Below are 230,686 nucleotides of genomic sequence, written 5' to 3' on the forward strand. Positions count from 1 at the left end.
ACAGGTTCAAGTCCTGCAGCTGGCACTACTTTAGAAGTCGTCATATCAAAGTTCTTTCTTTGATGTTGACGGCTTTTTGCTATTATGGAAAATAAATTCGAAAAAAATTCCCATTATTTTGAGGTATTCTATGGTAACGTAAATTTGTACCATCTTTTCAGCACGAATTATCTTTACAAAATTGAGGAGAACTATGAAAAAAATTTTTTCGTTTCATGCAGCTGTCTGGCTTTATATTTTATTTATGCATTTTGGTCAAACAACCTTTTCTTTTATGGGGTTAAATGTTTTTTTAGCATGGCTGCCGATTGTTTTTGCTCAGCTATTCATACATTTTAAAGGCTTGCGACGATGGTTTTTTGCGCCATTATGGCTTTTATTTTTTCCAAACATTCCTTATCTGATGACTGATTTGTTTCATTTAGCTAGTTTAAAGATTTATCAGCCGGGTGGACACTTTTTGATGGATAGCAATGGCTGGTGGTCCTATCTTTTCCTGCTGCTGCCGATCATCCTAATGGTTTTCATTGGCATGGCTCAAGTATTCAAATTGTTTTCAACGGTTCGTCTGCGAATAGTCCAAAAAGTAGGTTGCTTTGTTGGATTGTCTATTCTATCTAGCATCGCTGTTTACATTGGACGGTTTGATCGCATTCACTCTATCGAATTGGTGTTCCATCCTTTGAATGTCTTGGAATTATTAGCAGGAAACTGGAGTACAGAGAAGCTACAATTTGTTTTAATGTTTAGTCTATTGCAACTGGGAATTTGGGGTTTGATTTATTATTTGCGGCAAGAGGCAAACGAAGAATAAAGATTTTGCAAAGTCAGCGATGCTTGCTTTTCTTTAGTCAAAGAAGCGTCTATAATAGAGCGAGTATACTGGTGGAAAAGAGATGAACAATGGATAGACTGAAAAATAACAATGATGATAGCCGGATTGATTACGGCGTCATTTTACCTGTTTTTATATTATGTTTGATTGGCATGCTTTCGCTTTATGTGGCATTAACGCATGATACCATAAGAGATCCCAACGTTTTTCGCGGCCTTGCTATGCAGGCGATTTGGTATGTAGTTGGGGCTTTAGCTGTTGTAATTATTATTCATTTTGATGCGAAGCTTTTATGGCGGTTAACACCGTTTCTATATGTAATTGGTTTGGCGGTCATGCTGGCGCTATTGAAGTATTATGATCCTGCACTAGCTGAGTCAACGGGTTCAAAAAACTGGTTCAAGATCAGCACCTTTACTTTTCAGCCATCAGAATTGATGAAAATCGCTTATATTTTGATGATGGCGTTGATTATTACTAAGCACAATGTAGCGAATAAGCTCCACACATTGAGGACAGATGCATTTTTGATTATAAAAATGATGCTCGTAACTCTTCCAGTTCTTGGCTTGATTTTAGCTCAAAAAGATTTCGGGACAATGCTAGTTTTCTTAGCTATTTTTTCAGGTATGTTTCTGATGTCAGGGATATCTTGGCTGATTTTAGTTCCCGCAATTGCATTAGCAGTTGTTATCGGCGGAACAATGATTTTTTTAGTAACGACGGATTCGGGAAGAGATTTGCTGACTCATATCGGATTTAAAAATTATCAGTTTGCTCGGATTGATTCATGGTTAGATCCCTTCCATGATCCTCAAGGGAAAAGCTATCAATTGGCTCGTTCATTGATGGCAATTGGTTCTGGCGGGATGCTTGGAACAGGCTATAATGTCAGCAATGTTTATGTTCCGGTACGAGAATCAGACATGATCTTTACAGTGATCGGCGAGAACTTTGGTTTCGTTGGCGGTGCGTTTGTAATTTTGCTCTATTTTATTTTGATTTATCGCATGATTCGATTATGCTTTGACATGAATAATGAATTTTACGCTTATATCGCATCAGGCATCGTCATGATGATGCTGTTCCATGTTTTTGAAAATATTGGCGCGAATATCGGTCTATTGCCATTAACTGGGATTCCGCTGCCGTTTATCAGTCAAGGGGGTTCATCCATTTTAGGAAATATGATTGGAATCGGCTTGATTTTATCGATGCGCTATCAGAGCGCGAATAAGAAACCTATCAGGAGGACACGCAGTGCTTAAATTTTATTGGTATCCAAAATGTTCGACTTGTCGCAAAGCCAAAGCATGGTTAGACCAAGCAGGTGTTGAATATGAAACGATTGATCTGGTTCAAGAAACTCCTTCGGCTGAGGCTTTCGAAAAATGGCTGTCAGCGAGTGAATTACCTGTACGAAGATTTTTCAATACGAGCGGCATGAAGTATCGCGAGCTGGGCTTAAAGGACAAAATGGCTGATTTATCAGTAGCGGAAGCGAGTGAATTATTGGCGAGTGACGGGATGCTGGTGAAGCGTCCATTGCTGATCAAAAATGATCAATTTTTATTAAATGGATTTAAAGAAACAACTTATGAAGGAGCGTTATAAAGAAATGAGTTACTTGAAGAAAAATGAAGGTCTATGGATCTTGCATAACGATAAAGACTATTGTATGGGACTAACCGCTGAAATGGCAGAGACACTTGGTGAGGTTACATTTATCTCTTTGCCAAAAATTGGTCAAGCGGTTAAAGCCGGTGAACCGTTGTTAGAGATCGAGGCTGAAAAAGCTGTACAGGAATTCAAAAGTCCCTTAACAGGGGTCGTTTCTTCTGTCAGCGAAAAGGTTATTGCTGATCCCGCAGCGCTGAACACTAAAGAAGAATTGGATGCTTGGATACTATCACTGCGTGAAGTTGACGTAGAAGAGTTTGAAAACTTATAAAGAAATTTTCATTTGATGTTTGACAGGATAAAATCTCCTTGATATAATCCTTTCATACACATGAGAAAGCGATGAAAAGAAAAGTACATCTGATTAAAGTACAAAGAGAGCTCCGGTACGCTGAAAAGGAGTTGCGGCAATGAGATGGAAAATGGTCTTTGAGCAGGATGGACGAAGCATATGCCAAGTCTGTCACGGGAGTGCCCGTTATAGCACCTCAGTATGCGCATGATGCAAGTACTGGCAGAGGTTGTGATCGTAAGGTCAGAACGAATTTTAGGTGGTAACACGGAAGTTAAAGCTTTCGTCCTAAGTGTACAAACGTACATTTTTTAGGACGGAAGCTTTTTTGTTTGTTTTGCTTTTCGCAGTTTGTTCGATGAAGCAGTTTAGTAGAAGAATATGCGTGACAGGTATAAAACGCATTTTTCCGATTTTGGGAAAATTGAGTTCCTTCTAGTGAGGCAGCTGTCATGAACAGGAATCCTATCTTTTGTCTGTTAGAGGAACAACAATAAGCGATTTAAAAGTTATCTGGTTAATAGAAAGGGAGTAAGAAGCATGGCATTGATTGAGCTAAATCAAGTGGGAAAAAGCTTTGCCGGCAAAGCTGGACCAATCCACGCAGTCAATGGAATCAATTTAGCGATTGAAGAAAAGGATGTCTACGGCATCGTTGGTTATTCAGGAGCAGGAAAGAGTACATTGGTTCGTTTATTGAATGGACTAGAATCACCAACAGCAGGTCAAGTGTTAGTGAATGGTGAGGATGTCGCAAAATTACAAGGAGCACCGTTAAGAACATTTCGTAAAAAAGTTGGAATGATTTTCCAACATTTTAATCTATTGTGGTCACGAACGGTAATTGAAAACATTCAATTACCGTTGGAGCTGGCAGGAGTAGCAAAGGATCAGCGAAAGAAAAAAGCAGAAGAATTATTGAGTCTGGTCGGACTTGATGGCAGAGGCGATGCGTATCCTTCTCAATTATCCGGCGGACAAAAGCAAAGAGTTGGGATTGCAAGAGCGCTAGCTAATGACCCAGATATCTTGCTTTGCGACGAGGCGACCAGCGCATTAGACCCTCAGACAACCGAGGAAGTGTTAGAATTATTGGCCAACATCAATAAAAAGCTGGGATTGACTATCGTGTTGATTACTCATGAGATGAATGTAATCCGAAAAATCTGCAATAAGGTCGCTGTGATGGAGTTAGGAAAAATCGTGGAAGAGGGTTCTGTCCGTGAAGTCTTTCGCCATCCAAAACAGGAAGTGACTAAGATTTTTGTTCAACAGGATCTTGAACCAAAAGCAGATCCATCTGATTTGCTGAAGGACTTTATCAAAGAAAATCCCAATGGTACTTTGGCTACACTGCACTTTCTAGAGGACAATGCCAATGAACCGGTGGTGTCTCAAGCGATTCGCAAGTTTCCAATCAACATTAGTATCGTTTATGGAAACATTGAGCGGGCAACGGGAAATTCTTTCGGAACTCTAACCGTTCAATTCACGGGAGAGGTCGACAAGGTTGAAGAGGCGATCGACTTTATCGAGAGTCAACAAGTTGAAGTGGAGGTGCTGCACCGTGGATAAGAGTTTTTCAGAGACCTATTTAAACTTCCAGCAGGTATCTTGGGATACTTTGAAGGAGGCGATCAATGATACATTGTTCATGACGATCGTATCAATGCTGATCGTGTTTGTTTTAGGATTATTGTTAGGCTTGCTGCTCTATTCATTGGGGCGTAAGCATTCTGCTGCTCGCAGCATTTTATATGGTGTAGTTTCTATTCTTAGTAATATTTTCCGATCAACGCCATTTATGATTCTGATGGTTTTGATTATACCTTTTACCAAGGCACTAGTTGGAACGATGCTGGGAGCTAAAGCAGCGATTCCGGCATTGGTTTTATCAGCAGCACCCTTTTATGCACGCTTAGTTGAGATCGCCTTTCGTGAAGTCGACTCTGGTGTGTTGGAGGCGGCGGACGCCATGGGGGCCAGCTATTTTCAAACAATCTACAAAGTTTTGATACCGGAAAGTTTACCGGCGTTGATCTCAGGCTTGACGGTTACATCAGTTTCTATGATTGGTTTTACCGCGATGGCAGGAGCGATCGGTGCGGGCGGACTGGGGGCTTTGGCTTGGCAGGAAGGCTATCAGCGAGGCAATTACACTGTCACATTAGTAGCAACTGTGATTATTCTTATCATCGTATTCATTGTTCAAGGCGTCGGTGATTTTCTGACGAAGCGAACAGACAAGCGTTAGCAACAGAATATCTATTATTCTTTAAAAATAAACTTAGTAAAAACTATTAGGGGGAACTATCAATGAAAAAGAAATTTTTAGGTTTTGCAGCAGTAGCATTATTAACTGTAGGATTAGCGGCTTGCGGAAATAGCAAAGCAGATTCTTCTGATGACAGCAGTAAAGAAAAAAGCGATACATTAGTTGTTGGGGCTTCACCAACACCTCACGCAGAAATTTTGGAACACATAAAACCATTGCTTGAAAAAGAAGGCGTGAATTTAGAAATAAAAAAATTCGATGACTACGTGTTGCCAAACAAAGCGTTGGCAGACAAAGATATTGATGCGAATTATTTCCAACACAAGCCTTTCTTTGAAAAAGCAGTGAAGGAAAATGATTATAAATTTACTGATGCGGGCGCAATCCATATCGAACCAATGGGCTTGTACTCTAAGAAAATCAAGGATATCAAAGATCTGAAGGATGGAGCGACGATCATTACTTCAAGCTCTGAATCAGACTGGGGACGAATTATTACAATTTTACAAGATGCTGATTTAGTTAAAGTGAAAGAAGGCGTCGATTTAGAAACAGCGACTTTTGACGATATCGCTGAAAATCCTAAGAAATTGAAATTTGATCACTCGATCGACCCAGCGTTATTAGCAACAACTTATAGTAATGACGAAGGCGACCTAGTGGCGATCAATGCCAACTTTGCTTACGGCGCTGGCTTGAATCCGGTTAAGGATGCTGTATTGCTTGAAAAAGATACATCGCCTTATGCCAATATTCTGGCTGTTCGTACCGCAGACAAAGACGATGCTCGTATCAAGAAACTAGTTAAGGTTCTCCATGAAAAAGACGTTCAGGACTGGATTTTAGAAAAATGGGATGGCTCTGTAAAACCCGTTGACAAGTAAGAATAATTTCCTAAACTCAATACATTTGTATTGAGTTTTTTCTTTAACATAAAAAGAACAGCTGAGATGTTCAGTAATTGTGACCGATTTCGATCATGATTACTGAACTTTTTTATCGTTAAAAGACTTTTAAACCGAAAAACAGTCAAAATATTGAACGCTTTGGATAGCGATGCTATAGTTATCACCATAAACAGGAAAGCGCTATCCTAGTTGTGAAAGTAGGTTTTAATGGTGAAGTTGGTTGATTTAATGATGAACGATTTGGTTATTTTTGATGAATCAATTCGTTCAAAAGATGAGTTGTTTAGCAAGCTAGGTCATTTGCTTGAGGAAAATCAACGAGTGACAAAAGCGAAAAAGGTAATCAAGGATTTATATCGAAGAGAGGCGGAGACATCTACAGGAATAGAGGATGGATTTGGAATTCCTCACGCGCAGAGCAAAGCTGTTTTACAACCTACTATTTGCTTTGTCCGTACCGGGAAAATGTCAGATTATACTGGTCTCGATGGAAGAGAAATTGAATGGGTGTTTGCAATTTTAGTCCCTAAGAAGACCTCCAATATACATTTGGAAATATTGAGTAATTTGTCGCGAAGGTTAATGAATGAGACATTTAGAAATCAGTTGAAGCATGCGGCTAATGCCATTGAAGTAATTGAGATTATCAGTAAGGAGGAATCATCATGAAAATTATAGGAATCACAGCTTGTCCTACGGGGATCGCTCATACGTATATGTCTGCTGAAAAGCTGGAAGTGACAGCAACAAGCTTAGGGCATGAGGCAAAGTTTGAAACACAAGGGGCAAAAATAGAGAATGTATTGACACCGGAAGAAATCCAAGCAGCTGATGTGATCATTTTGGCGGTAGATAAGGATGTCGATACAAGACGATTTGCTGGTCGGAAAATCAAACGAGTATCAACTAGTCGGGCGATTAAGGAGCCTGAAAAAGTAATCGAGGAAGCTTTAGAAAATATTGGAACCATCGAAATCTCCGCCGAAAAGAACGAAGGATCACAAGAGCAGAAAAGCGGGATTTATAATCATTTTATGAACGGTGTTAACTATATGCTGCCTTTTGTCATTGCTGGCGGGATCATTATCGCATTGAGCTTTGCTTTCGGAATCACTGCTTCTGATCCGAAATCTGATGACTATAATGCTCTTGCAGGAGCTTTGTCAACGATTGGCGGGGGAACAGCATTTGCAATGATGGTACCGGCACTAGGAGCGGGGATTGCTAGTTCGATTGCTGGCAAAGCCGGCTTTGCACCAGGGATCGTCGCAGGTTTACTGGCGGCAAATGGCGGGTCAGGGTTCTTAGGCGGAATGATCGGCGGTCTGTTAGCAGGGTATTTAACAGATCTTTTAGCAAATAAAATAAGTATAAAAAAACAATTGGCAGCTATTTATCAACTGATTGTTGTTCCGCTAGTTTCCATTTTAGTCATCGGTCTGGCGATGGTCTTCTTGATAGATAAGCCGATTGCTTGGGTATTGGATGCGTTGACTGGTTGGCTAAATGGGTTAGGTAATACTTCCGGTCTTATGTTCGGATTATTGATTGGTGTGATGATGGCTGCTGATATGGGTGGTCCAATCAATAAGTCAATTTCAACATTTTCCATCGGTTTGATGTCGGCGGGTGTCAATGCTCCAATTGCTGCATGTATGGCTGCGGGAATGACGCCGCCTTTAGGATTAGCCTTAGCAACGATCCTGTTCAAGAATAAGTTCACTAAGGAAGAACGAACTTCAGGACAATCCTGCTGGATCTTGGGCGCGTCTTACATTACTGAGGGGGCTATTCCGTTTGCGGTGGCCGATCCGATTCGGGTGATACCTAGCTTGATGCTGGGTTCAGCAACTGCTGCCGGAATATCCATGGCTGCGGGCGTTACTTCAATGGCTCCTCATGGAGGGATCTGGGTGATGCTGATCCCAAATGTAATGAATAATCTGCCGATGTATCTGCTGGCGATCGTGGCGGGAACAGTAGTGACTGCGCTAGCGGTTGGTATGTTGAAGAAGCCGGTAACAGTTGAGGATAGCAAAATTATAAATGAGGTGGAAATGTAATGTTGTATACAATGAAGGATTTATTGAGTGTCGCTAAAGAGAATCATTTTGCCGTACCTGCCTTTAATATTTGCAGTTACGATATGATGAAAGCCATCATGGAGGAAGTCGAGGCGCAAAATGCTCCTGTGATTCTAGAGATACATCCTGATGAGATCGCTTATTTAAATGATGAGTTTGTGGCGGCAGCTAAAGACTATGCACACAATAGCAAGGTTCCTGTTGTGATTCATATGGACCATGGCGGTTCAGTGAAGGATGTTATGCGAGCAATTCGTAATGGTTATACGTCGGTAATGATCGATGCATCAACTCAGCCCTATGAAGAGAATATGAAATTGACAAAAGAAGTTGTGAAGCTGGCACATGGCGTGAACGTATCGGTTGAAGCGGAGTTGGGAACGATCGGGAACAACGGTTCAGCAGAGGGCGGAACAGCAAACATCATTTATACGGATCCTGACCAAGCGGAGGAATTTGTGAAGGAGACAGGGATCGACACGCTTGCTGTAGCAATTGGAACGGCTCATGGCCTTTATCCTAAAGATATGACACCAAAATTGAATATCGATTTATTAAAAGAATTAAATGAACGGATCGATATTCCCTTTGTTTTACATGGAGGATCAGGAAACCCGGACTCTGAAGTAAGCGAGGCAGTAAAATACGGTGTAGCAAAAGTCAATCTGAGTTCCGATCTAAAAAGTGTCTTCTTTGCAGCACTAAGAGAGATATTAAGCAACCATCCAGAAATGTATGAACCAGGCGACGTTTATCCAGAAGCGAATAACAAGGTTAAGGAAGTCGTTAAGCATAAGCTGAGCGTTTTAAATACGATCGGAAAAGCTGATTTATACTAAGAAAAAAGGCAGAACTTTCAATTTTATTGAGAGGGCTGTCTTCTTTTCCTTTTGAGAAGTTATAATTAAAGGAAACAACAAGCAGAGGGGGAGAAAGATGTTAAGTGTGATTGAAGATCGGCAGCAGCAAATAGTTAATTATTTAAAGGTGAATCAGTTTGCGACTGTCGCAGATTTGATTGATTTGGTCAATTATAGCGAGGCTACTGTGAAAAGAGATTTAGTCCTGCTGGAAGAAAGCGGGCTGATCAGACGGACTCGCGGCGGAGCGATGATTATTGATAATAAGAAGATCGATGTTCCTTATTTAATGAAAGTAACTCGGTTAAATGAAGAGGACAATAAACAATATATCGCGGATGTGGCAGAGACGTTAGTGAAGGATGATATGGTCATTTTTATGGATTCCAGCACGACTAGTTTGCATTTGATCAAAAATTTAAGCAAGTTTGACGGCTTGCAGGTCATAACGAACGGCGTTCTTACAGCGGCGATGCTGAGTGAATTTACCACTGCACATGTGTCCGTATTGGGCGGCTCAATTGTCCCTAAGCGAGCAACGATCAACGGGTCAAAGGCCTACAATGACATATTGACCTATAATGCCGATATTGCCTTCATCGGTTGTCGTGGATTAGACGTTGATCATGGAGTGACGGAAACCCACGAAGGAGAAGCACTCATCAAAAAGGCTTTTCGCAGACAGGCAAATGATGTAGTCGTATTAGCTACAGAAGATAAATTGGATCATAAGTACATGTATCAGGCGATTGCTTGTCATGAAATCGACTACCTGATTACTGAAAAACCGTTGTCAGCAGAGAAAATGGACAAATTAAATCACCATCATATCAAATGTTTATACTAATCAATTGGTAAAACTGCTGGAGGAAATTTTTCTTTCAGCTTTTTTTGCAGGGCTGAGTAAGCTCATTTGTTTCAAAAAAGAACTTTTATAAAGTTCCTTATTATTGATACACTGGAAGCAACAGCTTGTAGCAAAAAATGAGGAGGTAAAAGCATGGAATTAGCAGGTCAATGTCTTTGCGGAAAGGTGAGCATCACGATTCCTAAAATTTCAGAAGAAATCACTGTCTGTCACTGCCATATGTGTCAGAAATTTTTCGGCGGCCCTTTTATGGCACTGAAAGGCGTTCTGCCGGAGAATTTTAATTTAAACGGAGAAGAACAGATTCAGCGCTTTATGTCTTCGGAATGGGCGGAGAGAGGATCGTGCAAGGCTTGCGGCAGCAGTTTATTTTATCATGGTTTAGCTGATAATGAGTATTATTTTCCCGTGGGATTATTTGCTGAGATCGATCATGCTAAACTGACGGAGGAGATATTTTATGATCAGAAGCCGGCTTTCTTCCATTATAAAGAGCCAACTGAAAAATTAACGGAGGCGGCTTTTTTACAGAAGCTTTTCGCGGATTCAGAATAACTGGGGTTACAGAGGATGAATTTATAATTATTCTAAATAAAGTGCTGTTTTTTATAAGAAAATTGGTGAATCAGTTTGTATTCCATTCTCATTTAGTCTAAAATATGTGAGAACGAGAAAAAAATTTTGGAGGTACTTTCATGTCAGTTTTAGAAATCAAAGACTTGCACGTTGCCATCGACGATAAAGAAATTTTAAAGGGTGTAGACCTTGTGATGAAGACGGGTGAGATCCATGCCATCATGGGGCCCAATGGAACTGGTAAATCTACTTTATCAGCAGCGATCATGGGGAACCCAAACTATGAAGTGACAAAAGGCGAGATTCTTTTCGATGGAAAAAATATTTTAGATTTAGAAGTTGATGAACGCGCACGTTTAGGTCTGTTCCTAGCGATGCAATATCCAAGTGAGATTCCAGGGATCAGCAATGCAGAGTTCATGCGCGCAGCGATCAACGCTCGTCGTGAGGAAGAAGATAAAATCTCTGTGATGCAATTCTTGAAAAAATTAGATAAGAAAATGGACTTGCTGAATATGCCGGAAGAAATGGCGGAACGCTATTTAAATGAAGGCTTCTCTGGTGGAGAAAAGAAACGAAATGAGATTCTTCAATTATTAATGATCGAACCAACTTTTGCGATCCTGGATGAAATCGACTCAGGACTAGACATTGATGCGTTGAAGGTCGTTGCTAAAGGAATCAATGAAATGCGCGGCGAAGATTTCGGAGCATTGATCATCACTCATTATCAACGTCTACTGAATTACATCGTTCCTGATGTGGTGCATATCATGATGGATGGTCGAGTAGTCTTGACTGGCGATGCAGAATTAGCGAAACGTTTGGAAGCTGAAGGCTACGCAGGCATCTCTGCTGAATTAGGTATCGATTACAAAGAAGAAGTTTAGGAGGGACAAGATAGATGAAAAAATGGACAGAATATCTTGAGGCCGTCAAAGCTTTCTCAGCAGAATGGGCCGAACCTCAATGGATGACCGATTTGCGCGTCAACGCGTTGAACAAAATCGATGAGCTGCCTTTACCTGTGATTGAAAAAGTAAAGTTCGCTCGTTGGAATCTGTATAATGTAAAACCTGAGCATCAAGAAGCAGCGGGAACGATTCCCAGCTTCGATCAAATGAAGGACAATCCGATTATCGTGCAATCAGGTGAAACGACTGTTTTCGAGCAGCTTTCATCGAAGCTTGCTGATCAAGGAGTAATCTTCACTGATTTGGTGACAGCGGTACAGGAGCACCCCGAACTCGTTAAGGAATATTACATGACTAAAGCAGTTCCTGTTGAAGAAAATTCAATGACTGCTTTACACGCGGCCTTTATGAATAACGGTGTTTTCCTATATGTTCCGAAAAACGTGGTGATTGAAGAACCGATTGAAAGTTTATTTTTGCATAATGGTGATGACGATGCCCATTTCTTTAAACATGTGCTGATCGTAGCAGAAGACAACAGCGAATTTTCTTACTTGGAACGGTTTGAATCACAAGGAGATACTGCGAAGAAATTATCAGGAAACGTTGTAGTTGAGGTAATTACAAAACCTGGTGCACGAGTGAAATTCTCCGCCGTTGATTCATTAGGCGGAAACATTGCTACCTACATGAATCGTCGTGGTTATCTAATGCGAGACTCAATGATCGACTGGGCGATCGGGATTATGAACGATGGAAATGTCATCGCAGATTTTGATTCTGACTTAGTCGGTGAAGGCTCTCATTCAGAAGTGAAGATTGTCGCAATTAGTGATGGCAAACAAATCCAAGGAATTGACACTCGAGTAACAAATAAAGCCCCTCATACGATTGGCCATATTTTACAGCATGGGGTCATTTTAGATAAATCGACCTTGACCTTTAACGGCATCGGGCATATCTTAAAAGGTGCTAAGGGAGCGGACGCGCAACAGGAAAGTCGTGTGCTGATGCTGTCTGAAAAATCTCGAGGCGATGCCAATCCGATCCTTTTAATCGATGAAAATGAAGTGACTGCTGGACACGCGGCCAGTGTTGGTCGGGTCGATCCTGACGAACTCTTCTACTTAATGAGTCGCGGGTTAGAAAAAGCAGCGGCTGAACGTTTGGTTATCCGTGGATTCTTAGGACCTGTTATCACAGCTATTCCAGTAAAAGCCACTCAAGAGCAATTGATCGCAACGATCGAAGGGAAGTTGAGTAAATAATGAGGGATTTTTCTACTATTAGAAAAGATTTTCCAATTCTTTTCCAAGAAGTAAATGATGAACCACTTGTTTATTTAGACAATGCGGCGACAACCCAAAAGCCGACGCAAGTCTTAGATGTGCTGCGCCATTACTATGAAAATGATAATGCCAATGTTCACCGTGGGGTACATACTTTAGCGGAACGGGCGACAGAAGATTATGAAAATAGTCGGGAAAAAGTCCGAGCATTTATTCATGCGAAGGAAACTGCTGAAGTCTTGTTCACTCGTGGAACCACTACTGGGTTGAACTGGCTGGCTTGCAGTTACGGCGATGCCTTTATTAAAGAGGGCGATGAAATCGTTATTTCTTACATGGAACATCACTCTAATATCATTCCGTGGCAGCAGCTAGTTGAACGTAAAGGTGCAAAACTACGCTATTTACCGTTGACAGATGAAGGCTTTATCGATATGGCTGCCGCGAAAGAAATCATCAATGAAAAAACAGCGATCGTTTCATTAGCCTATGTTTCCAACGTGCTTGGTGTTATTAATCCAATCAAAGAATTGGCTGAGATGGCCCATGCAAATGACGCGGTAATGATCGTGGATGGCGCGCAAGCAGCACCCCATATGACAGTTGATGTCCAAGAATTGGATGCAGACTTCTTTGCCTTTAGCGGACATAAGATGTGCGGACCAACCGGAATCGGTGTATTATATGGAAAACGTCAATGGCTGGAGCAAATGGAGCCAGTTGAATTTGGTGGCGAAATGATCGACTTTGTAAATCTTTACGATAGTACTTGGAAAGAATTACCATGGAAATTCGAAGCCGGCACACCGAACATTGCAGGTGCGATTGCTCTTGGAGCCGCGATTGATTATTTGAACGAAATTGGTATGGAGAATATCCATCACTACGAACAAGAATTAGTCGCTTATGTTTTACCGAAATTACGTGAAATTGGCGGAGTCACTATTTATGGCCCGCAAGATCCAGAGCAGCATACTGGTGTGATCGCCTTTAATCTAGAGAATATCCATCCTCATGATGTAGCGACCGCTTTAGATATGGAAGGTGTCGCTGTGCGAGCAGGACATCATTGTGCACAACCATTAATGAATTATTTGAATCTGCCAGCGACGGCGCGGGCCAGCTTCTACTTCTATAACACGAAAGAAGATGCGGACCGTTTGATCGAAGCAATTCAGGCGACGAAGGAGTTTTTCAAAGATGGCGCTATCTAAATTAGACAATTTATATCGGCAGGTGATCTTAGATCATTCCTCTCATCCCCATCATCGCGGAAAGCTGAACGAATCCACGCAGACGATCGAGATGAATAATCCGACCTGCGGCGATGTAATCGAGCTTGAGCTGATTGTAAAAGACGATGTCATTACCGATATCGCGTTTTCCGGCAGCGGCTGTTCGATTTCTACAGCGAGCGCATCCATGATGACGGATGCGGTGATCGGAAAACCTGTTTCAGAAGCAGAGCATTTAGCGGTAATTTTTGCCCAAATGGTGCAAGGCAATGAGATTCCTGAAGACGACGAGGAAGCATTGGGAGATGCAGCGATGCTTAGCGGTGTAGCGAAATTCCCAGCTCGTATCAAATGCTCAACACTAGCCTGGAAAGCATTAGGCAAAGCGTTGACCAGCGAACAAGGAAAAGCTCGTGAAGGACAATATCACAAAGAGTAGTAAGAACAGAAATACATTAAGATGAGGAGCGGGATTACATGAGTGTACCTGAAATGCAAGAGGAATATCAATTTGGCTTCCACGATGATATCGAACCTGTCTTTACGACTGGTGAAGGATTATCTGAAGAAGTCATTCGCGAAATCTCCCGCGCAAAAGGAGAACCAGAATGGATGTTGGATTTCCGTTTGAAATCTCTGCAAACATTCAGAAAATTAGATATGCCCGATTACGGACCAGATCTATCCGAATTGGATTACGATAAAATTAACTACTTCATTCGTTCCAGCGATAAACCAGCTCGCGATTGGGAAGATGTACCAGAAGAGATCAAAACGACTTTTGAACGTCTGGGAATTCCTGAAGCAGAGCGCGCTTACTTAGCCGGAGCTTCTGCCCAATACGAATCAGAAGTAGTGTATCACAACATGAAAGACGAGTTCACCAAACTAGGGATCGTCTTCACTGATACAGACTCAGCTTTGAAAGAGTACCCCGAATTATTCAAAGAATACTTTGGAACCTTAGTCCCACCATCAGACAACAAATTAGCTGCCTTGAACTCAGCAGCCTGGTCTGGCGGAACCTTTATCTATGTACCAAAAGGTGTAAAAACGGATATTCCGATCCAGTCATACTTCCGGATCAATTCGGCAAATACCGGACAATTCGAACGTACGCTGATTATCGTAGACGAAGGTGCGAGTGTCAACTATGTGGAAGGCTGTACTGCACCAACCTATTCTTCAGATAGTTTGCATGCCGCAGTTGTGGAAGTTTTCGTTAAAAAAGATGGCTACTGCCGTTATACTACAATCCAAAACTGGTCAAACAACGTGTACAGTTTGGAAACCAAACGTGGACAAGCACAAGAAAACGCGACAATGGAATGGGTCGACGGCAACTTAGGATCAAAAGTAACCATGAAATACCCAAGTGTCTATATGGAAGGCAAAGGCGCACGCGGCACCATGCTGTCAATTGCTGTAGCCGGAAAAAATATTGTACTAGATAACGGTGCCCGTATGATTCATAACGCACCAAACACATCTAGTACGATCGTTTCAAAATCTATTGCCAAAGATGGCGGCGCAGTAGATTACCGGGGAACCGTCCGTTTCGGACGGGATAGCGCTGGTTCATTCAGCCACATTGAGTGTGACACGATCATCATGGATGATCAATCCAGTTCAGATACGATCCCTTATAATCAAATTTTGAATGGGAATGTCTCTTTGGAGCATGAAGCGAAAGTTTCAAAAATTTCCGAAGAACAGCTTTATTATCTAATGAGTCGCGGTCTTTCTGAACAAGAAGCGACTGAAATGATCGTTATGGGATTTGTGGAACCATTTACGAAGGAATTACCGATGGAATACGCTGTGGAACTGAACCGTCTGATTCAGTATGAGATGGAAGGGTCAGTTGGATAAAATAATTTATTTAGGTAGAATGCTTTTGAATCAAGCATTCTACCTTTATTTTTGATCAGTAATTTGGGTTTGATCAAAATATCCTGTCTTTTTCCTGTCTAATTTTAGGTTGCTTTCATAAAATTCATAAATGTATCAACCGCACGCTCGCTTTGCTCCTCACTAATATGAGCATATATTTCCATAGTAATTTTGCTGTCCTTATGCCCGACACGCTCAGATACCTCTTTGATAGGGACCCCTGCTTCCAACAATAAGGAAACATGGGTGTGCCTTAAATTATGTGGTGTAATTCTAGGTAACTCGTATTTGTCAATTAGATAATTTAACCAGTCATTTACTCGTTGAGGTTTATATAATCTGTTTTGAGTATCTGTAAAAATGAATTGATCTTCATTCGTTGTGCTAATACCTAATTGAAAGTAACTTTCTTTTTGAACTAACCTCCATATTGTTAGTTGTTTTATCGTTTCTTCATCTACAGATATTGTGCGTATTGAGTTAATCGTTTTAGGTGTGTTAGAAACATATTGTTGATCATTTTCATCCATACTGATAGTTTTAGTGATACTGATTTTTTTGTTAGTAAAATCAATATCTTTCCATTGCAATGCTAGAGCTTCGCTTTTTCGCATACCAGTATATGCTAATACTCTGAAATAGGTTAGTTGTTTCTGATTACCAAAGTCTTCTAATTTTTCAAAAAAAGTATTTAATTCCTGTTTAGTCCAAAATAGTAATTTCTTTTCTGCTTGCTTGGGTCTAGGAATTAGTGTTTTAGACATAGGATTTGTATCTATTATTTCAAGTGATACACCATACTTAAATACCTGTGAAGCCACTTTACGGATATAAGCGTACTGCTTATATTTGTCATGCCATTGGTAAACCAATTTTTGGAGGAATACTGGTTTTATATCATTTAACTTCATTTCTCCAATATAGGGTAATACATGTAATTCGATGTATCTACGATTAATAGCAACAGTAGACGGTTTAGTGTTCTTCCTCTGATGTTCTAGAAATAATTCGTAAAGCTCCCTAAATGTTTGAATTTTTGTCTGTTTTCCTGAAATACCGTTTTTGGAAGTATTTTTTAACGTTTCTCCTATCCAGAGTTGAGCGTCCTTCTTTGTTTTAAATCCGCATTTATCTCGATAGCACTTTTTTCCAGTTATCTCATTTCTTCCTAAGTATAGATTTCTCACTTTATAATATGTCTTTTTCTTTTTTTTATAACTTTCAATTTGTGACATTTACTATTTCCCTCTTTCTAGCGGACAGGCTATGCAAAAAGGATTCTACTTTCATCAAACATCAAATCTATAAATGATATCCTCAACATTTTTTTTGTAGAATTTTTCCAAGTTCTTGATTGAATTTTGAATTTTTGATTCTCTCTCTGTAAGAAGAAGATGAATCTTTTCGTCTTTAGATTTATTTAATCTACCGCCAATTAACTCATCTAGTTCTTGCTCAGACATGTTTTTTTCTTCAATGTTTCTCTTAAGTTTGGCTAACTCATAAATTTCCTCTAGCAGTTCTTCCTCCAGCACTAGTCTCTCAAAGTGTGGGTTGGTATCCATTTCTTCAATTCTTTCAGCTATCCGGATACGTTTTTGATTTTCATCGTCATCTCCAATCAGAGCTTCAAGAGAAGTACCTAACGCTAAAGCAATGGATTCCATCACACTTGAAGTGGGAATAGTCTTTTGATTCTCATAGTTTAGAATGGTCTGTTTTGTTACGCCAACGAACTTAGCCAATTCCTTTTGTGTCATCTTTTTCTTAATCCGCTCAGATTTCATATTTAGGCTGAAGTTGTTGAGAATTGATGTATAGTCATATATTTGCTTTGGCATTCTATCACTTCCTTAAAGTAAAATAAATTGTACCTAATTATTGATAAATACAAACATCTGTAGTACAATATAATGTATCTGGTACAATGATTGTACTGCTAAAAGTGATCTTTGACAAGCAAATAAGGGGATGAATGGATGACAGCATTAAAAGTTATTTTTCCGCCAGAGGAAGAAAAAGAATTGAGAAAGTACATATTTGAAATTATTTCTGAGGAATTTTTGAGAGCTAAAAATGAGATTGGGGTGGGAAATGAGTTTTGGAATTCAAGAAAAGAGGTAAAAAAGTATCTAGAAATAGGGGACGAAACATTAGATCAGTTAATTTTGAAAGGGCTACCAGTAATTCGTCTAGGAGAACGAGGTTTTCATTTTCATAAGGAGAGTGTAATCAGTTGGTTGCTAACGACAGATCTAATGAAGTATGAGTAAATTAGATGGGAATTATTAACCACTGAAATTTATGAACCACATGAGCGAGTGTACTCAAATGATTTTTTCCTGAAACGTAATATGTATGGGTAAGGCTTTGAGCAGGAATTTGCAAGAATAATTTTCCAATATGTTGCTGGGTTGAAATGATTTCCACAGCTGTTTGCTCAAGTGCTGAACGAACAAGGTCTCCTTGTGAGAGCTGGGCGCTAAAGCGCCCAGCGGTGAAGGCAATGACTCGACCGAGGTCTCCTCGGTCGAGGAGTGACCATGAGCATTACAGATGTGAGAAAGACCGCGGTTTTTGGTCAATTTCATGCAATAAATATTGGGAGTGAAGGCTTGTCGAGCATTGCTCGGCAAGCCTTAGCCCCCGTACTCTAACAGGGGGGTAGAGGAGTCAAATAACAAGAGATTTAAAGGTGCAAAATAGTGATATATCAGCTTTATTTCTTGGCGCACACTCAAAAAAGAAAACGTTAATCTTACTAAATGAATAGATCAGGTATTGATTATTTTAAACCGTCTGAATGCTCTATTTAAAAGTGTTTAGATGTTTTTTTATTTGAAGGAAATTCCTCCTTTTTAGTTGACATCCCTCTGTTTTTATAGGTGTTATTTATTTTTCGAAAGGTTGATATAATAAGGTTTTTGTAAAAAGTACAAATAAAATGAAAATATTACGTCAGCACCTTAGATTTGAGCATCGGCTTAATGACTTTCCAACGATCTTCTCCATGCTGGGGATACTGGAATATCCATACGGAAAATAGCGATAGTGGTAAAAAGACGAATAATAAGACAAAAGCTTCGTTGAAACAAACGCCGTTAGAAATCGATCAAAAAAGTGTGATTACCAAAGACAATATCATGGTGGAGATTGACGAAGCCATCAAGTATCATGTCACAGTCGTGAAGGAATTCGTTTATGATAACGAGAATTCTGTGGTGTCGATAAATCAGGACTGTCAATCTAACTTACGAAGAATTACCGGTAAAATGAATCTTAACGAAGTGTGGTTATCTTCATTAAAAAAATTCGAGAGAAAGTCGGTGTCATGTTTGGAAATCCGGAAGTTACTCATGGGGGACGTGCGCTGAAATTCTACTCCACAGTTCGTTTAGAAGTCAGAAGAGCTGAACAAATTAAAGCCGTTGGTAAAGGTAGAGATGAAAATAAAACCATTGGAAATCGTACAAAAATCAAAGTGGAAAAAAATGAAATAGCACCGCCATTCAAAGTTATTGAATTCGATTTATTGTACGGACAATGAATTTCAAGAGTCGGAGAAATAATCGATCTTGGTGTTGAGGCAGATATTGTTAAGAGATCAGGAACTTGGCATGACTACAATGGACAATTAAAGGCACAAGGAAGAGAACCGATGAAGAAAGTGCTACTTGAAAATCCAGAAGTAATGAATGAAATTGAGGATAAGATCAGAAGGACACGTGCAGGAGAAGACATTTCAGATGATGAAATTCTTGAGGAAGATTTCGGGACAGCAAGGTTGATTAGTGAAGATGATTCAGAATGATTTATGATAGGCTATGTGGAACAGCTGAAAATTACTTTTTGGGGGTGATAGTATGAATGAAGTGCAGCAAACTGCAATGAACCTAATGGAAAGCCAGATCCAAAATGTGGGATTTACACCGATACATGCATTAACAATGGGTCTCTCTTACTATAAGGGCGGATATTACGAAGAGCTTAATGATCAAAAATTTGAAGTAGTTATAAAAGCATTTGTAGATAAATACATGTAGCTGAAGGGAGATTACATTGACTAAAAAAGAATATTTGACTCATGTTAAGGATCTTTTAGAAAAGGAGAAGATCAAACCGTCTTTACAGCTTCAGATCATGGAAACTGTAACGGAATTGTTGGATTACTATAGCGTTGATTTTGTCCGAGAGTTGTTGCCGTCTTTGTTTAAAATATAAAAGTAGACAAGAGAGAATGTTTTCCGCCATTCTCCCTTGTCTACTATAATGTGTTAGGTCTATATGACAAAGTGTATTCTTGATGTTTTGTAAACGCCTTAAAATGCTATGAGAATTGAAAAAGAATTTGCTAAAAGAGGGCCGATATCTTGAAGAAATTGAATGCTGAAGAAGCAAAGCTGCTAGCAAATCCTATCGGATCGCGCATGCTAAAAGAAAATGCCGCTTATATTATGTATAGGAAAAACAACTGGGAGGATGTAAAAAAGTTTTGTAGCCCAGTCTCTATTGAAAAGTCAAAAATAAATACTGATGAAGGTCGTGCAGTGATCGATCTTCCAACAGGGAATGAAACATTTGAATATGGTATGCTTCTTGTTCGACTGGGCGGTAAACGTATTTTTGTCTTTACGCCTAGCGATTTCATTGATATTTTTTTATTGAAGATTAGTTAAATCTGTTCCTTAAATTCTTTCTTGTAGCATTTTGGCATGACGAGACACCTTCCTTTGAGATTAGTTTACCCTCTCTCAAAATCTGTCTCAACTTCTATCCTACATCCATTTTAGAGGCCGATTTCTTTTTTTGAGGGGATACCACGTGAAAAAGTCTCAAAACTGAGACTTAAATGAACAATAATTTACGAAGTTTTTCGTTTTGCAGTAATCCGTCACGAAATGTAGTTAAAAAGCATTGTAAACGGGCCTGTCGCACCTACAAAAAAGTACCAATTGGAAATAGATAAAGAAAGACAAAAAAAGAACAACAAGATAGTTGCCGTAATAACAATGTCCAAATTAGCTTGTTTTAGATTCGAGAATTTCCTTCATAAAAGAGGAAAAGCAGTACAACAGCGTAACAATAACGATCTAATACTGCTTTATAGAAGTCAAAGTGATAGAATTAATATTATTGAATTTTCACGGGGAGTAATAATTTATCTTATTTCAGCATTTTTCTCTTAAATGCGCTTCTAGAGAGAACATAGAAAAGCATTATTAATGAGAGAAACCATATAAGTGATAATAAAAGATCATTCATTTCAAGTTTCTTTTCTAAAAGTAAGGCTCGAACGGTTTCGATAAGCGGAGTCATCGGTTGATTTTCTGCAAAAAACTGCAGCCACCTGGGCATCGTATCAACTGGGACAAAACCTGAGCTTAGGTAGGGAAGCACGATAGCAACAATCGAAAAACCACTAGCTCCTTCTGGACTACTGGCTAAAATGCCAAAGAGCACAGCGCTCCAAGAAAGAGCGGCAACGAATAATAAAATTATACCGATTGCTAGAAGCCATTCATGAATCTGTGCTTCTGGGCGAAAACCAATAACCAAACCAACAATGATTAAAGTGATGATCGTCAACAAATTTCGAATCATAGCTTCTAATACATGACCTGTCAGAATCGAGGATTTTTTGATAGGCATCGTAAGGAAGCGATCAATAATTCCTTGTTTGATGTCATTACTTACTCTAATTGCAGTCGTAGCGGCACATTGTCCGACGCATTGAAGGATGACACCTGGAAAAATGTAGTTGATATAGGAGATCCCGCCGACTTCAATCACGCCACCGAATAAGGAAACAAAAAGCAATAGCAGCAAAAGTGGCGAAACCAGACTCGTCAAAACAGTGTCAATATTTCGCATGGATAAGGTGAGGCATCTTTTTGACATGATAATGGTATCGCTAAATAATGGAAGACTTTTATTCATTTGTGACGCGCTCCTTTTCTCCGATTAGTGTTAGAAAGACATCCTCCAAAGAAGGATCCTTTTGCTGAAAATGCTCGATTTGAACATCATTCGACCTCAGCAATTCCAGAATTTTTATAAAGGTTTCGACTGTACTGTCAGTATAAACGATCAATAAACATTGTTCGTCATCAAGGGTAAATTTGTAGGAAGAAAGCAAGAGCTGAGCCTTTTGATAATTTTCTTTATCTGCAAATGAAAATTCAATTAATCCTTGTGGAACGGCCTGTTTCAGATCAGCAAGAGTGCCATCCACAATGATCCCCCCTTTGTCCAGGATCGCGATATGATCGGCTAATTTCTCAGCTTCATCCAAATATTGAGTGGTTAAAAAGATCGTTGTTCCCGCTTTTTTGAGTTTCTTGATAATTTGCCACATGCTTCTCCTACTTTGGGGATCCAGCCCCGTTGTTGGCTCATCCAAGAATAGAACGTCCGGGTCATTGACTAGACTCATAGCTATGTCGATCTTTCTGCGCATGCCACCAGAATAGGTAGAGACCAGTCGATCCCCAGCCTTTGCCAAGTCAAAATACTCTAGCAATTTTCTAGCTTTTTCCTTAGGATTTTTTACCCTGTTCAATTGGCCGATCATAACTAGGTTTTCAAATCCACTCAAGGATCCATCCACCGATGCAAATTGTCCAGTTAAACTAATAACTTGGTGAACTTTGCTTGGTTCAGATACAGGGTCATAGCCATAGATCGAGATTTTTCCGCTGTCCGGCTGACTAAGGGTAGTCAGAATTTTGATGGTGGTTGTTTTGCCAGCGCCGTTTGATCCCAGCAAAGAAAAAATTGAGCCTTTTTTAATTGCAAAACTGACATTGTTCAAGACACACACACCCTGATAGCTTTTTTTGAGTTCTTGAACAGATAGTGCAACAGTAGAAGTGTTCATTCTATTTCCTCCTTTTATCATACATTTTGTATGTATGTATTTAAATAAAAAATAAAATTGCTAGGCAATTCTATTTTTTAGATACGATTGATCAATTTTTTAGTCCCTTCAAGCATTTCGTCATCAATGATAGGGACACCCAATTTTTCGAAAGTATCTTTTGCAAAATATAGCTTTTCAAGCAGCTCTTCATGGGACTCAGAGGTGAGCGAAGGGACTAACCAAATATCAGTAATCAAGACGAAAAAGCTGGCAAAGGCTTTCGGATACTTTACACCTTTGATCGATCCGTCATCAATACCTTCACGGATCAAATCTTCAAACAACGGTGCAACTACTTTTTGATTGCTTTCAAAAAACTCAGTGAAAATTTTCGGATTCTCTACTAATGATAAAGACATCAAGTTAATCTCTTGCAGATCTTGACTTTGATGTTGAAACCTGACAACCTGCCTAATCTTTTCTAAACCATTCAAGCCTTTTTCTTTTTTTACTTTTTCGAAGGGATTGTTATCATAAAAAATTCGATCGCCAAGTGCATCCAACACTTCTTCTTTCGATTTGAAGTGGTGATAGAAAGCTCCACGCGTCAATCCGCCTAAATCATTCACGATATCCAGCACCGTCGTTTCCTCAAAACCTTTTTCCATGAAAAGCTTCAACGAGACATCTAATATTTTTTGAACCGTCTCTTCAGGATACTTATTTCTTGCCATGATCACTCAACCTTCTCAAATACATACATCATGTATCTATAATGTAAACTTGTTTGTATCATTTGTCAATGTCTTTTAGGTATTTCATTCAATTCTAGGATTGTCCTATAAAATTCCGTATTCGATCCAATGGTTTTTCTTCTTGAAATCCAAATGATTTTCTTGAAAAAGTTTCACATATAAAAGTTAAAAGAATGTATTCGAAATATTTTCATAAACAATTAGTGAGAGAAGAATACTGCCTTTGGTAAAATAATATCCAACTCTTCATGGGTGAATACAATTTATTGGGTAGCAAGAAAAATCAAGTTCGAATGACTATTGCCGATAATTAAGATAGACGACACATTCTTAGAAAATATTTGTAAAGTCACTTGATAAAAGAGAGTCAGGATAGGATAACGCAATGAACGTTACGCAACGTTCGTTACAGAAAGAGAGAAGTAAATAACCCCAAGAAACAAAAGTCTACAAAAGAGGAAATAACCATGACTGGATCAAGTATTGTTAAATCAGAAGGAATTGATGGTGTCATAGCTAAAGGACTGGTCGGTTGCACTAGGCACTTTTCCTCACGTCTGATTTTCACAGATTTTAAAGACATGAGTGAAGTTAGATCAGAAATACTGAATGTTGAAAAAAATATAACGAATATGCGAAAAAAGTTTTTGAATCAGAGTTACCTTTTAGAGAGTTAGGAATGGAGTGCTTTCGTTTTGCTAAAAATGAAACAAAATTGTTGGACTATTGTTTATGAGAGACTGGAATAAAGAAATGGGACTGCCGACTTTTTACATGAAATCATTGTAGATTATGAGCGGACATTACAATCAATTTAGGAATGCTATAACGTTCCATATGAATTTGTTTGTCATATTCTGAAAGTATGTGGTTGTTTACACATGGATTTTCTTGTTTACAAGCTGCTTCTACAATTCAGTTCACGGAAGAAAAGGTACGTGCACTGATTTATGAAACTTTTACTAATTTATATTTAGTACACAAAGAACAGGAAACTACGTGAAGATAACGGTCTTTGCAGGGCATATCCACTATTTTAAGACAAATCATCTCTTATTAGTGTTTTAATCTGAACTATAATTTAGGAATGGGCTCAACCATTCAAGTTGAATCTCTAAAAATTATATTTACATCAAAAATCAATCACCCAAATGACAATTGAATTTTACGAGAAGAGAAGAAGACACAGAGGATGTTAAAAATTCAAATGCTATTATGTATGATTGTGTGGTGGGCGTTACTAATTACACTTGCTCTGTAATAAAATTTTTGGTTAATTTACAATAGATGCAAGAATAATATATAACAAAAACACCCAACGGAGAATTACTGGATATTGCATTTTATTCTGTTATTCGAGAGTGAAAACAGAATGCCAATAAAATATGATTGTTTTAATGAAATTAGAAAGAGAGATCCAAAAGTGGTCGGATAAACTTGCTCATATGCTGATAGAAAATCGAAAGGTTTGGGATTTGTTTGCGACCTCGGTGTATCATTTAGAATTTATGGCTTATCATCAGCTGTTCTCACAAATCAATTCACGATTACTTGAAAAAGAAGTTGCACAAGCTGAACAATATCTTCTGTTGTTTGAACAAACGTATCAAATTTATTACTTGTGCCAAGCGATCGTAGAGAAAAAAGTAAGAACAGAAGAGAACATATGTTAGCTTTTACTTTTGATTACTGAAAAAATAGGAGATGCGGCTCAACTCCAAGCAGAAATTGAAGAAGAACAAACAAGTGAAAAAGGGGCAACTGCTAGATTGATTTCTGACACTGTAGATATTTAAAAAATGAAAAGGGTAATATAAAAAGCTTCCTTTTGTTTAGAAAGGAAGCTTATTTTTTAAAGAATATTCACAATATTTTTTTTATAACTAATATTATGAAGATTTTTTTGGGTAAATTTCTTATATACTACAAAACGTCAACTGAATAAGTACTGACACGGAATTATCCAGTTTCTTAGAATTACTGAGTCTAAGAAACTGGATAATTTTTTGCCTTTATTTACTTGAAATAACGTTTAATTCTCACTATAGATTAACAATAATCATTTTAAACTACAATGTCAAGCTAATAAAGATCTTTTTTTTAGAAAATAGTAGGTAAATAACTCTATTTTTTGACCGAAAACATTATTTATCCCTTTGTTTTTATTCACCGTCAATTTCGCCGTCAAAATTATTGGAGAGGAATGAACAATTATGAGTCGACGAGGAGAAAATATTTATAAACGAAAAGATGGTCGCTGGGAGGGACGATACATTCGAGGGTATCGTTCCGACGGAACTATTCATTACGGATACATCTATGCGTATACCTATAAGGAGGTCCGTCAAGCGTTGCTTCCCTTAAAGCAGACCGAACCTTCACGTAAGAAACAACGATCAGTGATGGATCCTACGATTGCTTCATGGACCACAGACTGGTTAGCATTTCGTAAAGAAGAGCTGAAGCCTTCAACGTATGCCACTTATCAGTACAAAATCCAGCGCTATGTGTTGCCACACATAGGAGGAAAAAGACTGTCTGAATGTACGAATGACACCATTCGCGAATTAATCGTTCGCTGGAAAGAAGACGATCAGTTATCTGCTTCTACGATAAAAAGTATCTTTCAAGTGGTAAATAGAGCTCTAGGGAGCGCCCACAAGAAGGGGTATTTACTAGAAGATATTTGCGATCGAATCGTCTTACCCAAAGTTAAACGAACAAAAATCAATGCCTTGTCTTCGAGTGAACAAAAGCGATTAGAAAAAGCCGCAAACAAAGCCCCAGAGGGCTTGCCTACCCTGCTTGCGTTGCATACTGGTCTTCGGATTGGAGAAATCGCTGCATTAACTTGGGAAAATATCGACTTTTCTAAGCGAAAACTCTACGTAGAAAGTACCTACCAACGTGTCCAATTGCCATCAGCCAATGGAAGAAAGACATCGTTGGTTTTAGGAGAGACAAAAACCTCTGCTTCGCAGCGTTGTGTTCCCCTGTCTAGTAAACTCATTCGTTTATTGAAAAAATGGAAAGCGCAGCATTTAGGAGAGTCACATCTCTTTACGAAGAACGGACGTCCAGCAGAGCCACGCTTATTGGGTTATCATTTTCAACAAATTGCAAAAAAAGCAGCGATTGGACGTGTTCATTTCCATCAATTGCGTCATACCTTTGCGACACGCTGCATGGAAGTACAAGGTGATATTGCTTCGATCAGTTCCTTATTGGGCCACTCTTCAGCCAAGACGACCTTAGATATCTATGTGGACTCGTTGTTCGAGCAACGAGAACAGTTGATAGCCAAAATGGAACAACAATTTGCTTAACAATCATTAAAAAAACGAACGTTATCACTTCCTAGCCTCCCCCTTTTTTTGCCTTCCCAAAGAAAGCGCTTCATTTACACTTCTTCTTTTTTTGATACGTTTCGACCATTTTCCTTCAAAAATTCTTCCATTCGAGTAGATATGAGAGAAATCTCAGATTTAGAAACGGAGGAAAAAAAGTTATTTTCCGTCAATTCACCGTCAAGTATGTTTCTAAAACATTGAGTTACTCCCGATTATCGAACTTTTCTTAGACTCAGTAATTCCAAGAAACCCGTAGGGCTTCTTTTTCTCGTCAGATTTAGTCATTTTATCATGTTTTATCGATAAAAATCAGCTGACCTGTTTTTTCTATTAAAAAAAATTAATCAATACTCACGCGAGAGAAAAAGATAGTGGAAACAATGGATGAAGGACCTTTGAAAGGAGGTATGTTTATCGACTGGTAGATATACAAAATAGTCAATCGTCTCCAATACCAAATGAGAGACCAAGAAAATCCAGTTGAGTATTGGGAAATAAGTGAAGAGATGCGGCAATCATAGTTTCACTTATTTTTGATTTCAACGAAATGAAACAAACTATAGCAGAGAATAAAGGAGTAAATTATGAATAGAAAATGGATAAGTAAAACAGCAATGGCTTTGGGTGTACTAACAATGGCAGGATCAGCAGGCGTAGGAACGGTGATTCATGTAGCCTATGCAGCAGAACAAAATATTAGTTCAAATGCGGTTTCTGATAATACGTCGACACGTTCGATCACTGTATGGAAATATGAAATTAAGAGCTCGTCTGAACTAGGGGGACGAGGAGATGGAACCAATCCAGATCCAAGTAAAGCTCCTGATCTAGGTGGTAAGAAATTAATGAAAGACGTGAACTTTGAAGTTATTAAAGTCAAAGCAATTGGCAATGCCTCATTAACAGATCCAGTGAAACAAAAAGAAGGAACAGAATGGGAACAAGACACTTCTTTCACTTCTATTAAAGGGAAAACCGATGCTAATGGTAAATTGACTTTTGATGTCGGAACAGGGAAAGCTGCCGATGGGATTTACTTAGTACGAGAAATTAAAGATTCCGTTTCCGGTGATTATACGTATACAAATGAAAATGGTGAAACGAAGAAAATCAATAAACCAATGGATCCATTCTTTGTTCATTTACCACAAACGAAACGGGATGATACAGGGAAATTGATCTACGACGTGCATGTCTATCCAAAAAATATCGTCACAGATACAGAATTGGATAAAACGATCGAAGGCGGAAAAGGCTACTCGATCAAAGCTGGAAATGACTTCCAATGGGAAGCAACCACAAAATTACCTGCCGGATTATATTTCAAAGCAGATAAAGACATGATTATTACAGATGTTGTTGATCCAGCAAATCCAGCGAACAAACTGCCAAATATCAATGTAGCAGCTGGTGATGAAGTGTATGGGAATTACTTCAAAGTAAGCGATAGCTTAGACGAACGTTTGTTACTACAAGATGTGGAAGTGTATGCCATCGATAAAACAGGAACCCCTGTAAAATTAACAAACGGAACTGAATATGAAGTGACGTTAGGTGGGACAAAAGTTACAGCACCAAATAAAGTAGAAGACTTAACCGAAGGTTCCAAAAAAGATGTTGTGGTGAGCTTAACGCAAGCAGGGATGAAAAAAGTTACTTTAGATGAAGATACTCACTTGCAAGTTGTGTATAAAGTAACCACTAACAAAGATTTTAATGGCACGATCGCTAATAAGTATGGTGTGGATTACTTAATTCCTGGTCAAGAGCCTGTGACAGAAGAAAGTGAAAAGAATCCAGAATACTTTGATGGTGGGTTTGATATTGAGAAAACAGATGAAAAAAAAGCTGTTTTAGCAGATGCAGAATTTCATATTGCAGCGAGTGAAGACGATGCGAAAGCGAAAAAATTCTTGGCATCTGATGGAAAATCTTACACATTAAATGATGATGGAACGACTACACCGGCGTTACCGACAGGTATTAGCTTATTGACGACGAAATCGGATGCATCAGGGAAAGCCGAATTTAATGGTTTAGCCTTAGAATGGTTTACCGATAGTAATGGTGATGGCAAACAAGATCCAAATATTCCATCAGAAGCTACTTGGGCTCATGAGGCCATTAAAAAAGACTACTGGGTAGTCGAAACAAAAGCGCCAGAGGGCTATGAATTAGTGAAAGATCCAATAAAAGTGACGGTTACATTAGACACTGCGGATGATGCAAAAGTTGAATTAGATATCGTCAATAAAAAGGAAACAGACCTTCCATTTACCGGGGGTGCAGGGACTACATTGATGATCGTCATTGCATTAGGAGCAATTACTATTGGTACAGCAACAATGGCGATTGAAAAGAAACGTCGTCAAGTGTAAGTACTAAATTACACATATGACAAAGCTTTTATCACAAACTGCTTACGAAGGATCGCCTAATACTGGCATCCTTCGTATCCATCTGTTGGACAAAATAAAGTGTTCAACAACAGAAAGATTGTCTCTTAAAAGGACAACGGAAAGGAACGGAAGACGATGAGAAAACCGATTCAATTAAAACGCATGGTTCCCCTCCTTCTTCCTGTCGTGTTGATAATAGGAGTTCTTTTCTTCTATTACCAAGGAAAAGCCCTGAAAGCATCAGCACCTGACCCGTTGGTCAGTGTTACAGTAGATAAAAAAGCCGTAGAAAAGGATTCTTTGGAGACGGACAAAGAAACTGTCGAACTCACCTTGAAGGCGAAAGATACCGATGTTTTTGAGATACCGTATGATGATACCGTTTCGGTTGTCCCTTTGAATGAAGAGGGACAAGAAATTGCGTACCCTCAGTTGGATTCTTCCGATTTCAAAAAGAGTGACGCACTGAAACTATTTGAAGACAGAGTAAAAACGGTACAATCCAGCAGCAACTCTTCCGAAAAGGACGAGCAGGAAGCCTCGCAGGAAAGTAGCATAAAAGAAGAAAATAAACGACTTCCATATTACCAGGTTCGTAAAGAAGAAGGGAAAGGTTCTTTCTATTTTGAACTAGAGAAAGATCAAGAGCAGCGTGTTTGTCTTACTCGTTTGACAAAGAAAGAAAAATCCGTCGATCTGAAGTCGTTGAAAGATACAAATAGGACACAACCGATTGTAGTATTTCAATCAACAGAACAATTAACAAAAGCACCAGAAGAGATGCCTGCAATTTCAGAAGTTGAGTCGGAAGATGGACAACCAGAAACCAAGCAAGAACCTATATCTGAAGAGACAACAAAAAAAGAGGAACAATCAAAAGTTACGAATGAAAAGACAGAGACTGATCCACAAACGATTAGTTTGACTGATCCTTTTAAAGTAGGAGTTGATGTTGGTAAATTTACTGGGACAGCACCATTCGATACAAAAACGGCCCCTGGATACGATAAAAGTATAAACGATGATTATGTTCGAACGTTTGATCAAATCACCTATGAAGTAACAATGGGAATTTCTAATTTTGACAATAAATATCTATCTCTTCGAGTTCGATTAGATATGGAATTACCAGATGCTTGGCGCAAAGACTCCTCTGGACAGGTTCGACAAACTGCTGAATTTGCATATGGTACGTTGGTTGATACAGGAAGTGGGACAAAGAAATCAGTCCGTACCACTTATGCAACGGCAGAAAAGGCAACAGCAGAAGCATTTTTTACTGAAACTGTCGAAGTTTATGGTGGAGTGAACGGTGAGGAAATAAAACCTAATTTTAAATTGACGATTGAAAAAGCTACTTTAAGTAACGGGGATACAGTAGATATTAATCAGGAGATTGATGGAACTGTCGCACCTGTATTGAAAGAGAAAACCAAAGCACTCGTTAGTGCAAAACCGCACGTTGACGTGAAGCTTGCTTGGTCTAGAGATAAAATTTCAACATTTGAAAAGGTAACTCAAACAAAAGATAAGCCTAATACGCTAGTAACAAATGTTGCTGCTTACGCACAATTAAAACCTTTACCTGGACGTTCTGACCTAACATTGATAAAAGGGTCGACTTATCCAGTAGGTGGTATTGAATATGAGATTGACCAAAAGCAACTGTATAATGCAAATAAAACTACTAGTGAATTGGGAATAGGGACAGATACAGATCCAGTGCAAGTAATTGCCTATGATGGATTGCCAGGTACTGATATGGGTGCAGCAAAAGTCCTGACTCCTGAGTATTCAAAATATAGTGCAAACTTCAATTTTGTTAGTAGACAAGGCATACAAGCACCAGTAGGTTACACAAGGAAAATTTATCCCCCAAATCAGGCTCATAATGCCCTTATCGGTATTTATGATACTGGAAATCCTAAAGTAGAAAATGTAACCACAAAAAACTCAATAAAAATAAGTAATAACGACTATAAGCCAGTTAGTGTTGGAAAAAATAAAAGTTTCTTAAGTGGAACACCAATGGGAAGTAATGCAGAACCGTTTTCTGTTACCGCTATGCATGTTAGCTTGCCAACAGATTATTTAGAATCAAAAGCTGGAACAGGTGCTGCTTCAGTTAGTATGGATTATGTTCTATCTGTAAAAGAGATAAAATATGAAGGTCAATCACAAGAGATTTCTTCAGATTTAAAATTGAGTTGGAATAAAGAGTGGCCTGGTTCAATAAAAGCATTTTCTGCATTTCAGGATAAGAATGGAGCAGGTTTGAGTTCGGCTCCTGTAGAAAATCAAGTACGACACTATTCCAGTAATGGAGATGGTACGACCGCGAAAGGGAATAAACTTTTCGCGTCTATCTACGCTTCAGTTACTGATGGAAGCGCAGATACAGGCGTGTTATATGGGAGATGGAATAGTAATAGTTTTGAGTATGATTTTTCTAGAAGTGTTAATAATTGGGTAGGCGGAATAAAAATCAAAAAAAACTATTATGGTGTTGGTTCTGCATCTCCTGACAAAGATATTAGAACTGATGCTGAGATAGAAAGTGAGTATGCTTGGTACGAAACTCCAGAAGAAGCAAAAAATAATGGCAAAATTTCTGCGATAAAAACAGAATTTAATATTATTGATGCAGCGGGCTACATACTTCCACGTATTTTTGTTCCATTAAAAGCTGTGGGAATAGTAGGGGCTACGGATGTATCAGGGGCCCCAAACTCGTTATTAACTAATATTTTTGTCTATTCAGGTGGAAAGCTTAGTAAATATGCTCCCAATTATCATGCCGATCTTTCCTATAAACCTACTAAATATTCAAGCGATGGTGAATTAATTAGCTCTCAGACTCCAAAGCGAAATTGGGCTGACACTTTATATATTGCACCATTGACTATCCGACCAACAATCTTTACAGATAAGAAAACTTATGCACCGGATGAACCTGTGAAATGGACAGTGGATGGAAAAGTGGAAAGTGGGTCTGAGAAGAATCATAAAGTACAGTTCGAGGTAACTATCCCTAAAGCAACTCAGTATACACAAGGAACTGCTAAGGATTATAAAGGAGAACCATTACCTGATCCTTCCTCTATGGTTGAAAATAAAGATGGGACATGGACTCTGAAGTGGATATTAGATTATATGGCTGAAGGAAGTACTTACAATCCATCGATTACTTTTAGTACTAGTATTATTTCCTCAAAGCTTGATTTTATGAGCAATGTAGCTCAATTGAACGGAAAAGTAGTTTCTGACGTTTGGCTAGAAGATGATGAGAGTGTTCGAGATAATTCCAGTGAAACTTTCCGAACGAGTACTACCGGGGTCACTGTGACGAATTCTGGAGTGATTGTTGTCGATAAGGTTGTAGATAAACCGCAAATTGAAAGTGGAAATGAAATCGACCCTGCAAAGCCTACGGATTCTCATCCGACTGATTTCACTTATACAGTCTCGTTCAAAAATCATTCGGCTCTCCCAATGGATAATGTTAAGGTATTAGATGTTTTGCCTTATAACGGTGATGCAAGAGGCACTGATTTTAATGGGAGCTATTCTTTGACTGAAGTGAAACAATTACCAGGAGGGGTTCAAGGGACTATTTGGTACACGAATAATCCTGTCTTACCGAATACTGATCCAAATTCAATTATGTTGACTTCTGGATGGTACAAATTAGGTTCTGATATGTCGGAATTGAAAAACGCTAAAGCGATAATGGCAGTATACGATGAACTAGATCAAGGAAAAGACATGTCCATTTCCCTAACCTTGAGGCCCACTGGTCAAAAAGCCGGTGATAAATACGTCAATGCCCCATCCATGAATTCTCATTTGAATAAATTTGTTCAAGGTGTTCCAAGTGGCGTGCGAGTTTATGGGCGTGATCTATCAGGAGTAGCTTGGTATGACGATAATTTAGATGGATTGATCGGAAACAAACCTGCTGGTGGTGCAGAGGAATGGGCGAAAGATATCCCTGTGAAGTTATACCGTACCAGTATTGAAGTACCTACCTATAAGAAAGAATTAGTGAAGGAAAGTTTAACTGGTGAGAAATTCATTGATGCCTCCGGAAATTCACTGAAGAAAACAGACGCAAATGGGAAGTACCTGTTTGAAAACCTTCCAGAAGGAGAGTATGTTGCTGAATTCACGATTGGAGACAAAGTGATCCAACGAGAAGTGCGCGTCACTAAACAGTTGGAAGGATCGGATCCAACAAAGAATTCGAAAGCAGATAAGGAGTCTTATCAAACGCCAGAGTATAAGCAACCAATTCTAAGTGAAGTTGCTGGTTTGGGTGCGACAGATTCGAAGAATCATGTCACAGATGTCAACCTTGGTTTAATTCGGCCATCCACAATTCGTCTATTCAAGTATGCAACAGGTACTGCCATTGACGCAAATCAAGATGGCAAACTAAGCGAGGCAGAAAAAGCAACAGGAACACCATTAAAAGATGCTGAGTTTGAAGTCTATGAAGGGGATGCGAAGACTCCTTTTGCGACAGAAACAACAGATAGTAGTGGTTACTTGAATTTTGTGAAGCTGTTTCCTGGAGAGCATACTCTAATAGAAACCAAAGCGCCTAGCGGCTATGAATTGATCAAATCACCGATTAAAGTCACGATAACAGAAGGAAATCAAACCATTAAGGTCTACCAAGAGGACGATAAGAAAGCAGATCTGCCATTTACTGGTGGAAATGGACCAATGTTTGCTATTTTATTAGCTGCAAGCGGTGCGCTTATCCTAGGCTTTGGTTACATGCTTTGGTATTATCGCATGCCTAAGAGGAAAGGAGGAAGGTAAATGAACAAGTTCTTCAAACTAGGATTTATCTTTCTCCTGATTTTTGGAACATTCGGTTTATTCGGGAAATCAGTTCAAGCCGATGAAACTGCTGAGGGATACTCAATCTCAATTGTCAAGTATCGATTAGAAGATCCGCAAATCGTGGAAAACCAGTTACCGCTAGACGGAACTAAAGCAGGAGAAGTCAAAGATACGAACGGAAAGATTCTTGAACCCCTAAAAGGGGTTTCCTATGAGATCACACGTGTCTCACCTGTTCAAGGGACAACTGATTTTGAACCCGTTATTGGGGATTCGGCATTCTCCACAACAGTAACAACGGATGACGCTGGTTTAGCTCGTGTGACAAATCTGGCTCAAGGAACATATCGAGTTGTAGAAAAGGACCATGAGTTGCTAAAAAAACCAATGGAACCAGTTATCTTAGAGCTTCCTTTACCCCAAAGAACAGGAGAAGCCTTGAATGAGGTCTATCTGTACCCGAAATCTAGTGTTATCACAAAAAGTGATTCACCGGGTGGAACGATAGACAAAACGAAAGGTGTTGGGACTAGAAATGCTACTGGGAAAAACGAACGATTACCACAAACCAGTGGAAATATCGGTTCTTATCACTCATTATTACTTGTTTTGAGCTTCATTCTGATCATGACGTTGATTGGCTTTCGGGTCATGAAAACAAAGAAGTTTGATTTTTGATGGAAGAAGAGCAACTCGAGCATCAGGGGTTGCTCTTTCTTTCATAAATTTGCGAAATAGAAGGATGGCTGAGCATGAAGAAACAACCGAATAATAAGCGAAATACCTTTATTATGAGCTTTGCCATTTTTATGATTGTTGCTGGCGTCATTGTATTGATGTATCCGATTGTTGGAAATTATCTAGCCAATCGTGAACGCAGTGCAGCAAGCACCTCATACGATAATGCCCTTAAAAAAATGTCGGCGAAAGAGAAAAAGGAACAATATAACTTAGCTAAGGTTTACAACAACTATATTTTTGAAAAGCAACAAGGAAAACATACAGAACCCATGGTTTACAAAAATATTATCAAAAATGATTCTGGTGTTATGGGAACGATCGATATTCCCGGGATCGATATCAAACAAATGCCATTTTATCATGGTACTTCCTTTAAAACGTTGGATAAAGGGTTGGGTCATTTAGAACAATCATCGATACCGATAGGTGGCAAAGACACACGAGCTGTAATTACAGGCCATAGCGGTGTTCAAAACCAGATCCTGTTTACAGATATAAAAAACTTAGAGGAAGGCGATATCTTCTACATCAATATTTTAGGGAAACGATTGGCATATCAAATTGAATCCTTTGAGGAAATATTACCTAGTGAAGCAGAAAAAGTAAAAATCGTACCTGGAAAGGATATGGTGACGCTCTTAACGTGTACCCCGCCGGGGATTAATACCTATCGGTTATTAGTAAATGGCCATCGTATTCCTTATAAAGATGCTCAAAAACAAAAAATTAACAAACGAAATTTATGGAGCTATCAGAACGTTGTGTTAGCAACCATTATTATAAATGTACTCTTATTCCTCGTGTTAATCACAATCTATCGTTTCCATGTCAAACGATTCAGATCCGATAATCCGCTTGTGGTAAACAAAGCACGGAAGAATTTGCGCCGCTTATTCAGAGTAACGAAAATCTATTTCGTGTTGATTTTTGTTGCCATGATGACGGTACTGGCAGTAGCGGCTTACGGTTATGTTCAGATGCAAGAAGATACTTCTTTAGGAGCCGTGGATGTTGGGCAAAGTGAAACCTTGAGTACTTTCAACTTAGATAAAATCAACCGGGCAAATTATGCCGAGAAACAGATCGCGAGTGTCAACGTCGCAAATTACGCGGAGGCTCGCGGGAATAGTTTTGAGACCACCAATAATTGGGGGATAGGAAAACTCAATATCCCAAAGGTTGACGTTGATCTGCCTATTTTAGCTGGGATCGCCAATCAAAACCTGTTGACAGGTGCGGCGACTTATCGGTCGGATCAACAACTCGGAAAAGGCAATTATGTTTTATTGGCACACAATATTTTTGAAACAGACGTATTGCTTCATCGAATTAAGCAGTTGACTCTTGGTGATAAGATTTATGCCACAGATTTTAAAGATATCTATACCTATGATGTTTCATTGAATAAGGTGATTGAAGAAACGGAAGTTTCTTATATTGATGCGAAAACTAAGGACGGCAAACAGACCATAACTTTGCTTCGATGTGAAGGGGATATTGGTACAATCTATCGTCGCGTAGTTCAAGGAAAATTGACAGATGTCCAACCCATCAATGGAGCAAATGAACAGCTGTTGAAACAACTAGAAATCAAAGAGAACGACCAAAAAGAATCTTCTGGAAAGATTTTAAAAGAGCGAAGAGTCTTGCCCTTTACGCAGTTCGCAATGTTGATCGCTGCAAAATTTGTTTCAGAACCGCTTCAAACAATGGTTCCGATGTTTCTCTTCTTTCTATTACCCATTTTATTCTTCAGTCTTATTCGCTAAAAGAGCGTAGAGACTGCAATGCTTGAGCGTTTAAGTTAAATTCAGGAAGGAAATTCAATTCATGAAAAAGATAATGATAGGTGTTTTTGGCATTTTGGTATTGATAGGTGGCATAGCAAGTTTACGAAGCGGCGCATTAAAAGCCGGAGAATTAAATAGAAGCGCTCCTTCAATCATAGAAACTGAAACAACAGAAAGTACGTATTCTGTTCCCGAAAATAATGTTTCTTCAGTTAATGAAGAAATTGTGGAAAGTGAAGGACCTGTCATAGAAGCTGAGCGCGAAACACCGATGGCTGAGCCAAGTGTTTCGATAGAACAATCAGGAAATCCAGAAAGCACTGTGTCTTCAGAAGCGCCCCCTTCTGAAGGAAGTACGAGTAACACGTCAACTAATCCAAGTACAGCGGTGCCGTCGTCAAGTTCTAGTTCTTCGAGTAGTTCGTCGAATTCAAGTGGCTCTTCCAGTACAGGGACAACCTCATCAAGTTCGTCAACACCGAAACCGACACAGCCAAGTACGACAACACCAAGCAGTACAAAACCAAGTGGAACAACACCGAGTAGTGTGGCACCAACGCAACCGTCAACCAGTCAGCCAACAGGTAAACCAACACAACCAGTGGCTCCTGCACCGGTACCGACGGTACCAGATTCACCGGCTGCGGCAACAAATGTGACGCCCAATGTATCAAGTGTTCAAGCAAATCCAACCTTTACACCAACTGTTCCAGAAGCATTTTCAGAAACAAGTACCTTGAATTTGCCAAGCGAGTTAAAAGCCACTGGAGTAGCTCAGTCTGACCTAAAAGGGTTTGAGTTGCCATTATTGAGCCGACTGAAAGAAAAAGCTCATGGAGCATTGATCTATGAAGGGATTAAGCAAGTGGGGATTGAACAAGAAGAAACCTACGATGTGAAGCAACTGGTAACAACTCTTTATAAAGAGCTGTATGCAATTGAACCTTCTGGAACACCAAAAAAGATGCCAGAGGAACTTCAAATTGGTAGTTTGTTGTACCGAAAAGAGAAGGACCAAACGGTTTTACTCGGTATCTATATTGGAGAAGACTACTACTTATCTGTGAACGATGTTGAAGTGACAGAGGAAACCACGGATACGGAGAACAAAACCACCAGTGAATCTGTTACGCCAGAAAAAGTGATGAAAGTGGGCACTGGCGCTACAAAAGTGAAAAAGAGAGAAAAAACAAAGAGAGTAAACAAGCGATCAACGGAAGAAACGACATTAGCGAACTCAGAAGAAAGAGAAACACAACGCCAAGTTGTAGTTGAATCCATTGATTTAGATGAGGATTTATTGGTTCAAGAAACTCCAGAAGTGACATTGACGGAATATGGTGAAGAAGTATTAAAAGACTACCCGGCAGCTATGAATTTTACGGAAAATGAACGTGCGAAAAACTTCATTGAAAAAGTTGGCGAAGATGCGCAGAAATTGGGGCAGGAATACGACGTATTCGCTTCAGTAATGATTGCCCAAGCACTATTAGAAAGTGGTTCTGGTACGAGTGGTTTATCCTTACCACCAAATCATAATCTATTCGGTGTAAAAGGTTCATACCAAGGCCAATCAATTTCAATGGCCACACAAGAAGACAGAGGCAACGGTGAACTGTATTCCATCAATTCAGCATTTCGTAAGTATCCAAATTTTGCGGCGTCATTAGGGGATTATGTGGAACTTCTGCGTGGAGGTATCTCGGGAAATGCTAGCTATTACGAAAAGACTTGGCGTTCAAAAGCTAAGAACTATCTTCGTACAACGGATGCATTGACAGGTACTTACGCGACAGATACGACATATGGAAAAAAATTAAACTCTATAATTGCCTTGTATCATTTGACACAATATGACCAAGTAAAAACCACTGAGAGTAACTCAGGAGTTTTTATTAAGGGCAAAGATGAGATTCCAGAAGAGTACCGTAGCCGTATGAAATACCCAGACTACAATGGGGTGGATTATAATGCTTCAGGATCTTATCCTGTTGGTCAATGTACATGGTATGCCTTTAACCGTGTCAATCAACTAGGAAAAACTGTGGACGACTACATGGGCAATGGCGGACAATGGGCAACTAAGGGAAAAGCCTTAGGTTATGAAGTCAGTCAAAAACCAAAAGCGGGTTGGCTGATCTCTTTCAAACCAGGAGTCGCAGGTTCTGATGCTCGGTATGGTCATGTGGCTTTTGTGGAAGTTGTTCGACCAGAAGGAATCTTAATTTCCGAAGGAAATGTCTATGGTGGAACAATCATTTCTTATCGAGTGATCGATAGCAGTCTAGCAACTTCTGATCAAGTTTCCTACATCAAAGCAAAATAATCGAATGAAGAAGTGAATAATAAGTCAGATAGTTTCTGACAATTTAGTGTATAAGGAGCACTGTAACTTATGGCAACTGTTCGATCACGTCAAGAAAAGGTAGAAAAACTGCCCCAGCGTTCGATCGCAAAAAGTCTGATACTCACTATATTAACGCTATTGGTTCTGATTGCGCTGATTGGAACGGGAATGCTTGCACGCAAAGAGTATAGTTTCCACCCAATCTCAGGTACGTCGATGCAGCCAGCATTATCAGAAAAAGACATGGTATTAGTAAAAAGAAAAGGCTCTATCTTGCGGTATGATGTGATCGCTTTTTCTGTTAAAGGAGAAAGTGGCAAGTTCGTTAAACGAGTCATCGGATTACCTGGAGATCGCATGTTTATCCGTAATGATCGAATGGTCTTAAGCATTGGTTCCCAGGGAGATTTTGAAACAACTTATACCTTTCAATTAGCGCCAGCTGTAGCAGAAGAATTTCAGGACCTAACAAAAATTCCCGAAGGGTTCTACTTTACAACAGGAGATCACATTGATGTCTCGAAAGATAGTCGAACCTTTGGGTTTGTTCAAAAAAGAAATATCGAGGGAACCGTTCAATTTCACCTCCCGTCTTTATTGAAAAAGCAGGCGGAAACGGAATGAGAAAGAAAAACCTGCTGGAGGAAAGAACATGATAGTAGAAATTTTGGAAATAGTGAGTGGCACCATAGCTATCGGAGTGATCATTTTGATGCTCTTGCGCATTAATCTGGATAGACGCTTTTCAGCTATTCAAAGAGAAGAAGGACAATCTTCTTTGTTTCAACGAAAGATGACTTATGTGAAGAAAATCGAACAAGAAAAGCATATTCATACGTTAATTCGTGGGTGCTTATTGCTGGGAGTCACGATAGTAATAATTGTCAGTGCCCTAGTGATTCTGGTGGATACAAATCAAAAGATGAAAAAGCAGACGAATAAACTAACAGATAGGATCGAAGTGTTGGAGCAACGACAACAACAATTAGCCGCCAGTATTCCATTGAAAAAGTATCCAGAAAAAGGGATTGGTCTAAAAGACTATGATTGGAAAAAGCTAATAGGAGAAAGCAAGGATTCATCCATTCAGAAGCAGATTGAAGACGATCTTTCAAAGCAAACAATTTCCTTTTTTGGTGCTGTGGAACCGACGGTTTCCTTAGCTGTACCTAAAACAATCTCGCTTCAACTGAAGAGTCAAACAGAGGATGATACAGGCAAAGAAGCGATTAAAAAAAATATTGAAGCTTTTGCAAAAGAAGCAGAATCAATACCAGAATTGACAGACATACATGTGCGAATGGTCACCTCTGTCGGTAAATCAAAAAAAGTGATCTACAATGTCAATTATTCACGTGAAAAACCGGGAGAGTCATTCAAGAAAATGAATGTTTCCGAACAGAATCTTAAGAACGATGGTGGGAAAGGCTAAATGGCAGAGAAAAAGAGACGATGGCTTTCAACCGATGCGTTGAAGGAATTTATCAATGAAATTTCAGAAGAAGAGTTACAAGCGGAAGAGCGCTTCAATGAGAAGTTAGACAGTCTAGAGGACCCTTTGGATATACAAGAAAGATTAAATCGGACACTTTTCCAACGAGATCAATTGATAAAAGAACGGGATGAATGGATCAGAATCAATCATAAGAATCAAGAACGAATCAATGTCTTAGAAGAACAGATTCAAAAAATTCAGACAGAAGATGAACAAAAGAAAAAGGAGCGATCTTCAGAACAGGAAATTGTTTTGATGGGAACAATTAGACGTCTTGAAGAAGAATTGGCTACGTTAAAAAGAGAACGATTGATTCATATCCAAGAACTGGAAAACGAAAAAGAAGAATTAAAAGAACGATTAGATGTTGAACAAACTCGCTTTGAAGAGGAATTGAATGATCGAAACGAGCATTGGAAACATAAATTGGAAGAAGCAGAAACAGAGAAAGTGACGATCGAGAAAACATTGGAAACCCTTCAACAACAGTTAGTAGAAAAGGAACAAGAACGTGAAGAATTAACGAACAAGTTGAAAGAGTTGGAAGCAGAAAAAGGTGTCCCGATCGATGAACTAATGAGTGAGCTCGAAGAGCTGAAACAAGACTATCAGTCAGCTCAAAAAAAAAATAGTGACTATGAAAAAGAAGTGGAGCAGCTCAAAAGAGAAGCTCTGGAAAACCAAGAAAAGTTGGAAAAATTTACAAAAAATCTTGAAAGAATAAACGAGCAAGAAAAAGAAATACAGCGATTAGTATCTGAAAAAAAGATATTGGAAGATACGCATCAACAGTTACATAAAGCACATCAAATAGAAAGTCAAAAAAAGGCAGAGCTTAGAGTAGAAAATGACGTGTTACTTGAGCTGATCGAAAAGAAAGACCGAGAGCTACAAGCCTATCAAAACAATGAAACAAAATTAAATCAACTTTTAGAGGAACGATTGATTGAGAACAATCAATTAGAAGTGGAGGATTCACAAATGGAAGCTGGCGAACAAGGACAAACACAAGAAGAGGTAAAAGAAGCACCAGAGCAAGAGTCCACAGAGATGACCGAAGATGTGGAAAAATTAGTGGCCGAAAAAGAGGCACTTAATAGCGCCTTGTTTGATGCCCATGAAGAGATTTCGAAATTTGAAGAGAAAATGGCCCATCTGGAAGAGCTTGAAGCAGAGAAAGAAACATTAGAACATCGTCTGGAAAATGCACAAGCGGAATTATCAGATTTACAAGAACAAAAATCAGAAGAAGAAAGTTTGGAATTGCTTCAAACAAAGGAACAAGTGAAAGAATTACTTGATAAAAATGAGCAATTAAAAAAAGAAGTGGTGCAATCGCAACAAGAAATTGGAGAAGTTCTAATCTCTGCCAAGAAACAAGCGAATCGAACAATTGAAGAGGCACAGGCAGAAGCGAAACATATGATCAATTCGGCAGAACTAGAGCTGGAAACAATTGGTAATCGAGCAAAAAAAATTCTGATCGAGGTCTCTGAATCTAGAAAAAGTGTTCTTTCCATTTATGATGAGTTGGAATTTAAGGTGGAATCCCTCTCAAATGGAACGTTATTAAAAGAAATCAAAAAGAAAAAACAAGAAGAAGGTAATCGACTGTTTTGATTCCAGTAGTAACATGTGTAGAGAAAAAATTTTGCAAGAGACACCTTAGGTGCTTCTAAATAGTAGTTAGAAAGACGAATGAATCACTAGATAACGAAACCAAAGAGAGAGGATAGAGAACGTTTGATCATTAATTGGATTAGCGTGGGACTGGTCATTGTCATACTGATTGTTTGGTTTCGACGAATGATTATTAAGGTGCAATTACAACGACTTCAATTGCCACCAAATACCCCAGTCTCCTTCCAACGTAAGTTGGATTATGTGAAGCAAGCAGAACAAGAAAAACATGTATCGGCTTTACTGATAGTGGCAATAGTTCTAGCCATGGGATTATTATTAACGACTTACAGTCTCTTTCAATTGGAAGAGCAACTGCAGGTGGTCACGGATCGAAGTAATCAATTAAAAGATGAACTATACACGTTAAAAAAAGAACAAAAACAAATTATCACAAAAATGCCCATCAAAGCCTATCCTGCAAAAGGGATCGGCTTGAAGGAGTATCCATGGGATGAATTATTTTCGAAAGAAAATCGTGAACGGCAATACGAAATAGAAAGTGACATATCTTCGAAAGTAAGTCCGTACTTTGGATTATCAACCACATTGATCGTATTAGATATTCCAAGCCAGACATTAAATATTGCATTAGCAGGTGATTCTGGAAGTGAGGATAACCGCAAACAGATCAAAGACAATATCAAAGCTTTTGCAAAAGAAGCAAAGGCTGTTTCAAAATTGACACAAATCACATTCCAAATGAATCTGATGAATGATAAGAACAAGAAAAAAACATATAGCTGTACATTCTCACGAGACAAACCAGATGAAGAGTTTACATTAATTCAAGAAGATGACTAAGGAAAGAAAAAGAAGATAGGAGTGGCTAACATGCATACACAACAAAAAAAGAATGGTTGGTTTTTTAATAAGAATATCATTGATGAAATCAATTCTGTTCCTGAGGAACAGGTGATGTATGACGAACAAGAACCGGTTAAATCGGTTCCACAAGGAAAGAAATTTTCCGACGATTTTGAGAAAGTAAAGAATGAATTGACAGAAAAAGAAGAGGAAATCGAGCGGTTAAAGAAAGAAAATGAATTAGAGAAACAACGTCTAGTTCGTGAGAATGAACAATATAAGCGATCTATTCTACGAGCGGGAGAGGAAAAAGCTGAAGCGCGCCGTCAAGTTCAAGATTTAGAAACAGAAGTGCGCCGAAGTCGTCAAGAAATACAGCGTTTAACAGAGGAATCCGCCTCAGGAGAGCATAAGATTCAATTAGAGAAAGCAACTAATGAAGTTAAAACTTTGAAAGATCTATTGGAGAATTATAAGGGAGTGGAAGCTGAATTAAAAGAAGCCAAGCAGCAATATCATGAATTGACATTGACACAAAAAGAAGAAGAGCTGCATCGTTTTGAAAAAGTTCAAAATCTTGAAACACAGGTGAATCAACTAACTGCAGATTTGTCGAATAAGGAAGAACAGATTACCCAATTGAATCAATCTATTTTCAATAAGGAGCAACAAGTACGCGAAAAAGAAGAACAAATGAGACGTTTGATCGACGATCAAAACCATCAAAATGCGGTGATCGAAGGAGAACTGGTGACAGAGCTTCAGCATGAAATTATGATGCTTCAAAAAGAAAACGATCAATTGAAGGAAGAATCTATTCATTCGCAGCATGAAATCGGTGAAGTTTTAATCTCTGCGCGTAAACAGGCCAATCGAATGGTCGAAAAAGCGAAGATTGATGCCCAACGAATTATTCAAGAATCGCAAAGTGAGCTACAAACGATTCAAGAACGAGCAAAAGAAGTATCGTATGAAGTTGATGAATCCCGCCAAGCGATTCTAAGCATTTACGAAGAACTAAAAAGTCGTGTGGATCATTTGGCGCACGATGATGTTCATGATTTTGAAGAGATGAAGAGTCGCTATGAGTATCCTAAAGTTTCTGTGATGCCAAGGAAAGAGTACTAATAAATTTTTGGGAGAGCGGTGCAAGCAAAGTCATGACGTCCTGCTTCTCGGCTCTCTTTCTTGTGTCCGCTATTTTTCTATATATGAATTATTCGGTCATTAGGAGTGAATATCTATCTAAAGGAGAGAAAAAAATGAATCAAGTATTGATTTTGACTAGAAATATTTTATCAGATCAGGAAACTCAGAGAAAACTGCAGTCGTTGAATTATGAAGTGTTTAGTTCAACTAAACTATTTGATTACTGTAGTAAAAATAGAGAAGGTTTAGATGTTTTGCATTTCTTTCAATATATTATTTTAAGTGAAACTATTTGTGAATCAGAAGTTGATGACTTAGGTCCTGTTTTGAAAGGATATTCCGATCATATTATTCGAAAAGTAGAAAATGAAGAAGCTGCCAAACAAGCGGACTATTACAAGAGAGGTATCGTATCTGGTCTGATCACAACCAATGATTCAATTGATGAGTTGCGGGAACGACTAGCTCAATTGAAATCGACATCGAAGACGGGCATAGCTAATCAAAAAATGATCGTTGAAGCAAAGGAATATGGAAAAGGAAAGCTATCTATGAATAGACTGGAGGTTCGGTCTATTTTAAATCGACTTTCAAAAAACGAATTGAAGGTGTTGTCTGCTCTTTTACAGAATGAAGACCGTGTTGTAACAAGAGAAGAGATCTGTGAAAGAGTTTGGGGAGAATCCATTAGCAATTCGCAATTAGCATCACTTTCATCCATTACTTCGAGACTTAAAACGAAATTTTCAAAGATGAATCTAGATCAATCAGCAATTCAAACTTTTTGGGGACGAGGATATCAACTTGACTTTCAGTTGATCGAGTTGTTAAAGGAGGAAGATTGGTTAAATCATATTGATTACTAACAATGGAAAGCCTCAGATGAAAAACAGATGTGAAACGATCAATAAAACAGTGGATCGTTTCCCGAGAGGGAATTTAAATGGAAGATAGCCTTAATTTAAATGAATTGATTCAGGTTTTGAAAAAGAAGATACGATTGATTTTAGGGACAACGATTATTGGGATCGTGATCGCGACAATTGTAACTTTCTTCTTATTAACACCGAAATACGAGTCTGCAGCACAATTGATTGTTCAAAATGAGCAGACAGAAAATGGGAATACGAATCTACAAAATGATATCAACGGCAATGTTCTGATGGTTAATACCTATAAGGACATGATAAAAGGCGATATCGTTATTGATGCTGTACAAAAGAATCTACGTGAAGAGTATCAGTACACTTACAGTAACAAAGAACTAAAAGAGATGATTGAAATCGAGCAAACACAAAATTCTCAAATGTTTCAGATTATCGTGACATCTTCGGAACCAAAAAAGGCAGCCCGGATTGTAAATGTAACTGCGACAACCTTTCAAGAAATAGCCGAGGATGTGTTGGAAGTGAGCAAAGTAACTATTACTTCTAAAGGAATGATTCCGACGGAATCCGTTTTCCCAAACACTAAACTGAGCTTATTGATTGGTGCGCTATTGGGATTAACAGTGGGAATCGTCAGTGCATTTGTATCAGAATTTTTTGATGATACAGTGAAGGATCGACGATACGTAACAGAAAATTTAGTTTTTCCGATTCTCGGTGATGTCTCTGAAATCAATCCAGAAGAGCTAAGTGATCATCGTGGAACAAGGACACCGGAGCAAGGAACTATAAAACGTACTCTTGCGGCTAGAACGGTTCTTAATCGACATCGAGAACGTTTATAAGGAGCATATAGTTAGATGGAAAATAAGGAACAATTGATTGCCCCAGTGGATTTAGTAGCAGCACTTAATCCATATTCTGCAATTTCTGAGCAATATCGAAAAATTCGAACGAATATTGAATTTTCAACTGCCGATAAAAAAATTAAGTCACTAGTGGTGACTTCGTCTGGCCCATCCGAAGGAAAGACAACAACGGCTGCGAATTTAGCGATTGTTTTTGCCAATGCGGGAAATCGAGTGGCTTTAGTTGATGCCGATTTAAGAAGACCAAATGTTGCTTTGAGTTTTGGTATACCAAATGTTAACGGACTGAGCAATTATTTGACCGAAAAAAATTCAACGAGTGCGAATTTCTTATCTGAGACCGAGGTGAAGAATGTCTATATGACCCAAAGTCATGCACAAGTAGGTAGTCGTTTAGTTGCAACAAGTGTTGAAAACCTGTATTTGATTCCCAGTGGTCCAACGCCTCCAAATCCTTCGGAATTGCTAAATTCCAATCGAATGAAGGAATTGATTGAAATTTTGACAGAATCGTTTGATTTAGTGATTTTTGATATGCCGCCAGTGGTGATGGTGGCAGACGCACAAATTTTATCTTCATACGTCGATGGCACGATTTTAGTCGTGCGAGAACGAGTAGCGAAAAAACAAAATTTACTGGAAGCAAAGAAACTGTTGGAAATGGTCAATGCAAAGGTGATCGGTGTGGTTTATAACGGGGTCAACAAAAAAAATGAGGCTTATTATTATGGAACGGAAAGAACGAAAAAGGGGAAATAAACACTCTATATTTCTCACTTATTCGTTAAGCTACTTACGAAGAAAATGCCATCATATCTGGAAGTCATATTCTATTAGTCAATCAAAAAATGTTCAAATGTTTTGCATTCGTAAATTTTGAATGCTCATTATTGTTGGAGGAGTTAGGGATGAAGAATGAAAATAATTTTGGGTATATAGGAAGCGTAAAAAGCCGTAGATATGACGATCAAAGGCACTTCCAGTTGAATCAATTCGATCAATTGAATCTGGAAAAGAGAAGATTTTATACATTTTTCAAGCGGTCAATTGATCTATTTTTTAGCTTAATTGGCTTAATTTTTCTTTCACCGATTATGTTGTGGGTGGCTTATAAAGTACATAAAGAAGATCCAGAGGCTCCTATAATTTTTACACAAGAACGGATCGGTCAAGATGGTAACTCCTTCACAATGTATAAATTTCGCTCAATGCATGGGGATGCGGAGAAGCAATTAGAAGAACTTCTTGATCAAAATGAAGTCAAAGGACCGATGTTCAAAATGAAAGAGGATCCTCGAGTCACTGAATTTGGAAAACTTATCCGACGAACAAGCTTGGACGAATTTCCACAACTGGTGAATGTCATTAAAGGTGAAATGAGTTTAATCGGACCACGGCCCGCTTTAAAAAGAGAAGTGATCAATTACACACCCCATGATCGAAAACGTTTGTTAGTAAAGCCCGGTTGTTCTGGTTTGTGGCAAGTCAGTGGGCGAAGTGAGGTTCATTTTGAGGAAATGGTCGCATTTGATATCGAATATATTCAGAAACGAAGTTTCTGGTACGACATTCGACTCATCCTAAAGACAATAAAAGTAATGATAAAACCAGAGGGTGCGTATTAAGGAGTCACAAAATGGAAGAAAAGCAACACGTTTATATCATAGGATCAAAGGGAATTCCTGCCCATTATGGAGGATTTGAAACATTTGTGGAGCAGCTGACAAGTCATCAAGTAGACAAAAGGATACAATATCATGTTGCGTGCATGACTGAAAATTCAGAAAAATCAGATATTAATCAAAAGCACTTTGAGTATAATCACGCGAAGTGCTTTAACATTGATGTGCCCAAAATTGGTCCTGCCAGGGCAATCTATTACGATGTCTTAGCGCTGAATTTTGCTATACAGTTAGCAAAAGTGAACCGAGACAAGCACCCCATATTCTATGTTTTAGCTTGTCGAATCGGTCCTTTTATAGGTCGTATGAAAAAGCGTATTGAAGCTCTGGGCGGTCGCTTGTTTGTCAATCCAGATGGACATGAATGGTTACGAGCAAAGTGGGCATATCCTGTTCGAAGGTACTGGAAGTATTCTGAACGACTAATGGTGAAACATGCCGATTTACTGATCTGTGACAGTCAAACAATCGAGAACTATATTCAAGAGACGTATCGTTCTTACGAACCAGAGACGACTTATCTAGCTTATGGAACCGATTTAGAGAAATCTGAATTGGACGAAAGTGACTCAGAAGTTCGTGAATGGTATCAAGAAAATGACGTATCCCTACGGGAATATTATTTAGTTGTTGGTCGATTTGTCCCAGAAAATAATTACGAAACCGTGATTCGTGAATTCATGAAGTCTGAAACAACAAAGGATCTGGTCTTGATTACGAATAATGAGCAGCACGGTTATTACACCAAGCTACGAAAGGAGACAGCGTTTGATTCCGATCCGCGAATCAAATTTGTGGGCACAGTCTATAATCAAGAGCTACTAAAATACATTCGAGAGCATGCTTTTGCTTATATCCATGGTCATGAAGTAGGAGGAACTAATCCGTCCCTCTTAGAAGCGATGGCGTTAACAAAATTGAATCTGTTGTTAGATGTTGGCTTCAATCGAGAAGTTGGGAGAAATTCCGCTGTGTATTGGAAAAAGAATGGCACCTTACATCAAATGATTACAGGATTAGACTCACCATTAGAAGAGCTGATGACCCTTAAAGGATTGAAGAAACCTGAACATATTGACACAGAGTTCTCATGGGAAACAATCGTTGCTTCTTATGAAGATCTATTAATGAAATTTTGATCTATGAAACTGATTTTGAACATGTAAAGGATAGTAGAATCAAAAATTATTAACAAGAAGGTACTAGCAGACGAGGGGTTTCCAAAGGAAACAATGAACGATAAAGCAGTATACATTGTCTAATAGTAAGTCAAGAGGAGCGAGTGAATGGAAGAGGAGAGTCAGCTACGAAGACTCCAAATGTTGGAATTGGAAGCATTAATAGAGTTACGAGCATTTTGCCAAATGCATGGTATGGATTTTTTTTTACGTGGCGGCAGTGTTATGGGGGCAGTAAAATACAGTGGTTTTGTCCCGTGGGATGACGACGCAGATATTGCCATTTTTAGGAAAGATTATGATCGATTCATTGAGTTGACGGCTGCGAATGAATGGTCAGAAAAATTTGAGGTGGTTAGCTATAAATACAATCCAGAGATTCATTGCTATTTCCCAAGGGTATTGTTAAAAGAGGCCATCCGAAAGAAGGAAGGCCTACCGAAAAACAATCATTTGGGATTAAGTATGATCGATATTCTTCCCATTGATGGTAGTCCGAATTCATCTATATTAAAAACTTTCTATTATACACGGATCTATGTGTATCGCGCGCTTGCAGGGGTATGGACAATGGGTATCGAAGATACGGTTAGCATGCATGATTCAACAAAGAAGAAGGTCTTGTCCTTTTTAAAACAAATTCGGATCCATCGCTTGTATTCACAGGTGTCTATCTATGAACGATTGGATCGTTTATACACTAAATATCCACTTGAACAGTCAAAGGATATAGGCACAATTACTGGTTCATTGTACAAAAAAGAGATTCTTCCTCGAGAGTGGTGGGGGAATGGGGAAGAACTCGCTTTTGAAAATCATCGATTTCTTGTTCCAGTGAATTACAACGACTATTTGAAGCAATTATATGGGGAGAACTATCTAACATATACTCCGAGTGTCACGCAACAAGAAGAGAAAAAGCATATTAAGTAGACTGTCAAGAGAGTAAATGGCATGTGTCAATGAATGAGAAGGGGCGAAATATTTTTAGCTGTAGAATCTTCTTTTGAATACACATAGTATTGTATACTTAGATTTCTATTGACTGTCTAGTCAATGGAAGAAGAACGAATCTACATGAATAATTTTTTGGAGGGATCCCATGTTTTGTTTTGTCGTGTTGCATTATCTGGTTAAAGAAGAAACGATTTTATGCGTGAATAGTATTCTGCAATTGATAGGAGAAAAGCGAATCATTATCGTAGATAATGCGTCACCAAATGGTTCTGGAAAAGAGTTAGAACAGATCTATTCTGAAGTGCCCAACATTGATGTGATCGTCTTGCCAGAAAACGTTGGATTTGCGAAGGGAAATAATGCTGGTTACCTATATGCAAAAAAAATTTATCAACCAGAAAGTATTGTGATCATGAATAATGATATCCAAATTGCTCAGCAGGATTTTATTATTACAGCCAAAGAACTCTATAAAGCGGAGAAGTATGCGGTTTTGGGTCCGGATGTCTATGCGACATCTTTGAATATCCATCAAAGTCCGAAGCGATTGACGCATTACACACAGGAGGAAGTCCATCGGCTTTTGAAGCAGTATGAAAAGAAATGTTCACAAAAAAGGCTAACGAGAATTAAGTGCCGAATCAAGCGAGTAAAAGCATTAAAACGTTTTGTGTACCATCGGCGAATCAAGAGAAATCTTATTGATCATCGAAATACTTATTACGATGTCCCGTTGCATGGGTCTTGTTTGATCTTCTCAGAACCCTTTATTCAACAACGGGATTACGCTTTTTTCAACGAGACATTTATGTATTATGAGACAGAAATTCTTGACTATGAGTGTCAAAAAAAGAAGTTTAAAACGATGTATACACCTCGACTACAGGTTTTGCATCATCACAACGTTGCTACAAATCAAACTTTTCAATCGGATATTCAGAGAACAGTGTTTATGAATACAACGATCCGAGAATCGTTGTCAGCATTCCATACATTGATGGAAAAAGATGGGGCAGAGGAAATCTTTTCTGAATGATCATTGGAAAATTGGAGGAAGAATGTGTTGATTTTTGTTCTATTTATTATTGAGATTCTTTTGATTTTCTTGGCATTTTATCTTATGGGGTATGATCTGTTTAGACCTTCGGTCGTTTTTCTGTCTGTCTTTGCCCTAAGCACTTTTTTTGCCTTATTAAATGTCTTCAATTGGCGAATTGATTATCTACCAAAGACGCTTGCGATTATGGTAACTGGTTTCTTACTTGCAATCGTGGTGGATTATTTGGTCTACCTTTTTCATTCGCGATCTATTGGGCGTTCACAGGAATTACAAGTATTAGTGATTGAAAAATGGAAGGTTTTTGTCATTTTGCTTGTTCAACTAGCGGCTCTTTTTTTGTATTACAAGGAGATCAAACGTCTGGCAGTTATTAGCGGGTATGTTGAAGGCGCAAATCTTTTGTGGCATTTTAGGAATGCGACTTCTTATACAGCCGAGGCATCCATCAGTGGGTTCGTGAGTTTGTTTGTAAAAACTTCTGATGCCATAGGTTATGTGTTTACCTTTGTGTTTATTCAAAATACCTTGTCCAAAAAAATCAAGTTGAGATCGTATTATTTTTATCTTTTCCCCATTGTTTTGTTTGCGATTCGAGTCTTGATGGGCTCTGGAAGACAAGAGTTATTACGATGGGTGGCCTTTTCTGTCGTGATTAGTTATATTCTTTTGCACTATCGTTCTGGCTGGTCCACAAAGAAACTTTCTTTTCGATATATGAAAAAGATTGTGGTGATTCTACCAATTACACTGGGTCTTTTTTATGTTGCGGCGAATGTCATTGGCCGGGAAACGACACGTACCTTTTTTCAATATATTTCAACTTATGCCGGAGGTTCGATTCAGCACTTTAATCAGTACTTAACTGAACGTCCTTTAGTTGTGGAAAAACATTTTGGCGCAGAGACCTTTCCTGCAGTCTACTCATTTCTTCATCGTTTAGGTGTGACTCATTACACACGAAGTGTGCATCTTGAAATGCGCCAGTTGGGGATCACACAAGGAAATATTTACACTTTTTTTCGTCGGCCGTATCATGACTTCGGTTTACTTGGAATGTGTCTGATGGTATTTTTCGTGCTCCTTCTATTCTCCTTATGGTACTCCTCTTTCAAGAAAAAAACACTTGGTCCAAGGACCAATTACTCGATGATCTGTTATAGTTATCTTTTTTACTGGATTGTTCTTGCTTCTATTGAAAATTACGCAATCGGTTTGATTTCACTAGGAACAGTGATGACGTTACTTCTTATCAAGCTGGTCTATTTTTTCTTATTTGGTTTTTCTTTGAAAAGATGGAGACCTCACATAGGCCATTTTGACCCTCTTGAGAAGGAATCGTCTATTCTAAAATGATGGAAAAGTGAGGGTACCTTTGAATACGAAAGCGAAGAATCTATTAAAGAATATTCATTATACTGTCACAGCGAACGTTCTTGTTTTAACAATCTCAGTTTTATTAAACCTATTTGTCCCCAAATTTATTGGGGTAGAGGATTATAGTTATTGGCAACTCTATGTTTTCTATTCTTCCTATGTGGGCTTTTTTCATCTCGGTTGGTTAGACGGCATCTACTTGAAGATTGGTGGGAAAAAGTACGAGGAATTGGATAAATCAACATTAGGGAGCCAGTTTTGGTACTTCTTCATATTTGAATGTGGTTTATCACTGGTGTTCAGTCTGTTTGTTTGTTTATTGCCAATTTCAGAACCTAAGGTTCCTATTCTATTATTTACAGCACTTGTTTCAATCATTAGAAACTGTACGACGTTCATTCTTTACATCCTGCAATCCACGAATCGAATCAAAGAATATGCCCAGGTATCAAGAAATGACCGGTATGTTTACTTAGTTTTTTTAAGTGTCTATCTCTTTTATGGTGGGAGAAATTATCTCTTACTGATTCAACTTGATGTTCTGGCGCGTCTTCTTGTGACGATTTGGGGATTCCTCAAACTGAAAGATCTCTTTTTCTCTAAACCTTTAAGCGTTTCATCCCTTCGACAAGAAATTTTCCACAATGTCAAAGTTGGTAGCAATCTCATGATTAGTAATATCATGGGCATGTTGATTATTGGGGTTTCTAGAGTTCTGATTGAACTACATTGGACTGTTGAGACCTTTGGAAAACTGTCTCTGACTTTAGGAATTTCAAACCTATTTATGACCTTTATCAACGCAGTAGGAGTGGTGTTGTTTCCGTTGTTGAGACGAACGAATCCTCAAAAATTAAGCGCGCTTTATCAGACCCTTCGGGCAGTGTTTGTGCCAATTTCTTATAGTCTTCTACTTGTATATTATCCGTTGAAGTTGATTCTAGAAAGTTGGTTGCCAGCATACAAACAAAGTTTTCTGTTTATGGGCATTTTATTTCCGATGATTCTTTTTGAAGGCAGAATGTCTCTTCTTGTAACAACGTATTTAAAAACGATCAGAAAAGAGAAACTGATTCTCTCCGCCAATGTGGTAGCATTATTATTTTCAGTTGTTGGATCATTCACCGCGATTTTTTATTTGGAGAGTCTATTAGGAGCAGTCGGGATAATTGTTCTTAGTTCAGCGATTCGTTGTGTGATTGGTGAGATTCTTTTAGCCAGAGCGATAAAGTTGAAGATAATAAAACCATTAGTGATCGAACTGACCTTGACCATTATTTTCATTTTTGGAAATAGTTGGCTGCGAGAACTGACAAGTTTTATTTGTTATAGCAGTTGTTTTTTGGTGTATGTATTCTATGATCGTTCTTCATTTTTAAGTAACTTGAAACGATTAGTGAGACTTTCAAAAGTGGACCAGAGTCAATAGCTGAGACATTTTTTACGAGAGATTTTTTAAGTTGAGCAGCCTTTATCTCTTTTTTAAATTCAACAGAGACAAATAAGTTAACGCACTGTGAATTCTACAGTTGTTATAAAATCCTTGAACATAACTGAAAATTTGTTGCCTTGCTTCCTCAAGTTTTTTCTACAATAGCTGTTTTCAGGGTACGATAGAAGTAATAATCGATAATTTTTCTTGAATGAAGATCCATTATGGTTGAAAGGTAGCATCATCCATCTTCTAGCGTATGAATGTATGTGATATTAGCCACCCATTTTTGATTTAAGCTAGTAGTAGAAAGATCTTTCTTCAATAAATTTTGATAGTTTCTCAAGAGTTTCTTGGTAGGCTTACCAGCTTTGATTTTCTTAATGACAACAGATTTAATCTTTTGGCGCTTCATTGATCTTTAAATACGTTTTATACTGATTTTCCGATAGTACCCGCCTCTAGATATGCCAAGCAACCGACACATCTTTGATTCACTGTGATGACCTGCTTAGCTTTCTTGACGAATGAATTTAAGAAGTTCAATTTCTTTGCCAGCAGGCCGAGTGCTTTTTAAAGATGAAGATTTCTTTATCTTTTTCTTTAAATTCATTCGTGTGGTGTTTTAGCATAACGAGATACCTTTCTTTGAAGTTAGTTTACCCTCTCTCAAAATCTGACTCAACTTCTATCCCAAAATCCATGATACTCTGGGCACTCTCACCATAAAATCGTATTAAATAAATTTTCAACAGCATGAGATAAGAATCTAATAGAAGTATAGAGAAATGTTTGTAAACAATATTTGTTTCACATTAGATGTTAGATTTGTTGAATGCAATAATAATTCAGGAAATTCAGTGAAATTATTTTTCAATTTTTTTGATTCCAAAATACTGATTTTAGTTGTTGAAAATTCTTAAGGAAATTCAGATGGAAAAACCTTTTTGCATAACCTGTCCGTTGTGATATTTTTACCTGTCTAATCCCTGTCTGTTGTAAATTTTAAGAAGAATCAAGAGAGTCAAATTTTACTTTACGCTCCATTCTATCAGTTTGTAGAGTGTACCAGTGCTATCAGAAAATTCGAAACTATGAATGGAAGGGTCTGTGGGGTAATACGTGTTTATTTGCTAGAATCCTTGATATGTGAGGCTTCTAGCTTTTTTAATAGAATTCTTTTATGATGGAATAATACTCGGACATATAAAACAAGTCTCGTCATGAAATACGGTGACGAGACTTGTTCAATATATTAGTAAAAAACTAAATCAGGATTATCTATCGTTTTCATAATTAGCAACAGCTATCCATCCACAACAATTGGTTGAACTACCACTTCCTCAATCCTGCGATTCCTCATCTTTGAAATAGTCATCTTCAACCCATCTAACTGAATGGATTCACCCTCCATGGGGATTCGTTCGATTGACGCTAAAATATAGCCTGCGACTGAGATAGAGTTCGTGGTATTAGAAATATCGAACAGCTCCTCCAGACAATCGAAGTCCGATCGTCCATTTACCAAGAAGCTACCATCTGCCAGTTTGTAATAATCCAGTTCCTTATTATCATATTCATCCCAGATCTCTCCAACCAATTCTTCAATGATATCTTCTAACGTAACAAGTCCTGCAGTCCCACCATATTCATCAATAATAATTGCTATATGGATTTGATCGGCTTGAAATTTCTTCATCAGCTCCGAAATCTTCATACTTTTTGGGATAAAGCTGATTGGTTTGACGATATCTTTTAAGCTTTTTCCCTCTTTTAGTACATGGTAGTAAAAATCTTTTTGATTCACCACGCCGGTCACATCATCTATGCTGTCCTGACAATAGGGTAGGCGAGATAAACCGGAAGATTCAAATATATCTGCTATTTCATCTATACTCTTTTTACTGTTAATAGAAATGATATCCGTACGGGGAACAAAAATCTTTTGGACTTCCAGATCGTTAAATGCGACTACACTTTTGATTAGAAGCTCATCATCCTCATCGATCGAACCTTCTTGCGCCGCTTCTTCTACAAGAATCAACAATTCATCTTCGGTGATGGAAGGAGTCGCTTCTTTATTTGGTAACAGTTTTATCAGTCCGATTTTTAAGACAGCGAAAAAGAGTGTCAGTGGATAAAAAATGGTCACTAAAACTTTTAGTGGGCGGGCAACCGCAAGCGCAAAAGTCTCAGGAGATTCTTTTGCCAATGTTTTAGGAAATATCTCCCCAAAAATTAACACTAGAATCGTCATCACAACCGTCGACAGCGTCACGCCGATGTTACCGAAATAGCGTACAAAAAGTACAGTTGCAATCGAAGAACTTGCGATATTAACGATGTTGTTCCCAACCAGGATTGCTGACAAGAGACGATCAAAATTATGAAACAATTCCAAAACGCTCCTTGCTTTATCATTTCCTTCCTCTGCCAATTTAGTAATTCTGATTCGATTCAGTGAAGAATAAGCTGTTTCACTTGAAGAAAAGAACGCTGATAAAGCCAGTAATATTGCCAATACAACAAGCATGATACTCAAATTATCCAAAAAGTTTCCTCCTTATATTTTTCAACCAATGCAAAAAAGCACCCTGTATGCAAACAGCGCACGTTGAAATCACCATCATAAAACACACGATTATCTTTTTCTATACACAACGAGTCCTCGTCGTCCAAAATATCATTTCTCCTATCATAGTTAAAAACTCTTTAATTAACCGTATCGTAGTCTAAATTGAATGTCAAGATAGGATTCAATCCCAAATTCATAAGTTAGAGACGATTGTTCATTTATTGAAAGGGTTAGTTAGTTGATGCAAAGGAAAGACTTCTTGAAATCATTTTCTAGTAAGACAAATCAAAAAAATAGGTAAGACTAGAAGTCTCGTTGAAAAGCAAATGGCGAGACTTCTCAAGTAGTCATTTCATTAAAATTCCAGGTCTAACTCAAAATCTTCTTCATCCCAATAATCCTCTGAAACGCGATAAGATTTGATCGCCTTCACTTCTTTAGGTAGATGCTCCCGAATCAATAGTTCCCAAAAATCAGGTAGATAGTTTTGATCTAAGAAATCATTTGTTTCACTTTCTATGGTGAATAATTGTTCTAATGCTAGAAGTAGAGGAAATGCATTCGCTGCCGGAAAGAACATTTGTGGAAAGGTATCAATAATTTTGATCGTAAACGCCTCGAATTGATCATAATGTTTAAAACGGATGATTTTTTCATCCTGTCTCAGTAACCTTCGAGCAAAATCTGTTGTTGATTCATCTCTCCTTCGTGCTAAGGAATAAAAACTTTGTTCGAGGAATTCATCATAATTTTCAGACATTTCTGGAGCGGTGCTAAAAAACCAGTCTATAAGGGCTAGTTCACTTTCTTTTTTGCTATTGGTTGCGTTTAGAACGCTTTTTAAATCTTCGGTTGGTTGACAAGAAAGTGCCATGGTACTCAAATAATCGGTATCTGTCGGAACAATGAATGTTAAGAGTGGTGTATCATATTTCGCTAGTTCACTAGGCATATTTGGATCGGTAAAGGAGATCGAGTAAATTTTTTTGTCTTTTATGTCTTGAAAGGTAACTGAATCTTTCTCAACAAAAGTTTTGAATACACTGAAAACCATTTTTTTAGGCCAACTGAGAATTACTTGTTTTTGAGCGGAGGTTAGGCTAGGTAGCCAGTTAACGATTTTTTGAAATTGTTGCGTATCTTCTGAGATTAAATAGTACATCGCTAACACTTGGAGATAAGAATCAAGTGCTTCAGATTCTTGGCTATCCAAAAGAAAGTCATCCAGGTCATAACGATTCCAAATCCGCTCCGCCAAGAATTTAGCGAAACCCTTGTTAGATTTTGTATTTAATGTGAATGTATAGCGCATGTTGAGACCTAATAAAGCAACTGTATAAGGATCGTTACTTACGGCCATTGCTTTTCTTAATACTTCTTTGATTTCTGTTAGAGATTGAGCTTTTTCAAAATGGGTCATTCATTTCACTCCTTTTTTAGTAATACTTTTTGAGGTGAAACTGTTTTAACAACTTAGTCTTCAGGATTGTAATAATCGTGTGGATTTCTTCTATTTCATAGTTATCCTAAGTTTAGCATAATGAGTCGGGCTTGGAAGCCAAACCTCTAAGTGATTATTTAAGGTTAATTTTGAAGGCGTTTTCCAATCGCGCTGATTAATGCTATCATTAAACTAGCAACGTAGATAATTTCCTCTTACCTATTCGAATCACCAAGACACCTGTCTGTAAGTAAAAGTCCAAAAAACTGCAACTCAATTGAACAAATTCAACTGTCCTATTTTTGAAAATAATTTAGGAGGTAGAACGATGTTCCAAGATTACAAAGTTGTTATCACTGGTGCAACCTCTGGTATTGGTCTGGCTACGGCTCGGCTGTTTATCAAGGAGGAAGCCACGGTCATTGGGATCGGAAGAGATTTTAGCAAAACGAAGGATTTAGGTGATCGGTTCATTCCTTGTGCGTGCGATGTGCGGGATGCCGATGAGATCGTGAAGACGTGTGAATTCATCCAAGAAACCTTTGACAATGAGTTAGATGTGTTTGTAAACAATGCGGGTTTTGGCGAGAATACTACGATTCGTGATGTGACGGTCGCCCAATTTGATCGCTGCTTTAGTCTTTTGTTACGGGCGCCGATGCTTTTTGCCAAGGAATTGTATCCTCTTTTATTAAATGCTCCGCAAAACAATGCCAGTATCATCAACACTGCTTCTGCCGCCAGCCGGACTGTCAGCTCTGAAAACCCACTGTATAATTTAGCGAAAAACGCCGTGGTGCTGTACACCAAACAGCAAACTATGGGGTTTATTGGTGTGCGCTGCAATAGCGTGTCGCCAGGCTTTATTCAGACCCCGATCTTCCAGCGTGAGGGTGTCAATATGGAAGAAAACGATGTCCTGGCGATGTACGATCAGATGGCGAAGGTTACTTGCGGACGAACAGGTAAACCAGAGGAAGTAGCGGATTTGATTGGTTTCTTAGCCTCGACGGATGCACAGTACATTAACGGCGCTGATGTGTTGATTGATGGCGGCTTAATGACGGTCAGTAATTGATGCCAGTTCCACTTTTCGCAGTTTCTTTAAATTGAGGTAGAAGGAGGATTCAACATGTTAAAAGAGTATATCGTATTGATTACTGGCGCGACCTCTGGCATTGGTCTAGCGACGACGAAGGAGTTCTTGGACCAAGGAGCGACAGTGATCGGGATTGGACGGAATTTTAGTCGGACGAAGGATTTAGGAGAGAAGTTTCTACCCTTTAAATGTGATGTGACAGATGAGGAGCAGATCAAAGCGGCGGCGGCTTTTGTGAAGGAAAAATTTGGTAGATTGGATAGTTTGATTTGTAATGCGGGTTCGGCAATTGTAGGAACGGTGGAGGATGTTGATTCTGGTGAATTTGAACGGGCGTTTCAGCTTTATGTGTTGCATGCGGCGATGTTTACGAAGTATTGTGTGCCGCTTTTGCGCAAGTCAGAGAATCCAAGTATCATTCATACGGCGTCAGTTGCATCATTCATGATCGGGGATTCGGTTCCCTATAATGTTTTGAAAGCTGCCTTGCTGAATTATACAAGACAAAGTGCGGCGGCACTGTTAAATAATAATCCAGCTGATATGTTTGGCCGACCAAAAGCGGTGACGGAGATCGATGAAGGTGACAATACCTTTATCCGTGTGAACGCTGTTTGTCCGGGATTGATTCGTACGAACTTGATGCCGGATCAGGCATGGGAAATGCTTGGGACGGAAGCGGCTTTGAAGGCGATCCCTAGTCGGCGAATTGGGGAGGACTGGGAGCCAGCGAAATTATTTGCGTTTCTAGCTTATGCAAAAGCCAGCTTCATTACTGGTGCGACAATTACAATCGATGGCGGCTGGTACTGTACACACGCAAGAGTATAGCAGAAAGAGGAGGAATCGAAATGAAGGAAAAATATGCAGCATTATTTGAACCAATCGAATTGAAGCACGGCGGCCAGTTGAAGAATCGTTTCGCGATGTGTCCAATGGTGGTTTTTGCGGCTGATCCAGCGACGGGGTGTCCAACAGAAGAAGATATCCACTACTTTGAACGCCGCAGCAAGTTTGCGGATTTGCTTATAACAGGAGCAATCTCGGTTCAGGAACATATCCAAGGGCATCCGAAACAATTAGCTTTATATACTGATGATGCGATCGAAGCCTATAGTAAATTGGCAGAAGCAATGAAGAGTAATGGCAGCAAAGCCATCGGACAAATCCAGCATCCAGGACGTGAAGGAGCCTATGGCTGCTATGTGACTGGTAAAGCTTATGCACCAAGTGCAATTGACTTTCCGTTCTTACAATATAAAGTGACTGAGCTGACGGAGGATGAGGTTTGGCAAGTCGTGAAGGATTTCGGGTTGGCAGCGAGACGTTTGTTGAAGGCAGGCTTTGATGGCGTGGAGATTCATGGCGCCAATCATTATTTGATTCAGCAGTTTTTCTCCAGTTATTCTAATCAGCGGGAGGATTATTGGGGCGGCAGCTTTGAAAAGCGGATGAATTTTGCGATCGAAGTGACGAAGGAAGTGTTGAAGGTCGCACGAGCAGAAAATCCAGATGCGATCGTCGGCTACCGTATCTCGCCAGAGGAAATTCACGGGGAAATGGTCGGCTATACGTTAGATGATTCGTTGAAACTAATTGATAAACTATTGGAGCAAGACCTTGATTTTCTTGATCTGTCTTCAGCAGCCGGCGGCAATTTTGGTAAGGATGCCTATAAAGCAATGCCGCAAAAGGGTGATCATACAGAACCTGTCAGCTTAGTCATCAAGAATTTCGTTGGCGGCAGGGTTCCTGTAGTTATCTCAGGAACAATTCGTTCTGCTGCTGATGCACTGGATGCACTAAACTATGGTGATGTGGCTTCGATGGGGGTAGCGGCATTATCTGATCCAGACTTCAAAGAAAAGATTTTGGCGGACAAGGAAGAGACAATCCATATGAATGTCAAAGGACATACAGATGATCTGGAGTTGCCGGCTGGGTTGATCGAAGTTTATACTGCTGGCATCGGATTACCGCAGGTGGAAGGATTGATTGAGAAATAACGGTTATCATGTTGAAAGACTGATTAGACTATTATAGAAAAATAGACGAAATTGAAACACCATTACTTGCAAAGCGCAGCAATGGTGTTTTTGTTAAATAATTCATTTTGTACAAAAATTATAAATAAAAAATTTTATTCAAAATGTTTCGGAAGTCTTTATTATAGAATCAATAAATGATATAATAAAAAACGTTATTAAACGATAAAATATGTGTAAAGTTATAAATAACTCATTTTGTTAACTGAATATGTAGAAACTAATTTCTGAGGTATTTAGTACATAGAAGAAGGGGGCGTTTTGACTTATTTTTAGGGGTTTGGGAGAAAAAATATAAGGAGAAGCATTCAATTTGAATGTGTGGTGAAAAATGATTTCAGAAAAACAAAAACTAGCGATTGCTGCTTTAGCCGTATTATTGGTCGGTGAAGTCATTGCGGTGATTAGTATTGGTCTGATTTATTTCAATAAAGATTTTTTCGGCGAGCACATCGATATTATTCAGACATTTGTCAATGCGTCAACGGCTTTCTTTGGCTGCTTCTTTTCATTTTTAGCCGCATTGCTGATGTTTCAATATTTGAAATATCGTGAAACACAAAAGGAGATCAAGAAGACCACTCGTTTATTTAAGAAGTTGAAAAAGGAGTATGAAACAAATTATTCGGTTTTGGTGGAGCTAGGCGGAGAGATTACGAATGGATCAGCTGATTTAGCGAAACTGCTGCGTGAAAATCAAAAAGTACGTGATTTATTCGTATTGTCGGTTTATCGGTTGGATTTTGTCATGTATGACACCTATTATCATGATACTGATTGGCAGATGATTCGCGACGTTGATCGTGCCAGTGAGAGCTATCTTGAATTATTCGAGAAAAGTCATCAGGTTGAGTACCTTTGTCAGGCTATCGTTGAGAATAAGGTCAATTCAGAAGAAAGTTTGAGGCAGCTTCTAGTGCTGATCACGCAAAAAATCGGCGTACTACAGCAGCGCCAGCAAGCACTCTACTTAAAGGAACGGCCAATGGAGACAGATAGCGACTGTGAATATGCCGTTGAACCTGCTGGTGTTGAAATGGTTCAGGAATAAAAATGGACAAGAAACCTTTTGCCGAGGTTTCTTTTTTTTGTTTTTACCGGATCGGCCGCCTAGTTTACCGGAAGGGAAAATAGACTGTTTTCTTTGTAACAGATATTTTATTATAAGGATACAAAGGAGGGTGGCACATGTTTAAAGGGGTGAAGATCCAAATGGAGATCGAGGAAAGATGGACAGAGCCAGAGGTTCGAATTCGGGCAGCAGAAGAAGCCTTAGGCAATCAAATTGCCAGCCGATTAGAGGCTTATCAAGAGGAGCAGCTGGTAATCAAAGTAAAGGATGAATATATCCTATTGAATAAAGCGGAAATCATTTATCTGGAGGTGTTCAATAAGATCGTGACTTTATATACAGCGAATCAGGAGTATTCTTTTCGTAAGTCATTGGCTGCATTAAAGGAAGAGCTGCCCAGTGAACTATTCCTGCAGGTCTCAAAATCGGCTTTAGTCAATACGCGGGAAATCCAAAAGCTGGAGGTCGCTTTTTCCGGCAGTTTGTATGCTTATTTAAAGAATGGACAGAAAATCACTGTATCTCGTCGTTTCGTCGATCAGTTGAAACGTCATCTAGGTGTTTAGAGGAGGAATCAAAATGAAAAAAGTCGTTAAAATTTTAGCCCAATCAATTGGGATCGGCAGTGCCATCTGCATGCTGTTCGCATTTATTTTTTCCGATAGTGAGGTAAGAAAAATTGTTTTGAGCTTTGTCTTGTTATCAGTGGTGATCGGCTTGCTGAGCTTGATTTATAGTGTGAAGAAGCTGTCGATCTTGGCGCAAACATTGCTCCATGTAGGAGGAAGCTTTGCTGCCTTTATGATTGCAGCAAGGGTGAATGAGTGGTTCCCCTTTAACTGGCAGGTCATCCTATCGGCATCGCTGTCCTTTTTTGCTATTTTCTTTGCCATCTGGATTATTTACTATTTGAAATACAAGCGAGAAATCGAACGAATCAATCAGAAATTGCGATAATTTGAATTGCTTAGATAACGGGGATCAGAGTCAGCACAAAACCCAACAATTTGGCAAATTATCAAAAATAAGAAACGTGAAACATTGAACAATCATTTATAATAAATATAAGGGGAGATTGGTTTATATATAGAATTGTAGCTGTCACTAAGACCATTTTCTTGCAGCCACGCTGGACACTTGCTGGATTTTGAAGGTTCAACTGAGGGAAAAATTGACAAGAATTCTACTAGAAGCAACATAGCCAACTATTGCAGGCAGCGTCTGTTGTTCAACACTGTTTAGTGTGTTCTTTCTAGCGAGCCGCCTCTGTATAATTTATTTGAAGCAATGTTTTTTATAGAAGCCCTTTAAGGAAAACTATAGTAGAGCAGCAGCTAGAACTCTTGATCGAAAGATTCTTTCTAGCTGCTTTTTGAATTTTCGGTTTATTCACGATAATTATCATTTGAATTTAGATTTTGACGTGGTCGAATCAAATGTATATTATGATTGAAAGGGTGTTAATAAAAAGTGTAGATCTATGTGGGGACATAGGGAACGGGGGAAAAGTGATGGAAACAAAGAAAAGGTCTAAGAAAGAAAAGAAGTACGAGGTATTCGATGCTCTTTGTCAGGAAATGCAGGAAAAAAAGTATCATAAAAAGGATATCACCTTTTCAGCAAAGGAAGCGAGCACGCAGGGAATGTTGCTGCCGGTGCCATTTATCGTTTTAGTGGTAGTTGGTTATTTTTGGCGCTGGGGAGCAGATGCCACACCGCTTTGGGAAATCAATTTGTTCCTGTTTATTTCCCTATTTTTCTTATCTATTCCAATTCATGAATTGATCCATGGGCTGGCATGGTCGTATTATACGAAGAATAAGATGAAAAGCATTACCTTTGGCTTTAATGTCAAAGAACTGATGCCATATTGTCACTGTAAAGAAGCGTTAGAGGCAAAAGCCTATAAAATCGGTGTATTAGCGCCAGTTACTGTGTTGGGAGGCGGGTATTTTCTTCTATCCTTGTTGTATCCGAATACCGAGTTGATTTTACTTTCAGCTTTCAATATCTTCATGGCTGCTGGTGATTTTCTAATTTTTTGGGGTGCGCGTTCCATTCATGAGGGGCTAGTCATTGATCATCCAGAATTGCCGGGCTTTGTAGTATTTACTAAGGAAACGAACAAACAGGAGTCCTGAAATAGGAATCCTGTTTTTTTATCTTTTCAAATACATGCCTAGACTTTCTGGCGCGGTTTCGACAAAGCCAAACTGCTTATAAAGTGCATCTGCTGGGCAATCTGCAATCAAATTCACGTAAGCCTGTGGATCAATTTCATTGTCAATATGTGTCATCAGCAGCTGCATGATATTTTTTGCCAAACCTTTACCTTGTTCAGCAGGATGAATAGCGATATCAACAATTTGATACGCAGTACCACCATCGCCAATCAATCTTCCCATTCCGACAAGTTCTTGATTAGTGCTTTTTCTGATGACCACAGAATAGATGCTGTTGCTTAACCCAATCTTGCTAGCTTCCTTTCCTCGCTCAGATAATCCGCAAATCTTGCGTAGTGCAAGGTATTCATCCACTTCAGGGATATCAATTCTGATGATATAATTTTCTGAATTTTCCATGCCAAGCCTCCTTGAATGACAGTATAGAGTTATTCTACGCTATTTTTAATAGAAATAAAAAAATAAGATACGCAAAATGAATGGAAATTCTTCTTTCTTTTTTTTAATACAAAATGAGCAAAAAAAATATACTTTGAGACTCTCCAGTGTTCATAAGGATTCTGCTTTATGGAAGCATCTTAAAAAAATTTTGCTGTTTGACAGGAGTAAATCGATAGGATTATAGTCAAGGCGTGATCACAAACAAAGTAGAAGGAGGGAGAAGATGTCTGAAGTATTATATACACCTAGACAATTATTTTCACTGAAGAGAAAGACCTTAGAGAAGCGAACGAGAGCGTATTATGAAGAAACTCACGATGAAAAGACGACGATCCAGATTTTAGTCGCACTGCAGGTTCGCGATGAATTAGGAGAAGCCGACTTCTCATTTTTCATGAAAGATTTAGTCCATCATTTATTGTTTAAAACAAAATCAACGCGCGCTTTGCGCCGTTATCATATATATTTCCAAAATTATTTTGATAAAAAGGAATGGAAGCAGCTGACATCTCGTTTGTTCGCGATAACCACTTATGTAGCTGAAACGGTCAAAAAATTATTTACACAATTTATCAAAGGCCCTTTAGAAGGATTGGTAGAATCTTGACGTTAACCACGTATAAAAAAATGAAAGGAGTTAGTGATGTTAAGTATAGTCGCAACATTTGAAAATGGTGCAGGAAAAAATCGGCGACTGCGTATAAATGACGTCGATCCTAATAAGACGGCTGAAGAAATAAAAACATCGTTAGAAAAATTGACAACAGTCAGTCTATTTGAAAAAAACGGTATTAATCTATACCAAGAAGTAGTCGGAGCAAAATTTATTGATAAGATCGAGACGCTGATTTTTGATAAAAAGACCGACACAACATCAGAGCCGATTTCAGATAAGCGGATCGATGAACAGCCAGCTGAGGGATTAATGATCGATCCGCAAGAATTGATCGTTGAGGAGAAAATGCTTCAACCAGGTGTTCTGATGCAGCGCTTTGAGTTACCAGAAGGGCTTGAGCCTGACGAAATGAGTGAGCAGCAGGCCTTGTCACTAATAATGGCAATCATGCCTGAGGGTGGTAAGCTGGAAGATATCAGCTTTGAAGAAGGAAGCAGTCCAGCGAGATTTCAATTGATCGTGAATCTCAAAAACCAGAAATAGCGGCTAAATCGATTGAAAAGCTAAAAAAAGCAAATCATTAGGAAAAAACTGATTTGCTTAAATGAAGGCCCTTTATTTATAATCGCTTAATTTGCCGTCATCATCCCAAGCACCAAAAAGCTTATTTGCTTTAGTGTTGACCAGTAATTTTTCTAAGCGTTGTTCAAAGAGTTTGTTATCTGAGCCGTAACGCTGGATATTATCGATCTTAATTCTTTGATAAAGCTTGGGAAACGCTGAAAAATTTTGCTGGATTTCTGGATCAGCGGCGAGTCTTTCCAGAATGGTTGAATCTATCACAAAATTTTCTGGTGACAGATCAGGTAAGGCTGCGCGACCTAAATCAGTCATTAAATTCAAGGCTATGAGACGACGGGCTCGTTCTTTATTTAATTCAGTCCATTGACTTTTTTTAGTTCTAGGGGATAACCGTTGAGCGGTTGCTGTATCGGAAAGCTTCTTTTTTGTGCTGTCGATCCAGCCGAAACAAAGGGCTTCCTCCACGATATCTAAATAGGTCAAATTGGATTGCTCGCGATCAATCACGATCCAAGCAACATTCAATATTTCTGCATTTTTAGTTAACCAATCCCTCAGTTCCTGCCGATTCTGAGGTATAAATAGATGTGTCATTTCCAAAGTTTTCACCTGCTTTCAGTTTATGGAGCGGACGCGCTCTCCTGCAGCAGGAAGCTGACTTTTGACAAGCTCCCACGAGTAACCATTGTATGTTTCATAGGCATCAAACACGAAGGGCAATCCGTTTGCTGTTTCGATTATAGCAGAATCCATCAGCTGAAAATGCAGATGAGGTTCAGTGGAATTTCCTGAATGTCCGACATTACCAAGGTAGGTCCCTTGTTGAATCGAGCTGCCTTCAGTAACAGCGATTGAATCTTTTTGTAAATGGCAAAAAGCTGCATAGATTCCTGTGGCTTGTTTGATGACGACGTAATTTCCTGCAATTGCCTCGAATCCGTCTTTTTCTGGATTGAAAAAAAGTGAGTGGCGAATCGCTGTCGTTTGATCGTGAATCCAAGAGGCCTTATCCCCATCAAAGGTGTTGTTTTTCAGCGTGACGATTTCACCGTCAAAAGGGGCGTAGACAGGTTGGCCAAAGCAGTAATATTTGTCCAGTGAAATTCCGGTAAAAAGATAATCCGCTGATTTTGCCGTATGAGAGCTGCCTGTTGGATCCTTTTGAATAAAATCAAAGGCATACCGCAGTCCAAAGCGATCTGTTCCATGGCTTGGAACGCGATCAACCGGGCTTGTTTCCGTGTACCATTCACCGCGTAAAGGAAACGCAATGGTGTGCGTTGCTTTTTCCATTGAAAAACCTTCTTTCTGTAGAGGGGGACTTTTTGCTGTTTCTTGTGAGAAAACCAGCAATAAAATCAAAGAACATCCAATTAAAATCAGGATTCGTTTCATGCAACCTCCTACAATTATTCCTCGTAGAAAACCCTTCTTAGGTCTTCAAGATACTCTGCCAACTTAACGCTGATCGCCTGGTAGTCGATATTTTTGTACTCAGTATTTTTCAGTTCTGCAAGAATTTCAGTTGTAAAACCACTATTCCCCCAAAGAATCAATTGTTTACAGCGATCAATATTGAGATCTTTACGGAATTTTGACTCATCAATATTTTTAAATAATTCCTCTGCACAAGGTAATTGTTTTTGTGTCGCTATCTCAGCTAGTTTTTGATTAATTGTTGTGGATTTTGTTTCGATTCTCAAATCAGTAAAGTCAAATATCCAAGGATTTTTTTTCATTAGTTCAATCTGCAAGGAATAGGATTGCAACAACCGTTTGAAAATATCTTTTTCCTCTAAATCTATCTTATTTAAATAGTCATCTTCAATAGTTCTTCCGCAATAATCCAACAGAAGCAAAAGCAGTTCCTTTTTGCTTTTTACATAGTGGAACATCAAGGCCTTCGACATACCAGCTGCTTTTGCGATCCGATTAGTAGACGCTTCGTCATATCCTCTTTGAGAGAATTCCCTTAAAGCCGCATTAATTATTCCTTGAATCTTTGGCTCTTCTAAATTAATTTTAGTCAACGGGTTCACTCCTTTACCTGTTAGGTCAATTAGAGTGTAACAATGTTTACCTGATAGGTCAATGAGGTGGTTATAAAAGAACCAACAACAGAATTTGTTATTGGTCCTGACTTAATAATACGAAACAATTTTTGTTGCTGAAATAATCCAAGTAACTCCATACATATCCTCCACACAGCCGCTGACACTATTATCGTCGGGCGGGGGATTGGTTCCTAATGGACCAATAACTACTCCCGCTTCAGCTAGTTTTGAAAAGATTTTTTGTGCAGTCTCTTCATTTGGTAAATGAGCTTGAATTGACACATTCCCACCTTTTTCAACCGTTGATATAGAATCAGCACCACTGATTCCACCTAGTTTAGGCAGGAGTAATTGTCCATGCATGACTTTTGATTTCAGCTCCTCACTTATAGGCATCTCAGTATTTTCAGGAATATCGCCATACATTGATAGGTGTTGTATTTCTCCATTAAAAATTTCCGCATACCGCAAAAATGCATCTTTACAGGTGCCATTGAATCGTACATAAGGCATTAACATAGGATCGCTCCCCTTTTTCTGATTTCATTTCTATACTTGAGAGTATACCTTCACAATTTATAGGGGTCATTGTAAAAAATCGACATTTTTTCTAGATATTCTTTTGGAGTGATGTCATAGATGTCAGTAAAGTCACGAATAAAATGAGCATAATCATGATGACCGGTTTGTTCAAATAGAAGGGAGGCAGGGGTAGAAGCACTCAATAAATCAGTCGCCTTTTTCAGACGAATGATACGTGAGCAGGTCTTTATCTTCGCACCACTGTATTTCAGGAATAAGCGGTTCAGATGTTTTTCACTATAATAAGTCTCGTTTGCCAGATCCTTCACACGAATAGCGCCATTACATCCAAGGAGCCTATTAAAGGCGATCAAGAAATTAGGATTGATCTTAACCGTATGGATTCGTGCCAAAAAGATCGCATCAAGCTTATCGGTCAATGCAAGGATGTCGTTTGCGGTGTAGTAAGCTTCAGCGATTTGCTGGTAGAGGAGCGGATCCAAATCTTCAAAAAGAAAGCCCTCATTTGTTAAAAGCTTCTGGTCAATTTGGATGAACGGATAGAGTCCAGCAGCATGAAATTCAATGAGAAACATGAAATCAAATTGACGCGCGTAATCAGCTATTTCGACTGGTCGAGTGTTGACTCCTCGTAGTCCGGCGGTAAATTGGCCGTTCTGAAATGTACAAATGAGTGACGTGCTGATAGTAGGCAGTATGGTTTGCTGAACAGACATGTTACTGGGATTTGTGAATGTGTAGTTGGCAATATAGGGACGTAATAAGTGGTGGGGAGCGATGACGATGTTGTTTTGATTGATCTTTGGCAAAGGACATTGATAGATGCTGTTTTGGTTAAGCATGGAATCCTCCTTTTCAATATGCTTTTAAAAGACTGTTTTTACACTTTCGATCCATTTCTCAATGGCTTCGATTAGAAGAAGCTGCTGATGCATGATTGCTTTTCCAGTTTCAGGTAGAGCAGTTGCTTTTGACTCATCTGCCATGCTGTCCTTCAGCTTTTTTTTCATTTTTGCAGTATTGGCTTCGATAATACTGACACAGGCTTTTTGATCAGCGGGTGCTAAACTGTCTAGATTCAATATGACAGCATTAAAATCTAAAAAGATATTGATCGGACGGGCAGCGATTCCCAGCATTAATTTCTCGAATTCCATTTGTCCTTTTTTGGTTAACGAGTAGACGGCTTTTTCCGGCATCTTGCCATTTTTTTTCAAGGTGCTTTTGACATAACCTTGCTTTTCTAATTGCAGCATCTTTTTATAGATTGTCGGAGTGCTTACCTTTACCCATTGAGTGATGTTTCGATAGTCGATCAATTTTTGAATATCATAGGCGCTCAGTGCCTCTTTTTTTAAGATTCCCAGAACAATTAAATCAATCGTCCGCATTGTAAAAACCTTCTTTCTAGCGTATTTTTATATACTATATTAATCAGTGGTCGTTTTTATACTACTCTAATATATAGTAGTTTGTTTTTGTCTACCGGTCAAGTTTGAAAAGAAGCATTTCCAGCGCATCCATTCTTTGAAATGAACTCAAAAAAGCCAGCGCTTCGTTCAAGAAGCACTGGCTTAGTTTCTTATTTTCCATCTAGCTTTTTCTTCAAGTTCCTGTTTCTGTTATACATGAAGATCACGGCAGCTAGTAGAAGGAGGATCACTGCAAGTCCGATCCAGATCCAAGGATTTATGGCTTTCTTTTTGATCGTGACATCCTTTTTGTTGTAATCCTCAGCTTTTTCTTGATCAATAGTGAAAGTTGGATTGCCGGTCCATTTCTGATCGCCAGAACGAATGGTCATGTTGACTGAATATCGTCCTGGCGAAAATTCTGTGTTGTTCATTTGAATCAAGTAGTTCATTCGTGAGCTTGGTGCCAAGGTTAATTGTTCTTTTTTATCTTTTACAATGCTTTTACCGTTTTTTTTCACTTCATAAGTGAGTGTAACGTCTTTAACATAGACAGCTTTTTCATTATCAACAGTCACGGCTATCGCATTGCGGCTGTTGGCTTGAGTAGATTTAGCTTTGGTAATTTTCAAAACGGGTTTTACTTCGTCCGTCTTATTTTGCAGCAAGACGGCGATCTCTCGTGAAAACACATTTCTGATATTACCATCGACTTTTCCGGTGGATAGCTGTTCTAAATATAGACCGCCGGCTAAAACTCCCTCAAATTCTTTGTCCGGCATTTTGACGTCTAGATAGATATCCTTTGATTCATTAGCTGCCAAGGCTATTTCCTGACTGCTTAGTTTGACGAAATCGGTAATACTAGGTCCGAAATTACTCTCATCTTTATTCATTCCCGAGTATTCCACGACACCCAAGCTGTTGGTGACAGCGCGATTGAATGAGGCCTTCAGCTTGATTGGCTGATCTGTTCGATTGGTCAGAGTGACCGTCAAACGTTCGGCTTCATTTGGCTGGTATTGCAAATCATAATAAAGCTGTTTTTTATCAATTTGGTGCTCCGATGGGTGGATCACTGCATCGAAGGTATCCAACGACTCTCCATGAGCAACAATTGGTAAAAATGAAAAAGCTAAAATGAGGAGCGTCCCTCGTATAAATGATTTCAATTGTTTCTTCCGCATTTTCTAGCTCCTTTACTTCAATTGTATTTTCCGCGTAATGGAAGAGTCTCTCTCAATTTTCTTGTTCCCCTTTTATATAAGTCAAAGGACGGAATCATAGTCGAACAGCCTATAGCCGCTTTCACAGTAAGCGAGGCTGGTGACGGGGTTCCATCCTAGTTTTTTAGCTAGGTGTTGCTGAGAAGGTCCAGACTAAAGTTGTTTGATATTGTGCTTGCTGCTTAGCAGTGTTTTTCGGCACATTCAATTCGAATTTAGTGATCGGCAAAGCTGTTTCACCAGCTCCTTCATTGGTTTGCGCCGTTAGAACGGAGACTGTTTGATTAACAAGTAAAGCTGTCTTAGCGCCATTTGCGATACGTGTACCAGTTGGAGCAGCGTTTACATTGTTCGTCAAAGTGCCTACTGTGAAGCTCAATTCAGCCCCTGTTAATGGCGTCGAATTAGCAGTGAACTGGGTAGGTTCGTTTACTTTGACTGACCAGCCTGTGCCGGTACCGCCGCGGTTATCACTAACTGCGATTTGACCGGTGGTAACAGGAGAAGTTTGTACGCCATCAGAAGTTGCTGTCCAGGTTTCATCTGCGGTTGTTTGAATCGCATGTGAACCGAAATTTAAATTTTTAGGCAGTGAAGCACTTGCATTTCCAGGGACTTGAGGGTCAAAGGTAATACCGCCATCGGTATAATCGACAGTACCAGTAGTATCTACAGCGTGAGCACCAGTTGAAAAGGCAAATAGGCTGCCGGCAAAAAGTCCGGCTATGAGTAAAGCAGCTTGTTTTTTCATTCGTTTTTCCTCCTATTTTTGCTGATCCGCCATCCTAAAAAAGCAATTGCGAGAATCAAAAGTCCAATGACAACTAAAAAAGTGTTTCGTTGATCATTTGTTTGCAGAAATCGTGTGATGCCTGAGCGTGAGCTGTCGTCTCGATTGTTCATCGAAGCGGGGGTGTTTTTGTGAGACGTTACTTCCTTCATGGTGCTGGAAGTAAGAGAATCACTGGTAGTGCTGCTTTCTTGTGTTTCTGAAGTGGAGCTGCTGCTTGTTGCGGTACTGCTTTCGTAATAGTACTGAACCTCGCCATTCGTAACGGCGGCTTCGGCCTGTGAAGAAAGAACAACGAAGAGCGACAGAAAACTCAAGATAACTATTATCTGATTCTTCAATTGTCTCCCCCTTTCTCAGTCCTTAGTGAAAAAATAAGCGGTTCCTTTCTGCGCAGAAAAGAGTTTGAATCTATGGAGGGATTATATAATCAGTATCAAAAAAAACGTTACCAAAGTGCTCATCGTTTCTTCACAGTTAAGCAAAATATTTTTCACATTTTAAAACGCTGTGTTTAATGAAGGGAGAAAGCAAAGGAATAAACGGTACTTTTACGCCGAAACGCCAGGAAATTTTACGAAGAAGGAACCATTTTTTTATAAAGAGCGGCAAGTAATCGATTATTTTCTCGCAAAGGAAAATTTTGACGGGCAAGTAGATTGGAAGATAGAGGGGGAAGAACTATGAAAAGAAAACGAGCACGTTTATTTCAAAAGATTTGGATCATCGGATCCGCCTTGTTTCTATTTTTAACAAGTTCCAACATGATCGTAAGTGCAGTTTCCGTTGACTTATTTGCTGCTACTCAGGTGAACAATAACAGTGGAACTACCGCGGCATCACCTTATCTAAATGTCAGCCAAAAACCAGTAAACTTTACTATCAATGGAACTACGACTGGGGTCGGATTGATCAAAACAGGAAAAAAATATGCCTTGATCTCAGTTCCGTCACAGCTTTCAGGAAAGGTCACACCCAATGGCAGCTCCACAGTGACCACCTCTGTGACGATACCATTAGCAGACTTGCCGATTGGAGGCCTGTTGACTTTATTAACTACCCTAGTTTCTACTATTAATACACTGCTGCCGTTGAACCCTTCATTGCAGGCACCCTTGAATAGTCTCAACCAAGCGATCAGCAATTTGAAAAATGAAAATTATGGCAATCAGAATCTGTCGGTAGCGACCGAGCAATTATCCGCCACTCTGCTGGGCGTGAATATCAGCCAAGGGCTGCTGCCAATTTTGACTAGTACCTTGTCTAACCGCCTGACGGATCTGAATAATGTGCTTAATACACTTCCTCTCGGTTTGATTGGTGTGATTCTTACACAGGTATTATCCAGTGTTAACGGATTAATCACTGCTTTGGGAAATCCGAATTCAACGATCAGTACGAACCTTGTTTCAGCTTCGATTCTAGGATCAACGAATGTTTCTATGCCGACTTTTGTTACCAGTCCCACCGGGCTGACACAGAATTATGCGGCAGCGATTCGCGGCGGGATCGTTCAAACAGATGATCTGACGATTCAATTATTAAGTAACTTTGGCGGCAACACGACTATTTATTTTGGTGCTGGAGAGCTGGCGATGAAAAGTGAATTGCTGCCGACTAATTTGAATTTTGGGACCCATCAAGTTCAAACTAAAATAGATGAAACATGGAAAGCCTATATCGGCGGCAATAGTGCGAACCCGCTTCAAACTGGAACGATCCGAATCGACGACACTCGTACCACAGCAAAAGCATGGCAATTGAAGGTTGCTCAAGCGAACAACTGGACGAGTGGCCAGAAGAGCTTGTCCAATGCTCGTCTTGATATTGCTTTAGGTGCTTTAAATACAAATTTTCAAAATTACTTCGCCGTTGATAATCAGACCATCCAGATGAGTCCAAGCAATCAGGTCACATTAATGTCTCTTAGTAATACGACAGCTGCGGGTTATGTTGAGCTGCCCTTGAATCAATTCCAGCTCTTTGTACCGAAAAATACACCAAGACAAACAGGCAGCTATCAAACGACCTTGCAGTGGACGATCTCTAATACACCTTAAGTTCTGATTTTTTTGGAAAGTGCCGGTCAGGCACTTTTTTTTGTGACTTTGTGAAAACTAATTACATTTGTTTTTCACTGTGCTATCATAAACATAGAAGTACACTGAGGAAATCATAAGTGAAGTTTGTGAATCATTTTGTGAAAATAATTCTGTTGAACGAGTTGGGCAGCGAATGTCTAGATCCATTTTTTATCCTACTTTTTCATTTGTTAATTGAAAAAGAGGGTCGCAAAGTGAGAATAAAACCGAATGATTTTGCTGGATCACAGAGGAGGTTCGTCTATGAGTACAATAACAAAAGCAATCGCAAAATTTAAAGGAGGTGTCAAAGTCCCCCATAATAAAAACACGGCAGAATATGAAAGCGTTTTTATGGAGCCGCCTAAAATCGTGACGATTCCAATGCAGCAGCATATTGGCGGAGTCTGTACGCCGACTGTCAAGAAGGGAGACATCGTTACGGTTGGACAAATAATCGGCGATTCGGAGGCTTTTGTCTCGGCACCGATCCATGCATCCGTTTCTGGCAAGGTAAAAGGAATCAAACCAGTTTTGATGGCCAATGGTCAAATGTGTGATGCGGTTCATATCGCGAGCGACGGATTGCCGGTAGAATTTCCTGAACCAAGGCCGGTGGAGATCCATTCAAAAGAAGCCCTTTTAAAGGCCGCAAGAGATAGCGGCATCGTAGGGATCGGCGGAGCAGGTTTTCCTTTACATGTGAAGCTGAATGTCAAAGAGGAGACCCCCATCGATACATTAGTCATCAATGGGGCTGAATGTGAGCCCTTTATTACCTCCGATTATCGTGAGAGCTTGGAATATCCAGAGCGTATTATTGCGGGGATGCAGGTGGTAATGAAGCATTTGAATATTGCTCATGGGGTCGTTGGGATCGAAAGCAACAAGCCTAAAGGATTAAAAAGATTACGGGAGCATTTGAATGAATTGGCTGATCTTGATCCGCGAATTGATGTGATGGAGATTCCATCATTGTATCCGCAAGGAGCAGAAAAAATGCTTGTTTATGCGACGACAGGCCGAAAAATTCCACCAGGCAAACTGCCATCTGAGGTGGGATGCCTGATTACGAATATCTCAACGATTTCTCTTTTACAGCGTTACATTGAGATCGGCATGCCGCTGACGCATAAAAGAATAACGGTAGATGGAAATATTGCACAGCCGAAAAATGTGGTAGTACCTGTCGGAACACCGATTGGAGAGGTCATAAAATTTTGTGGCGGCTTGATTGATGAGCCTAGCAAGATAATTTTAGGCGGACCTATGATGGGAATCGCGCAATTTTCAACGGAGCTGCCGATTACTAAGCAAACGAATGCGATTACGATTTTATCTAAAGCTCAAAGCCTGCCGGAAGAGTCGCCTTGCATTCGCTGCGGACGTTGTGTAGAAGCCTGTCCGATGTCATTATTACCCGTACAGATCGAACGCTGTACTCGTAATAACGATACAGCAGGATTAAAAAAATTGAATGTATCCGCGTGTATGGAGTGCGGCTGCTGTGCGTTTGTGTGTCCTGCTGGCCGCCGACTGGTTCAATCTATGAAACGCGCAAAACAGCTAGAAAGGGAGGCTGCTCAATGAACAAATTACCTGTTTCCATTTCGCCCCATCTACACAGCGGCCATAGCAGCCGCGGTATTATGCTGGATGTGATCATTGCCTTGATTCCAGCAGTTATCGCTTCGACTGTTATATTTGGTTTTCGTGCTCTTATCTTGATTTTAGTAACTGTCGCTGCCTGTGTGATCAGCGAGTATGTAACGAGAAAAGTTTTAAAACGGCCAGATACGATCCATAATTTGACGGCAGTCGTCACAGGTCTGCTGCTGGCCTTGAATCTGCCAGTTACGCTGCCTTTTTGGATGGCTATTTTAGGCGGTGTGATCGCGATTGTTATCGTAAAGGAATTTTTTGGCGGTGTCGGTCAAAACTTTGTTAACCCGGCTATTACTGCCCGCATTATTTTGATGATGTCATTTGCTTCTCAGATGACCACCTGGCAGCCGCCGCTAAATTATTACATGTTTCGCCCCGATGTTATTTCATCGGCAACCTATTTTTCAGCCTCTCAAACGGGACAGAAAATCCCTTCACTATTAGATATGTTTTTAGGAATCAGGGCAGGCAGCTTAGGTGAGACGTGTGCTCTGGCTTTACTGATCGGCGGTGCCTACTTGGTTGTCAGAAAAGTAATCTCACCGATCATTCCGCTTTGTTTTATCGGGACGGTAGTCATTTTTTCTACCCTGCTAGGCGGAAATCCCTTATATCAAATGATGTCTGGCGGCTTATTGTTAGGAGCTATTTTCATGGCGACGGATTACACGACGTCACCGATTACGAAAAAGGGTAAGATCATCTTTGGTATCGGCTGCGGAATCGTCACCGTTTTGATTCGCTTTTTTGCCGCACTGCCAGAAGGTGTCTCATATGCCATTTTGCTGATGAATATTCTTGTTCCGCATATTGAGAATTTGACGATCCCGAAAGTCTTTGGTGAGGGGGCGAAGGTAGAATGAAACGTTCAAGCTCCAAAGTAATTTTTACAGATGCACTTTGCTTGTTTATCATTTGTTTGGTGATTACTTTCGCGGTAGCAGGGACACGCGCGGTGTTCAAGGATCGTATCGCAAAACAAGAGTGGAAGCAGACTCAAAGCGTGATGAGCCAGCTGATCAAGGCGGATGATTTTCAAGAAATCAAAATGGCGGGAGAAAATCAAGGCTACCAAGCATTGGATACGACCGGCAAAACACTCGGGTATCTGTTTGTAACCAAAACCTATGGTTACGGCAGCGATGTGAGTGTTATGAGTGCAGTCAAGGATGGAAAAGTCGTCGGTGTGAATGTTCTAGATGCTTCGAATGAAACGCCGGGACTTGGGCAAAATGTCACGAAAAAAGAATTTGTGGATCAGTTTTCTGGGCTCAACGAGTCACTGGAAATCGTCAAGAGTAAGCCTTCGAGTAAAAATCAAGTTGAAGCGGTAACGGGAGCGACAAAATCTTCCAAAGCCGTAGCTGCATCAGTCAAAGAAGCGCTTGCACTTTTTGAGCAAGTCGCCAAAACAGAGAAATAGGAGGGGAAAGCGATGGAAAAAGAGAAAGTATCTGCAATTTTTAGTAAAGGCTTGATCAAAGAAAATCCCGTCCTGCGTCTCATGTTAGGGACCTGTCCCACTTTGGCGGTTACTACCTCGGCAATTAACGGTATAGGAATGGGAATCGCAGCGACAGTCGTTCTTTTAGGTTCCAATGTCGTGATCTCGCTTTTGCGCAAAGTGATTCCTGATCGTGTCAGAATTCCGGCCTTTATCACCATCATAGCTGGCTTTGTGACGGTGGTTCAATTAGTCGTCAAAGCGTTGGCTCCAGCATTAGATTCAACATTAGGGATTTACTTGCCCTTGATCGTAGTGAATTGTATTATTCTTGGACGCGCAGAGGCCTATGCTAAGGATCATACAGTTCTCCATTCTGCTTTGGATGGTCTAGGTATGGGTGTCGGTTTCACCATGGCGCTGCTTTGCATGGGGGGGATTCGTGAGTTATTTGGAAGCGGGACCTTGTTTGGTTTTCCAATAACATCTGGTGTTGTTCCTCCGATGACGATCATGCTGTTGCCGCCAGGAGGGTTCTTCGTCTTTGGAATGCTAGTCATGCTGGCTAATAAATTAAGCGACCGCAAGACTAAAGAAATCGATTGTACCGCTTGTCCAATCGCTGAGGCCTGTACGACAGTTTGTGATGAAAAGGCAGGTGATCAGTAATGCAGATTTTTGTAACGATTATAGTCGCGGGAATCTTGACGGATAATTTTGTTTTGTCTCAGTTTTTAGGGATTTGTCCGTTTCTAGGCGTATCAAAGAAATTGGATACGGCAGTCGGGATGTCATTAGCCGTAACGTTCGTTATGGTATTAGCGACATTGGTTACTTATCCGATCTATGATTCACTGCTGGTTCCATTGGGATTGGATTATTTGCAGACGATCGTCTTTATATTAACAATTGCTGCATTGGTGCAATTGGTAGAGGTTGTAATGAAACGCTATATGACACCTTTATACAATGCATTAGGAATTTATTTGCCGCTCATCACTACGAATTGTGCGGTATTAGGGGTAACGATCCTGAACTTTTCAAAAAATTATACCTTTATGCAATCGATGGTCAATTCATTTGCGGCAGGTATCGGTTTCTTAGTAGCTATGGTAATCTTCGCTGGTGTGCGGGGGCGCTTAGAAGGAAATGACATACCTGAGTCGCTTCAAGGCTTGCCAATCACTTTGATTGCTGCAGCAATTGTCTCATTATCGTTTCTTGGATTTGCCGGCTTGGCAGAAGGATTATTCCAATAGGGGGTGGGAAAAATGACAGATATCATGATACCCATTGGCATTGTTAGCGGTATGGGGTTGATCGCAGGCGTCATTCTTTCACTCGCGACGATCATCTTTCATAAACCCGTTGATGAAAAAGAAGAAGCACTGCGAGATGCACTGCCGGGAATCAATTGCGGTGCCTGCGGTTTTTCTGGTTGTGACGGGTATGCAAAAGCAATGGCAGAAGGAACTGCTGGGGCAACCAATTGTACACCAGGCGGGGCATCCACACGTCAAACACTGTCAGAGATTTTAGGTGTTGAAGTAGGCGATGTAGAGCAAGTCGCAGCATTCGTGCGTTGCAATGGGACGTGCGAGTTTACCAATAGTAAAATGGATTATGCCGGAACCACCACATGTTATGGAGCAAATCAGCTCTTTGGCGGTCCTCAGGATTGTCGTTTTGGTTGTATGGGATTTGGGGATTGTGAGGCAGTTTGTGAGTATGACGCACTGCACATCGTTGATGGTGTCGCTAAGGTTGATCCCGATAAATGTGTTGGATGCTTGAAATGTATCACTGCTTGTCCAAAAAATCTAATTAAGATGCTGCCGGCGGAAAACACCTCGATCGTGGCATGTTCGAATCAGGACAAAGGCGGTGGCGTTCGTAAAATTTGCGATGTTGGCTGCATTACCTGCAATCGCTGTGTGAAGACCTGTCCGCAAAAAGCAATCAAAATGGAAAACAATGTGGCGGTGATCGATCCAGAGTTATGTATTAATTGCGGCGATTGTGTAGAGGCCTGTCCGCAAAATTGTATTTTGAAGATGCCAGTAAAAGAAAAAGTTCCAAGCTGAGTTTTTAAACTAGCAGGAAGCCCTTTCAAATTTTGTGCTATCATTATATGAAAAGGGCAGGTGTTGAAATGAAATTATTAGTGACAGAAAATTACGAAACCTTGAGTCAACTAACGGCGGATATAATTTTAATGAAATGGGCGGAAAATCGGCGAGTGAACTTAGCTTTGACTGCGGGTTCTTCTCCAAAACGTGCTTACGAAATTTTAAGTACTCGCTTAAAGACTGTGGCGTTTGATCAAAGCTTGGCGCATTTCTATAACTTTGATGAAATTACTTTAAAGGGTCAAGATTATGGTTTGACGATGCAGGCATTACATGAAGAGCTTCATCAGCCATTAGGGATTAAAGAAGAAAATATTGACGTTTTAAATGCAGAAAATTATCAGACATTTGATCGAAAGATTGCTGAGGATGGAGGTTTGGATCTTGTTTTGATGGGAATCGGAAGCGATGGTCATTTCTGCGGGAACATGCCAGAGTTCACCTCCTTTGATTACGGAGTATATCGTGTGCCGATCGAGCCGGAGGATGCATTGTATAAATTGATTGATGAATCAAGCCCTTATACTCCGGGAAAAGAGATGGTAACCTTTGGTCCGCAAACGGTTTTAGCTGCGAAAGAGTTAGTTCTGATTGCAAATGGGGAAAAGAAGGCAGCAATTATCAAGCAAGCACTGGAGGGGCCCATCACAGAGGATATCCCAGCCTCCGTTTTGCGTTTGCATCCTAATTTAACAGTGATTTTAGACAAAGCTGCGGCAAGTCAACTAGCTTAATAACAAGAACAGGACTGAGAAACAATATCTCAGTCCTGTTTGTTATTTTGAGACACAGACTCTAGATAGACGGTGCTAAAAAGCTGAATGAGCGAGTCTGTTTAATTAGCTGATCAGCTTTGCAGCTTCTTCATCAGCAAGAACGGTAATAGTTGAATGCCTTCTTAAAATGGAAGCTGGACATGCTTCTGTCAATGGCCCCTTCAGCATTTTTGCTAGAGCTTCCGCTTTGTTACTGCCATGAACGATTAGTAGAATCTCCTTTGCTTTTAGCACACTCAATGGCCCCATGGTAACGAAGGATCTGGGAACGGCTTGACCATACTTACTATAGATGTCAGCAAAAACATCATACCAAGGATATTCAGGCTTGATTTCTACTTCATAAGACAAACTGTCAAAGCTTGTAGACTGTGGCATGTTTCCACAAAAGTGCCCATCGCTCCCGAGGCCTAAAACTATTAAATCAAGTCCCCCAGCTTCCTCGATTTGTTGGTCAAATGATGCGTAATTTTCCTTCGTTATTTCATGAATGTTTTCTTCTTTGATAGTTGCTGGAACACAGAATTTCTCTTTTAGCTCGTTATATGTCGTTGTGTGATCAGAATTTTCAAGCGGTCCGCCGTCAGAAGTATAAACATGAAAGTTCGAACAGTCCGTGGATTCCCGTAGGTGCTCAATCACTAATTCGTAGATTCTGCTGGGAACGGAGTTAGTCGTAAAAGCGCAGTTCACGCGATGGTTACTGTTCATTTTTTCCAGAATGGCAGTTGCTGCCAGTATGCACATTGCATCCTGTGTTTTTACAGTCGTGATTTTCATCGAATTACCCTCATTTCTAGTATATTTTACTCAGCTCTAAAGCATTTATTGACTATTTTAGGTAAAGTGCGACATAGAAAAATTTGATACCAGTAGTGACAACGAGAGGAATCAAAGTGTCTGTTTGTTTGGCGGCGTATGATAAAAAGTGCATCCATTTTTAAACGTAAAAAGAAATGATTGATCGAGACTACTCCTCAAAACAACCATAACATGAATATCTTTTATGTAAAGATACTAAAAAAACGTGTTGGCCCATAATTTTTATGGATCCACACGTTTTTTAGTATTGAATCTAAAGCATCCATTTTTAGGCGTTCTCTTCAATCTCTTCCTCTTCGACTGTTTCGAAATATTTGGAATGAATAATGATTAATACGATTCCGATAAAGACCATCACACTGGCAAAATAGAAGGTATAATTACCGCCAAATTTTGCACCGATCAAACCAGCAACGAACGGAGCAAGCGAACCACCAAAGAAGCGTACAAAGCTGTAAGTTGAAGAAGCGATGCTGCGTTTGATTCCAGGGATTTCCATGGCGATCGTAGTCATCAATGTATTAATGATCCCTTGGAAAAATCCAGCGACGATCAAAGCAGCTGCTACGAGTGCAGGCTGATCGGCATTGATTCCCATTAACAATAAGCAAACAATGAATCCAATAAAACCGATCATTAGGGTATAAAAAGTGCCGATCCTTCTCTCAAAACGCGTTGCTAAGAAAATCGAAGAAATCGCTAATAGGATTCCCCAGCCGAAGAAGGTCATGCCGATTTCCATTTCTGAAAAGTTTGGCATTAAGAAGGGGGCATAGGCCAGTAAAGTAAAGAAACCAAAATTATAAAGTAATGCAATCAAACCCACGGAACGCAATTTATGATTTTTCAACGCCTTGATCCCAGCAAAAAAATCGATTTTTTCTTTTTTGCCTGCGGGTTCCTTGAACATAATTAAAATCGACAAAAATGAAATCAGCATCAAAACAGATACGCCTGCAAATGGCAATCGCCAAGAGATAGAACCAAGCGATCCCCCAACGAGCGGTCCAATCGACATACCCAATCCCATAGCGGCTTCATAAAGCATAATCGATTTCTCTGTTTGACCAATCAACACACTGACGATCGCCGATAACGCTGTTGAAATAAAGAGCGCATTTCCTAATCCCCAGCCAGCTCTGAAATAAATCAGTGCGTCAATCGTATTTGACAGTCCAGCGAAAAGCGCAAATAAAATAATAATAAATAATCCTACCATCAAAGTTTTCTTCGTACCAATTCGGCTAGAAACAAAACCAGTGAATAACATGACGATCCCCGTCACCATCATATAGCTTGTAAATAATAGCGTCGTTTGCTCAGGTGTTGCCTGTAAAGATTTGGCGATCGAATTTAAAATAGGATCCACCAGTCCGATCCCCATGAAGGCGATCATGCAAGCAAAGGCAACAACATATGCTGCTTTGCTATTTTCTTTTTCCGTTACTAAGTTTCCGTTTAAATTTTCCATGTAAACCACCACTTTCCATTCAACAGTTTAATCATAAATTATTTTTATGTCAATATTTACATAAATAAATTTACACATATTTTCTTCAAAAAAAGAAACAGACCCTAAATGATCTGTTTCTTGCCATTATTCCTTGAAGTAGTCATCGATTTTTTCTTCTGCCCATGCACACCAAGCGAGCTCTTCCTTACATAGACGGATTTTTCGTTCAAGAATCAGCTCGCGACCAAAATTTTTTCGCCGCTCCTCTTCGCTTGATTCAGTGACACCATCTAAGACCTTGGAATATTCGCTGAGTTGTTCCTGAAAATATTGTTTTCGTTCCATGATTAAAAATTTTGAAGTATCTCGATCCAGAGCAGAGATGGTAAACACCTTCGCTAGGAACTCATCTTTCTGAGAAGGAGCATGGCTTTTAGTAAAAACCCATTCCTTTACTAACTCTTTTCCTGCTGGAGTAATATCATAAATTTTCCGTTTCCCATCAGGAATATCAATGATTTCAATTAATTCCTGCCTGCGCAGTTCTTTTAAGGTTGGATAGATTTGGCTGTGATGAGCTTCCCAAAACAAATTCAAAAAGTGTTTTAATTCATAACCGGTCAACGGCGAACGCACAAGCATTGCCAGAACAACATAGCTGATCGTATTCATCATGTGATCCTTTCTGTTAAGGATTTCCTTTAAACTATTTTCCTTCTTATTTTCTCCGTGTCTATTGTATCACTGTTTATAAAAATTGATGAACATTTTTCAGACCTGCGGCGGATGTTTTTTCTCCAGAATTCTAATAGACTTATTTTAGAGAGGAAGATCGTTGTGAAAGTCTTATTTGTATTTGATGACCAAGAATATTCAAGTTTTTTTATTTATGATTTAACTAGTGGTATAAACAGTTTGTTGCGAGTTTCGCCCGAAATAAAAATACAGAAGCTGACTCTTGGTGAATTGTACACACAAGTACCGATTGAAAAGTTCTTAGCCTATTTTTCAGTTGCTTTTTCTATAAAAGTTGAGAAATATTTGATTCTAAAAAAAGCAGATAGTTTGCTTGGTGTGAAGGAAGCCGGCCTTGAAGAGGATGGGAAGATGGCCGTAACGGTTTATAAAGATTTTCACGCCTTAAAAAATGGTCAGCTGTTTACAAAAGGTGAGCACCGACTGACTTTAGCTGAGATCGATGCCTATATCAGCTATCAGATTGATCAGGATGGTCGGATCGACGTGTTTGAACGGCAGGAAGATATTATTCGATTGATAAAGCGCAAAACGCTTCGACCACGATTATCTTCTATCACTAATAATTATGGAACAGTCCGAGAGTATTCAGGAAGCAATCTTAATTTAAAAGACATGTTAAAGCTGGGAACAGGTTACTTAGCAAAAGGCAATGCCCGGATGAATAAAATCAATGTACCGGAAGTCGGGAGCTATACGTTAAATGGTGATTTTCCCTATCAGTTAAACAGGATCGATTGGGAGAAAAATAACGTGAAATTACGATCTGATTTCATTCAATAAAAAGTTATTCACAGGAAGTATCCAAAAAGCGTTTTTTTTGATTGGATTAGCCGCTTACATAGCCGTAAAAGCTTTGACATCAATCTTTAGAGGAGTTTCACAACTGAGAAACTTTTTGGTTAAATTGCTTTTGAGTACTTGACAATTGTGATGGATGCTTTTGAATTAAAAATAAAAAAAACGATGCTACACTAAAAAATGGAGGGATAATGATGATTTGGACGTTAATAGTAGGTGCTGTGATTGGAGCGATCGGCGGCAGTCTTTCTGGTCGCGGCAAGCAGATGGGCTGCATCTTTAATATTATTGCAGGCCTAGCGGGTTCCTATATAGGTCAAGCAATTTTTGGTCACTGGGGGCCGCACTTAGCAGGAATGGCATTAGTACCGTCAATCTTAGGTGCAGTCGTAGTGGTAGCCGTTGTTTCATTTTTCACAGGACGACGATAAGAAGTAGTTTGCAGAGGCTGAAAATCAGCTTCTGCCTTTTTTTAGTTTAAAAGCAGAGATTTTTGTTTTTCTAGTCGTGTTCGTTCAGCTTTTTGAAAGACTTTGTTATAATGGATTGTGGGTGATAAGAATGATAAAACGAATGGAAAATTTACGTAGATTAATGAAAAAAGAAGTAATTGATGCGTACTTAGTAACAAGTCCGGCGAACTTGCGTTATTTAACAAACTTTACTGGGACAGCTGGTTTAGCATTTATTACATTAGAAAGAGCGTTCTTTATTACTGATTTTCGTTATATTGAACAAGCCAATGAGCAAGTTCAAGGAATGACGATTATTCAACATCAAGGAGATACCATAGGAGAAATCATCAGACTGATGGAAAGCGAGGGCATCAGCGTTCTTGGATTTGAGGACGCCTTCATGACCTATGCTGAGTATTCTGTTTTTGAAGAAGCAATTGACGCAGAGCTGGCACCGGCCAGCGGTTTCATTGAAAAGTTGCGGGAACAGAAGGATCCGGGAGAAATTGCCATCATTGAAAAGGCTTGTGCGATAGCTGATGAAGGATTCGAGCATGTCCTAAAGATGATTCGTCCGGGAATGATGGAAATTGAGGTAGCAAATCAATTGGACTTCTTTATGCGCTCACTTGGGGCATCCGGCACATCGTTTGATACAATCGTTGCTAGCGGTGTTCGATCAGCTTTACCTCATGGCGTCGCCAGCAATAAAAAAATTGAGTACGGCGATTTGATTACACTGGATTTTGGTTGTGTATATCAAGGATATGTATCGGATATCACACGTACTTTTGCAATAGGGGAGCCAGAACAACAGTTAAAAGATATTTATCAAATCGTTTTAGAAGCGCAGCAAAAAGTTATCGAAGTGGCCCAGGCCGGAGTAACTGGTGCACAATTAGATGCGGCAGCTCGAGATTTTATTACTGAAGCTGGCTATGGCGAGGCTTTTGGACATTCTACCGGGCATGGTATTGGAATGGAAATTCATGAAGGGCCGAATGTTAGTCAATCCAACGGTGAGCCACTAGAAGTCGGCAATATCATCACTGATGAGCCGGGAATTTACTTAGCTGGTCTTGGCGGTGTTCGGATTGAAGATGATTTGGTGATTTTAGCTGAAGGCAATCGAATTTTGACGCATTCACCGAAGGAACTCATCATTTTATAAGTATCAGTTTCCCTATATATTTTAGCAAGATTAGAGTAGGGGATGCTTTAAAAATAGTTTCATTAAAAAGAACAAGCCGTAATTGGGTAGAGGTAGCGTAAGTAAACAAGAAATGATAAACTAGAACCAAATCTGCAAAGATGGGCAATATGCAGGGAATTAATATTTCTATTCTTTCTATATAATAGTAGAATAATAATTGATTTCCTTTCATTGAATTAGGAGGAAGTATCATGATTTCAGTAAACGATTTTAAAACTGGTTTAACTATCGAGGTGGACGGCGGCATTTGGCGTGTAGTCGATTTCCAACATGTGAAACCAGGTAAAGGTGCGGCCTTCGTTCGTTCAAAACTCAAAAATCTGCGTACTGGAGCTATGCAAGAAAAAACGTTCCGTGCGGGTGAAAAAGTTGCGAAAGCTCAAATTGACAATAAAAAAATGCAATATCTTTATGATGATGGCGATAACTACGTGTTCATGGATATGCAAAGCTACGAACAAATCGAAATGCCTAAGCAACAAGTAGCAGAAGAAATGCTTTACGTATTAGAAAACACAGAATTAACCGTTATTATGTATGGGAACGAAGTTTTAGGGGTGGATCTTCCAAACACTGTAACATTAGAAGTTGCGGAAACAGAACCAAACATTAAAGGCGATACCTCATCAGGCGGTTCAAAGCCAGCTGTGATGGAAACAGGTTTGACAGTCAATGTACCATTCTTCGTGAATCAGGGAGACAAGCTGATCGTCAATACTCAAGATGGCAGTTACGTATCTCGAGCATAAAAGGTTCAGTTTTTACGGACTAGCAGTATGTGGCGTTTAAATATAAAAGAATTAGTATTATTCTTAGAGCTAATCGATGGAGTAATCTCTATTCGGGCGATACATGAACATCAGACTTGTTTTTTATAAGGAAAAATAAGTACATTGGAGGAATAAGGAGAGAGTAAGATGGCAGATGAAAAAAATTTAGTTTTAGGCGAAAGTCCTGAACTCGGTGAAATTATCATTGCACCAGAAGTGATTGAAGTAATTATTGGAATCGCAGCTTCTAAAGTGGACGGTGTTTATGGTATGCGTGGTTCTCTAGCAAGCAATGTGACTGAACTGCTTGGTAAAGCCGCTCATGGAAAAGGTGTTTATCTTAAAAATGATGAAGACGGATTGAAAGTCGATATCTATTCTTATTTTGATTACGGCACTTCTGTACCGAAAGTAGCAATGGCTATGCAAGAACGTGTAAAACAGCAAGTTTTATTTATGACTGATTTAGCGTTGAGCGAAGTAAACATCCATGTAGTAGGCGTCGTAGCTGAAAAATTAGAACAACCGACCCTAGAAGAATTATTCAATGATGAAGAGGAAAATAATGAGTAAAGAATTATCACGTCATGAGATTCGGGAAAAAGCCTTACAGGCGCTATTCCCGTTAGACTTCAATCAGGATTTAACCAAAAAGGATGCCATTAACCACGCATTAAGTATTGACCAGCAAGAATTCGTCAGTGAAGACGAAGAAGCCTTTGTTCCTGTTTATCTTGATGAAATAGTTGGGGGAGTCGTGGAACACCAAACAGAGCTAGATGAGATTATTCAAAAGCATTTACGTTCTAACTGGTCGATTCAACGAATTGCAAAAATGGATTTGATTATCTTGCGGCTAGGAATCTACGAGATGCTGTACAATACTCAAGTACCCAATCGAGTGGTTCTAAATGAAGCGATCGAATTGGCTAAAACTTTCAGTGATGACCAATCAAGAAAGTTCGTCAATGGTATCTTATCTAATGTAATGAAAGAGATCGATGAAGCTGGGGCAAATAGCTGATGAAGCTATTTTTCCCAGCTTCATTTAAACTATATAGGGAAAGAAGTGGGGATTAAAAAATGGCACAAATTATTAAGGGAAAAGAATTGGCAGAAAAACTTCAGCAAGAAACAGCTAAACAAGTTGAAACATTAGCAGCGAAAGGGATTCATCCAGGATTGGTCGTGTTACTGGTTGGAGAAAACCCTGCTAGTCAAATATATGTGAGAAATAAGGAACGTGCAGCCAAAAAGATTGGGATTCATTCTGAAGTAAAACGCTATCCCGAAGCGATCACAGAGGCTGATTTGATTAAGGAAATTGAACACTTCAATAAATCAAATGAATTCCATGGAATTTTAGTACAGTTGCCATTACCGGATCATATTGATGAAGAGAAGGTTTTGCTTGCAATCAATCCATTAAAAGATGTTGACGGATTCCATCCAATGAACATGGGAAGATTATTCGCGGGAATGCCGCATACAATTCCTTGTACACCATACGGTATTATGAAAATGTTTGAAGAATACGATATTCCATTAGCTGGGAAACAAGCAGTTGTGATTGGACGCAGTAATATCGTCGGCAAACCAATGGCGATCTTGCTTTTAGGAGCGGATGCAACGGTGACGTTGACTCATTCGAAAACGGAAGATCTGGCAAACGTTGCTAGCAAAGCAGATATTTTAGTTGTAGCAATCGGCAAAGGTCATTTCGTTACGAAAGAGTTTATAAAACCAGGGGCAGTCGTAATTGATGTTGGGATGAATCGCAATGAAGAAGGTAAACTAATCGGCGACGTGAAATTTGATGAAGTCGAACCAATTGCCAGTTATATCACACCTGTTCCAGGTGGGGTAGGACCAATGACCATTACAATGCTAATGCAGCAAACAGTAGAATGCTGCGAACGGCAAGTATTGGACCACGAATAGCAGAGAGGTGTTTAAATGACACAAGAGTATCTGACTGTCAGTGCTTTAAACAAGTATATAAAACGGAAATTCGACGTAGACCCCTATTTAGAGAGGGTCTATTTGACCGGAGAAATATCGAATTTTCGTATGCGGGCAAATAGTCATCAATATTTCAGCTTGAAAGATGAACGCTCAAAGATTAGTGCCATCATGTTCAAAGGTGCCTTTCAAAAACTGAAATTCACACCAAAAGAAGGGATGAAGGTTTTGGTAGTTGGTCGCGTAGCTTTATATGAAGCCAGCGGGAATTATCAAATTTATATTGATCACATGGAACCGGACGGTGTAGGCGCTTTGTATCAGGCTCTTGCTGAATTGCGAGAGAAACTGAATAAAGAAGGGCTATTCTCGCAACCAAAGAGATCTCTTCCACGCTATCCAAAGCGGATTGCGGTGATTACAAGTCCCAGCGGTGCCGTCATTCGAGATATTATCACCACCGTGAAACGTCGATATCCTATCACTCAGCTGGTTCTTTTTCCAACATTAGTGCAAGGAGACAAAGCTGCTGCTGATATTGTCAAAAACATTCATAAGGCAGAAGCCTTAGATTTTGATACTATGATTATTGGACGGGGTGGCGGATCAATCGAAGACCTGTGGCCATTCAATGAAGAAATCGTAGCTCGAGCAATTGCGGCCTCTCCGATACCGATCATTTCTTCAGTAGGACATGAAACGGATACGACGATTGCTGATTTAGTCGCAGATGTACGAGCAGCAACACCGACAGCTGCAGCTGAACTGGCAGTGCCTGTTTTATCAGAAGAAATTTTACGAATTAAAGAAAAGCAAGCACGTTTAGAACAAGCCTTCTTACATCAGTTGCAGCGTAAAAAAGAACGTTTTGAACGCCTGCAGCAATCTTATATTTTCAGGCAACCTACTCGTTTGTATGAAGCTCAAAGTGTTCAATTAGATCGATTGACCCAGCAGCTGCAGCAGAATATGACGGTCCTAGTTAGTCAACGAGAACGGGAATTGATGCAGTATAGCAGCCGATTGGCTCAAGCGAACCCCATCAATCGTGTCAAACAGACTCAACAGCAAATGGACTATTTGCAGGAACGCCTGCAGCAGCAAATGCAAGGCTATTTAGAGAATCAACACCGCCGATTACAACAAGCAATCACATCACTTGATTTACTGAGTCCACTGAAAACGATGGGGCGCGGTTTTACCTATACGACTCAAGACGATCATGTAATTCGGTCGGTAAAGGATTTAAAGAAAAAAGAAATGACGGTGCATTTTGCTGATGGTATTGCAAAAGCATCAATCTTAGAAATTGAAGAAGGGACAAAATAATGGAAAATACAACCTTTGAAGAATCAATCGCACAATTAGAAACGATCGTAACACAATTAGAACGTGGTGATGTACCATTGGAAGAAGCGCTAGAGGCCTTTCAAAAAGGAATGGTCCTGAGCAAGCAATGCCAAGATACATTAACTAAAGCAGAAAAAACGTTGACTAAAATGATGAGTGAAGATGAAGAAGTGCCTTTTACAAGTGAGGAGGAAGCTTAAATGCTGCAGCAGCTTTCTGCTGAAGAACTACCTAAAGTTGAAAAAGAAATCATTGATTTTATCAATACTTATACTATTCATGATGATTTAAAAAAAAGCATGCTTTATTCAATTGAGGCTGGAGGAAAAAGAATCCGTCCATTGATAGTTTTGGCTACTGTGTCGGCTTTTCGGAAAGAATTGACGCCTCCGGTCTATCAAACGGCTGGAGCTCTTGAGATGATTCACACGTATTCATTGATTCATGATGATCTCCCAGCAATGGATAATGATGATTTACGTCGTGGAAAGCCAACTAATCATAAGGTTTATGGAGAGGCTCTAGCTATTTTAGCAGGCGATGGTCTTTTAACTGGAGCTTTTCAATTAATTAGTGAGACAACATTAAGTCCAGCAGAAAATGTACTTTTGATACAGCTTTTGGCGAAGGCTGCAGGTATCGGGGGAATGGTAGCAGGACAAGCTGGCGATATGGAGGCGGAAAATAAGCATGTTCCGCTGAATGCACTGAAAGCAATCCACCGTGGGAAAACAGGGGCTCTCTTGACGTATGCTTTTGTAGCAGGAGGAATCTTAGCAGATCAGCCTGAGTATGTGATTGGGCTTCTTGAAAAGCTTGGGAAACATGTTGGATTAGCTTTTCAGATTCGAGACGACCTACTAGATGTCGTAAGTACCACCGAAAAATTAGGGAAACAAGTTGGTCAGGATGAAAAGTCGGATAAAAGCACTTATCCAGCTTTGCTGGGGATTGAAGGAGCGAAGCAGGCACTAGCTGAGGAATTAGGACAAGCTGAAATTGTGATTCAGCAATTAACGAAAGCAGCCCAATTTCAACCTAAAATTTTTGAAGAATTACTAGCGCTTTTTGCCTTGAAAAAGTAATATGTCGAATGAAGACTAAATCTATTTAAGAAGTAGGGGACAGCATGAAAAAAGAACGTGTCGATGTGTTAGCGTTTAACCAGGGACTTTTTGAAACTAGAGAGAAAGCAAAACGCGCCGTAATGGCCGGTTTAGTTTATGATCAAAAAAACGAACGATTAGATAAGCCTGGTGAAAAAATTTCAATTGAGACGAGTTTACAAGTTAAAGGGCAAAGTTTAGCGTATGTTTCTCGTGGTGGCCTAAAATTGGAGAAAGCTTTGAAAAATTTCGATGTAGCTATCGATCAAAAAATTTTGCTTGATATCGGTTCTTCTACAGGGGGATTTACAGACGTTGCGTTGCAAAATGGAGCAAAGTTAAGCTACGCCCTAGATGTTGGCTATAACCAATTAGCATGGAAATTACGTCAAGATGAGCGGGTCGTAGTAATGGAAAGGACGAACTTTCGTTATGCTAAATTAGCCGACTTTGATCAAGGACAGCCAAATTTTGCAACAATTGATGTTTCCTTCATCTCTTTAAAACTGATTTTACCGCCATTACATGAAATTTTAACAGAGAATGGTGATGTCGTTGCATTGATCAAGCCGCAATTCGAAGCCGGAAAAGAGTATGTCGGGAAAAAAGGCATTATTAAAGATCCCAAAACGCATTTGATGGTGTTAGAAGAAATCACCGATTTTGCTGCAGCACATGGCTTTGACGTGCAGGAGTTAACGTATTCTCCAATCACTGGTGGTGAAGGAAATATTGAGTTTTTAGCTCATTTAAAAAAAGTAGCGGAGACAGGTGTGTTAAATCCAGAAATCAATTTAGAAATGGTTGTGACAGAGGCACATCAACAACTAGACAAATAATCAATCGGGAGGAGAAGAGATGCGTAAAAAAGAACGACACCGTATTATTACCCAGTTATTGAGTGAGTATGATGTGAAAAAGCAAGAAGACTTTGTTGAAATTCTTGCGCAGCAAGGTGTAACGGTAACTCAAGCGACAATTTCACGGGATATTAAGGAAATGAAATTGATAAAGGTACCTGCACAAAATGGCGGTTATCGCTACAGTATACCGCGTAAAGAACAAGAAGATGTGAATGAAAAATTAGCTGATCTTTTAAAAGAGGCGGTAATCTCTGTCAATCAAATGGAAAAATTCATCAACGTAAAGACATTACCGGGAAATGCCTCAGCATGCGCAAATTTATTAGAAAAGCAATTCATGAAAAGTTTATTTACGACTTTGAATGATGATGACAGCGTTTTGATGATAGCATTGACTGAGGAAGATGCCATACGTATCCAACAGGATATCGCTGAGAAAAGTCAGAATAATTAGTATGTCTCATTAAAAGGAGAATATGAAAAAAATGTTACAAGAACTGACAATTAAAAATTTTGCGATCATTTCTTCGTTGCATTTGGGCTTTACTGATGGAATGACAGCTTTAACTGGGGAGACAGGTGCTGGGAAATCAATTATTATTGATGCGGTCAGCTTGCTTGCTGGAGCACGTTCATCAATCGAATACATTCGACAGGGCAGCGATAAATGCTTAGTGGAAGGTCTATTTGATTTACCTAAGCAGCAAGAGTTTCAATTATTAATGGAGGAGCTTGGGATCGAAGTTGACGAAGCAGGCCTGATTGTTCAAAGAGATTTGAACATATCAGGAAAGAGTGTATCACGAGTAAACGGCAGAATCGTGACTTTAGCAAATCTGCGACGGATTGGACAATTCTTAGTCGATATTCAAGGACAAAATGATCATCAAGAATTGATGCATCCGGAATCTCATTTACGACTTTTAGACAGTTTTGGTGCGGCTGATTTTCAAGAATTGAAAGCCGCTTATCAAACAGCCTACCAAAGCTACATCACGTTAGTAAAACAAGTCAAAAAGTTCAAACAGAATGAGCAATCCTTTGTTCAACGGATTGATATGCTAACATTTCAGCAGGAAGAAATCGGCAATGCGGAACTAGCCCTTGGCGAGGAAGAGCGGCTAGTTGAAGAACGGGAAAAACTGACAAATTATCAAAAAATTGTTGATAGTCTTTCATACAGCTATCAAGCTATGACTAACGAAGAGACAAGCTCGCTAGATGTGATTGGTTCAGCCAGTCAAGAGCTTCAAACAATTGCTTCTTTGGACAAGGATTATGAAAATATCTCTGATAATGTTCACAGTGCCTATTACTTATTACAAGACGCGGTCAGTGAAATCGGTCGTCAACTGGATATGTTGGAATTAGATGAGGAACGGCTAGATTTGGTCAATGAACGTTTAGAATTGATTCATCAATTGAAAAGAAAATACGGCGATTCAATTGAGGATATCTTGAGTTATTTTGATAAAATCAGCCAAGAGCTTTTAGATTCAGATTTTTCTGGAGATAAACTTGAAAAACTAGAAAAAGATTTAATTGTAAAAGAAGAAAAGCTGCAGAAATTAGCTATGAAGTTACAAGCAGCACGAAAAAAGATGGCAAAAAAATTAGAGGCGGCTATCCAAAATGAGTTAAAGGACTTGTATATGGAAAATGCTCGTTTTGAAGTGACGTTCAAGGAAATCATTTTTACAGCTGAGGGAATTGACGAGGTAGAATTCTACATAACGACAAATCCTGGTGAACCTTTGAAGCCCTTAGTCAAGGTAGCTTCAGGTGGAGAAATCTCACGTGTAATGTTAGCTTTGAAGACAATTTTCTCAAAAACTCAAGGGTTGACGAGTATCGTATTTGATGAGGTGGATACAGGTGTAAGTGGTCGAGTGGCTCAGGCAATTGCAGATAAAATTTATCAAATTGGTAAAAATTCGCAAGCGCTTTGTATTACCCATTTGCCCCAAGTAGCAGCGAAGGCAGATCACCAATTATTTATTCGCAAAGAAGTAGTGAATGGTAGAACGCTGACAAGAGTGGAAGAATTAACAGAAAAAGATCGTACTGAAGAAATAGCTCGCATGCTGGCAGGTGCTGAAATCACGGAATTGACAGTCAGACATGCAAAGGAATTATTGCAATTAGCTAAAAAATAGGCGGAGCTGCTGCTCCGCCTATTTGCTTACATAATACTTAGTAGACTGCTCAAAACTAATGAACCAATTGTTAAAATTAACATGGTCCAAATAACAACTTTGGTAACTTTAGAAAAAGTACTCGTGGATTTTTTTTTATTCATACCGTCACCATCCTCAAAAAAATTTCAAATTCATCATACTTCATTTTTTTGAACTCCGCAAATAACTGAAAAAACTTTTAAAAAATACTAAGAAATCTTTTCGCGACAATATCGCGAATTCAATTGTTAAAACTTACTAAATCCTTTATATTTTAAATGAATTGAAACACGAATGTAACGATAATGCAGTATAGTGAGGGTAGTAGTTTGAAGAGGAAGGACTGTGTTTGTTGGCATCATTTTCACCAATTTTATTGTTATGGTACATTTTTCCAATTATCGTCTTTTTAGCGTCTGATTATATCATAACAACTTTCAAATTAAAACAACGCTTCAATTTGAAAACGCCAGATATTACTGTGCCATTTTTAATTGTGGGAATGCACGAAATATCAAAAAGCATCAGCTCGTTTTCGATTTTACCATATTTTTTACTAACTATTTTATTATTGGGCATTAGTGTGGTTGTTTTTCAAGCCTATCGGTATCGCGAAATCATGTATGGGCGTTTCTTTAAAATGTTTTGGCGCTTAACGTTTTTACTATCGGTTTTAGTCTATTTTATTTTGATTATCGCGAGCATTATTAATGCCTTATAATTGAAAAAAACTTTAAAAAAACTCTTTATTACCACCTTATTTCCTGCTAATACGGTATGGTTAGGAAAGGTCAGGAAACTGTTATTTTTGTTTTTTGTAAAGTGTGGTAGATTGTGGGGGATTGTGGTAGACTAATCTCATGCGGTGGTAAAAAGGGGTGGAGTCTAGATGTTCATGGGCGAATTTCAACATAACATTGATGCAAAAGGACGATTGATCGTTCCATCAAAGCTACGTGAACAATTAGGCGAGAAGTTTGTTGTCACCCGCGGGATGGATGGGTGCCTATTCGGTTACCCTTTAACCGAATGGAACCAACTAGAAACAAAGTTGAATGACATGCCACTCTCTAAGAAAGATGCGCGGGCGTTTGTTCGTTTCTTTTACTCCGCAGCTACCGAGTGTGAAATTGATAAACAAGGGCGAATTAATATACCAGTGTCACTACGCAATCATGCGTCTATTGAAAAAGAATGTGTAATCATTGGTGTAGCGAATCGCATTGAAATTTGGGATCAAGCACGATGGAATGATTTTACAAAAGAAACAGAAGCTAGTTTTGATGACATTGCAGAGACAATGGTCGATTTTGGATTTTAGAGAAGAGGATTATCAATGACAGACTTTCAACATACAACCGTTTTGCTACGCGAGACAGTTGATGGTCTAGCAATCAAACCAAACGGTATTTATGTTGATTGTACATTAGGCGGAGCTGGTCACAGTGAATACTTACTGAGTCAGCTGAGCTCAGATGGACATCTTTACGCTTTTGATCAAGATCAAAAAGCAATCAATCATGCGAAAATTCGTTTAGCCGAATATGTCGATAAGAATCAAGTGACCTTTGTTAAAGCGAACTTTAGAGATCTTGCGACAGAATTAAATCGTTTAGGCATTACAGCAGTTGACGGAATTTTATACGATTTAGGAGTTTCTTCGCCGCAACTTGACGAAGCAGAGCGTGGATTCAGCTATCATCAAGATGCTCCGCTAGATATGCGAATGGATCAAGATGCTCCGTTGAGCGCGTATCAAGTTGTCAATAATTATTCTTACCATGAACTAGTAAAAATTTTCTTTCGCTATGGTGAAGAAAAATTTTCTAAACAAATTGCACGTTTGATCGAACGTAAGCGTGCAGATAAACCGATTGAAACGACAGGGGAACTTGTGGATGTGATCAAAGAAGCTATTCCTGCTCCAGCACGTCGTAAGGGTGGTCACCCTGCCAAACGCGTCTTTCAAGCTATACGTATTGCTGTGAATGATGAGCTTGGTGCAATTGAAAGTTCTTTGGAACAAGCGATTGATATTTTGGCTGTCGAAGGCAGAGCGAGTGTGATTACTTTCCATTCACTAGAAGATCGAATCGTAAAAACAATATTTAAAGAATTCAGTACACCTAAGGATATGCCGCCAGGCTTACCCATAGTACCAGAAGAATTCCAGCCGGTATTAAAACTGGTTAATCGCAAGCCGATTGTTCCTTCAGATGAGGAATTATATGAGAATAATAGGGCGAGAAGTGCAAAATTGCGGATCGCTGAGAAAGTGAAGAAAGGATAGGAATTATGGCAGAATTAAATAATAATCAACAGTTTCACTTTGATTCTCAGCAAGAAGAGATTCATCAAACGCCAGATTCTTTCAAAGTCTTCGTTTCTCTGGGAGATCGCTTAAAGAAAATTACACGAGTGGAAAAATTTGCCGTGTTAGCCTTCTTAGTAATGCTGATTGGACTATCGATTGTGATGGTCAATTACCGTAACGAAATCAGCAAAACCCAAAACGAGATTACTAGTATTCAAACTGATATTGATGCGAAAGAAAAGACAGCGACACAATTGCAACAAGAAAAAAGTGAATTGTCTCGTTCAGATCGTCTTAAAGAAATTGCTGAAAAAGCAGGACTTTCGATCAATGATGCGAATTTAAGGAAAGTGAAGTAGATGAGCTTTAAAAGGCTAAAAAGAAAAATCCGAAAAAAGAATTTGACTCCGATGAACAATCGCAAAAAAGTAGGCGTTATTTTGTTTGCTACGAGTATTGGATTGTTCTTTTTATTTGCCGTTCGCATGATTTATGTAGTGGCGGGCGGTCATGTTGCAGGGACTTCGTTAAAAGCTAAGACTGAAGAACTTTATCATGGTGGTGAGGTTGTCAAAGCTAAGCGAGGTACAATCTATGATCGTAATGGAGAGGTCATTGCAGAAGATGCAACTTCTTATTCAGTATATGCGATTCTTTCAGAAAGCTATGTTTCAGGAGAAGAAAAGCTTTATGCCCAAGAGAAAAATTTTGATGAATTAGCTTCTATCTTACATAAGTATTTAGGCATTAAAGAAAAATCAGCATTAAAAACTCTGAAAAGCGGCGTAAATAGTGATGGAACAAGCAAGTATTATCAAGTTGAATTTGGTAATAAAGGGAAAAACATTTCTGAAGAGACAAAACAAAATATCGAGGATGCGATGAAAAAGGCTAAAGTAAAAGGACTTTATTTCACAGATCATACTGATCGAATGTATCCTAATGGAAACTTTGCCTCTCATTTCATCGGATATGCCCAACCGGATAAGAAAGAAAATTTAATTGGGATGATGGGTGTCGAAGCGGCCTACGATGATGTCCTAAAAGGGAAAGACGGTAAGATAGTCTATCAAAAAGATGAAAATCAACGTCCTATTCCAGGCAGCGTCGCTGAAGAAAAAAAGGCAGTAGATGGTGAAGATATCTATACTACCCTAGACGCAGGACTGCAAGGTTATTTGGAAACTTTAATGGATAAAGTCAATTCAGAAGCAAAGCCTACTGAAATGACTGCAATGCTGATGCAGGCGAAAACAGGAGATATTCTCGCTATGTCTCAACGACCAACATTTAATCCTGAGACCAAAGAAGGTTTAGGCGAATCTGATGCATGGCGGAATTTTCTAATAGAAGATAGCTATGAGCCAGGGTCGACAATGAAAGTTTTTACCACATCTGCAGCAGTCAATGAAGGTGTCTTTAATGAAAATGAAAGCTATGTGTCAGGTAAAATTCAAGTAGCTGATGCAACTATCAATGACTGGGATTTAGGAAAAAAAGGAATTTTGACGATGCGTCAGGCATTATCTTGGTCTAGTAACGTAGGAATGGTTAAGCTAGAAGAACGATTAGGTGATCGATGGCCCGAATATGTAAAACGATTTGGTTTTGGTCAAAGTACTTATTCTGGCCTGCCAGGTGAATCTAAAGGAACATTGCCGACAAGTAATATTGTTGACCAAGCAATGAGTTCGTATGGACAAGCAATAGGGGTAACGAATTTTCAAATGATGCGCGGTTTTACAGCTGTAGCAAATGATGGGAAAATGCTACAGCCTCATTATATCGAAAAAGTTTCTAATCCTAATACAGGTAAAGAAATCGTTACAAGACCAGAGGTGGTTGGCGAACCAATAACGGCTGAAACTGCTCAAAAAGTTCGTGAATATATGCGGGATACCGTTGAGAGTGAAAACTATGGCTCTGCTTACGATCAATACAAAGTACCTGGATATCATATTTCTGCCAAAACAGGTACAGCACAAATTGCAGAGAATGGCAGATATTTAACAGGTGAAACAGCCTATATTTATTCAATTGCATTAATGGTTCCTTCAGAGGATCCTGAATACATTTTGTATTTAACATTGAAGCAACCTCAAGAAAATAAAGAGGGAATTATGGGTGAAATTGCAAATCCGCTATTAAGTCGTGCTATGGACTTTCAAAATAATGAAACGGATTCTGCTGATGAAGAAAGTAATACTAAGGTTACTGTGGAAGACTACCGTAATCTTACCACTTCTAAAGCTGCGGCAGATGCTAATAAACGTGGAGTATCAGCGGTAGTAGTCGGGGACGGAGATAAGATTATAAAACAATCTGCGAAACCAGGCGAGAAGGTTATGGCAAATGAACATTTGATATTGTTGACAGATGGCAAGAAAGAAATGCCGGATGTTCGCGGCTGGTCAAAGGCAGATATTTTAAAATTAGCAAATTTGCTAGATATTGATGTCAGCTTTAAAGGAGATGGCTATTGCACGAAGCAAAGTATTGCTCCTTATGCAGAAGTATCGAAAAAGAAATTGAAAATTACGTTAGGTTAGACTGGAGAGGAAAAAATGCAACCGGCACAACTTTTTATCGCTTTTGCCAGTAGTTTCGCGATTACTGTTGCAGGCATGCCTTTTATAATCGGCTATTTTAGAATGAAGAAACAAGGACAAGAAATTCGTGATGAAGGTCCAAAATGGCATAATTCCAAAGCAGGAACTCCTACAATGGGAGGTTTAGGATTTTTAGCTGCTGCGGTGATCACTGCAATTTGGTTTAGTCTTTGGACACATCAAATGACGACTTCGCTATTCATTTTAGTGTTTGTATTATTACTATATGGAATCATTGGGTTTTTAGATGATTTTATCAAATTATCAAAAAAACAAAACGAAGGTCTGACTTCGAAACAGAAATTTATTGCGCAAGTTGTTGTGGCTATTGTTTTTTATATCATCTATCGAATGGAAGGTTATCCAAATACCTTAAACTTCTTCGGCATTAATTTGCCGTTAAACATTGTGTATGGCTTATTCGTGATTTTTTGGTTGGTCGGTTTTTCAAATGCGGTAAATTTGACTGATGGTATTGATGGATTGGTATCAGGCTTAGGCACCATTTCTTTTGCAGCTTATGGTATCATCGCATGGAAGCAGCAACAGTATGAAGTTCTAATCGTGTGCTTGGCTGTAATGGGCGGACTAGTTGGTTTCTTTCCCTATAATAAAAAGCCAGCGAAAATTTTCATGGGAGATGTCGGTTCTCTTGCGTTAGGCGGGCTGTTAGCAGCCGTTTCGATTGTATTACATCAAGAGTGGACTTTATTGTTAGTTGGCTTGGTTTACATTTTTGAAACAGCAAGCGTGATTATTCAAGTCACTTCCTTTAAAATGACAGGGAAACGTGTTTTTAAAATGTCACCATTGCATCACCATTTTGAGATGTCAGGCTGGTCGGAATGGAAAGTGGATACGGTGTTTTGGGCAATTGGACTCATTGCATCCATCATTGTTTTATTGATCGTACTGTAGGAGATGACTAGGAAATGAAGCAAATTAAACAATATGAAAACGAAAAAGTATTAGTATTAGGATTAGCGAAGAGTGGATTTAGTGCGGCCAAGTTATTGAATGACTTGGGCGCACTTGTTACGGTAAATGACGGAAAGCCCTTTGAAGAAAATCCAGAGGCTCAAGGATTATTGGAGCAAGGTGTACGTGTGATCACCGGACATCATCCAATTGAACTATTAGATGAAGATTTTTCGTTAATGGTAAAAAACCCTGGTATCCCTTATGACAATCCTTTAGTAGCGAAAGCTGAAGAATTGAACATCCCAATTTTGACCGAAGTGGAGTTGGCTTATCAAGTCGCAGAATGTCCAATCGTTGGTATCACTGGAACGAATGGTAAGACGACAACAACGACCATGATCGGTCTATTGTTGAATCAAGAAAGAGCAACAGGTAAAGCACATTTGGCTGGTAACATTGGCTTCCCTGGTAGCGAAGTGGCTGCTAAAGCTACAGCAGATGATGATATCGTTATGGAACTTTCAAGCTTTCAACTAATGGGCATTAGAGATTTCAAACCCCAAATTGCGGTTATTACAAACATTTATGAAGCACATCTAGACTATCATAAGACTCGTGAAAATTATGTGGCGGCTAAATGGGCCATTCAAGAGAACATGACTGCTGATGATTATTTAGTCTTAAACTGGAATTCTAAAGAATTGCAACAGATGAGTCAACGAACAAACGCACAGGTCGTTCCTTTTTCAACAAAGGAAAAATTGGCTGACGGAGCTTATTTAGAAAAGGGCGTACTATATTATAAGGAAGAAAAAATCATGGATGCTTCTGAACTAGGAGTGCCAGGAGCTCATAATATTGAGAATGCTTTAGCAGCGATTGTCGTGGCAAAATTGAAGGGTGTTACTAGTGAAGGAATACGGGCGGCATTAAGCAATTTTCACGGTGTTCCTCATCGAACGCAATATGTGGATACGATCAATGGACGGAAGTTTTACAATGATTCAAAAGCTACCAATAGCTTAGCAACTGAAATGGCGTTAAGCGGCTTTGACAATGAGCGTTTGATTCTATTAGCCGGTGGATTAGATCGTGGGAATGGGTTTGATGAATTGATTCCATCTCTTGAGGGTGTCAAGGCAGTTATTCTATTTGGTGAAACAAAAGAGAAGCTTGCTGAAACAGCAAGACGAGCCGGCGTTCAAACGATCATTTTGACATCAAATGTTGAAACGGCTGTTCCGTTGGCCTATGAACAAAGCGACATTGGCGATAGCATCTTATTGTCTCCCGCCAATGCAAGTTGGGATCAATATCCAAACTTTGAAATTCGCGGTGATAAATTTATGAATGCTGTGAAGCAATTAGAAAAGTAGGGAAATGAAATGAGAATACTTGTTACAGGCGGTGGCACGGGCGGACATATTTATCCAGCCTTAGCATTCATCCGCTACGTCCAAAAAATCCAACCTGATTCTGAATTTCTATATGTTGGAACACATCGGGGATTGGAAAATAAAATCGTGCCTGAAACAGGCATCTCTTTTAAAACGATCAAAATTCAGGGATTCAAACGGAAACTTTCGCTTGATAATTTAAAAACAGTTCAACTCTTCATTGAGAGCATCAGACGCTCAAAGGAAATCTTGCGAGAGTTCCAACCTGATGTTGTAATTGGAACCGGGGGGTATGTCTCTGGATCAGTGGTATATGCAGCGGCTAGGATGAAAATACCGACGATTGTTCATGAACAAAATAGCGTTCCAGGGATTACGAATAAGTTTTTAAGTCGTTTTGCTGATAAAATAGGTATCTGTTTTCCTGATGCGAAACAATATTTTCCAGAAGCTAAAACCGTTTTGGTAGGAAATCCACGAGCACAAGAGGTTGCGACTAGCGGTAAATCAGATGTTTTAGAGCAGTACGGTTTGTTGCCTGATGTTCCTACCGTTCTGATTTTTGGAGGCAGTCAAGGTGCGCTTAAAATAAACCAAGCAGTTATTCAGGCGTTACCACAATTTTCTCAAAAAGAATATCAAGTGTTATATGCATCAGGTGATCGTTATTATAACGAGATATCAGAAAAATTTGATGTAGGAAAAATTAGTCGCAATCTTTCGCTTCAACCGTATATTAAAAATATGACAGATGTTATGGCTAATGTTGATTTATTGATTGGGCGTGCTGGAGCAACGTCAATTGCAGAATTCACTGCTTTAGGTTTGCCGGCTATTTTAATTCCGAGTCCTTATGTGACGAATGATCATCAAACCAAAAATGCTCAAAGCCTTGTGAACGCGGGTGCTGTCAGAATGATTGCAGATGCTGATTTGACGGGTGAAAATTTAGTGAATGCAGTAGATGAGATCATGAAAGATTCGGAAAAAAGAGAGATAATGGCGAAAGCATCACGTCAAGAAGGCATACCAGATGCAGCAGAGCGCCTGTGGCTGCTGGTCAACGAAATCGTCAAATAATTTTAGGAGGTGAGGATCATTAGTCGTGAAGAGTTTCCAGAAGAAAATAAAGAACAAGAAGATAAGCCGAAGCAGGAAAATTTAACTCCTTGGCAATTGGCAAATATGGAGTATCTGAAACAAAAGGCTCTTGAAAATGGCGAACCTGAAATACCGTCTAATACTTCTGAACAATTGGTAGAGATATCAAACACTAGTGAACCTGCTGATGATAAAAATGAAGAGACGGATTTTGAGGATTTGCCAACTGCTGAAAATGGTGCGGAGAAAGATGAAGAAGAACCTGTCAAAGGACCAAAAAACGGCTCTTTTTTAGAGCGACTGCCAAATATTAAACATGAACGAAATCGACGTCTCGTACGACGATCGTCGATTTTAATTGGGTTATTTTCGATTCCCGCAATATTACTATTGTATTACATATCACCCTTAGGTAAGTTAGGTGGAGTGAGTGTAAAAGGTAATGAAAAAATTTCGGCGGAGATAATAAAGAAAGAACTCAATTTTACTGTTGGGGATAATCTGTGGAGTCAATATTTCGATCGCAAAGATAATGTGAAAAATTTAAAGAGACAAGAGCTTCAAATTGAAAATGCCGAAGTCCATATTGATGGTTTCAATCATTTCGAGGTTCAGGTTAAGGAATATCCGGAAGTTGCTTATTTGGAAAGTAATGGAAAATATTCTCCTGTGATATCAAACGGAAAGATCATTCCGATCGAAGTTGAGAAAAGTGATGGCGAGTTGCCTATTTTAGAAAACTTTACTGGCTCAAAAAGAATCTTAAAAGTTTTAGAAGGCTATAAAAAGTTAACCGAAGAAGTCAAACAGGGTATTTCTCAGATAAAATATGCCCCTACAAGTGAAAATAAAGAATTATTGGAAATTTTCATGAATGATGGGAATAAGGTTTTAATAAGCATCAGGGATTTAGGAAGTAAAATGAAATATTATCCTCAGATCGCTAAGGAAATGAATGATAAGGAGATCAAAGGTGTAGTCGATATGGAAGCAGGAATATACAGCTATCCTTATAATGAAAATTCGGCTACGGAGGATTCGACACAAGACTCAATAGATCAATCTGAAACGCCAGTTGGAAATGATTAAATTTATTACAAGAAAATGTTGAATCTTCTTTTTCATTCTGGGCAAAATGTGTTAAAATTGAAGGCAGTGAATTACTTGCAAAAAATTATATTTCATGCTTAACAGTAACTTAAAATATAAAATCTGAATAAAGCATTTATTTGAAAATAGGAGGGAATCCCATTCATGGCAAAAGCAGGAATGTATGTAGGCCTTGATATCGGGACAACATCGATAAAAGTTGTTGTAGCCGAGTACATCGATAGCCAAATGAATATCATTGGTGTTGGAAACGCAAAATCAGAAGGAATCAATCGTGGGATTATCGTAGACATCGATAAAACAGTACAGGCGATTCAACGAGCAGTAAAACAGGCCGAGGAAAAAGCTGGGATTCAGATTAAAAGTGTCAGCGTAGGACTGCCTGCCAACTTATTAGAAGTTGAGCCTTGTCAGGGTATGATTGCTGTGAATAATGAATCAAAAGAGATTATGGATGATGATGTTCGTAATGTCGCTTCAGCAGCAATGGTTCGTTCGGTTCCTCCTGAAAGACAAATAGTTGCACTATTGCCTCAAGAATTTACCGTTGATGGTTTTGAAGGAATCAAAGATCCACGAGGAATGATTGGTGTTCGTCTTGAAATGTTCGGATTAGTATTTACAGGACCTAAGACCATCATTCATAACATTACAAAATGTGTTGAAAAAGCGGGATTAACTGTTGCTGAAACAGTAATCACTTCCTTAGCCTTAACTGAGTCTATCCTATCTGATGGCGAAAAAGATTTTGGTACGATCGTAATTGATATGGGTGGCGGGCAAACAACGACCTCAGTTATGCACGACAAGCAACTAAAATTCACTCACGTGGATCAAGAGGGCGGAGAGTTTGTTACTAAGGATATTTCGATTGTTCTAAATACGTCATTCAACAATGCAGAGGCGTTAAAAATCAATTATGGAGATGCATACCCAAGCAGAACATCAGCGGATGAAGATTTCCCGGTTGATGTGATTGGAAAAACTGATCCAGTTAAAGTTGATGAACGCTATCTTGCTGAGATTATTGAAGCACGTTTAGAACAGATTTTCCGTAAAGCCAAAGAAGCACTAGATGAAATCGAAGCACTTGATTTACCAGGCGGTGTTGTACTGACCGGTGGTGCAGCAAGCTTGCCAGGTGTTGTTGACTTGGCTGAAGATATTTTTGGAACGACAGTAAAACTGCACGTGCCAAATCAAATGGGTTTGAGAAATCCAGTCTTTACAAATGTCATTAGTATCGTCAATTACTCAGCCGAATTAAGCGATGTTTATCATTTGGCAAAATCGGCTGTAACAGGGGAAAAGGTATCTTTATCTGCTTCACCACAACCAAATGCTGTTTCTACGGCACCTGTATATGACGATTACGAAGCAGCGAATGATTACGAAGAAGAAACAAAACCAAAAAATGAAGAAAAAGTTACCGGGAAGATTAAAGACTTCTTCTCTAATATTTTTGACTAATTTGTAGGAGGAATAGAAAATATGGAATTCTCAATAGATAACAATATTAACGAAGGTGCGGTTATTAAAGTTATCGGTGTTGGCGGCGGCGGTGGCAATGCTATCAACCGGATGATCGAGGAAAACGTCAAAGGCGTGGAATTCATTGCGTCAAACACTGATGTACAAGCTCTTAAAAATTCAAAAGCAGAAACAGTTATTCAATTAGGCCCTAAATACACACGTGGTTTAGGTGCTGGGTCACAGCCTGAAGTTGGTCAAAAATCAGCAGAAGAAAGTGAACAAGCAATCCAAGATGCATTAGAAGGCGCGGATATGGTCTTCATTACTGCTGGTATGGGCGGCGGCACAGGTACAGGTGCTGCTCCGATCGTTGCAAAAATTGCTAAAGAACTTGGTGCCTTAACAGTCGGCGTTGTTACCCGTCCGTTCAGCTTTGAAGGACCTAAACGTGGTCGCTTTGCGGCAGAAGGTATATCCTTATTAAAAGAAAATGTGGATACATTATTGATTATCTCAAATAATCGTTTACTTGAAGTTGTCGACAAGAAAACTCCGATGCTTGAAGCCTTCCGTGAAGCAGATAATGTTTTACGTCAAGGGGTTCAAGGAATCTCAGACTTGATCACAGCTCCTGGATACGTGAACTTAGACTTTGCTGATGTGAAAACAGTGATGGCCAATCAAGGGACTGCCTTGATGGGTATCGGTGTTGCCAGCGGTGAAGATCGTGTAGTTGAAGCAACGAAAAAAGCGATCTCTTCTCCATTATTAGAAACATCTATTGATGGAGCGGAACAGGTGTTGTTAAATATCACAGGTGGTTTAGACATGACTTTATTCGAAGCACAAGATGCTTCTGATATTGTTGCAAGTGCAGCAACAGGTGATGTGAATATTATTTTAGGTACATCAATCAGCGAAGAATTAGGCGATGAAATTCGCGTTACAGTAATTGCGACTGGAATTGATCCAACAAAAAAGGAGCGTAAGGCTACTCGTAACACACAACGTGCTAGCCAAATCCAATCAGTTCCACAAAAACAAAACTTAGATATTGAGCCTGCAAGAAACAACGAAGGTCAATCTGCATTTGGTGAATGGGATATTCGAAAAGAAGAAAATATTCGACCAAAAGTTGAAGAAACGCAATTTGATAATATCGAAAAGAAAGAATTCGAGACATTCAATCGTGAAGAAGTAAAACCTGAAAAAGACGAAGAACTAGATACACCACCATTCTTTCGCCGTAGAAAATAAAAGGGGGAGAGCACATGATCGCTGAAAACTTGCATAAAATCGAGCAAGAAATTCAGGAGTCGTGTGCTCTTGTTTCACGTAACCCACAGGAGATTACTATGGTTGCGGTGACCAAGAGTGTCGACTCCAATACAGCAAATGAACTCGTTGAATTAGGCGTTTCGGATTTAGCAGAAAATCGAGTAGACAAATTACTGGAGAAAAAGCAAAGTCTTTCACAGCATCAACATATTAAATGGCATCTTATTGGTAATTTACAGCGCCGCAAGGTAAAATTAATTATAAATGAAATTGACTACTTTCATGCATTAGATAGTTTGCGTTTGGCACAAGAAATTCAAAAACGTGCAGAACATCAAATAAATTGTTTCGTTGAAGTAAATATCTCTGGGGAGGAATCGAAGCATGGCATCAGTCCAGCAGAGCTTTATTCCTTTATCAAAGAATTGGAAGGTTTAGATAAAATACACGTGATTGGTTTGATGACGATGGCTCCTTATGAGGCAGATCAGCAAGAAGCTCAAGCTATTTTTTCTACTCTGAAAAAACTTCAAGAAAGTGTGAAAGAACAAAACTTGCAGTATGCGCCATGTACAGAATTAAGCATGGGAATGAGCCAAGACTTCAAAACGGCAATTGAAGAAGGTGCCACATTTGTTCGCATCGGAACGGCACTATTTAGGAAAGGTTAGGTAAAGTTAATGGGAATTAGTCTTGCAAAGATCACTGATTTTTTTGGTTTAGCAGATGATGATATGTATGAAGAAAAAGCACCTGCCCCAAAGAAGCAGGTTAGCCGCCCACAAAGCGCGCCTAAAAAGGAACGCGTAACGGCACGTTCCACATATCAAAAACAAGAACGACCAAAAGAAAGAACACAAAAGAAAGTACAAGAAAGAGTACAGCCAGCTGTTGAGATTCAAACTAATCGACGAGCTGAAGCTGTTATGAAAAAGGCAGAAAGCATGCCCAAGAAAAGCGAAAAAGTTGTTTCAATGCCAAACAATACTAGTAGGGCACAACGACTTGCACCAAGAATGGAAGAAAAAAAGAAAGACCGTATTTCTGTGGTTGAACCAAAAGCCTACAACGAAGCTATGACAATTGCAAAACGTGTAGGGCAAGGTGAAGTGGTCTTGATTAACTTCCAATCTTTAGATGAGATGAAAGCGCGTCGCGTAGTGGATTTTTTAACTGGCGCAGTATTTATGATTGATGGTGATATCAAACGTGTTGGTAATGAAATGTTTTTATGCACACCAACAAACGTTGAGATTGCGAATTCTACATTGAGTTCTATGGTTGATGAAGATATTTATGGATTAGGAATGTAAAGGAGCCGCTTAGTTGAATCTACTTATTACACTTTTTTACTATTTAAATCGTTTAGTTTATCTCTATACGATCCTTTTAGTTGTTTATGCGTTGATGTCATGGTTTCCAGGAGCCTATCAGTCTAAGTTTGGACAACTTTTAGGCCGGATTTGTGAGCCGTTTCTTGATTTGTTTCGACGCTTACCTTTACAATTCGGCGGAATCGATTTTTCAGTGATGGCAGCGATTTTTGCATTAAATATTGCGATGGAGGTTTTACAAAAAATTCTGATCAGTATTATCTATTAAGGAGGTGGCAATATGAATGCGAATGTCTATCAACATTTTAGACCAGAAGAGCATCCATTTGTTGACGGTGTTGGCGATTGGTTGGAACAAGTCGAAAGCCAGTACGCTCCTTATTTGACGAATTTTTTAGATCCGCGCCAAGCGTATATTTTAGAAACCTTGATTCGTGAAAACAGCGAATTGAAATTTTCTTTTTATGGCGGCTATGAACATGCTGAACGATGTCGCTGCATGATTTATCCGGATTATTATGAACCGCAAATTGATGACTTTGAGCTTGTGATGATTGAGATAAATTATCCGCAGAAGTTTACGGAGCTGTCGCATGGAAAAATTCTGGGAACTTTAATGAATGCAGGAATCAAACGCGACTATTTTGGTGATATTATTTCTGATGGTGATCGCTGGCAAATTTTTTTAGCTAAAGAATCTGCTAGCTATATCGTAAATCAGGTAACTAAAATTGGTCGTGTAACCGTTCATTTAGAGGAACGTCCATACACGGATATCATTATCCCTAAAGATAGTTGGATCGAAGAAACGACTACAGCGACTTCGATGCGATTGGATGCAATTATTTCAACGGTTTATAATATTTCCAGACAGCGTTCCAAACAGTTAGTTGAAGCCAGTAAGGTAAAGGTCAACTGGACGGTCAATGAACGTCCAGATTATTTACTTGATTTATTAGATGTCGTTTCAGTCCGTGGATTTGGTCGAATTCAAATTCAGGGCTTAGAGGGAAAAACAAAGAAAGAAAAATTCCGTTTACGCTTAGGCGTTTTACGAAAATAAAATTTATGAGGTGAACAAAAAAATGGCATTAACTCCATTAGATATCCAAAATAAGAATTTCTCCACCAAAATGCGTGGCTATAACCAAGATGAAGTCGATGATTTCTTAGATATGATTGTTCGTGATTACGAGGACAGTATTGCAAAGAATCGTGAATTAGAAAAAGCATTGAAGCATTCAGAAGAAAAATTGGAATACTTCAATGAATTGAAAGAAGCTTTGAATCAATCGATCGTTGTGGCTCAAGATACAGCTGACAAGGTTAAATCTTCTGCAAGCAAGGAATCTGAAGTAATCGTTACTTCTGCACAAAACCGTGCGGATGAACTAATTTCTAATGCTATGCAAAAAGCAAACCTATTAACAACGACTGCTGAAGACAAGGCGAAAGAAATATTAACAGATGCTACGTCTAAAGCCCGTCAACTGGCTGCCGAAACAAATGATTTGAAGAAGAAGACACGTGTTTTCCATCAACAATTACTATTATTGTTAGAAACTCAAATCGATCAAGCACGCAGCGGCGACTGGGAAGAAGTATTGAAACCAATGTCTTCATACGTTGGTGATGGTCATGAAGTTTTGAGAGAAGTTTTGGCCAATGAACTTGACAATGATGCTGAGATTGCAGTAGACTCAGATGAACCAATCATTACCCCCGAACCTCAAGAGGAAGACATGGGATTAACGATTGATATTCCTGAATTAATTAAATCAGACGAAAATTAATCACTCTAGAACAGAAAAGCTGATTAGATTCTTATAGCGAGCCGTTGATAGTGAAAGTTCGGCAGACCCTCTAATGAGAAAGATCCTCTAGATTATTCGATTGTGAACGATTAGTAGCAATCGACGTGTCATTACGTTAACAATGATCAGAGGAAACTTTAAGTTTCAAATTTTGGGTGGTACCACGACAAGCTCGTCCCTTTGCGGATGCGCTTGTTTTTTTGTCATTTTTTCTCCATGCTTCAATGGAATAGGAAAAAATATAGATATGCGAACACGATTTTTTCGTTCTTTTGACATGGTCCTCTGATTTATAGAGAGAGCGGTCATTCGGATCAAATCGTCAAATGCTAAAAACGTAGATGAACAAACAGTATTTCCTCTGATGGTGATTTTCTAATCAGGAATAACTTACAAATAATAAAGGAGACGATCAATAGTGAAGACAAAAGAAACCCTTCAACTTGGAAAAACTGGTTTCCCAATGCGCGGTAATTTACCTAATCGTGAAGCTCAATGGGAAAAGGAATGGGAAGAAAATAATATTTACGAAAAACGTCAAAAATTGAACGAAGGCAAACCAACCTTTGTTTTACATGATGGACCGCCATATGCCAATGGCAATATCCATATCGGACATGCGTTAAATAAAATTAGTAAAGACATTATCGTACGTTCAAAATCAATGTCTGGTTTCCGCGCCCCTTATGTACCTGGTTGGGATACACATGGACTGCCAATCGAACAAGTTCTTACCAACAAAGGAATCAAACGAAAAGAAATGACGATGGCGGAATACCGTAAAAAATGTGAGGAGTATGCTTTATCACAGGTGGATAAGCAACGGGATGATTTCAAGCGTTTGGGTATCGCAGGCGAATGGGACAATCCTTACATCACGCTGACACCAGATTATGAAGCAGCTGAAATTCGTGTGTTTGGTAAAATGGCGGAAAAAGGCTACATCTATAAAGGCTTGAAACCAATCTATTGGTCTCCATCAAGTGAGTCTTCTTTGGCTGAGGCGGAAGTTGAGTACAAAGATGTTAAATCTCCTTCAATTTTTGTTGCGTTTAAGGTTAAAGATGGCAAAGGAATTTTAGATACGGATACATCCTTCATTATTTGGACGACAACACCATGGACCTTGCCAGCAAATCAGGCGATTTCTATTAACAAGGACTATATGTATGTCGTAGTTGAAGAGGCTGGAAAAAAATATGTAGTGGCTAAAGACCTTTTGGATTCTGTTTCGAAGGAATTAGATTGGACAGAACCTAAAGTTATTAAAGAGGTTCCAGGAAAAGATTTTGAATATATGACTGCACAGCATCCTTTTTATGATCGTGAATCATTAGTGATTTTAGGCGATCATGTTACTTTAGAAGCTGGTACAGGACTTGTTCATACATCACCGGCACATGGTGAAGATGACTACTTCGCTTGGAAAAAATATCGCAATGACATTATTTCTCCAGTGGATGATCGGGGTGTGATGACAGCCGAAGCACCTGGCTTTGAAGGTGTCTTCTATGATAAAGCGAATGCGATGGTGACCGACCTACTGAAGGAAAAAGGCGCATTGTTAAAATTAGAATTCTTCATGCATAGCTATCCGCATGATTGGCGAACAAAGAAACCGATCATTTATCGTGCAACACCACAATGGTTTGCTTCGATTGATAAATTCCGTCAAGATATCTTAGACGAAATCGAAAAGGTAGATTGGATTATTCCTTGGGGGAAAACACGTCTGTACAATATGATCCGAGACCGCGGTGACTGGGTAATTTCTCGTCAACGTGCGTGGGGTGTACCATTACCAATTTTCTATGGTGAAGATGGTGAACCAATCATCACGCCAGAAACGACAGAACATGTTGCACAATTATTCGCAGAACATGGTTCAAATATCTGGTTCGAACGTGAAGCGAAAGATTTATTGCCAGAAGGCTTTACTCATCCAAGTTCGCCAAATGGAAAATTTACTAAAGAGACAGATATCATGGACGTTTGGTTTGACTCAGGCTCTTCTCACGAAGCGGTGTTACGTCAACGTCAAAATCTAACGTTCCCAGCTGATATGTATTTGGAAGGCTCTGACCAATATCGTGGCTGGTTCAACTCAAGTATTACCACAAGTGTTGCTATCAATGGTGTTGCGCCTTATAAATCTGTTCTCTCTCAAGGATTTACTCTAGATGGGGAAGGTCGCAAAATGAGTAAATCTCTAGGCAACACGATCGTACCTGGAAAAGTAATTAATCAAATGGGTGCGGATATCTTACGTCTATGGGTTAGCAGTGTAGACTATGAGGCAGATGTTCGAGTATCCATGGATATCTTGAATCAAGTTTCAGAAGTTTATCGTAAGATCCGGAATACAATGCGGTTCTTATTAGCAAATACGAATGATTTTGAGCCAGCTAAGCACGCGGTTGCTTATGAGGAATTGCGTTCAGTTGATAAGTATATGCTTGTTCGCTTAAATGAAGTAATCAAAGCGGTTCGTGAAGATGGATACGAAAAGTATGACTTCACACAAATTTATAAAACGATCGTGAATTTCTTGACGGTTGATTTGTCTTCCTTCTACTTGGATTTTGCGAAAGATGTTGTTTATATCCAAGCAGAAGACAGCTATGAACGTCGTTGTATGCAAACTGTTTTCTATCAAGCAGCGGTTGCATTAACGAAATTATTGACACCGATCATTCCTCATACTACAGAAGAAATTTGGACATACTTGAAGGAAGAAGAGGAATATGTTCAATTGGCTGAATTGCCAGGCTATGAAGAATATCCTAATCAAGCTGAATTGTTGGATACATGGAAAGCGTTCATGGACTTCCGTGATAAAGTATTGAAGGCTTTAGAAGAAGCCCGCAATGAAAAAGTCATCGGTAAATCTCTGGAAGCAAAAGTTACGATCTATCCAAATGAACAGGTCGGAGCATTGCTGACAGCTTTAGATGCTGATCTTGCTCAATTATTGATCGTATCACCTGATTCATTTAGTATTTCGAAAGAGGCCGCTCCATCTAATGCTATGAGCTTTGATGATGCAGCGATCTTAGTGGAAAAAGCAGAAGGCGAAGTTTGTGACCGTTGTCGTCAGGTTCGCACGACAGTCGGCGAAGATGAAAAACTACCAACATTATGTGCCTCATGTGCCCATATCGTTGAAGAAAATTATCCAGAAGCAGTTTCTGAAGGATTGGAATAATATAGAAGAAACACGTATCGATAATTCGGTACGTGTTTTTTTCCCCATCTCTTAAAGAAAGCATAAAAAATCAAGAAGTAAAAACAATGAATCAACCGCTTTAACGGTGTCCGGCTTGACGAACCATCCAGTACCTACTTGGTGTTCAAAAGCTGAGAGAGTTCGTAAAGCTTTTCTAATATAAAAAAGCTGAGAATACTCTCAGCTTTTTGACGTTTAATCTAATTTTCCACGTTCACGATACCATTGGTCTGGCTGCCAGGCCCACTCGTGTCCGTTCTTAGCTAGCAAATCGAAAGCACATTGTGGTCCCATTGTTCCAGCTGCATAATTGGGGAAACCAGGAGTGGTTTGATCCCATGTATTACGGATACGATCAACGATTTCCCATGAGTTGGCCACTTCATCCCAATGCGAAAAGTTAGTACCATCGCCATTTAAAGCGTCCAGTAATAATTTTTCATAAGCTTCAGGACTATTTTCAGTTACTTCAGCACTTTGACGGAAGTCTAATTTTACAGGATCAGTATTGAAACCTTGCCCGATTTTCTTCCCGTTTAAAGTTAAAGAAAAGCCTTCTGTTGGCTGAATATAAATAGTCAAAATGTTTTGCGGTAATTCTTCTCCGTCAGCTTCTTCCTGTTCGAAATTAAAGACGTTCACAGGAACTTGTTTAAAGACGATATTAATACGTGTTCCTTTTTCTGTCATTCGTTTACCTGTCCGAACATAGAAGGGAACACCTGACCAACGGAAATTATCGATCAAGAATTTTCCGGCAACAAAAGTCTCCATTAGTGAATCTTTGGCCACATTTGGCTCATCATGGTAAGCAACAAAATTTTTATCATCTAACGTTCCCGTGTCATATTGACCTCGAACGAAATTTTGCAAGACTTCTTCTGAATCGTATCGACGGATCGCCTGTAAAACTTTTACTTTTTCTTCACGAATCGATTTATTCGAGAAAGAGGTTGGCACTTCCATTGCTAATAAAGCAACGACCTGCAAGATGTGATTTTGTACCATATCTTTTAGTGCACCGCTATGTTCATAGTATCCACCGCGGTCTTCTACACCGAGTGCTTCAGAAAAAGTAATCTGTACATTTTCGATATAACGGTTGTTCCAAAGGGATTCGAAGATATTATTGGCGAAACGAATCACGGAAATATTTTGAATCATTTCTTTCCCTAAGTAATGATCGATCCTGAAAATATCTTGTTCAGGGAAAACATTTCGGATTTGATTATTCAGCTCATTGGCAGAATCGTAATCAAAGCCGAATGGTTTTTCGATCACTAAACGGTTATAGCCAGTCGTCGTCAAAATTTCTTGTGATTTCAGATGGTTGACGATCGTACCGAAAAACTGAGGTGCCATAGCTAAGTAATATATCCGGTTTCCCTGTAAGCCATATTTTTCGTCTAACTCGTCAGCCAATACTTTTAGCTGATCATAATGATCTGTATCATTGACATTGTGTGATAAATAGTAAAAGTGATTAGAGAAATCTTGTGCTTCTTCATCGGTTGGTGCCAAATCTTTGATAGTATCACGAACGATCTCACGATAGTGGTCGTCGCTCCATGGTCGTCTTGCGGTACCGATTACAGCAAAATGCTCTGCTAAATTTCCTTTTTTATATAGGCGAAACAACGAGGGATAAAGTTTCCGCTGCGCCAGGTCGCCAGTTCCACCAAAGATGGTAAATAGTGCTGCTTGTTCCATATGGTTCACTCCTAATTCAAAGTAATGTATTCAATTTACAAGTGGAAAATGATTTTTATAGCCATTCAACTAAAAAGTTTATCACTTATCCTGTCATAACTGCAAAAAGTTGGATCGGTGATTTGATTTTGATCAATTTATCATCCATAGCGCAGAAAAAAGGGGTACTTATCTTTATAAAGCGTCAACAAATATTGTGGATGCGGCTTTGTAGCTGATGGAAACTTTTTTTTGACTATTTTCCAAAGTAACGGGGCCTTCATAGGCCGCAATATTGGTAATCGTGTATTCTTCGTGAATGTTAACACCAAGATCCATCAAGTAATCAAGTAGATCCTTCTCATCCAAAACACGTGCGATTCGAACATTGGTCCCTTCTGGGTAGCTTGCCAATGTCTGACGATCTTTCTCGTGGACGGTTTGATCTTGCTGCGGAATCATTCCGCCATGGGGACAAAAGGTTGGATGATTCAGATAATTATCTAACTTTTGTTCTAATTGTGAGGATGTCACATGCTCTAATACTTCTGCTTCATCATGGACTTCATTCCATGAATAGCCAAGATGATCAACTAGAAAAACTTCCCATAAACGATGTTTACGAACAAGAGTGCTGGCTTTTTCTAAACCAGCCGGTGTCAACTGAACGCCTTGGTAAGGAGAGTGTTCAACTAAGCCTTCTTTTACTAGTTTATTTATCATCTCGCTGACAGAAGCTCCGGAAATGGACAAACCAGCAACGATTTTTTTATTGCTAACTTTTTCTTTATCGCCACCTAATTCTAATATTAATTTTAAGTAATCTTCGCGATTTGGTGTCATTGATGTTCATCCTTTCATAACGAAGCATATCAGATTAAGTTTACCAAATAAATTTTGTTTTTTCCATTTGATTGGTCTTTTCTTTTTAAAGTATCAACCCCTGAATAACAAAGGTAATTAAAAAAAAATTCTAAGAACACTTGCCTATCTTTTTAAAAAAAGGTAGTATATTAAAAATAAATGAGAATTGTCAAACTATTTAAAGGATGATGTCTATGACAAAGCAACAAGTAACAGAAGCCCCGACCATGTATGATCCCTCATTTGAAAAGGATGCATGTGGTATGGGCTTTATTGCTCAGATGGAAGGGAAAGCTTCACATCAATTAGTAAAGCATGCATTAACGATGTTGGAACGGATGAACCATCGAGGGGGAACTGGAGCAGAACCCGAAACTGGTGACGGTGCAGGTATTCTAGCAACGATTCCAGACAAGTTTTTCCAACGAGAAGCAAACGCAGCAGGGATAACTTTGCCTGAACGTGGGCAATATGCTACAGGCATGTTCTTTTTACCAGCAGAGGAAAAGCATAAAAATGGTTTGCAGCAAGCACTCGTGAAGGAGATTGAAGCTGCTGGTTATTTAGTTCTTTGGCAGCGAGACGTACCGTTTCAATATGAGAACTGCGGACCAGGTGCACAAAAAGTTATGCCTAGTTTTGTGCAGTTATTCATAAAGCGGCCATTAGAGGTACAAACGGATCGCGATTTTGAAGACCGCCTGTACCGTTTGCGTCGTAAGCTAGAAAAAACCTACCATGCAGGAGAAATGGCTATTTGCAGCTTATCCAGCAAAACAATCGTTTATAAAGGTATGTTACATGCTTATCAGGTTGGAATTTTTTATGATGACTTACAGGATGAAGATTTTGCGGCAAGTATCGCAGTTGTGCATTCACGATTTTCTACAAATACGTTTCCAAGCTGGGATCGGGCACAGCCTTTCCGTTTTTTAGCTCACAATGGAGAAATCAATACGCTGCGCGGTTCAGAAAATTGGATGAAGAGTCATGGCATCGAGGTATATAACGAGGAAGATTCAGACTCGGCCAAGCTGGAAAATTGTATGGAATACTTGTATCGCAATGGTCGTGATATTCCTCACGCATTGATGATGATGGTGCCGGAGGCTTGGTCAGAAGAGGCCGGTCTGGGTGAAGAGATGACTGCTTTTCAAGAATACAATGCCAGCTTCATGGCACCGTGGGATGGACCTGCGGCACTATGTTTTACGGACGGTGAAATGGTGGGGGCAACCTTGGATCGCAACGGCTTGCGTCCTTCTCGCTACTCAATTACGAAGGACGGCTTTGTTCAAGTAGCCTCAGAATCAGGAGTTGTTGATTTTGCACCATCATCTGTCATTGAAAAAGGTGTGCTGGGACCAGCAAATATGATCTTAGTTGATACCGTCAATGGAAAATTTTATCGCAATCAAGAGATTAAAGAAAAGTATGCAAAAGCTCATTCCTATAAAGAGTGGCTGGCTGAAAACCGCATTGATCTATCGCAGCTTGCTGAAATAAATAAAGAAGAAGCTAGACTGACCGAAAAAGAATTGCAAAGAATGTGGAAGCTGAATGGTTATACCGATGAAATCATTCGCGGCGCGTTATTACAGATGGCTGAAAAAGGAGAAGAACCTGTTCTTTCGATGGGCTATGATTCACCGTTAGCCGTCTTGAGTGATCAGCCACAATCATTATTCACCTATTTCAAACAGCAATTTGCCCAAGTAACCAATCCACCGATCGATGCGATCCGTGAACAATTGGTTATTGGAACAGAGATGTTCTTAGGGCGTGATGGTGATATTCGAGTGGACGATGCGCATAATTGCCAGAAATTGAAGATCAAAAGTCCTGTGCTTAGTAGTGCGGATTTTCTAAAGATTGCTCAATTAAGTACCAAAGAACAAAAAACTGTGACAATCTCAACACTATATCCAATCGGCGGCGGCAATGCTTTAGAAGATGGGCTGGAGCAAATGTTTAAAGAGGCCGAATCAGCAATTGATAATGACTGTACGATCCTGATTCTAAGTGATCGCGGCTCAGAAAAAGCAAAAATGGCGATGCCAATTTTGTTAGCTGTATCCGGTCTGCATAATTACTTAGTACGAAAAGGAAAAGCGTCATTAGCTAGTATTGTCGTTGATTCTGCAGAGGTTTGCGAAGTTCATCATTTTGCGACTTTGATCGGTTATGGAGCCAGCGGAATCCATCCTTATGGAGCTTATGCGACCTTGAATGATTTCAAGATTGAAAATGGCTTGGAAAATTATCGGAAAGCTGCTGAAAAGGGAATCGTGAAAGTCATGTCGCGGATGGGAATCTCGACAATTGCCGGTTATCATGGCGCGCAGTTATTTGAGGTCGTGGGAATCAGTCAGCCTGTGACAGAAAAATATTTCACAGGAACAGCGAGTCGAATCGGTGGACTATCCTTGCATCAAATTGAGGAAGAATATTTGCAGCGACACCATTTGGCCTATGGGCCGCAGCAGAATGATTTGTTGGCTTCAGGCGGAAGCTTTCAATACAAAGCTGATGGCGAGCACCATTTGTTCAACCCGAAGACTATTTACAATTTCCAACAAGCGGTCCGCGCGGGTGATTATCAATTGTTCAAACATTATGTCGAGCAAATGAATCAGGAGGCCTTAGAGGAGCCAACCAATCTACGAGCGTTATGGGAATTCAAAAAAGAGCGTTCTGCGGTGAAGCTTTCCGAGGTAGAGCCTGCTAGCAAAATCGTGAAACGCTTTAAAGTTGGAGCAATGTCTTACGGTTCGCTAAGTGAGGAAGCTCACCAATGTATCGCCGAAGCTATGAACAGCATTGGTGCAAAGTCAAACAGTGGTGAAGGTGGAGAAAACCGCAAACGATTCAAGCCACAAGCAGATGGGAAAAACTACAACAGTAAAATCAAACAGGTTGCTTCTGGACGTTTTGGTGTAAATGCTGAGTACTTAATGAGTGCTGAAGAATTACAGATAAAAATGGCCCAAGGAGCAAAACCTGGTGAAGGTGGACAATTACCAGGGAATAAAGTTTTCCCATGGGTCGCTGAGATTCGCGGTTCAACACCAGGCGTGCGATTGATTTCACCGCCGCCGCATCATGATATTTATTCAATCGAAGATTTAGCCCAATTGATCTATGACTTAAAAGCAATTAATCCTTACGCGAAGATCAACGTCAAGCTGGTTTCTAGTACGGGTGTTGGCACTATCGCTACTGGTGTAGTGAAGGCCGGGGCTGACGTTGTCGTGATTTCTGGTTATGACGGAGGAACAGGTGCTTCGCCGCGAAATTCGATTCGTGACGCGGGACTGCCATGGGAGATGGGGGTTGCAGAAGCACATCAAACATTAGCCATGAATAATTTACGTCAACGGATGACTTTGGAAACAGATGGGAAATTAATGACTGGGCGCGATGTAGCGATGGCGATTTTACTTGGAGCGGAAGAGTATAGTTTTGCTTCACTAGCTTTGGTTGCTATCGGCTGTGTGATGATGCGGGTTTGTAGTTTAAATACTTGCCCTGTAGGTGTTGCAACACAAAATCCGGCATTACGTAAATTCTTTGTTGGCAAGCCGGAGCATCTGATCAATATGATGTATTTCATCGCGGAAGATCTGCGGGAGATCATGGCGGAGTTGGGCTTTAGAAGTATTGATGAAATGATCGGACATACGGAAGTTTTAGAACCGCGTTTTATTGCAAAAGGCAAAGCGAAATCGTTAGACTTCTCAAGGATTTTATCAACGAGCATCGGGATCGAACGCAAAACGGAGGATCCATTTAAAGAAAAACGCGAGTGGCCTGAATTGGATCATTTTGCCGAAGGAGCCATCAAAAATGGCGAACAGGTGGAGATGACTTATCCAATCAATAATGTCAATCGAACAGTCGGTGCACGAATGGGTGGCTGGATTGCCGAGCGATTTGGCAACTATGCACTGACGCCGGGTCAGATCAGATACACCTATACTGGAATTGCTGGACAAAGCTTTGGTTCCTTCATTACACAAGGGATGGAATTGAAGCTGATCGGCGAAGGCAATGACTATGTAGCAAAAGGACTGAGTGGGGGTCGTGTGATTATCGTACCGCCGAAGGATGCTGCTTATGATGTTGAAAATTCACCGATCGTTGGAAATGTTGTTTGCTTCGGTGCGAATCGTGGCGAAGGCTACTTCCGCGGAAAAGCTGGTGAACGATTCTGTGTTCGTAATAGTGGGGCCAATGTTGTTGTAGAAGGAGTCGGGGATCATGGCTGTGAATATATGACAGGTGGGGTTGCCGTCATTTTAGGGCCAACTGGCCGCAACTTCGCAGCTGGAATGTCAGGCGGAGTCGCATATGTATATGATCCAACAGGTACTTTTGCTGATAAATGTAATCTGGAGATGGTAGAGCTTTTCAAATTCGGCGAAGCTGGCGATGATTCGGTCTTAAAAGACATGATCGAGAAGCACTTGGCTTATACCGACTCATTAAAGGCGGCTGAATTATTGAATGATTGGGAAAATGCACAAAAGCATTTTGTCAAAGTCTATCCTAGGGAATATCATGAAATGGTTCGTGTGACAGAGGAATTAGCGAAGACAGGTTTGACTGGTGAAGAATTGATTGAAAAAGCCTTCATCGAAGTGATCGGGGAACAAACAGTACCGGCTGGAAAGGAGCGTGGCTAATATGGCAGATCCATTTGGATTTTTAAAATACCCGCGAAAGGATAATCCTTATCGGCCAGTCGAAGAACGGATTGGCGATTGGGAAGAATTGCAGATCCCTCTTGGTGTAGAAGAGCGGCAAGAACAAGCTGCTCGATGCATGAACTGTGGGATTCCATTTTGCCATACAGGGATTTTCTATGGCGGAAAACGAGCAGTGTCAGGGTGTCCTAATGATAATCTGATTCCTGAGTGGAATGATTTTGTTTATCGTGGAGACTTCAAAAATGCTTTTGATCGTTTAGCGAAAACCAATCCATTACCGGAAATGACTGGGCGTGTATGTCCGGCACCGTGTGAAAAGTCTTGTACCGAAGGGCTGAATGGATCAGGGGTGGCAATCCATGACAATGAACGATTCATCATTGATAACGCCTTTGAAAATGATTGGGTCAAAGCAGATGGGCTGCCAGTAGAACGGACAGACTTTAAAGTAGCGATCATTGGATCTGGTCCCGCGGGGCTTTCTGCAGCATGGCGCTTAAACCAGCTGGGACATCAAGTTACCGTTTATGAGCGCAGCGATCGAGCCGGCGGTTTATTGATGTATGGAATTCCTAATATGAAGCTGGATAAAGAAATCGTTCAGCGCCGTATCAATGTGATGGAAGAAGTTGGGATTACGTTTGTTTTAAACACAGAGGTTGGTACAGAGATTACTGCTGACGAACTGCAGGAAAGCTATGATCGGGTAATTATTGCCAGTGGTGCAAGTGTTCCTCGAGATTTAAAGGTCAAAGGCCGCGAGCTACACGGCATTCAATTTGCGGTAGATTACTTAACTGACTGTACGAAAGATGTCTTACAGCATGGTAAAAAAGTTGCCGACCAAAAATTAGCAGGTAAGCATGTCGTTGTAATTGGCGGAGGAGATACGGGAAATGACTGTATTGGCTCGGCGATTCGGCAAGGTGCGGCTTCTGTAAAACAATTAGAAATTACACCGCAGCTTCCAGCAAGTCGAACAGTATCAAACCCATGGCCGGAATACTCAATGATCAATCGAGAAGGCTATGGGCAAGAAGAAGGTGCCTTGCATAATCCTGAACTGACCACGTATATGACTTCGACGACTGCTTTTATTGGAGCTGAACGAGGACAAGTTATCGCAATTGAAACGACACAGGTGGACAATCAATTCCAGCCAATCAAGGGAACTGAAAAAACGTTGAAGGCGGATTTAGTTTTACTAGCGATGGGTTTCACTGGCGCTGAGAAGAATCTGCTTGATGCTTTTGAGGTTGAAGAGATTTATGAAGACTACACGACTAATAATGAAAAAGTTTATGTGGCAGGAGATGCCAGACGCGGTCCAAGTCTTGTGATTTGGGGAATTCGTGAAGGCCGAAAAGCTGCTGAAAAGGTGGATCAGATCCTACGATCATTGATCCATCAATAAAAAATAGGATGCCGGAAAACGGGCATCCTATTTTTATTTTTTTACAGGAATGATGGGAAACGATACATCGTCTAATTCATCATAGAGTGTGTCTGGCGTCCCATTTTTTGTTTTGATCAACAGATGATAACCGTATTGATCTTGGATCGCCAATTTTTGTTCACTTAATTCAATCAGCTGGTAGATGATGGCTGAGCCATCTAAAATAATCGATAAATCAGGATAAATCGTAATTGTGTGATGTTTGTGTTCTTTCGGATGAGTGAACTCCCAAGAACCGACATAAATATTATTTAAGTCCTTTACTTCACGTTTGCGGACAAATTTTGAACTCACTGCTGCTGCACCGAGCGATGTCGCACTAAGGAAGACAGGCCATTTCAATCTCATCAAAAAACTCCTTTCACCATTTAGCTAATCCAATCTCATCTTACCTGATTAATGGCTATCAGTTTTCTAAAAATAAACTGAACGCCTTTCACACAGGCTTTGTTATACTATATAATAAAGTCTGTCATCTTTCCATCAGGCTTAAGGACTATTTAACTTTTTATAGAAGGATTTTGATAAAAAATGAAGTATTCTGCAATTTACTTGGCTATTTTTATTGAGAGAAGCAATCGCTTTATTGCTCGTTGCCGTTTATTAAACACTGGGGAAGAAATCATTACTCATGTGAAAAATACAGGGCGCAGCAAAGAATTGTTACTGCCCAATGCCTTAGTGGCTGTGAATCATCAGCCATCAGACAAACGAAAAACGGCCTATGATCTGATTGCTGTTAAAAAAGGCGAAATGTGGATCAACATCGACTCACAAATACCAAACGCATTGGCAGCTGAAGGAATCTTATCAGGCAAAATCAAACTGCCTGGTTTAAAAGGCTCAATCAATTATTTAAAGCGTGAATACACGTATGAACGTTCGAAATTCGACATCTACTTTGAAACGGATCAGCAGGAAAAAGGGTTCGTTGAAGTAAAAGGCATGACGCTGGAAAATTATGAGATTGGTGCATTTCCTGATGCTCCGACGTTAAGAGGTTTAAAGCACGTAGAAGAACTGCGATTGGCTCAAACAATGGAGTATCACTGCTATGTCTTATTCGTTGTTCAGTTTCCGACAATTCAAACAGCTACGATCCACCGTGAGATGCAGCCAGCGCTTTATGAGGCAGTAGAAAAGGCCAAGACAGACGGTGTGCAGATTTTAGCGTATAATTGTGATGTAGATCAGGAGTCAATTTCAATCAAAGAGGCTGTCCCCTTTGATTTGAACCAAAAATTTATTGATCCAAATCAGTGAAAGGCGGGAAAATCATGATTAATTTAGGTATTATTGGAACAAATTGGATTACCGATCAATTTGTGCAAGCGGCACATGAAACAGGCAAGTACCAGCTAGCGGCGGTCTATTCGCGACGATTAGAAACGGCGCAAAAGTTTGGTGAAAAATATGGAGATGTCGAATACGCGACGGATTTAGATACCTTTTTTAGCATCGAACATTTGAATACCGTTTATATCGCTTCACCAAACAGCCTGCATTTTGAACAAGCAAAGCAAGGAATTTTAGCTGGAAAAAATGTGATCGTAGAAAAACCAGCTTTCTCTACACCAAAAGAGATGGATGAGATCATTGAACTAGCTAATCAGAAAAAAGTCTTTTTCTTCGAAGCAGCTCGTAATATTCATGAAAAAGCATTTAAAACAGTTGCTGATTTTCTGCCTTTTAAAGATCATATTATTGGTGCGGATTTCAGCTTCATGAAATACTCTTCACGCTACGATCAGGTTTTAGATGGTCAAGAACCCAACATCTTTTCTCCACATTTTTCAGGCGGCGCATTAGCAGATTTAGGAGTCTATCCAATTTATGCAGCGTTAGCTTGGTTTGGGATGCCGAAGGAAAGTCTCTACTTTGGACAGAAAATCTCAACAGGTGTTGACGGGATCGGAACGGGTATATTGCGGTATGACAACTTTGATGTTACGATTCGAACAGGCAAAATCGGCGACAGCTTTCAGCAGTCAGAGATATATTTGACGAATGGGACTCTAGTAATGAATGCAGTAAATTCAATAAGTGAGGCAGTTTTCCATGATCGTGATCATCAACGACGAGAAAAATTGTCCGTTCATCAATTGGAAAACCCGATGATGGAGGAAGCCGATATGTTTGCTAAAGTAATCTTAAATCCAACGGATCGCGAGTTGGGGACGGATTATGAAGAATGGGTTGAGTTGGCTCGGAATGTAAACCAAGTGATTTATGATATGCGAAAAAGTGCGGGCATCGTTTTTGATGCCGACGAGAAATAGAGGAAATTATGAACAATCAAGAATTTGTACCATTTTTGAAAAAAAATTGGGAGGATGCGGGCTTTGCAAAGCCTGCATTAATCCAATCAGAGGTTTATGCACCGATAATGGAAGGGAAAAATTTAGTTGGAATCGCTCCTACTGGCAGCGGCAAGACCCTGGCCTATTTATTACCCTTGATCAATAAGCTTGAGGCTGGAAAGGCCAGCCAGATTCTCGTTTTAACGTCATCACAAGAATTAGCAATGCAGGTCGTTGAAGTCGCTCGTAAATGGCTGGCAGGTTCAGGTATGAAAGTACAAGCTTTAATCGGCGGCGCAAATGTCAAACGCCAACAAGAAGCCTTAAAGAAAAAACCAGAATTACTGATCGGTACGCCCGGTCGCGTCTTGGAATTGATTACGGCTAAGAAAATCAAAGCATCCACTATCAGAACACTGGTTTTTGACGAAGTTGATCAATTGATTCAAGGGCAAAGTCTGCAGCTGATTCAAAAGATTTTGAAGGCCAGCGATAACGAAGCGCAACATTTATATTTTTCTGCGACAGCGGATGTTGTGCTGGAGGAGTTGCACCGTTTTGAAGCTGAATTGTTAGTTGTAGATGTCTCAAAAGAAGATGATAGCCAAGGCGATGTGCAGCATTTTTATTTGGAAACGAGTGATCGAAAGAAAGTTGAGCAACTGCGGCGTCTGCTAAACTTGCCAGCTTTCTGGGGAATGATCTTTTTCAATCAATTAAGTGATATGGGGAGTGCGGAAGAGAAACTACGGTTCCATCATTTGCCTATAGTGGGTCTTGCTTCTGATCAATCGAAGATGCTGCGTAAAAAAGCGATTGAGCAGTTCAAGAAACATCAGGCTCTAGGGCTTTTGACAACGGATTTAGCAAGTCGTGGTTTGGATATTGAGAATCTGCCGTTTGTGATAAATGTCGATGTACCATTAAGCGAAGAGAGTTATTTGCATCGGGCTGGTCGTGTTGGTCGAATGGGGGAAACGGGTACCGTGATTTCGTTTGTCACCCCGCAAGAAAAATCAGATTTAACGAAAATCGCTAAAAAGCTGGATCTGAAACTCGCACCAATTTATCTATTCGGTGGTGAACTGCTAACTGAGGAGCCAGTAAAACAAAGCGAACCAAAAAAGAAGAAAAGTAAAAAAAATAAAGGGAAAAGACGGAAATAGGTCTTTTCCTTTTTTATGTACCTATCTAGTTCAGCCATACCAGTATGATTGATTGAGTTATAGGTTTTCGACTGCTCTTTTTGAATTCTTATCTTAGAAAAATTCATCAATTGGTAACAGCTGAATAGCATGATTTTTCCATTTTTTTTGAATGAGTCCATTAAATTTAAGGTCGACATCTTGCTAAAATAAGTTAAAATAGCTACAATAATATGAGCGTGTTCTCGTAGCTCAGTAGGATAGAGCGATCGCCTCCTAAGCGATAGGTCGCTGGTTCGATTCCAGTCGAGAACGTTAAAATACCCACTTAGAATTTCTAAGTGGGTATTTTGTTTGGGCTAAGCCCAGTCCCCATTCCTAAAAATAGGAATTTTTGTGCCATCCTTACGAATACCATCAATATCCATTTGGGCTGACCCTACCATAAAATCAACGTGGGTTTGACTACTATTTAATCCCACGTCTGCTAATTCTGCTTTCGACATTTCAGTTCCGCCTTCAACACTGAAAGGATAAGCAGCACCCAGAGCTAAGTGATTTGACGCATTTTCATCAAATAATGTATTAAAGAACGTAATTCCTGATTGTGAGATTGGTGAGGGATCTGGAACTAAGGCGACCTCACCTAGGTGTTTTGCTCCTTCGTCAATATCTAATAATGATGCTAAAACATCTGTTCCATCTTTGGCAGAAAATTCTACAACTTTGCCGTCTTTAAAGGTAAATTTCATTTCATTTAAGGTCGTTCCCGCATAGCTCAACGGTTTTGTACTAGTAATATAGCCATCGACGCGCGTACGGTCTGGAGCAGTAAAAACTTCTTCAGTTGGCATATTAGCCATAAATTCATTGCCATCTGCTGCAAAACTGCCAGCGCCTTCCCAAACATGATTCTCAGGAAGTCCGATGACAATGTCTGTTCCCGGAGCGGTGTAATGAAGGGCATAGAATTGCTCTTTGTTCAGACGTTCTGCTTGCTCCCGCATGAGTGCGTCATGTTTTTCCCAAGCTTTAACTGGATCATCTGCATAAATCCGAGTGGTTTTAAAAATCTCATTCCACAATTTATCCACCTGTTCCTCGCTTGAAGCCAGTTCTGGGAAAACCTTTTTTGCCCAAGCAGGGCTTGAAGCGGCTACGACAGTCCAACGTAATTTATTGGATTGTGTTGCTTCCATCACGGACTGAAGTGCTTTTCCTCGTGCCGCTTGAAAAGCAGCGACTCGATTAGTGTCGACTCCTAATAAAGAATCGGGATTTTGAGAAACGATGCTGATCCGAGTAACCCGTTTGTCAGCAAAAGTATTTGCCTCGTCAACTTTATAAGCAGGTACTTCATTGATACGATCCTCTGCCGCATGGCTTAAAAATTCACGTTGAACCTCGTCATCATTCCATTGAACAATGACTTCAGCAGCCCCCAGTTGGTAGGCTTCCTTTGTAATAAGTCGTGCTAGTGGAGCTTGATCAACACTCGCATAAATTACAGCGGTGTCATTTTTTTGGATGTTTACACCAACTTTTGTAATCAAGTGGGCATACTTTTTTAGAAGTGTTTCAAAATTAGGTAGTGTCATTTCTATACCTCCGTTTCATTAATCTTATCTTAGCATTTCTTAGAAATTCTCAAAAGAAAATGAATTAAAAAAGATGTACCAGTTTTTTGGTACATCTTTTTTAATATACTATGATGCTGCTTCGACGATTTTTTTCGCAAAGGCCTCGAGATTTTCGATATCTTCTTCTTCAGCCGCCATTTCAACCTTCACGCTGTCGGCACCACGCGTTGCCCCCGTTTTTGCAAAGGCCGCATCGAAGTCATCAACAGATTTGCAGTATTGATCATAGAATGTATCGCCAGAACCGCACACTCCGAAGATTTTACCGCTTAAATCTAACTCCTGCAGTTCTTCATAAAAGTCTACGATTTCATCAGGAAGATCCCCTTCACCGTAAGTATACGTTGCGACGACACAAATATCCGCATCTTGAAAATCTTCGGCATCCACTTGTGTACATTCGTCGATTTCCACTTCAAGATCTAAGTTTTCGAAGGCTTCAGCGACGATGTCGGCGATTTCTTCGGTATTTCCTGTCATACTGGCATAAACGATTTTTGCTAATGTCAAAAAAAAACCTCCCTAGCTTTAAGCTAATTTTATGGTCATTATATCAAAATGGAAATCAAAAGGAAATCACTGCTCTCTAACCATTTGTTCGCTTTATAGGGTTATGTTAAAATGGACAAGATGAAAAAGGATGTTCGTCCAGCTTTTCACAGACTTATAATTAAACGGATTTGAAAGAAAGTTTAAGCGGACGATCTGGATAAATATTTTCACCAGAAGAATAAAGACAAAATAATTAGTAGAATTATCAATATGAGGAGACGAGAACATGATCACATTAAAATCACCCCGTGAAGTAGAAATGATGAATGAATCAGGCGAATTACTGGCGGATGTCCATCGTCATTTGCGGGATTTTATAAAACCAGGAATTACTAGTATGGATATTGAAAATTTTGTACGGGACTTTATTGAAAGTCATGGCGGTGTGGCAGCACAAATAGGATTTGAGGGCTATGAGTACGCGACCTGCTGCAGTATCAATGATGAAATTTGTCATGGTTTTCCAAGAAAGAAGCCATTAAAGAATGGCGACCTGATTAAAGTCGACATGTGTGTCGAATACAAAGGAGCAATGTCTGATTCCTGCTGGTCATACGCTGTAGGTGAAGCGTCACCCGAGATCAAACGATTAATGGAAGTTACTAAAAAGGCGATGTATCTTGGAATTGAACAAGCACAGGTTGGAAACCGCATCGGCGATATTGGTCACGCGATCCAAACCTATGCTGAAGGCGAGGGCTTCTCAGTTGTGCGTGATTTTGTTGGACATGGCATTGGACCGACTATCCATGAAGAGCCTGCGATTCCGCATTACGGTGTTGCTGGAAAAGGCTTGCGGCTAAAAGAAGGTATGGTTATTACGATCGAACCGATGATTAATACTGGAGATTGGCAAATGAAGATGGATCCGAATGGCTGGACTGCGTATACGCGTGATGGCGGCTGGTGTGCTCAATATGAACATACATTGGCGATTACAAAAGAAGGACCAAAAATTTTAACTTCACAAGGTGAAGAAGGAACGTATTAGGACGACGAGGATTTTATGGGACCAATAGATAAAATTAAAAAGAATAAGAAATTAATGGATTTTATCCAATCGATCCAAAAGCATTTAGCAGAAACAGAAATAGGCGACCGCTCTGTGGTAGTCGCCTATTATTTATTGCTGTCTTTTTTTCCAATCTTGATTATTGTTGGCAATTTGCTGCCCTACTTTAATATCACTCCAGAAACAGTTCTGCCATATTTAAGTGAAGCTATTCCGCCAAATGTTTTTAGTTTTTTAAAGCCGGCAATTACTGGTTTGTTAGAAAATACTTCTGGCGGTATGCTTTCTATCTCGGTTCTGGCAGCTTTGTGGTCATCTAGTCGAGGAATCAATGCGCTGCAAACAGCCTTGAACAGGGCCTATGGTGTCGAGGACCGCGGGAATTTTGTTATCAGTCGTATTGTCTCGGTGGGAATTGTTGGCATTTTAATGATGGCGATCATTGCTGTCGCGCTATTTTTTAGTGCAGGTCAAGTAATTTTAGATGCTTTACAGCAATTATTACGTTTTTCACCAGATATTATCGATACATTCTTGGCTTTGCGCTGGCCAGTGACATTGATTGGGTTGCTGGTTATCTTAGGTGGTTTATATATCGTTATCCCTAATGCGCATGTACGGATAAAATATGCACTTCCCGGAACAATCTTTGCGACAGTTGGTTGGATCGTTTTAGCACAAGGATTCAGTATCTATGCCCAGACTTTTGCTCAACGAGTTTCTGGTTACCAAATCATCGGGAGTTTCATAGTTTTGATGTTTTGGCTGAATTTTGCCGCGACGATTATTATTTTAGGCGGTGTGTTAAACGTGGCAATTGAAGAATATCGTACAGGTCAAGAAGTCACAGAAGGATCAAATCGTGTTAATAAATGGTTTAACAAGTTGAAGGATCGTTTCATTAAAAAGAAAAAATAATCTCAAGAATTTTGAAAGATTTTAGGAGAGCCTTGTAAAGAGTGGTCAATCCTATATAATAATTTTAGTAAAAAGGCAGGTGGCAATATGTTAGTATCATTCGGGCTGATCATTAAATATTTTTTGACTTTTTTGATTGCGTTGATTTTGACTCCGATTTTTAAAATAATTTCGGTCCAGACTGGGTTGGTAGATAATCCAAATGCGCGCCGAATGAATCAAGTGCCAATGCCAAGTGCTGGCGGCTTGCCAATTTTTATTACGTTTGCTATTTCATCGTTAATTCTATTCGGTAATGTGATTCCTTTTGATTATATCAGCAAGATTTTAGTTGGTGGTTTAATTATTATTATTACGGGTCTTTTGGATGATAAATATGAATTGACGCCTAAACAGAAAAGTATTGGGATTCTTTTGGCAGGATTAGTCATTTATTTTTATGCCGATATTCAGTTTGATTTTTTCACGGCACCGCTGTTTGGCCGAATCAATCTTGAATGGCTCAGCTTACCGGCAACCTTATTTTGGATTTTCGGAATTACTAATGCGTTGAATCTAATCGATGGGTTGGATGGTCTAGCCTCGGGTGTATCGATCATTAGTTTGACGACGATCGGTGTAATAGGTTATTTCTTCCTGCATTCGTCGACTGTGTATATATCATTAGCAATTTTTTGTTTGGTTGCAAGTATCATGGGATTCTTTCCCTATAACTTTCATCCTGCTAAGATTTATTTAGGGGATACAGGGGCCTTATTCTTAGGCTTCATGATGTCTGTATTGACATTGCAGGGATTAAAAAATGTTACGTTTATTTCTTTGATCACACCATTGGTGATCCTAGGGGTTCCAGTGACTGATACTTTCTTTGCGATGGTTCGGCGGAAATCTAAAAATATGCCGATTTCTGCTGCTGATAAACAGCACTTGCATCACCGCCTATTGAATCTAGGCTTTACACATCGCGGGGCAGTTTTGACGATTTATGCGATCGCTGTGCTGTTCTCATTTTCTGCATTGTTATTGAATTACACAAGCAAAGTAGGAACGATCGTTTTGATTGTTGCCATGGTTTTTGCTTTGACCTTCTTGTTAGAGCTGATTGGTTTAATCAGTGAAAAATACAGTTTTATTACAAAAAGTTTCCGATTCTTCGGAAACAAGGAATATCGTTCGCAGGTGCTGCAAAAATATTTGAAGAAATGAGTGTTGTCGTCCGTTATGAATATGAATGATATTAATGTGACTGTCAGCATCGTGACCCACAATAGCGACAAGATCTTTCTAAGTCTAGATTCGTTAATTGAAATATTAGGGACAGATCAATCGATTCAAGTTAAGATTTTTGATAATGCTTCTGAACCAGAATATCGTGAACGGCTAAAAAAATATCTTGTTTATCCGTTTGTGAAGATAAATTTTTATGAAGAGAACAAGGGCTTTGGTTTTGGGCATAACACTAATTTATTAGAAACAACTGGATACGGTATTATTTTTAATCCAGATATTATCCTTTCAAAAAATCATTTGAAAGATATGGCTGCTCATTTGGCTGAAACCCCGGAGTGTGGATTGTTGGCTCCGAAAATATTAAACGAAGATGGAACAACACAATTTTTAATTCGCAATCATTTGAATGTTTTTGATTATATGCTGCGTTTCATTCCGTTTAAGTTTGTTAAAAAACTATTTGCGAAGCGATTGGCTAGATTTGAGTGTCGTGAGTTACCAGACGATCGTGATAGTTTTGTCCGAATGATCTCTGGCAGTTTTATGGTAGTTGATTTGACTAAATTTAATGAGATCGAAGGATTTGATGATCGCTACTTTATGTACTTCGAGGATAATGATCTTTGTCGTAAAATGGAGCAAGCGGGCTATCAGGCAATTTATAGCCCACAGTTCACGGTTGTTCACTTATACGAACGCGGAGCAGTCAAAAGTCGAAAATTATTTTTTATTTTCTTACAGTCCATGAGAAAGTATTTTCAAAAATGGGGCTGGCAATTTTTTTAATTTTGGAGGTAGGGAATGCAAAAGCAGTCCAATACGCGAATCTCCGTTTGTATGGCGACATACAACGGGCGTCACTTTATTGAGGAACAATTGAACAGCATATTCCCGCAGCTTTCAGAGCATGATGAGTTGATTATTTCCGACGACCATTCCACAGATGGCACGTGGGAATTTTTATTAGACTTACAAGTAAGTGATCCACGCGTCAAGCTTTTTCAAAATGAAGGAAAAGGTCTGATCGCGAATTTTGCTAATGCCATCCAGCACAGTAAGCATCCGATCATTTTTTTAAGTGATCAGGATGATCTCTGGCATGCTGACAAAGTTAAAAGGACGCTGCCATATTTTGACAATTCGAGAACAAAAGTGGTCGTTTCTGATTTGATTATCGTGGATAATGATCTCGAAGTTTTAGTGCCCTCTTATCAAGCGATGCGTCACACCCATTCTGGGTTCTGGCATAACATCGTTAAAAGCAGCTATATTGGTGCCGGGATGGCTTTTCGTTCAGAGCTGAAAAAAATCATTTTACCAATTCCAGCTGAAGTACCGATGCATGACATGTGGATTGGATTGCTGGCCGATTATTATCATGGTGTGGTATTTATTCCTGAACAGCTGGTATATTATCGTCGTCATGGGTTGAATGCATCAGAGATAAAAACCACCGCTTCACGAGTTCAGCAGTTTAAATGGCGATGGAACGCCTTGAAATTAGTTAGAAAAAGAATAAAAGAATTCAAAAAAAAACAGCAAAACGATTTTTCTAATACCTAACATCGGGTATAATGTGTTCGTATGCAAAAAAAAGGAGCGTAAGTATGAAAGGAATTATTCTAGCAGGGGGCAGCGGCACGCGCTTATATCCTCTAACCAAAGCAACTTCGAAACAATTAATGCCGGTTTACGATAAACCAATGATCTACTATCCAATGTCTACGTTAATGTTGGCAGGAATCAATGAAATTTTGATCATCTCGACACCACAAGACACGCCACGCTTTGAAAATCTTTTCGGTGATGGGCATGAATTAGGGATCCATATCGAATATGCGGTGCAAGAAAGTCCGGACGGCTTGGCTCAAGCATTTATTATTGGAGAAGAGTTTATTGGCGATGATAGTGTTTGTCTAGTTTTAGGGGACAACATTTATTATGGCGACGGATTATCACGTATGTTGCAGCGCGCAGCGAAGAAAACAGAGGGTGCGACGGTCTTCGGCTATCATGTGAATGATCCAGAGCGATTTGGCGTGGTGGAATTTGATGGCGATATGCAAGCTGTTTCAATTGAAGAAAAACCGGAAAAACCAAAATCGCATTATGCTGTAACTGGCTTGTATTTCTATGATAACGATGTAGTTGAGATTGCCAAAAATATTCAGCCATCTGAGCGCGGTGAGTTAGAGATTACGGATGTCAATAAAGAATATTTGAAACGCAATAGATTATCTGTAGAAGTGATGAGCCGTGGCTTTGCTTGGTTAGACACAGGTACGCACGAATCATTGTTAGAAGCTTCTACTTTTATTTCGACGATTGAAAAACGCCAAAATCTAAAAGTAGCCTGCTTAGAAGAAATTTCTTATCGAATGGGTTATATCACTAAAGAAGATTTAGTTGAACTTGCACAGCCATTGAAGAAAAACCAATATGGTCAATATCTATTACGTTTAGCAGAAGAGGAATAGACATGGGAAAAATCAAAGTAACAGAAACAAATTTAACAGATGTAAAAATTTTAGAACCTGCTGTATTCGGAGATCATCGGGGATTCTTTACGGAAAGCTACTCCGTGGAAGATTTTAAGGCAGCGGGGATTGATTTTGATTTTATTCAAGACAATCATTCACTATCGACCCAACCGGGGGTTTTACGCGGTCTGCATTTCCAAAAAGGCAAATCTGCACAGACGAAGTTGATTCGTGTTGTAACAGGTGCGGTCCTAGATGTGATCGTAGATATCCGCAAAGGCAGTCCGACTTATGGAAAATGGGAAGGCTACATTCTTTCTGAGCATAATCATCGTCAGTTGTTAGTACCTCGCGGTTTTGCCCATGGTTTTGTTACTCTGACGCCAAACGTCAACTTCATGTACAAATGCGACAATTACTATGATGCAGAAGCAGATGGCGGTATTTCATTTGCTGATCCCGATTTAGCAATTGATTGGCCGATCGCTATTGAAAAAGCTATCACGTCAGAAAAAGACGCAAAACAACCGACTTTGAAAGAATTTGAAGCTGAAAATCCATTTGTCTACGGTGAAATCTAAGAGGGCAAGTTCATTTTTGCAGTATAAAAGAATAAATAGTTCAACAGATTGACTATGTTTTGTGAATCAAACTCAGTTTCTAAGTTTTTTTAAATGAGTACTTTAATACGAAATAGGAGTAAAGTATAGATGAAAAATATTATCGTAACAGGCGGAGCGGGCTTTATCGGCTCTAACTTCGTTCATTATGTTGTAAACAATCATCCAGAAGTTCATGTGACAGTTTTAGACAAGCTAACGTATGCTGGAAACAAAGAAAATCTTGCTGGGCTTCCTGAGGAACGAGTAGAATTAGTCGTTGGAGATATCGCTGATGCTGAGTTAGTGGAACGCTTAGTTAAAAATACAGATGCGGTTGTTCACTATGCAGCTGAATCTCATAATGACAATTCATTGAAGGATCCATTCCCATTTGTACAAACAAATATTATTGGAACCTATACATTGATTGAAGCCTGCCGCAAGAATGATGTGCGCTACCATCATGTTTCAACGGATGAAGTTTATGGAGATCTTCCATTGAGAGAAGATTTGCCAGGGCATGGAGAAGGCGAAGGGGAAAAATTTACTTCAGAAACACCTTACAATCCATCAAGTCCTTATTCATCTACTAAAGCTGGTTCAGACCTATTAGTCAAAGCTTGGGTTCGTTCATTTGGTTTACAAGCAACAATCTCAAATTGCTCGAACAACTACGGACCTTATCAACACATTGAGAAATTCATTCCACGGCAAATCACGAATATTTTGAGCGGTATTCGTCCAAAACTTTATGGTGACGGGAAAAATGTACGTGACTGGATCCATACGAATGATCATTCTTCTGCTGTTTGGGCGATTTTGACTAAAGGGAAGATCGGCGAGACGTATTTAATCGGTGCCGATGGCGAAGAAGACAATAAAACCGTAATGGAAATCATTTTAGAAGAAATGGGGCAACCCAAAGACGGTTATGACCATGTAAGGGATCGTGCAGGACATGATTTGCGTTATGCGATCGATTCTACTAAATTAAGAGAAGAATTAGGCTGGACCCCAGAGTTTACAAACTTCCGTGCTGGAATGAAAGATACCATCCAATGGTATACAGAGCATGAAGACTGGTGGCGTGCCGAAAAAGAAGCGGTCGAAAACAATTACGCGAAAAACGGCCAATAATACAAATTAAATGAGGCAGGTGCTACCTGCCTTTTTGCGAGTCAGACTGTTGAGTATGCTGTTTTTCAGCTTTAACAGTGATTCTGGCTGCTTAAGAAGAAAGCAAACTGCTGGAAGACTTTTTTACTAAATGAATACACAAGGAGTAGATAAACATGATCTTAATTACAGGTGGACATGGACAATTAGGTACAGAGCTGCGTTATTTGCTTGATGAAAAGCATATGGAGTATGTTTCAACAGATGCAGATCAGTTGGATATCACAGATAAAGAAGCCACACACAAGTTTATAACCGACATGAAACCAGAAACTATCTATCATTGTGCAGCATATACCGCTGTTGACAAAGCAGAAGATGAAGGCAAAGCACTTGATGAAAAAATCAATGTTGAGGGTACGCGCAATGTTGCTGAAGCAGCAAAAGCTGCTGGTTCAACGTTAGTCTATATCAGTACAGACTATGTTTTTGATGGCAAGAAAAAAGACGGCATGTATCAAGTCGATGATGCGACTAATCCATTAAGTGAATATGGCCGGACAAAGCTTCTTGGAGAAAAAGCTGTTCAAGAAATTATGGATGATTACTATATCATTCGTACCTCTTGGGTATTTGGTATTTATGGGCACAATTTTATTTATACAATGCAAAACTTGGCTAAAACCCATGATCGATTGACTGTTGTGAATGATCAATTCGGACGTCCGACATGGACACGTACCTTAGCTGAATTTATGGCGTTTGTGATTGAGAAAAAAGTACCTTTTGGCGTGTATCACTTATCGAATGAAAATAGCTGTTCTTGGTATGAATTCGCGAAGGAAATTTTAAAAGATACAGATGTTGAAGTAGCACCTGTAACTTCAGAAGAGTATCCGCAAAAAGCGACACGTCCACAATATTCAATTATGGACCTAAGCAAAGCACAAGCTTTAGGTTTTGAGATTCCAACTTGGCAAGAGGCGTTAGCCAGCTTTCTTGAATTAGAAGAAAAACAATAAAAATCTATGGGGTGAGAAGTTTGTTTGAAATGATTGTAGTTTTATACAATATGACGTTTTCAGAATCGTCAACGATCAAAAGTCTGAACAAGCTTCTCACTTCAAACAATTTTCCGGAGATCAAGCGAGTATGGCTCTTTGATAATAGTCAACATGCTAACGAGCCAGAGAATCTAGATGAACGATTTCTTTATTATCACAGCTCAAAAAACGTTGGTTTGGCTCAGGCATATAATTATGCGTTGAAGCAACGCGGCGAAGAGACTGAGTGGCTAGTAACATTAGATCAAGATACAACACTTACAAACGAATACTTAGTAGAGCTGATCACAGCATCTCACAACTTGCCGCAAACAGTAGCAGCTATAGCACCGATCATCAAAGATAATGAGCAGCAAATCTCACCTGTACGCAGTGATACATTACGTCCATTACATACAGAACTACCTAAAAAAGGTCAAACATATTCTCAAGATATTATGGTGATCAATTCAGCCGCAGCGCTTCGAACAAGCTTCTTAAACGAAATTGGCGGCTACAATGTAGAGTTTCCCTTAGATTACTTGGATCATTGGTTGAGCTGGCGGATTTTTACAGAAAAAAAGCAAATAAAAATCTTGTTGCATGAACTGCAGCATCAGTTATCTGTATTAGATTATGCGAATCAAATGAATTTTTCTCGTTATCAAGCAATCATTCAGGCTGAAAAATGCTATTATTCTTTATATGACAAAAAATTGTTTTCTCAATATCGCAGGCAATTATTGCTCCGTGGATGCAAACAATTATTAACGGGTAAATTTAACTATGGAAAAATGACATTTAAATTTTTATTCTCAGGAGGAAACAATGGAAACAAGGGCACAAAAGCGAACTAAGGAAGTACCATATGAAGAAACGAGAACGAACCCGCTTGTGTGGATCGTTGATCAGTTTATCCGTTTTCGCTATATTATCGGTGTACTATTTCTTATTTTAATTGTGGTATTGAATTTAAATGGAAGCTCAATCGGTTCTTGGGATAAGATCGTTTCTGAACGTAGTGATGATAAGAAGTCTGATGTTATCTTCGGAGAAAACCGAGAGGTCCGTTCAGATGAGTGGATGGTGCAGACACCGTTTTACTTTTCACAGGCTGAGAGTGACTATCCAGTTGTGAATAAGCATTACGGCAAAGAAGGCCAGAATATGATCATCGCTTACAACTCACCTGTTAAGGATTTGACGGTGATTGGCAAACCGTTCAATTGGGGCTTTTTCTTTTTAGGTAAGGAACGGGGACTGTCCTTTTATTGGGGCTTCAAAATCATTGCGATGCTTCTATTGAGCTTTGAGATGGTCATGATTTTGACTAAACGCAACAAATATCTTTCACTGCTGGGTTCATTCTGGATCACCTTCTCACCCTCTATTCAGTGGTGGTTCATGCAGCATGTTGGCGACTTGATGTTTTTCACACTAGCAATCATGGTGGCTAGCTATTATTATATTGCGAAACATGAGAATGTGCTGCAGCGACTGTTAATGATGTGTCTGATTGTTATCAATGGGATCGGCTTTGTTTTAGTACTGTATCCAGCTCATCAGGTGCCATTAGCATATTTGATATTGTTTTGGTTGTTTGGTACATTGATTCATTTTAGAAAAGAGCTGGTAATAGATGTGTGGGATCTGCCGATCATTATTGGCGGTCTAGGAATTATTGGGGTCGTGCTTTATCATTTTTACAGCACCTCAAAGGATGCGATCGACGCGACGCTCAATACAATCTATCCTGGCCATCGAGAAGCCGAAGGCGGGGGACGTCCACCTTCTGACTTCTTTCTGTTTTTGACAAACTGGAAAATTCCGTTTGATAATTTCAATTTCCATGGAACGAACAATGGGGAAGTCGCTTCCTATTTCAATTTCTTTCCATTGACCGTACTCTTATCACCCTTTATTTTCTTTTCAAAAAAAGGAAGAGAAGAGAAGTATCTTGGCGCGATTTTAGGTTTGTTCTGCTTATTCATCTTCGGTTGGACGTATTTTGGGTATAGTCATGGAATTGCGAAAGCTTTGATGCTGACTTACGTAACTAGTACTCGGAGCTTAGTAACATTTGGCTTTGCTGCTGTTCTATTATCCTTATGGATGATTAATTTCATCTGGGAATATGCGCGAATCACCTGGTGGATAAAATTGATTTTTCTAGGTCTTGTTATGATTTTGGCTACTCATTCTGTGGTTTCTTCGATAATGGGACTGTATTTCAATAATTTTGAGATATTTATGACCTTAGTCGTTTTTGCTTTGATTATGTTTAGCTTGCTATTCAAATTGAAAAAGTTTTTTATTCTAGCAATGACTGCTCTTGTATTAGTTTCGGGACTTTCTATTAACCCAGTCGTTAAAGGGACTGGTGCGATTGATAAAAAGACCTTAGCTGAAGAAATAGTAAAAATCAAAAAAGAGGATCCAAATGCTTTATGGCTATCAGAAGACAACCTTTATAATTTTACTCCTGCATTGGGAGTCAAAACGATTAATTCTGTGCGCTTTTATCCAGATATGGAATTATGGCACAAGATTGATCCTAAACATAAAAATGAAGAAATTTATAATCGGTATGCGCATGTGCGAGCATTTATTGATAAAGGAAAAACGGAATTTCGTTTAGATCGACCGGATAATTTTACTGTTAATCTCAATTTTACTGATTGTAAAAAACTGGGTATCAAATATGTGATCAGCAAACGTCCGCTGGAAGATTATAATCCATTAAATTATGCGCAATTTGAACAATTATATGGTCCCGATAAGGATAAATGGACGATTTATCGTTTGAGCTTTACTTCTGATGAGGCCCAAGCAGAAGCAGAGGCGAATATTGCCCCAATTGGCGGAACAGACAGTTATCAAGATATCCCTCAACCAGCGCCTGCTGAAGATGGATATATCAACTAATCGAGGTTCGGAGGAAAAAAATGGAACTAGTAAAAAAAAGCACGTCAAATATTTTAAATTTAATTAGTGCATGCATTCTGATCGGGATGACCTTACTGTGCTTTTTCCTTTGGACCAAGGGCATCGGTACACAGGGGATGTTCAATATTTATGCGAGTATGAATCGCTATATGCCGATAGGAGCAACGATCGTTTTATTATTGAACTTTTATCGTTTAAAAAGAGATGATCTGATTTGGATTGGTGTGGCGATACTTTCAATTATCTTTTTTCATCAATTTGACGGACTAAGACAAGCTGGTTTTCTACAAGATATTACAATCGCATTGATTATTTTTGTGGTATTAGACTTTAAGTTAGTCAAGTTTGTTAAAGGCATGCGGTTGATATTTGCCGGATTGATGACACTGGTTTTATTGATTACTGCCTATCGAATATTCACAGAGATTCCTGAGCCCGCCGCTGGGATAAGTATCTGGGATAAAAGTAATAAGCTGCAAGAAATTTGGATAAATACAAACACTATTGGCAGCAGTGTGATGTGCTCTAGTTTTTTAGCCGCAACGTTATTACAGTCGCTTGAATGGACTTGGGCGAAGTTTTTGAAATACCCTATCTACTTTTTAGCTTTAGCCTGTACATGGGTCGTTCAATCACAAGCAGCGTTTATTGCAGTTGTTGTTTTTGTATTCTTCGATCTATGGCCCAACTTCTTAAAAGAAAAAATCAAGTGGGTTTATGGGATTGGCTACAGTGTCTTTTTGATCGGAATTTTTCCCTTATCGTTGTTTTTGGCAAATTCAAGTAATATTGATTTGTTTACAGGACGAGAAGATATTTGGAAACATTTTTACGATACCTTATTTAAAGTAAAAGAGCAGTTTTTTGTGGGAATGCCGCCATTTACGTTTCAACGCGGTCAACAGGTTTTAGGAAACCATAACAGTTATAATGCCACTTTAGGACAATTTGGTTTGGTTGGTTTAGTGTTGATGAGTCTATTTATTTTATATAACGTTTGGTTGATTATTGTTAAGGAAACGACTCAAGCGGGCCAGCTAAGTTTTATTATCGCCTTTTTCGCAGTACTCCTTCAATCTACAATGGAAGATACCTTGATGGCTCCCTATTGGATTCCAATTACATTTTGTTTGTTAGGACTTGCTTGGCAGAGAAATCCTGAAGCTGAGGATACTTTCGACTATTCAGTCAACGTGTTTGATCCGTCAGAAGATGAAGAGTTTGATTTAAGACCGACACGGAGAAATCGCCGGGGCTACTAGTCAATTTACACATAAACCCATGTGGTACGCTACATGCTGAAATGAAAATTTTTATACCCTTATTGAGTTTTGCTACTAGCAATGAATTCAATAAGGGTATTTTTATAGGCAAAGAAGGAAACCAGTTCGTAAATACGATTAGGGAATTCTCATTTAACTAGCATGATAATGAGGAATAGATATTTACTCATTATTTTATGACGGATAACTTGTTAGTAACTGTATATTCAGGTCGGATAATTCATTATGTTAATTTAAAATAAACATTATGATATTGAAAACCCCATGACAAAAGGATTATTTTATGTGTGTAGAGATCTCAAGTAAAAATAAGTATCAATAGAGAAGGAGGTACACATGAAAGATTATGGGTTGAGCAGACGACAGCTCTTTACATTGACTCGCAAGACATTGGAAAGACGCGTCACTCATTATTATAAAGAAACCAACGACGGAAATGGCGCCATCCAAATTTTGGTAGCGCTTCAAGTACGAGATGAGCTGGAGGCGGCAGATTTTTCAATGCTGCTGAAGCGGCTGGTACGGCACATTTTTTTACAGACCCGCTCAACGGCTGCGATGCGTCGCTTTTACAGTTATTTTGCGGCCTATTTCGAGAAAAAGGAATGGCGGCTGTTAACGATTAAATTATTTCCCGCAAAAACATATATTGCCGAAAAAATACACGCGCTATATACCCAGTTTATTAAAGAACCTTTAGCAGGATTAGCAGGCTCATGACGAAGAACAGGTGAGGAAAAAAATGAACGAAAGGAAGGAAAAGCATGTTCACATTAGATGCAGAATTTGAAAACAGCAACGGCAAATCCCAACATTTGTGCTTTAAAAATGTGGATCCCACGAAAACGGGCGCGGAAATCAAAGCGTCCTTAACCAAGTTAACGCAGCTGAACCTATTTGAACGAAAGGGTGTCGGCTTATATAAAAAGGTCAAGCATGCGACTTTGATCGAAACGATTGAGACAGAGCTTTTTGACGATAGTCTGAAAACAGCGGCGGAGCCGTCCATTCAAGCAGAGGAACCCGTACGCGCTGTGGAGGAAACGAGACCAGAACCTGAAATGGCCGAGGACGCTCAGCCAGCAACAATGCTTCAGGTCTCTGAAGAAAAGCCTGAACCCAATGTATTAATCCAAACAATTGAACTGCCGGCGGAAATGAATCCAAGAGAAATGTATCAGAGCGAAGCGCTGTCGATTATCACGGCCTGTGTGCCTGACGGATATACATTAGAAGATATTCAGATCGACGACACAGAACAGCCAGCCAAGCTCATTCTGACAGAAAGACGAAAGGTGGCGGAGTCCGCTAAGATCCCGCAGGCACCGCCAACTACACCGAAGAAAAAACGAAAGCGGCTGCTTGATCGTATCCGGAAACGAGAATAAGCAGTGTTCGTCCCATCGAAAATCCAACGTTGGTATGGGGGTGAAATGAGGAGTAGTGAAAACTTAATAAAATTTTTAGCTCGCTAATTTAGCGGGCTATTTGGCGTGTGCTTCGATGTATGGAAAAAGCAAAAAGTCCTCATAAAATAGATTTGGCTTAGAAAGATACGTTAAGCTCATTTTTGTTGGTATTAAGGGAAATTGACAGGCGAATGAGCGAGTGTTCAATTACCGAAGCTTTTCTTAATAACCTTGCTTTTACATATATCTTTCTGTAGAATAATAACGTTAATCAACTGTAGAAATAATAAATAAAGAGTTGGATGAGAGGAATAAACATGTTCAAAGACTTACTGAGTTTTTTTAAAGAAATTTTTCAAAATCGTACCCTACTAAAACAGTTTTCCGTAAATGATTTCAAGGCACGCTATGCTGGATCGGCTCTTGGTATTTTTTGGGCCTTTGCTAATCCGCTAGTGATGGTCGTAACCTATTGGTTTGTGTTTGGGGTGGGGTTCAAGGCGGCCATGACCGATGGAAAATATCCATTCATTGTTTTTCTATTAACAGGGTTGGTGCCATGGATGTACTTCTCTGAAGTATTGGGCTCGGCAACGAATGTTTTTCGTGAATACAGCTATTTAGTAAAAAAAGTTGTGTTCAACATTCGAATTTTACCCTCTGTTAAATTGTTTTCAGGATTATTTATGCATGTGTTTTTCATTGCGATTGCTTTAATTGTAGCGATCTTTAATCATGCAATCCCAAGTCTGCATATGCTGCAGCTGATTTATTATCTTTTTGCAATGATGATGTTCTTGACTGGCTTGACGTGGATCACTTCTTCGATCCAACCCTTTTTCCCAGATATCAATCAATTTATCGGTGTTATTATGCAAGCATTGATGTGGGGGACACCGGTTTTATGGAGTATCAATCAATTTGCGGCACATCCAACGATTCAGTTTATATTGAAATTCAATCCAATGTTCTATGTCGTCCAAGGATATCGAGATGCATTCTTTGGCGAGCAATGGTTTTGGGAAAAACCATTGCTGACAATCTATTTTTGGGTCGTAACTTTGATTCTATTAGTGGTCGGCAGTGTTGTCTTCAAGCGCCTGAAACCACATTTTTCTGATGTTCTATAAGGAGATAAATCTAAATGACTGAAACAGTAATTGAAATCAACCACTTAACAAAGAAATATGATATGTATAAAAAGCCTTCTGATCGATTGAAGGAAGCGTTAAGTCCTACTAGAAAGGTTTATCATGAAGTCTTTTACGCGTTGAACGATGTAAATGTGCAAGTGAAAAAAGGCGAAATGATCGGTTTTATCGGAGAGAACGGTTCAGGAAAATCAACGATCTTGAAGATCATTACTGGAGTACTGACTCCTTCAGAAGGTGAAGTGAAGATCGAAGGAAATATCGCGGCACTTCTAGAGCTTGGCTCAGGATTCAATCCTGAATACAGCGGTTATGAGAATATTTTCCTCAATGGGATGGTTTTAGGCTTCTCTCGTGAAGAGATGGCCGATAAAGTCGACGACATTATTAATTTCGCTGATATCGGCGATCATTTGTATCAACCTGTCAAAACGTATTCAAGCGGGATGTTCGTGCGTTTGGCGTTTGCTGTGGCGATCAATGTGGATCCTGATATCCTGATTGTCGATGAAGCATTGGCAGTTGGGGACTTGGAATTCCAACTGAAATGTATGGAAAAATTCACCGAACTGCGTAATGCCGGCAAAACGATTTTATTTGTTTCCCATGATGTGAATGCGGTTCGCCGTTTCTGTGACCGAGTTTATTGGTTGAAAAATGGTGTTGTTGAAGCAGAAGGTGAAACAATGGAAATCACGGAGACCTATGAAAACTTTTTAAAGAAGAAGTCTCTGAAAACAGTTGACCGGGAAAATTCTTCGTCGGAGGATTTTTCTGCTTATGATATTGTGGAAGTCAATTCTGCTGAATTATTGGATGGTGATCTGCAGCCGCTGGAAATCGTTGAACAGGATAGTAGGGTCGTTATCAAGGTGACGTATAACGTGAAAGACGATTCCATCAAGAAGCCTGTTCTAGGTGTGGCTATTCGTACAGTAGATAATAATTACGTTTGCGGACTGAATACATTATTGGATGAAGAATCGATTCCCTGGAAAAAGGGCGAGAATAGCTTCTATTTGGAATATGAAAAAATGGCACTTCTAGGCGGCGAGTATTATTTTGACGTAGCCCTTTTTGAAGAAAATGCAACGGTGCCGCTGGTTTATAAAACAAGATATTTGACCATGTTCATCTCTGGAAAATATGTCGGCGAAGGCATCGTCGTTTTGGATCATAAGTGGAAGGATACGATTTAATTATGAAGTATGATTTTGATTTGTCGCTTGAAGAGCATACGAGTGTGGGGAAAATCATCAGCCAGATCACTGAAGGTTCTTCTGTTTTAGAATTCGGTCCTGGCAATGGTCGGATGACTCAATATTTGATCAATGAAAAAAAATGTGAAGTATCGATCGTTGAATTTGATTCGGTCTTATTTGAGCACGTCATGGGCTTTGCCCAGGACGGCTTTTTAGGAAACATCGAAGAGTATAAATGGAAGGATCATTTCGCAGAGAAGAAATTTGACTTTATTATATTTGCGGATGTCTTGGAGCATTTGACGGATTCAGAAAAGGCGTTGCAGGAGGCAAGCAAATTCTTAGCGCCAAATGGAGAGATTTTGCTGACCTTTCCCAACCTGGCACATAATTCTGTCTTGATTGATCTTTTTAACAATAAGTTAGATTGGAAGCAATATGGTTTGCTAGATCGGACGCACAATAGTTTTTATACGCAGCATGGCTTTGAAGAATTGTTTAAGCGAATCGGATTATCTGTTCGCAGAGAAGATTTTACTTATTCACAGGTGGGGCAGAATGAGCTGTCGGCCAGTTATGAGGAACTTCCGGAAATGGTTCGTTATGACTTTAAAAAGCGTCCGTTTGGAGAAGTCTACCAGTATTTTTACGCACTGCGCAAAGAGCCCGTAGAACAACCGGAACGAGTAGAGCCGATCAATTCGAATTACAATAAACAAATGCAATTAGCGTATTTGATTGATGGCAAGTTTGAAATCGAACCTTACATTTTTAACAATCAAACAAATGAAAACAAAACAACGATTCATCAGGCGCCAGAAAATACAAAAAAATTACGTATCGTGGTGGGTAAGGTCCCTGCAGCAATTCAGCTGTCAGTTGTTGTTGATAATAAATTATTAGACATCAAGGAAACCAATGCTTCTTGGTATCAAGAAGATCTTTTTATGTTTCCTGATATTACAGAAGAGCCCTATGTAATTATTGATGGTGCTTTGGTAGCAGGCAAGACATTTACAGTAAATGTCAATGTATTAAACGAAGAAGAATTTTTCCCTTCAGAAGTTAAAGTAATGGAAGATGCTGCGAATGAGAAGAATAAAAATCGTTTGCTTACATTGAAATTGAATTACTTTGACAAGTATAATTATCAACTAAAAAATATTCCTTATGTGGAAGCAAGCACTGAAATAGAAGGAATCAAACTGATGATTGAATCAATTGAAAATAATGAATCTGAAAACGAAGCAATCATCAAGGGCTGGGGATTTTCAGAGAAAACTAAAATGCCATTAGAGTACTTGTTAGCTGAATCAGTGAATGAGCTTCAAGTTAACTCGATCTATCGTCCAGATGTCAATGAAGTTTTTGGAATCGACTCTACTGAAAAATTCGGTTTTATTTTAACTGCTAAAAATATGCAGGTAATAGATGACATAAAATTACTAGTAGTTGATGGCCCGCATCGAATTTATCCGATTGTGGCGAAAAATACGAAGGCAGCGAGTACCCCAGTAACTAGAAAAATTCGTCGTCTGCTTGGATCAATCAAGCGCAACGGGTTCGCTGGAGCAGTTAAGAACTATCAACGCTCGAAACAGCATAGTGCAAACTATGAAGAATGGATAACAAAAATCGAAGAATCAGCCCGCGAGCAACTAATCGAATCCTCAAAGGAACTCGCTTTCCAACCAAAAATTTCTTTGGTTGTGCCGGTATATAATGTTGATGAAAAATGGTTGCGTGCGTGTGTGAAATCACTGACGGATCAAATTTATCCTAATTGGGAGCTTTGTTTGTCAGATGATGCTTCGCCTAAGGCACACATAAAACCATTACTACAAGAACTGGCGGCAAAGGACGAACGGGTAAAAATCGTTCTTCGTGAAAAAAACGGACATATCTCAGAGGCGACTAATTCTGCGATAGCTATCGCAACAGGGGACTATATTGGGTTCTTAGACAATGATGATATTTTAGCGGATACAGCGTTATTGGCAGTAGTCAATGCATTGAACGAAGATCAAAGCCGTGAATTTATTTATACCGATGAAGACAAGTTGTCCATGAGCGGGAAACGGTTCGATCCATTTTTCAAACCTAATTGGAACGAAACATTATTATTGGGACACAATTATATTACGCATTTTGTCGTAGTGAAGCGCTCAATCGTGGACACAGTTGGCGGACTGCGAACAGAGTTTAACGGAAGTCAGGATTACGATTTTGTTTTACGGGCAACTGAAGCGGCAAAAGAGGTCTACCATATTCCGAATATCCTCTATCATTGGCGAACGATTGAAACATCCGTAGCGATGGATCCGCAAAGTAAAGAATATGCGTATGTAGCGGGACAAAATGCATTGCAAGCAGCTCTTGAGCGACGCAATCTTAACGGTGTCGTGACCATGACGAAAAATTATGGCGCCTATAAGATCGATTTCAACTATGAGACCGAACCAAAAGTTTCAATCGTTTTGATCGGGAAACCAAGCGAAAAACAGCTGAATGAACTTTTAGCTACTGAATGGAATGATTTTGAACTTTTAGCGAGTGAATCAGCAGTAACTGATGAACGTATTCGAATTTTTGCTGGTAAGGATGAAAATCAATTGGCCAAAGAGGCGACAGGTGATTTTGTTGTATTCTTAGCGGAAGAGTTGGTTCCGACAAACACTACTTGGCTAAAAGAAGCGATGAATTTTGTTCGCTTGCCAAAAGTAGGGGCCGTTGCAGGTAAGGTTATCAGTAAAGATGAAGCTATTCTAAATTGCGGTGTAATCATTGATCCGGCAAATGAGCGTGTCGTGTATGAACAGCAGGGATTATCCAATAAAACAATTGGAACTTATTTCCGTCCTGCGTTACCGCGAGAAATTTACACAGCGACTGAAGATGTATTGATTATTCGTAAGGACGAGTTTCTTTCTTTGGGCGGATTTGATATGGAGCTGCCAACTGAAATTAAGGGGATCGATTTCTCGATCCGATTAGCAAAGGAAAAGAAGAAACTGATTTTCGATCCGTACTTTGAAGTGCGTTATCCAGGTGACAATCATTTTAGTGTGAAAAAAGAAGCATATGATGCTTTGACTAACAAATATTCTCAAGAATTGAACGATCCATTGATCAATCCAAATCAATTCAGCATAGGAGGCTAATCCGATGGCAAAAAATGAACAAGTTTGCATTGATCAATGCAGGTTCAATCCAGAAACAAAGCAATTAGAGATTAAAGGCTGGGCGCTTGATCTTGATTCAAAGGAAGTACCAACGATCACTATTCCCTTGAAAAATGTGGTGAGCAAAAAAATTGAATGGACTCCTCGTTCAGATGTTGCTGCCGCTCATAAAACAAGTGCCAGCCTACAAATGGGCTTTAATTTAACTATTGAAGTAGAGCAGGCTGCCAAACAGGTGATGCTTGATTTTCATTTTGGCGATCATACGCAAAGCCTTAGCTTTGTACCGAATGAAAACATCAGTAAAGAACCTAAGCAACCGTCACAAATCCACACTTTATATGGCAAAGCTCGCAAAGGATTGGGTTACTTAAAACGTAATGGACTAAAGAACACTTTGCGTCGAATCAAATTGGAACAAAACAAGCAATCCGCTGAAAGCTATCAACAATGGATCGCTGAAAATGAAAACTGGAATGCGGCTGCAATCAAAGCTGAAATCGCAGCATTTGATTACCAGCCAGTAATCTCGATTTTGATGCCGGTTTATAATGTTGAGGAAAAATGGCTGGCTAAATGCATCGAATCCGTTCAAAATCAATTTTATCCAAATTGGGAGCTATGTATGGCTGACGATCATTCCACTGATACGACTGTAAGGCCGTTATTAGAAAAATATGCAGCCCAAGACTCTCGCATCAAACTCGTTTTCCGTTCTGAAAACGGCCATATTTCTAAAGCAACCAATTCGGCATTAGAGGTCGCAACGGGAGAATTCGTCGCGCTGCTGGATAACGATGATGAGTTGGCACCAATTGCTTTGTATGAAGTAGCAAAATGTCTAAATAAGAACGCTGATTTAGATTTGATTTACAGCGATGAAGATAAAATAGATATGGCCGGCAAACGATTTGATCCAGCCTTTAAGCCTGATTGGTCGCCGGATTTATTATTAGGAACGAACTATATTTCTCACTTAGGAGTCTATCGACGTTCGATCATGGAAAAAATTGGCGGCTTCCGTGTCGGTTATGAAGGTTCTCAGGACTATGATTTGGTTTTACGATTCACTGAACAAACCACAGCTGAGCGGATTGCACATATTCCACAAATTCTATATTATTGGCGGATCTTACCAAGCTCAACGGCCGCCGACCAGTCAACGAAGAGCTATGCATTCGATGCTGGATTAAAAGCTGTACAGGATGCAATTGATCGTCGTGGAATTAAAGCAACTGTCAACCATGCAGCAGGTAACGGCTTGTATGATGTGGACTATCAAGTTCTTTCGGAAGACCTAGTCAGTGTGATTATCCCTACACGCAACGGCTATGACGATGTAAAACGTTGTGTTGATTCAATTATTGAGAAAACGACCTATACAAATTATGAAATCATCATGGCAGATAACGGCAGTGATCAGCCTGAAATGCAAGAGCTCTATACAGGTTATAAAAAGCAGTTCGGTGAAAAATTTGTCGTGGAATCCATCGATATTCCTTTCAACTATTCTCGCATCAATAATCTGGCTGCTAAGGTAGCTAAAGGAAAATATCTCTTGTTCTTGAACAACGATACCGAAGTCATCACGCCAGAGTGGATGACCAAGATGGTCTCATTCGCCCAATTTGAACGAATCGGCTGTGTCGGTGCGAAATTATATTATCCAAATAATACGATTCAGCATGCTGGGGTGATTCTAGGAATGGGCGGAGCCGCAGGTCATGGGCATCATACTTTCCCACGAGGCGATTTTGGATATTTTGGGAAACTAGAAATAAATGTCGATTATTTAGCAGTTACTGCTGCTTGTATGATGATCCGAGCAAAAGACTTTGCAGAAATCGGCGGTTTCAACGAAGAACTGACTGTCGCCTTTAATGATGTTGACCTGTGCCTGAAAGAATACGAAAAAGGTCATAACAATGTATGGCTGCATGTCGCAGAATTGTATCATTTCGAATCTCAATCACGCGGATACGAAAACACGCCAGAAAAACAAGCCCGCTTCGAAAAAGAGACTAAGTATATGGAAGAGACATGGGCGAGCTATATTGAGAATGATCCGTTCTATAATCCTAATTTAACTAGGGTCGGGGGAGATTTTTCGGTGCGTATAGGCAAGTAGCTTTTCAGCTACTTGTCTGGTTTTATATAAAAAGGTTGTGAGTGTGCTTGTATTTAGAATTTTTGATTAAAATAATGGCTATTAAAAAAGGTGAATAAAATAGATGAAAACGAAAAAAGCAAATAGGTATGGGATTATAACGATTTTTTTCGCGAGCGTATTTATGATAATCCAACGGGTTCTCATCACAGCTACGGTTGTTCCTGAATATGCTCAAAACCCAACTAGATTTTATATATACAATATTCTTCTTGCGCTTACGGCTGTGGGGGGAAACCTTTTAGCGTTGTATATGGGCTATTATGCCAACGAAAACGTGAAAAAGAATTTCATTAGTCCACTTGGTAGAATGTATTTAATGTATGTGCTGCTTGCATTAATAATAAATATCTTCTGTTTATCTGTAAATATAAGAGATTACTGGATAATTTTATTTCCTATAAGTCAAAATTTGTTTGGCTTCGCGGTATCATTTCTATTTGTATTTGCCTCGAGTCCATTAATAGTTACACATTTAAATAAATTTCAAAATTCAAATATAAAAAAATGTTTTACACTTCTATCCATTTTTTTTGTGGTTTTACCAACAATGTTTGGAAAAGATATTTTTAGCTTTTCAGGAGGCGATAATATATTATGGGTAGCTTATCTATTCTTAATGGGTTACGTTATTCGACGATTCAATATAGTAAGTAGATTTCGATATCGATTTATGCATTTTATTTTGAGTGGATTTTTTCTTTCGTTATTAGTGATTCTTATGACTAAGGTTTCTATGCATGTACATCTGGATGTTAGTACAGCAAATAGATTTAGTGTTCCATGGTCGATTTTTTCAGTTTATTATTCAGTATTATTATTTATTTGTATTGAAAGATATAATGCTAGGATAGGTTCCTTTAAATCTAGTTTTAAAACTATTTCAATCTTTCTAGTGGCCACTCAAGTTGCTACTAACTGGCAAGTGCTTATTAACAAGATCTCTGAAAAATATAAAATCGCTTTCCCTGACTCGGCTTTTGAATGGTCAAAAAGAATTCTTTTGATAATAGGTATTTACTTCAGTGTATGTATTGTTTTAGCCCTTGTAATTTGTCTGGTGCAAAAGTTCGCTATATATAAGTGGATAGAAAGAAAGCTTGTTTTTAATTCCTGGTTTCAATTGATTGACAAACTATTGAAAATTAAAGACTGGATATATGCTAATTCCAGACTTATATTATCAGCAGTTTTTTACTACTTTTTTACTGCTTTGCAAATATTTTTACTATCAGATTATCGTACTAAAGATAGAGCAATTTCAGCAGTTCTAACAATATTTACTCAAAGACAAGCGCAACTCTTTTTGAATGTTATTATCATAACGGCATTTCTATTGTTAATATTTTTAATAACTAAGCGTTTTTGGTATGCTTTTACATTTACTCTGATAATCGATTTATTATTGACCGTTTCAACAGTAATAAAAGTGAAATTGAGAATGGAACCTATTCTACCTTCCGATTTACTTTTTTTGTCAAATATTAGCGAAATACTAAGTATGATTAGCCCTATAATTGTTATAGTATTAGTGTTTATTTTAATGATATTAGCAATTTCCACTTTTATTTTGCAACATCGAGCAAATAAATTTTATAACTTGAAAATTAGTGTTAAAAAGCGTTTATTATGGATTTTTATGTTGCTATTTCTTTTTTCTGGATTGTTTTGGGTAAACCATCAAGACTCCCCTTCTAATTTATTATTTAGATTCTTTAAAGTAGATAGTCAGTTTTATAACCAGAGGAAAGGAGCTATGATCAATGGGCCGCTAATCCAATTTATAAATAATATTGATGTAAAAATAATGGACAGACCCAAAGAATATTCTGAAGAAAAAATTAAAAGTATTATGAAAAAATATGATAAAGAAGCTACTCAGATGAATGAGAGTCGTAAAGAATGGGCCCAAGATCAAACTGTAGTATTTGTGTTAAGTGAGAGCTTTAGCGATCCATCAAGATTGCCAAATATTAAATTGAGTCGTGATCCGATTCCTTTTGTTAACAGTCTTTCATCGAAAACGACATCTGGATTAATGTTATCATCTGCCTATGGTGGTGGTACAGCAAATATGGAATGGCAATCATTAACGGGGATGGATATGAGCAATTTAGACGCTACACTACCTACACCATATACTCAGTTAGTAAATAAACAGAAAGTTGCCCCGAGTTTTTTAAATTTATTTGATGAGTCATCTGCCATACATCCTTATTGGGGAACACTTTATAATCGAATGAATGTTTTCAAGAAGTTTGGATTTGATACTTTTCGTTATTTAGAAAGTCCTGATGGATTTAAACACTTAGAAACAATTGGTAATAATCCGTATGTTTCTGATGAGGCTTCTTATAATGAGACCCTGGATAAAATTAAAAAAAATGAAAATAGGACGCAATTTATTCAGCTTTCAACTATGCAAAATCATATGCCTTACGATAATTATTATGAAGAAAATGATTTTGATTACGACGGGGATATAGTCACAGATAGTACTGGAAATACTATGAGAACATATTTGAAAGGTTTAAATCTTTCTGATCAGGCATTAGAAAAATTTATATTAGAAATTGATAATATACAAAAGCCAATTACGCTGTTATGGTATGGTGATCATTTACCTGGAATTTACAAAGAAGACGAATTCACTAAATATCCTTACAATTATCGAGAGACAAATTTTTTTGTTTATAATAATAAGTATATGGATAATAATCAAAAGAATGAAAAATATTCTCTTGTATCTCCTTACGTATTTCCTTCACTTGCTTTGGAGCAAGCTCAATTAAAAGTAACACCATTTTATGCATTGTTGACAGAGGTTTTAAATAATATTCCCGCAACAACAAATGATCCCAATTCGAGTAGTCAAAACGTTTATAATGGTCAAAGAAAATTTGTTGATCAGAACAATAAGGTGTTGAAGGAAAGCCAACTTTCCGAAGAACAAAAAGAAATAATAAAGGAATATATGTTGATTCAATACGATTTAATTGCTGGAAAACAATATTCTGCTAAATGGGCAATGAAAAGAGCATCAGAATAATTTTTATAGCATTTAACATTTTATTGTTTTAATGCAAAAAAATATCAATGCATTTCATTTTTATTTTAAAAAACTAGACTCGAACCTAGTTACTATTAAAACAGTTAATTTTATTGACTTTTTTTGCTTTTTTGAAACCAATCTATATGTTTGTTATGATAAAATGATTAAAAAAGTCAGGAGGGTTGTTAAGTAATCTATAGATTACTTAACGTTTGGTTATGAAAATAAAAAAAGTATTTTTGATATCTTATTTGTCAGTCATTTTGTGTCTTCCTTTATTAGGATTTACGTATTCTACTGAGGAATCCTCATCAGTGATGGAGTCTTCAACAAGCTCTCTTGAAACAAGAATTAGTAGTACCTTTAGCAGTGTTGATTCAAAGGTACAATCAAAAGAAAATTCAATAAATACAATTGAAAGTACGACCGTATCGTCTGATCAGAGTGTAGATTCTTCATCGGTAACTGAAGAATCAATTATTAAGAAGACTGTGTCTAATAACAATGAACCTATTGGAGGAAATTTTTTTGTTTCTATTATGAATAGAGATTATGTGCTGTTGGATAAATCGAATGGTAATGTAATCGATGATAATAAGGAAAATTATCAAAAGACTTTTGCTGCTCGAGAGGCTATTCATGATGGAACAAAATATTATTTATTATCAACGTTTGAAAGCGAACTTGGGTTAATCGATCCTAACAGTACTGAAAAAGCAGTAGGAGAACAAGGAAAATTATTTCCAGAAGAAAATGTTTATGGGAGCATTGTTTCAGATACGTCGGAATTATTGACCTCAGATTTTGAAGAGAATGGTACTACTGAAGAATTAATGGATCGAACATTTGAAATCGAAGGCTTTTATAATCATTTTGATGGAACGAAATATTATTCATTGAAGGATTCATCAGATCAACCAATTGGTGTTGTGAATGCTGCGGCTATCGAAAAAAGTAGCGATAAAGCAGGCAAAAAGCATCCGGTAAACGACTATTATTCTATTGTTAAGAACGATCATAAAATTTGGGAAAAGCCTGGTCTTGAAGAAATTGGATCGACCACTTCTATTTTTGAAAGGACTTTCAATGTTAAAGAATGGTACTATCATTATGAAGGTAAAAAGTATTTTGCTATTTATGATAATGGTGGAACATTTAAAGGCTTTGTTGGAGGAGATGCAATCCAAAAAGCTAGTAATCCTGGTGGAATCTGGTATGATACAAATGAATATGTGACCGTTACAAAAGATAGTTTGACAATTTGGAAAGATTTCGATTTTAAAAATGGAAACTCAACAAAAAGCATGTATCAACGAACTTATCGTGTGACAGGGTATTATAATCATTTCAATGGCTCGAAATACGTATCTGTCTATGATAATAAAGGAGTTTGGCAAGGCTATTTGAGAGCCGACTATGTGGATACATTTAACACGCCTGGTGGAAAATGGAACAGTACGAATCAATATATCACTGTTACTAAAAACAATTGGACGATTTGGAAAGATTTCAATTTTAAAACCGGCAGTTCGACAAAGGGTTTGTGTCAACGAACCTATCGAGTAACTGGTTGGTACCGTCATTATAACGGTTCAAAATATCTATCTGTCTATGATAATAAAGGAGTTTGGCAAGGCTATTTGAATGAGGGTGGAGCAAAACTCGTAAACAATCCTGGGGGCAAATGGAACACCACCAATCAATATGTGACAATTACCAAAAACAATTGGACGATCTGGAAAGATTTCAATTTCAAAAATGGTAATTCAACGAAAAGTATGTATCAAAAGACGTATCGAGTAACAGGCTGGTATCGCCATTATAATGGATCAAAATATCTGTCAGTATATGATAATAAAGGAACCTGGCAAGGTTATCTAAACGAGGGCGGCGCACAGGTTGTAAATAATCCTGGGGGCAAATGGAACGCTACCAATCAATATGTGACAATTACCAAAAACAATTGGACGATCTGGAAAGATTTCAATTTCAAAAATGGTACTTCCACGAAAAGTATGTATCAAAAAACATATCGGGTAACAGGTTGGTACCGACATTTCAATGGAGCAAAGTATCTATCTTTATACGACAACAAAGGGAATTGGCAAGGTTATCTAAACGAGGGTGGGGCAGCGAAAGCTGGAGGCGCTCAAGGAACTGGATTTTCTACAAATAAATCGGTACTTGTAACCAAGAGCGGCTATTCTATTTGGGATAATTTTAATTGGAAAGAGAAAGCGAGAACGAATTCTCTGATTAATAAGACATATCAAGTCAAATGGTACTATAGACATATGAACGGTTCGACGTATTATTCACTATATGAGTCTAATGGTAAATGGTTTGGTTATGTAAATAGTGATGCTGTCAGAGAGCGAAGAGGCGTATCTCATTATCTTGGAAATTCTCGCCAAAGCGTCATTAATGAATTATCTGCCCATCAAAATGACCGTTTCTACCTGGGCACACCGTATCGTGGCTTATCTTCAAGCAATCCTGAACCCTTTTTAAGCCCTTATGGCGCACCTAATGGGTATGGACCAGGAATGAATTGTACGGGTTTTGTTGCATATGTAATGCGTAGAAGCGGTGGGAATCTAAACCGTATCTCTGGAATTACACAAGGTTGGGGCAGCTATGCTAATGCTTATAATTGGCGTGATGCACTAATGCGTAATACTGAATACTATACATTTGGTTCAGTAGACGCTTTGCTAAGAAGCGGTAAAGCTCAAAAAGGCGATATCATTTATTTTGATCCTGTGTGGACGGATATTAATTATGATTGTCATATTGGAATTTTTTGGGGAAATCGTTCTAACGAAAATAGAATATGGCATCAAGTATTAGCTGGAAATATGCAATCACATATTTTTTCAGGAACCCGATTTTCAAAAATTTATCTATTCCCACAAGACTAGAATGTAAAAATATACTTTCAAAACCTTGACTATTTAAAATAAATTGTATTATCGTCTTTAAAGAACAAAAAGCAGTAAAATCAATTGATTTTACTGCTTTTTGTTCTTTTCTTTTTTATTACTTTTTTTAGGAATACTACTCTTTTTTCGGCCTGTATGGTAAGATGTGTAATGGATTATTTCGTGGATTAGGAGTGTTTTTATGAATAAAAGTGGCGAATGGAGTGCCGCCCGTCGTATTTTTATCATTTTGATGGACGTGGTGGTTTACAATTTCTCTGTCTTTTTTAGTTTTTGGCTAAAATTTGGTGGAACCATTCCGGAAAGAAACTTTCAAACATTTGAAAGTTCCGCATTATTTATTTCGATTTTCTTTATCATATTAAATGTACTACTAGGAACATACGTTTTTTATAATCGAATTGTTAGTGATATTGTTTTTGTGACCGTCATTGGGCAATTTCTAATGTCTTTGGGGATTATGATCATCACCTTCGCTGGTCGCTGGTTTGCTTTTCCACGAACAGTAATTTTGATGTCATTCCTTCTAGGGACGATTTTACTGATTATTTATCGTACGATTATCTACAAATTGTACATGAGATTGAGTTCAGATAAAAAGGTAACAATCCTTGGTTTTGAGAAAGAAGTTGCACCGGCAATCCAAAACTTCAGTTCACAAAAGAATAACAAACATAAAGTACAGTCAGTTGTACTGGATCATTTTTATGATAATTTAGTTAAGATTATTGATGACGTAGATATTGTTTACTTAGCATCGGAAATTGAAGAAGCTGAGAAGATTAAAGTGTATCAACTTGTTACCAAAAAAGAAAAAAAACTATTTCTAAATACCACTTTCGAAAATTTGGTGACGATCAATCCTAATATCATGAATTTTGAAGATGAAAGCATTATTGAATCATCAGGATTTAAAATTCCTTCTGAAGATGCAATGCTTAAGCGAGTATTTGATATCTTAGTTTCGTTTATTTTATTAATCATTGCGTCTCCATTTATGTTGATTACTGCGATTCTAGTAAAAGCAACTTCACCAGGTCCTATTATTTATAAGCAAGTACGAATCACACAAGATCAAAAAGAATTTCCAATTTATAAATTCCGTTCAATGAGTGCAACAGCGGAGTCTAAGTCAGGTCCCGTTCTGGCTAAAAGCAATGATGCACGAGTGACACCTGTAGGTAAATTTATTCGTGCGGTTCGTTTTGATGAATTGCCTCAATTAATTAATGTTTTAAAAGGAGATATGTCGATCATTGGTCCACGTCCGGAGCGACCTTTCTTTGTTGAGCAATTCAATCAGGAGAATCCTTACTATTATTTACGCCATAATGTACGTGCGGGTATCACTGGTTATGCGCAAGTTTATGGGAAATATGCTTCAGACTATAACAGTAAGTTGAAATTTGATTTGCTGTACATCAAAAAGTATTCCTTCATGTTGGATTTGAAAATCTTGTTGCAAACGATCAAGATTTTATTTGATAAGGTTTCTTCTCAAGGCCTGGAAGAAGATGAAATATGTACATCGTTAGATAAAATGGATTTTCCGAAAGAGAAGATCTTCAAATAAAAGGAGTGTCTTTTTTGGTTAGTGTAGATGTAAGTGTATTGATGTCAGTATATATAAAAGAACGGTCAGAATATTTTAGAAAGTCTTTGAAAAGTGTCTTTAATCAAACGACTTCCGTGAAGGAGATTGTTCTAGTTTTAGATGGACCAATTACCCCTGACTTACAGGCTGTGATTGATGACTATCAAAGGATCAATCACAGTATTATTAAATTAGTACCGCTAAGTGAAAATGTTGGGCTAGGGAAGGCTCTAGCTGTCGGGGTTGAAGCGTGTAGTTATGGTTTGATTGCCCGGATGGATACAGATGATATTATGTTGCCGACTAGAATTGAGAAACAGTATGCTGAGTTCAAGGAGAATCCTGGCCTAACCATTGTTGGTTCAAATATTGATGAGTTTTATGATACTCCTAGTGAAATTGTTGGTAGAAGAATCGTTCCTGAATCTTATGAAGAGATATGCAATTTTTCAAAGAAACGTAATCCTTTCAATCATATGACTGTAATGTTTAAAAAGTCAGCGATTTTAGATGTAGGTAATTATCAACCTATGATGGGGTTTGAAGATTACTATCTTTGGGTAAGGTTATTAAAAGCAGGCTATAAAGGGAAAAATATTCAAGAATCTTTGGTTCATGCGAGAACTGGAGAGGGCATGTATGCGCGCCGTGGAGGAAAAAAATACTTTGTAAATGGACTTAAGGGACGTAAGGCGATATATAAAGCAGGCCTCGGATCATTTTTCGACTATTTGATTTCTTGCTCTGCACACATTGTTGTAAGTCTTTTGCCGAACAGTCTCCGAGGAAAGTTGTATGAAAAAAAATTAAGAAATTAATCATCGAGAGAGAGAGCATATATGTACAGTAATGATGAGAAACTCAGAAAGATTCAGCAAACAACGTTGCAGATGTCCCAAATTATCTATGATTTTTGTCAAGAACATCATCTGTTGTGCTATTTTTGTGGTGGTGGTGTTATTGGGGCGATTCGAGAAGGTGGATTTGTACCGTGGGACGATGATTTGGATTTTTTTATGCCAAGAAAAGACTATGATCGCTTTTATCAGCTTTGGAAAAAGAGCTTCTGGAATGAGCGCTATCCAATATTACGGACTACGGAAACTTATGTGGATCATAATTTGTTTACAACGATCCGTGACAGTGAAACGACCTTTATTAAGACGTATCAGTCAGACTTAGACATTCCGCATGGAATCGCAATAGATATTTTTCCTTTGGATGTCGCGCCTGAGTCGACATTTAAACAAAAGATTCAAAAAATTTGGGCATTGATTTATTCTTTATACTGTAACCAAATCGTTCCGAAAAATCACGGAGGATTGATTGCTACGGGAAGTAGAATTTTGCTAAAACTTGTTCCCGGATCAAGGGCACGATATCGTATTTGGAGTTACGCTGAAAAGCAAATGAAAAGATATAATGAGACCCCCACATCTTTTGTTACTGAGTTATGCGTAGGTCCTAGATATATGGGGAATATCTATCATGCAGAGGATTTCTCAGTAAGTGTTGAAAAACCTTTTGAAAATACAGTTATGCCTTTGCCAATCGGCTATGACCGTTATTTGAAAAAAGTATTTGGAAATTACATGGAACGGCCACCTAAGGATAAACAAGTATCTATCCACGACTCAGTATTTATTGATCCAGATAATTCTTATAAAAAATACAAAGGCATCTACTATTTAACCAACAAGGAGGATAATTAAATGATTACAGCAGTGATTATTGCCGGCGGTGTCGGAAAAAGAATGGGGCAGGATATTCCAAAACAATTTATTACAATAGAAGGAAAACCAATTATTATTTATACACTAGAATCTTTTGAGCAGCACCCATTAGTTGATCGAGTTTTAGTAGTGTGTAAATCTGGTTGGGAAGAAACTCTTTGGGGATACATTAGAGAGTATGGATTGAAAAAAGTTCAATGGATCATTCCAGGCGGATCAAAAGGCCAAGAGTCAATCAATAATGGTGTTCAATTCTTAAAAGATTACTCTGAAGAAGATGATACGATCATTATTCATGATGGTATCCGTCCCTTAGTAGATGAAATCGTCTTGTCTGATGTTATTGTAAAGTGTCAAGAACACGGCAATGGCGTGACCTCATTACCTTATAATGAACAAATATTCTTAAAAGAAACTGAAGAAACAACGAAGCAATACATTGATCGTAATACATTACGTCGTGTTTCTACACCACAGGCTTATCAGTTTGGAAAACTAAGTTGGGCATATGACAAAGCAATCAAAGAAGACATTGGCATGACTGATTCTTCTTATACCAATACTATGATGGTGGAACTGGGAGAAACGTTGTATTTCGCAGCAGGATCTGACAAAAATATCAAGTTGACGACACAAGATGATTTAGAACTTTTCAAAGCTTATTTGAAAATGAAGGATTAGAGGTGGAAATGTGTTACTAGAAAATGAAACGTATCTTGCAGAATTAATCAAAGTCAATCAAGCTAAGAATGACTGGGATAAGATCGATAATCATTCTATTTTAGTTATCGGTGCGACTGGAATGATTGGTTCTTATATGATCGATGTTTTAATGATGAGAAATAAAAAATATCAATCCAATATCCACGTTTATGCAATGGGAAGAAGTCTTGATCGTTTAGAAAAACGGTTTTCTAAGTACTTGTCTTCAGAGTTTTTCCAGGTAGTAGAGGGAGATGTTACACAACCGATTCTATTTGAGAAAAAAATCGATTATATTTTTCATGGAGCTAGTAATACTCATCCAAGAGCCTATTCAACGGATCCAATTGGTACGATTATGACAAATTTAATGGGGACACAACAGGTGTTAGATTTTGCTGTGACCAATGAATCTAAACGTACAGTCTTTTTATCAACAGTTGAAATCTATGGTGAAAATCGTGGAGATGTAGAGAAATATGATGAAAGTTATTGTGGTTATATCGATTGCAATACCTTAAGAGCTGGTTATTCTGAAGGAAAACGAGCTAGTGAGAGTCTCTGCCAAGCCTATATTTCAAAGCATAATTTAGATGTCGTCATTCCAAGAATTTGCCGTACCTTTGGACCTACTATGCTGTTAAATGATTCCAAAGCCTCTTCGCAGTTCATTTTGAATGCTGTTAATAATGAGGATATCGTATTAAAAAGTGAAGGGACTCAATATTTTTCTTATGCTTACGTAGGAGATGTGGTTTATGCATTACTTTATCTGTTAGCGACTGGAGAAAACGGTGAGGCCTATAATATTGCTGTTTCAGAATTTGATTTGCATCTAAGAGATCTAGCTCAAGCATTAGCCAGTTTGAACCAAAAAGAGGTTATTTTTGATCTTCCTGATGAAGAAGAACGAAAAGGTTTTTCAACTGCAAGCCAAGCTATCTTGGATTATAGAAAAATTGCTGGAATTGGTTGGCAACCATTGTTCTCTTTAGAAGAAGCGTTAAAGAGTACTGTTGAGTTAATCAGAAATGAGCGAGTGTAATGTGTGAGATAAGTATTATTGTTCCAGTATATAATGTAGAGAAATACTTAAAAAAATGTGTAGATTCGATTTTAAATCAAACATTTAAAGACTTTGAGCTAATCCTAGTAGATGATGGATCACCAGATAATTCCGGCATGATTTGTGACGAATATGCTGAACAAGATTCTCGCGTCAGAGTCATACATAAGGAGAATGGCGGATTAAGTGATGCTAGAAATGCTGGGATTGACGTTGCAAAGGGGAAGTATATTGGTTTTGTAGATAGTGATGATTATATAGCTGAAGATATGTATGAGCTACTTTACAGAAATATTATAAAGGAAGATGCAGATCTATCGATTTGTGGAATATATGATGTATATCCAGGAAAAACTCTTAAAAAGAAAGAATTATTTTATAAAGTTTTAGATTCAATTGAAACCATGATTCTTATTTTTCATGGAAATAATATTTCTGTTCATGCGGTCAATAAATTATACAGAAGTCATTTGTTTTCTTCTATCAGATATCCTTTAGGCAAGTATCACGAAGATTCTTTTATAATAGTAGATATTATTGATTTGTGTAACAAAATAGTCATAGACTCCACTCAGAGTTATTATTACTATCATCGTGTAGGAAGTATAAATACGGAAAAATTTTCAGAAAGACAATTCGATTTCATTGAAGCATGGACTAAAAATGAGAAAAAAGTAATTGGTCGGAATAACGAATTAGACATTGCTGCACATCAGAGGGTGTGTTTTGCTTATTTTTTAGTTTTGGATAAAATTATAAAGAGTAATAGTGAGAATAACATTGCAGAGACAAAAAAAATTGTAAGTTTTCTTCGAAGAAACTATTTCTTCATCATCAGAAATTCTATTTTTACAGTTCAAAGAAAAGTATCTATGTCCTTGTTAATGTTTAGTGTTAAAATGTATAAATTAGTTACTACACTAAAAACAAGTTAAAGGTGAATACATGAAAAGAGAATTAACTATAGAAGAGATCCAAAAAATTAGCACTAAGATATTATTATATATAGATGAAGTATGTAGAGAAAATAATTTGAAATACTCTATTTTTTATGGTTCACTGATTGGAGTCGAACGACACAAAGGTTTTATTCCTTGGGATGATGACATTGATATTGTTATGAGAAGAAGAGACTATAATCAGCTAATCGATATTTTAAGCAAAAAGACTGAGTATTTATTGTTAAGTGGAAAAACTAGAAAAAACTATAGATATACGTTTGCTAAACTGGTTGATAAACATACTTATGCTAAAACAAAGCAATTATTTTCTGGTGAAGATAAGGATTTCGGTGTATTTGTTGATATTTTTCCAATCGATGGAATTCCAAGTAGTTCTGAAGAACGAGAGTTATTTCAAGAGAAATGTGAAAGCTTTAGGCTAAATATGATGGATACGATTGGATTATCATATGCTAGATCATACTCAAAATGGAAAGCAATTATTAAGTTGATAGTTCGATTTCCTCATCGTAGGACTCTGATGAAAATTGGAAATTACGATTATTGGAGAAATATGTATGAAATTGAGACTGTACAATATCCATTAGAAAAATCGGAATATTGTGGGTTCCTAGAATGGATACATATAAATTGGGGAGTTTTCCCTGTTAAATGGTTTGAAGAATATGAAGATGTTCTTTTTGAAGGACATAAAATAATGGCAATAAAACAGAGAGATTCTTTTCTTAAATTGCGGTATGGAAATTATATGTGTTTACCACCAGAAAACGAACGTTTTACACATCATCCTTACAAATTTTATTTGAAATAGTATATTTTGTTAAGATTTAGGAGAAAATGTTAATGGAAAAATTAAATGGTAAATTTATAAAGAATTTGGAAATCGTGTTCCTAATTTCTTGGGAAATACTTTTAATCATTAGGATGATTAGTGTATATTCATTATTACCTTACAACTTAGACACATTATTGTTTACAATTATAAGTTTTTTCGGAATCATTCTATTACTGAAAAACTTGATTCAATGGGTAAAACATGAGAGAAGTATAAATTTATACCTTTTCTTATTTTTATGTGCAAGTTTAATGTCCACTTTCATAAATGGGCCGAGTAATATTCTAGGAAATTTCAAAATATTGATCTGGCAATCGTTATACTGTCTTGTAGTTTTTGAAATAGGAAAAGAAAATAGAAAAAAAGTGTTTAGCATTTTTTCTTCAATCCTTAAAGTAAGTTGGTTCATATTAATATTTATTTCAATAATTATGTTCTTCTTAAAATTTAGTTTTGTTGCTCCTCTTGAAAAGCTCTATTATGGATTACGTATTGGTTTTGTTGAAAATCGACTTTTTGGTGTCTTTGTTGAGCCTAACTTAGCTGCTACTGTGTCATTTGTTGTAGTGTTACTTTCTCTCTCTACAATAAAAAAAAATGAAACTACTATCAGCAGAATATTTCCAATAGTAAATATTATTTTTCAAATAATCTTTATTTCCTTATCGGGTTCAAGAACAGTTCTAATTGAAATTATTGCTTGTACATTCATTGGTTGTTTCTTTTTAACTATAAAAAGATCGAAACAAATGACTAGCATAATGAAAGGCATTTGTACCTCATTGATACTTACTGCGACGTTTTTATTCGGTTTATCAGTAATTCAAAAAGCTTGCATAACTATTGCTAATCAGTATGAGGTACCATCGATTACTAGTTCTTTTGATAAGAAAAAGCTAAATGATAATAAGGTTGATAAAGCGGTTTCATTAGATAGAAAAGATGTTGAAGATAACTCTGATATTTCGAATAGCAGATTTAAGCTGTGGGGAAGTGCATATGAAATTTTTAAAGATACTCCAATATTCGGCACTTCACCAAGAGGATTAGTTCCTTATGCTCAAAAAAACCTACCTCATACATGGATAGCTCATAAAGGTCAGACACCACATAATATGTTCTTTTATTCGCTAGCATCTATTGGTTTATTAGGGACAATCCCGTTATTTTTATTCCTATTATTAAGTATATTTAGAACCTTAAAGAACCTTTGGAATGCTATAGAAATTAACTATTCACAGTATCTTACAGATGCTTTAATTGTTTTGGCAGTTTTGATTAGTGGATTATTGGCTCCAGATTTAATTTTTTATAATAAATTCGGATCATTACTCTTTTGGTTGTTCTGGGGTGCAATAAGTTTGACAAAAAAAGATATTATATTAAATAAGAAAAGTAGTGGTTTTATTGAAGAAAAATAGATTACAGTATTCATTACTAAATTCCTCGATTTCAACTATAATTTATGTCTTTCGCTTAATACTGCAATTTGTAGTTAGAACTTATTTTATAAAGTTCTTAGGTGCTGAGTATTTGGGTTTGAATGGTTTGTTTACAAATATCTTGAGTATTTTGTCATTAGCAGAGTTAGGGATCGGTACTTCAATAGTTTATTCAATGTATAAACCCTTAGCAGATGAAAACAGACAGAAGATCAGGTCACTGATGCAACTTTATAAAAAGGCCTATAATTATATTGGTTTATTGGTCGGATTGATTGGAATATGCATCATCCCATTTTTAAAATATATGATCAAAAGTGATCTTTCTATAAATGAGATTTATATTATTTATATTCTCTTTTTACTCAATTCTGTTGTCAGTTATTTTTTTACTTACAAAAGATCATTAATCATTGCGGATCAAAGATCATATATAGTCTCATTAAACGATTTTATTTTTTTGTTAATCACAAACATAATTCAAATAGCTGTTCTATATCTGTACCCAAACTTTATTGTCTATCTAAGCATTCAAATATTTTTCACTTTTTTGACTAACTTGAATATTTCAAGGAAAACTGATAAGGATTACCCTTATCTCAAAGAAGACATACATGAAAAATTAGAACCTGAGACAATTAGTGAAATCAAGAAGAACGTCATAGGCAATGTTTCATCAAAAATTGGTGGCGTAGTGGTAATGGGGACAGATAATATTCTAATTTCTACTTTTGTTAGTCTTACGGCTGTCGGAATTTATTCAAACTATCTACTATTAGTTAACAGTGTTCAAAATTTGTGTAAGCAAGTGACTAACTCAATAACTGCTAGTATTGGTAATTTTGCTGCGACAACCTCTAAGGATAAGGGATTTGAACTTTTCAAGAGGCATCTTTTTGTAAATCATACATTGATTTTTTTCTCTTCAGTAGTTTTGTTAAATGTTCTGAACCCATTTATCAAGTTATGGCTAGGTCCCGATTTTTTACTATCTGATTTGAATAGTACATTAATTGTTTTTAATTTTATTATCCAAGTATATAGAAATACTGGTTTTGTATTTATTGAGTCTTATGGATTGTACTGGCATCAGAGAAAAAAACCAATCATAGAAGCAATAATGAATTTGGTAATTTCATTAGTTTTTCTTTCTGTGTTTAAATTAGGAATTGCCGGAGTTTTATTGGGAACAATTATTTCATCATTAGGATACGTTATTTGGTACGAGGCCTATATTGTTTTTAAGCATGCTTTTGATAAAAGTTTTTTTGAGTTTATAAAAATTATGCTTAACTATTTTCTTCAAATTGTATTGTCGTGGGGAGGCGCATCTTATTTTTCTAGAATAGCGTTGAGAGATGACGGCTCGGTTGTGGATGTAATTGTCTCAGTAATTGTCAGCCTAATAACTGGGATTATTGTTTATTTATCCCTAAATTTTAAACGCAAAGAGTTTAGATTTGTTGTTAGTATTGTGGGACAAATTTTGAATAAAATAAAGGGGAAATTATGAATATTTGTATAGTCGGACCGTCATTTGGGTATGGTGGAGCAAACATAGTTGCGGCAAATGTGGGAAAAAAATTAAGCGAAAACAATAAGGTTTATTTCGTTGGATTTAAATCAGACGCGAACTATACTAACATCCCTGAAGATCAAATGTACTATATTGGAAATGAAAAAAACAGATTCTTTAAATTATTTGTCAAGGCCAAAAAAGCGTCTGAATTATTGTTGAAAAAAGAAATTACACTTTCTAAATATTACAAAGACGAAATAGATAATTTGTGTAGAATTGTGAATCAAAACAGCATAGATTTAGTGATATTAAATTCTTTTGTCTCATCTACAATATTTTGTGTGGAGTTAAAGAAAAGACTAAATATTCCTGTTATTTCTTGGATGCATGAATCAGTTGAACATAGTTTTAATGATCTAGCAAAAAACTATCCTACAGCTTTTGAACAGGCTTTGGTACGTTCTGATGAGATTGTGTGTTTAACAAGAAATGATTCAAAGAAGTTTTTAACATTAAACAAAAAAACGAAAGTTATATATAATCCAGTAAATATTGACAAAAAGAAGATATCACAATTGGAAGATAAAGTTATCTCTTTCACTACTAGGTTGGATATTCAAATTAAAGGATTAGACTATTTGGTAGATATTGCACAAAAGTTACCTGATGATTGGCATGTGAGAGTAGCAGGACAAGGACGCGAAGATCAAATAAAGGATTTTAAGTCATTATTAGAAACCAAGGATAAAAAAAATAAAATTGAGTTTGTGGGATCATTATCTGGGAAAGAATTAGAAGAGCATTACAGGAAAAGCTCTATTTTTCTGTCAACTTCCAGAGTAGAAGCCTTACCATTGGTACTGATTGAAGCATTGTTTTTTGGTTTACCAATAGTTAGTTTTGAACATAGTGGAGCTGTTGAGATTCTGGATTCTGGAAAGTTTGGATGTCTTGTCAAAAAATATGATCTGGAAGAAATGACTGAGAAATTGAATAAGTTAATTCAAAATAGAGATTTGCGCGAGGAGTTTCAAAAAAAGTCTTTGGAAAGATCTGAAAGCTTTGATACAAGTCATATACTTAATCAATGGCAGAGTTTGATTGCAAATATAATCCAAAATGGAGGAGAAGAAGTTGATTAATTATCTTATCACCGGCGGCGCCGGTTTCATCGGTTCTACATTAGCCAACCACTTATCCAAGGAAAACAAAGTAATAGTACTGGATGACCTCTCAATGGGTAAAAAGGAGAATCTAGTGGTAAATCTAAATCTCGAGTTTATTGAAGGCTCAGTCACAGACAAAGATTTGATGACTGAAGTTCTTTCAAATAATAAATTTGACTATATTTTCCATCTAGCAGCAATCGCAAGTGTAGCAGACTCAGTAGAGCGTCCGGTTGAAACGCATCAAATTAATTTCGAAAGTGTTTTGATGATGTTAGAGTTAATCAGAAAATATCAAAAAGATTTGAAGCGATTGGTTTTCAGTTCATCGGCAGCAGTTTACGGAGATGAACCAACATTACCTAAGCATGAGGACTCGGTTATTCGACCTTTGACTCCTTACGCGGTAGACAAATTTGCTGCGGAGCAGTATGTGCTAGACTATAATCACCTTTATGGTATTAATACTAGTGCGGTACGCTTCTTTAATGTTTATGGACCAAATCAGAATCCAGAATCTCCTTATAGTGGAGTAATTTCAATTTTGGTTGATCGCTATAAGAAAATCCAAAAGGGTGAGGATACACATTTCACATTGTTTGGTGACGGCTCACAATCTCGTGATTTTGTTTTTATTGAAGATGTTATACAAGCTTTATTACTTGTAGCGAGTAAAGATGAGGCATTGGGTAGGCAATTTAATGTTGGAACGGGTAATGCGATTACACTGAATGAATTGATTGAAGTAATCGATGAAACATTAAATATTAATTTATCTGTAAAACACGAATCTGAAAGAGATGGAGATATTAAAGATTCTGTTGCCGATATTTCCAGATTAAAGAAATTAGGTTATAAACCTAATTTCAGTGTTCAAGAAGGTATGAAGAAATATTTAGCATCAGAAGAATTGTTTTAAAAAGTCGGAGCATATCCGACTTTTTTTTGGTATTATGGTAGATAGTTGTGAAGTTAGGAGCGTAAAGATGAACAGTGAAAAAATAGCTATCCTCATTCCTTGCTACAATGAATCACTCACGATCAAAAAAGTGATCAATGATTTTCAAAGGGAGTTACCTGAGGCGGATATCTATGTTTATGATAATAATTCTACGGATAATACGTATGAGATTGCACTGAATGAGGGGGCAATAGTTAAAAAGGAACCTCGCCAAGGTAAAGGGAACGTTATTCGTCAAATGTTTTTTGATATTGATGCCGATTACTATTTAATGGTGGATGGGGATGATACGTATCCAGCAGAGAATTCTCAAGAGTTGGTTGCGGCTTTAAGAGATGGCAAAGCAGATATGGTTATTGGTGATCGTTTATCGAATGGAACCTATTTTAATGAGAATAAACGCGCTTTTCATGATTTTGGAAACAATTTAGTCAAGAGTTCGATCAACCGGTTATATCAAGCAGATATTAAGGATGTAATGACTGGTTATCGTGGATTTAACCGTATGTTTGTAAAAAGCTTTCCTGTAATGAGTTCTGGCTTCCAGATTGAAACAGAGTTTACAATCCACGCTCTAGATAAGCGTTTTAAGTTAGTGGAACTCCCGATCGATTATCGTGATAGACCTGAAGGCAGTGAATCAAAATTGGATACTTATTCTGATGGAATCAAAGTTTTATTGACCATTTTGAAAATGTTTAAAGACTATAAGCCACTTTTATTTTTCTCAGTTTTTAGCTTGATTTTCTTTTTATTTGGTCTTATATTTGGAGTTCCAGTAATCAATGAGTTTATTAGGACGGGCTTTATTACTAAGGTACCTTCATCGATCCTAGCAACAGGTCTGATGGTATTTTCATTGTTGTTGTTAATTACCGGATTGATTTTAGATACGGTTGTAACAAATGCAAAGAAAGAGTATGAATTAAACCTGCATCGTTTGTATGAAGAAAATATTCAAAAGAAAAAAATATAATTTCCTTAACTAAATAAATTTTACATTTCACTCCTCTTTCATTTCATGTATAATGGTTTAAGTTATGACATGAAGTAAGGAGGAGTTGTTTTTGTCTGAGGATCAAAATCAACACTCAGAAGAAGGATCTTTTAAAGAGCAGATTATGCGTGCTTTAGAAGAGGGTCGAAAGAATCGGGAAGTAGAGTCAACGAAGAAAGCAAACACGACTACTCGAACTTCGGAAGTAAAAAAAGCTACTAGCGATGATGACGATTTAGCATCGTCTTATGAACGCTTATTTGGTAATAGACAAAAGAAAAAAGAATCAACTACTGCTGAGCAGAAGTCTAAACCAATTGATGCAAAAGAAAAAAAAGTAAAAAAAGAGGAACTTCCTAAAGAAGAGAAAACTTCAGAGAAAGCAGTTCCTAGTAGGGGCTCTGAATCAAAGCCTGAGAAGCGGAAAGAAACAAGGAAACCGTCGGCTGATAAAAAGAGGACTATAAAAGAAGAGCAAAAGAATGAACCTTCAACTATTCGAGATAAAAAAACGACTTCACATCATTCGGACTCAAAAAAAACAGCTAAGGCTAGTTCAAAGCAAGAAGAGCTGAAAGTTAAAGCTGCAAAGGAGTCGCAACAGGATGAGCATATTGAAGAAGAACCATCGATTTTCCATCGTCTTGGTGAAAAATTCGACGAGCTTCGACAAATGGATGAGGAATTTGAAGGGGATTTAAGTGAGGAGAGCAACTTGAAACGAGCAGAACGTCGCAAAGAGGACCGAGTTGTCCGTAAAATCGTTTATATATTGACGATCGGTATTTTGATCGTCGCCGGAATTTTAGCAATCTCAGGGTATAATTATGTGAGTGCCGGCTTGAAACCACTAGATAAGAATGATAAAAAATTGGTACAGGTAGAGGTTCCCAGTGGTTCTTCAAATCGCCAAATCGGTGATATTTTAGAAGATGGGGATGTCATCCGTGATGGCATGGTCTTCAATTTCTATACGAAATTCAAGAATTTAACGAATTTCCAGGCGGGTTATTATCAATTTTCACCAAATATGACTTTGGATCAAATCAGTAAGGAATTGCAGCAAGGAGGAAGCGCCGAGCCATTGGATGATGCTTCTAAGCTAACGGTTCCTGAAGGATATGATGTTGATAAAATTGCCAGTCTAGTGGCTAAGAAGACAGACTTCAAGAAAGAAGATTTCATCAAAGTAATGAAAGATGACAAATTCTTCGACCAGTTGAAAACGCAATATCCGGATCTATTAACAGATGCAGGTAATGCGAAGGATGTACGATATCGTTTAGAAGGGTATTTATTCCCAGCGACCTATAATGTTCACAAAAATAGAAGTCTTGAAGATCTAGTGACCCAAATGGTGGATACTACTAATCAAGTTTTAACCCCTTATTATAATCAAATTAAAGAAAAAGGGTTAACTGTTCAAGAAGTCATGACGCTGGCTTCCTTAGTGGAAAAAGAAGGGGTTACTCAATCTGACCGTAAGAAGATCGCACAAGTCTTCTTTAATCGAATTGATGCTCAGATGGCATTACAGTCAGATATCTCAATTCTTTATGCGCTAGGCGAACACAAAGAGGTTGTAACGATCAAGGATACTGAGGTGGATTCACCTTATAACTTGTATACAAATACTGGTTATGGACCTGGACCATTCGACAATCCAAGTCAGGAAGCGATTCTTGCGGTTCTGGATCCAACCGAAAATGATTATATTTATTTTGTTGCAGATATCTCAACCGGAAAAGTTTATTATGCGAAGACATATGAAGAGCATATGGAGCTGGTTGAAAAATATGTCAATAAAGAGAAATAAACAATTTACATTACAGTAATTACGTGGTAATCTTTTGTGGATTAAATCTATAAGGGATTACCTTTCGTAATTTTGTTGATTGAAGGAGAAGAAAAATGGTAGAAAAAACATATCCAATGACTCTAGAAGGAAAAGAAAAATTGGAGCAGGAATTAGAAGAATTAAAAACAGTAAAACGTGGAGAAATCATTGAAAGAATTAAAATCGCCCGCAGCTTTGGCGATCTATCTGAAAACTCTGAGTATGAATCTGCTAAGGATGAGCAAGCATTTGTCGAAGGACGAATCAGTACTTTAGAGAATATGATCCGTTTTGCACAAATTATTGATAATGAAAATGTTGACTCTGATGAAATTTCCATCGGAAAAACTGTTACTTTCGTTGAACTGCCTGACGATGAAGAAGAAGAGTACACGATCGTAGGGAAAGCTGAAGCAGATCCTTTAACCGGGAAAATTTCAAATGATTCCCCGATTGCTCAAGCTTTGATTGGCAAGCGTGTAGGAGACGTCGTAACAATTGCGACACCAGGCGGAAACATGGAAGTTAAAATCACAAATGTGAAACAAAACTAAAATACATAAAAGAGGCGCTGGTCGCCTCTTTTATTTTGCTAGTTCTACTATAAGTGGTAGAGTTATGCACTATTTTACGTGTTGCGTTGGAAAAATACTTGTCCTTACGAGGCAACTGTCAGTTTTAGTTAGGTTGCGACTTTAGACCGATAGTATTCGGTACGTAAAGAAAGTAGAATAAGGTATAAATAAAAAGTTGGGAGGAAAGATAAAATGAAAAGTCCATGGCGCTTTTTCATTGTAATTGAAGCCTTACTTGCAATTTTCTTATTATGGCAATTATCTTCAAATCCTGCGATGTTGATTATGCTGCTCTTTGGAGTACTTAATATATATTTGGCATTGCGAAGGCACCGTCGTCGAAAGTTCCAATTGATCTTAGGTTCAGTGATTTTAATCATCTGTCTAGTGAATAGTCCTGCGACTTGGTTGATGTTGATATTTGCCGTAATATTTCTTGGTCTTAAGGGCTTCGAGATTGCAGGTATATCAATGCCAAATCATTCTCTAAAGAACAAAAAGAGCATTGTAATGGTTGAGACGACTGATCCGACTAGCCATAATGGGGAACGTAAAAAGCAAAGCTGGATCGGTAATGATCGAATCGGTACACAGGTTTTTGAATGGGACGATATTAACGTAGCTATTTTGGCTGGCGATACGATTGTTGATTTGGGAAACACACTATTGCCCAAAGAGGATAGTATCGTAATCGTTCGTAAAGGCTTTGGCCGAACAAGAATCTTAGTTCCATACGGCATCGGCATTCTATTTGAACATGCTACCCTATACGGCAAGGTTGATTTTGATGAGGATACGCAGGTTCTTCGTAATGAAACAATCAAAATGTACAGTGAGGATTATGATGAAAGCCCTCGTAGATTGAAAATAGTGACTAACACATTGGTCGGAGATGTCGAGGTGATCCGCGTATGATGGGGAAATACTCCCGTTTACAGATTTCTCTTTATTCTGGTTTGATCTCCTTTTTGTTGATTTTGACAACATTATTTCTGTACATGTATGCAATTGGAAAAAAACAATTGCTAGCACAGCTGTTCATTGCACGAATCTTCTATATTCCGCTCTTTGTTCACATCATTGTGATTTCTCTGACAGTCAGTGCAGTCGTCTATTTTCTTGTGACGTTCTTAGAAAAGCGTCAGCTGGGAAAAATTGAAGGAAAATTGCAGAGCTTGGCGTCAGGCAACTATGATCAGCCCTCATTGGATGTAGCGATTTCGCAAAACAAGGAAATGTTGCTGGTTGATCATGATATCAAGCGTATCAAAGAGAAACTTGTGAGCATGTCACGAGAGCTGCAGCAACTAAGCAGCCAACCGCAAATGGTGGATGGCACGACGAAAGAAAAGATTTTAGAAGAGGAAAGACATCGTTTAGCGCGGGAACTGCATGATTCAGTTTCTCAGCAGCTTTTTGCGGCGATGATGATGATGTCGGCACTTAATGAACAGTCCCAGCATTCGGAGGAATTGGAGCCTTATAAGAAGCAGTTAGCGATGGTGGCGGATATTATTAATGCGGCGCAATCAGAGATGCGTGCATTGCTGCTTCATCTGCGTCCAATTAGTTTGGAAGGGAAAAGTTTACGTCAAGGTATTGAGCAATTATTGAATGAGCTGCGAACAAAAATCCAAATTCAGTTAAAATGGGATATACAGGATATTTGTGTTTCGGCAAGCATTGAAGATCAGCTATTTAGAGTAGTACAAGAATTATTATCCAATACACTGCGACATGCAAAAGCTAACGAGCTAGAGGTGTATTTAAAAATTGTTGGTCAAAGTATTTTATTGCGCGTAATTGATGATGGTGTTGGCTTTGAATCGAAGGATGAACATGCCGGAAGCTACGGACTGCGTAATATTCGTGAGCGAATTGCTGGTGTTGGCGGCTCAACAAAAATAATTAGCTTTAAAGGACAGGGGACAAGTATTGAAATTAAAGTTCCTGTTGTGGCAGAGGATAATACAGCTAGATCTTTAAAAGATGATGAAACAAATTAGTTTTTTGATAAAAAATGAATTGCTTAGCTAAATAGATAATATGAATGGAATAAATAGGAATTAGGAGGCAGAGGATGATACGAGTGTTATTAGTTGATGATCACGAAATGGTTCGTTTAGGGGTTTCCTCTTATCTATCGATTCAATCGGATGTCGAAGTCGTAGGAGAAGCAGAGAACGGCGAGGAAGGCTATGAGAAAGCAATGGACCTTCGACCAGATGTGATTTTGATGGACTTGGTGATGGAAGTAATGGACGGCATTGAATCGACCAAGAAAATATTAAAAGATTGGCCAGAGGCAAAAATTTTAATTGTGACTAGTTTTATTGATGATGAAAAAGTTTATCCGGCTATTGAAGCTGGAGCATCCGGATATTTGCTCAAGACGTCGACAGCTCATGAAATCGCCAATGCTATTCGTAAGACCTATAATGGCGAACGAGTTCTGGAGCCTGAAGTGACTACGAAGATGATGGAGCAATTATCCAATCGTAATCGCCATGTTCTTCACGAAGAGCTGACTAATCGTGAACAAGAAATCCTATTGTTGATCGCCCAAGGAATGAGTAATCAGGAAATCGCGGATGAATTATTCATCACATTGAAAACAGTTAAGACGCATGTATCGAACATACTTGCTAAATTAGAAGTCGAAGATCGTACACAAGCAGCAATTTATGCATTTAAACACGGGTTGATAAAATAGAGAGTCATTCTCTGTTTTATTAACCCGCTCTTTGTTATACTAGAAAATGTAAGTTTTGCATGATCTAGGAATCTTTTTTTAGGAAAATAAATCTAATACACTATCGTGAAAAGTAAGGAGATATCATGAAACAAAGTTTTGTCATTATTGGTTTAGGAAGATTTGGCGGCAGTATATGTCGTACATTGATTGAATCAGGTCAGGAAGTTCTGGCGATCGACAGCAGTGAAGATCGAGTGAATGAATATATGAATATTGCGACACATGCAGTCGTTGCCAATGCCCAGGACGAAATGACTTTGCGTTCATTAGGTATCCGTAACTTTGATCATGTAATCGTTGCGATTGGCGAAGATATTCAAGCGAGCATTTTAGTTACCTTGATGGTTAAAGAGATGGGTGTTCCAAATATTCTGGCGAAGGCGCAAAATGAGTACCATGCTCGTGTGTTAGAAAAAATTGGAGCTGACCGGGTTGTACATCCTGAACGTGATATGGGACAACGAATCGCGCATAATCTAGTGTCAAAAAATATTCTCGATTATCTAGAGCTCTCTGATGAATTTTCTTTGGCGGAGATTAACGTAACCAATCGAAAATTTTATGGTAAAACATTAGATGAACTTGATTTTCGTCAGCGGTTTGGTCTGAATGTCGTGGCGATTCGTCGAGATAACCAAGATCCTATCGTTACTCCGCCGGCTGAGGAGGTTGTTTTAAAAAATGATCACCTAGTTGTGATCGGTCGGGACGAAGATGTCGATTATTTAGATGAAAAAATGAATGGATAGGTGAGCATGAAATGGAATTGACGATAACACCAAAAGCGCAAGAATGGTTTAAAAGAGAACTCGAATTGGCTGAAGGCCAAGGGATAAAATTCTATGGGAAAGTATATGGAAAGACTCAGGTACATGATGGATTTTCAGTAGGAATGTCGGTTGATACACCAGAAAGTCCATTGATAGAAGAAATTGTTAGTGGTATGATGTTCTTTGTTGAAGAATCAGATGAATGGTTTTTCAAAGGGTATGATTTAGTTGTTGATTATGATGAGAGGTTAGAAGAGCCGAAGTATGAGTTTCTAAAAGAAGACTCAAATCTGTAATTTTAATATGAATAATACGCAATTAGACTTGGAGAAATGATGAAAAAAATTGATAAAGTTTTGCCATATTTATTATTAACATTTGTGTTCGTAATTACAATCTTTAGTTTTAGAGATAATCCATTATCTCATGTTTTGAGTGGGCACGATTCATCCATGTTTCTTTATTTTGGTAAAGGGATTTCTGATGGGTTGGTTCCTTACAATGATATGCTTGATCATAAAGGACCGTTTCTTTTCATTATTGAATATTTTGCTGTATTAATCGGATTTGGCAATCTTTCGATTGGGATTTGGTTAGTAGAGTGTGTATTCTTAGCTGGGACACTTGTTTTTCTATATAGAACCTGTAATGTTTTTACAGGGAGTAACTTAATTTCAGCGATTGCATTAACTTTGTTAACTCCATTATTTATTTTGTGCTACGATGGTGGTAATTACTCTGAGGAATTTGCGTTATTATTTATAAGTATATCTTTCTATTTGTTTAGTAAAATCATAATACTTAATAAAAATATTAGGATAGATTATATTACGATTGGTTTTTTAGGAGCAGCTACTTTCTTTATACGAGTGAATATGATCTCGTTATGGCTAGTGTTCTGCTTATTCCTATTACTAACGAGTTTATACGATAAAAAAATAGATACTCTTATACAACAGATTAGAGGTATTTTTATTGGTGGGGTAATAACAACCTTGTCAATTATTGGACTTTCAATTTTTCAAAATAATTTGAAAGAAATGTTTCAACAAGCATTTATTATGAATTTTTTGTATTCTGATTCAGATCTAACTGGCAAATTAAAAGCGGCATTTAGTTTCACTGATTTATTGTTGAAAACAGGTCTTTTTCCGCTAGTTATAATTTTTTTTATTTCTGCGTTTGCTGATAATAAAAAAACTCCAAATAAGATTTATTTTGTTTTGTGTATTTATTTTGTAGTAAATTTTTTTACTGTGATCTTATCAGGAAGGTATTACACACATTACTTAATTACTCAATTTGCACCATTATCAGTTGTTATAGCACTGTCTATTCAATTTATTATGACATTTATTATTAATAGGGCTAAATTTATCGTATCATTACTTATGATAATTATAATTGCATTGCCTGCAACTTTCTCTGCTTTTAAAACTTATAACTGGAGCTACAATACTAATAATGTAAATAGTGATAAAACTCAAGTGAAAACTATTTCAAATTATATTAAAAAGAATTCTTCTAAAAAAGATAGTATATATGTGCATAATATCAATGCCAATATCTATTTGTTGAGTGATCGTTATTCGAACTCTCGTTTTTTTGTATTACCCGCAGTAAATTATGATAGGTTTCCAAAACTAAAAAAGGAATTTTCAGAAAAACTAGATTCTAATCGTCCGAGATTTATCGTAGTTCGAAAAGATTCACTATTGCAAAAACAAAGCTCATCAAATTTAAATAGTAAAGTTTTTATTACTCTTGAAGAAAGATATCATTTGGTGGAGGGAATAAAATCGGATAGCTACTTGCTTTATGAGATTAAAAAATAAAATTGATTTAAGATAATCTATTATGAGGTGTGTAAAGTGATATCAGTAATTGTTCCTTGTTTTAATGAAGAAGAAGCAATCCCTCTTTTTTTTACTGAAATGGAAAAAGTAAAAAGAAAAATGGCTCATGAGTTAGAATATATTTTCGTAAATGATGGATCGAAAGATGGTACTCTGAATATTTTGAGACAACTAGCGAAACAAAACAATTTTGTTCGTTACATTTCTTTTTCAAGAAATTTTGGTAAAGAAGCAGCATTATACGCAGGTTTACAAGCCGCTATTGGAGAATTAGTTACAGTGATGGATGTTGATCTTCAGGATCCGCCTGAATTACTACCTCAAATGATCGAAATGATCGAATCAGCGGATATTGATTGTGTAGGGACTCGTCGAGCTGACCGCAAGGGAGAACCACCTATTAGAAGTTTTTTTGCAAAAAAATTCTATCAATTGATCAATCGAATAAGTGATACTGAAATGGTAGATGGAGCTCGAGATTATCGATTAATGACTCGTCAAATGGTGGATGCAATATTGGAGTTAACTGAACATAACCGCTTTTCAAAGGGACTATTTAGTTGGGTCGGCTTTAAGACAGAGTATATTTCCTTCGAAAATCGTGAACGTGCAGCAGGGGAAACATCTTGGTCGTTTTGGAAATTATTTAATTATTCGATTGATGGGATAGTTAATTTTTCAGATGCTCCGTTGAATATTGCTTCATTTGTGGGAGCATTTTCTTGTCTGGTCGCTGTTGTCGCAATGATTTTTATCATTGTACGCGCCTTGATTTTTGGCGATCCAACGTCAGGATGGCCTTCATTAGTGACGATCATTCTGTTTATTGGGGGCGTTCAACTACTATGTATTGGAATTATTGGAAAATATATTGGTAAGATATTTATGGAAACGAAGAAACGTCCAGTTTACATTGTTAAGGAGACAGAAAAAAAGTTGGAACAATAAGTTCAATGTCATTAACTTGAGCCTATTGATAAATAGAAGTAGAATTAGTTGAAGAAGTTCCTTCAATTAATTCTACTTCTTTCGTTAGTGACTTTAGTCAGTTTTGCTCGCGTCAGCGAGTAAAAAAAGAATACCGCGCGTTTCTGCGCGTGGACGAAAGAGCTTTAGCGTTAAAAACTCCTTTCGATATACCAATAAGTGGCTAGCAACCACTCATTTTATCGAAAGGAGTTTTTCTATGCTATCAAATGACGACAAAAGTTTATCACATAGTATGTCCTGAATGCAACCGCTGAACCACTGATTACCTACAATCAAAAAACACCTCCACACTGACAATACAAGTACAAATCGGAGGTGGTTGCTTTATGAAAGAAAAGCAAGTGGTATTGTCATTAAGCTTGAAGGTCAACTGCAAGAAAACCGCATATTTCCCGCTAAAGTAGGAATAAAAATCAAGGCGGAAATGCATGATATTTTTATCTACAATGGTGCTAATTAATATCTTGTGCAGACGGTTAAGGTAACGCTGCTCTTTTTGATGACTACTTTTGAAGGAATATATAACAACAAAGGCTGTTGATGTTCATTATAGATATTCTTTTAAACAGAAATCGTGCAACAGCATTTTGTATTAATGGAGGATTTTATAATGAACTTAGCCACGTAAGTCAATAAAAAATACCATTCTAAAATTTGTGAATAGGAAAATAGTGTGTGTTTATCATTATGTTTTCTCGTTCAATAAGTTGATGATATGTCTTTAAAGGTATTGGCAATATTTGAAAATAACGATATGCTATGTAGGTACTAAAAAAGTCAAAACTGCTTGTTAGTAAGAATAATCATTGATTAAAATACGCACTAATCGCGGTGACGTGTTATGCAGATCGTCTTTTCTAGTATCAAAAGAAACAGAATTTCTTAGCTGCTTTTTCAATCATTCAATCAGCTAAGAAATTAAGACGGAGGATACAATGAACAAGAATTTTGTCAGGAAACGTACTGTAGCTGTTTTATTGATTGTTGCGGCAGCAGTAATTATGGTTTTGCCTCAAATTTACTATAAATCCATTATGGTAGGAGATGATATTTCTTTCCATTTCAATCGTGTATACGATTTATCAAGACAAATACAAACAGGACACTACAATTATTTTCAGTCAATTTTTGGGTTTAATCAAAGTGGGAGGATAATTAATGCACTGTATGGGTATGATTTAGCTTATTTCCTAGCACGTATACTAATAGTGGTTAAAACATGGACTAGATTTCAAATAGTGACTTCTTTTCTCTGCTACTTTTTCAGCGGAATAAATATTTATATTTTAATGAAGTACCTGAAAATAAGTGAAAAGTTATCAATCATTTTAGCGATGATCTATATGTCATGTGCTCTTATCAGTTTTTATGCATTAATACAATCGTTCATTAGCTGGGGGGGCGCATTTTTACCACTAATATTCATACCAGCTGTTAAAGCTGTTAGAGATAGAGAGAATCCAATTAATCCAATATTTTTAGCAATCCCTGTATCATTACTAATTGCTACTCACATATTGTCAGCGTTGATAGGCGTTTTGGCAATCGTACCATTTTTTCTCGTAAGCTTATATTATTGTAAAGATAAGTTGAAATGGTTTGTAACTGCGCTTTTTTCAGTTGGGTTAACGTTGATTTTCTCTCTAAACTCTTTGTATGGATATATTGAAGTTTTCTCTACAAACAACCTTCTAAAGCCGTTTATAAACACAAATATGTCTAATAGCACAGTAATGCTTTCGCTAACAAAAAATGAAACAAGAAATTTAGGTCTGATAATTTCACTGATTTTTGTAATTCAACTATTGTATGCTTTGATAACGTGGAGGGAAATTCCTCTAATTGAAAAAATTATTAACGGTACTGGTGGACTTTTCTTATTCATTTCATCCAATCTAGTTCCTTGGAATACATTAGCTGAAAAGTTCTCATTTTTAACTACCTTACAATTCCCAATGCGTTTTTCAATAATTGCCTATATATTATTGTTAGTAGGAGTAGGTTTGAGTTTGGATAGAAGGTCAGATTCGTTAGGTTTCGAAAAGATGAGATTAGTAAAAATCATTTTGTTAACTGGCGCAATTATTTCAATAGCTAATGTAAACAACATGGTAAAAGAGAGTTCGAATTTTTGGCTCAGTGCCGATCCAACACAAGGAGGAAATAACAAATCAAGTCTCTATGAAACAGATCCAGAACAATTTAGAAGCAAGATAAAAGATAAAGATTTAACTAAAGCCCTTGATGTGATACGAAAGGGAACACCAGATTATCTCGCGATTGCAGATAATGAAACGACCCAAAGCATTTACTCGAAAGGTCCATACGAAATTTATAAGAAAGATGTTATGGAAAATCCAAACAACGTTTCAAAAAAAGTGACAAAGAGTTCAGATATTGAGTTGAAATGGAAAGCTAAAAAGAAAGATGAGATTGTTCTCCCAGTAGCCATCTATAGTCATTCGACAATTGAAGTGAATGGGAAAAAATTAGATTCAAAAACAGTTATGAAGAGTGAACTGGGTCTACTGAAAATCATAAGCAAAATTGGCGAAAACACTGCTATTGTCGGGTATTCACCTTCCATTAATATGAAATTTATCATTATAATTAAACTATTAGGAATCCTATCCTGTGCAATTTACCTTATTATGTACTTAGGAAGAAAATTCCTGTCTTAACGGCAAAGCTCATCTGTTTTCATTTCTCATGGACGTACCTTTTTGGGCTGAGTTTAATAAGTATCCTAGGAATTTATAAAGCTAAAAAAATGTAAGGGGGCATCTAAGTTATTCGATCTCCACCTGGTGACGTTGAAAAGGTATTTGAATATGGATGAAGAACAGATCGAACAAATAGATCATCCTAAAAATTATAAGAAAAGAAAGTCGATAATGGATGATTATTTGAATATGATCTTCAAAACTTAAAGAAACGTTTCAGTCTTTTCATACGGCTTTGATGGGAGATTAGCCGAGGAAAATGGTTGGGTTTCTAGTAAGTTATTGTGATTTTCCAATCGCAAGTTTTTAATGGGCATAAAAAAGATATCGCTCCTGTTAAGAATGCGATATCTTCACATGCAAGACCTGGATTCTAACATCAAATTCAAGCTTATAAAAACGAAATGTATACGGTCGTTCAGTCAATTTATCTAGAAAATTCCAGTTGCTTTTTCAACAATAAGATTAAAAGCTGAAGGAATTCGTTTCGCTTTGCTTAATATCCGCGATCCAATTCAACTTGGTTAACGCTTAACTCTTTATTAGCTACATAGCTTTTCAAGTTAGTTAAAAAGATTTTCATAAACTTATTTTGGAAATCGACGGTCAACCCGGAGATATGCGGTGTAATTAAAACATTGTCAAAAATCCAAAGTGGGTTTTCTTTTGGCAACGGTTCTTCTTCAAATACATCTAAAGCAGCAAATGCAAAGTTTTTCTTTTCAAGTGCCGTAATCAATTCTTTGGTGTGGACGGTATCTCCTCGTCCGACATTGATGAATACGGCGCTTTTTTTCATTTTCTCGAAAATATCACTGTTAAAGATATGATAAGTCTCATGTGTGCCAGGTAAAATCCCTACGACAATATCCATTTCAGGAACGATTTTCGCCATATTTTTGATTGAATAGGTCTCAACGAACCCGTCAACAGAATGGCCTGTAGTGTTGATACCATACACATTTACACCTAGACTATGGATTGATTTCGATAGTTGCTGTCCGATGTGTCCTGTTCCAACGACTAGTAAGTTTTTTCCGGCTAATTGATCGTAAGAAATAGCGCCTTGATCCCAGATTTTTCGCTCTTGATTTTTGATTGATTGGTTTAAACCGCGATAATAGCTGAGTAAAATGCCTATGATGTGCTCACTGATGGAAAGCGCATGGATACCGCTGCCGTTAGATAGTAAAATATTTTGATCAGAAAATTCCTTCAGAGGCAGGTAATCAACACCAGCGGAAATTGATTGGACCCATTTTAACTGGTCAGAGGCAAGCAGCTGTTCGCTAAATTGTTTTGTCCAGCCAACAGATATTTCGACAGCTGATAGGTCTTCAGCTGTTATGTCAGTTTTAATCTGATAATTTGGTGCGATTGCTTGAATTTTATCGATAAATTCGGTTCGAAATTCCTTTTGTAAGAAAATAATTGGTTTTGTCATCCTCATACCCTCATTTCGTTTTGTCTAGATTCTCGCTTCATTTTATCAAAAATCCGAGAAAAAAACTGCTTACGCACTTGTAAGCAGTTAGTTGGTTGGTAATTCAATTTTTGGGAAATAGTGAGTAACCCGGAAAAAAATGAATAGGCTGATGAACGTAATCAACAGACTCGAATCAAAGTTTGGTTGGAACAATAGAATGATTGTTGCCAAGATAGCTGGGATGGTGGCGCAAAAAATGATTGTTTTGAAACATTCAAAGAAGGTCACACGTCGTAATCTTAGCTTAGCAACGATCATACCGGCTATACCGGCGAAAACCAATGTCACAAACAAATTGATGAAGGAAGGATAAACACCTGCCAACAACATTACAAGCGGTGTCCAGACAGGCATTTCTAGATTTTCCAGCTCGTTTCGTAAATTATTGCCAGTCATACTCTTAAGAGGGTCTCTTTTATAGGAGAATTTCAAAACATTGTCTCCGAAAATAGTTGAGCTGACACCACCATAATCAGGCAATACGACTATGGCTTGATCCTTTAATAGGCCTATACTGAAATAATTTCCGATTAAGTCCTTTTCCACATCTTGTTGTGTACGTTTGCCTTCAGGATCAAAGGTCAAGATGATCGAATCTGTTTGATAAATGAAGCCTTTTTCTGGTTTTGTTGTATTAATTTCACCATTTTCAATTTTGAAATCAGGAATCTTTTCTACAATCTCAAGACTATCTGCTTTGATTTGATTCATTACTTGCATAGCTTGATAGACAGTTGGAATCGCCAAAAGCAGACTCAAGCCAAGCAGATAAACAATCGCTTTCCAGAAAGGTGTGTCCTTAGCTGATTTTAGCTCTTCAAAATGAAAAAGAGATCCTTTGATTAATTGACGAAAAGTCATGTGATCGCTCCAATCTTTTATACAAGAGCCATTGTAGCGAAGTAAGGTTGAAATAACAAGGCGATCTGTAAAAAAGTAGAAAGAAATCAAGAAAGAATTGACTATTATTTCCTGCTTCGCTATCTTACTTTATGAAGAGAAGAATAAGAAAGTGAGAAATTATGAAAATCTATCAGAAGTTCAGAAATTATTTAGAAGAAAAAAGACTGTGGGAAGTCTTTATCTATCTTTTTTTTGGTGGACTGGCGACAGTTGTTAATATCCTTACCTTTACTTTAGCATACCAAGCATTTCATTTAAGCTGGCCGATCTCTAACGCAATTTCATGGATTTGTTCGGTATTATTTGCTTTTGTAACAAATAAATTATGGGTCTTTCAATCAAAAACTGAAGGGGTTCAAGCATTAGCTTGGGAGTTTGGAAAATTTCTATTTGCGCGAATCATTTCATTTGGTATGGATATGGCGTGTATGTATTTGTTTATCGATATGCTGCATACAGGCAATTTAATTGCGAAAATTATTACCCAGATTGTTGTAGTTGTAGCGAATTATATCTTCAGTAAGGTCTTCATTTTCAAGAAGGTAGAGATTATTGAAGATGAGAAAACGAATTCTTCGCCACGGTAGGCATATATTTTGAAGATAGTTGCATTGTTTGTTACAGTTAGTACATAAAGATATTTAAGGAGGAATTTGAACTATGGCTTATACTTTACCAGATCTACCTTATGGCTACGACGCATTGGAGCCTTATATTGATGTTGAAACGATGCATTTGCATCATGACAAGCACCACAACACGTATGTGACTAATTTGAATGCTGCGATTGAGAAATACCCAGAATTAGCAGAACAATCGGTAGAAGAATTAGTAACGAACTTGAATGAGGTACCTGAAGAAATTCGCACGGCCGTTCGTAATAATGGCGGCGGGCATGCAAATCACAGCTTCTTCTGGAAAATCATGGCACCAAATGCTGGCGGTGAGCCAACTGGTGCGATCAAGGATGCAATTGATGAAGCGTTTGGCAGCTTTGAAAAAATGAAGGAAGAGTTCAAAACAGCCGCAACAGGACGTTTTGGTTCTGGTTGGGCTTGGCTAGTATTGAATAATGGCAAGTTAGAAATTACTTCAACTGCTAATCAAGACAATCCTCTAACTGACGGCAAAACACCAATTATTGGATTAGATGTTTGGGAACATGCTTATTACTTGAAGTATAAAAATGTTCGTCCGGATTACATCGCCGCTTTCTGGGATGTTGTAAACTGGGATCAAGCAAACGAAAATTTGGCAGCTGCTAAATAATTAAAGAAATTGTAGAAAGATCAGCTTTGCTGATCTTTCTTTTTTTGTTCATTTTTACACAAGTTTTTTGACCTTCCAAAAATCTTCATAATTTTATGGTATAAATCAAATTCAAAGGGCAAATAAGCAATTATTATTTTTTAAGTTTCTATTATATAGGATTAATTATTTTTGACTGTGGTTGAACAGATGGCCGAACTATGAGAAAATAAAACGTAAAAATCGTTGATAGAGGTGTGCTATGACTGGTTGGAAGAAAGTTATCGTAGGATTATTGGTCCTACTAAATTTATTTATAGGTGGGATTACCTACTACGCTGTCCAAGTGACAAATGACGCAAGTAAAATGGTCGATAACATTCGCCAAACGGTTAAGCGTACAAGCTTAAAGCGAGAAGGGGACAAGCCGAATATCGATAATGCGGAACCCTTTTCTATTCTGCTTGCTGGAGTAGATACAGGAGATCTTGGTCGTTCTGATCAAGGCCGTTCTGATAGTATGATGGTTGTTACGATTAATCCGAAACAGAAAAAGTCGACGATTGTCAGTTTAGATCGAGATATTTTAGCGAATATTGTCGGTTATGGAACGAATGATAAATTGAATCATGCCTATGCTTTTGGCGGCGTGAAAATGTCGATGGATACCATTGAGACATTATTGGATATCCCTCTGGATCATTATGTGTCAATCAATATGCGAGGTCTGAAGGATTTGATTGATGCTGTTGGCGGGATCGAAGTGAATAATAAAATTGAATTCACATTGGATGGTATTCATGTAGCAAAAGGGAAGCAAACTCTTGATGGTGAAAAAGGGTTGGCTTACGCTCGAATGCGTTATGAAGACCCTGAAGGTGATGTGGGACGACAAAGACGGCAACGCGAAGTAGTAACTAAAATTTTACGTAAGGCGATGTCGATCAATGGAGTCGGCAACTATAAGAAGATTTTAAAAGCAGTTGAGAAAAATATGAAGACTGATTTGGACTGGGACGATATGATGGATATCGGGACCAATTATTTATCTGCTTTTGATACGATCAAGCAAAAACAGCTGGTCGGTAAAAGTCAGATGATTGACGAAATCTATTATCAGATTTTAGGAACAAATGAATTATTAGATATTCAAAACGCGTTGAAGAAGCAGCTTGGACTAGCAACGTCAGATACTTTGCCTAACTTGAAGGAAGCAGATGCGGAAAGCTTGTTCTATGATGATTCTGATGGAAAAGCCAGCGAGGATACCAGTCAATTTGCACCAGGGTATGATAATCCAAATAATTACGATGACAGTGGTGTTTACGGGAATTCATCAAGTAGCAGCAATGGTTATCCGCAGTATGATGACACTGGTCAAAATGATCAGGGCTATACGGATCCCAATCAAGTAGATCAAGGTGGCTATGGTGGTGCAACCGATCCAAATTCGGCCTATGGGCAGCCAGCAGCCGGTTATTAAAAGAAGAGGTGTGACCCAGTACATGGTGGGCACACCTCTTCTGTTTATTTTTTAACTAATTTAACGACAACCTCGCAACGCGCGGTTTGAGGGAACATGTCGACGGATTGTAGATATTCTACGCGATAGATTTTTGAAAGGCTGACAAGATCGCGAGCCAATGTCGAAACGTTACAGGAAATATAGACCATTTGTGGGCTGGGAGCTTCTTGAATAGCCTTCAATAATTGATTGTCTAAACCAGTTCGCGGCGGGTCAACAACAATCGCATCAGGTGTGAAGCCTTCTTTCAGCCATTTTGGCAGCAAGCTTTCAGCTGTGCCAACTTCATAATGTGTATTCGTAAGATTCATAGCTTCAGCATTTTTCTTAGCGTCATCGATTGCTTGTGGAATGATATCCATTCCGCGTACTTCTTTTGCTTGCTTGGCTAAAGACAGCCCAATTGTTCCAACGCCGCAGTATGCATCAACGATGGTTTTTGGCGTAGACAAATCCAGAGCATTGATGGCCTCTTGATAAAGAACCTTAGTTTGCTGGGGATTCAGTTGAAAGAAGGCACGTGGAGACAGTTCAAAGCTTACTTCATTGATTTTTTCATTAATGACTTCCTTGCCCCATAAATGAATCGTTTCGTCTCCCATGATGACTGAGGTTTTCTTGTCCTGCACATTTTGCATGATGGAAACAACTTCCGGTAAGCGATTCGTAATCTCACGGATCAGAGCATTTCCCTGCGGCAGCTTTTTAGTTTTAGTGATGAGAACTAATTGTACCTCGCCAGTTTCAATTCCAATCCGAACCATTAGGGTACGCATAATACCGGAATTTGAACGTTCATCATAAATCGGCATATCGTATTTACTCAATAAATTCGTGACAAGGTTGATGACTTTCTGAGTTGTTGGTTCTTGCACCAAGCAGTCCTTGATGGGCACTAGATGATGGGAATCGGCTTGATAAAGACCAGCTTCAACCTGCTGGGTCTTTTTATTTTTTCGTAATTGGAATTGTGCCTTGTTGCGATAATGCCAAGGCTCATCCATTCCGAGCGTGTCATGTAGTTCAAATGTTTGGTAGCCTTCGGGTTTGTATTTTTCCAGGGCTTGCCGCAGTAAGTCCTTCTTGAAGTCTAATTGTTTGCTGTAGACTAAGTGCTGCAGCTGGCATCCGCCGCACTCTTCGTAAACGGGACAAGGCGGTGTGATTCGATCAGGACTTTTTTTCGTAATTTTAACTAAGCTGGCTTCTGCAAACCGAGGCGTTGCTTTAGTAATTCGAGCAACAACCGTTTCATTTGGTAAAGCGCCAGTCACAAATATAATCAGGCGTTTGTAATACGCAATACCTTCACCATTAATGCCCAATCGTTTTATTTTTAAGGTTAATGTTTGATTCAATTTAAGTTGAACAGCCATAGTCAGCCTCTTTCTTAAAAGTATTTTTCAATTGTTCAGCGCAGTTCATTTTAGCATATTTTTGTCGATTGGATGATTATCTATGATAGAATTAATTTTTGCTAGGGTATACGTTGTAGAAATAGAAAAGCCATTTATTCGAATAGGAGGAGTAAATGATGTTAACAGTAGTAAAAGTCAGTCAAGGTCGCGGACCATTTTATAAAGTAGAATTTTCTAACGGAGAGACTTTACGACTATCTGAGGATACCGTTGTGCGTCACCGATTGTTAAAGGGGCAAGAGCTTGACGAAAAAACATTAGAGGAAATTAAGCAAGAAGGGAAAGAAGACCTAGGTTTTCAATTGGCCTTAAATTATCTGAGCTATCAATTACGAACAGAAAAAGAAATTCGAACGTATTTAAAAGACAACGAGATTGAAAGTGGCGATCGTCATAAAATCATCGAACGACTTAAGGAAATGGATTTGCTGAATGATCTTGTTTATGGGGAAAGCTATGTACGTACGCAAATGCGAATCGGCGATAAAGGCCCTCGAGTACTGCAGCAAAAACTGAGACAAAAAGGATTGAAGGATAGTGATATTCAACAGGCTCTTTATCTTTATGAAGCAGAGGAGCAGTTCGAGGTGGCTTTGAATACGGCAAAAAAAGCTATGAGAAAATTTCATCACAGCAGTCAGCGAGAGGTTCAGCAGAAATTACAACAATTACTGATGACGAAGGGCTTCAACAGCGATATCAGCAAGAGTGTTTTAGCTGAACTGGATTTTTCTGAGGTTGAAGAGCAGGAAAATGACGCGCTGGAATTGCAAGGTGAAAAATTATGGCGCAAAAATCAGCGCTTCGAGCCTGCGAAGCGGCGTCAAAAGGTGAAACAAAGCTTATATCAAAAAGGCTTCCAGCTGGATCAGATTGATGCCTTTATTCGTGGAAAAGAGGAAGAAGATGAGTAAGAGCTGGGAAAACTGGACAGAACAAAAGATTGCGAATTTTCAGGAGGATTTTCTTGCGTGGTACCAGCAGGAAAAGCGAAACCTTCCGTGGCGATACAATCATGACCCTTACCGGATTTGGATTTCAGAGATTATGCTGCAGCAAACGCGAGTTGATACGGTAATCGATTATTTTTATCGCTTTATGGAGCAGTTTCCGACGATCCAAGATTTGGCGAATGCACCAGAAGATAAGCTGTTGAAGGTGTGGGAAGGCTTAGGCTATTATTCTCGAGCACGAAATTTACAGGCGGCAGCGAAACAGGTCATGGGTGAATTTGACGGTGAATTTCCAACAACGGTTGAGGATATTCGATCCTTAAAAGGGATTGGACCATACACAGCAGGGGCAATCGGCAGCATTGCCTTTGAAATTCCCGAGCCTGCAATTGATGGTAATGTGATGCGTGTGGTAAGTCGGTTGTTTTGTATTGAAGCTGATATTGCAAAGGCTAGCAGTCGTAATGTGTTTGATGAAGCAATGCGTAAAATTATTAGTCAAGATCAGCCGGGAGACTTTAACCAGGCAATGATGGATTTAGGCTCAAGTATATGTACACCTACTAATCCGCAGTGTGATGTTTGCCCGATTCAGCAGTATTGTCAGGCACATAGTGAAAATCGCCAAACGAGCTTCCCTGTCAAGTCAAAAAAGCAGAAGCCTAAAGATGTATATTATGTAGCCGGGATCATTGAAAACAAACAGCAGGAAATTTTTCTTCAACAGCGCCCAGATACAGGATTATTAGCAAACATGTGGCTATTTCCACTAGAAGAGATCAGTGCGCCTCGTTTTAAAGAATTACAGGAACAATACGATCCAAATGCTTGGGACTTGTTTTCCAGCACAATCGTTGCCGAAGAGAGCCCGAACTTTTTCACAGAACAAGATGTTGTATGGCAGAAAAAAGTGCTTGGTGAGGTTAAACATGTCTTTAGTCATTTACGTTGGCATATCTTAGTTTTTTATGGCCGTTGTGCGGCACCCTTGACTTTGAAAGGACATTGGGTAAAACCAAATGATTTCCCGGAATATGTTTTTCCAAAACCACAGCAAAAAATGTTGGAAGTTTTTGAAAATAATTCAGCAGACGACAAAGATTAGTAGGCAATCTTTCATTTTATTGCTATAATAATTCTGATGTCGGTGTGATAACACCCAAACAAATGCGAAAATTTTTTCGCTGAGGGAAGGGTAGCTATGGGAGTTCCAAAAGAAGGAGAGTTTGTAACAATCAAAAGTTACAAGCACGACGGCAGTTTGCATCGAACGTGGCGTGATACCATGGTATTAAAAACAAGTGAGTGTTCTCTGATCGGCTTGAATGACCACACGTTAGTTACAGAATCAGATGGCAGAAGGTGGGTCACTCGCGAACCAGCAATCGTTTATTTTCATCAAAAGTACTGGTTCAACATAATAGCAATGATTCGAGAGAAGGGAGTTTCTTATTATTGTAATCTAGCGTCACCTTACGTATTAGATGATGAAGCATTAAAGTACATTGATTATGATTTGGATGTCAAAGTTTTTCCGGATGGAGAAAAACGTCTATTGGACGTAGATGAATACGAAGCCCATAGTCAGCAGATGCATTACTCTAAAGAAATTGATTATATCCTCAAGGAAAATGTCAAAATCTTAGTGGACTGGATTAACAATGAAAAGGGGCCTTTTTCTCAGGGCTATATTGATATTTGGTATGATCGTTACAAGCAATTGTCGCGGAAGTAGAAAGAAAAGGCTGCATCTCATTTTGGGAGCAGTCTTTTTTTACAATACTAAGGAAATGAAGAGAACTATGTCATATAGTTTTTAATATTCAGTTGGTTTTGAATTATTTCTTTGTTAAACTAAAAAATAGAATAAGTAAATTAGGAGCGTTTATTTTGGAAAATTCAAAAAGAAATTATACTAAAAAACATAATAAAATCAAGTACAATAAAAAGGTGCTCTTTTTTTTCTTTCTTGCTGTTGCTTTTATTATAGTGTTGATTCCACAAGTTTTTACCCCTATTTCAAGTGATGATACTCTTTATGTTGTTAATAATTCTAAATGGTCTAGTATGACATGGCGTTACATGAATTGGTCTGGACGAATAGTAGCTGATGTATCGTCATTAATTTTATTACAGCTTCCACCATTTATTTATATTTTTTTAAAAGCCGCTATTTGGATAAGCTTGATTACATTGATATCTCAACTACCTTCAGTTTTGGAGAAAAAATTTATATATAACTCTAAAAATTTTGTAGTCATATTCCTGCTATATTGGATTGCAAACCCTAATTTAGGCCAAACATCATTTTGGACAGTTGGCTTTACAAATTATATTCTAACTAACTTTTTCATAGTCGCCTATTTTACGCTAATTTTTTTCTTGAAAGATAGAAATTCAAATTTTTTGCATATACCTGGAGTTGCAATACTTGGAATATTAGCAGGAAATTCTAATGAAAATACTTCTATAGTGGTAGTTTTACTCACGTTGGTGTTTTTATTAATTGAAAGAAATAAGAAAGTCTTTCTTATAGGGTTACCATTTACTGTTGTTGGAATGTTGGCATTGCTTCTTTCACCAGGACAGCATGAAAGACTACAAAATCCTGCTTTTCAGATTTCGCGAGAATTATCAGTATTCCAAAGATTATGGAACTATTTCTCATCTCCTTGGTTTATTGATACTTTTAAAAGTTTCTCTTGGGTATTTGTTACATTCATATTAATAGGGTTTATTTATTTTTTTAAACATCAATTACCACGGAAAAACAATTTGATTTATTGTTTAATTTTCTTCTTTTCTGCAATTATTGCAAATGCTGCGTTTGGCGGCTCATATGTATTTCCGGTTGCTCTTCGTTCATTAAATGGTTCCTTAATTTTATTTCTAATTTCTCTAGCTTTCTTTATGTTTGATTTATCATATATTGAGGTTCCGATTTATAAAAGAAGTATTTTCTATCTTGTAATTTTACTTTGTTTTCCATTCATATTAACTTATTATTTTGCTACTAAGAGCGTAATTTCGTTGCAGGGACAGTTTCAAATAAGAGAACAAGCCATCCTAGATGGAAAAAAGCATAATCAAAAGGAAATCTATATTCCAAATTATTATGTTGGCAAATTATACAATCCTTCTGATAGCATAGACATGTTTCAAGGTGATCTGAATGGATTATATGGTGTTAAAGCATCGACATCCATTGTTCCATTCAACAAAGATTTTAGCTTTGATTATAGCAATAAGAAGCTTGTGAATTCTGAACAAATTTCTTTAAATCGTTCATTTGGTAAGCGTATTCGATTAAAGGCATTAAATATTTTTCCTGATGAACGTACTATTAATGCTTATAGTATAAATTTCACTTTCGATAAAAGTTTATTAAAAGAATATTCATCAGACGACTTTATTCTATTTATTCATGTTAATTGGAAACGAGGTTCATCTACAACAGAAACTCGATTCAATGCTGATACATCGCTAAATAACCAACTTTCAGTCGATGGAAAATATATTTTTTCTTCTCCTATCGGAGATATTCGTCCTAAAGATATTAGCAGTATCAATATAGGTATTTATCATCCTTTGACGAAAAGTAACTATGTAGAAACTACTGTCGAGGTTAATGAAAATTGATTTTTTAGATAGATTAACACAAATGATTTTATCTAAAGAAATTGATATAGATTTTAGAAAAAAAGAGACTATGATAAGGTTTCCGACTTTATGGGAACCTTATGGTTCTAAGTCAAATAGTGTTGTTTCAATCAAATCACTTTAAGGAGACGCTTCGGCGTTTCCTTTTTTTGAGTTATTAAATGATGTCACAGAGATTCTGTTGGATCAGCACTCGCTTACGGAGATGACGGAAAGTCCTGAAGCCAAAAGCAATGCGCTTAATGACTTTGATCAGATTGTTTTTCCCCTCCAACTTGCCATTGGAATACGGATACTTCAAGGCATGAATGATCGCCGTTCGATGTTTATTAAGATAGGTCACGGCTTTTTTAAAACCAGCGTTTAATGACTGAGGCAAGGAATCGATCAAGTCAAAAAAGCTGTTAAAATCTTTCGCATCAAAGGCACTTAACAAATTCTGGTAGATGTCATAACTTTGACGAAGCTGTGGATCAACGGAAAGCAGATAATCTAAAACCTCCGATTCTGTTAGATATTTCTGTTTGAATAGTGGAAATTGTTTCAATGATTGATAGTTTAGTTTGGAATTTTTCTTCAAGACGGTGCGCCAGTACTTTTTTAGTTTCCGATAGTCTTTTTGTGCTTGCGAATCACTCTTTTTCAATTGGTTCATCGCTTGAATGCGTTGTTTGTTTAAAGCGCGAGTCAGCTGTTGAATGACATGAAAACGGTCGATTGAAATCCGTGCATTGGGAAACACTTCTTTCGTCACAATGCCGTAAGAAGCATTCATATCCATGACAACGTGTGTGACTCGACGTCTCGCTTTGAAAGAAAAACGTTGAAAGTACGCTCTTAACTTGAAATTCCGACGATCATCTAGAATATCGAAGATTTTCCCGGTATCCGCGTCACTGATGATAAAACACATAGCCCCTTCACAGTCCTTGGTTCCCTTAAATTCATCGATCAAAAGATGCTTTGGTAAGTACTCAGGGTTTCTTTTCGGCTCCTTAAAAAAAGTGTCCAGTACCCGCTCAACCGTTTTCGAAGAAACAGAATAGCGTTCGGCAATATCTTTCATGGAGATTTTTTTCTTTAGATCAACGGCGATCGCAAATTTCAATGCTTGAGAAATATAGCAGTTTTCAGCGACATAATACGTTTTGGCAGAAAAAGTATGAAAACAATGCCTGCAGAGAAACCGTTGTTTATATAAATGAAGATACGTTGGTACTTCCTGATAAGGAAGCATCTGAATCCAGCTGTCTTTCCAGCCATGACGAATCACAGAATCAAAGCCGCAAAGTTCACAGTGAGGCGGTTCGTAGGACAGTGTCCCCGTAAATACGTTCGCAGATTTACCGCGGATGCGTTCCTTATTTATCGCATCTTTAGGAAACGAGATATGAGAATCTTTGATATTTAGCAACAATTTGATGGCTTTATCTGTATTTTCATCTTTAAGTTTGATATTCTTAGTTACGGACATTTGGTTGACCTCCTATGGTTTGGTTTGGCGATTTAATTATAGGACAACCAAGTGTCTTTTTGTATTATAAAAAGAAAAGGGTGTTCCTACTCATTTTTGAGTAACAACACCAAATATTATAGAGCCAACCTTATCATAGTCTCTTTATGTTCTTCTTTTTTCCCTAGTCACTTTTCATCTAAAACTGTTATACAAGCTTTATTTATGCATAATTACTGCAATTTAGATATTATTAAAAAGATTTTACAGTCCTTTTTTCATATGTACATGATCGATCCCAGCATCTTGAAACACCTCGCCATAGGCAGTATAACCTAGCTTTTGATAGAATTTTTCAGCTGATAATTGGGCGCCTAGTTCGATTGCTTTGAATCCTTGCTGACTAGCAAAAGCTTCTGCTTCTTTAATAATTTCTGCCCCGAGCTTGTTTCCCCGATATTCTTTCAAAACCGCCATGCGTTGCAATTTAAACGTCTGCTCATCGAGTGGTAACAGCCGCACGGTAGCTGCCGGCTTTTTTTCATCAGTGTAAAGAACGAAGTGTACAGAATAGGCTTCCTTTTCATCGATTTCTAGCTTGGCAGGAACGCCTTGTTCTTGAACAAAGACTTTTTGACGGATTCGAACGGCATCGAGATAAATGTCGCTCATCGTATCTTTAGTGATTAAAATTTTCATAATGACACCTTCCTCAAGGGGATTTTTCTTCACATGATGTATACTATAAACTAAATCTGAAAAAAGGAGTAGACGGATGTTTGAAAAAATTAAGAATTCAAAATTAATGTTTTGGTCAATCGAAATCCTGATCATTGCAACATTGATTCTAGTTTCATCAAAAATTGATTTTGTCTTTCAACCGATTGGCACATTCTTTACCACTTTGTTTGCCCCAATCTTGATTGCCGGCTTTTTGTATTATTTATTAAATCCATTAGTCAATTTATTGATGAAGATGGGCGTAAAACGTTTAATGGCCATTGCCTTAATCTTTATTTTATTGATTGGCATGATCGTATTGATTTTTATGAGTGTCATACCGAATTTAGTGGAACAGCTGGTTTCGCTGGCGAAAAACATTCCTGGATTTATCAGCAATATGCAAAGCTGGCTGCAGGAAGCTGCGAATAATGCAACACGTTTTCCGTTGTTTAAGGAACTGGATGTTGATAAATATATCAGTAATCTAGATGTTTCCGCTGGAAGTATTCTTCAGCGCTCCTTAACGGGAGTGACGAATGGTTTAGGCTCTGTCATTGGGAAGATTACAACGGTCGTTTTACTATTGGTCACCGTGCCCTTCATTTTATTCTATATGCTGAAGGACGGCGAAAAGCTTGTTCCTAATATCGAACGGATTTTTCCAGAAAAGCAGCGAGACAATATCAAAGGTCTCTTGCAGCAGCTAAATAAGACGCTGTCTGATTATATCAGCGGTCAAGCAATTGAATGCCTGTTTGTTGGAACATTCACCTTTTTAGGCTATTTGCTGATTGGTGTTGATTATGCGTTCCTATTTGGTGTAATCGCGGGCTTAACAAATTTAATTCCTTACTTAGGACCTTACCTAGGTTTGGCACCTGCGTTAATTTACACATTTTTTGATTCACCGACGAAAGCATTGTTGTGTATCGTGATAGTTTTGATCGTACAGCAAGTCGATGGAAATGTGATCTATCCGAACGTGATCGGAAAATCATTGAATATTCATCCATTGACGATCATTTTGATCTTATTAGTAGCAGGCAATCTTTCTGGAATTTTAGGTGTCTTTCTTGGTGTACCAGTCTATGCCATTTTACGGACACTAGTTGTTTTTATTGTAAAAATAATGAAGCAAAGCAAGCAAGAAGAACGAGAACAGGAGTTTTTAAAATAAGCGGCTGCTCTTGATTCGGAAAAGATTGCATAAAAACAAGTGATGTGATACGATTTTATCGTGGCCTTTGTGCCACTTTTTTTACACTTTAAATTAAGGAGCGAATGCAATTATGAATGCTGACCCCGATAGTCAGTCGTTAATTTTACAATTAGGTTTATTAGTAATTTTGACGTTAATCAACGGATTTTTAGCTGCGGCTGAAATTGCGGTGGTATCGGTCAATAAAAACCGAGTGGAGCAAAAGGCAGAAGAAGGGAACCTGAAATCGAAAAAATTACTGGAGGTCATTCAAAGCCCCAATAATTTCTTATCAACGATTCAAGTTGGGATTACTTTAGTCAATATCTTGTCAGGGGCATCCTTGGCGGATAGTTTATCTGCCCGCGTAGCACCGCTATTAGGTGGTGGCTCGGCTGCAAGGACAATTGCTGCTGCGATCGTCATGCTGCTATTGACTTACGTTTCGATTGTATTTGGAGAATTATACCCTAAACGGATTGCTATGACCAAGACTGAAGAAGTAGCCCAGTTTACTTCTGGTGTGGTACGCAAACTAGGAATAATTACAAAGCCTTTCGTTTGGCTGTTGACAGCTTCGACCAATCTGTTGGCAAAAATCACGCCAATGACGTTTGATGATGAAGACACGAAGATGACTCGTGATGAAATGCGATATATGTTAGAAAATGAAGGCGTACTGGACAACGATGAAATCGAGATGCTGCAGGGTGTCTTTTCATTGGATACTAAAGTAGCTCGAGAAGTCATGGTTCCTCGAACGGACTCCTTCATGATTGATATTAATGATCCAGTATTAGAAAATATTGATGAGATATTAAGCGAAAGCTACTCAAGAATTCCAGTGTATGATGAAGATAAAGATAAAGTCGTGGGAATTCTACATACGAAGACTTTGCTAAAAGCAGCTCGTCAGTTTGGCTTTGAGAATGTCAATCTGCAAAAGATTTTGCAGGAGCCATTATTTGTACCAGAGACGATCTTTATTGATGACCTTCTTTATGAATTGAAAAAAACACAAAATCAAATGTCGATTTTACTTGACGAATATGGCGGCATGGTTGGATTGGTTACCTTAGAGGATCTGCTAGAAGAAATCGTTGGAGAAATCGATGATGAATCAGATGAAGTCGAAAAGCTTTACGAAAAAGTCGGAGATAATGAGTATCTGATTAATGGGAAGATGTTGATTGATGACTTTAATGAAGAGTTTGATTTGAACTTGCACATGAGCGATGTCGACACAATGGCCGGCTATTTGATCACTGCCTTAGGAACGATTCCTGATGAAGGAGAAAAGCTTTCTTTCGATGTGGATGACTTGACTCTGATTTCTGAGGAAATGGAAGGTTCTCGAGTCTTAACACTGCGGGCGATATTTCATCCCGAGGAGCATGTAAATGCTGAGCCTGAAGAAGAACGCCGCCTGTTTACGAAAGATTTCGATGATGACGAACCACGTCGCTAATACTGCCTATTTAGAAAACATTCTGCTTTGCAGAGTGTTTTCTTTTTGTCAATTCTACTACACACTTTAGAGTGAGTAGTAAAACACTCTATATTTGAACTTTTGATTGGATTTTTTATGAAAAACTAAACAACTGTCAGAGCGATTCAACTTTCCAACAGAGTAAAATCCATGCTATACTGATTGGGTTGAAATTTGAAAGATACTAGATATATGAATGGAGCAATAGAATGAACAATCCTAATTTAAAACAGCAAGTGGACAGTCGTCGGACATTTGCGATTATTTCCCACCCGGATGCTGGTAAAACGACGATTACTGAACAATTATTATTATTTGGCGGAGCTATTCGACAAGCTGGAACCGTTAAAGGAAAAAAGACAGGAAATTTTGCAAAATCTGACTGGATGGATATTGAAAAGCAGCGTGGAATCTCGGTAACGAGTTCTGTAATGCAATTTGACTTTGATGGAAAACGAGTAAATATTCTGGACACACCTGGACACGAAGACTTTTCTGAAGATACCTATCGTACATTGATGGCAGTGGATAGTGCTGTAATGGTCATTGATAGCGCTAAAGGGATTGAAGCACAAACTAAAAAACTGTTTCAAGTTGTAAAGCGTCGAGGGATTCCAATCTTTACCTTTATCAATAAATTGGACCGTGATGGCCGTGAACCATTAGATTTATTGGAAGAGCTGGAGGAACTATTGGATATTGAATCTTATCCAATGAACTGGCCGATCGGTATGGGTAAAGGGCTAGAAGGAATTTATGATATCCATAACGAACGTATTGAGTTCTATCGACCTGAGCAATATGAAGGTGAACGGTTTGTCAAATTAACTAATGGCGAAATCATAGGCGATCATCCCTTAAAAGAAAAATCAATTTATGAGGATGTTTTAGGAGAAGTGGAATTGGTTCGCGAAGCAGGGGATCAATTCAACTTAGAAAAAATTGAGCGTGGTGCCCAAACGCCTGTATTCTTTGGCTCGGCATTGACAAATTTTGGTGTTGAAACATTTTTAGAGTCATTTGTAGATCTAGCACCAAAACCACATGCGCATAAAACGGAAGAAGGAGAAGCTGTTTCTCCTTACGAAGAAGAGTTTTCTGGCTTTGTTTTCAAAATTCAAGCAAATATGAATCCAAATCATCGCGACCGAATCGCTTTTGTCCGTGTATGTTCGGGAACCTTCGAGCGGGGAATGGATATCACGTTGGGGCGAACGAGCAAAAAGATGAAATTAAGCAATGTGACACAATTTATGGCGGATGCTCGTGAAAATGTTGAAGAAGCTGTTGCAGGCGACATTATTGGAGTTTATGATACAGGAAACTATCAAATCGGGGATACTATTTATGAAGGAAAACTAAAGGTTGCCTATGAAGAATTGCCTTCCTTTACTCCTGAGCTGTTTATGAAAGTAACTGCAAAAAATGTAATGAAGCAAAAATCCTTCCATAAAGGGATTTATCAATTGGTTCAAGAAGGGGCGATCCAATTATATAAAACGTATTTAGCGGATGAGTACATTATCGGTGCCGTGGGCCAACTGCAATTTGAGGTCTTCCAACATCGTATGTTAAATGAGTATAACGCCGAAGTCGTGATGACGCCGATGGGGAATAAAATTGCCCGCTGGATTGACCCAGAACAGCTGGACGAGCGAATGAGTTCAAGCCGAAACATCTTGGCGAAAGACCGCTTTGACCAACCGTTGTTCTTATTTGAAAATCAATTTGCAATGCGCTGGTTTGCCGATAAATACCCAGAAGTTGAATTGAAGAGCTTGATGTAAAAAGCAAAGAAAGGACCTTTGATGCAAACACTAAAAAGTGACACAGGGAATAGTTTAAAAAAGCTCAAACAGCCGATCAATTTGCTTGTATTAGTTGTTTTGATTGGTTTGACAGTGTTTCGCTTAGTATTGAGTGCCAAAGCTCCCTATTTTACCAATCTATTTGCCGGTTATGATGATCAATTATTCATTCGCTATAGTGAGGAGATTCTAAAAGGAAATTGGCTGGGGGAATATTCGACAACAACATTGTCTAAAGGCGTTTCCTACTCCCTTTTTATGGTTTGGAGCAATAAGCTTCATCTATCCTATGGAGTGTTTTTGGGAATCTTTAATATCCTAGCCAGTTCGATCGCTGCCATAGCTTTACGGCCGCTCGTCCATAATCGTTGGATTTTAATTTTCATCTACACATTCTTTTTGTACTCGCCAGTCACTTTAACAAGTGAGTATAGTACGAGAATCTATCGGAATACACTCGTCGTTCCGGCAGTATTATTGGTAATTTCTTGTCTCATAGGCCTGTATTTTAGACGGAATGGGAAGTTGCGACCATTTATTTTATGGAGTGGCGGATTATCATTAATCTTTCCTTTTTACTGGTATATACGGGAAGACTCATTATGGCTTTTTCCAATACTGACTGTAGGTTTGGTGATTATCTTTGGCTCGGTTATTTTTGAAAATAATCCGAATTTCAAATTGAAAAATATTCGAACAGCTATAAAAAAGATTCATTTTACTAAGCAACAAGTCGTCAAATTGATTTTGTGCTTCTTGCCATTTGTCCTGCTCTTCTCAACTGTTAAAGTGTTGAAGAATATGAATCAAGAGCATTATGGGGTTGCATTAGTCAATGATCGAACGAGTGGTGCTTTTGGGAATGTTTCAAAGCAGCTGATTCGAATGGATGATGGAACAGAGCTGAATGAAAAAAATAGCAAAGTTTGGGTCTCAAAAAAGGCCTTGGAGAAAGCTGAAGCTGTTTCACCCGCACTTAAATCAATTGCGAAAAATATTGAGTGGATCTATAAGGGAAGCCCTTGGAGCGGTGGGGAAGATATTGCAGGTGATATCATTTTTTGGGCATTGCGCGATGCAGCGGCACAGGCTGGTTACTATAAGGATGGGAAGAAGACCGAAGAGTTCTGGTCAAAAGTGGATTCGGAATTGTCGTCAGCCTATAGAAAGGGACAATTGAAGCAAAAGAAAGAGATTTATTTAACGGCTACTGGCGACGGAAAGTTAAGAAAAGACTTGCCGCTAGTTGGTGAGTTTATGAAAAGCGGATTTGACTATAATGTTTTTTATAAAAACTATAGCCAGGGAGCAGACGTAACACTGGGGCCGAAAGAGGATGTAGGAAAAGCAGAAAAACTACTAAAGCATTCGTTTAAAGAGAATTGGCAAGATATCAATCTTCCGCTAACTGAATCACCCAAAGTTGTGAAATCCGCAAAAATTTCTAATCGTATTATCCAGCTTTATCGCGATATCACACCGGTTTGGTTAGGATTTTGCGCTTTAGGCTTTTTGATTATTTTAATAGGAAGTCTTTTTTCAAAAGCGCAATTAAAAACCTTTCGAGGAATGCTGCTGATACTTTTGGGTCTAGTATTGTCGTATTTGATTTTCTTGATCGGTGTTTCATGGTTTTGTTCATGGGCACCGGAGCGAAAAGACATGTTTATGATGATTTATACCGGGGCTGGAGTACCAGTCGTTCAGTGGATTGAAGTTATGGCTTTTGTAGGAATTGTCCAATTACCAATCATTGCTAAAAAGATAAATAAAAAAAATAGTTGAAGCTATTTCGGCTTCAACTATTTTTTGTTATTGACATTTCAATTAAACCAGGTGACTCTAAATAAGAGATATTGGTGAAATCGTAAGTATCTTCATCCAGTTTTCGTTTGAAATATTTATGTACAAAATCTACTTCCGATGGCTGGATGTTTCGATTGTCATTCTTTAAAACAATCTCCGCATGTTTATAGGCATCGGTATAAATTACGGTAGTATTACCGATCGTATAGACCTTTATCATATTTGCATCAGTGTTCTCCAACTGATTATAAACCATCTGTGAATGGCTGTTCGTGACGTTGATAAGTTTCATCCGAAACACCTTCTTCCTTAACCTTACTTCATAATGTAATTATATAAGAAAGATTAAGAAAAAAGAAGGATGTTGCTCATTTTAATTAGAAGATTTAAATGATAGATCCATAAAAAAGATTCCCGTTTTAAGTTTTAAACGGGAATCTTTTTTTACTAGTCTTTATCTTCTTTTGCTAAGCGCTCCGGCTTTGATGTAATGACGATATGATCCTCTTTATCAAGTTTGGCTTTGAGATCTGTAATAGTAGGGTGATCGAGATAGAATTCTGCGATACCATCCTCAATATTTTCTTGGATTGTCCGACGAAGAGGACGGGCTCCCATAGCAGGATCATAGCCTAGGTCAACTAACTTTTCCTTCACATTACTTGGAACATCAATATGAAGTTTTTGCGAAGCCAACATATCATTAACATCATCCAGCATCAAGGAAACAATGTTCATTAAGTTTTCTTTTGATAATGGACTAAATTCAATGATACCGTCAAAACGGTTTAAGAATTCTGGTGCAAAGAAATCTTTTAACTGACCAAGAACAGAGCGTGTAATTCCTTCTCTTGCCGCACCAAAACCAACATTGGCTTCGATTTTACCAGTACCTGCGTTACTAGTCATGATGATAATTGTATCCTTAAAGCTGACCGTACGACCTTGTGAATCAGTCAAGCGACCGTCATCAAGAATTTGCAAGAACATGTGCAGCACATCTGGATGAGCTTTTTCAATTTCATCCAGCAAAATCAAACTATATGGATGGCGACGAACTTGTTCCGTCAATTGACCAGCTTCTTCATACCCAACATAGCCTGGGGGCGAACCAATCAATTTAGAGACGCTGTGTTTTTCCATGTATTCACTCATATCGAAACGAATCATAGAATCGCTTGATCCAAACAGCTCTTCAGCTAATTGACGAGCTAGTTCTGTTTTACCAACACCTGTGGGTCCAACAAACAAGAAGGAACCAATTGGCCGGTTTTTCTTATTTAAACCAACCCGATTACGGCGAATTGCTTTGGCTACTTTGTCGACAGCTTCATCTTGCCCGATAACATGCTGCTTCAAATCGACAGCGAGATTCTTCAACTGTGTTTGTTCCTTTTCTTTTAATTCACCAACAGGAATACCGGTCCGTTTTTCAACGATTTTTTCCATATCCTTTTCGGTAATTATCGGTGTTTCTTCATCAGTCAACTGACGGTCTTTCATTTTTTGCAGTTTATTGATTTGATCACGGTAATAAGCCGCCTTTTCAAAATCCTCTTCTTTAGAAGCTTGCGATTTTTGCTGTTCGGCTTCTGCTAATTTCTTATCAATCGTTTTTGGATCAACGATTTGGATTGTTAGGTTTTTCTTCGAACCGGTCTCATCTAATAAATCAATCGCCTTATCAGGTAAGAAGCGATCTTGGATATAACGATTCGAAAGTTCAGCAGCAGCTTTGATGGCTTCATCGGTATATTTCACATGATGATAATCTTCATAGCGAGGCTGCAGGCCCTTCAAAATTTCAATTGTTTCTTGGACAGAAGGTTCTTCAACACGAACCGGCTGCATCCGACGCTCTAAAGCTGCGTCCTTTTCAATGATGCGGTATTCATTTAAAGTTGTGGCACCAACCATCTGCAGCTCACCTCGAGCCAATGCTGGCTTCAAAATATTACCAGCATCCATGTTGCCGTCACCAGCAGCACCAGCACCTACGATTTCGTGAACTTCATCAATGAAAAGAATAATATTTTCTGCCTGACGAATTTCTTCGATCAGCTTTTGCATCCGTTCTTCAAATTGTCCGCGAATCCCTGTACCTTGAACAAGAGAAGCGACATCTAAACGAATAACTTCCTTATCCATTAGCTTTTGTGGAACGTCGCCATCTACGATTTTTTGAGCCAGACCTTCCACAACTGCTGTTTTACCAACACCGGGTTCTCCAATTAGAACCGGATTATTTTTCGTACGACGATTTAAAATTTCGATGACGCGTTGAATTTCATCATCACGTCCTACAACCGGATCAATATTTCCTTCACGAGCTTGACCAGTAATATTGATACCATACTCATCTAATAGCCCGCCACCGCCATTTCCGCGAGGGGGTTGATTGTTTATACCATTTCCACCACCGAACTGCGTTGGTGGTGTTTGATCTGCTGCTCCTTGTCGTTGTTGCATTTGCTGTGACATTGAGCGGAACAAATCATCTAGACTTCCAAAACCAAAAGGATCATTTCCTGCCATTTGCGGCGCACCTCCAGCTTGATTCTTTAATTTTTGATAGCAACTTTGACAATAATCCAACTGCTTTCGTTGTCCATTGACATTTGCGTATAAATGAATCGTTGCTTCATTTTCGTGACAATTTTGGCAAAGCATATTTTTCACCCTTTCAATAGTTGATTGTTTCTTCCATTGTACATCGAGTAAGCGAATCTCGTAAAAAGATACGCTGATCAGTTGTTTGACTTTCACTGACCTTAAGAATAATTATAGCGAGATTTTTAAGAAAAGCAAACAGTTTGTTTCAAAAATTAGCAAACTAACCACGAGAGTGCTAAAAGATGATTGGTTTTGCATATTTGTACTAAGTTGTTGTTATGGAAAAAAATATGAAAACAAACTAAATCAATAACTAGCTCCATTAAACTAGATATTTTAAGAAAGGGCATACATTTCACAAGAATAATTCGACTAAAATTGTTGTATCCACTGCAAAAAAATGGTAATCTAAGAAAATGAAGGGCTCAAAATGATGTATGTTATTACTAAAGCCCTAACATAAAAAAACATTTTTTTTTATAAAGGAGAACGGTCAATATGGAAAAAAAAGATTTTCACGTAGTAGCAGAAACAGGGATTCATGCACGTCCTGCAACTTTATTAGTGCAAGCTGCAAGCAAATTTAACTCTGATATTAACTTAGAGTATAAAGGAAAATCAGTTAACCTTAAATCAATCATGGGCGTTATGTCTCTAGGTGTTGGCCAAGGGTCTGACGTTGTTATCTCTGCTGAAGGTGCTGATGAAAAAGAAGCAATGGAAGCTATTGTAGAAACAATGAAAAAGGAAGGATTATCTGAATAATGGTTGAACTACTAAAAGGTATTGCCGCAAGTGACGGAGTTGCCGTTGCGAAAGCTTATCTGCTAGTACAACCGGATTTATCTTTCAAACAAAATAATGTAGAAGACATTGCTGCCGAAGAAAAGCGTTTAGACGACGCTTTGGCGGCTTCTTCTGCTGAATTAGAAAAAATTCGGGATAAAGCAGCGAAAAGCTTAGGTGAAGAAGAAGCACAAGTTTTTGATGCTCATTTAATGGTTCTTTCAGATCCAGAAATGATTGGTCAAATCAAACAACATATTCAAGATAATAAAGTGAACGCTGAAAGTTCGCTTAAAGAAGTTACTGATATGTATATCGGCATGTTCGAGGCGATGGATGATAACGCTTATATGCAAGAACGTGCAGCAGATATTCGTGACGTTACAAAACGTGTAATGGCACATCTATTAGGCGTGTCTTTACCTGATCCATCAATGATCGATGAAGAAGTTGTCGTTGTGGCGCATGACTTGACTCCAAGTGATACAGCACAATTAGATAAAAACTTTGTAAAAGCTTTTGTTACTGATATTGGCGGACGTACGTCTCACTCAGCAATCATGGCACGATCATTAGAGATTCCAGCAATTGTTGGTACAAAAGAAATTACTTCAAAAGCCAAAGAAGGCGACGTACTTGCGGTTAACGGTATCACTGGTGAAACAATTGTAAACCCAACTGACGAGCAAGCAGCTGAATATAAACAAGCTGGCGAAGCATACGCGACGCAAAAAGCAGAATGGGAAAAACTAAAAGATGCTGAAACAGTTACCGCTGATGGCAAGCATTTTGAATTAGCAGCAAATATCGGTACACCAAAAGATCTTGAAGGTGTTCACAATAATGGCGCTGAAGCGATCGGCTTATATCGTACTGAATTCTTGTACATGGATTCTTCAGATTTTCCAACAGAAGACGATCAATTTGAAGCTTATAAAGCCGTTTTAGAAGGCATGGGCGACAAACCAGTCGTTGTTCGTACAATGGACATCGGTGGAGACAAAGAATTACCATACTTGACATTACCTCACGAAATGAACCCATTCTTGGGCTACCGTGCATTACGTATCAGCTTGTCTGAACTAGGTGATGGTATGTTCCGTACACAATTACGTGCTTTATTACGTGCTTCTGTACACGGAAATCTACGTATCATGTTCCCAATGGTGGCTACATTGAAAGAATTCCGTGCAGCGAAGAAAATGTACGAAGAAGAAAAAGAAAAATTGATCAAAGAAGGCGTGAAGGTTTCTGACACGATCCAAGTCGGAATCATGATCGAAATCCCTGCCGCGGCTGTTCTAGCTGACAAGTTTGCTAAAGAAGTAGATTTCTTCAGTGTTGGAACAAACGACTTGATCCAATACACTATGGCTGCTGACCGTATGAACGAACGCGTTTCATACTTGTACCAACCATACAACCCATCAATCCTACGTTTGATCAAAAACGTGATTGACGCAGCGCACGCTGAAGGCAAATGGGCTGGTATGTGCGGCGAAATGGCCGGCGACCAAACTGCTGTACCATTATTAATGGGTATGGGATTAGATGAGTTCTCTATGAGTGCAACATCTATTCTTAGAACACGCAGCTTGATGAAACGTCTAACAACGACTGACATGGCTGAATTAGCTGACAAAGCGTTGAAAGAATGCGATACGATGGAAGAAGTCGAAGCGCTAGTTAAAGAGTATGTGAAATAGATTTAAATTTTTAAGACTGTTGTCTTTTCAGGCAGCAGTCTTTTTTTGTTATAAAATAAGATTTTATGTGGACTGAAAATGATGGCGTCTGTTTAAAATCAGACTATAGGTTGAGATAAAGTTCGAATGCTTATGATATAATTGATTTGCTTTTAAGGAGGCTGTATATGAAAATATTACTTTATTTTGAAGGACAGAATGTTATTGGTAAATCAGGGATTGGTCGAGCGCTAAGCCACCAAAAAAGGGCGTTATCCTCGATGGGAATTGACTATACTCTTGATCCAAAAGCTACAGACTATGATATATTACATATTAATACTTATGGACCAAGAAGTCTTCAACTGGTTAGAAAAGCGAAAAGACTTGGGAAAAAAGTTGTTTTTCATGCGCACTCAACTGAAGAAGATTTTCGTAACTCATTTGTCGGATCAAATCAGTTGGCTCCTTTGTTTAAGAAATGGTTGGTTGCTTTGTATCAACAAGCAGATCATTTGATTACACCAACACCTTATTCAAAAAGCTTGCTTCGCAGTTATGGATTACAGCAACCAATCGCGGCTATTTCGAATGGAATCGATTTGAAGAAGTACTATCCAGACGGGCACAAGGAAGCGGCTTTCCGAAAGCACTTCAATTTGACAGAAACGCAAAAAGTCATCATTTGTGTAGGTCTGTTTTTTGAACGTAAAGGGATTTTAGATTTTGTAGAGATAGCAGAGAAGATGCCTGATTATACCTTTATCTGGTTTGGGGATGTGCCGATGCTTTCGATCCCGGCTAATATTAGACGTGTGGTAAAAACCGCTCATCCTAGAAATGTCATATTTCCAGGTTACATCAACGGAGATTTGATTGAGGGCGCCTATTCTGGAGCCGATTTATTCTTCTTCCCGTCTTATGAAGAGACAGAAGGGATCGTCGTGTTAGAAGCTTTGGCTAGTCAGCAACAGGTCTTGCTAAGAGATATTCCTGTTTATGGAGGCTGGTTAAGGGATCGTGAAAATTGTTATATGGGAACCAATAACCAAGAGTTTGAAAAGTTGATTCGTCAATTGGTTAATCATCGTCTACCAAATCTTTCTTTGACAGGATTTAAAACTGCTCAAGAAAAGAGTATTACACAAATTGGTAAAGAATTAAAATCTGTTTATGAAGCAGTGTTAGAGCTGCCTTATGATCATCAGATCTATGCAAAAGTCACGAAATAGTTTGGAGGGATAGACGTGCGGATCGGTTTTTTTACAGATACTTATTTTCCCCAAGTCAGCGGAGTAGCAACATCAATCAGAACATTAAAAAATGAACTCGAGAAGCAAGGACATGAAGTCTATATTTTTACGACGACTGATCCAGATGCGGATGAGTTTGAGAAAGATATTGTGCGTATGCCTAGTGTTCCCTTTGTATCCTTCAAAGATCGCCGAATTGTAGTACGGGGAATTTGGTTCGCTTATCAAGTAGCAAAGGAATTAGAATTAGAGATTATTCATACACACACAGAGTTTGGAGCTGGTTTTTTAGGGAAAATGGTAGCCAATCGCCTACGCATTCCTGTTGTTCACACCTATCATACAATGTATGAGGATTATCTTCATTATATAGCTAATGGTAAAGTGGTTAGACCTAGTCACGTTAAGCATTTCATTAAAATGTTTGTTAATCACTCTACGGGAGTCGTATGCCCAAGCAAACGGGTGGTGGACACATTGAAGCGCTATGAAGTAGATGTACCTATGCGAATCATCCCAACGGGTATAGATGTGACTCGTTTTGTCCGTTCGGATATAACAAAAGAGGATACTGATCGTTTACGAGAGAAGTTGGGAATGCAGGAAAATGAGTTGATGATTTTATCGTTGAGTCGTATCTCTTATGAGAAGAATATCCACATCATCGTACAACAATTTCCGGAAATACTCATGAGTTATCCCAATGCTCGATTAGTTATCGTAGGAAAAGGACCCTACCGTGAAGATTTGGAAGAAATGACACGTGAACTGGGTATTGACGATCATGTTCAGTTTACAGGAGAAGTTTCTCATGAAGAGGTTGCCTACTACTATCATGCGGCGGATTATTTTGTCAGTGCATCGACCTCTGAGACTCAAGGGTTGACCTATGCTGAGGCTATTGCTTCTGGAACACAATGCGTCGTTGAGGGAAATGATTATTTGGCTCAACTATTAAACGATGAATCTTTAGGGATAACGTTTGAGCATGATGAAGATTTTAGTGACTGTTTTATTCGTTATGCCCAACAACAAATTCCAATCGATCCCGAGGTGCAGAAGAATAAACTAGTCGAAATTTCGGCGGAACGTTTTGGTGATGAAATTCTCAAATTTTATCAAGAAATGCTCATTTACTATGCTGAAAATCACACAGAGGTTAGATCGCCAGTCCGTACAGTTCAAAAAATGCGGGTACGGATTAATTCGCTTAGAAATAACGAGGATAAATAAAGCTGAAATCCATCTCTTCATGTATACTGGAGATGGATTATTTTTATTTTGGAGGTTAGTAGTATGAAAATAGGATTTATCGGAACAGGTGTGATGGGAAAATCCATCGTAAAACATTTTTTAGCTGCAGGGTATGAAGTTGCCGTATATAACCGTACGAAAAGTAAAACAGATGAGCTAGTTGCAGAGGGGGCTGAATGGCATGAAACTCCTGCAGAAGTGACTCATTTCAGCGAGATTGTTTTTTCAATGGTCGGTTATCCTAGCGATGTGGAAGAAATTTATTATGGAACGAACAGTATTTTTTCAGTAGATGTTACAGGCAAGGTATTAGTAGATTTGACGACATCTACTCCAACATTAGCAGAAAAAATTTATCGAACTGCTAAGGAAAAGGGGGCAGAGGCGTTAGATGCCCCAGTTTCTGGCGGAGACTTAGGTGCGCAGAATGGGACACTAACAATTATGGCAGGTGGTGATCAAGCCACTTTCGATAAAGTAGCCCCATTATTTGAAATTATGGGTAAGAGTTATTCACTGCAAGGTGAAGCAGGTGCTGGACAGCACACGAAGATGGCGAATCAAATTATGATTGCTGGGACAATGACTGGAATGACAGAGATGCTGGTTTATGCTAAAGCGGCTAAGCTGGACGTACCGAAAGTTTTAGAAACGTTAGGTGGCGGAGCTGCACAAAATTGGTCGATGGCCAATTATGCCCCTCGAATTCTGAAATCTGATTACTCTCCCGGTTTTTTTGTTAAACATTTTATCAAAGATTTAAAAATTGCTTTAGATGAAGCAGAAAAACTGCAGCTTGATTTGCCTGCAACTAAATTAGCAACTGAGCTTTATGAGCAATTAGCTGATCTTGGTTTCGAAAATGATGGAACTCAAGCGTTGATTAAATTGTGGTGGACAGAATCTTAAGTTAGATTTAGTAAAAAAATCATAAATTAATTGATGAAAATCAATGCAAGATACGGTCGGATTTGATACAATAAGACAGAATTGAGAAGAAGGGGGGCACCTAGATGAAACATTCACAATTAGTTGCCATTATTAAACGCTTAGAAGCAATGACTGAATCGACCGATAATGAAGTACAGTTGCGTCGTTTTGAAAAAGAGGGCGTAGAAAAATGTACTGTAACTTATGATAATACAACAGAAACATTTGAGCTTACTGAAAGCGACAGCAAACAATCTTATCAATTTGACAACATCGACATCGTTGCGATGGAAATTTATGATTTGATTCAATAAAACGGGGAAACCCGTTTTTTTTGTATTCTTTTTTATTAAGGGGTTTCATATAATTTTTGATTACAATTTTATGAGGAATTCCTATTTTTTTCGCCAACCCGGGGCAAATCTTTTGAACTTATTCAGTTTTAGTCAGAAGATACTATGAGGGAGGCAATAATATGTTAGACAAAGAAGTATACAATCAATTATTTAAACCATCTTTCTCTCAAAAAACTCAAGTGACTTTTTGGGATGGTTCTGTAAAGGAATATGGAAAACCAGAAGGCGATGTTGTCTTTGAAATTATTTTTAATGAGAAAATTCCAGTAAAAGAGCTTATCAGTAATGCTTCGTTAGCACTTGGAGAAGCATACATGGAAAAGAAAATCGAAATCAAGGGTGATTTACAAGCGTTGATTTATGATGTGTATAATCAAGCAAACGGATTTTTCCATAATAATAACTTCAAAAAATGGATGCCAAAAGAAAAGCATACAAAAAAACAATCAGCCCATGATATCCATAGTCATTATGATTTAGGAAATGATTTTTATGAAATGTGGTTAGATCGAACGCTGACGTATTCTTGTGCTTACTTTGAAACGCCTGAGGATACGCTAGAAACAGCTCAAATCAATAAAGTGCATCATATCTTGAATAAATTGTTCATTCAACCAGGCGAGACATTGTTAGATATTGGCTGCGGTTGGGGAACGTTGATTTTGACTGCAGCAAAAGAATATAAGGTCAAAGCCAAAGGAATTACACTGAGCGAAGAGCAATTTCAACATATCCAAGAGATTATCAAGAAAGAAAACCTAGAGGACACTGTATCTGTTGAATTGATGGATTACCGGGATCTAAAGGGTACGTTTGATCACATTACAAGTGTTGGCATGTTCGAGCACGTAGGTGCAGAAAATTTGCAGGAATACTTTAAAGTTGTTGAGAAGCATTTATCTCCTAATGGAACAGCGTTGATTCATGGAATCAGTCGCCAACAAGGCGGAGCGAAAAATGCATGGATTAATCAATATATTTTCCCAGGCGGTTATATTCCTGGTGTGAGTGAACTAGTCGGACACATCACAGAAAATCATCTGCAGTTGGTTGATCTTGAAAGTCTGCGTCGTGATTATCAGTTAACGTTGGAGCATTGGACAAGGAACTTCCATCAGGTGGCAGATAAAGTAATTGAACAAAAAGATGAGACCTTTTATCGAATGTGGGATTTATATTTACAGGCCTGTGCAGCTTCATTCCAAGCCAGTAATATTGATGTTATCCAATATTTGTTGGTTCATCCCAATAATAATGCTGTTCCAATGCACCGGAATGTTTAAGAAGCGGATGTCCGCTTCTTTTTTTGTCGTTAATTCCTTTGATAGACAAAGTATTTTATTAATAGAAAAAATAAGAGGCATCAGCTACATTCATTAATTTTTGGTTAATTGAAAAAATGTAGTTGCATTCAGAAAAAAAATAAGATATAGTTTGAACATCAAATGATTTGATAATCAAACTAATTAGGTGAGGACATGGAAAGAAACTGGGAAGAATTAAATACCTATTTAGTTTCAATTTTCAACGACGTTTTGTCGATTGAAGAAAACGAACTAAAAAAATCACAATTCAGCGATTTGACGATTACTGAGATGCATACTATTGATGCAATCGGGATGTACAAAAAGAAGACGACAACAGAGGTTGCAAGAGAATTATTAGTAACTGTTGGCACCTTGACGACATCAATCAATCGCTTAGTGAAAAAGGGCTATGTAGAACGTATTCGCAGCGAAGATGATCGACGAGTAGTTAAACTGGGTTTAACGAAAAAAGGACGTTTAGTATTTCGAATTCATCAGCATTTTCACCACGAGATGGTAAAAAGTGCCATCAAGGATTTGAATCCGGACGAGCAAGAGGTTTTCTTAAAAGCGCTAGTAAACCTATATAGTTACTTAGAGGAGATCAAATGAGTATGGGGTTCGGAAAAATAATCGCAACGGCACGCTATTTGCCTGAAAAAGTCGTTACAAATGATGACTTGACCGAATGGCTGGATACGTCGGATGAATGGATAGAAACGCGGACAGGAATCAAACAGCGACATATCGCCGAAGAGGAAAATACGTCGGATATGTGTTTGCGTGTTGCTGAAAAACTGATCGATAAAGCGACAATTGATCCTATGAGTTTGGATTTTATCATTGTTGCTACAATGTCGCCAGATTATACATCGCCTTCTGTAGCTTGTCAGGTACAAGGTCAACTCGGAGCTAAAAAGGCAATGGCTTTTGACGTCACGGCGGCTTGTGCAGGATTTGTTTATGCATTAGCTACTGCCGAAAATTTTGTGCGCAGTGGAATGACTCGTGGAATCGTCATTGGCGGTGAAAAAATTTCTAAGCTGTTAGACTGGCAGGATCGCTCAGCTGCTGTACTTTTTGGTGATGGCGCTGCGGGAGTTTTGTTAGAAGCAAATGAAGAACCTTCTATTATAAAGCAGATGCTGCGAGCAGATGGTGAACGAGCTAATGCATTGACCTCGGGTTTTCGCAAAAACAGTAATATCTTTCATGAAGAAACGGAGACTAATACAGCGCTATCTATGGATGGCCGCGGAATCTGGAACTTCGCTTTAAATGATGTCACCAAAAGTTTGAAAGAATTTATTGGTGAGGAGTCAGTTGATTATTATCTGCTGCATCAAGCCAATAAACGAATCATTGAAAAAATGGCTCGTAAAATGAATGAGCCAATTGAAAAATTCCCTATGAATCTAATGAATTATGGGAACACTTCAGCTGCAAGTATCCCAATTTTATTGGATGAACTGGTTGAAGCAAATGTTTTATCTTTAAATAGCAAGCAAAAAGTGGTATTGACAGGCTATGGCGGTGGATTAGCGTGGGGGAACCTGCTGATTCAGCTGTAAGTTTGTTAAAAATATAAAATCAAAACTTAAAATTATCGGAGGAAACAACTTATGACATTCGAAAAAATCCAAGACATTATCGTAGAAGAACTAGGAGTAGAAAAAGAAGAAGTAAAATTAGAAACAAACATTCAAGAAGATCTTGAGGCAGATAGCTTGGACTTGTTCCAAATCATCAACGAAATCGAAGACGAATTTGATGTGAAAATCGAAACAGAAGACGGTATCACAACTGTTAAAGATTTAGTTGAATATGTTGAAAAACAACAAAACGCTTAATTAATAAAATTTCGGGAAAAGGCTAGGCGTAAGGCCTGGCCTTTCCTGCTATTAGGAGACGATCATGAAAACAGCATTCTTGTTCAGCGGGCAGGGCGCTCAATATGTTGGAATGGGCAAAGAGTTATATCAGCAAGAAAAAATTGTAAAAGAAACCTTTGAAGAGGCTAGTGATTTATTAGGTTTTTCAATGGAGGACTTGTGTTTCGAAGAAAATGATCAGTTAAATGAAACAAAGTACACGCAACCAGCTATTTTGACAGTCAGCACGGCTTTCTTACGTATTTTAACAACTCAAGGATTTCAAGCTGATGCATTGGCAGGCTTAAGTTTAGGTGAGTATACAGCGTTAGTTGCATCAGGTGCACTAAAATTTAGCGATGCGGTACAGCTTGTTTACAAGCGTGGTCAGTTCATGAGTGAAGCTGCGCCAACTGGAAGTGGAAAAATGGTAGCTGTGATGAATACAGCTGCTGAGGTGATTGAAGATTGCTGTCATCAGGCTTCTGCTCTCGGAGTTGTTTCGCCAGCAAACTATAATACTCCGCAACAAATCGTGATTGGCGGTGAAGTGGCCGCAGTCGAAAAAGCGGAAGAATTATTGCAAGCTGCTGGAACAAAAAGGATGATTCCGTTGAACGTTAGCGGTCCATTCCATACCGCATTATTAGAACCTGCCAGCAAACGCTTGAATCAAGAGCTGCAGACAATCACTTTTTCAGAAATGAATGTTCCTGTGATTTCAAATACCACTGCAGAAAGTATGCCTCAAGGCGAAATCGTTTCATTATTAACGAAACAAGTGATGTCACCGGTACGATTCAGTGACAGTATCGAGAAGTTGAAGGAATTAGGTATTTCTCAACTAGTCGAGATTGGTCCTGGAAAAACACTAACCGGCTTTATTAAGAAGATTGATCGTTCGTTATCGATGAGTCGTGTGGAAGATAGCAAAACATTAGCAGAAACAATCAGCTTTTTGGGAGGTCCTAATGGAACTAACGAATAAAACAGTTTTTATTACCGGCAGCAGCCGTGGAATAGGTTGGGCCATAGCGAAAGCTTTTGCTCAAGCAGGAGCCAATATTGTATTGAACGGCCGAAAAGCGATCCCAGCAGAGAAAGTAGCTGAGATTGAAGCTTTAGGTGTGAAATGTACTAGCATTTGCGGCGACATCAGCTCGTTTGATGAAGCTGGAAAAATGATTAAGGAATGTGAAGAAACTTTAGACTCGGTCGATATTCTGATTAATAATGCCGGAATTACAAAGGATCAATTACTTTTACGTATGAAACCCGAGGACTTTGATGCAGTCATGGACATCAATTTAAAAGGAACATTTAATATGACTCAGCAGGTTTTGAAGAAAATGATGAAAAAACGTGCCGGTGCGATTATCAATCTGTCCAGCGTAGTAGGATTGATAGGGAATGTCGGGCAAAGCAACTATGCTGCAAGCAAAGCTGGTGTGATCGGTTTTACCAAAGCTGTAGCGCGAGAAGTAGCACCACGGGGAATCACTTGTAATGCGATTGCCCCTGGTTTTATCAAAACGGATATGACAGATGAACTGAACGATAAAGTTAAAGAACAAATGGAAGGGCAAATTCCGCTAAAATGTTTTGGCAATGTGGATGATGTGGCAAATGCTGCCTTATTCTTGGCGCAAAATAGTTATATCACCGGTCAAGTATTGAACGTTGATGGCGGAATGGTCATGTAAAGAAAGGACGGAATAAAATGAATCGTGTCGTAATTACAGGTTTTGGTGTTGCCTCACCAATTGGTAATGATGAAGAAACATTTTTAAAAAATTTAAAAGAAGGAAATCATGGTTTTGGTCCAATCACTCGTTTTGATGCCAGTGAAACAGGTATTTCAGTAGTGGCTGAGGTCAAGGATTTCCCTTTGGAAAAATATTTTGTCAAAAAAGATACTAAACGAATGGAAACTTATTCGCTATATGCTATCTATTCCGCCCTTGAAGCATTAGAAATGAGCGGAATCAATACTGAAGAAGAAGATATGGAACGTTTTGGTGTGATGATTGGTTCAGGTGTTGGTGGTCTAGGAACAATCCAAGATCAAGTATTAAAAATGGATGCCAAAGGACCAGCACGCGTTTCTCCTATGTTCGTACCTTTAGCGATCGTGAATATGGCAGCTGGAAATGTTGCTTTACGTATTGGAGCAAAAGGAATTTGTACAAGTACTGTAACCGCATGTGCCAGTGGAACCCATTCAATCGGGGAAGCATTCCGTAATATCAAGCACGGCTATTCAGATGTTATCATCGCTGGCGGTGCTGAATCTTGTATTAATAAAATTGGGATTTCTGGCTTTGCTTCATTAACAGCTTTGAGTACGTCAGAGGATCCAGCCCGAGCATCAATTCCATTTGATAAAGACCGCAATGGTTTTGTCATGGGAGAAGGTGCTGGTGTTCTGGTTCTAGAATCCTTAGAACACGCGCAAAAACGCGGTGCAAATATTCTTGGTGAGGTTGTTGGGTACGGGGCAACATGCGATGCTTACCATATGACGGCTCCGTCACCAGACGGAGAAGGCGCAGCAAGAGCGATTTCAGAAGCAATCAAAGAAGCAGGAATTTCTCCAGCTGATGTTAATTATGTGAATGCCCATGGAACAAGTACGCAAGCAAACGATAAAGCGGAAAGTAAGGCAATTGAGGCTGCGTTAACCGAAACGGCTTATGTCAGCAGTACAAAATCATTAACGGGACATTTATTAGGGGGCGCTGGAGGCGTAGAAGCAGTTGCTTCATTGATGGCTGTTCAACATCAATTTATTCCACCAACCGCAAATATTCAAGAAGTAGATCCAGAAATCAAGGCAAATGTTGTTGTGAACGAAGCAAAGGAAACACCAGTCAATTATGCGGTGAGTAATTCTCTAGGTTTTGGCGGTCACAACGCTGTGATCTGCTTGAAACGCTGGGAGGATTAAGCATGGAAATCAACGAAGTCAAAGAGCTGCTGAATCAATTTAATGATTCAAACCTAACTGAATTTGATTTACGTGAAGGCAGCTTTGAATTATACATGAATAAAAATCAGATGAGTCGCCAAACTGCAGCACCAGTTCAAACCGTTCAGTCCGTGGAATCAACCACAGCTGAGGTAACTGCATCAGTTGCTCCGATTTCGGATTCAGAAAATGTTCCGGTTGCTGAGAGTAAAAGCGAAGGTGAAGTAATCACTTCACCAATTGTAGGAATTGTCTACTTACAACCATCGCCAGAGCAAGATGCCTACAAATCAGTTGGCGACACGGTGAAGCAAGGCGAAACGGTTTGTATTATTGAAGCGATGAAATTGTTAAACGAAATTACTAGTGACTTTGATGGTACCGTCACTGAAATTTTAGTAGAAAATGAAGATGTCGTTGAGTATGGGCAACCATTATTCCGTATTAACTAGGGGATCAATTCAATTTTTCATAGTGCTAAAAAAATGTAAGCTTTAGATGAATGATAGACATGATGAGCAACAGGCTCATTTATACGAACTAGGAGGATTTATAAATGCTAACGATTGAAGAAATTAAAGAAATTATTCCGCATCGTTATCCAATGTTGCTGATTGATCGAGTGGAAGAATTAGAAGCAGGAAAAAACATTAAGGCTAAAAAAAATGTTTCTGTTAACGAACCATTTTTCCAAGGTCATTTTCCTCATGAACCAGTAATGCCAGGTGTATTGATTGTTGAAGCAATGGCTCAAGCTGGTGCTGTTGCTTTATTATCAATGGATGAATTCAAAGGCAAAACTGCCTATTTCGGTGGAATTGACAAAGCGAAATTCCGTAAGAAAGTTGTTCCAGGAGATACCTTAGTTTTAGAAGTAGAATTAACAAAAGTTCGTTCTTCAGCCGGCTGTGGAAAAGGCATCGCATATGTCGATGGTAAAAAAGTTGCCGAAGCAGAACTGACTTTTATGATTGGATAGATGTCTATGTTTTCAAAAATTTTGATCGCTAATCGTGGCGAAATTGCTGTAAGGATCATCCGGGCCTGTCGTGAATTAGGAATTCAGACAGTTGCGGTTTATTCTGAAGCGGATAAAGAAGCGTTGCATACTGAAATGGCGGATGAAGCAATTTGTATTGGCCCCGCGCGTTCAAGTGACTCCTATTTAAATATGCAGGAAATCTTGAGTGCGGCAATCGTAACAAATGCCGAGGCGATTCATCCTGGCTTTGGTTTCTTGTCAGAAAATAGTTTGTTTGCGACGATGTGTGCGGAATGTAACATCAAGTTCATTGGACCAAGCGAAACAACCATCGACGCGATGGGAAATAAAATTCATGCACGGCAACTAATGAAAGATGCAGGTGTTCCTGTTATACCAGGCAGTGACGGTGCGATCGAAACGCTGGAAGAAGCAGAAAAGCTTGCAGATGAAATCGGATATCCTGTAATGCTGAAAGCTGCTGCTGGTGGCGGAGGAAAAGGGATTCGCAAGGTTCCTACAAAAAGCGAGCTTGAAAAGAATTTCTTATCTGCAAAGTCAGAAGCTAAAGCAGCTTTTGGTGATGACGCGATGTACATGGAAAAAATTATTTATCCTGCACGTCACATCGAAGTACAGATTCTAGGAGATCAGCAAGGAGATGTCATTCATCTAGGCGAACGAGATTGCTCTTTGCAGAGAAATAATCAAAAGGTATTAGAAGAAGCTCCTTCTGTTGTTATCGGTGAGGATACTCGCAAAATGCTTGGAGATATCGCTGTCAAAGCTGGGAAAGCTGTAAATTATGAGAGTGCCGGAACGATCGAATTTCTACGTGATGAAGAGGGAAGTTTCTATTTCATGGAAATGAACACTCGTATCCAAGTAGAGCATCCAATCACAGAGATGGTAACAGGAATAGATATCGTGAAAAAGCAAATCAAAATTGCAGCGGGTGAACCTTTAGGTTTAAAACAATCAGATGTGAAGTTTCAAGGACATTCTATTGAATGCCGAATAAATGCTGAAAATCCAGCATTTAACTTTGCGCCTTCTCCTGGTAGAATCAAAACGTTGCTTTTGCCTAGCGGCGGATTAGGATTACGGGTAGATAGTGCGATGTATAGTGGAGTGACGATTCCGCCCTACTATGATTCAATGATTGCGAAGATCATTGTCCATGGTGAAGATCGTTTTGACGCTTTAATGAAGATGCAGCGGGCCTTGGGCGAGTTTGTTTCTGACGGGGTCATTACGAATGTTGAATTTCAAATGGATCTGATTAGTCATCCGAGTGTTTTATTTGGCGACTATGACACAAGTTTCTTGCAAAAAACATTTTTACCTGAGTGGCAACAAAGCGAGTAGGAGGAATTTAGGTGGGACTTTTTAATAAGAAAAAAAACTACATTCGGATCAATCCTAACCGCGACAGTGTACCAACAACGAAACCAGCTGTACCTGATGATATGTGGGCAAAGTGTCCAAATTGCAAACGTACCCTCTACAAAAAAGAGATCGGCGCTGAAAAAGTTTGCCCTCATTGCGGGTATAGTTTTCGGATCAGTGCTTGGGAACGATTGGCTCTAACGATCGATGAAAAAAGTTTTACTGATTGGGATAATCAGCTAGAACAAAATAATCCGATTGATTTTCCTGAATACTTAACTAAAATCGAAGAAACCAAAGAAAAAACTGGTTTGGACGAAGCCGTATTAACAGGGAAAGCAACAATTAACGATCAAGCTGTTGCTATTGGTGTAATGGATGCCAATTTTATTATGGGGAGTATGGGAACAGTCGTCGGTGAAAAAATTACTCGGCTTTTTGAAAAGGCCTTGAACGAAAGTCTGCCTGTAGTTCTGTTTACCGCTTCAGGCGGAGCTCGTATGCAAGAAGGGATATTTTCACTGATGCAAATGGCCAAAATTTCAGCAGCCGTCAAACGACATAGTAACGCGGGACTGCTTTATATTACTGTCTTAACGGATCCAACTACTGGCGGTGTAACTGCCAGCTTTGCGATGGAAGGGGATATTATCCTTGCTGAGCCGCAAACATTAGTGGGCTTTGCTGGTCGACGAGTAATTGAGCAGACTATTCGCCAGCAACTGCCAGATGATTTTCAAAAGGCGGAATTTCTTTTGCAACATGGCTTTATTGATCAAATTGTACCAAGAATGGTTTTACGAGATCGGTTGTCACAATTACTGGCATTTCATCAACAGAAAGGCTGGTGTGAAGAATGAGTCTAACTGCTGGAGAAATTGTTAAATTAGCAAGGCATCAAGATCGTTTGACTAGTCTAGATTATTTTGAAAAAATCTTTACTGACTTTCAAGAATTACATGGTGATCGTTTATTTGGAGATGATCCTGCGATTGTTGGCGGTATTGCCAAGCTTGCAGGTAAATCAGTAACGATAATCGGCATTCAAAAGGGAAACGATTTAAAAGAAAACATGGAGCGTAATTTTGGGCAGCCGAATCCTGAGGGGTATCGCAAGGCACTCCGTCTAATGAAACAGGCTGAAAAGTTCAATCGCCCAGTAATCTGTTTTGTAAACACGCCGGGTGCATTCTGTGGTGTAGAGGCTGAGGAGCGAGGAGAAGGCGAAGCAATCGCTCGTAATCTTTTAGAGATGTCTGATTTAAAAGTTCCGATTATTTCAATTGTAACTGGAGAAGGCGGCAGTGGTGGAGCGTTAGCATTAGCGCTAGCAGATGAAGTTTGGATGATGGAATATAGTATTTATGCGATTCTTTCACCAGAAGGATTTGCATCGATTCTTTGGAAAGACGGAAAACGAGCAGATGAGGCGGCAGAATTGATGAAGATTACTGCAGCAGAACTGTTGCAGTTGGATGTTATTGACCGTGTGATCCCCGAAACATTGAAGGGGAAAAAACTTAGTGAAGATAAAATCATTCGTATGATGCGGAAATCTCTAGTTGAAAAAATCACTGAACTATCAAAATATTCGTCAGAAGAATTGATTGAAAAAAGATATCAGCGATTTAGAAAATTTTAACAAGCTAAAAAGGACAGCTTCTGCTGTTCTTTTTTTATGCAAAATAATCGCTCGTTTTTAAATAAATATTCACAAAACTATAGATTAAATGAAAAAATATGCTATACTATTAAAAACTAATTATGGAGGAAAGCATATGAAAAAAGGGTTGAAGGTTGTACTAGCAGGAGTAGCTTTATTTGTATTAGCAGCATGTGGAAGTAAGAATGAAGAGGATAAATTAGATACGATTAAAGAAAAAGGTGTGATCAAAGTAGCGACTTCACCAGATTATGCTCCTTTTGGCTTCCATACTACAATTGACGGTAAAGACAAAATCGTAGGTGCTGACATTGAAATGATGGAAGCAATCGCGAAAAAAATGGACGTCAAAGTTGAGTGGTTGGATATGAGTTTTAATGCAGTTCTGGCAGCTGCTAAAGAAGGAAAAGCAGATGTGGCAGTCTCAGCGATTTCCGTCACCAGTGAACGAGAGGAAAGCTTTGATTTTACTACAGACTATTATACATCCCCTCAAGTGATTGTGATTAATAAACAACATGAAAATGAGTTTACATCGATTGATCATTTTGCTGGGAAACAGGTTGGTGCTCAAAAAGGAACGATTCAAGAGAATATTGTAAAGGAACAAATGAAAGAAGCAAAACTAGTTTCAATCGAAAAATTGCCGAATATCTTTGTAGAAGTTAAGAACGGCTCTTTGGATGGATTAGTAGTTGAAAAAACCGTAGCGGATGCTTACGTCAATAAAAACCCAGAACTAATGATTGCTAATATCTCACTGAAAAGTATGAAAGAGGATGCGTTGTGTATCGCGGTTCCTAAAGGTAATGAAAAATTGGTTAAGGAACTTAATAGACATATCAAAGAAATGAAAGAAGCGGGAACAATTGATCAAATGGTTGAAGAGAACAATCAATTGGCTCAAAAAGGTGGAGATTAAAATATTTATTCACTAGGAAGTTGAATATATACAATATGTAAAGCAGTATTCAATGTATATTTAATATTTATACAACAAATTGCTTGTTTTATGAAAGTTTCATGCTATAATAAATTCATTGAAAAAAGCATTCAAAAAGTACTATTCGTTTGATGAGACCATAATTTTTGAAGGCTAAATAATAATAAAATAATTTTAGGAGGAAACAGGATGAAAAAGATTACCGGCTTAGTTATGACAGTAGTAGCGCTATTTACTCTAGCAGCGTGTGGGGGAGGCAGTGATAAAACTGCTGATTCATCAAGTGCAAAATCAGAAGATCAATTAGCAGCGATCAAAAAAGCAGGTGTGTTAAAAGTGGCAACATCAGCTGACTATGCGCCGTTTGAATTTCATACAATGGTGGATGGAAAAGATAAAATCGTCGGTGCTGATATTGATTTAGTTAATGAAATTGCTAAAGAATTAGGTGTGAAGGCAGAGGTTTCTGATATGAGCTTCAATACAGTGCTGGCTTCATTAAAAGAAGGAAAATCTGATATTGCTATCTCAGCAATTTCCGCGACAAAAGAACGTCAAGAGCAATTTGACTTTACTGACAATTATTACAATCCACCTCAAGTTTTGATTATTAACAAAAAGAATCAAGACAAATTTACAAGCGTAGCTTCATTGAAAGATAAAAATGTTGGAGCTCAAAAAGGTTCGATTCAAGAAGACATCGTTAAAACTCAATTAAAAGATTCAAAACCTGTTTCAATCGAAAAAGTTCCTAACATGGTTGTTGAAGTAAATAGTGGTTCATTAGACGCAATGGTCGTAGAAAAAACAATTGCTGAATCCTATGTACAGCAAAATTCTGATCTGATGATTGCTAATATTGATTTGAAGGCATCAAAGGATGAAGCATTTGCAATCGCGTTACCAAAAGACAGTAAAGAGTTACAAACAGAAATAAATAAAATTATTAAAAAGTTAAATGATGAAGGCAAGATTGATGAATACGTTAAGCAAAATCATGAATTAGCCGAAAAATCAGCAGAATAGAGGGAACATGCATTGAACTTTTCATTTTTAGATAAATACTTATCTTATTTTGCCTCAGGTGCTGGTATTACAGTAATTATTTCACTCGTTACAGTTGTTTTAGGAACGTTAATTGGGTTAGTGATGGCCCTTTTGAAACTGTCTAAGCATAAACCACTAAACTGGTTGGCGAATATTTATATCGAAGTACTTCGCGGTACCCCGATGCTACTGCAGATTATGATTGGTTTTCTCGTTTTGCAAGGATTTTTTCCTTCAAAGGATCTAGAGGTTGGTGTTTTGACTGTTGATTTAGGACGACTGATTCCAGGGATGATTGTCTTGTCCTTGAACTCAGGAGCCTACGTGGCAGAAATCATTCGCGGTGGAATAACCGCTGTGAATTATGGCCAAACAGAGGCCGCGCATTCGCTAGGCTTGCGTCCCGCACAGACGATGCGTTATGTCATTTTACCTCAAGCATTAAGAAATATTCTGCCGCCTTTAGGAAATGAGTTCATTACTTTGATCAAGGACTCTTCCCTATTGACTGCAATTGGAATCAACGAATTAATGGGGTCTGCTCAAATTGTTATCTCAAATTCTTATATTCCATTGGAACCATATTTTGTTGCAGCGGCGCTTTACTTCGTGATGACCTTTGTCACGTCACGCTTGCTGAATTTATGGGAGAAAAAACTTGGAAAAGGATATCAAAGATAAGGTTTTAGTTTTCATCTTCTGCGTAATAGGTGTTGTTTAAAAGAAATAAACATATGAATATTAGAATTTCAAGGAGATGTGAAGCCGTTTAAAGACTAATTCTTTGATTCGAGATAGGAGTGTAGGTAATGACAGAAGCATTGATTCAAATTGAACATTTAAACAAAAAATTTGGCGATAATGAAGTTCTTAAGGATATATCCGCTGAAATTATTCCAGGAGAAGTTGTTGTAATTATCGGACCATCTGGATCTGGTAAAAGTACGTTTTTACGTTGTGTCAATTTACTAGAGATTCCGACATCGGGTACTATCAGATTCGAAGGAACGGATATTACAGATAAGAAGAATGATATTTTCAAAACACGAGAAAAAATGGGAATGGTTTTTCAACAGTTTAACTTATTTCCTAATATGACCGTTTTAGACAACATTACTTTGTCACCAATCAAAGTAAAGGGTATGACGAAGATCGAGGCAGAGAAAATTGCGCAGGAATTGCTAGCAAAAGTCGGCCTATCTGAAAAAGCGGATGCTTATCCGCAGTCTTTATCTGGAGGACAGCAGCAGCGGATCGCCATCGCTCGTGCATTAGCGATGCAACCGGATGTTATGTTGTTTGACGAGCCAACATCAGCTCTTGATCCTGAAATGGTTGGAGATGTATTGCAAGTGATGCAGCAATTGGCTAAAGAAGGTATGACTATGATGATCGTGACTCATGAAATGGGGTTTGCCAAAGAAGTTGGCGATCGCGTAATTTTTATGGATGGCGGTGTGATTGTCGAAGAGGGTTCTCCAGAGGAAGTCTTTGATCACACAAAAAATTCTCGTACGATCGATTTTTTATCAAAAGTATTATAAAATTAACTGGACTAGGCGGAGAAAGCCTAGTCTTTTTTTAAACCTTTGTACCCAAATGTAGAGTTTTCAAAAAATTTGCGTTATAATCAGGTTTTGTAGAAGTATAAATAAAGTTATAGGAGTTGCCATGTTAGATAAATACAAACCTACTTGGATGGTCGAAGCCATTTATCAAATAACCCCAGAACAATTGAAGGCTCATGGATTTAAAGCAGTGTTGACAGATTTGGATAATACACTGATTGCTTGGAATAATCCTAATGGCACAAAAGAACTGATTGATTGGCTAAAGATGATGGATGAAGCAGAAATACCTGTGGTCGTCGTTTCAAATAACAAAGCTAGTCGTGTAGCTAAAGCGCTAGAGAGTTTTCAATTGGATTTTGTCTCACGGGCAATGAAACCTTTTTCAATAGGAATAAAAAATGCACAAAAGCGATTAGGTGTGTCAAAAGATGAAATCGTCATGATTGGGGATCAGGTAATGACAGATATTCGCGGAGCAAGTGCAGCTGGTATTCGCAGTATTCTTGTTCGACCTATTCTTGATACAGATGGCTGGAATACACGAATCAATCGTTTCTTTGAACGTCGTGTAATGCATATTTTATTGCGCAAAGATCCTGAGATGAAATGGAAGAGTGAATTATAAATGGAAGAAGAATTATTTTGTATTGGCTGCGGCGCAAAGATTCAAATAGAACATCCTAATGAGTTAGGATATACTCCGCAATCAGCTTTAGAAAAAGGACTAGCAAGTGGTGAGGTGTATTGTCAGCGCTGTTTTCGTCTTCGCCACTATAATGAAATTCAGGATGTTTCACTAACGGATGACGATTTTCTGCATTTGTTGAACGAATTAGGCAAAGCGGATGCCTTGATCGTGAATGTGGTAGACATCTTTGATTTTAATGGTTCGTTGATTCCTGGATTGCATCGTTTCGTTGGTGATAATCCAGTGCTTTTGGTCGGCAATAAGGTCGATTTGCTGCCTAAGTCGCTAAAAAGGGGCCGCTTAACTCAATGGATGCGTGAACGTGCCCATGAAGAGGGGTTACGTCCGGTAGACATCTTATTGACAAGTGCACGTAAGTCTAACGAAATGACTGAGTTATTAGAGAAAATTGAGGAATATCGTAAAGGGCGCGACGTTTATGTAGTAGGTGTAACTAATGTGGGAAAATCAACACTGATTAATCAAATTATTAAGCAGACTGCTGGCGTCCAGGACTTGATTACGACTTCGCAGTTCCCTGGGACAACATTAGATAAAATTGAGATTCCGCTAGATGATGGGCACTACCTTTTTGATACACCAGGAATTATCCATCGTCATCAGATGGCTCATTATCTTGGTAAAAAAGATCTGAAGATTATTGCACCACACAAGGAAATCAAGCCTAAGGTCTATCAATTGAATGCTGGGCAAACACTGTTTTTAGGCGGATTAGCACGGTTTGACTTTGTTCAAGGAGATCGGGCGTCATTTGTTGCATATGTATCGAATGACATTGAGCCCCATCGGACTAAATTAGAGAAAGCCGATGCTTTTTATGAGAAGCATGTTGGTGGTTTATTGCAGCCGCCTCGTCCAGATGAAGTTGCTGATTTTCCTGAATTGGTTCGATTTGAATTTTCAATCAAAGAAAAAACCGATATTGTTTTTGCTGGATTAGGCTGGGTGACAGTGTCTAAACCAGCAGTAGTTGCTGGTTGGGCGCCAAAGGGTGTCGATGTATTGACTCGCAAAGCATTGATCTAAAAATTTATTTACTGAATAAGGGGATTATTAATGGAATTAAGAGGAAAACAAAAACGTTTCTTACGCAGTCAAGCCCACCACCTACAACCAATTTTTCAGATTGGTAAAAATGGTGTCAATGACGCAATGGTTGTTCAAATCGCCGAAGCGTTGGAGAAGAGAGAATTAATCAAGATTAATTTATTGCAAAATACGGATGAGATGGCTGAAGATGTGGCCCATGTTTTAGAAGAAAAAATTAATTGTAAGATTGTTCAGATTATTGGTCGCGTATTAGTTTTATATAAAGCTTCAAGCAAAGAGAAGTACCAAAAAATATCAAAGGAAGTTAAAGCCATTTAAGCTTCAATTTATCTAATAATAGAGGAGGAATAACCGTTGTATCAAGATGTCTTAACAATTCCAAAAGTCAAACCAATGACAGATACCACAGTGCCTAAAAAACAGGTGGGACTGTTAGGGGGGAATTTTAATCCGATTCATCACGCACATTTAATGATTGCAGAGCAGGTCGGGCAAAAAATGGGATTTGATGAAGTACATCTGTTGCCGAGTTATTTGCCGCCGCATGTAGATGAAAAGAAGACGATCGATAGTGGGCATCGTTTGGCGATGGTCAAGCTGGCTATTGAAGACAATTCATTTTTGTCAGTTGATACAAGAGAGTTGGTTCGTAAGGGCAAAAGCTACACAGTTGATACGATGTTAGAGTTAACAGCGGAAAATCCTGATACAGAATACTATTTCATTATCGGGGGAGATGAAGTGGCGTATCTACCAAAATGGAATCGAATTGATGAATTGGTTCGCATTGTCAATTTTGTTGGTGTGAAGCGAGCAGGCTATGCGCAAGAAAGCCCTTATCCAATCATATGGGTAGATGTCCCTGAGATTCAGCTGTCGTCTTCCTATATCCGCAATCAGGTCAAACAGGGTTGCTCGATTCGTTACCTTGTACCTGATCGAGTACGAGAATATATCGCGGAAGAAGGATTGTATCTTGATGAAGTATAGTAGCAGATATACAGAAATGGATCGTGAAGCACTGATGCAAGCTGTGCAGATGCGAATGAGCGAACGACGTTTCAAGCACGTCTTAGGTGTTGAAGAAACAGCGATAGCACTGGCAGAACGCTTTGGGGAGTCGCCAGAAAAAGCGAGTATTGCTGCTTTAACGCATGACTATGCGAAGGAACGCTCTGATGAGGAGTTTCAATTGGCGATCGAACGAGGCAGCTATGAAAATAAAGCCGAATTATTGAAATATGGGAATGCGATTTGGCATGGGCTTGTTGGTGCAGATTTTGTTGCTCGTGAGTTGGGGATTACTGAAGCGGAAATTCTGGATGCTATTCGACTTCATACCACTGGAGCCGCTGAAATGACTTTGTTGGATAAGATTATTTACGTGGCAGATTATATCGAACCTGGAAGAAAGTTTCCTGGTGTAGAAGATGCTCGAGTCATTGCTTTTAGTGATTTGGATCAAGCTGTAGCTTTTGAAACTAAGCATACGCTATCTCATTTAATTGAGGAAGAAGATCCAGTCTATCCCAAAACGCTTGAAACTTATAACCGTTGGGTTGCCGGGATCCAATAGTTTAGTCAGCTTGTTCTCAACAAAATTTTTTAAGAAAGCAAAGAATAAATTGTTTAAGTTATTTAGATAAATGGATATGGTATGAAATAAGGAGGAGAATTATCATAGATAGTAAAAATATGTTAGAAATCGCTGTGAAGGCAGCTGATTCGAAACGCGCGGTTGATATCGTCGCATTAAATGTATCGCAGGTCTCATTATTAGCGGATTATTTCATGATTTGTTCCGCTAACTCTGATCGTCAAATCAATGCGATCGTGGATGAGATTATTGATAAAGAGGAAGAAGCACAGGTTAAAGTTAAACGTGTTGAAGGAAAAGATGGCGGGAAATGGGTTTTAATCGACTTGGGAGATTTGATCGTACACGTCTTTAGTACTTCAGAACGTGAATTTTACAATCTAGAAAAATTATGGTCGGATGCACCGTTAGAAAATATTGAGGCTTGGTTGGACTGATGGCATATGAGACCTTTGCGTTTGTTTATGATGAGGTAATGGATGAGTCTTTGTATCAGCAATGGCTGGATTTTTCATTGCGTCATTTGCCAAAGGCGACCAACCAGATTTTGGAACTAGCCTGTGGAACTGGTGCGCTAGCAGTGGAATTTGCTAAAAATGGTTTTGAAGTGACAGGTTTGGATCTATCTGAAGAGATGTTGACATTGGCCAGTGATCGTGCGTTTCAAGAAGACGTCTCTGTTAATTGGATTGCTGGAGATATGCTTGATTTAACGGATATAGGAAACTATCAGGCAGTGACATGTTTTTCTGACTCGTTGTGCTATATGCAAGATGCTACACAGGTTCAACAAGTATTTGAAGGTGTTTATCAGCTGTTAGAGGAATCAGGAATATTCATTTTTGATGTTCATTCGATTTATCAAATAGATGAAGTCTTTCCCGAGTATAGTTTTCACGATCAAACAGAAGATTTTGCTTTTCTTTGGGATAGTTATTCTGGTGATTCAGCGCACAGTATCGAACACTTTTTGACCTTTTTTGTAAAGCAAGGGGAAAAGTTCGAGCGATTTGATGAACTGCATAGGGAACGTACCTATCCTTTAGAACAGTATCAGGAAATGCTGACTGAGGCAGGCTTCAAAGTTGCAGTTTTTGCGGACTTTACTGACGAGGCTCCAAATGAAGCAAGTAAGCGCTGGTTTTTTGTTTGTCAGAAATAGCCGAGAGTAATCTCGGTTTTTTTGTTATTGGAAAGGGGGAGCGAAATGCGAAGTTGCGGAATAGTTGTAGAATATAATCCATTTCATAATGGTCATCGATATCATGTAAAAAAAGCTCGGGAATTGAGCAACGCGGATGTTATTGTTGCTGTTATGAGCGGGAATTTTCTTCAGCGTGGGGAACCGGCGATTATTGATAAATGGTCACGAACTAATGCAGCATTGCAAAATGGTGTTGATTTGGTCGTTGAACTGCCCTTTTCTTGGGCTGTTCAATCTGCAGACTATTTTGCTAAGGGCAGTGTTAAGCTATTACACGCATTGGGTTGTGATGCGCTATGCTTTGGCACAGATGGTGCTTCCAAATTTGATTATGCGGATTATGGACGTTTTTTTCTTGAAAATGAGGCGGCGATTAATCAATTATTTCACGAACTGCCAATAGGTTGGAGTTATCCCGAAAAAATGGCTGAAGTTGTTTCGCAACTCTATCCAAAGGCGCAGGATTTTCCGCCAAATCATATTTTAGGTTTAAGTTATGCGAAGGAAAATGCATTGTATAGCCATCCGATGGAAATTTTTCCGTTGCCAAGAAAAGATCAGGGGTATCATGATGAGCTATTAGTCGCGGATCAGTTTGCTAGTGCAACTGGGATTCGACAGGCAGTTTTTTCGAATGAAGATGTTTCCGCCTATGTTCCAATGGAAACATTGAAGGACCTAAAAGAAACTCAAATTTCATGGGCAGATTTTTGGCCATTTTTAAATTATCAATTGCGCGCAGACTCTTTGGCAAGCCTTCGAAAGATTTATCAAATGAAGGAAGGATTGGAATATCGCTTAATTGAACAAAAAGCAGATAGTTTTTTTGATTATTTACAACTGGTCGGTACTAAACGTTATACTCAGCCGCGCATTCAACGTCTCTTGACCTATATTTTACTTCAGGTTAAAGAGTCAGAAATAAAGGCGGAGCAGGAAAATTCAATGCTGCATATTTTAGGCTTTTCTGAAAAGGGACAAGCATACTTAAATAAAAAGAAAAAACAATTTACTTTACCAGTTGCAGCAAAAATTGGACAACAAGAAAAAGAGAATCATTTTTTGACCTATCGCGCTGATCAGATTTATCAGTTGATCCATTCGCAAGAACAAACAATTGGTCGATTTCCTATTCGAGTATAAAAAATACTTTCCAAAGTCTGAGTGAGTCGTTATAATGGGAAAGTATGAAAATAACGAAAGAGAAGTGAAAATATGGGACGTAAATGGGCGAATATCGTAGCTAAGAAGACTGCGAAAGATGCAAACAACAGTAAAATTTACGCTAAATTTGGAATTGAGATTTATGCGGCAGCAAAATCAGGTGAACCTGATCCTCATGCCAATCAAAAATTACGTTTTGTTATTGAACGTGCTAAAACCTACAATGTTCCCAAACACATTATTGATCGAGCAATTGAAAAGGCTAAAGGTTCTGGGGACGAAACCTTCCAAGAATTGCGTTATGAAGGTTTTGGACCAAATGGCTCAATGGTAATTGTTGATGCCTTAACAAATAATGTGAATCGGACAGCATCAGATGTTCGTGCGGCTTTTGGTAAAAATGGAGGAAACATGGGTGTTTCCGGCGCAGTTGCTTATATGTTTGACAATACTGCATTATTTGGTTTTGCAGGAGAAGACGCGGACGAGGTCTTAGAGTATTTAATGGATAAGGACATTGATGTTCGTGATGTTGCGGATGAGGATGGACAAATTATTGTTTATGGAGAACCAGAAGACTTTAATGCAATTCAAGAAGCTTTGAAGGAAAAAGGGATCTCTGAATTCTCAGTTGCAGAAATGCAAATGATTCCTCAAAATGAAGTGACTTTAACTGGAGACGATCTAGAAAAGTTTGAGAAAATGATTGATGTATTGGATGAACTAGAAGATGTTCAACAAGTTTATCATAATGTTGAACTAGAGGATTAATCTATTTAAGAATAGCCGCCCAAAACCTTTTAGGTTTGGACGGCTATTTTTGTTTTTGACTAATAGTTTTATCAGATCCTATCTCAATGATTCCTGAACATAGAGATTTTCTGGTATCATTTCCAATAATGGACTCTTTTCGCCAATGACTAAGAGATTCAACTCATGCATGGCTCGAGTACAAACCGTGTAAAGAATCAGTTTGTCCTGGTCCGTGTGATAATTTTCAGGTGAGATGTTCCAAGCAAAGACGCGATCAAACTCTAATCCTTTTGCCAAGTAAGTAGGGATAATGATCAGACTTTTTTTCATAAAGTCCTCTTCATCAGTCAGTAATTGCACTTGATTTCTTTGTTCAGTTGTCAATTGAGCGTAAAGTGCCTGACATTCTTCTACTGTTTTTGCGATAATCGCTGTCCGCCAGTATTTTGCCATTTCTGCTGTTGCTTCAATTTGATGAATTAATCCATCAATCATTTGCCGTGTTTCGTTTGAGTAATAAACTTTTGGTAAATCACCAACACGGGCAGTTAGTTCAACGCGATTTTCCTGCGTAAGAAATTGATTGGCAAAGTGAGTGATTTCTTCAGTCGAACGATAACTGGTAGTCAGTTCGAAATGGGTCAATGACTGGTCAGGGAAAATCTCTTCTAAAGAATGAACCATACTTTCATTACCAAAAACTTTTTGATTCAAGTCACCACACAAAGTATATGTTGCTTTCGGATATAAATGACGCAACAAAGCAACTTGTGCTGGAGAAAAATCCTGCATCTCATCGATAAAAATGAAACGAGCTTTTTGATTCACATCGAATGGATGAATGGATTTCATTAAAAGAAACATCAAAGTCCCGTCCTCTAAACTGATATCTTTCCGTTTAAAATCGGTTCGTAATGCTTCAAGCATCGAGCGCCAATTTTCCTCTGTTAATTGGTAGTGCTTTAATAAATGGTTTGATAGATTCTGTAAAAAATGGAGATACTGTTTTGCGTAGTTAATGAAACCAAACCGATTGATTTGTCTGCGAATAGGACGCAATTTTTTGCGTACGACTTTTTGAGCTATCTGACGACGTAAACGACGTTCAGCCTTTTCAGAGTCTTCCATATCGGGATTATTGACAAATACAGCTTCAACTAGTTCATCAGCAGCTTTTTTTGCCCAATCCTTTTTCATTTCATCTTTTTCTAAGCCAGCTAATTTTTTTAACAGTTTTGTTTGCAGCAGCTGCATACGTTGGTACATTGGTAATTCTGGATTGGCTTCTTGGTACCAATTGCGAATTTGTTTTTTTGAGATCAAAATATCTTGTTTTAACTTAAGATCGCGAAACAATGGACCCAAATCCGCGATCCGCTCAACATACTTGTAGAGTTCTTGAACGATCGCATAGCTGCTTTTTGCGCGTAATACTCGGTCATCTTGCCCTGAAAGAAAAACCTCTTCATGACTTTCTTCAGTATGAATGTGATAAGTAGGTAATAAGGCACTCAAAAAAGTTTTAAATGTTTCCGTAGGGATGCCGCTTTCACCAAGTGAAGGTAATACGGTCGAAATATAGTCTGAAAAAATATGATTAGGCGAGAATAGTAAAACTTGTTCATTATCTAACCATTTACGATTATGGTAAAGTAGATAAGCAACACGCTGCAGCAGTGCAGAAGTTTTTCCGCTACCTGCAATTCCTTCCACTACTAAAACTTTGCTCTTCGTATCGCGAATAATCTCATTTTGTGAACGTTGGATCGTTGCTACGATATTCTTCATGTGATTGGATGAGGCTTCGTCTAAAATTTCTAGTAGAAAATCATCATTTATTGCCTCTGACGTATCAACCATCGACAATATTTGTCCTTCACGGATTTTAAATTGACGCTTCAGCAACAACTCGATTGGAATAATAGCATCATGAGCCTCATACTGTGTTTTTCCTAAAGTTCCTTCATAGTAAAGATTAGCGATTGGTGCCCGCCAGTCAATGACAACTGTTTCTTCCTGTGTATCCCGTAGAGAAGCGATGCCTAAGTAAAGAGTCTCAGCTTCTTGATCCTCTTTAAAATCAATCCGTGCAAAATAAGGATTTTCACCCATCAATTTCAAAACTCTTTGCCGCTTTTCTTGTGAAGCATAGGTTTGGTAGCGTAAAAGCAATTCGGCTTCGTGTTGTCGCGTATCTGCCATTGTGTCGGCCAATGCTTCGAAGGAACCACCTTGAATTTTTTGTCCAGCATTTTCTAACATATCTGTATCAAATTTTGATTTTGTTTCTTTTTTTTGGCTATCTAAAAATGCGATCTCTTGTTGGATCAAAGCGCTTGTCTGCCGGACGTGCTCTTGTTCGTACTCTCTTGCATTCATTGAGCAATCCCCCTTTGTTTTTCCTTCAACTGTTTATAACAGCATAATAGTATAGCACATAAGAGCGAGGAGAAGCAAAAAGCTGATTTCAGCAAAACAGAGATAGAAAACCTATCTCCATTTTTGTTGAAATCAGCTTAATCCATCATGTGCTCGTTGAATTTGAGCGAGATCAATTTTTTTCATTTTATACATTTCTTGAGTTGCGCGTCGCGCCTTTTGAGAATCTGGATCATTGGTCCATTCCAGCAGCTTATCATTGACCGTTTGCCAATAAACACCGTAACGATCTTCCATCCAGCCACAAGGCCATTCCTTGCCGTCAGTAGTGAGAGCCTCCCAAGCATGGTCAATATCTGCTTGATCCTTAAAATAAAAGTAAAAAGAGTTGGCCATGGAAAAATCAAAATCGTGTTTCTCTGGACTATCCATGATAATCAGGTCCTGCCCCCGAAGCTGAAAACCAGAAGCGCGGAGCCGCTCTTCTTTTCCTTTAATTATAAATGTTTGTTTCCCACCGAAAACCTTAATCCATTCATCGACTGCGGCTTGAGCCAGACCGTAATTTTCATTAGCAAACATGATGCATGGAATAATTGTTTGCAGGCTATCGCCTAAGCGAACTTGCCATGAAAAGCCATAACGATCATTTGTCCAACCAAATTTTCCGAGTTCTGGATAAGTTGTTAGAGGCATCAAAGTTTGTCCATTTTGATTCAATCGTTCCCAAACGCTATTCAATTGCTTTTCATTCTCACAATTGACAACATAAGAAACAGCGGGAGTTGGTTTGAAATCGGTCCCACCATTTAATAAGAGGAATTCGCACCCAGCTAGTTCTAATCCAATCGTTAATAGATCCCCGATTTTTCCATGTTCATCAGTAATAAAATGCGTTTCTTTCAATTTCTTACTATCTTCAAATGTATTTAAATAGAAGTCGGCTGCTTCAGCTAAGTGATTATCAAACCAAAGGCAGCAGCCAAATTGCTGTTCCATGAAATTTCATCCTCCCTTTAGTAAAGATTGATGTGCCAATTTACTCCGTACGGGTCTTTGACCATTCCATACAGTTCTGCCCAGAATGTTTTTTCAAGCGGAAGCAAAACAGCTCCCTTT

General features: G+C 38.5%; 217 protein-coding genes, 1 tRNA gene, 2 pseudogenes and 1 other annotated feature (1 of these 221 cut by a window edge). Of the genes and pseudogenes, 183 read left to right on the forward strand and 37 right to left on the reverse strand.

What is annotated here, in order from left to right; all coding sequences use genetic code 11:
* Positions 1-193 precede the first annotated feature (193 nt).
* The 17 genes from IGI67_RS00005 to sufB all read left to right on the forward strand — a co-directional run bounded on the left by IGI67_RS00005 (position 194) and on the right by sufB (position 15,688).
* Complete coding sequence (locus IGI67_RS00005; RefSeq protein ID WP_429956351.1) at positions 194-814, forward strand: DUF1361 domain-containing protein; 621 nt, start codon at positions 194-196, stop codon at positions 812-814.
* Positions 815-903: 89 nt separating this feature from the next.
* Positions 904-2,103 carry an FtsW/RodA/SpoVE family cell cycle protein gene (locus IGI67_RS00010; protein ID WP_429956352.1) on the forward strand — a complete coding sequence of 400 codons (1,200 nt, stop codon included), beginning with the start codon at positions 904-906 and terminating at the stop codon, positions 2,101-2,103.
* Positions 2,096-2,449, forward strand: a complete 354-nt coding sequence (locus IGI67_RS00015) for an arsenate reductase family protein (RefSeq protein ID WP_429956353.1) — start codon at positions 2,096-2,098, stop codon at positions 2,447-2,449. The genes IGI67_RS00010 and IGI67_RS00015 overlap by 8 nt, the downstream gene beginning before the upstream one ends.
* 4 nt (positions 2,450-2,453) lie before the next feature.
* Entirely contained in the window at positions 2,454-2,786 is a 333-nt protein-coding gene (locus IGI67_RS00020) for a glycine cleavage system protein H (RefSeq protein ID WP_207108855.1), read from the forward strand.
* Between the two features lie 62 nt (positions 2,787-2,848).
* Positions 2,849-3,101: a binding site (T-box leader), on the forward strand.
* Between the two features lie 246 nt (positions 3,102-3,347).
* The gene (locus tag IGI67_RS00025) at positions 3,348-4,382 is read left to right on the forward strand and encodes a methionine ABC transporter ATP-binding protein (RefSeq protein ID WP_207108854.1); all 1,035 of its coding nucleotides are present in this window, start codon (positions 3,348-3,350) and stop codon (positions 4,380-4,382) included.
* Positions 4,375-5,061, forward strand: coding sequence for an ABC transporter permease subunit (locus IGI67_RS00030; protein ID WP_207108853.1), 687 nt, complete (start codon positions 4,375-4,377; stop codon positions 5,059-5,061). The genes IGI67_RS00025 and IGI67_RS00030 overlap by 8 nt, the downstream gene beginning before the upstream one ends.
* Positions 5,062-5,123: 62 nt before the next feature.
* Positions 5,124-5,966 carry a MetQ/NlpA family ABC transporter substrate-binding protein gene (locus tag IGI67_RS00035; protein WP_207108852.1) on the forward strand — a complete coding sequence of 281 codons (843 nt, stop codon included), beginning with the start codon at positions 5,124-5,126 and terminating at the stop codon, positions 5,964-5,966.
* A 234-nt stretch (positions 5,967-6,200) separates the two neighbouring features.
* Positions 6,201-6,659 carry a fructose PTS transporter subunit IIA gene (locus IGI67_RS00040; RefSeq protein ID WP_207108920.1) on the forward strand — a complete coding sequence of 153 codons (459 nt, stop codon included), beginning with the start codon at positions 6,201-6,203 and terminating at the stop codon, positions 6,657-6,659.
* Positions 6,656-8,053, forward strand: coding sequence for a PTS fructose transporter subunit IIC (locus tag IGI67_RS00045; RefSeq protein WP_429956354.1), 1,398 nt, complete (start codon positions 6,656-6,658; stop codon positions 8,051-8,053). The genes IGI67_RS00040 and IGI67_RS00045 overlap by 4 nt, the downstream gene beginning before the upstream one ends.
* Positions 8,053-8,913 carry a ketose-bisphosphate aldolase gene (locus IGI67_RS00050; RefSeq protein WP_429956355.1) on the forward strand — a complete coding sequence of 287 codons (861 nt, stop codon included), beginning with the start codon at positions 8,053-8,055 and terminating at the stop codon, positions 8,911-8,913. The genes IGI67_RS00045 and IGI67_RS00050 overlap by 1 nt, the downstream gene beginning before the upstream one ends.
* Positions 8,914-9,010: 97 nt before the next feature.
* A complete protein-coding gene (locus IGI67_RS00055; protein WP_429956356.1) occupies positions 9,011-9,781 on the forward strand; it encodes a DeoR/GlpR family DNA-binding transcription regulator in 771 nt (256 codons plus the stop codon).
* Between the two features lie 153 nt (positions 9,782-9,934).
* Positions 9,935-10,357 carry a GFA family protein gene (locus IGI67_RS00060; RefSeq protein WP_429956357.1) on the forward strand — a complete coding sequence of 141 codons (423 nt, stop codon included), beginning with the start codon at positions 9,935-9,937 and terminating at the stop codon, positions 10,355-10,357.
* Between the two features lie 140 nt (positions 10,358-10,497).
* Entirely contained in the window at positions 10,498-11,268 is a 771-nt protein-coding gene (sufC, locus tag IGI67_RS00065; RefSeq protein WP_207108847.1) for a Fe-S cluster assembly ATPase SufC, read from the forward strand.
* A 14-nt stretch (positions 11,269-11,282) separates the two neighbouring features.
* A complete protein-coding gene (gene sufD, locus IGI67_RS00070) occupies positions 11,283-12,560 on the forward strand; it encodes a Fe-S cluster assembly protein SufD (protein WP_207108846.1) in 1,278 nt (425 codons plus the stop codon).
* Entirely contained in the window at positions 12,560-13,795 is a 1,236-nt protein-coding gene (locus IGI67_RS00075; RefSeq protein ID WP_429956358.1) for a cysteine desulfurase, read from the forward strand. Before sufD ends, IGI67_RS00075 begins: the two co-directional genes overlap by 1 nt.
* Complete coding sequence (sufU, locus tag IGI67_RS00080; protein WP_207108844.1) at positions 13,782-14,255, forward strand: Fe-S cluster assembly sulfur transfer protein SufU; 474 nt, start codon at positions 13,782-13,784, stop codon at positions 14,253-14,255. Before IGI67_RS00075 ends, sufU begins: the two co-directional genes overlap by 14 nt.
* Positions 14,256-14,293: 38 nt before the next feature.
* Complete coding sequence (gene sufB / locus IGI67_RS00085; protein WP_207108843.1) at positions 14,294-15,688, forward strand: Fe-S cluster assembly protein SufB; 1,395 nt, start codon at positions 14,294-14,296, stop codon at positions 15,686-15,688.
* Between the two features lie 104 nt (positions 15,689-15,792).
* On the opposite strand, the gene IGI67_RS00090 is transcribed toward sufB, so the two are convergent.
* Both IGI67_RS00090 and IGI67_RS00095 read right to left on the reverse strand, forming a co-directional pair.
* Complete coding sequence (locus IGI67_RS00090; RefSeq protein ID WP_429956359.1) at positions 15,793-16,944, reverse strand: tyrosine-type recombinase/integrase; 1,152 nt, start codon at positions 16,942-16,944, stop codon at positions 15,793-15,795.
* A 54-nt stretch (positions 16,945-16,998) separates the two neighbouring features.
* Positions 16,999-17,550, reverse strand: coding sequence for a helix-turn-helix domain-containing protein (locus tag IGI67_RS00095; protein ID WP_429956360.1), 552 nt, complete (start codon positions 17,548-17,550; stop codon positions 16,999-17,001).
* A gap of 138 nt (positions 17,551-17,688) precedes the next feature.
* Here IGI67_RS00095 and IGI67_RS00100 point away from each other — a divergent pair, with 138 nt between their 5' ends.
* From IGI67_RS00100 to IGI67_RS00130, 7 genes and pseudogenes are all read left to right on the forward strand, one after another.
* Positions 17,689-17,982 carry a hypothetical protein gene (locus IGI67_RS00100; RefSeq protein ID WP_429956361.1) on the forward strand — a complete coding sequence of 98 codons (294 nt, stop codon included), beginning with the start codon at positions 17,689-17,691 and terminating at the stop codon, positions 17,980-17,982.
* 798 nt (positions 17,983-18,780) lie between these two features.
* A pseudogene (locus IGI67_RS00105) lies at positions 18,781-18,999 on the forward strand (SPFH domain-containing protein); the annotation flags it as partial.
* A gap of 41 nt (positions 19,000-19,040) precedes the next feature.
* Positions 19,041-19,256: a hypothetical protein gene (locus IGI67_RS00110; RefSeq protein ID WP_429956362.1), complete on the forward strand. Its 216-nt coding sequence runs from the start codon at positions 19,041-19,043 to the stop codon at positions 19,254-19,256.
* Between the two features lie 45 nt (positions 19,257-19,301).
* The gene (locus IGI67_RS00115; protein ID WP_429958594.1) at positions 19,302-19,520 is read left to right on the forward strand and encodes a hypothetical protein; all 219 of its coding nucleotides are present in this window, start codon (positions 19,302-19,304) and stop codon (positions 19,518-19,520) included.
* A 52-nt stretch (positions 19,521-19,572) separates the two neighbouring features.
* On the forward strand, positions 19,573-19,752 hold the full coding sequence (locus IGI67_RS00120) for a hypothetical protein (protein WP_429956363.1): 180 nt from the start codon (positions 19,573-19,575) through the stop codon (positions 19,750-19,752).
* Between the two features lie 16 nt (positions 19,753-19,768).
* Positions 19,769-19,930 (forward strand): hypothetical protein, encoded by a 162-nt coding sequence (locus tag IGI67_RS00125; RefSeq protein ID WP_429956364.1) that lies wholly within the window; start codon positions 19,769-19,771, stop codon positions 19,928-19,930.
* A gap of 149 nt (positions 19,931-20,079) precedes the next feature.
* Complete coding sequence (locus IGI67_RS00130; protein WP_429956365.1) at positions 20,080-20,385, forward strand: hypothetical protein; 306 nt, start codon at positions 20,080-20,082, stop codon at positions 20,383-20,385.
* 487 nt (positions 20,386-20,872) lie between these two features.
* Here IGI67_RS00130 and IGI67_RS00135 read toward each other — a convergent pair whose 3' ends face one another.
* From IGI67_RS00135 to IGI67_RS00145, 3 genes are all read right to left on the reverse strand, one after another.
* Positions 20,873-21,646, reverse strand: a complete 774-nt coding sequence (locus IGI67_RS00135; RefSeq protein ID WP_429956366.1) for an ABC transporter permease — start codon at positions 21,644-21,646, stop codon at positions 20,873-20,875.
* On the reverse strand, positions 21,639-22,586 hold the full coding sequence (locus IGI67_RS00140; protein ID WP_429956367.1) for an ATP-binding cassette domain-containing protein: 948 nt from the start codon (positions 22,584-22,586) through the stop codon (positions 21,639-21,641). Before IGI67_RS00140 ends, IGI67_RS00135 begins: the two co-directional genes overlap by 8 nt.
* A 77-nt stretch (positions 22,587-22,663) precedes the next feature.
* On the reverse strand, positions 22,664-23,302 hold the full coding sequence (locus tag IGI67_RS00145) for a TetR/AcrR family transcriptional regulator (RefSeq protein WP_429956368.1): 639 nt from the start codon (positions 23,300-23,302) through the stop codon (positions 22,664-22,666).
* Between the two features lie 1,418 nt (positions 23,303-24,720).
* On the opposite strand from IGI67_RS00145, the gene IGI67_RS00150 reads away from it, so the two are divergent.
* The 21 genes from IGI67_RS00150 to IGI67_RS00250 all read left to right on the forward strand — a co-directional run bounded on the left by IGI67_RS00150 (position 24,721) and on the right by IGI67_RS00250 (position 53,368).
* Positions 24,721-24,996 (forward strand): hypothetical protein, encoded by a 276-nt coding sequence (locus IGI67_RS00150; RefSeq protein ID WP_429956369.1) that lies wholly within the window; start codon positions 24,721-24,723, stop codon positions 24,994-24,996.
* Positions 24,997-25,536: 540 nt separating this feature from the next.
* A complete protein-coding gene (locus tag IGI67_RS00155) occupies positions 25,537-26,649 on the forward strand; it encodes a tyrosine-type recombinase/integrase (RefSeq protein WP_429956370.1) in 1,113 nt (370 codons plus the stop codon).
* A gap of 608 nt (positions 26,650-27,257) precedes the next feature.
* Positions 27,258-29,051 carry a SpaH/EbpB family LPXTG-anchored major pilin gene (locus IGI67_RS00160; RefSeq protein WP_429956371.1) on the forward strand — a complete coding sequence of 598 codons (1,794 nt, stop codon included), beginning with the start codon at positions 27,258-27,260 and terminating at the stop codon, positions 29,049-29,051.
* A 156-nt stretch (positions 29,052-29,207) separates the two neighbouring features.
* Positions 29,208-33,899: a SpaA isopeptide-forming pilin-related protein gene (locus IGI67_RS00165; protein ID WP_429956372.1), complete on the forward strand. Its 4,692-nt coding sequence runs from the start codon at positions 29,208-29,210 to the stop codon at positions 33,897-33,899.
* Positions 33,900-34,601, forward strand: a complete 702-nt coding sequence (locus IGI67_RS00170; RefSeq protein ID WP_429956373.1) for a pilin N-terminal domain-containing protein — start codon at positions 33,900-33,902, stop codon at positions 34,599-34,601. It begins immediately after the preceding gene.
* Between the two features lie 74 nt (positions 34,602-34,675).
* Complete coding sequence (locus IGI67_RS00175) at positions 34,676-36,433, forward strand: class C sortase (RefSeq protein WP_429956374.1); 1,758 nt, start codon at positions 34,676-34,678, stop codon at positions 36,431-36,433.
* Between the two features lie 61 nt (positions 36,434-36,494).
* Entirely contained in the window at positions 36,495-38,780 is a 2,286-nt protein-coding gene (locus tag IGI67_RS00180; RefSeq protein WP_429956375.1) for a glucosaminidase domain-containing protein, read from the forward strand.
* A gap of 69 nt (positions 38,781-38,849) precedes the next feature.
* Positions 38,850-39,425, forward strand: a complete 576-nt coding sequence (gene lepB / locus IGI67_RS00185; RefSeq protein WP_429956376.1) for a signal peptidase I — start codon at positions 38,850-38,852, stop codon at positions 39,423-39,425.
* A 28-nt stretch (positions 39,426-39,453) separates the two neighbouring features.
* Positions 39,454-40,233, forward strand: a complete 780-nt coding sequence (locus tag IGI67_RS00190) for a hypothetical protein (RefSeq protein ID WP_429956377.1) — start codon at positions 39,454-39,456, stop codon at positions 40,231-40,233.
* Positions 40,234-41,916 carry a hypothetical protein gene (locus IGI67_RS00195; protein WP_429956378.1) on the forward strand — a complete coding sequence of 561 codons (1,683 nt, stop codon included), beginning with the start codon at positions 40,234-40,236 and terminating at the stop codon, positions 41,914-41,916. It begins immediately after the preceding gene.
* A 123-nt stretch (positions 41,917-42,039) separates the two neighbouring features.
* Positions 42,040-42,780 (forward strand): hypothetical protein, encoded by a 741-nt coding sequence (locus IGI67_RS00200; RefSeq protein ID WP_429956379.1) that lies wholly within the window; start codon positions 42,040-42,042, stop codon positions 42,778-42,780.
* Positions 42,781-42,810: 30 nt separating this feature from the next.
* Positions 42,811-43,911 carry a hypothetical protein gene (locus IGI67_RS00205; protein WP_429956380.1) on the forward strand — a complete coding sequence of 367 codons (1,101 nt, stop codon included), beginning with the start codon at positions 42,811-42,813 and terminating at the stop codon, positions 43,909-43,911.
* 134 nt (positions 43,912-44,045) lie between these two features.
* Complete coding sequence (locus tag IGI67_RS00210) at positions 44,046-44,798, forward strand: helix-turn-helix domain-containing protein (protein ID WP_429956381.1); 753 nt, start codon at positions 44,046-44,048, stop codon at positions 44,796-44,798.
* A 77-nt stretch (positions 44,799-44,875) separates the two neighbouring features.
* Positions 44,876-45,664 carry a YveK family protein gene (locus tag IGI67_RS00215; RefSeq protein ID WP_429956382.1) on the forward strand — a complete coding sequence of 263 codons (789 nt, stop codon included), beginning with the start codon at positions 44,876-44,878 and terminating at the stop codon, positions 45,662-45,664.
* 15 nt (positions 45,665-45,679) lie between these two features.
* The gene (locus tag IGI67_RS00220) at positions 45,680-46,447 is read left to right on the forward strand and encodes a CpsD/CapB family tyrosine-protein kinase (RefSeq protein ID WP_429956383.1); all 768 of its coding nucleotides are present in this window, start codon (positions 45,680-45,682) and stop codon (positions 46,445-46,447) included.
* A gap of 149 nt (positions 46,448-46,596) precedes the next feature.
* Positions 46,597-47,313 carry a sugar transferase gene (locus tag IGI67_RS00225; protein WP_429956384.1) on the forward strand — a complete coding sequence of 239 codons (717 nt, stop codon included), beginning with the start codon at positions 46,597-46,599 and terminating at the stop codon, positions 47,311-47,313.
* Positions 47,314-47,324: 11 nt separating this feature from the next.
* Positions 47,325-48,509: a beta 1-4 rhamnosyltransferase Cps2T gene (gene cps2T, locus IGI67_RS00230; RefSeq protein ID WP_429956385.1), complete on the forward strand. Its 1,185-nt coding sequence runs from the start codon at positions 47,325-47,327 to the stop codon at positions 48,507-48,509.
* 147 nt (positions 48,510-48,656) lie between these two features.
* On the forward strand, positions 48,657-49,481 hold the full coding sequence (locus tag IGI67_RS00235; RefSeq protein WP_429956386.1) for a LicD family protein: 825 nt from the start codon (positions 48,657-48,659) through the stop codon (positions 49,479-49,481).
* Between the two features lie 169 nt (positions 49,482-49,650).
* On the forward strand, positions 49,651-50,541 hold the full coding sequence (locus IGI67_RS00240) for a glycosyltransferase (protein WP_429956387.1): 891 nt from the start codon (positions 49,651-49,653) through the stop codon (positions 50,539-50,541).
* A 24-nt stretch (positions 50,542-50,565) separates the two neighbouring features.
* Positions 50,566-51,918, forward strand: coding sequence for an O-antigen polymerase (locus IGI67_RS00245; RefSeq protein WP_429956388.1), 1,353 nt, complete (start codon positions 50,566-50,568; stop codon positions 51,916-51,918).
* A gap of 19 nt (positions 51,919-51,937) precedes the next feature.
* Positions 51,938-53,368, forward strand: coding sequence for a lipopolysaccharide biosynthesis protein (locus IGI67_RS00250; protein ID WP_429956389.1), 1,431 nt, complete (start codon positions 51,938-51,940; stop codon positions 53,366-53,368).
* Positions 53,369-53,410: 42 nt separating this feature from the next.
* On the opposite strand, the pseudogene IGI67_RS00255 reads toward IGI67_RS00250, so the two are convergent.
* The 3 genes and pseudogenes from IGI67_RS00255 to IGI67_RS00265 all read right to left on the reverse strand — a co-directional run.
* A pseudogene (locus IGI67_RS00255) lies at positions 53,411-53,512 on the reverse strand (hypothetical protein); the annotation flags it as partial.
* A gap of 1,165 nt (positions 53,513-54,677) precedes the next feature.
* Positions 54,678-55,922, reverse strand: coding sequence for a hemolysin family protein (locus tag IGI67_RS00260; protein WP_429956390.1), 1,245 nt, complete (start codon positions 55,920-55,922; stop codon positions 54,678-54,680).
* Positions 55,923-56,301: 379 nt separating this feature from the next.
* On the reverse strand, positions 56,302-57,366 hold the full coding sequence (locus IGI67_RS00265) for a hypothetical protein (RefSeq protein WP_429956391.1): 1,065 nt from the start codon (positions 57,364-57,366) through the stop codon (positions 56,302-56,304).
* Positions 57,367-57,715: 349 nt separating this feature from the next.
* Here IGI67_RS00265 and IGI67_RS00270 point away from each other — a divergent pair, with 349 nt between their 5' ends.
* The 7 genes from IGI67_RS00270 to IGI67_RS00300 all read left to right on the forward strand — a co-directional run bounded on the left by IGI67_RS00270 (position 57,716) and on the right by IGI67_RS00300 (position 63,744).
* Complete coding sequence (locus IGI67_RS00270; RefSeq protein WP_429956392.1) at positions 57,716-58,465, forward strand: SDR family NAD(P)-dependent oxidoreductase; 750 nt, start codon at positions 57,716-57,718, stop codon at positions 58,463-58,465.
* Positions 58,466-58,519: 54 nt separating this feature from the next.
* The gene (locus tag IGI67_RS00275; protein ID WP_429956393.1) at positions 58,520-59,317 is read left to right on the forward strand and encodes an SDR family NAD(P)-dependent oxidoreductase; all 798 of its coding nucleotides are present in this window, start codon (positions 58,520-58,522) and stop codon (positions 59,315-59,317) included.
* Positions 59,318-59,337: 20 nt separating this feature from the next.
* Positions 59,338-60,492 carry a hypothetical protein gene (locus IGI67_RS00280; protein ID WP_429956394.1) on the forward strand — a complete coding sequence of 385 codons (1,155 nt, stop codon included), beginning with the start codon at positions 59,338-59,340 and terminating at the stop codon, positions 60,490-60,492.
* Positions 60,493-60,862: 370 nt separating this feature from the next.
* Complete coding sequence (locus tag IGI67_RS00285; RefSeq protein ID WP_429956395.1) at positions 60,863-61,582, forward strand: hypothetical protein; 720 nt, start codon at positions 60,863-60,865, stop codon at positions 61,580-61,582.
* Positions 61,583-61,719: 137 nt separating this feature from the next.
* Entirely contained in the window at positions 61,720-62,169 is a 450-nt protein-coding gene (locus IGI67_RS00290; protein WP_429956396.1) for a LytTR family DNA-binding domain-containing protein, read from the forward strand.
* 13 nt (positions 62,170-62,182) lie between these two features.
* A complete protein-coding gene (locus tag IGI67_RS00295) occupies positions 62,183-62,560 on the forward strand; it encodes a DUF3021 domain-containing protein (protein WP_429956397.1) in 378 nt (125 codons plus the stop codon).
* Between the two features lie 554 nt (positions 62,561-63,114).
* Positions 63,115-63,744, forward strand: a complete 630-nt coding sequence (locus tag IGI67_RS00300; RefSeq protein WP_429956398.1) for a DUF3267 domain-containing protein — start codon at positions 63,115-63,117, stop codon at positions 63,742-63,744.
* Positions 63,745-63,762: 18 nt separating this feature from the next.
* On the opposite strand, the gene IGI67_RS00305 is transcribed toward IGI67_RS00300, so the two are convergent.
* The gene (locus tag IGI67_RS00305; protein WP_429956399.1) at positions 63,763-64,185 is read right to left on the reverse strand and encodes a GNAT family N-acetyltransferase; all 423 of its coding nucleotides are present in this window, start codon (positions 64,183-64,185) and stop codon (positions 63,763-63,765) included.
* Positions 64,186-64,450: 265 nt separating this feature from the next.
* Here IGI67_RS00305 and IGI67_RS00310 point away from each other — a divergent pair, with 265 nt between their 5' ends.
* Positions 64,451-64,834: a hypothetical protein gene (locus IGI67_RS00310; RefSeq protein WP_429956400.1), complete on the forward strand. Its 384-nt coding sequence runs from the start codon at positions 64,451-64,453 to the stop codon at positions 64,832-64,834.
* 36 nt (positions 64,835-64,870) lie between these two features.
* Entirely contained in the window at positions 64,871-65,386 is a 516-nt protein-coding gene (locus tag IGI67_RS00315) for a DUF2922 domain-containing protein (RefSeq protein ID WP_429956401.1), read from the forward strand.
* A gap of 72 nt (positions 65,387-65,458) precedes the next feature.
* Here the strand turns inward: IGI67_RS00315 and IGI67_RS00320 are convergent, their stop codons facing one another.
* The 9 genes from IGI67_RS00320 to IGI67_RS00360 all read right to left on the reverse strand — a co-directional run bounded on the left by IGI67_RS00320 (position 65,459) and on the right by IGI67_RS00360 (position 71,791).
* Positions 65,459-66,019, reverse strand: coding sequence for a YdeI/OmpD-associated family protein (locus IGI67_RS00320; protein WP_207108604.1), 561 nt, complete (start codon positions 66,017-66,019; stop codon positions 65,459-65,461).
* Between the two features lie 21 nt (positions 66,020-66,040).
* Positions 66,041-66,718, reverse strand: coding sequence for a M23 family metallopeptidase (locus IGI67_RS00325; protein WP_429956402.1), 678 nt, complete (start codon positions 66,716-66,718; stop codon positions 66,041-66,043).
* A 116-nt stretch (positions 66,719-66,834) separates the two neighbouring features.
* Entirely contained in the window at positions 66,835-67,455 is a 621-nt protein-coding gene (locus IGI67_RS00330) for a helix-turn-helix domain-containing protein (protein ID WP_429956403.1), read from the reverse strand.
* Between the two features lie 111 nt (positions 67,456-67,566).
* Positions 67,567-67,998: a VOC family protein gene (locus IGI67_RS00335; RefSeq protein WP_429956404.1), complete on the reverse strand. Its 432-nt coding sequence runs from the start codon at positions 67,996-67,998 to the stop codon at positions 67,567-67,569.
* Between the two features lie 50 nt (positions 67,999-68,048).
* Positions 68,049-68,864 carry a helix-turn-helix domain-containing protein gene (locus tag IGI67_RS00340; RefSeq protein WP_429956405.1) on the reverse strand — a complete coding sequence of 272 codons (816 nt, stop codon included), beginning with the start codon at positions 68,862-68,864 and terminating at the stop codon, positions 68,049-68,051.
* Positions 68,865-68,888: 24 nt separating this feature from the next.
* Entirely contained in the window at positions 68,889-69,413 is a 525-nt protein-coding gene (locus IGI67_RS00345; RefSeq protein ID WP_429956406.1) for a PadR family transcriptional regulator, read from the reverse strand.
* Between the two features lie 191 nt (positions 69,414-69,604).
* Entirely contained in the window at positions 69,605-70,621 is a 1,017-nt protein-coding gene (locus IGI67_RS00350; protein WP_429956407.1) for a DUF916 and DUF3324 domain-containing protein, read from the reverse strand.
* A 163-nt stretch (positions 70,622-70,784) separates the two neighbouring features.
* Positions 70,785-71,411: a WxL domain-containing protein gene (locus tag IGI67_RS00355; protein ID WP_207108533.1), complete on the reverse strand. Its 627-nt coding sequence runs from the start codon at positions 71,409-71,411 to the stop codon at positions 70,785-70,787.
* On the reverse strand, positions 71,408-71,791 hold the full coding sequence (locus tag IGI67_RS00360) for an LPXTG cell wall anchor domain-containing protein (RefSeq protein WP_429956408.1): 384 nt from the start codon (positions 71,789-71,791) through the stop codon (positions 71,408-71,410). The genes IGI67_RS00355 and IGI67_RS00360 overlap by 4 nt, the downstream gene beginning before the upstream one ends.
* A gap of 342 nt (positions 71,792-72,133) precedes the next feature.
* On the opposite strand from IGI67_RS00360, the gene IGI67_RS00365 reads away from it, so the two are divergent.
* The 8 genes from IGI67_RS00365 (at position 72,134) to IGI67_RS00400 (ending at position 79,503) form a co-directional block, all read left to right on the forward strand.
* Positions 72,134-73,510 carry an adhesive domain-containing protein gene (locus IGI67_RS00365; protein ID WP_429956409.1) on the forward strand — a complete coding sequence of 459 codons (1,377 nt, stop codon included), beginning with the start codon at positions 72,134-72,136 and terminating at the stop codon, positions 73,508-73,510.
* 285 nt (positions 73,511-73,795) lie between these two features.
* Entirely contained in the window at positions 73,796-75,121 is a 1,326-nt protein-coding gene (rsxC, locus tag IGI67_RS00370) for an electron transport complex subunit RsxC (RefSeq protein WP_207108536.1), read from the forward strand.
* Positions 75,118-76,059 carry an RnfABCDGE type electron transport complex subunit D gene (locus IGI67_RS00375; protein WP_429956410.1) on the forward strand — a complete coding sequence of 314 codons (942 nt, stop codon included), beginning with the start codon at positions 75,118-75,120 and terminating at the stop codon, positions 76,057-76,059. Before rsxC ends, IGI67_RS00375 begins: the two co-directional genes overlap by 4 nt.
* Entirely contained in the window at positions 76,056-76,619 is a 564-nt protein-coding gene (locus tag IGI67_RS00380) for an FMN-binding protein (RefSeq protein WP_429956411.1), read from the forward strand. Before IGI67_RS00375 ends, IGI67_RS00380 begins: the two co-directional genes overlap by 4 nt.
* A gap of 12 nt (positions 76,620-76,631) precedes the next feature.
* Positions 76,632-77,309: an electron transport complex subunit RsxE gene (gene rsxE, locus IGI67_RS00385; RefSeq protein WP_207108539.1), complete on the forward strand. Its 678-nt coding sequence runs from the start codon at positions 76,632-76,634 to the stop codon at positions 77,307-77,309.
* Positions 77,309-77,899 (forward strand): electron transport complex protein RnfA, encoded by a 591-nt coding sequence (locus IGI67_RS00390; RefSeq protein WP_207108540.1) that lies wholly within the window; start codon positions 77,309-77,311, stop codon positions 77,897-77,899. Before rsxE ends, IGI67_RS00390 begins: the two co-directional genes overlap by 1 nt.
* A gap of 12 nt (positions 77,900-77,911) precedes the next feature.
* Positions 77,912-78,724: an RnfABCDGE type electron transport complex subunit B gene (locus tag IGI67_RS00395; RefSeq protein ID WP_429956412.1), complete on the forward strand. Its 813-nt coding sequence runs from the start codon at positions 77,912-77,914 to the stop codon at positions 78,722-78,724.
* Between the two features lie 68 nt (positions 78,725-78,792).
* Positions 78,793-79,503: a glucosamine-6-phosphate deaminase gene (locus tag IGI67_RS00400; protein WP_429956413.1), complete on the forward strand. Its 711-nt coding sequence runs from the start codon at positions 78,793-78,795 to the stop codon at positions 79,501-79,503.
* 105 nt (positions 79,504-79,608) lie between these two features.
* Here the strand turns inward: IGI67_RS00400 and IGI67_RS00405 are convergent, their stop codons facing one another.
* The 3 genes from IGI67_RS00405 to IGI67_RS00415 form a co-directional block, all read right to left on the reverse strand.
* Positions 79,609-80,325 carry a 6-phosphogluconolactonase gene (locus IGI67_RS00405; RefSeq protein ID WP_429956414.1) on the reverse strand — a complete coding sequence of 239 codons (717 nt, stop codon included), beginning with the start codon at positions 80,323-80,325 and terminating at the stop codon, positions 79,609-79,611.
* Positions 80,326-80,635: 310 nt separating this feature from the next.
* Positions 80,636-81,838: an MFS transporter gene (locus IGI67_RS00410; RefSeq protein ID WP_429956415.1), complete on the reverse strand. Its 1,203-nt coding sequence runs from the start codon at positions 81,836-81,838 to the stop codon at positions 80,636-80,638.
* Between the two features lie 126 nt (positions 81,839-81,964).
* Positions 81,965-82,492 (reverse strand): PadR family transcriptional regulator, encoded by a 528-nt coding sequence (locus IGI67_RS00415; RefSeq protein ID WP_207108605.1) that lies wholly within the window; start codon positions 82,490-82,492, stop codon positions 81,965-81,967.
* A gap of 165 nt (positions 82,493-82,657) precedes the next feature.
* Here IGI67_RS00415 and IGI67_RS00420 point away from each other — a divergent pair, with 165 nt between their 5' ends.
* The 13 genes from IGI67_RS00420 (at position 82,658) to recN (ending at position 93,252) form a co-directional block, all read left to right on the forward strand.
* On the forward strand, positions 82,658-83,359 hold the full coding sequence (locus IGI67_RS00420) for a hypothetical protein (protein WP_429956416.1): 702 nt from the start codon (positions 82,658-82,660) through the stop codon (positions 83,357-83,359).
* Between the two features lie 212 nt (positions 83,360-83,571).
* Positions 83,572-83,808: a GlsB/YeaQ/YmgE family stress response membrane protein gene (locus IGI67_RS00425; RefSeq protein ID WP_242550331.1), complete on the forward strand. Its 237-nt coding sequence runs from the start codon at positions 83,572-83,574 to the stop codon at positions 83,806-83,808.
* A 130-nt stretch (positions 83,809-83,938) separates the two neighbouring features.
* Positions 83,939-85,003, forward strand: a complete 1,065-nt coding sequence (locus IGI67_RS00430; protein ID WP_429956417.1) for a M24 family metallopeptidase — start codon at positions 83,939-83,941, stop codon at positions 85,001-85,003.
* Positions 85,004-85,236: 233 nt separating this feature from the next.
* Entirely contained in the window at positions 85,237-85,794 is a 558-nt protein-coding gene (gene efp, locus IGI67_RS00435) for an elongation factor P (protein WP_207108547.1), read from the forward strand.
* Positions 85,795-85,962: 168 nt separating this feature from the next.
* Positions 85,963-86,388, forward strand: a complete 426-nt coding sequence (locus IGI67_RS00440) for an Asp23/Gls24 family envelope stress response protein (protein WP_207108548.1) — start codon at positions 85,963-85,965, stop codon at positions 86,386-86,388.
* Complete coding sequence (nusB, locus tag IGI67_RS00445; RefSeq protein ID WP_207108549.1) at positions 86,381-86,839, forward strand: transcription antitermination factor NusB; 459 nt, start codon at positions 86,381-86,383, stop codon at positions 86,837-86,839. The genes IGI67_RS00440 and nusB overlap by 8 nt, the downstream gene beginning before the upstream one ends.
* Before the next feature lie 59 nt (positions 86,840-86,898).
* On the forward strand, positions 86,899-87,756 hold the full coding sequence (locus IGI67_RS00450; RefSeq protein ID WP_429956418.1) for a bifunctional methylenetetrahydrofolate dehydrogenase/methenyltetrahydrofolate cyclohydrolase: 858 nt from the start codon (positions 86,899-86,901) through the stop codon (positions 87,754-87,756).
* A gap of 15 nt (positions 87,757-87,771) precedes the next feature.
* Positions 87,772-89,106, forward strand: coding sequence for an exodeoxyribonuclease VII large subunit (gene xseA, locus IGI67_RS00455; RefSeq protein ID WP_429956419.1), 1,335 nt, complete (start codon positions 87,772-87,774; stop codon positions 89,104-89,106).
* Complete coding sequence (locus IGI67_RS00460) at positions 89,106-89,327, forward strand: exodeoxyribonuclease VII small subunit (protein WP_207108552.1); 222 nt, start codon at positions 89,106-89,108, stop codon at positions 89,325-89,327. The genes xseA and IGI67_RS00460 overlap by 1 nt, the downstream gene beginning before the upstream one ends.
* Positions 89,328-90,212, forward strand: coding sequence for a polyprenyl synthetase family protein (locus IGI67_RS00465; RefSeq protein ID WP_429956420.1), 885 nt, complete (start codon positions 89,328-89,330; stop codon positions 90,210-90,212).
* Between the two features lie 44 nt (positions 90,213-90,256).
* Positions 90,257-91,072, forward strand: a complete 816-nt coding sequence (locus IGI67_RS00470; RefSeq protein WP_207108554.1) for a TlyA family RNA methyltransferase — start codon at positions 90,257-90,259, stop codon at positions 91,070-91,072.
* 19 nt (positions 91,073-91,091) lie between these two features.
* Positions 91,092-91,550 (forward strand): arginine repressor, encoded by a 459-nt coding sequence (locus IGI67_RS00475; protein ID WP_207108555.1) that lies wholly within the window; start codon positions 91,092-91,094, stop codon positions 91,548-91,550.
* Between the two features lie 31 nt (positions 91,551-91,581).
* A complete protein-coding gene (recN, locus tag IGI67_RS00480) occupies positions 91,582-93,252 on the forward strand; it encodes a DNA repair protein RecN (protein WP_429956421.1) in 1,671 nt (556 codons plus the stop codon).
* 26 nt (positions 93,253-93,278) lie between these two features.
* Here recN and IGI67_RS00485 read toward each other — a convergent pair whose 3' ends face one another.
* The gene (locus tag IGI67_RS00485; RefSeq protein ID WP_088933054.1) at positions 93,279-93,395 is read right to left on the reverse strand and encodes a DUF4044 domain-containing protein; all 117 of its coding nucleotides are present in this window, start codon (positions 93,393-93,395) and stop codon (positions 93,279-93,281) included.
* Between the two features lie 227 nt (positions 93,396-93,622).
* Between IGI67_RS00485 and IGI67_RS00490 the strand changes: the two genes are divergently transcribed.
* From IGI67_RS00490 to ileS, 17 genes are all read left to right on the forward strand, one after another.
* Entirely contained in the window at positions 93,623-93,994 is a 372-nt protein-coding gene (locus IGI67_RS00490) for a DUF3397 domain-containing protein (RefSeq protein ID WP_207108557.1), read from the forward strand.
* A 168-nt stretch (positions 93,995-94,162) separates the two neighbouring features.
* Complete coding sequence (gene mraZ / locus IGI67_RS00495) at positions 94,163-94,594, forward strand: division/cell wall cluster transcriptional repressor MraZ (RefSeq protein ID WP_207108558.1); 432 nt, start codon at positions 94,163-94,165, stop codon at positions 94,592-94,594.
* A 15-nt stretch (positions 94,595-94,609) separates the two neighbouring features.
* Positions 94,610-95,563, forward strand: coding sequence for a 16S rRNA (cytosine(1402)-N(4))-methyltransferase RsmH (rsmH, locus tag IGI67_RS00500; protein WP_429956422.1), 954 nt, complete (start codon positions 94,610-94,612; stop codon positions 95,561-95,563).
* A 5-nt stretch (positions 95,564-95,568) separates the two neighbouring features.
* The gene (gene ftsL, locus IGI67_RS00505; RefSeq protein WP_429956423.1) at positions 95,569-95,946 is read left to right on the forward strand and encodes a cell division protein FtsL; all 378 of its coding nucleotides are present in this window, start codon (positions 95,569-95,571) and stop codon (positions 95,944-95,946) included.
* On the forward strand, positions 95,947-98,136 hold the full coding sequence (locus tag IGI67_RS00510) for a penicillin-binding transpeptidase domain-containing protein (RefSeq protein WP_429956424.1): 2,190 nt from the start codon (positions 95,947-95,949) through the stop codon (positions 98,134-98,136).
* A gap of 15 nt (positions 98,137-98,151) precedes the next feature.
* Positions 98,152-99,114, forward strand: a complete 963-nt coding sequence (gene mraY, locus IGI67_RS00515) for a phospho-N-acetylmuramoyl-pentapeptide-transferase (protein WP_207108562.1) — start codon at positions 98,152-98,154, stop codon at positions 99,112-99,114.
* Positions 99,115-99,128: 14 nt separating this feature from the next.
* The gene (murD, locus tag IGI67_RS00520; RefSeq protein ID WP_429956425.1) at positions 99,129-100,493 is read left to right on the forward strand and encodes a UDP-N-acetylmuramoyl-L-alanine--D-glutamate ligase; all 1,365 of its coding nucleotides are present in this window, start codon (positions 99,129-99,131) and stop codon (positions 100,491-100,493) included.
* A 9-nt stretch (positions 100,494-100,502) separates the two neighbouring features.
* The gene (gene murG, locus IGI67_RS00525; RefSeq protein ID WP_429956426.1) at positions 100,503-101,594 is read left to right on the forward strand and encodes an undecaprenyldiphospho-muramoylpentapeptide beta-N-acetylglucosaminyltransferase; all 1,092 of its coding nucleotides are present in this window, start codon (positions 100,503-100,505) and stop codon (positions 101,592-101,594) included.
* A 9-nt stretch (positions 101,595-101,603) separates the two neighbouring features.
* Positions 101,604-102,704 (forward strand): cell division protein FtsQ/DivIB, encoded by a 1,101-nt coding sequence (locus IGI67_RS00530; protein WP_429956427.1) that lies wholly within the window; start codon positions 101,604-101,606, stop codon positions 102,702-102,704.
* Positions 102,705-102,869: 165 nt separating this feature from the next.
* Positions 102,870-104,195 carry a cell division protein FtsA gene (gene ftsA / locus IGI67_RS00535; RefSeq protein ID WP_207108566.1) on the forward strand — a complete coding sequence of 442 codons (1,326 nt, stop codon included), beginning with the start codon at positions 102,870-102,872 and terminating at the stop codon, positions 104,193-104,195.
* A gap of 21 nt (positions 104,196-104,216) precedes the next feature.
* Entirely contained in the window at positions 104,217-105,455 is a 1,239-nt protein-coding gene (ftsZ, locus tag IGI67_RS00540) for a cell division protein FtsZ (protein WP_207108567.1), read from the forward strand.
* A 14-nt stretch (positions 105,456-105,469) separates the two neighbouring features.
* Positions 105,470-106,147: a YggS family pyridoxal phosphate-dependent enzyme gene (locus IGI67_RS00545; protein ID WP_429956428.1), complete on the forward strand. Its 678-nt coding sequence runs from the start codon at positions 105,470-105,472 to the stop codon at positions 106,145-106,147.
* A gap of 9 nt (positions 106,148-106,156) precedes the next feature.
* Entirely contained in the window at positions 106,157-106,789 is a 633-nt protein-coding gene (locus tag IGI67_RS00550) for a cell division protein SepF (protein WP_207108569.1), read from the forward strand.
* A gap of 13 nt (positions 106,790-106,802) precedes the next feature.
* Entirely contained in the window at positions 106,803-107,078 is a 276-nt protein-coding gene (locus IGI67_RS00555; RefSeq protein WP_207108570.1) for a YggT family protein, read from the forward strand.
* A gap of 12 nt (positions 107,079-107,090) precedes the next feature.
* Positions 107,091-107,873 carry an RNA-binding protein gene (locus tag IGI67_RS00560; RefSeq protein ID WP_207108571.1) on the forward strand — a complete coding sequence of 261 codons (783 nt, stop codon included), beginning with the start codon at positions 107,091-107,093 and terminating at the stop codon, positions 107,871-107,873.
* Between the two features lie 22 nt (positions 107,874-107,895).
* Positions 107,896-108,603 carry a DivIVA domain-containing protein gene (locus IGI67_RS00565; RefSeq protein ID WP_207108572.1) on the forward strand — a complete coding sequence of 236 codons (708 nt, stop codon included), beginning with the start codon at positions 107,896-107,898 and terminating at the stop codon, positions 108,601-108,603.
* Between the two features lie 439 nt (positions 108,604-109,042).
* Positions 109,043-111,829, forward strand: a complete 2,787-nt coding sequence (gene ileS, locus IGI67_RS00570; RefSeq protein ID WP_429956429.1) for an isoleucine--tRNA ligase — start codon at positions 109,043-109,045, stop codon at positions 111,827-111,829.
* A 216-nt stretch (positions 111,830-112,045) separates the two neighbouring features.
* On the opposite strand, the gene zwf is transcribed toward ileS, so the two are convergent.
* Both zwf and IGI67_RS00580 read right to left on the reverse strand, forming a co-directional pair.
* Positions 112,046-113,560 carry a glucose-6-phosphate dehydrogenase gene (gene zwf, locus IGI67_RS00575; protein WP_207108574.1) on the reverse strand — a complete coding sequence of 505 codons (1,515 nt, stop codon included), beginning with the start codon at positions 113,558-113,560 and terminating at the stop codon, positions 112,046-112,048.
* 174 nt (positions 113,561-113,734) lie between these two features.
* The gene (locus IGI67_RS00580) at positions 113,735-114,382 is read right to left on the reverse strand and encodes a metal-dependent transcriptional regulator (RefSeq protein WP_207108575.1); all 648 of its coding nucleotides are present in this window, start codon (positions 114,380-114,382) and stop codon (positions 113,735-113,737) included.
* A gap of 209 nt (positions 114,383-114,591) precedes the next feature.
* On the opposite strand from IGI67_RS00580, the gene gltB reads away from it, so the two are divergent.
* Both gltB and IGI67_RS00590 read left to right on the forward strand, forming a co-directional pair.
* Positions 114,592-119,088, forward strand: a complete 4,497-nt coding sequence (gene gltB / locus IGI67_RS00585; RefSeq protein WP_429956430.1) for a glutamate synthase large subunit — start codon at positions 114,592-114,594, stop codon at positions 119,086-119,088.
* 1 nt (position 119,089) lies between these two features.
* Positions 119,090-120,526, forward strand: coding sequence for a glutamate synthase subunit beta (locus IGI67_RS00590; protein WP_429956431.1), 1,437 nt, complete (start codon positions 119,090-119,092; stop codon positions 120,524-120,526).
* 33 nt (positions 120,527-120,559) lie between these two features.
* On the opposite strand, the gene IGI67_RS00595 is transcribed toward IGI67_RS00590, so the two are convergent.
* On the reverse strand, positions 120,560-120,916 hold the full coding sequence (locus IGI67_RS00595) for a DUF4828 domain-containing protein (RefSeq protein WP_207108578.1): 357 nt from the start codon (positions 120,914-120,916) through the stop codon (positions 120,560-120,562).
* 183 nt (positions 120,917-121,099) lie between these two features.
* Between IGI67_RS00595 and sfsA the strand changes: the two genes are divergently transcribed.
* The 4 genes from sfsA (at position 121,100) to IGI67_RS00615 (ending at position 124,328) form a co-directional block, all read left to right on the forward strand.
* Complete coding sequence (sfsA, locus tag IGI67_RS00600; protein WP_429956432.1) at positions 121,100-121,831, forward strand: DNA/RNA nuclease SfsA; 732 nt, start codon at positions 121,100-121,102, stop codon at positions 121,829-121,831.
* Positions 121,832-121,845: 14 nt separating this feature from the next.
* Positions 121,846-122,847, forward strand: coding sequence for a Gfo/Idh/MocA family protein (locus tag IGI67_RS00605; protein ID WP_429956433.1), 1,002 nt, complete (start codon positions 121,846-121,848; stop codon positions 122,845-122,847).
* 8 nt (positions 122,848-122,855) lie between these two features.
* Positions 122,856-124,034, forward strand: coding sequence for a DEAD/DEAH box helicase (locus tag IGI67_RS00610; protein ID WP_429956434.1), 1,179 nt, complete (start codon positions 122,856-122,858; stop codon positions 124,032-124,034).
* Between the two features lie 220 nt (positions 124,035-124,254).
* Positions 124,255-124,328: transfer RNA gene (locus IGI67_RS00615), tRNA-Arg, on the forward strand.
* 44 nt (positions 124,329-124,372) lie between these two features.
* Here IGI67_RS00615 and IGI67_RS00620 read toward each other — a convergent pair.
* Both IGI67_RS00620 and IGI67_RS00625 read right to left on the reverse strand, forming a co-directional pair.
* Positions 124,373-125,611, reverse strand: coding sequence for an aminopeptidase (locus tag IGI67_RS00620; RefSeq protein ID WP_429956435.1), 1,239 nt, complete (start codon positions 125,609-125,611; stop codon positions 124,373-124,375).
* A gap of 108 nt (positions 125,612-125,719) precedes the next feature.
* Entirely contained in the window at positions 125,720-126,163 is a 444-nt protein-coding gene (locus IGI67_RS00625; RefSeq protein WP_429956436.1) for a flavodoxin, read from the reverse strand.
* A 268-nt stretch (positions 126,164-126,431) separates the two neighbouring features.
* Here IGI67_RS00625 and map point away from each other — a divergent pair, with 268 nt between their 5' ends.
* The 43 genes from map to IGI67_RS00840 all read left to right on the forward strand — a co-directional run bounded on the left by map (position 126,432) and on the right by IGI67_RS00840 (position 178,381).
* Positions 126,432-127,196: a type I methionyl aminopeptidase gene (map, locus tag IGI67_RS00630; protein WP_207108584.1), complete on the forward strand. Its 765-nt coding sequence runs from the start codon at positions 126,432-126,434 to the stop codon at positions 127,194-127,196.
* Positions 127,197-127,211: 15 nt separating this feature from the next.
* Entirely contained in the window at positions 127,212-128,135 is a 924-nt protein-coding gene (locus IGI67_RS00635; RefSeq protein WP_207108585.1) for a YihY/virulence factor BrkB family protein, read from the forward strand.
* Positions 128,136-128,222: 87 nt separating this feature from the next.
* Positions 128,223-129,341: a glycosyltransferase family 4 protein gene (locus tag IGI67_RS00640; protein ID WP_429956437.1), complete on the forward strand. Its 1,119-nt coding sequence runs from the start codon at positions 128,223-128,225 to the stop codon at positions 129,339-129,341.
* A 15-nt stretch (positions 129,342-129,356) separates the two neighbouring features.
* Positions 129,357-130,151, forward strand: coding sequence for a glycosyltransferase family 2 protein (locus IGI67_RS00645; protein ID WP_429956438.1), 795 nt, complete (start codon positions 129,357-129,359; stop codon positions 130,149-130,151).
* A 15-nt stretch (positions 130,152-130,166) separates the two neighbouring features.
* On the forward strand, positions 130,167-130,928 hold the full coding sequence (locus IGI67_RS00650; RefSeq protein ID WP_429956439.1) for a glycosyltransferase: 762 nt from the start codon (positions 130,167-130,169) through the stop codon (positions 130,926-130,928).
* 44 nt (positions 130,929-130,972) lie between these two features.
* A complete protein-coding gene (rfbA, locus tag IGI67_RS00655; RefSeq protein ID WP_207108589.1) occupies positions 130,973-131,842 on the forward strand; it encodes a glucose-1-phosphate thymidylyltransferase RfbA in 870 nt (289 codons plus the stop codon).
* A 2-nt stretch (positions 131,843-131,844) separates the two neighbouring features.
* Positions 131,845-132,426 (forward strand): dTDP-4-dehydrorhamnose 3,5-epimerase, encoded by a 582-nt coding sequence (gene rfbC / locus IGI67_RS00660; RefSeq protein ID WP_429956440.1) that lies wholly within the window; start codon positions 131,845-131,847, stop codon positions 132,424-132,426.
* Positions 132,427-132,555: 129 nt separating this feature from the next.
* Positions 132,556-133,584, forward strand: coding sequence for a dTDP-glucose 4,6-dehydratase (rfbB, locus tag IGI67_RS00665; protein ID WP_429956441.1), 1,029 nt, complete (start codon positions 132,556-132,558; stop codon positions 133,582-133,584).
* Between the two features lie 155 nt (positions 133,585-133,739).
* A complete protein-coding gene (gene rfbD, locus IGI67_RS00670; RefSeq protein ID WP_207108592.1) occupies positions 133,740-134,585 on the forward strand; it encodes a dTDP-4-dehydrorhamnose reductase in 846 nt (281 codons plus the stop codon).
* Between the two features lie 29 nt (positions 134,586-134,614).
* Complete coding sequence (locus tag IGI67_RS00675; protein WP_429958595.1) at positions 134,615-135,463, forward strand: glycosyltransferase; 849 nt, start codon at positions 134,615-134,617, stop codon at positions 135,461-135,463.
* Complete coding sequence (locus IGI67_RS00680; protein ID WP_429956442.1) at positions 135,435-137,531, forward strand: DUF7657 domain-containing protein; 2,097 nt, start codon at positions 135,435-135,437, stop codon at positions 137,529-137,531. The genes IGI67_RS00675 and IGI67_RS00680 overlap by 29 nt, the downstream gene beginning before the upstream one ends.
* Positions 137,532-137,551: 20 nt before the next feature.
* Positions 137,552-138,814, forward strand: coding sequence for an EpaQ family protein (locus tag IGI67_RS00685; RefSeq protein ID WP_429956443.1), 1,263 nt, complete (start codon positions 137,552-137,554; stop codon positions 138,812-138,814).
* A gap of 357 nt (positions 138,815-139,171) precedes the next feature.
* Positions 139,172-139,555: a hypothetical protein gene (locus tag IGI67_RS00690; protein ID WP_429956444.1), complete on the forward strand. Its 384-nt coding sequence runs from the start codon at positions 139,172-139,174 to the stop codon at positions 139,553-139,555.
* A gap of 44 nt (positions 139,556-139,599) precedes the next feature.
* Complete coding sequence (locus IGI67_RS00695) at positions 139,600-140,223, forward strand: DUF2922 domain-containing protein (protein ID WP_429956445.1); 624 nt, start codon at positions 139,600-139,602, stop codon at positions 140,221-140,223.
* A gap of 338 nt (positions 140,224-140,561) precedes the next feature.
* A complete protein-coding gene (locus IGI67_RS00700; RefSeq protein WP_207108598.1) occupies positions 140,562-141,374 on the forward strand; it encodes an ABC transporter permease in 813 nt (270 codons plus the stop codon).
* A gap of 14 nt (positions 141,375-141,388) precedes the next feature.
* Positions 141,389-142,594 (forward strand): ABC transporter ATP-binding protein, encoded by a 1,206-nt coding sequence (locus IGI67_RS00705; RefSeq protein ID WP_429956446.1) that lies wholly within the window; start codon positions 141,389-141,391, stop codon positions 142,592-142,594.
* Between the two features lie 2 nt (positions 142,595-142,596).
* Positions 142,597-145,758 carry a glycosyltransferase gene (locus tag IGI67_RS00710; RefSeq protein ID WP_429956447.1) on the forward strand — a complete coding sequence of 1,054 codons (3,162 nt, stop codon included), beginning with the start codon at positions 142,597-142,599 and terminating at the stop codon, positions 145,756-145,758.
* Between the two features lie 4 nt (positions 145,759-145,762).
* On the forward strand, positions 145,763-147,907 hold the full coding sequence (locus tag IGI67_RS00715) for a glycosyltransferase family 2 protein (RefSeq protein WP_429956448.1): 2,145 nt from the start codon (positions 145,763-145,765) through the stop codon (positions 147,905-147,907).
* A 103-nt stretch (positions 147,908-148,010) separates the two neighbouring features.
* On the forward strand, positions 148,011-150,995 hold the full coding sequence (locus IGI67_RS00720; RefSeq protein WP_429956449.1) for an LTA synthase family protein: 2,985 nt from the start codon (positions 148,011-148,013) through the stop codon (positions 150,993-150,995).
* A gap of 317 nt (positions 150,996-151,312) precedes the next feature.
* Positions 151,313-153,919: a hypothetical protein gene (locus tag IGI67_RS00725; protein ID WP_207108603.1), complete on the forward strand. Its 2,607-nt coding sequence runs from the start codon at positions 151,313-151,315 to the stop codon at positions 153,917-153,919.
* Positions 153,920-154,121: 202 nt separating this feature from the next.
* Positions 154,122-155,513 carry a sugar transferase gene (locus IGI67_RS00730; protein ID WP_207110031.1) on the forward strand — a complete coding sequence of 464 codons (1,392 nt, stop codon included), beginning with the start codon at positions 154,122-154,124 and terminating at the stop codon, positions 155,511-155,513.
* Between the two features lie 14 nt (positions 155,514-155,527).
* The gene (locus IGI67_RS00735) at positions 155,528-156,352 is read left to right on the forward strand and encodes a glycosyltransferase (RefSeq protein ID WP_207110032.1); all 825 of its coding nucleotides are present in this window, start codon (positions 155,528-155,530) and stop codon (positions 156,350-156,352) included.
* 21 nt (positions 156,353-156,373) lie between these two features.
* A complete protein-coding gene (locus IGI67_RS00740) occupies positions 156,374-157,246 on the forward strand; it encodes a LicD family protein (protein ID WP_207110033.1) in 873 nt (290 codons plus the stop codon).
* Positions 157,247-157,948 carry an IspD/TarI family cytidylyltransferase gene (locus IGI67_RS00745; RefSeq protein WP_207110034.1) on the forward strand — a complete coding sequence of 234 codons (702 nt, stop codon included), beginning with the start codon at positions 157,247-157,249 and terminating at the stop codon, positions 157,946-157,948.
* A gap of 10 nt (positions 157,949-157,958) precedes the next feature.
* Positions 157,959-159,014, forward strand: a complete 1,056-nt coding sequence (locus tag IGI67_RS00750) for an NAD-dependent epimerase/dehydratase family protein (RefSeq protein WP_207110035.1) — start codon at positions 157,959-157,961, stop codon at positions 159,012-159,014.
* Entirely contained in the window at positions 159,014-159,970 is a 957-nt protein-coding gene (locus IGI67_RS00755) for a glycosyltransferase family 2 protein (RefSeq protein WP_207110036.1), read from the forward strand. The genes IGI67_RS00750 and IGI67_RS00755 overlap by 1 nt, the downstream gene beginning before the upstream one ends.
* Positions 159,971-159,980: 10 nt before the next feature.
* The gene (locus IGI67_RS00760) at positions 159,981-160,808 is read left to right on the forward strand and encodes a LicD family protein (RefSeq protein WP_207110037.1); all 828 of its coding nucleotides are present in this window, start codon (positions 159,981-159,983) and stop codon (positions 160,806-160,808) included.
* A 32-nt stretch (positions 160,809-160,840) separates the two neighbouring features.
* Positions 160,841-162,253, forward strand: a complete 1,413-nt coding sequence (locus tag IGI67_RS00765; RefSeq protein ID WP_207110038.1) for an O-antigen ligase family protein — start codon at positions 160,841-160,843, stop codon at positions 162,251-162,253.
* On the forward strand, positions 162,240-163,787 hold the full coding sequence (locus IGI67_RS00770) for a lipopolysaccharide biosynthesis protein (RefSeq protein WP_429956450.1): 1,548 nt from the start codon (positions 162,240-162,242) through the stop codon (positions 163,785-163,787). The genes IGI67_RS00765 and IGI67_RS00770 overlap by 14 nt, the downstream gene beginning before the upstream one ends.
* Entirely contained in the window at positions 163,784-164,935 is a 1,152-nt protein-coding gene (locus tag IGI67_RS00775) for a glycosyltransferase (RefSeq protein WP_207109779.1), read from the forward strand. Before IGI67_RS00770 ends, IGI67_RS00775 begins: the two co-directional genes overlap by 4 nt.
* Entirely contained in the window at positions 164,913-165,878 is a 966-nt protein-coding gene (locus IGI67_RS00780) for an NAD-dependent epimerase/dehydratase family protein (RefSeq protein ID WP_429956451.1), read from the forward strand. Before IGI67_RS00775 ends, IGI67_RS00780 begins: the two co-directional genes overlap by 23 nt.
* Before the next feature lie 67 nt (positions 165,879-165,945).
* Positions 165,946-166,896, forward strand: a complete 951-nt coding sequence (locus tag IGI67_RS00785) for a glycosyltransferase family 2 protein (protein WP_207109781.1) — start codon at positions 165,946-165,948, stop codon at positions 166,894-166,896.
* Between the two features lie 652 nt (positions 166,897-167,548).
* Entirely contained in the window at positions 167,549-168,733 is a 1,185-nt protein-coding gene (gene mltG, locus IGI67_RS00790; RefSeq protein ID WP_429958596.1) for an endolytic transglycosylase MltG, read from the forward strand.
* Positions 168,734-168,828: 95 nt separating this feature from the next.
* Positions 168,829-169,308: a transcription elongation factor GreA gene (gene greA, locus IGI67_RS00795; RefSeq protein WP_137665572.1), complete on the forward strand. Its 480-nt coding sequence runs from the start codon at positions 168,829-168,831 to the stop codon at positions 169,306-169,308.
* 213 nt (positions 169,309-169,521) lie between these two features.
* The gene (gene liaF, locus IGI67_RS00800) at positions 169,522-170,244 is read left to right on the forward strand and encodes a cell wall-active antibiotics response protein LiaF (RefSeq protein WP_207109782.1); all 723 of its coding nucleotides are present in this window, start codon (positions 169,522-169,524) and stop codon (positions 170,242-170,244) included.
* Positions 170,241-171,335, forward strand: a complete 1,095-nt coding sequence (locus IGI67_RS00805; protein WP_429956452.1) for a sensor histidine kinase — start codon at positions 170,241-170,243, stop codon at positions 171,333-171,335. The genes liaF and IGI67_RS00805 overlap by 4 nt, the downstream gene beginning before the upstream one ends.
* 74 nt (positions 171,336-171,409) lie before the next feature.
* The gene (locus IGI67_RS00810) at positions 171,410-172,042 is read left to right on the forward strand and encodes a response regulator transcription factor (protein ID WP_010745977.1); all 633 of its coding nucleotides are present in this window, start codon (positions 171,410-171,412) and stop codon (positions 172,040-172,042) included.
* 125 nt (positions 172,043-172,167) lie between these two features.
* Positions 172,168-172,833 (forward strand): potassium channel family protein, encoded by a 666-nt coding sequence (locus tag IGI67_RS00815; protein ID WP_207109784.1) that lies wholly within the window; start codon positions 172,168-172,170, stop codon positions 172,831-172,833.
* Between the two features lie 11 nt (positions 172,834-172,844).
* A complete protein-coding gene (locus tag IGI67_RS00820; protein WP_207109785.1) occupies positions 172,845-173,150 on the forward strand; it encodes a HesB/YadR/YfhF family protein in 306 nt (101 codons plus the stop codon).
* Between the two features lie 39 nt (positions 173,151-173,189).
* Positions 173,190-174,689, forward strand: a complete 1,500-nt coding sequence (locus IGI67_RS00825; RefSeq protein ID WP_207109786.1) for a hypothetical protein — start codon at positions 173,190-173,192, stop codon at positions 174,687-174,689.
* Between the two features lie 36 nt (positions 174,690-174,725).
* Positions 174,726-175,658: a glycosyltransferase gene (locus IGI67_RS00830; protein WP_207109787.1), complete on the forward strand. Its 933-nt coding sequence runs from the start codon at positions 174,726-174,728 to the stop codon at positions 175,656-175,658.
* A gap of 361 nt (positions 175,659-176,019) precedes the next feature.
* Positions 176,020-176,160: a hypothetical protein gene (locus tag IGI67_RS00835; protein ID WP_429956453.1), complete on the forward strand. Its 141-nt coding sequence runs from the start codon at positions 176,020-176,022 to the stop codon at positions 176,158-176,160.
* 475 nt (positions 176,161-176,635) lie between these two features.
* Positions 176,636-178,381 carry a hypothetical protein gene (locus IGI67_RS00840; RefSeq protein WP_207109788.1) on the forward strand — a complete coding sequence of 582 codons (1,746 nt, stop codon included), beginning with the start codon at positions 176,636-176,638 and terminating at the stop codon, positions 178,379-178,381.
* Between the two features lie 538 nt (positions 178,382-178,919).
* Here IGI67_RS00840 and IGI67_RS00845 read toward each other — a convergent pair.
* Both IGI67_RS00845 and IGI67_RS00850 read right to left on the reverse strand, forming a co-directional pair.
* Positions 178,920-179,867, reverse strand: a complete 948-nt coding sequence (locus tag IGI67_RS00845; protein WP_429956454.1) for a phosphoglycerate dehydrogenase — start codon at positions 179,865-179,867, stop codon at positions 178,920-178,922.
* Positions 179,868-179,954: 87 nt separating this feature from the next.
* A complete protein-coding gene (locus IGI67_RS00850) occupies positions 179,955-180,770 on the reverse strand; it encodes a DUF1189 domain-containing protein (protein WP_429956455.1) in 816 nt (271 codons plus the stop codon).
* 161 nt (positions 180,771-180,931) lie between these two features.
* Between IGI67_RS00850 and IGI67_RS00855 the strand changes: the two genes are divergently transcribed.
* The 3 genes from IGI67_RS00855 (at position 180,932) to IGI67_RS00865 (ending at position 183,543) form a co-directional block, all read left to right on the forward strand.
* Complete coding sequence (locus tag IGI67_RS00855) at positions 180,932-181,399, forward strand: GtrA family protein (RefSeq protein ID WP_207109791.1); 468 nt, start codon at positions 180,932-180,934, stop codon at positions 181,397-181,399.
* 73 nt (positions 181,400-181,472) lie between these two features.
* Complete coding sequence (locus IGI67_RS00860) at positions 181,473-182,081, forward strand: superoxide dismutase (RefSeq protein WP_429956456.1); 609 nt, start codon at positions 181,473-181,475, stop codon at positions 182,079-182,081.
* Positions 182,082-182,322: 241 nt separating this feature from the next.
* Positions 182,323-183,543, forward strand: a complete 1,221-nt coding sequence (locus tag IGI67_RS00865) for an LCP family protein (protein ID WP_429956457.1) — start codon at positions 182,323-182,325, stop codon at positions 183,541-183,543.
* A gap of 44 nt (positions 183,544-183,587) precedes the next feature.
* Here IGI67_RS00865 and rlmD read toward each other — a convergent pair whose 3' ends face one another.
* Positions 183,588-184,961 carry a 23S rRNA (uracil(1939)-C(5))-methyltransferase RlmD gene (gene rlmD / locus IGI67_RS00870; protein WP_429956458.1) on the reverse strand — a complete coding sequence of 458 codons (1,374 nt, stop codon included), beginning with the start codon at positions 184,959-184,961 and terminating at the stop codon, positions 183,588-183,590.
* Positions 184,962-185,119: 158 nt separating this feature from the next.
* Here rlmD and recX point away from each other — a divergent pair, with 158 nt between their 5' ends.
* The 4 genes from recX to IGI67_RS00890 all read left to right on the forward strand — a co-directional run bounded on the left by recX (position 185,120) and on the right by IGI67_RS00890 (position 189,595).
* Positions 185,120-185,917, forward strand: coding sequence for a recombination regulator RecX (recX, locus tag IGI67_RS00875; protein WP_429958597.1), 798 nt, complete (start codon positions 185,120-185,122; stop codon positions 185,915-185,917).
* Complete coding sequence (gene mutY / locus IGI67_RS00880; protein ID WP_429956459.1) at positions 185,910-187,061, forward strand: A/G-specific adenine glycosylase; 1,152 nt, start codon at positions 185,910-185,912, stop codon at positions 187,059-187,061. Before recX ends, mutY begins: the two co-directional genes overlap by 8 nt.
* Before the next feature lie 96 nt (positions 187,062-187,157).
* The gene (gene ntdP / locus IGI67_RS00885) at positions 187,158-187,691 is read left to right on the forward strand and encodes a nucleoside tri-diphosphate phosphatase (RefSeq protein WP_010740416.1); all 534 of its coding nucleotides are present in this window, start codon (positions 187,158-187,160) and stop codon (positions 187,689-187,691) included.
* 155 nt (positions 187,692-187,846) lie between these two features.
* On the forward strand, positions 187,847-189,595 hold the full coding sequence (locus IGI67_RS00890) for a DUF6056 family protein (RefSeq protein WP_429956460.1): 1,749 nt from the start codon (positions 187,847-187,849) through the stop codon (positions 189,593-189,595).
* A gap of 178 nt (positions 189,596-189,773) precedes the next feature.
* Here the strand turns inward: IGI67_RS00890 and IGI67_RS00895 are convergent, their stop codons facing one another.
* Both IGI67_RS00895 and IGI67_RS00900 read right to left on the reverse strand, forming a co-directional pair.
* Positions 189,774-191,090 (reverse strand): ISL3 family transposase, encoded by a 1,317-nt coding sequence (locus IGI67_RS00895; RefSeq protein WP_429956461.1) that lies wholly within the window; start codon positions 191,088-191,090, stop codon positions 189,774-189,776.
* Positions 191,091-191,333: 243 nt separating this feature from the next.
* On the reverse strand, positions 191,334-191,768 hold the full coding sequence (locus IGI67_RS00900; RefSeq protein ID WP_429956462.1) for a GNAT family N-acetyltransferase: 435 nt from the start codon (positions 191,766-191,768) through the stop codon (positions 191,334-191,336).
* A 76-nt stretch (positions 191,769-191,844) separates the two neighbouring features.
* Here IGI67_RS00900 and IGI67_RS00905 point away from each other — a divergent pair, with 76 nt between their 5' ends.
* From IGI67_RS00905 to IGI67_RS00920, 4 genes are all read left to right on the forward strand, one after another.
* The gene (locus IGI67_RS00905; RefSeq protein WP_207109798.1) at positions 191,845-192,969 is read left to right on the forward strand and encodes an AI-2E family transporter; all 1,125 of its coding nucleotides are present in this window, start codon (positions 191,845-191,847) and stop codon (positions 192,967-192,969) included.
* A 112-nt stretch (positions 192,970-193,081) separates the two neighbouring features.
* Positions 193,082-194,458: a hemolysin family protein gene (locus IGI67_RS00910; RefSeq protein WP_207109799.1), complete on the forward strand. Its 1,377-nt coding sequence runs from the start codon at positions 193,082-193,084 to the stop codon at positions 194,456-194,458.
* Between the two features lie 230 nt (positions 194,459-194,688).
* On the forward strand, positions 194,689-196,266 hold the full coding sequence (locus tag IGI67_RS00915) for a peptide chain release factor 3 (RefSeq protein WP_429956463.1): 1,578 nt from the start codon (positions 194,689-194,691) through the stop codon (positions 196,264-196,266).
* A 21-nt stretch (positions 196,267-196,287) separates the two neighbouring features.
* The gene (locus IGI67_RS00920) at positions 196,288-198,072 is read left to right on the forward strand and encodes a hypothetical protein (protein WP_429956464.1); all 1,785 of its coding nucleotides are present in this window, start codon (positions 196,288-196,290) and stop codon (positions 198,070-198,072) included.
* A gap of 13 nt (positions 198,073-198,085) precedes the next feature.
* Here the strand turns inward: IGI67_RS00920 and IGI67_RS00925 are convergent, their stop codons facing one another.
* Together IGI67_RS00925 and IGI67_RS00930 are read right to left on the reverse strand one after the other, a co-directional pair.
* On the reverse strand, positions 198,086-198,385 hold the full coding sequence (locus tag IGI67_RS00925) for a DUF1827 family protein (protein WP_207109802.1): 300 nt from the start codon (positions 198,383-198,385) through the stop codon (positions 198,086-198,088).
* A gap of 155 nt (positions 198,386-198,540) precedes the next feature.
* Positions 198,541-200,763 carry an ATP-dependent Clp protease ATP-binding subunit gene (locus IGI67_RS00930; RefSeq protein WP_207109803.1) on the reverse strand — a complete coding sequence of 741 codons (2,223 nt, stop codon included), beginning with the start codon at positions 200,761-200,763 and terminating at the stop codon, positions 198,541-198,543.
* Positions 200,764-201,204: 441 nt separating this feature from the next.
* Between IGI67_RS00930 and IGI67_RS00935 the strand changes: the two genes are divergently transcribed.
* From IGI67_RS00935 to IGI67_RS01085, 31 genes are all read left to right on the forward strand, one after another.
* Entirely contained in the window at positions 201,205-201,471 is a 267-nt protein-coding gene (locus tag IGI67_RS00935) for a phosphocarrier protein HPr (protein WP_010745997.1), read from the forward strand.
* Entirely contained in the window at positions 201,471-203,198 is a 1,728-nt protein-coding gene (gene ptsP / locus IGI67_RS00940; RefSeq protein ID WP_429956465.1) for a phosphoenolpyruvate--protein phosphotransferase, read from the forward strand. The genes IGI67_RS00935 and ptsP overlap by 1 nt, the downstream gene beginning before the upstream one ends.
* 167 nt (positions 203,199-203,365) lie before the next feature.
* Complete coding sequence (locus IGI67_RS00945; RefSeq protein ID WP_429956466.1) at positions 203,366-204,409, forward strand: glycosyltransferase; 1,044 nt, start codon at positions 203,366-203,368, stop codon at positions 204,407-204,409.
* A gap of 15 nt (positions 204,410-204,424) precedes the next feature.
* Positions 204,425-205,663: a glycosyltransferase gene (locus tag IGI67_RS00950; protein WP_207109806.1), complete on the forward strand. Its 1,239-nt coding sequence runs from the start codon at positions 204,425-204,427 to the stop codon at positions 205,661-205,663.
* 48 nt (positions 205,664-205,711) lie between these two features.
* On the forward strand, positions 205,712-206,593 hold the full coding sequence (locus IGI67_RS00955; protein WP_207109807.1) for an NAD(P)-dependent oxidoreductase: 882 nt from the start codon (positions 205,712-205,714) through the stop codon (positions 206,591-206,593).
* Between the two features lie 104 nt (positions 206,594-206,697).
* Positions 206,698-206,928, forward strand: a complete 231-nt coding sequence (locus IGI67_RS00960) for a YkuJ family protein (protein WP_010740403.1) — start codon at positions 206,698-206,700, stop codon at positions 206,926-206,928.
* 161 nt (positions 206,929-207,089) lie between these two features.
* Positions 207,090-208,253, forward strand: a complete 1,164-nt coding sequence (locus IGI67_RS00965) for a class I SAM-dependent methyltransferase (RefSeq protein ID WP_429956467.1) — start codon at positions 207,090-207,092, stop codon at positions 208,251-208,253.
* A 195-nt stretch (positions 208,254-208,448) separates the two neighbouring features.
* Positions 208,449-208,889, forward strand: coding sequence for a fatty acid biosynthesis transcriptional regulator FabT (gene fabT, locus IGI67_RS00970; protein ID WP_207109809.1), 441 nt, complete (start codon positions 208,449-208,451; stop codon positions 208,887-208,889).
* Positions 208,886-209,848 carry a beta-ketoacyl-ACP synthase III gene (locus IGI67_RS00975; protein WP_207109810.1) on the forward strand — a complete coding sequence of 321 codons (963 nt, stop codon included), beginning with the start codon at positions 208,886-208,888 and terminating at the stop codon, positions 209,846-209,848. Before fabT ends, IGI67_RS00975 begins: the two co-directional genes overlap by 4 nt.
* 51 nt (positions 209,849-209,899) lie before the next feature.
* On the forward strand, positions 209,900-210,127 hold the full coding sequence (locus IGI67_RS00980; RefSeq protein ID WP_010746005.1) for an acyl carrier protein: 228 nt from the start codon (positions 209,900-209,902) through the stop codon (positions 210,125-210,127).
* A 64-nt stretch (positions 210,128-210,191) separates the two neighbouring features.
* A complete protein-coding gene (gene fabD / locus IGI67_RS00985) occupies positions 210,192-211,136 on the forward strand; it encodes an ACP S-malonyltransferase (RefSeq protein ID WP_207109811.1) in 945 nt (314 codons plus the stop codon).
* Positions 211,120-211,851 carry a 3-oxoacyl-[acyl-carrier-protein] reductase gene (gene fabG, locus IGI67_RS00990; protein WP_207109812.1) on the forward strand — a complete coding sequence of 244 codons (732 nt, stop codon included), beginning with the start codon at positions 211,120-211,122 and terminating at the stop codon, positions 211,849-211,851. Before fabD ends, fabG begins: the two co-directional genes overlap by 17 nt.
* Positions 211,852-211,868: 17 nt before the next feature.
* Complete coding sequence (gene fabF, locus IGI67_RS00995; protein WP_207109813.1) at positions 211,869-213,095, forward strand: beta-ketoacyl-ACP synthase II; 1,227 nt, start codon at positions 211,869-211,871, stop codon at positions 213,093-213,095.
* Between the two features lie 2 nt (positions 213,096-213,097).
* The gene (accB, locus tag IGI67_RS01000; RefSeq protein ID WP_429956468.1) at positions 213,098-213,568 is read left to right on the forward strand and encodes an acetyl-CoA carboxylase biotin carboxyl carrier protein; all 471 of its coding nucleotides are present in this window, start codon (positions 213,098-213,100) and stop codon (positions 213,566-213,568) included.
* A 104-nt stretch (positions 213,569-213,672) separates the two neighbouring features.
* Complete coding sequence (gene fabZ / locus IGI67_RS01005) at positions 213,673-214,095, forward strand: 3-hydroxyacyl-ACP dehydratase FabZ (protein ID WP_207109815.1); 423 nt, start codon at positions 213,673-213,675, stop codon at positions 214,093-214,095.
* Between the two features lie 6 nt (positions 214,096-214,101).
* Positions 214,102-215,466, forward strand: coding sequence for an acetyl-CoA carboxylase biotin carboxylase subunit (locus IGI67_RS01010; RefSeq protein ID WP_207109816.1), 1,365 nt, complete (start codon positions 214,102-214,104; stop codon positions 215,464-215,466).
* 11 nt (positions 215,467-215,477) lie between these two features.
* A complete protein-coding gene (gene accD, locus IGI67_RS01015; RefSeq protein WP_207109817.1) occupies positions 215,478-216,347 on the forward strand; it encodes an acetyl-CoA carboxylase, carboxyltransferase subunit beta in 870 nt (289 codons plus the stop codon).
* Positions 216,344-217,129, forward strand: a complete 786-nt coding sequence (locus tag IGI67_RS01020) for an acetyl-CoA carboxylase carboxyl transferase subunit alpha (protein ID WP_207109818.1) — start codon at positions 216,344-216,346, stop codon at positions 217,127-217,129. The genes accD and IGI67_RS01020 overlap by 4 nt, the downstream gene beginning before the upstream one ends.
* A 136-nt stretch (positions 217,130-217,265) precedes the next feature.
* Positions 217,266-218,072, forward strand: a complete 807-nt coding sequence (locus tag IGI67_RS01025; protein ID WP_429956469.1) for a transporter substrate-binding domain-containing protein — start codon at positions 217,266-217,268, stop codon at positions 218,070-218,072.
* Positions 218,073-218,282: 210 nt separating this feature from the next.
* Positions 218,283-219,119: a transporter substrate-binding domain-containing protein gene (locus IGI67_RS01030; RefSeq protein ID WP_207109820.1), complete on the forward strand. Its 837-nt coding sequence runs from the start codon at positions 218,283-218,285 to the stop codon at positions 219,117-219,119.
* A gap of 12 nt (positions 219,120-219,131) precedes the next feature.
* Positions 219,132-219,821: an amino acid ABC transporter permease gene (locus tag IGI67_RS01035; protein WP_010740388.1), complete on the forward strand. Its 690-nt coding sequence runs from the start codon at positions 219,132-219,134 to the stop codon at positions 219,819-219,821.
* A gap of 128 nt (positions 219,822-219,949) precedes the next feature.
* Positions 219,950-220,684 carry an amino acid ABC transporter ATP-binding protein gene (locus tag IGI67_RS01040; protein ID WP_277988954.1) on the forward strand — a complete coding sequence of 245 codons (735 nt, stop codon included), beginning with the start codon at positions 219,950-219,952 and terminating at the stop codon, positions 220,682-220,684.
* A 127-nt stretch (positions 220,685-220,811) separates the two neighbouring features.
* On the forward strand, positions 220,812-221,336 hold the full coding sequence (locus IGI67_RS01045) for a YqeG family HAD IIIA-type phosphatase (protein ID WP_429956470.1): 525 nt from the start codon (positions 220,812-220,814) through the stop codon (positions 221,334-221,336).
* Positions 221,337-222,446: a ribosome biogenesis GTPase YqeH gene (gene yqeH / locus IGI67_RS01050; RefSeq protein ID WP_429956471.1), complete on the forward strand. Its 1,110-nt coding sequence runs from the start codon at positions 221,337-221,339 to the stop codon at positions 222,444-222,446.
* Positions 222,447-222,476: 30 nt separating this feature from the next.
* Positions 222,477-222,788, forward strand: a complete 312-nt coding sequence (gene yhbY / locus IGI67_RS01055) for a ribosome assembly RNA-binding protein YhbY (protein WP_207109823.1) — start codon at positions 222,477-222,479, stop codon at positions 222,786-222,788.
* Positions 222,789-222,824: 36 nt separating this feature from the next.
* Positions 222,825-223,460: a nicotinate-nucleotide adenylyltransferase gene (locus IGI67_RS01060; RefSeq protein ID WP_207109824.1), complete on the forward strand. Its 636-nt coding sequence runs from the start codon at positions 222,825-222,827 to the stop codon at positions 223,458-223,460.
* Complete coding sequence (yqeK, locus tag IGI67_RS01065; protein ID WP_207109862.1) at positions 223,450-224,046, forward strand: bis(5'-nucleosyl)-tetraphosphatase (symmetrical) YqeK; 597 nt, start codon at positions 223,450-223,452, stop codon at positions 224,044-224,046. Before IGI67_RS01060 ends, yqeK begins: the two co-directional genes overlap by 11 nt.
* 101 nt (positions 224,047-224,147) lie before the next feature.
* The gene (rsfS, locus tag IGI67_RS01070) at positions 224,148-224,504 is read left to right on the forward strand and encodes a ribosome silencing factor (RefSeq protein WP_347401806.1); all 357 of its coding nucleotides are present in this window, start codon (positions 224,148-224,150) and stop codon (positions 224,502-224,504) included.
* Positions 224,504-225,229 carry a class I SAM-dependent DNA methyltransferase gene (locus IGI67_RS01075; RefSeq protein WP_429956472.1) on the forward strand — a complete coding sequence of 242 codons (726 nt, stop codon included), beginning with the start codon at positions 224,504-224,506 and terminating at the stop codon, positions 225,227-225,229. The genes rsfS and IGI67_RS01075 overlap by 1 nt, the downstream gene beginning before the upstream one ends.
* A gap of 45 nt (positions 225,230-225,274) precedes the next feature.
* Positions 225,275-226,414 (forward strand): nucleotidyltransferase, encoded by a 1,140-nt coding sequence (locus IGI67_RS01080; RefSeq protein WP_429956473.1) that lies wholly within the window; start codon positions 225,275-225,277, stop codon positions 226,412-226,414.
* A gap of 72 nt (positions 226,415-226,486) precedes the next feature.
* Positions 226,487-227,206, forward strand: a complete 720-nt coding sequence (locus IGI67_RS01085) for a YebC/PmpR family DNA-binding transcriptional regulator (RefSeq protein WP_429956474.1) — start codon at positions 226,487-226,489, stop codon at positions 227,204-227,206.
* Between the two features lie 78 nt (positions 227,207-227,284).
* On the opposite strand, the gene helD is transcribed toward IGI67_RS01085, so the two are convergent.
* The 3 genes from helD to IGI67_RS01100 form a co-directional block, all read right to left on the reverse strand.
* Positions 227,285-229,567 (reverse strand): RNA polymerase recycling motor HelD, encoded by a 2,283-nt coding sequence (gene helD / locus IGI67_RS01090; protein ID WP_429956475.1) that lies wholly within the window; start codon positions 229,565-229,567, stop codon positions 227,285-227,287.
* Between the two features lie 132 nt (positions 229,568-229,699).
* A complete protein-coding gene (locus IGI67_RS01095; protein WP_429956476.1) occupies positions 229,700-230,566 on the reverse strand; it encodes a VOC family protein in 867 nt (288 codons plus the stop codon).
* 17 nt (positions 230,567-230,583) lie between these two features.
* On the reverse strand, positions 230,584-230,686 hold the final stretch of the coding sequence (locus tag IGI67_RS01100) for a VOC family protein (RefSeq protein WP_429956477.1). Its footprint extends 308 nt past the window's final position; only the last 103 of its 411 coding nucleotides appear in the window; its start codon lies off the right edge, out of view; the stop codon is at positions 230,584-230,586.

The organism is Enterococcus sp. AZ196, from assembly GCF_050498845.1.
Classification (GTDB): domain Bacteria; phylum Bacillota; class Bacilli; order Lactobacillales; family Enterococcaceae; genus Enterococcus_A; species Enterococcus_A murrayae.

What these genes read in the sequence shown, in the direction of transcription:
- IGI67_RS00005 (WP_429956351.1), top strand. Translation starts at nt 194, where the DNA reads ATGAAAAAAATTTTTTCGTTTCATGCAGCTGTCTGGCTTTATATTTTA.
- IGI67_RS00010 (WP_429956352.1), top strand. Translation starts at nt 904, where the DNA reads ATGGATAGACTGAAAAATAACAATGATGATAGCCGGATTGATTACGGC.
- IGI67_RS00020 (WP_207108855.1), top strand. Translation starts at nt 2,454, where the DNA reads ATGAGTTACTTGAAGAAAAATGAAGGTCTATGGATCTTGCATAACGAT.
- IGI67_RS00025 (WP_207108854.1), top strand. Translation starts at nt 3,348, where the DNA reads ATGGCATTGATTGAGCTAAATCAAGTGGGAAAAAGCTTTGCCGGCAAA.
- IGI67_RS00035 (WP_207108852.1), top strand. Translation starts at nt 5,124, where the DNA reads ATGAAAAAGAAATTTTTAGGTTTTGCAGCAGTAGCATTATTAACTGTA.
- IGI67_RS00045 (WP_429956354.1), top strand. Translation starts at nt 6,656, where the DNA reads ATGAAAATTATAGGAATCACAGCTTGTCCTACGGGGATCGCTCATACG.
- IGI67_RS00050 (WP_429956355.1), top strand. Translation starts at nt 8,053, where the DNA reads ATGTTGTATACAATGAAGGATTTATTGAGTGTCGCTAAAGAGAATCAT.
- IGI67_RS00055 (WP_429956356.1), top strand. Translation starts at nt 9,011, where the DNA reads ATGTTAAGTGTGATTGAAGATCGGCAGCAGCAAATAGTTAATTATTTA.
- IGI67_RS00060 (WP_429956357.1), top strand. Translation starts at nt 9,935, where the DNA reads ATGGAATTAGCAGGTCAATGTCTTTGCGGAAAGGTGAGCATCACGATT.
- sufC (WP_207108847.1), top strand. Translation starts at nt 10,498, where the DNA reads ATGTCAGTTTTAGAAATCAAAGACTTGCACGTTGCCATCGACGATAAA.
- sufD (WP_207108846.1), top strand. Translation starts at nt 11,283, where the DNA reads ATGAAAAAATGGACAGAATATCTTGAGGCCGTCAAAGCTTTCTCAGCA.
- IGI67_RS00075 (WP_429956358.1), top strand. Translation starts at nt 12,560, where the DNA reads ATGAGGGATTTTTCTACTATTAGAAAAGATTTTCCAATTCTTTTCCAA.
- sufU (WP_207108844.1), top strand. Translation starts at nt 13,782, where the DNA reads ATGGCGCTATCTAAATTAGACAATTTATATCGGCAGGTGATCTTAGAT.
- sufB (WP_207108843.1), top strand. Translation starts at nt 14,294, where the DNA reads ATGAGTGTACCTGAAATGCAAGAGGAATATCAATTTGGCTTCCACGAT.
- IGI67_RS00090 (WP_429956359.1), bottom strand. Translation starts at nt 16,944, where the DNA reads ATGTCACAAATTGAAAGTTATAAAAAAAAGAAAAAGACATATTATAAA.
- IGI67_RS00095 (WP_429956360.1), bottom strand. Translation starts at nt 17,550, where the DNA reads ATGCCAAAGCAAATATATGACTATACATCAATTCTCAACAACTTCAGC.
- IGI67_RS00100 (WP_429956361.1), top strand. Translation starts at nt 17,689, where the DNA reads ATGACAGCATTAAAAGTTATTTTTCCGCCAGAGGAAGAAAAAGAATTG.
- IGI67_RS00110 (WP_429956362.1), top strand. Translation starts at nt 19,041, where the DNA reads ATGTTTGGAAATCCGGAAGTTACTCATGGGGGACGTGCGCTGAAATTC.
- IGI67_RS00120 (WP_429956363.1), top strand. Translation starts at nt 19,573, where the DNA reads ATGAATGAAGTGCAGCAAACTGCAATGAACCTAATGGAAAGCCAGATC.
- IGI67_RS00135 (WP_429956366.1), bottom strand. Translation starts at nt 21,646, where the DNA reads ATGAATAAAAGTCTTCCATTATTTAGCGATACCATTATCATGTCAAAA.
- IGI67_RS00140 (WP_429956367.1), bottom strand. Translation starts at nt 22,586, where the DNA reads ATGAACACTTCTACTGTTGCACTATCTGTTCAAGAACTCAAAAAAAGC.
- IGI67_RS00145 (WP_429956368.1), bottom strand. Translation starts at nt 23,302, where the DNA reads ATGGCAAGAAATAAGTATCCTGAAGAGACGGTTCAAAAAATATTAGAT.
- IGI67_RS00150 (WP_429956369.1), top strand. Translation starts at nt 24,721, where the DNA reads ATGAAATTAGAAAGAGAGATCCAAAAGTGGTCGGATAAACTTGCTCAT.
- IGI67_RS00155 (WP_429956370.1), top strand. Translation starts at nt 25,537, where the DNA reads ATGAGTCGACGAGGAGAAAATATTTATAAACGAAAAGATGGTCGCTGG.
- IGI67_RS00160 (WP_429956371.1), top strand. Translation starts at nt 27,258, where the DNA reads ATGAATAGAAAATGGATAAGTAAAACAGCAATGGCTTTGGGTGTACTA.
- IGI67_RS00165 (WP_429956372.1), top strand. Translation starts at nt 29,208, where the DNA reads ATGAGAAAACCGATTCAATTAAAACGCATGGTTCCCCTCCTTCTTCCT.
- IGI67_RS00170 (WP_429956373.1), top strand. Translation starts at nt 33,900, where the DNA reads ATGAACAAGTTCTTCAAACTAGGATTTATCTTTCTCCTGATTTTTGGA.
- IGI67_RS00175 (WP_429956374.1), top strand. Translation starts at nt 34,676, where the DNA reads ATGAAGAAACAACCGAATAATAAGCGAAATACCTTTATTATGAGCTTT.
- IGI67_RS00180 (WP_429956375.1), top strand. Translation starts at nt 36,495, where the DNA reads ATGAAAAAGATAATGATAGGTGTTTTTGGCATTTTGGTATTGATAGGT.
- lepB (WP_429956376.1), top strand. Translation starts at nt 38,850, where the DNA reads ATGGCAACTGTTCGATCACGTCAAGAAAAGGTAGAAAAACTGCCCCAG.
- IGI67_RS00190 (WP_429956377.1), top strand. Translation starts at nt 39,454, where the DNA reads ATGATAGTAGAAATTTTGGAAATAGTGAGTGGCACCATAGCTATCGGA.
- IGI67_RS00195 (WP_429956378.1), top strand. Translation starts at nt 40,234, where the DNA reads ATGGCAGAGAAAAAGAGACGATGGCTTTCAACCGATGCGTTGAAGGAA.
- IGI67_RS00205 (WP_429956380.1), top strand. Translation starts at nt 42,811, where the DNA reads ATGCATACACAACAAAAAAAGAATGGTTGGTTTTTTAATAAGAATATC.
- IGI67_RS00210 (WP_429956381.1), top strand. Translation starts at nt 44,046, where the DNA reads ATGAATCAAGTATTGATTTTGACTAGAAATATTTTATCAGATCAGGAA.
- IGI67_RS00215 (WP_429956382.1), top strand. Translation starts at nt 44,876, where the DNA reads ATGGAAGATAGCCTTAATTTAAATGAATTGATTCAGGTTTTGAAAAAG.
- IGI67_RS00220 (WP_429956383.1), top strand. Translation starts at nt 45,680, where the DNA reads ATGGAAAATAAGGAACAATTGATTGCCCCAGTGGATTTAGTAGCAGCA.
- IGI67_RS00225 (WP_429956384.1), top strand. Translation starts at nt 46,597, where the DNA reads ATGAAGAATGAAAATAATTTTGGGTATATAGGAAGCGTAAAAAGCCGT.
- cps2T (WP_429956385.1), top strand. Translation starts at nt 47,325, where the DNA reads ATGGAAGAAAAGCAACACGTTTATATCATAGGATCAAAGGGAATTCCT.
- IGI67_RS00235 (WP_429956386.1), top strand. Translation starts at nt 48,657, where the DNA reads ATGGAAGAGGAGAGTCAGCTACGAAGACTCCAAATGTTGGAATTGGAA.
- IGI67_RS00240 (WP_429956387.1), top strand. Translation starts at nt 49,651, where the DNA reads ATGTTTTGTTTTGTCGTGTTGCATTATCTGGTTAAAGAAGAAACGATT.
- IGI67_RS00265 (WP_429956391.1), bottom strand. Translation starts at nt 57,366, where the DNA reads ATGACCCATTTTGAAAAAGCTCAATCTCTAACAGAAATCAAAGAAGTA.
- IGI67_RS00270 (WP_429956392.1), top strand. Translation starts at nt 57,716, where the DNA reads ATGTTCCAAGATTACAAAGTTGTTATCACTGGTGCAACCTCTGGTATT.
- IGI67_RS00275 (WP_429956393.1), top strand. Translation starts at nt 58,520, where the DNA reads ATGTTAAAAGAGTATATCGTATTGATTACTGGCGCGACCTCTGGCATT.
- IGI67_RS00280 (WP_429956394.1), top strand. Translation starts at nt 59,338, where the DNA reads ATGAAGGAAAAATATGCAGCATTATTTGAACCAATCGAATTGAAGCAC.
- IGI67_RS00285 (WP_429956395.1), top strand. Translation starts at nt 60,863, where the DNA reads ATGATTTCAGAAAAACAAAAACTAGCGATTGCTGCTTTAGCCGTATTA.
- IGI67_RS00290 (WP_429956396.1), top strand. Translation starts at nt 61,720, where the DNA reads ATGTTTAAAGGGGTGAAGATCCAAATGGAGATCGAGGAAAGATGGACA.
- IGI67_RS00295 (WP_429956397.1), top strand. Translation starts at nt 62,183, where the DNA reads ATGAAAAAAGTCGTTAAAATTTTAGCCCAATCAATTGGGATCGGCAGT.
- IGI67_RS00300 (WP_429956398.1), top strand. Translation starts at nt 63,115, where the DNA reads ATGGAAACAAAGAAAAGGTCTAAGAAAGAAAAGAAGTACGAGGTATTC.
- IGI67_RS00305 (WP_429956399.1), bottom strand. Translation starts at nt 64,185, where the DNA reads ATGGAAAATTCAGAAAATTATATCATCAGAATTGATATCCCTGAAGTG.
- IGI67_RS00310 (WP_429956400.1), top strand. Translation starts at nt 64,451, where the DNA reads ATGTCTGAAGTATTATATACACCTAGACAATTATTTTCACTGAAGAGA.
- IGI67_RS00315 (WP_429956401.1), top strand. Translation starts at nt 64,871, where the DNA reads ATGTTAAGTATAGTCGCAACATTTGAAAATGGTGCAGGAAAAAATCGG.
- IGI67_RS00320 (WP_207108604.1), bottom strand. Translation starts at nt 66,019, where the DNA reads ATGACACATCTATTTATACCTCAGAATCGGCAGGAACTGAGGGATTGG.
- IGI67_RS00325 (WP_429956402.1), bottom strand. Translation starts at nt 66,718, where the DNA reads ATGGAAAAAGCAACGCACACCATTGCGTTTCCTTTACGCGGTGAATGG.
- IGI67_RS00335 (WP_429956404.1), bottom strand. Translation starts at nt 67,998, where the DNA reads ATGTTAATGCCTTATGTACGATTCAATGGCACCTGTAAAGATGCATTT.
- IGI67_RS00340 (WP_429956405.1), bottom strand. Translation starts at nt 68,864, where the DNA reads ATGCTTAACCAAAACAGCATCTATCAATGTCCTTTGCCAAAGATCAAT.
- IGI67_RS00345 (WP_429956406.1), bottom strand. Translation starts at nt 69,413, where the DNA reads ATGCGGACGATTGATTTAATTGTTCTGGGAATCTTAAAAAAAGAGGCA.
- IGI67_RS00350 (WP_429956407.1), bottom strand. Translation starts at nt 70,621, where the DNA reads ATGCGGAAGAAACAATTGAAATCATTTATACGAGGGACGCTCCTCATT.
- IGI67_RS00355 (WP_207108533.1), bottom strand. Translation starts at nt 71,411, where the DNA reads ATGAAAAAACAAGCTGCTTTACTCATAGCCGGACTTTTTGCCGGCAGC.
- IGI67_RS00365 (WP_429956409.1), top strand. Translation starts at nt 72,134, where the DNA reads ATGAAAAGAAAACGAGCACGTTTATTTCAAAAGATTTGGATCATCGGA.
- rsxC (WP_207108536.1), top strand. Translation starts at nt 73,796, where the DNA reads ATGAGTACAATAACAAAAGCAATCGCAAAATTTAAAGGAGGTGTCAAA.
- IGI67_RS00375 (WP_429956410.1), top strand. Translation starts at nt 75,118, where the DNA reads ATGAACAAATTACCTGTTTCCATTTCGCCCCATCTACACAGCGGCCAT.
- IGI67_RS00380 (WP_429956411.1), top strand. Translation starts at nt 76,056, where the DNA reads ATGAAACGTTCAAGCTCCAAAGTAATTTTTACAGATGCACTTTGCTTG.
- rsxE (WP_207108539.1), top strand. Translation starts at nt 76,632, where the DNA reads ATGGAAAAAGAGAAAGTATCTGCAATTTTTAGTAAAGGCTTGATCAAA.
- IGI67_RS00390 (WP_207108540.1), top strand. Translation starts at nt 77,309, where the DNA reads ATGCAGATTTTTGTAACGATTATAGTCGCGGGAATCTTGACGGATAAT.
- IGI67_RS00395 (WP_429956412.1), top strand. Translation starts at nt 77,912, where the DNA reads ATGACAGATATCATGATACCCATTGGCATTGTTAGCGGTATGGGGTTG.
- IGI67_RS00400 (WP_429956413.1), top strand. Translation starts at nt 78,793, where the DNA reads ATGAAATTATTAGTGACAGAAAATTACGAAACCTTGAGTCAACTAACG.
- IGI67_RS00405 (WP_429956414.1), bottom strand. Translation starts at nt 80,325, where the DNA reads ATGAAAATCACGACTGTAAAAACACAGGATGCAATGTGCATACTGGCA.
- IGI67_RS00410 (WP_429956415.1), bottom strand. Translation starts at nt 81,838, where the DNA reads ATGGAAAATTTAAACGGAAACTTAGTAACGGAAAAAGAAAATAGCAAA.
- IGI67_RS00415 (WP_207108605.1), bottom strand. Translation starts at nt 82,492, where the DNA reads ATGAATACGATCAGCTATGTTGTTCTGGCAATGCTTGTGCGTTCGCCG.
- IGI67_RS00425 (WP_242550331.1), top strand. Translation starts at nt 83,572, where the DNA reads ATGATTTGGACGTTAATAGTAGGTGCTGTGATTGGAGCGATCGGCGGC.
- IGI67_RS00430 (WP_429956417.1), top strand. Translation starts at nt 83,939, where the DNA reads ATGATAAAACGAATGGAAAATTTACGTAGATTAATGAAAAAAGAAGTA.
- efp (WP_207108547.1), top strand. Translation starts at nt 85,237, where the DNA reads ATGATTTCAGTAAACGATTTTAAAACTGGTTTAACTATCGAGGTGGAC.
- IGI67_RS00440 (WP_207108548.1), top strand. Translation starts at nt 85,963, where the DNA reads ATGGCAGATGAAAAAAATTTAGTTTTAGGCGAAAGTCCTGAACTCGGT.
- nusB (WP_207108549.1), top strand. Translation starts at nt 86,381, where the DNA reads ATGAGTAAAGAATTATCACGTCATGAGATTCGGGAAAAAGCCTTACAG.
- IGI67_RS00450 (WP_429956418.1), top strand. Translation starts at nt 86,899, where the DNA reads ATGGCACAAATTATTAAGGGAAAAGAATTGGCAGAAAAACTTCAGCAA.
- xseA (WP_429956419.1), top strand. Translation starts at nt 87,772, where the DNA reads ATGACACAAGAGTATCTGACTGTCAGTGCTTTAAACAAGTATATAAAA.
- IGI67_RS00460 (WP_207108552.1), top strand. Translation starts at nt 89,106, where the DNA reads ATGGAAAATACAACCTTTGAAGAATCAATCGCACAATTAGAAACGATC.
- IGI67_RS00465 (WP_429956420.1), top strand. Translation starts at nt 89,328, where the DNA reads ATGCTGCAGCAGCTTTCTGCTGAAGAACTACCTAAAGTTGAAAAAGAA.
- IGI67_RS00470 (WP_207108554.1), top strand. Translation starts at nt 90,257, where the DNA reads ATGAAAAAAGAACGTGTCGATGTGTTAGCGTTTAACCAGGGACTTTTT.
- IGI67_RS00475 (WP_207108555.1), top strand. Translation starts at nt 91,092, where the DNA reads ATGCGTAAAAAAGAACGACACCGTATTATTACCCAGTTATTGAGTGAG.
- recN (WP_429956421.1), top strand. Translation starts at nt 91,582, where the DNA reads ATGTTACAAGAACTGACAATTAAAAATTTTGCGATCATTTCTTCGTTG.
- IGI67_RS00485 (WP_088933054.1), bottom strand. Translation starts at nt 93,395, where the DNA reads ATGAATAAAAAAAAATCCACGAGTACTTTTTCTAAAGTTACCAAAGTT.
- mraZ (WP_207108558.1), top strand. Translation starts at nt 94,163, where the DNA reads ATGTTCATGGGCGAATTTCAACATAACATTGATGCAAAAGGACGATTG.
- rsmH (WP_429956422.1), top strand. Translation starts at nt 94,610, where the DNA reads ATGACAGACTTTCAACATACAACCGTTTTGCTACGCGAGACAGTTGAT.
- ftsL (WP_429956423.1), top strand. Translation starts at nt 95,569, where the DNA reads ATGGCAGAATTAAATAATAATCAACAGTTTCACTTTGATTCTCAGCAA.
- IGI67_RS00510 (WP_429956424.1), top strand. Translation starts at nt 95,947, where the DNA reads ATGAGCTTTAAAAGGCTAAAAAGAAAAATCCGAAAAAAGAATTTGACT.
- mraY (WP_207108562.1), top strand. Translation starts at nt 98,152, where the DNA reads ATGCAACCGGCACAACTTTTTATCGCTTTTGCCAGTAGTTTCGCGATT.
- murD (WP_429956425.1), top strand. Translation starts at nt 99,129, where the DNA reads ATGAAGCAAATTAAACAATATGAAAACGAAAAAGTATTAGTATTAGGA.
- murG (WP_429956426.1), top strand. Translation starts at nt 100,503, where the DNA reads ATGAGAATACTTGTTACAGGCGGTGGCACGGGCGGACATATTTATCCA.
- ftsA (WP_207108566.1), top strand. Translation starts at nt 102,870, where the DNA reads ATGGCAAAAGCAGGAATGTATGTAGGCCTTGATATCGGGACAACATCG.
- ftsZ (WP_207108567.1), top strand. Translation starts at nt 104,217, where the DNA reads ATGGAATTCTCAATAGATAACAATATTAACGAAGGTGCGGTTATTAAA.
- IGI67_RS00545 (WP_429956428.1), top strand. Translation starts at nt 105,470, where the DNA reads ATGATCGCTGAAAACTTGCATAAAATCGAGCAAGAAATTCAGGAGTCG.
- IGI67_RS00550 (WP_207108569.1), top strand. Translation starts at nt 106,157, where the DNA reads ATGGGAATTAGTCTTGCAAAGATCACTGATTTTTTTGGTTTAGCAGAT.
- IGI67_RS00560 (WP_207108571.1), top strand. Translation starts at nt 107,091, where the DNA reads ATGAATGCGAATGTCTATCAACATTTTAGACCAGAAGAGCATCCATTT.
- IGI67_RS00565 (WP_207108572.1), top strand. Translation starts at nt 107,896, where the DNA reads ATGGCATTAACTCCATTAGATATCCAAAATAAGAATTTCTCCACCAAA.
- zwf (WP_207108574.1), bottom strand. Translation starts at nt 113,560, where the DNA reads ATGGAACAAGCAGCACTATTTACCATCTTTGGTGGAACTGGCGACCTG.
- IGI67_RS00580 (WP_207108575.1), bottom strand. Translation starts at nt 114,382, where the DNA reads ATGACACCAAATCGCGAAGATTACTTAAAATTAATATTAGAATTAGGT.
- gltB (WP_429956430.1), top strand. Translation starts at nt 114,592, where the DNA reads ATGTCTATGACAAAGCAACAAGTAACAGAAGCCCCGACCATGTATGAT.
- IGI67_RS00590 (WP_429956431.1), top strand. Translation starts at nt 119,090, where the DNA reads ATGGCAGATCCATTTGGATTTTTAAAATACCCGCGAAAGGATAATCCT.
- IGI67_RS00595 (WP_207108578.1), bottom strand. Translation starts at nt 120,916, where the DNA reads ATGAGATTGAAATGGCCTGTCTTCCTTAGTGCGACATCGCTCGGTGCA.
- sfsA (WP_429956432.1), top strand. Translation starts at nt 121,100, where the DNA reads ATGAAGTATTCTGCAATTTACTTGGCTATTTTTATTGAGAGAAGCAAT.
- IGI67_RS00605 (WP_429956433.1), top strand. Translation starts at nt 121,846, where the DNA reads ATGATTAATTTAGGTATTATTGGAACAAATTGGATTACCGATCAATTT.
- IGI67_RS00610 (WP_429956434.1), top strand. Translation starts at nt 122,856, where the DNA reads ATGAACAATCAAGAATTTGTACCATTTTTGAAAAAAAATTGGGAGGAT.
- IGI67_RS00620 (WP_429956435.1), bottom strand. Translation starts at nt 125,611, where the DNA reads ATGACACTACCTAATTTTGAAACACTTCTAAAAAAGTATGCCCACTTG.
- map (WP_207108584.1), top strand. Translation starts at nt 126,432, where the DNA reads ATGATCACATTAAAATCACCCCGTGAAGTAGAAATGATGAATGAATCA.
- IGI67_RS00635 (WP_207108585.1), top strand. Translation starts at nt 127,212, where the DNA reads ATGGGACCAATAGATAAAATTAAAAAGAATAAGAAATTAATGGATTTT.
- IGI67_RS00640 (WP_429956437.1), top strand. Translation starts at nt 128,223, where the DNA reads ATGTTAGTATCATTCGGGCTGATCATTAAATATTTTTTGACTTTTTTG.
- IGI67_RS00645 (WP_429956438.1), top strand. Translation starts at nt 129,357, where the DNA reads ATGAATATGAATGATATTAATGTGACTGTCAGCATCGTGACCCACAAT.
- IGI67_RS00650 (WP_429956439.1), top strand. Translation starts at nt 130,167, where the DNA reads ATGCAAAAGCAGTCCAATACGCGAATCTCCGTTTGTATGGCGACATAC.
- rfbA (WP_207108589.1), top strand. Translation starts at nt 130,973, where the DNA reads ATGAAAGGAATTATTCTAGCAGGGGGCAGCGGCACGCGCTTATATCCT.
- rfbC (WP_429956440.1), top strand. Translation starts at nt 131,845, where the DNA reads ATGGGAAAAATCAAAGTAACAGAAACAAATTTAACAGATGTAAAAATT.
- rfbB (WP_429956441.1), top strand. Translation starts at nt 132,556, where the DNA reads ATGAAAAATATTATCGTAACAGGCGGAGCGGGCTTTATCGGCTCTAAC.
- rfbD (WP_207108592.1), top strand. Translation starts at nt 133,740, where the DNA reads ATGATCTTAATTACAGGTGGACATGGACAATTAGGTACAGAGCTGCGT.
- IGI67_RS00675 (WP_429958595.1), top strand. Translation starts at nt 134,615, where the DNA reads ATGATTGTAGTTTTATACAATATGACGTTTTCAGAATCGTCAACGATC.
- IGI67_RS00680 (WP_429956442.1), top strand. Translation starts at nt 135,435, where the DNA reads ATGGAAACAAGGGCACAAAAGCGAACTAAGGAAGTACCATATGAAGAA.
- IGI67_RS00685 (WP_429956443.1), top strand. Translation starts at nt 137,552, where the DNA reads ATGGAACTAGTAAAAAAAAGCACGTCAAATATTTTAAATTTAATTAGT.
- IGI67_RS00690 (WP_429956444.1), top strand. Translation starts at nt 139,172, where the DNA reads ATGAAAGATTATGGGTTGAGCAGACGACAGCTCTTTACATTGACTCGC.
- IGI67_RS00695 (WP_429956445.1), top strand. Translation starts at nt 139,600, where the DNA reads ATGTTCACATTAGATGCAGAATTTGAAAACAGCAACGGCAAATCCCAA.
- IGI67_RS00700 (WP_207108598.1), top strand. Translation starts at nt 140,562, where the DNA reads ATGTTCAAAGACTTACTGAGTTTTTTTAAAGAAATTTTTCAAAATCGT.
- IGI67_RS00705 (WP_429956446.1), top strand. Translation starts at nt 141,389, where the DNA reads ATGACTGAAACAGTAATTGAAATCAACCACTTAACAAAGAAATATGAT.
- IGI67_RS00710 (WP_429956447.1), top strand. Translation starts at nt 142,597, where the DNA reads ATGAAGTATGATTTTGATTTGTCGCTTGAAGAGCATACGAGTGTGGGG.
- IGI67_RS00715 (WP_429956448.1), top strand. Translation starts at nt 145,763, where the DNA reads ATGGCAAAAAATGAACAAGTTTGCATTGATCAATGCAGGTTCAATCCA.
- IGI67_RS00720 (WP_429956449.1), top strand. Translation starts at nt 148,011, where the DNA reads ATGAAAACGAAAAAAGCAAATAGGTATGGGATTATAACGATTTTTTTC.
- IGI67_RS00730 (WP_207110031.1), top strand. Translation starts at nt 154,122, where the DNA reads ATGAATAAAAGTGGCGAATGGAGTGCCGCCCGTCGTATTTTTATCATT.
- IGI67_RS00740 (WP_207110033.1), top strand. Translation starts at nt 156,374, where the DNA reads ATGTACAGTAATGATGAGAAACTCAGAAAGATTCAGCAAACAACGTTG.
- IGI67_RS00745 (WP_207110034.1), top strand. Translation starts at nt 157,247, where the DNA reads ATGATTACAGCAGTGATTATTGCCGGCGGTGTCGGAAAAAGAATGGGG.
- IGI67_RS00755 (WP_207110036.1), top strand. Translation starts at nt 159,014, where the DNA reads ATGTGTGAGATAAGTATTATTGTTCCAGTATATAATGTAGAGAAATAC.
- IGI67_RS00760 (WP_207110037.1), top strand. Translation starts at nt 159,981, where the DNA reads ATGAAAAGAGAATTAACTATAGAAGAGATCCAAAAAATTAGCACTAAG.
- IGI67_RS00765 (WP_207110038.1), top strand. Translation starts at nt 160,841, where the DNA reads ATGGAAAAATTAAATGGTAAATTTATAAAGAATTTGGAAATCGTGTTC.
- IGI67_RS00775 (WP_207109779.1), top strand. Translation starts at nt 163,784, where the DNA reads ATGAATATTTGTATAGTCGGACCGTCATTTGGGTATGGTGGAGCAAAC.
- IGI67_RS00780 (WP_429956451.1), top strand. Translation starts at nt 164,913, where the DNA reads ATGGAGGAGAAGAAGTTGATTAATTATCTTATCACCGGCGGCGCCGGT.
- IGI67_RS00785 (WP_207109781.1), top strand. Translation starts at nt 165,946, where the DNA reads ATGAACAGTGAAAAAATAGCTATCCTCATTCCTTGCTACAATGAATCA.
- greA (WP_137665572.1), top strand. Translation starts at nt 168,829, where the DNA reads ATGGTAGAAAAAACATATCCAATGACTCTAGAAGGAAAAGAAAAATTG.
- liaF (WP_207109782.1), top strand. Translation starts at nt 169,522, where the DNA reads ATGAAAAGTCCATGGCGCTTTTTCATTGTAATTGAAGCCTTACTTGCA.
- IGI67_RS00805 (WP_429956452.1), top strand. Translation starts at nt 170,241, where the DNA reads ATGATGGGGAAATACTCCCGTTTACAGATTTCTCTTTATTCTGGTTTG.
- IGI67_RS00810 (WP_010745977.1), top strand. Translation starts at nt 171,410, where the DNA reads ATGATACGAGTGTTATTAGTTGATGATCACGAAATGGTTCGTTTAGGG.
- IGI67_RS00815 (WP_207109784.1), top strand. Translation starts at nt 172,168, where the DNA reads ATGAAACAAAGTTTTGTCATTATTGGTTTAGGAAGATTTGGCGGCAGT.
- IGI67_RS00820 (WP_207109785.1), top strand. Translation starts at nt 172,845, where the DNA reads ATGGAATTGACGATAACACCAAAAGCGCAAGAATGGTTTAAAAGAGAA.
- IGI67_RS00825 (WP_207109786.1), top strand. Translation starts at nt 173,190, where the DNA reads ATGAAAAAAATTGATAAAGTTTTGCCATATTTATTATTAACATTTGTG.
- IGI67_RS00840 (WP_207109788.1), top strand. Translation starts at nt 176,636, where the DNA reads ATGAACAAGAATTTTGTCAGGAAACGTACTGTAGCTGTTTTATTGATT.
- IGI67_RS00845 (WP_429956454.1), bottom strand. Translation starts at nt 179,867, where the DNA reads ATGACAAAACCAATTATTTTCTTACAAAAGGAATTTCGAACCGAATTT.
- IGI67_RS00850 (WP_429956455.1), bottom strand. Translation starts at nt 180,770, where the DNA reads ATGACTTTTCGTCAATTAATCAAAGGATCTCTTTTTCATTTTGAAGAG.
- IGI67_RS00855 (WP_207109791.1), top strand. Translation starts at nt 180,932, where the DNA reads ATGAAAATCTATCAGAAGTTCAGAAATTATTTAGAAGAAAAAAGACTG.
- IGI67_RS00860 (WP_429956456.1), top strand. Translation starts at nt 181,473, where the DNA reads ATGGCTTATACTTTACCAGATCTACCTTATGGCTACGACGCATTGGAG.
- IGI67_RS00865 (WP_429956457.1), top strand. Translation starts at nt 182,323, where the DNA reads ATGACTGGTTGGAAGAAAGTTATCGTAGGATTATTGGTCCTACTAAAT.
- rlmD (WP_429956458.1), bottom strand. Translation starts at nt 184,961, where the DNA reads ATGGCTGTTCAACTTAAATTGAATCAAACATTAACCTTAAAAATAAAA.
- recX (WP_429958597.1), top strand. Translation starts at nt 185,120, where the DNA reads ATGTTAACAGTAGTAAAAGTCAGTCAAGGTCGCGGACCATTTTATAAA.
- mutY (WP_429956459.1), top strand. Translation starts at nt 185,910, where the DNA reads ATGAGTAAGAGCTGGGAAAACTGGACAGAACAAAAGATTGCGAATTTT.
- ntdP (WP_010740416.1), top strand. Translation starts at nt 187,158, where the DNA reads ATGGGAGTTCCAAAAGAAGGAGAGTTTGTAACAATCAAAAGTTACAAG.
- IGI67_RS00895 (WP_429956461.1), bottom strand. Translation starts at nt 191,090, where the DNA reads ATGTCCGTAACTAAGAATATCAAACTTAAAGATGAAAATACAGATAAA.
- IGI67_RS00900 (WP_429956462.1), bottom strand. Translation starts at nt 191,768, where the DNA reads ATGAAAATTTTAATCACTAAAGATACGATGAGCGACATTTATCTCGAT.
- IGI67_RS00905 (WP_207109798.1), top strand. Translation starts at nt 191,845, where the DNA reads ATGTTTGAAAAAATTAAGAATTCAAAATTAATGTTTTGGTCAATCGAA.
- IGI67_RS00910 (WP_207109799.1), top strand. Translation starts at nt 193,082, where the DNA reads ATGAATGCTGACCCCGATAGTCAGTCGTTAATTTTACAATTAGGTTTA.
- IGI67_RS00915 (WP_429956463.1), top strand. Translation starts at nt 194,689, where the DNA reads ATGAACAATCCTAATTTAAAACAGCAAGTGGACAGTCGTCGGACATTT.
- IGI67_RS00920 (WP_429956464.1), top strand. Translation starts at nt 196,288, where the DNA reads ATGCAAACACTAAAAAGTGACACAGGGAATAGTTTAAAAAAGCTCAAA.
- IGI67_RS00925 (WP_207109802.1), bottom strand. Translation starts at nt 198,385, where the DNA reads ATGAAACTTATCAACGTCACGAACAGCCATTCACAGATGGTTTATAAT.
- IGI67_RS00930 (WP_207109803.1), bottom strand. Translation starts at nt 200,763, where the DNA reads ATGCTTTGCCAAAATTGTCACGAAAATGAAGCAACGATTCATTTATAC.
- IGI67_RS00935 (WP_010745997.1), top strand. Translation starts at nt 201,205, where the DNA reads ATGGAAAAAAAAGATTTTCACGTAGTAGCAGAAACAGGGATTCATGCA.
- ptsP (WP_429956465.1), top strand. Translation starts at nt 201,471, where the DNA reads ATGGTTGAACTACTAAAAGGTATTGCCGCAAGTGACGGAGTTGCCGTT.
- IGI67_RS00945 (WP_429956466.1), top strand. Translation starts at nt 203,366, where the DNA reads ATGAAAATATTACTTTATTTTGAAGGACAGAATGTTATTGGTAAATCA.
- IGI67_RS00960 (WP_010740403.1), top strand. Translation starts at nt 206,698, where the DNA reads ATGAAACATTCACAATTAGTTGCCATTATTAAACGCTTAGAAGCAATG.
- IGI67_RS00965 (WP_429956467.1), top strand. Translation starts at nt 207,090, where the DNA reads ATGTTAGACAAAGAAGTATACAATCAATTATTTAAACCATCTTTCTCT.
- fabT (WP_207109809.1), top strand. Translation starts at nt 208,449, where the DNA reads ATGGAAAGAAACTGGGAAGAATTAAATACCTATTTAGTTTCAATTTTC.
- IGI67_RS00975 (WP_207109810.1), top strand. Translation starts at nt 208,886, where the DNA reads ATGAGTATGGGGTTCGGAAAAATAATCGCAACGGCACGCTATTTGCCT.
- IGI67_RS00980 (WP_010746005.1), top strand. Translation starts at nt 209,900, where the DNA reads ATGACATTCGAAAAAATCCAAGACATTATCGTAGAAGAACTAGGAGTA.
- fabD (WP_207109811.1), top strand. Translation starts at nt 210,192, where the DNA reads ATGAAAACAGCATTCTTGTTCAGCGGGCAGGGCGCTCAATATGTTGGA.
- fabG (WP_207109812.1), top strand. Translation starts at nt 211,120, where the DNA reads ATGGAACTAACGAATAAAACAGTTTTTATTACCGGCAGCAGCCGTGGA.
- fabF (WP_207109813.1), top strand. Translation starts at nt 211,869, where the DNA reads ATGAATCGTGTCGTAATTACAGGTTTTGGTGTTGCCTCACCAATTGGT.
- accB (WP_429956468.1), top strand. Translation starts at nt 213,098, where the DNA reads ATGGAAATCAACGAAGTCAAAGAGCTGCTGAATCAATTTAATGATTCA.
- fabZ (WP_207109815.1), top strand. Translation starts at nt 213,673, where the DNA reads ATGCTAACGATTGAAGAAATTAAAGAAATTATTCCGCATCGTTATCCA.
- IGI67_RS01010 (WP_207109816.1), top strand. Translation starts at nt 214,102, where the DNA reads ATGTTTTCAAAAATTTTGATCGCTAATCGTGGCGAAATTGCTGTAAGG.
- IGI67_RS01020 (WP_207109818.1), top strand. Translation starts at nt 216,344, where the DNA reads ATGAGTCTAACTGCTGGAGAAATTGTTAAATTAGCAAGGCATCAAGAT.
- IGI67_RS01025 (WP_429956469.1), top strand. Translation starts at nt 217,266, where the DNA reads ATGAAAAAAGGGTTGAAGGTTGTACTAGCAGGAGTAGCTTTATTTGTA.
- IGI67_RS01030 (WP_207109820.1), top strand. Translation starts at nt 218,283, where the DNA reads ATGAAAAAGATTACCGGCTTAGTTATGACAGTAGTAGCGCTATTTACT.
- IGI67_RS01040 (WP_277988954.1), top strand. Translation starts at nt 219,950, where the DNA reads ATGACAGAAGCATTGATTCAAATTGAACATTTAAACAAAAAATTTGGC.
- IGI67_RS01045 (WP_429956470.1), top strand. Translation starts at nt 220,812, where the DNA reads ATGTTAGATAAATACAAACCTACTTGGATGGTCGAAGCCATTTATCAA.
- yqeH (WP_429956471.1), top strand. Translation starts at nt 221,337, where the DNA reads ATGGAAGAAGAATTATTTTGTATTGGCTGCGGCGCAAAGATTCAAATA.
- yhbY (WP_207109823.1), top strand. Translation starts at nt 222,477, where the DNA reads ATGGAATTAAGAGGAAAACAAAAACGTTTCTTACGCAGTCAAGCCCAC.
- yqeK (WP_207109862.1), top strand. Translation starts at nt 223,450, where the DNA reads ATGAAGTATAGTAGCAGATATACAGAAATGGATCGTGAAGCACTGATG.
- IGI67_RS01075 (WP_429956472.1), top strand. Translation starts at nt 224,504, where the DNA reads ATGGCATATGAGACCTTTGCGTTTGTTTATGATGAGGTAATGGATGAG.
- IGI67_RS01080 (WP_429956473.1), top strand. Translation starts at nt 225,275, where the DNA reads ATGCGAAGTTGCGGAATAGTTGTAGAATATAATCCATTTCATAATGGT.
- IGI67_RS01085 (WP_429956474.1), top strand. Translation starts at nt 226,487, where the DNA reads ATGGGACGTAAATGGGCGAATATCGTAGCTAAGAAGACTGCGAAAGAT.
- helD (WP_429956475.1), bottom strand. Translation starts at nt 229,567, where the DNA reads ATGAATGCAAGAGAGTACGAACAAGAGCACGTCCGGCAGACAAGCGCT.
- IGI67_RS01095 (WP_429956476.1), bottom strand. Translation starts at nt 230,566, where the DNA reads ATGGAACAGCAATTTGGCTGCTGCCTTTGGTTTGATAATCACTTAGCT.